The sequence below is a fragment of the Micromonospora sp. CNZ309 genome (assembly GCF_002846525.1).
Genome location: NZ_PJNG01000001.1, coordinates 3,284,140 through 3,511,301, shown reverse-complemented (window position 1 = coordinate 3,511,301; position 227,162 = coordinate 3,284,140). Strand labels below are relative to the sequence as shown.

The window sequence follows — 227,162 nt, the reverse complement described above, 5'->3', positions numbered from 1 at the left end:
CGGTCACGGTGCGCGACAACGGCGGCCGTACCGCCACCGCCACCGCCGACTACACGATCGCCCCGCCGGTGCTCGGCGGCTACTACCTCTCCGGCGGCGCCGACCCGACGGCCGACATGGCCGGTGGGAACTTCCGCTCCCTGACCCAGTACCGCAGCTTCGCCGACGGCTACACCTTCCCCGGCTACCAACGGCCGTGGCTGATCACCCTCGGCAGGGCCGGGGTGCGGATGAACATGGTGCTGGAGCTGAAGCACTACGGCGCGCCCAACGCCGGGCCGCAGACCTTCACCGTGGACGGCGTGACCTACACCGTCCCGGCGCCCGCGATGACCATCCAGCAGCGCCCCGGCACGACCTGGCCCCGGGCGTACGGCTACAGCCAGGTCCTGGCCGGGCACTGCGACGGCCTGTTCGCCCGCGCCCTGTCCCAGTACCGGACCCTGGGCTTCGGGGTGAACATCCAACTCGCCTCCGAGTTGGACACCGACCACGAGTTCGGCACCACCGAGTCCGGCGTCACCTACCCGTGGGCGCAGTCGGACGCCCGCGCGGTGCAGGCGATGACGTACATCGTGAACTGGTTCAAGGCCCGTCAACTGCCCGCCGGCACGACGTTCTCGGTCGGGGTGGGCGGCTTCGACCGGGCGTGCTTCCAGCGCACCCACCCGGAGGCGCTGATGGCCAGGCTCGACTTCCTCCAGTGGAACGCGTACGCCACCAGCCCCACCCACACGGCGTTGGCCCGGTTCCGCCGGGCGAAGGACTGGGCGGTGGCCGATCTCGGCCCCGTCGCCCTCTCCCGACCGGTGATCATCGCCGAGTGGGGCGTACGCGTGGCGGAGGTGCCGGACCAGGCGGCCTGGATCGCCACCGTGCCGGCCGCCGTCGCCCAGCTCAACGCGGAGCGGGGCCCCCGGATCGCGCGGACCAACTACTTCAACTCGGGCTGGGGCACCCTGTCGCCGAAGTCGACGGGGCTGGCCGCGCTGCGGGCGGCGTACGCCACCCGCCCGTACGTCTGAACGGTCGGCCGGAGACCCGGGGGCCGCGGCGGGCGGATAGACGTCGATCATGAGATCCATCGATGGTGGTATAAGATCCGCCGGATCGCGCGCAGGAACGCTCGTGCGCCACCCGGTGCGATGTCCGCCGAGTCCCGCTGCGCCAGGACAGCCATGGAGATCATGTGAAGTTCAGTCGTCTCGCCCCTGCGTTGGCCGCTCTCGCGCTCGTGGTCGGCGCCGTGGTCGCCCCGGTCGGCGCCGCGCAGGCGCATCCGTCAGCGGACACGGTCAACGTCTATCCGCCGATCCAGGGCGCGTCCACCTGGGACCGCTTCGGCCTCTCCGGCCCGACCTCACACCACATCGTCTTCGGCCACTGGGGCTACCCCAACGACTGGGCCGTCGACATCTACCGCAGCCCGGGTGCCACGATCGTCTCGCCGTTCGGCACCAAGACCGCTTCGGGGCACCCGGTCGCCGTCAAGGTGGTCACCGTCCAGGCGGGCTGCGCGACCCGCAATCTCGCCGACGGCGGCTACCGCATCGGGCTCGAGGCCCGGGACACCACGACCGGGCAGATCCTCGGCCGGGCGGACGTGATGCACGTGAACAACAAGCCCGGTGGCATCGTCGTCGGCGCCTCGGTCGGTCCGTGGACCAAGCTCGGCGAGACGGGCCGCTTCCGCTGGTCCAGCTGCTACCAGGTCAACGGTGACAGCGGGGTGCACATCCACCTCGAAGTGATCAACCAGCACCGCTACTCGTGCTACGTGCACCGCGGTGCGAACACCGCCCTGACCGACCTGACCGTGGTGGGCAAGGTCGGCGTGCACTACACGGGGCAGCGGCAGCGCTGCTGACCCGTCGATCGACGGCGGACGGGTGCCCCGGCTCCGGCTGGGAAACCGGGGACACCCGCCCGCGCCGAGGCGCCCACGCGCCGCTTGACCCCGGCGCCCCGCGCGCCGCTTGACCGCGGCGCCCCGCGCGCCGCTTGCCCCAACGTCCGCGCGCCGCCGCCCGCGCCCCAACGTCCGCGCGCCGCTTCGTGCCGGTGTCAGTAGGCCAGCTCCACCGGCCGGCCGAGCACCCGCGCGCCGTTGTTGGCGAGCCAGCCCTCCGCCGCCGCCGCGTGCTGACTGAACGTGTGGATGTCGCGGAACCGGCGCTGCAACGGCGACGAGTCCCGGGCCGCCCCGCCGCCGGCTGCCCGGTAGCAGGTGTCGACCGCGGCGGCGGCCCGTTCCGTCACCCAGGGCAGCGCGGCGGAGATCCTCGGGTGCAGCGCGGGGACCGCCGCCGGGTCGGTGGCGCAGGCCGCCCACAGGTCGTCGGCCAGGTCGCGCAGCAGGGCCCGGGCCGCCCGTACGTCGAGGTCGGCGCGGCCGAGTTGGAGGCGGAAGGCGGGCGAGTCGGCGAGCGACTGCCGCGCGTAGAGCCGCTGCCGGTCGCCTTCGAGCAGCGCGACCATGTCGTCCAGCGCGCCCTGCGCGATGCCGACGGCGACCGCGCCGAGGTGCAGTACGAAGTGGACCAGCGGCGCCACGAAGCCCGGCCCCGGTACGCAGGGCACCCCGGTGAACAGGTCGAAGCTCTCCTCCACGGGGCAGAACGCGTCCGCCACCTCGACGTCGTGGCTGCCGGTGCCGCGCAGGCCCAGCACGTGCCAGGTGTCGTGGACGGTGACCCGGGAGGCCGGGAAGAGCATGGAGCGCACCGGCGGCGGTGCCCCCGCCGGCCCGGGCAGCGGCGCGCCGCCCTCGGTGAGCACGCAGTTGCCGAAGATCCAGTCGGCGTGCCGGGCGCCGCTGGCGAACGCCCACCGGCCGGTGACCCGGAAGCCGCCGTCGACCTGCTCGGCGTGGCCCTGCGGGGCGAACCCGCCCCCGACCACCACGTCCGGCCCGTCGGCGTAGGCCTTGTCGAACCGGTCGCGGGACAGCATCGCCAGCAGGTGTGGCGTCTCGGCGCCGATCATCACGGTCCACCCGGTGGAGCCGTCGGCCCGGGCCAGCGCCTCCAGCACCCGCAACCCGGTGCGCAGGTCCGCGTCGTACCCGCCGTGGCCGAGGGGGACGAACATCCGGAAGCAGCCGGCGGCCCGCAGCGAGTCGAGCAGGTCGGCCGGGAGCCCACGGGCGGCCTCGATCTCGCCGGCCCGCCGCGACACCTCCGGCAGCAGCGCCTCCACCGCCCCGATCAGCCGGTCCCGGTGCTGGTCCTCCATGCGTCCTCCTCGACTCGTCGCCCGGCCTCCACTCTGGACCTGCCGGCGACCCGGGGGCCAGGACCGCCGCTATCGGATCCCCGCCACTTCGCGCGGGCACCGCCGGAAGGGGCGGATCGGCGCGCGGGCCCGGCCGGCTCCCTATGCTCGAAGCATGGAATTGCGGATCTTCACCGAACCCCAGCAGGGCGCCACGTACGACGACCTGCTCGCCGTGGCCCGGTGCGCGGAGGAGACCGGCTACGGCGCCTTCTTCCGTTCCGACCACTACCTGAAGATGGGCGCGGTGAGCGGAGACCCCGGCCCGACGGACGCGTGGACGACCCTCGCCGGCCTGGCCCGGGACACCCGGCGGATCCGGCTGGGCACGCTGATGACGGCTGCCACGTTCCGGCTGCCGGGCCCGCTGGCCATCACCGTCGCCCAGGTCGACCAGATGAGCGGCGGCCGGGTGGAGCTGGGCATCGGCACCGGCTGGTACGCCGAGGAGCACACCGCGTACGGGATCCCGTTCCCGTCGCTGGGGGAGCGCTTCGACCGGTTGGCCGAGCAGCTCGCGGTCGTCACGGGGCTCTGGGCGACGCCGCCCGGCGAGAGGTTCGACTTCGCCGGGAAGTACTACCCGGTCAGCGACTCGCCGGCGCTGCCGAAGCCGGTGCAGGATCCGCGCCCGCCGATCCTGCTCGGCGGTATGGGCCCGAAGCGTACGCCGCGCCTGGCCGCCCGGTACGCCGACGAGTTCAACCTGCCGTTCGCGTCGGTGGCGGACTCCGTCGCACAGTTCGACCGGGTCCGGGCCGCCTGCGCGGAGGTCGGCCGGGACGCGGGCGAGCTGTGCTGGTCAAACGCCCTCGTGCTCTGCTGCGGGCGCGACGACGCCGAGGTGGCCCGGCGGGCTGCCGCGATCGGCCGGGAACCGGACGAACTGCGCGAGAACGGCCTCGCGGGGACCCCCGCCGAGGTCGTCGACAAGATCGGCCGGTACGCCGAGATCGGCAGCGAGCGGCTCTACCTCCAGGTGCTCGACCTGGCCGACCTCGACCACCTGGAGCTGGTCGCGGCCGAGGTGAAGCCCCAGCTCTGAGCCGGTGGGAACGGTTCGTGCAGCTCTGAGCCGGCGGAAGGGCCCGGCTGCGCTCACCCGCTCAGGGGCGGCGTCCGGGCGTCAGGCGCCGCCCGGCCGGGGCGCCGGCCCCGGGTGCGGCACCGGGCGCGGCGTGGGCGGGGGCGCCGGGACCGGCCGGGGACCGGGCGTGGTGCCCGCCGCGTACGCCCCGCCCGGAGACACCGGGCCGATGGGGCCGCTCTGCGTCAGGCTCCCCGGGCCGTCGGGGCCGCTCTGCGCGCGGCGGCAGGCGATGTCTTCTCGGGCGGCGGGATCGCGGTACGTGCTCATCGTCGCGGCGTTCCCCGAATCCCGGCGGGGTAACCGTGCCCGATCGACCGGTTCCGCCCCGCCGGTGCTCGTCGGATGATGCGTGCCGACGACCGTGGTGTCGAACGGGGGTACGACGTGGAACTGCACCGCACCCGGGGGGCGCTGGTGCTGCCCCTGGTCTGTGTGCTCAGCGGCGGGGTGCTGCTGACGCTGCCGGGGGAACACGCGCTGCTGCGCCGGCTGGTCGCCGGTGGCGCCGTACTGCTGGGCGGGAGCGTGCTGGCGGGCCTGCTGCGTCCGTTCCGGTTCGTCATCGGCGTCGACGGCCTGACCGTCCGCCGCCCGGGGCTGCGCCGCACGATCGCGTGGACGGAGGTCGAGGCGCTGGCGCTGGCCCGCCCGTCGGTCCGGGAGGGGCTGCCGGCCACGCCGCGACTGCTGCTGGTGCCCGTACCGGGCATGCTGGCCGGGCTCCCGGCCGACGCGCGCCATCCGGTCGACGGCCGGGCTGCGGTGGAGCTGCTGGACCTGGCCCGGGTCCGGGAGGAGGCCGCCGAGGTGGCGGCGGCGCTCACCCGGCACGCCGGGGACCGCTTCGTCGACGCGCTCGGCGGCGCGCCAAACGACGAGCGGCCCGCCGACCGCCGCCGCGTCCCGTGACCGCCGCCGGGTCCGTGCCGCGGCGCAACTGGGCGGGCAACGTCCGCTACGCCGCCCGCCGCCACCACGCGCCCTCCTCCCTCGACGAGCTGCGCCGGCTGGTGGCGGGCAGCGAACGCCTCCGCGTCGTGGGCACGGGGCACTCGTTCAACCGCCTCGGCGACACCACCGGCGACCTCGTCTCGCTGGCCGGGCTGCCCGGGACCGTCGCGCTCGACCCGGACCGCCGGGCTGTCACGGTGCCGGCCGCCATGCGGTACGGGGACCTCGCGTCCTGGCTGCACGGGCGCGGGTACGCGCTGGCCAACCTGGCCTCGCTGCCGCACATCTCGGTAGCCGGCGCGATCGCCACCGGCACCCACGGCTCGGGCGAGACGATCGGCAACCTGGCCAGCGCGGTCGCCGGGCTGGAACTGGTCACCGCCGACGGCGACCTGCTGAGCGTGGACCGGGCGGCCGACGGGGACACCTTCGCCGGGATGGTCGTCTCGTTGGGCGCGCTGGGCGTCGTCACCCGGGTCACCCTGGACGTGGTGCCGACCTTCGACATCCGCCAGTACGTCCGCCTCGGCCTGCCCCGCCCGGCGTTGGACGCGGCGCTCGCCTCGGCGTACAGCGTCAGCGTCTTCACCGACTGGCGCTCGTCGCGGCTGCGGGAGGTGTGGGTCAAGCAGCGCGCGGACGCGGCCCCCCTGCCGGCGGACTGGCTCGACACGACGCCGGCCGACGGGCAACGGCACCCGGTGCCCGGCATGCCGGCGCGCAACTGCACCCCGCAGCTCGGCGAGCCGGGCCCGTGGCACGAACGGCTGCCGCACTTCCGGCTCGGGTTCACCCCCAGCAGCGGGGACGAGTTGCAGTCGGAGTACCACGTGCCGCGCGCCTCGGCGGCGGCGGCGTTGGCCGCGCTGGACCCGGTGGCGCGCCTGATCGCGCCGGTGCTCCAGGTGTGCGAGCTGCGGACGGTGGCCGGCGACGGGCTGTGGCTCAGCCCGAACCACGGGCGGGACAGCCTCGCCATCCACTTCACCTGGACCGCCGACGCGGCGGCGGTGCTGCCCGTGGTGGCGGCGGTGGAGGAGCGGCTCGTGCCGTTCGCGCCGCGCCCGCACTGGGGGAAGCTCTTCGACCTCACCCCGGCGGCGGTCGCCGCGGCCTGGCCCCGGTACGCCGACTTCCTCGACCTGGCGCGCCGGCTGGACCCGGCCGGCACGTTCCGCACCGACCTGCTCGACCGCTACCTTCCCCGCGACTAGCGGCCGGGCCGGCTGCCCTGCATCTGCTCCCGGAGGCTGCCGCGCTGCACGGCCCGGCTGATGTCGCTCGGCGACACGATCCCGACGAGCCGCCCGTCGGAGACCACCAGCGCCCGCCCGTCGGCGCACTCACTGAGCCGGGGGAGCAGCTCGTTGAGCGGCTCGTCCGGCCGGGCGAGCACCAGCTCGTCGGCGCGGCAGGCGACCTCGGCCAGGGTGGTGGCGGCCCGGCGCTCCGCGGGGATGCCGCGTACCCGGTCGAGGGTGACCAGGCCGACGGGGCGGTCGTCCTCGGTCAGCGGCAGCGCCGTGTGCCGGTACGCGAAGAGGTAGTGGTCGACGAAGTCGCCCACCGTCATCTGCCCCGACGCGGTCTGCGGCTGCGGCGTCATCACGTCGGCCACCCGGACGCCCTCCAGCGCGCTGCCCATCCGGGCCTGCCGCTCCTCCATGCCGGCGGCGCCGATGAGGAACCAGCCGATCAGGGCGAGCCAGAGCCCGCCGAAGCCGACGCCGGCCAGGAACTGCCACAGCCCCAGGCCGATCAGCACCGCGCCGAGCACCCAGCCGGCCCGGGCGGCGACCACCGACGCCTTCGTCCGGTCGCCGGTCGCCTTCCAGACCGCCGCCCGCAGCAGCCGCCCACCGTCGAGCGGGGCGGCCGGCAGCGCGTTGAAGACCGCCAGCAGCACGTTGATGCCGGCCAGCCAGGCCAGCGAGCCCAGCAGCAGCCCCTCCACGCCGGCCATGGCGAGCACCACCGCGATCGCGCCGAAGAAGAGCCCGATCAGCAGGCTCACCAGCGGGCCGACGCCGGCGATGCGCAGCTCCGCGCCCGGGTCGCGCGCCTCGCCGCGCAGCTCGGCCACCCCACCGAAGAGCCAGAGGGTGATCCCGCCGACCTCCAGCCCGTTGCGTTTCGCGACGATCGCGTGCGAGATCTCGTGGGCGAGCAGGCCGAGGAAGAAGACCACCGCCGCCGCGAGCCCCGCCAGGACGTACGCGGCGACGGGCCGGTCCGGGTAGGCCCGGGGGAACTGGTTGGCCGACAGCCCCCAGGCGATCAGCGCGAAGATGACCAGGACGCTCCAGTTGACCCCGACCGGTACGCCCGCGATCCGGCCGAGCCGGAAACTCGCCCTCATGTACGCGTACTACCCGCGACGGTCACGTGCATGCCGCCATCCCCTCCGGTACCGCTGCGCCACTGCGGTGAAGGCGGCCTTGGGTTCCCATTCCATGTCGGGGTAGGTCTGTCCCCGGCGCCCTTCGAGGAGTTTGACGATGCCCAGGCTGGCCCGGTCCAGGTCGTACCTGGGGTCGCCGTCCGGGCGGTACGGGTAGCCGGGCAGGGCGAACAGGAACACGAACGCGCTGTCCACGCCCTCGGTCTCGAAGATCTCCAGCAGTTCGCTCAGGTAGGTGGCCTGGCCGGCCTCGTCACGCTCGTACGTGCCGTTGAGCCGCACGGGAGCCCTGGTCTCCGGGTCGTACTCGACCACTTCCAGCACCCGCCCGCCGCGGTCTCCCGCGCCGCGGTAGGCCGCGGTGCCGAAGCCGGTGACGGCGAGCGGTTTCGGGCCTTGGGCGAGGGTGCGCACCGCGTCCCGGAACCGGTCGGCGACCTCGGCGGAGCGGATCAGCTCGAACGTCACGATGTCGAAGGGAGCCCAGTCGACCTGCTCGAACTGGATGGCTGCGTAGGTGAGTCTGCCCTGGAAGCGCGCGCGGACCGTGGCCGCGGCCTCGCGGAGGAATGCGTTGATGCGCACGCCGAGCTCGCGTATCGCTCCGGCCCGCCGCTCGGGTCGGCTCATCAGCTGCTCGACCCGCTCCTCGGGGCTCTCTCCGGACAGGAACCCGCGGTTCATCACGCTCAGCTCGACCCCGGCGACGAACACGACCGTGGCCCCCCGCTGCCGGAGCCGTTCCGCCCGCTCGGCGCAGTCGCGGAAGAGCACGAGGATCTGCTCCGGGTCCAGCTCCAGCGGATAGGGCGAGAACCAGACCTCCAGGCCGAGCTCGGCGGCGGCACGGGCGGCCAGTTCCAGTCGATCCGGGTCGCCGCCGATGATCTGGACCGCGTCGCAGTGCAGATCGTCGCGGATGATGGCGAGTTCGCGCCGGACCACCGCAGGGTCGAGGTGCTCGCGGGCGAGCTGGCCGTGCACGACGAATCCGGTGTCGTAGGTCATCCCTCTTGCTCGCATGGTGGCGCCCTTCCTGTCGGTTCCGGTCGGGTCGAGACTGGCAGCAAAAGTGCGTGCACGCAAGTTTGCGTGTGCGCAACTTGAGCGCGTGCAGTCCTGCGTGGGACGCTGGCACCGTGACGAAGCCACCAGGGCTGCGGGAGCGGAAGAAGCAGGCCACGCGTGAGGCGCTACGCGAGGCGGCCCTGCGCCTGGCCGAGGAGCGCGGGCCGGACCAGGTGCGGGTCGAGGACATCGCCGAGGCGGCCGGGGTCTCGCCGCGCACCTACAACAACTACTTCGCCAGCCGCGAGCAGGCCATCGTCTCCGCCGTCACCGCGGACCGGGAGGCGCGCATCGCGGCGGCGGTCGCGGCCCGGCCCGCAGGAATGCGCCTGGCTGACGCCGTCACCCAGGCAGTGGTCGAGCAGTACACGGACACCGGCGAGCGCGAACACAAGGCGCTGCTGCTGATCACCACCCAGACCGCGCTGCGCGAGGCGTTCCTCGACACCGCCGCCGGCATCGAGCGCCCTCTCACGGCGGTGATCGCCGAACGCCTGGACCACGCCGAAGCGCACACGGCCCGCGTCCTCGCGGCAAGCGTGGCCGCGGCGGTTCGCATCGCGCTGGAAGGCTGGCTCCGGCCGGCCGGGGGCACGGACGCCGCCGAGAGTCTCGCCGCCGGAGTGCTGGTCGTGCCCTCCGGCTCACTGGCCGACCAGCTCCGCGCGGCGCTGGCCCCGCTCGCGCCCGCGTTCGACGCCGCCGAGCGACACACCCAGCCGTGAAGCCGACCCCACCGGTGCGCACGGCGGCCAGGGTGGCGGTGAGCCGGGTGGTCGTCGCCATGCCGACAGGTGCCCCGGCTCGGGCGTAGGCCTCCCGTCGGGGATAGTGGCGGGGTGGCGAGGCTGACCGTGGAGACCGACGACCCGTACCTCTGGCTGGAAGACCTTGACGGCGCGGACGCCGCGCGGTGGGTGCGGGACCGCAACGCGGAGACCGTGGCGGCCCTGACCGGCGGAGAGGGGTTCGCGGCCCTGCGGGCCGAGCTCCGGCAGGTGCTCGACGCGGACGACCGCATTCCCTACCCCGGTTGGCGCGGGGACCACCTCTACTACAACTTCTGGACCGACGCGGCGCACCCGCGCGGCATCTGGCGGCGCACGACGCTCGAGCAGTACCGCCGGCCTGAGCCGGAGTGGGACGTGCTGCTCGACCTGGACGCGCTGGCCGCCGAGGAGGGCGAGAACTGGGTCTGGAGCGGGGCGACGGTGCTGCGGCCGGGCTACGGGCGCTGCCTGGTCAGCCTCTCCCGGGGCGGGGGCGACGCGGTCGTGGTACGCGAGTTCGACCTCGACCGCCGCGTCTTCGTCGAGGACGGCTTCACGCTGCCCGAGGCGAAGAGCGACGTGGGCTGGATCGACGCCGAGCACGTCTACGTCGCCACCGACTTCGGGCCCGGCTCGCTGACCTCCTCGGGCTATCCCCGGGTGGTCAAGCGGTGGCGGCGGGGCACGCCGCTGGCCGAGGCCGAGATCGTCCACGAGGGGCACGCCGACGACGTCGCCGTCTGGGCCTCGCACGACCCGACGCCCGGCTTCGAGCGCGACTTCGTGGGCCGCCGGCTGGACTTCTTCCGATCCGAGCGACATCTGCTGACCGCGACGGGCGAGCGGATCCCGATCGCCGTGCCGGAGGACGCCGAGTGGGACGTGCACCGGGAGTGGCTGCTGGTCCGGCCGCGCTCGCCGTGGGCGGTCGGTGGGGTGACCCACCCCGCGGGCGCCCTGTTGGCGATCCGGTTCGACGCGTTCCTCGCCGGTGGGCGGGAGATGGCGGTGCTCTTCCGCCCCGACGACCGTACGGCGCTCAGCGGCCACTTCTGGACCCGTGACCGGCTGATCCTGGCCACCCTCGTCGACGTGCGGAGCCGGCTGGAGGTGCTGACGCCCGACGGGGAGGGCTGGCGGCGGGAGCCCCTGCCCGGGGTGCCGGAGTTCGACCACAGCGAGGTCGTGGACACCGACCCGGACAACGACGACGCCTACCTGCTCGCCTCGGAGGGGTTCCTCCAGCCGGCGACGCTGCGCCTCGGGCAGGTCGGCGGCGCGGTCGAGACGCTCAGGCGGGCCCCGGCGTCCTTCGACGCGGACGGCCTGGCGGTACGGCAGTTCTTCGCCGCCTCGGCCGACGGCACGCGGGTGCCGTACTTCGTGGTGGGGGACCCGGACGCGCCCGCCGCTCCGACGCTGCTCACCGGCTACGGCGGCTTCGAGATTCCCCTGACCCCGCACTACAGCGGGGTCATCGGGCGGGGCTGGCTGGCCCGGGGCGGCACCTACGTGGTGGCGAACATCCGGGGCGGCGGGGAGTACGGCCCCGGGTGGCACCGGGCCGCGCTGCGGGAGAACCGGCCCCGGGCGTACGAGGACTTCGCGGCGGTGGCGGCCGACCTGGTGACCCGGGGCGTCACCACGCCGGAACTGCTCGGCGTCGAGGGCGGCAGCAACGGCGGTCTCCTGATGGGGGTGATGCTGACCCGACAGCCGGCGCTGTTCGGGGCGGTCGTCGCGCACGTGCCGGTGCTGGACATGCGGCGCTACCACCGGATGCTGGCGGGCGCGTCGTGGATGGCCGAGTACGGCGACCCGGACGTGCCGGCCGACTGGGAGTTCCTGCGCCGGTACTCGCCGTACCACAACGTCGACGGCGACCGGACGTACCCGCCGGTCCTGCTCGTCACCTCGACCCGCGACGACCGGGTGCACCCGGGGCACGCCCGCAAGATGGCGGCCCGGCTGCGCGAGCACGGGCACGACGTGTCCTACTACGAGAACGTCGAGGGCGGGCACGGCGCGGCGGCGAACAACGAGCAGCGCGCCTTCGTCTGGGCGCTGACGCTGGAGTTCCTGTGGCGCAAGCTGGCCGGTCGGCCACAGCAGCCCCTGCCGCGCCAGCTCGTGCCGGTCGACGTCGAGTCCGCCGACCGGGCGCCCGACCGGTAGGGCGCGGAGGCTGTTCGCCTGGCGGATCTGGACCGGGCCGCCACAGTGCTCGGCGAGCCGGTCCGGTTCGTGGCTGTCTGAGCTGCGGTACGTAGTCAACTGTTCACGGCGACGTTGACGGCTCCCCGATGGACGTATATCTATGTGGTTGTCGTCGTCAATCTCTTGGTCACCGCCACGAGCCGATGGCCGGGAGACGCAGAGGAGTCCATGTGAACCGACGTACCTTCCGCCACGCCGTCCTGTCCCTCGGCATCGCGACCAGCACCCTGGTCGCGGCGGTCGCCGCCCCGGCATACGCCCGGCCCGACCACCCCGCACCTGCACCGGCGGTCGCCAGCCCCGTGTTCGCCATCACCGACGGCGTGGCCCGCCAGGTGGCGGTCACCGATCGGGCGGAGCTGACCCGGTTGGGCGTCGCTGCGGCGAGTGGCCCGGTCGACCTGCTCGCCGCCGGCGTCGACGCCCGGCTCGCCGGCGACCTGCGCGTCGCCAACCAGCGGCTGCTGGTCGCCAAGGGCCTGCCGGGCGGCACGGGTTCGTTGTTGCGGTTGCGGCTGGCCCACCCGGACATGCGCGCGGCGCTGGCCCGAGGCGAGGCGCCGCTGGTGGCCGCCGTCCCGACCGACGACTCGGCGCCGAGTGTGCGGGCGTACGACCGCTCCGGTGCCACGGTGGTGCTGGACGCCGCACGGGTGCCGCAGCGGCCGGTGCTCGTGGTCGACGTGGACACCGAGCGGGCGCTCACGGCGGGACTGGCGCTGATGCGCCAGGAGTTGGGCGCGCGGGGCATCGACCGGGCGGCTCCGGCGCGACCCGCAACCCGCACCTCCGGGGTGGGCGCCTCGGCCGGCTACTGGGCCACCAAGGTCAACGCCGTCCGGCTGAGCGACGACGAGGAGCCCTGGATCAAGGGGGACGCCGAGATCTACAACCTGGTGGCCGGGTTCGGGCTGGACGGCAAGGTCAAGGTCGACCTCGTGCAGATGCCGTACCTGGACCACGACGGCACCACCTACTACCCGAACCAGTTGCTGGTGCACTTCTCGTCGTACAAGTACAACCTGGCCGACGTGGTCATGATGGAGGACGACGGGGACACCAACTACTCGTCCCTGGTCAAGGCGATCGCGGGCGCCCTGCTGGTGATCGTGGACGGTGGCGCGTACACCCCGCTGGTCAACGCGATCCTGGACGCCATCCCCACCTCCTGGTACACCGACGACCCGGACTTCGTGGACGCCTGGTACACCCTGAGCACCGCCAGCAGCGGCCGGAAGCACGGCGCGGGCGCCAACGGCTGGATGGACGTCAGCCCGTACTGGGTCGAGCAGTTCTGACCGGACCCGTCCGTGACGGGCAGCGGAAGCCCTGTGCGGGTGCGCCGATCGGAACACCCGCACAGGGGCCGCCGGCCGGTCAGACGCCCGGGGGCGTGGGGCCGGGGAAGTTGCGCTGCGGGCAGGTGTAGGGGCGGGCGGGGTCGTACCGGTGCAGGGCGACCGCCGTTCCGCCCGGCGGGGTGGTGGCCACCGGCGCGGCGTCCGCGACCATCAGCAGGCCGTGGACGCCGCTGTGGTTCGCACGGTAGAGCGTGCAGCCCTGGGCGGTACGCACCACGCCGGCCGTGGCGTGCTGATGCCGGTTGCGCAGCCGGGTCGCGCTGTCGTAGGGGTTGCTCTCCAGCAGGAAGAACAGCGTGTCGGGGGCGGTGTCGACCCAGAACGCGTCGCCGGCCTTGAGGTGGATGTCCGAGATGCTGACCACCTGGGTGCTGCCCAGCGCGGCGAAGGCCAGATCCGGATCGGACGGGCCGGTCACCCCGTCGTTGGCCGGGTACGGCAGCGTCGTCGTGGTGTGGGACTGCCGCCACTGCGTGTGGGCGACGGCGGGTCCGTAGCTCGTGCTGGTGCGGGCCTCGTACGACGCCAGGGGCGACAGGTGCGAGTTGACGGCGACGAATTCCGACCGGTTGAAGCCGTAGCCGTAACTGGAGGTGAGCCATCCACCCCACTGGTCGAAGAGGCTGATGTTGTAGTTCGAGCTCGAGTGGACGGCCGCTGCCGCCCAGGCGGGCCGGTCGGCGGTGACGAGATGGTCGGCGCCGGTGGTGGACTGGAGCACGACGCCGTCGTCGAGGACGACCGCGGCGACGGCCGCCTGTGGCATGAGCGTGATCATGGCCGTGACGGCGGCTGCGGTCACGCCGAGGTGTCGGAGAAAGCGGGACGGGTGACGCACGGTGCCTCCTGGGTGACGGTGCGCCCCAGTCTGGCCCGTCGGCGCAAGGCCGGCCCGTGTCCGTCCTCGGGATCGCGGTCGGTCAGGCCGTCGGGGGCGGGGCGGGCAGCTCGTCGACCACGACCACCTCGGTGCCGGGGCGTACCTCAGCCAGCAACTCCCGCTGCCCGCTCTTCGTGAGCCGGATGCAGCCGTTGGTGGTCTTCTTCCCCAGCTCGCCGTCGTGGTACCAGCTGTGGATGCCGATGTGCGCCCCGCGCAGGCCCGCCGGCACCGAGTCCGGGTCGTCGGGCACAGAGCCGAGGGCGAAGATGTCGACGCCCCCGTACACGCTCTGCGGCGGTGGCGTGCGGCCCAGGATGAAGGTCCGGCCCAGCGGCGTCTCCTGGCCGCGCTGGCCGAGGCTGACCTCCCAGCTGCGCACGGCCCGACCGGCGCGGTGCCAGGTGAGGCGGTGCGCCTTGCGTTCGATCACGATCTGGTCGCGCAGCGCCACGGTGGTGTGGCCGCCGGGCGGCAGCCAGGCGAGTGTGCGGTTGGCCGAGGGGAGCAGCACCGCCACCCAGCCGGTGCGCCGCTGGGCGATCGGCATGGTCAGCTCGACGCCGCTGATGGTGGGGTCGAGGAAGGCCAGCGGCCGGCCACCGGGTGCGGTGTAGGCCGCGATGCGGCGGGTCGGGTGCAGGCCCTCGGTCAGGGGCGTGGTGTCCAGGGTGTCCGGGTCGGCCGGGAAGCCGGTGGGCGCGGGGCCGTAGTCGACCACCGGCAGGTCGTCCGGCGCGGGCGCGGCGACGGGCACCCGCTCGGGCGTCGGCGCCGCGCTGGTCGGGGCCGCACGGGTTGGGGACGCGGGTGGCCCGGCCACCGGCGGCGCGGTGGGCGTGGCCCCGGGGGTCAGCGCCCAGCCCGTCGCCCCGGCCGCCAGCAGGAGCAGGGGTACGCCGACGGCGGCCAGCGCCCGGACGTGCCGCCGGTTCATTCGGTCAAAACGCACAAACTAACTGTAACGGGTGTGGAACGGCGAAACCCCGTCCCGGCCGGAATGTCGGCCGGGACGGGGTCGTGACGTGCGGGACGCTCAGCTCAGCCGGGCGCCCACGTGGATGGCGATCGCGTCGTGGGCCGGCACGTTCGCGGCGAACCAGCCGCTGCCGTCCACGGTGATCACCGGTCCGCTGCACGTGCCGTTGCTGAAGGTGCCGTGGATGACGTCGCAGTAGCGGCCGGCTGGCAGCCCGCTCTGGTACGACCGACCGTTGACCGCGTAGTCCTCGTCGTTGATCGTGACGAAGCCCTTGCCGGCCCGGCCGAAGGCGATGTGGTTGTTGCCGTTGTCGTACCAGTTGACGACGCCGGCGCCCTCGGTGGCGTTGCGGAAGCCGACCATGTTGGCGATGACCGGCCAGCGGTGCTCGCACTCCCAGCCGGAGTAGCAGGTGGCGTTGAGGGTCCGCCCGGAGCTGTCCGAGGGCGGGCCCTGGTCGCGCTGGCTGTAGGTGTAGCTCGACATCACCGTCGGGGAGCCGTACGGCCAGGCGAGCATGAACGCGTTGGCCAGCGCGTAGATGCCCCGGTCGCGGTAGGTCAGCACCCCGCCGACGTCGCGCTGGGTGTCGTGGTTGTCCACGAAGACGGCCGCCGAGGCGCTGGGCAGGTGCCCCCAGCCCTCGCCGAAGTTGCGCAGGTAGGCCAGCTTCTCGGAGCGGAAGACCCGGGCCAGGTCCTTGCCGTAGCGGAACTCGTGCACGTCGCCGTTGCCGGTGTACTCGCCCGGCTGGATCGGCTCACCAGCGCCGTGGATCACCTCCTGCACCATGTACGCCGAGCGCGACAGCTTGCCCTTGATGGCGGCGATGTCGGCGGCCGGCATGTGCTTGCTGGCGTCCATCCGGAAGCCGTCGACGCCGAGCGAGAGCAGGTCGTTGAGGTAGCCGGCGATCTTCGTACGGACGTAGTCGGACTCGGTCTTCAGGTCGGCGAGGTTGACCAGCTCGCAGTTCTGCACCTCCCATCGGTCGTTGTAGTTGGCGATGTCGTCGCCGCCGTTGCGACCGCAGTGGTGGAAGTCCTGCGTCTGGTAGATCCCGGGGTAGTTGTAGTGCCCGTACGACGAGCCGGCCCAGCCGGTGCCGCCGTTGTCCTGCCCCGACATGTGGTTGACGACCGCGTCGACGACCACCTTCACGCCGGCCGAGTGGCACGTGTCGACCATGGACTTGAACTGGGCGCGGGTGCCCTTGCGGGACTCGATGCGGTAGCTGACGGGCTGGTAGGCCAGCCACCACTGCGAGCCCCGGACGTGCTCCTGGGGCGGTGAGACCTGCACCCACCCGTAGCCCTTCGGGCCGAGGGTGGTGCGGCACTCGTTCGCCACCGAGGGCCAGTTCCACTCGAACAGGTTGGCGATGACCTTCTTGCCGCCTGCCGGGGCCGCGGCGGCCGGGGGTGCCGTAGCGGCGGTGGGGACGACCAGGCCGGCGATCACGCCGAGGGCGACGATCGCCGACAACCGTCGACGTCTCTGCATGGGAGGACTCCTTGACCGGGGTGTGGGGGACGGGGCGGTGGCGACGCCGGGGGAGGGCCCGGCGGTGCCGGGATCTTGCAGGACGGATTGAAAATTTCCGAAAGGTTACAAGCGCGTTGCAAGCGCTGTCAATGCATGGGCATGTGTGGATGCCTGATCCGGCTCGCTGTGCCCGGCGGTGACGACGTCGTAACCTGTCCGAGGGCCGGGGGGGGGTCGGGTGCCGGCCGCTCGGCGGGTGGCCGGCTCCGGTTCCGGTTCCGGCGGCCGTCGCGACGGCGACCGCCACCGATCCGCTTCGGAACAGGGGACGGAAACGTTGCAGGGAGAATTCAAGGTCCGAAACGTCACGGTCGTGGCGTTGGGGTTCGAGGGCAGGGAGGGTCATGTCTTCGTGCTGGTCGACCCCACTAAGCGGCCGCGAGGTCCCGTCATCGACAGCTACTACCCCTGGCCTGACTTCGGCTACATCTGGATCCGGGAGGAAGGGGGGATGTGGGTCGCCTCCGGCAGCGTCAGCGTCCTGCTCGTCGGCGATCGCGGTAGCGACGTCGATCGCATAGTTGACTTCATCGCCGATGAACTACTGGCACTGCACGAGCAACTGGCAATCCGCATCGAAGTCGTGGACGCGCAATTCACCCAGGTCCTCAACGGCGAAGAAGGGTATCTCACCATCCAGGGAGCGCGGGGCAGTTCCTCGGGCGGGCCCGTGCCCGCATCCTGATCCCGCAGACCTTTCCATTCGCGTGCCGATCGGCCGTGCCCGCGCCCGCGTCGCCATGGGCCCGGGGTCTGCGGTGGTCGCTGACTACAGACTGGGAGGGGGCAGGAGATGGACCAAGGCAACCGCGACGAGTTGCTCGGACGCCTGGCTGAGGCAGTCGGTGCCGTCACCGTCGCACACCCGACGCGGGTTGCCGTCGACGGACCGCCCGCGACAGGTAAGACCACGCTCGCCGACGAGCTGGCCGTCGTCCTGCGCGCCCAGGGCCGCGACGTCATCCGCGCCACGATCGACGATTTCCTCTTCCCCCGGGCACAGCGCTATCCGCGCGGCGAGTACTCGGCCGAAGGCTGCTACTTCGACACCCACGACTACGACGCGCTGAGCCGGGTCCTGCTGGATCCGCTCGGCCCGGGCGGAGATCGACGCTTCCAGTACGCGGTCTACGACCGCACAGCGGACACCGTGCTGTCCCCGCCGGTCACGACTGCTTCCGCCGACGCCGTGCTGCTCTTCGACGGCGTCTTCCTCATGCGCCCGGAACTGATTGATCGGTGGGATCTGCGCATCTTCGTGTCGACCGCGCTCGAGAAGACCGTTGATCGTGCTGTGATCCGAGAACGCCGGGTGTCGTCACGGGCCGAAGTCGAACGGCGCTGGCGCGAGCGTTACATCCCCTCCCAGCAGCTCTACTTCGCTACCGTCCGCCCGACCGATCACGTCGACATCATCGTGCACAACGACGAGCCCCAGCATCCGGTCTGGCAGACCCGGACACACTGACCGCAACTCCATGCGCCCGGCGAGGATGTCCATCGTCACCATCGCTGTCAGGGAGCACGACTCGGCATTGCGGCCCACCGGTCGCCCCGGTGCCGATCCCGGCCATCCGACGGTGCGCCGGTTGCCGACCGAGCATCAGTGCCACAGCCCTCTGGAGGTCGACGCGGGCCTGCCGCTTCCACGCCGGTGCGAGGAATTTCCGCGCGGCGGTGATCCGCCCGCCGCGCCGATCCGTACTCGATGGCGAACAGGGCCGGCCGGTGGTGCGCCGCCGCGAGACGATCGAGGAGCAGATGGCCCGGGCACAACGGAACCAGAAGCCGCCCACCGTCCGGATCAGCAGCACCAGCCGGGGGGCCCGCACCCCGTCCCGGTCCGCGGTGGTCCTGCTGTCCGCGTCCGCGCTCGCCGCGCTGTGGGCCGCCGCCATGCTGACCGGCGTCGGCTCGACGGCGTACGCGTACGGCTTCTTCTTCACGGAGTTCTTCGCGGGCGTCGTCGCCCTGGTGGCGCTGAGCCTCACCGTGATGATGGGGCTGCTCGCGACCGACCGGCTGGTGCTGCTGATCCGCCACCGGGTGCTGCTCCAGTCCGCGCACCGGGCCACCGGCATCCTCGGCGTCGCCGGGCTGGTCCTCCACGTGCTCACGAAGATCGCCACCGGCCGTGCGGCGGGCACCGACGCGGTGGTCCCCTTCGTCGGCGGGCGGGGCCTCTACGTCGGCCTCGGCACGGTGGCCGCGCTGCTGATGGTGAGCGTGCTCTGGACCGGGATCGTCCGGGCCCGCTTCGCCGGGGTCGGTCCGAAGTGGCTCTGGCGCACGCTGCACTCCGCCGCGTACCTCTCCTGGCCGTTCGCCATCGTGCACGGCCTCAACGCCGGGCGGCCCGCGAAGCCCTGGGTGGTGCTGAGCTACCTCGCCTGCGTGCTGCTGGTCGTGCTGGCGCTGCTGGTGCGCCTCTCCGTCAGCCTCGGCCGGCGCCGCCGCGAGCAGCACCAGGCCGCCGCGATGAACCGGGCCCTGGCCGGCCGACCGGCGGAGGACGCCCCGGGCCGGTCGCTGGTGCGGGGCCTGACCCGACGCGCCGACCGGGCGGCGAAGCCGGACGGGCGCGCGGGCACCTGGGCCGGCGCCACGGTGGCCGGCTCCTGGCCCGCCCCCGTCGCGCGGCGCCGCGACCCCGACCGGTTCACCGTGCCGGTCGTGCCCGAGCCCGGCACGCTCCGCGACCCGGCCCGCCCCCGCCGTCGCGAGGCCCCCGTCCCGGCCGGACGGCGCCGGGAGGAGACCGCCCCGGCCGCCCGGCGCCGGGAGGAGGCCCCCGCTCCGGCCGGTCGCCGGTACGCCGAGGAACCCGCGCCCACCGGACGCCGCCGACGCGGGGAGGACGGCCCGGCCGGCCGCCGGTACGCCGAGGAGTCCGCCCGCCGCGACCGGGCCGAGCGGGACGCGGAGCGGCCCCACCCCGCGCCGCCCCGCCGCCGGGAGGAGCCCGAGGAGCCCTGGGACAGCCCCCGGCGCTGGCAGTCCGGCGACCCGGTCTCGGCGGAGCCGGTCTCGGCCGGGCCGGTCTCCTCCGCCTCGGTCTCGGCGGCGCCGCGCAGCGGCGGCGGGCGGCATAGCGCCGAGGACGACCTGGACCTCGAACCGGACTACTGGCGGCCCCCGGTCCGGTACGTCCCCGAGGAGGTCCCGCTGCCGGCCGACGACACCCCCACCCTGGTCGACCTCGCCTCCCGGCGGGCGCGCCGGGCAGCCGGCGAGAGCCGGTCGGCGCGCCGCCGCCGGGTCAACGCCGACGCGGTCGACGGGGCGTACTGGGCGGGGCTGCGGGGCGAGGCGAAGTGATCCGGACGACCGTGCCCCCGGTGGCGTGCGTCGGCGAGCCCCGGCTCACCGCCGGCTTCGCCGAGTACGGCCGGCTCGACCTGCCCGCCCACGAGGAGGTGCACGGGCCGGTCGGGCCGATGGAACCGGCCACCCTGCTCCGGCTCGCCGAGGGCGTCCAGCTCAAGGGCAAGGGGGGCGCGGGCTTTCCGTTCGCGCGCAAGCTCCGCGCGGTGCTGGAGTCCTGCGAACGGCGGGACCTCCCGGCGGTGGTGGTGGTCAACGCCACCGAGGGCGAGCCGGCGAGCTGGAAGGACAAGGTGCTGCTCACCCGGGCCCCGCACCTGATCCTCGACGGCGCCGCGCTGGCCGCGTACGCGCTGGCCGCCGACGAGATCGTCGTGGGGGTGGCCGACGACGGGGTGGGCCGCGCCTCCCTGACCGAGGCGCTGGAGGAACGCCGGATGCCGGTGCCCACCAGCATCGTCACGGTGCCGCACCGGTTCATCTCCGGCGAGGGCGGCGCCCTGGTCAACGGCATCAACGGCCTGCCGCACATTCCGCCGGGCACCAAGCGGCGCTCCAGCGACTCCGGCGTCGGCGCCCTGCCCACCCTGCTCTCCAACGCTGAGACGTACGCCCAGCTCGCGGTCGCCGCCCGCCTCGGCCCGTACGAGTACGCGGCGCTCGGCACCGACGACGAGCCCGGCACCGTGCTGCTCACCGTCACCGGCGCGGCGGGCCGACCGGCGGTGGTGGAGTGCGCGGCCGGCACCGCGCTGCGGGAGATCCTCGACCTGTGCGAGGTGCCCGACGGCCCGGGCGTCCTGACGGGCGGCTACCACGGCAGGTGGATCACCCGGGAGGCCGCCGACCGGGCGGAGATCTCCCGCAAGGGGCTGGCCGCCGTGGGCGGCACCCTCGGCGCCGGCATCGTCGTCCCGCTCGGCGCGGACACCTGCCCGCTCGGCGAGGCCGCCCAGGTGGTGCGCTACCTGGCCGGCGAGTCCGCGGGGCAGTGCGGACCGTGCCGGATGGGCCTGCCCGACCTGGCCCGCGCCGTCGACCTGGCGGTCGCCGGCAGCGCCCCGGTGGAGGTGGTCCGCGCCGCCGCCGGCGACGTGAAGGGTCGCGGGGCGTGCAGCCACCCCGACGGTACGGCCCGCTTCGCGCTCTCCGCGATGGAGGTGTTCGCCGAGGACCTGCGGCTGCACACCACCGGCGAGGGCTGCGGCCGGCGGGTCAGGGCGGTGATGGGGCTGCCCGGCGCGCCCGACGCGGACCCGCAGCGGCTCACCCTCGACTGGTCCCGCTGCGACGGGCACGGGCTGTGCGCGCACGTCGTGCCGGACTTCATCCGGCTCGACGGCAACGGCTACCCCGCCTTCCCGCCCACTCCCGTGCCGACGTGGCTGCGCGACGGCGCCCGCAAGGCGGTCAAGGTCTGCCCCGAACTCGCGCTGCGCCTCACCCCCGCCCCCTGAGCGGGGGCGGGGGTGAGGCCGGCGGGTCAGCGGGGGGTCAGGCGGTCGGTGCCCAGGCGGGCCTGGAGGACCTCGGGCACCAGCACCGAGCCGTCGGGCTGCTGGAACTGCTCCAGGATGGCGGGGAAGAGGCGGCTGGTGGCCAGCGCCGACCCGTTGAGGGTGTGCACGAACCGGGTCTGCTTGCCGCCCGGCTCGCGGTAGCGGATGGCCGCCCGGCGCGCCTGGTAGTCGCCGGCCCAGGAGACCGACGACACCTCCTTGTACTTGCCGGTGCTCGGCATCCACACCTCGATGTCGAGGGTCTTCTTCATCGAGGCGCTGGCGTCGCCGGCCGACAGCAGGGTGCGCTGGTAGTGCAGGCCCAGCTTCTCGACCAGGCTCTCCGCGTGCAGGAGCATCTTCTCCAGCGCGGTGTCGGCCTGCTCCGGCAGGCAGAACTGGAAGATCTCCACCTTGTTGAACTGGTGGCCCCGGACGGTGCCCCGCTCGTCGGAGTGCGAGCCGGCAGCCTCGCGCCGGTAGCACGGGGTGTACGCGAACGCCTTCAGCGGCAGCTTCGCCGTCTCCAGGATCTCGTCCTGGTAGGCCCCGAGGATCGCCGTCTCCGAGGTGGGCAGCAGGAACTGCCCGCGCGGGGCGGACTCCCGGTCCAGGTGGTAGACGTCGTCGTAGAACTTGGGGAACTGCCCGGCGGCGAACCCGGCGGTGTCCAGCAGCAGGTGCGGCGGGAGCAGGAACTCGTAGCCGGCCCGGATGTGCTCGTCGACGAAGAAGTTCAGCAGCGCCCACTCCAGCCGGGCGCCCATGCCGGTGTACATCCAGAAGCCGGAGCCGCCGAGCTTGACCCCGCGCTCGTGGTCGACCAGGCCCAGCATCCGGCTCAGCTCGACGTGGTCGCGGATCTTCTCGATCGCCGGCGGCTCGCCGAAGGTCCGGACGACCCGGTTGGCCTCCTTGCCGCCCGGCACCACGTCGTCGGCCGGCAGGTTGGGCAGCTCGCTCATCACGGTGCGCAGCCGCGCCTGCACCTCGTCCAGCTCGGACTCCAGCTCGGCGAGCTGCTTGCGGCCCGCCTCCGGCGCGGAGACCTCCGGCTCGGTGCCGGCGCGCTTCGCCGCCGCGTAGGCGCGCGCCTCGGCCTTGCGGCGCTGCCGCTCGCCGTCGATGCCACTGATCAGGGCGCGGCGTTCCTGGTCGAGCCGCTGGATCTCGTCCAGGGCGCGGTTGACCTCGGCGGGATCCAGTCGCTTCGCCAGCGCGGTCGCCACCGCCTCGCGATCCTTCCGGATCAACTCCATGTCGAGCATGCTGCTCCGTACGCTCCGTCCGGACGTCGGGTGGACCCACCGATGCTACCGTCGCGGCCCGGCCGCGCCCCGGCCCGGTCTCCACGACCCGCGCCGGACGGCGGGCACGTGGAGACCGGGCTCCCGCCGGACGCGGCGGTCAGAGCCGGATGGGCATCAGGACGGAGAACGCGTCGACGTCGTCCGGCCGGCGTACGGCCAGCGGGGCGATCGGGCCGTCCAGTTCCAGCAGCAGCTGGCCCCGGCCGGCCGCGTCGAGCGCCTGGAGCAGGTAGCCGCCGTTGACCCCGACCCGCAACGCGTCCCCGGTCAGCTCGTCCGCCCCGAGCAGCCGTACGCCGCCCCGGCCGTCCGGGCCGAGCACGGTCACCGCGAGCGGGACGCCGTCGTGCCGGCGGGTGACGACGGGGGCGTCGGCGCTGGTCAGGGCCGCCCGCAGGGCGTCGGCGTCGATCGTCAGCCGGTGCGTCGGCCCGTCGTCGGCCGCCGAGCGGAGCAGGCGGCGGTGGTCGGGGAAGTCGTACGGCAGGGCGGCGGCGTCCACGGCGCGGCCGGCGACGGTGACCGAGATCGTGCCGTCGGCCACCGTCAGCACCGCCTCGGCGGCGGGGTCTTTGACGGCGGCGGCGGTGTCCAGCAGGGCCCGCGCCTCGTCGACGAGGGCGACCGGGGCGAGCACCCGCACCGCCGGCCCGTCGACCCGGGCGCGCGCCCGCGCCACCGCCAGCCGGTGCCGGTCGGTCGTCACCAGCCGTACGCCGTCGGCGTCGGATTCGATCAGCACGCCGCCGAGCACCGGCAGCTCGGGGTCGGTGCCGACGGCGAAGCGGACCGCGTCCACGGCGGCGGCCAGGTCGAGGGGGGACAGCAGGAGTCGGGTGGTCATCGGGATCTCCTCGGGATCGATCAGCGTACGGATCCGGGAGAGCTCACGGCGGGCGTCGGCGAGGCCGTCCTCCAGCCGGCGCAGGTGCGCGTCGAGCAGGCGGTGCACCTGTGCCGGCTCGGCGCGCACCGCGACGGCGATCTCGGCGACCGGCATGCCGATCCGGCGCAGCCCGGCCACCAGGCGGGCCGGCGCCACCTGGTCGCCCGTGTACCAGCGGTAGCCGGTCACCGGGTCGACCAGGGCCGGGGCCAGCACCCCAGCCGAGTCGTAGAACCGCAGGGCGCTCACGGTCAGCCCGCTGGCGCGGGCCAGCTCGCCGATGCTGCGCAGGTCGCTCTCCACGACGGTGATCCTGTCGTCTCCACCTGGTCGAGGGTCAACCGCCGACGCGGGCCCCGTTCAGGCCGGAGTGTCCAACACCCGGAAGGTCAGGCCCGCGTGGACCAGCCGGTCCAGCAGCGCGTCGCCCATCGCCGTCACCGGGGTGACCTGGCCCGCCGTGGCGGGCAGGTCGTCGCCGGCCAGGCAGAGCGCCGACTCGGCGAGCATCTTCGCCGTCTCGTCGTAGCCCGGGTCGCCGCCGGCCACCTCGGTCAGCACCCGCCGCCCGCCGCCGGTGCCGACGAACCGGACCCGGAACCAGGACTTCGCCCGCTGCTGCGGCGTCGGCCCCTGCCCGGAGGCGAGCCGGCCGAGCAGCCAGCGCCGGGTCGGCGGCAGCTTCACCAGGGCCACCAGCCCGCCCAGCCCGACCCCGCCGGCCAGCACCGTGGGCAGCCGCTTGACGGCCGCGAAGTGCCGGTAGCGGAAGTCGGGCCCGTACTCCGGGCGGGCGGCGGCGGAGCGGCGGACCACCTGCGGGTCGATGGTCGGCAGCGGCACCGTCCACATGCCCAGCTCCTTCGAGCGGGCGAGGCGGCCGGGCACCGCGCGTACCCGCCGCCCGGTCGGCCGCGGCTCGACCTGCCGCCGCTCGCGGGCCGCCCGGGACGCCTCGGCGGTACGGGAGAAGGCGGTGAGCGCCGAGTGGTACGTGCCGGCGGAGAACCGCCCGCCCGCCCGGACGAAGCCGTCGACGGTGATCGGCACGTCGTCCGGCAGGTGCTTGAGCGTGAACCAGACGCCCAGGTCGTGCGGGATCGAGTCGAACCCGCAGGCGTGCACCAGGCGCGCCCCGGTGCGCTCGGCCTCGGCGTGGTGGCGCACGTACATCAGGTCGACGAACTCGGGCTCGCCGGTGATGTCGAGGTAGTCGGTGCCGGCGCGGGCGCAGGCGGCGACCAGCGGCTCCCCGTGGTGCACGTACGGGCCGACGGTGGTGGCCACCACCCGGGCGCTCTCGGCCACCGCCCGCAGCGACTCCGCGTCGGTGACGTCGGCGGTGAGCAGGGGCAACCCGGCCAGCTCCGGGTCGATCGCGACCAGCCGGTCCCGTACGGCGGCCAGCCTGTCCGGGTTGCGCCCGGCGAGCGCCCAGCGCAGCCCCGGCGGGGCGTTGCGGGCCAGGTACTCGGCGGTCAACCCGCCGGTGAAGCCGGTCGCCCCGAACAGGACGACGTCGTACGTCCGCTGCTCACCCATCCGCCGAGTCTGCCACCCGGCACGGCCGGTCGCAGCGGTCCGCTCAGCCGGCCGACGGCGGGAGGTCGGGGTCGAACACGGCGCGGACGCAGCCGTCGGCCCGGTCCCGGAACAGCGCGTACCCCTGCGCGCCCCGCTCCAGGGGCAGCCGGTGGGTGGCCAGGTGCTCGGTCCGCAGCTCGTCGCGGGCCATGCGCTCCAGCAGCATCGGGATGTAGCGCTGCCCGTGCTGCCGCGCGCCCCGCACCGTCAGCCCCTTGCTCGTCACCGCCCCGAGCGGAAAGGCGTCGACGAAGCCGGTGAACTCGCCCAGCAGGAAGACCGAGCCGCCCTTGCGGCAGGCGTGCACCGCCTCGCGGACCGCGGCCGGTCGCTCGGCGCCGCCGGTGAACCGGTCGGCCAGCGACCGGAGGCCGTGCCCGTTCCACGCCGCCCCGACCGCCTCGACGCACACGTCCGGGCCCCGTCCGCCGGTGCGCTCGCGCAGCTCGGCGGTGACGTCGGCGTGACTGGGGTCGATCGTCTCCGCGTCCGCGTGCCGCTCGGCCATACGCAGCCGCCCCTCCTCGGGGTCGACGACGACGACCCGTTCCGCGCCGAGCAGCCGCGCGGCCCGCGCCGCGAGCTGCCCGACGGCGCCCGCCCCCCAGACCGCCACCACGTCGCCGGGGCGTACCTGGCCCAGCTCCGCGCCCATCCAGCCGGCCGGCGCGGCGTCGGAGGCGAACAGGGCGCGGTCGTCGCCGACCGTCTCCGGCACGGTGAACGCGCCGACGTCCGCGTACGGCACCCGGACGTACTCGGCGTGGCTGCCGGCGAAGCCGCCCATCGCCCGGGGCTGACCGAACGCGCCCCCGGTGGGGTGACCCCAGGCCGCCTCGGCGACGGCCGGGTCGGCGCTGGCGTTGTCGCAGCAGGACGGCAGGTCGCGCCGGCAGTACCAGCAGCCGCCGCAGGCCACCGACGAGCAGACCACCACCCGGTCGCCGACCCGGTGCCGGCGCACCTGCGGCCCGACCTCGACCACCTCGCCGAGGAACTCGTGCCCGAGCACGTCCCCGACGGCGAGGAAGGGCACCCGCCCGGCCAGCAGCGGCAGGTCCCCGCCGCAGGTGGCGCTCTGGCGTACCCGCACGATGACGTCGTGGCCGTTGCGCAGCTCCGGGTCGGGCACCTGCCGTACCGCCAGCTCGCCCGCGCCCACCCAGCACAGCGCCCTCATCGCGGCGGCCCCGCCGGACGGTCGACCGGCCGACGGTCCGCGCGCAGCACCTCGCCGGTCTCGGCGAGCTGCTTGGCCTCCCACAACGCCCGGCGCACCAGCAGGCCGGGGTCGTCGCCGACCAGGTGGGCGGCGAGGCCGGCGGGGGCCGCGCCCGGCACCGGCCGGGCGGCCAGCTCCGTGCCCCGGCAGCCGGGGGCCGGCCGCAGCTCGACCTGCACCGCGGCGCCGAGCCGGCGCAGCGGCTCCGGCCAGCGGCCACCTGGCAGCACGTCGCCGGGCGCGCGGTCGACCGTCACCACCTGCCAGCGCCCGGGCCGCGGATCGGCGCCGGCCGCGCGGGGCCACGCCGACCCCCGCCGTCGTACGGCCAGCGCCCGGCCCGCCGCCGCGAGGGCGAGCGCCGCCCCGACCCCTCCCGCGAGGCGTCCCATCCGTCCCCGCCCGTCCACCCGTGCCCGCCTCCCCGTCGCTCCCCGCGCCGGACGCGCACCGGCGCGCGCGGCCGGTCGCCCGCGTACGCCCAGGGTCGTCCGGGGCGGGGTGAAGCCGGGTCCCCCCGAAGGGGTGAACGGGCCCGCGCCGGGTAACCGCCGCCCGCGGGACCTGGGGGAGTCGGACGCGTCGGTGGAGGGCGGGCCGGATGCCGGAGCACGTACGGGACACAGGGGTCGTCGCGGTCGCGGACGGGTCGGCCGGCGCGCCGCTGCTGGCGTCGCGGCTGTGCCCCGCCCCGCCGCCGGAGCCGCTGGTGCTGCGGCCACGGCTGCTGCGGGCGCTGGACGAGGGGACCGCCGGGCCGGTCACCCTGGTCCGCGCCCCGGCGGGGTGGGGCAAGACGACGCTGCTCGCCTCCTGGTTCCGGGCGGCCGGCGAGGCCGGCGCGCACCGGGGCCGGGTGGGGGAGGGGCCGGTGACGGCCGCCGCCGAGGGGGCCCGGGACGACGGGCCGGCCGGCGCCGCGCCCGGCGACTTCGGGGCGGCGGCGGGCGCACCGGCGCGACCCGGCCGGCCCCGGGCGGCCTGGGTCTCCGTGGAGGCCGGCGACGACGGGAACCGGCTCTGGGCCTACCTCGCGGCGGCACTGCGCGCGGCCACCGCGCCCGCCGACGACGCGCCGTACCCGCCCGTGCCCGACCGGCCGCCCCGCCCCGACCAGCTGGAGGTGCTGGCCGCAGCCCTCGCCGCCCGGGAACGGCCGGTGCTGCTGGTCCTGGACGACCTGCACCGGATCACCGACCCGGCGGCGCTGACGGGCCTGGAGTTCCTGCTCCGCCACGCCGAGCAGCGGCTGCGGCTGGTGGTCGGCGCCCGCGCCGGGATGCCCCTGGCCGTGCACCGGCTGCGGCTGGCCGGGGAGCTGACCGAGATCGGCCCCGACGAGCTGGCCTTCACCGGCGACGAGGTCGCCGACCTGCTGACCGCGCACGCCGTGGCGCTGCCGGCGGCCGGGGTGCGCCGGCTGCGGGAGCGCACCGGCGGCTGGCCGGCGGCGCTCCGCTTCGCCGCGCTGGCGTTGCGCGACCAGCCGGACCCGGCCCGCTGGGCCGAGCAGTTCGGCGGCGACCAGCCGGACGTGGCCGGCTACCTGCGCGAGGAGGTGCTCGCCGGGCTCGACCCGGACGCGCGGGACGTGCTGCGCCGCTCCGCCGTCGCCGACGCCGTCTGCGCCGGCCTGGCCGACGCGCTGACCGGCCGTACCGACGCCGGGCAGACGCTGGCCGGCCTGGCCGGCGACGGCGGGCTGCTGCGCCGCGACGACAGCCGCCCACCCTGGTACCGCTGCCCGGAGCTCCTGACCGACCTGCTGCACGCCGAGCTGGGCCGGCTGCCCGCCGACGAGCTGCGCGACCTGCACCTGCGCGCCGCCGACTGGTACGCCGACAACGGGCGGCCCGCCGACGGGCTGCGCCACGCGCTCGCCGGCGGCGACCACGGGCGGGCCGCCGCGCTCTTCGTGTCCCGCTGGCCGGAGCTGATCCCGTACGACCGGGAGACGCCCGCCGACCGCCCGCCCGCGCCCCCGCCACCGGAGGCCGTGCGCCGCGATCCGGAGCTCGGGCTGGCCTGCGCCGCCGAGCGGGCCCGGGCCGGCGACGCCACCGCCGCCGCCGGGCACCTGCGCGACGCCGTCGAGGCCGCCCGGACGCTGCCGGCGCCGCGCCGGGACCGGTTCCGGCGGCTGGCCACCGCGCTGGAACTCACCCTGGCCCGGCTGTCCGGCGACCCCGGAGCGGTACGCGCCGCCGCCGCCCGGCTGCTCGCCACCCGTCCCGCCCCGTCGCCCTCCCCGGGCGCCCCGGGCGAGCCGCGCGGAGCCGCCGCCGAGGACGCCGACGTGCGGGCGGTGGCCGGCACCGCGCTGGGCCTCACCGACCTCGCGGACGGGGACCTGCCCGGGGCCGCCCTCGCCTTCACCCGGGCGCTGTCGGCGGCCCGGGAGGCCGGACGGCCGCGTACGGAGCTGGTCTGCGCCAGCCGGGCGGCCGTGCTGCACGCCGTCCGGGGCGAACTGCGGGCCGCCGAGACCCTCGCCCGGGACGCCCTCGCCATGCCGCCCTGCCACGGCTGGTCCTGCCGGGAGGACTGCGCCCACGCGTACCTGGCCCTGGCCCTGGTCGCGCTGCACCGGGACCAGCCCGAGGAGGCGGAGGCGAACCTGGCGCTGGCCGGGCCGGCGACCGGCGAGCCCGTGGTGGGGGCGGTGGCTGCGCTGTGCCGGGCGTACCTGCTGCGCGACGCCGGTGACCTGCCCGAGGGGCACCGGGTGCTGGCCGAGGCGCGGGAGCGGCTGACCGACCGGCCCCGGGCCGGCGAGCTGGCGCACTGGCTGCTGGCCGTGGAGGCGGACCTGCGCGCGGCACGGGGCGACCTGACCGCCGCCCGCGACCTGCTCGCCGACCCGGTACGCGACACCGCCACCCCACCGCCGCCGGCTGCCGCCCTGTCGTCGGCTGCCGCCCTGTCGTCGGCTGCCGCCCTGTCGTCGGCTGCCGCTCCGTCGTCGGCTGCCGCTCCGCCGTCGGCTGCCGTCCCGCCGTCGGCTGCCACCCCGCCGCTGGCCGTCGCGCTCGCCCGGGTGGAGTTGCGTGCCGGCGACCCGCGCGCCGCCGGGTACGCGCTGCCCGACTGGGAGTCGCCGGAGGCGGCCGGCTGGCCGCTGCCCGTACGCCTGGACGCCGCCGTGCTGGACGCGGTGCTGGCCCGGCGCGCGGGCGACGACCGGCGGGCCGGCCGGCTGCTGGAGCGCGCCCTCGACCTGGCCGGGCCGGAGGGCTTCCGGCGGCCGTTCACCCGCGCCGAGCCCGGAGTCCGTGACCTGCTCGCCGCGCACCTGGACGCCGGTACGGCGCACTGGCCGACCGTCAGCGACCTAATCCGGGGTGCCGACGCGCCGCCCGAGCGGGCCCCGGCGGAACGGGGCGCGGCGGCGCTCGACGAGCCGCTGACCGAGCGGGAGTTGACCATCCTGCGCTACCTGCAGAGCATCCTGTCGAACGTGGAGATCGCGGCCGAGCTGTCCCTGTCGGTCAACACGGTCAAGACCCACGTGCGCAACATCTACCGCAAGCTGGACGCCACCCGCCGCCGCGAAGCCGTCCGCCGAGCCCGAGACCTCCACCTGATCTGACTGCCCACCCCACCCACCCCACCCCACCCCACCCCGCCCACCCCGCCCCGCCTCGCCCCGCCCCGCACTCCGCGGTGATCATGAGGTTTGCGTCCCGGGGAAACGCTTTCCGGTACGCAAACCTCATGATCACCGGTCCGGAGGCGGTCCGGAGGCGGCCCCGCACCGGCCCGGTGGCGGCCCGGTGGCGATTCAGAGGTGGCCCGGTGGTGGTCCGGTGGTGGTCCGGTGGCCGGCCTCCGGAGGTGGTCGGGTGGGCCGGAGTGGTCGGGTGGGTGTCAGGGGGTGGCGGCGTCGACCGCCGCCAGAAGGTCCGCGACGTCGTAGTCCCCGTCGTGGCGGGTGCCGTTGACGAACAGCGTCGGGGTGGCGTGGACGCCGCTGCGGATGCCGCCCACGAAGTCGCGCCGCACCCGGTCGCCGTGCGCCTGCCGCTCCACTTCCGCGGCGACCTCGTCGGCGGGCAGGCCGAGCTGCTCCATGCCGAGCGACAGGTGTACGGGGTCGAGCTGGTCCTGGTGCTCGTAGAGCCAGTCGTGCATCGCCCAGAACTGCCCGCGCCGGCCGGCCGCCTCGGTCGCCTCGGCGGCCTGCTCGGCGTACGGGTGCATGTTGGTGATCGGGAAGTGCCGGTACACCAGCCGCACCGTGTCGGCCCGCTGCCGCAGCAGCTCCCGCAGGTTCGCGTACGCGGCCCCGCAGAACCGGCACTGGAAGTCGGCGTACTCGACGATCGTCACCGGCGCGTCGACCGGCCCGCGCACGTGGTCGTGGTCGGTCACCGGGGTCCGTAGGCGCGCGGTGACCTGGAGCGGGGTGCTCATCGGGTGCCCACCGCCGATCCGGCGTCCAGGCGCTGCGGCGCGGCCCCGGGCAGGGCGGCCGGCAGACAGGACCGGGCCGTGGCGGGCCCGGTTCGGGTCGACCCCTTCGGAACAGTCATGCCTCCCACCCTTCCCGCCACGGGGTGAGGGCGGCTCACCCCGCCCGGGTGGTTACCCCGGTCCGCCGATGGGCGCGCCCGTTCAGCCCAGCACCGGGGCGACCGCAATGTGGTTCTGCACCTCGCGGATGCCCGGCGCACACCAGACGGTCCGCTCCACCTCGGCCCGCTCGGGCATCGAGTGGACCAGGCCGCCGAGCACCACCGTGTCGCCGTGCACCCGGACGGTGATCCGCTCCGCCGGGGTGGCCCGGTTGCGCGCCAGCGCGTCGACGATCCGGATCGCCAGGGCGTGCCCGTCCGGCCGGGTGTCGGGGCGGACGGTGACGCCGTTGCTGACCCCGCGTACGCCCGTCAGCCGGGCCACGGTGCGTTCGGCGGCGCGGCGCTGGTACTCCCACTCCACCTCGCCGTGCAGCGTGACCCAGCCCTGCGAGACGGTCACGTCGAGCTGCTCCAGGGGAACGAACGCGTCCCACTCCAGCGCGTGCCCGGCAGCGGCGGCGATGTCCGGGTCGGCGCGTTCCGCGCCGGTGCCGAGGCGTACGGCCAGGTCGTTGGCGACCGCCCGGACGCGAGCCACCCGGTGCGCCGCCCGCTCGGCGGCCCACTTCTTGGCGTAGCTGTCCACCCGGCCGGTCAGCGTGACCACGCCCTCGGCGACCGTCACGCCGATCTCGTGCGGCCGTACCCGGGGTTCCCAGGTCAGCTCGTCGAGGACGGCCGACTGGATGTCCTGGTCGCTGCGGCTGATCGTCTCGATGGCCATCTGTCACTCCTCACGGGTAGCTGCCCGATGCGCATGCTTCCGCCGGGACCGATCCTGACGCGGGGGCGGGTGAGGCTTCCTCACCCGACCCGGGCGACTGCTGGGAGCGCTTCCATATGGCCTGTGGAGTCGGTTAGGGTGAGCGCGTTCCTCGGGTGCGGGAGCCGTCGCGCCGATGACCGGAGCCAGGGCAGCTCCGGCGCGATTCCGCACGTCCCCGTCGCCGGGCGTGGCCGTCACCACGTCGCCCCCGGCTTTCCGTACCCGGAAGGAACCGCAGATGCGGAGAAGTTACGTCGGCGCGGTCGTGTCCGCGCTGGTCGTCGCCGCGGCCGTCGTGGCGACACCGTTCACCGCGGCCGGCGCGCCCACCGCCACCGCGGCCGCCGCCGAGGCGTACGCCTGGAAGAACGTCCGGATCGACGGTGGCGGCTTCGTCCCCGGCATCGTCTTCAACCCCACCGAGAAGAACCTGATCTACGCCCGCACCGACATCGGCGGCATGTACCGGTGGGAGCAGGGCAGCCAGTCCTGGACACCGCTGCTGGACTGGGTCGGCGCCGACAAGTGGGGCTGGAACGGCGTGGTCAGCGTCGCCACGGACCCGGTGCAGACCAACCGCGTCTACGCGGCCGTCGGCATGTACACCAACGACTGGGACCCGAACAACGGCGCCATCCTGCGCTCAGCCGACAAGGGCGCCACCTGGCAGGTCACCGAGCTGCCGTTCAAGAACGGCGGCAACATGCCCGGCCGGGGCATGGGCGAGCGGCTCGCCGTCGACCCCAACAAGAACAGCGTCCTGTACTACGGCGCCGAGGGCGGCAACGGCCTGTGGCGCAGCACCGACTTCGGGGCGACCTGGGCCAAGGTGGCCAACTTCCCCAACGTCGGCAACTACCGGGCCGACCCGAGCGACCCGAACGGCTACAACGGCCAGAACCAGGGCCTGACCTGGGTCAGCTTCGACAAGAGCACGGGTGCGGCCGGCGCCGCCACGCAGACGATCTACGTCGGCGTGGCCGACAAGGAGAATCCCGTCTACCGCAGCACGAACGGCGGCGCCACCTGGGAGCGGATCGCCGGGCAGCCGACCGGCTACCTCGCGCACAAGGGCGTCGTGGACCCGGTGGGCGGCTTCCTCTACATCGCCACCAGCGACACCGGCGGCCCGTACGACGGCGGCAAGGGCGACGTGTGGAAGTTCAGCCGTGCCACCGGCGCGTGGACGCGGATCAGCCCGATCCCGTCCACCAGCACCGACGCCTACTTCGGCTACAGCGGCCTCACCATCGACCGGCAGCAGCCGAACACCCTCATGGTCGCCACACAGGTCTCCTGGTGGCCGGATGCGATCTTCTGGCGCAGCACCGACGGCGGCGCCACCTGGACCCGGATCTGGGAGTTCACCAGCTACCCGAACCGGTCCAAGCGCTACACCATGGACGTCAGCTCCGTGCCGTGGCTGACCTTCGGCAGCAACCCGGCGCCGCCGGAGGAGACTCCGAAGCTCGGCTGGATGAACGAGTCGGTGGAGATCGACCCGCACGACAGCAACCGCTTCCTGTACGGCACCGGCGCGACCATCTACGGCAGCACCGACCTCACGAAGTGGGACACCGGCGGGCAGTTCACCATCAGGCCCATGGTCGAGGGCCTGGAGGAGACCGCCGTGCTGGACCTGGTCAGCCCACCCTCGGGGGCGCCGCTGGTCAGCGCGCTCGGCGACATCGGAGGCTTCCGGCACACCGACCTGGACGCCGTGCCGCCGATGATGTTCACCCAGCCGAACTTCACCAGCACCACCAGCCTCGACTACGCCGAGACGAAGCCGGCCGTGATGGTGCGGGCCGGCAACTTCGCCGACGCGGACCGGCCGGGCGACAGCCACGTCGCCTTCTCCACCGACGGCGGGGCCAACTGGTTCCAGGGCACCGAACCGTCCGGCGTCGACAGCGGCGGCACGGTCGCCGCCTCGGCCGACGGCAGCCGGTTCGTCTGGGCCCCGGGCGACGCGGGCCAGCAGGTGGTGCACTCGGTCGGCTTCGGCACCTCCTGGGCCGCGTCGACGGGCGTCCCGGCGAACGCGACGATCGAGTCCGACCGGGTGAACCCGAACAAGTTCTACGGCTTCGCGGGCGGCAGGTTCTACGTCAGCACCAACGGCGGGGCCAGCTTCACCGCTTCGGCCGCCGCCGGCCTCCCCGCCACCGGCACCGTCAGGTTCAAGGCGCTGCCCGGCAGGGAGGGCGAGCTGTGGCTGGCCGGCGAGGGCGGGCTGTGGCGTTCGACCGACTCCGGGGCCACCTTCACCAAGCTGGCGGGGGTGAGCACCGCCGGCAACGTCGGCTTCGGCAAGGCCGCGCCCGGCCGGACGTACCCGGCGCTGTACCTCTTCGGCACCGTCGACGGCCGACCCGGCGTACACCGCTCGGACGACACCGGCGCGAGCTGGGTCCGGATCAACGACGACCGGCACCAGTACGGCAACGCGGGCGACGCCCTGACCGGCGACCCGCGGGTCTACGGCCGGGTCTACCTCGGCACCAACGGCCGGGGCATCCTCGTGGCGGACCGGCTCGGCGGCACGCCCGACCCGTCGCCGACCACCTCCACGCCGCCGCCCACCACCCCGCCGCCCACCACCCCGCCGCCCACCACCCCGCCACCCACGACCCCGCCGCCCACGACGCCGCCACCGACCACGCCGCCGCCCACCACCCCGCCGCCGACCAGCGGCTGCACCGCGACCTACCGGGTGACCGGCTCCTGGCAGGGCGGCTTCCAGGGCGAGCTGGTGGTCCGCAACGCCGGCAGCGCGGCGATCGCGGGCTGGACGGTGGGCTGGACCTTCCCTGACGGCCAGAAGATCACGCAGCTCTGGGGCGGCACCCACACCCAGACCGGGGCGACCGTCTCCGTCCGCGACGCCGGCTGGAACGGCGCACTCGGCGCGGGCGCGACCGCCACCGCCGGCTTCCTGGCCAGTACGACCGGGGCGAACACCGCGCCGAGCACCGTCACCTGCACCGCCCGCTGACCGCCCCAACGGCCGCGTACCCCGGAGCCCCGTCCACGGGACTCCGGCGTACGCCGTTCAGGCGGGCGGCTGCCGGCTCGGCCCACCGCGTGGCTCGCGGCTGCGGCGTGTTTCAGAAGTGGGCCTGATCGCAGTCCCCGGGTGGCGCGTGAACCTGGTGAACATTCCGGGTCGCGCAGGATGTCGCGTACCGGCATCCGGCGGTTGCCATCGCAGCGCTGATACCCGTGCGGCATAAAAATACCTGTGTGGTATCAGGACCAGTGGACCACACCGCCGTCGTCGACGTCCGGCGCAGCCAGTCGCGGTCAATGAAGCAGGCGTAGCCACCGCCTGCCGTCGGGCGATCGGGCACGTATCGAGGAGAGTCGGTGTCCCGGTCGGCCATAGGCTCGGGGGATCGCCCGCCGAAGGAGGGATCCTCCGTGAGTCCGACCAGGACGGCCTACCTCACCGCCGCGCGCTCGGCGGCGGACCTGCTCGCCGACCCCGCCGTCGCGACCCGCTGGGACGAACCGAGCGCCCTGCCGGCGTTCGGGGTGGCCGGGCTGGCCGGTCACCTCGCCAACCAGGTGCTCGGCGTCCCCGCCGTGCTGGCCGCGCCCGTCCCCGCCGGCGACCCCGTGGGGCTGCTCGACCACTATGCGCGTGGCGGCTGGCTCGGCGCCCCGGTCGACGCCACGGTGAACGTCGTCATCCGCCGCGTCGGTGACGGCCTCGCCGCCGATGGCCCCGCCGCCCTGGTCGACCGGTACGCGGCCACGCTGCGCGAGCTGACCCGCGTACTGCCGGTGGAGCCGCCCGCGCGGGTGGTGCACGTGCGCCACGGCCCGTGGTCGCTCACCCTGGACGACTACCTGGTCACCCGGCTGATGGAACTCGTCGTGCACGCCGACGACCTCGCGGTCAGCGTCGGCGTGCCCACCCCGGAACTGCCGGCGGAGGTGGTCGATCCGGTGCTGACGCTGCTGGCCCGGCTCGCCGTACGCCGGCATGGTCAGCCGGCCGTGCTGCGCGCGCTGAGCCGGGCGGAGCGGGCGCCGGCGAACGTCGCGGCCCTCTGAGTCGGACCGTGCGGTGCGGCGCCGCCGGCTCTGGCCCGAGCCGGAGACGCCGGCGACGACCGGCGGGCGTCACCCGCAACGGGCACGGGCCCCGGCCGACGCTGGGTCGGCCGGGGCCCGTGCGCCGAGCGCGGGTCGGGCGGGTCAGCCGTCGAGGCCGACGGGGGAGTTGGGCCGGTCGACGTCGACGAACTCGATGTCGTCCATCGCCCGGTCGCCCCGGCTGCCGGCGGCCCGTGCGGCGGTGCCGGCGGCCCAGCCGATCGCCGCACCGACGAGCGCGGCGCCGACCAGCAGCGTCCAGGGCAGCGCGGGCCGGCGGCCGGCCAGCGCGTCGAAGGCCAGGGTGGCCCGGCGGCGTGCCTCTTCCGCCGCGGAGCCCACCAGGTCGCCGGCCTCGTCGGCGAGACCGGAGCCGCCCCGGCGGGCGGAACGTGCGGTGTCCCGGACGCTGTCGCCGGCGGAGCTGACCGCCGAGACCAGGTGCTGCCACGCCTGGTCCGCGATCCGCTCGGGCTTGTTGCGGCGGTCCAGCAGGTTGCTTCCGAACATGGTGGATTACCTCCTCGGGTGCCGAAGCCGGCGGCCACTTCGGACTTCGGCGTCGGACCGGCGGGTGACGGTTCGCTCGTTCCCGCCTGTGCCCCGTCGGGCGGCCCGGCAAACCCGTTGTGGCGGGCGCCGCGGCCGTGCCGCCCGGCGGGGTGGGGCCCGGCGTCAGCGCAGCACGACCGCCGTCACGCCCCTGGCGAAGTCGTCGTCATCGTCGTCGTCATCGCCGCCTCCGCCGCCGAAACCGCAGGCCAGTACGAGGGCCAGCAGTGCGCTGACGCCGGCGAGCGCGGCAAGTCTCCTGAGCATCGATCGTCCTCCCGGTCGCAGTCGTGTCTCCGAGCCGATGCTAGGCAGAACGGGCAAGGCCGGGGGCCGAAGCGGGACAGGCCACGCCCGGGGTACGGCTGCTGGGCGTTGCCGGACACAGCCGGCTACCCTGGGGGCGCGACGCGTCAGCGGAAGCTGATCGTCTGGTGGACAAAACGTCAATAGTGCGGATAAGGGCGACTTGCTGTGTCCTCGTCCGCGAATTGCTCATCCCGAGGGGTGGCGACCGAGGCCGTCGGAGGAATACTCTCGGTCGCGGCCCGCGTACTGATGAGGCGCCCGTCGGACGGGCGAGTGGAGGTGCTCGCGTGAGCCTGTCGATCGTGAAGTCGGTCCTGCCCGGTGGTGTCATCGAGATCGCCCCGCGAGGGGAGATCGACGTCGACACCGCGTACGAGGTGCGTGAGGCGATCGCCGAGGTCCTGACCAAGGGGCGTCCCGGCCGGATCGAGCTGAACATGCGGCTCGTCACCTTCATCGACTCGGTGGGCATCAGCGCGATGGTCGCCGGCTTCCAGACCGCCGAGGTGAGCGGCGTCAAGCTCGTCGTCACCGAGCCGAGCCGGTTCGTGCACCGGCAGCTCTGGGTGACCGGCCTGCTCGGCCTCTTCGGCGCCCCCGAGCCCTACTACGCCGGCGCGCCCACGCCCGAGGTCCTTCCCGGCGCCTGACCGCCGCCGGCACCACCCCGGCAGCGACGCGGGCGTGTGCGCCGCTCAGCCGTCGCCGAGGCCCGACAGGTCGACGTCCGCCACCTCGGTGACCGCGCGGATCGCCGTCACCGAGGCGTACCCGTCGGCCAGCAGGGCCAGGTCGGTGCCGGGCTGCACGGCCTGCCCGGGCTCCTCCAGCGACGTGCGGACGAAGCCGTGCCCGGCCTCCGCCACCGTCATCTGCACCTGACCGAAGCTGGCCAGGGTGCCCCGGCGTATCCCGCGCAACCGGTTGTGCGGCAGGTCCGGCGCGTTCACGTTGAGCACGCTCTCCACGGGCCCGGCTGTGAGCCGGGGCAGCAGGTCCAGGGCGACCCGGGCGGCCGTCGGCCAGTGCCGCTCGGCGTCGCGTACCCGGGCGGCGGCGGCCACCGCGGCGCCCCCGCTGGCGGCCGTGGCCTCCCCGGCCGAGAGCACGTCGAGCGAGACGGCCATCGCCCGGCAGCCGTTCGCGGCGGCGGTGAAGGCGGCCCCCACCGTGCCCGAGTGCAGCACCGCGCGGCCCGCGTTCGCGCCCCGGTTGATGCCGGAGAGCACCACCGTCGGCGGGGGCCCGAACGCGCCGTGCACCGCGATCAGCGCGATGAAGCCGGGGGAGCCGCCCACCGCGTACGCCGGCACCCCCGGCAGCTCCGGCAGCGGATGCTCGCGGACCACCACGTGCCCGTCCCGCTCCACCGCGGTCATCGCGGCGCTGGTGCCGCTCGCCTCCTCCAGCGGCGCGGCGACGACCACGTCCAGGCCCCGGTCCGCCGCCGCCCGCGCCAGCGCCTGGATGCCGGGCGCGGCGATCCCGTCGTCGTTGGTGACCAGCACCCGCAGCGTCATCGCCCGGCCGCCCGGTCGGCAAGCTCGTCGGGGCTGGTCCGCTCCTGCGGCCGGTTGCCGGCCGGTACGAGGCGCACCCGGTCGACCAGGCCGGTGATCGAGTCGAGCCGGCCGGTGCCCAGGCCGTGCCGGGTCACGTTCAGCGCGCCGGCCGCCGCCCCGGTACGGATGGCGGTGCGCACGTCGCCGCCGCGCGCCACCACGGCCGCCACCCCGGCGGTCATCGAGTCGCCCGCCCCGCGCGGATCGGCCGCCTCCAGGCGGGGCATCTCCACCTCGAAGACCTCGCCGTCGACCAGGGCGAGGGCGGGCTTGTCGGCCCGGCTCACCACCACGTTCTCGGCGCCACCGGCGTGCAGGTCGTACAGGGCCCGGGTGAGCTGCTCCTCCTCCTCGCCGTCGACGCGGCCGTCGGCGATCAGCTCCTCATGGCTGATCTTGAGGAAGAAGACGCCGCTGTCCAGCACGGCGTCGAGGTGCTCGCCGCAGAGATCGACCACCACCCGGCTGCCGTTGGCCCCCAGGTCGGCGGCGAACCGCCGGTAGAGGTCGGCCGGGACCAGCGACGGCTCGTTCGGCCCGCTCAGCACGCTGACCGTGGCGCGCAGCCCCTCGCCGAGCGCCAGGTTGTAGAGCTCGTCCAACTCGTGCCGGCTGAGCGGCTGGCCGGGCACGTCCACGATCTCCTGCCGGGAGCCCTCGCGGCGGTCGTGCACGTAACCGCCGCTGCCGGAGTCGCGCACCACGACCTTCAGGTTGACCCCCTCGCTGACGAGCAGGGGTTCCAGCACCTGGCCGATCTCACCCCCGAGGGCGGTGCAGAGCACCACGTCGACGCCGAGCGACATCACCATCCGGGCCTGCCAGACGCCCTGCCCGCCGGGGTGCAGGTGCAGCTCCGGGGCGTCGCTGGGCTGGTCGACGGTCACCGTCAGCCGGGGCGTGGGCGCGAAGACCATCACGTGCCCGCTCATCCGTCGTACCCGTTCATGCGCCCACCCCTGACCAGAACGTATCGTGACCATCCATCAGCTGACCGTAGTGGTCCCGCCGGCAGGGCGTCCGGACTCCGGGCGGGATCGGCGCGGCGTTGCCAGGGCGCCCGGCATACGCGACGATCGGGCGACCATCGGCGGTGGGGAGACGGCGTGCTCAGGCGGAGTTCCTTCAGCTACACCGTCCAGGCGCGCTGCTCCGTGGCGCGGGCCGCGGCGTTGCTGGTCGATCCGAGGAGGCAGGAGGGCCTGCACCCGCTGATCGTCCGGGTCCGGCGGGTGCCGCCCCGCCCCGGTGCCCGGGCCAGCTACGACATCACCGACCGGCTGGCCGCTGGGCCGGTACGGCTGCCGATCACCTACCGGGCCGACGTCCTGGTCGACGAGCCCGACGAGATCGTCACCGTGGCCCGGCAGTGGCCCGCCACCACGGTGCGCAACCACACCCGGCTGCGGGCGGAGCCCGACGGCGTGGTCCGCGTCGACGTGGAGATCACCCTCGCCGCACCCGCGCCGCTCTTCGGCTACGCGTTCCGCCAGGCGCGCGCCGCCCACCTCGGACTGGCCGCGCGCCTCGCCGCTGTCCTCGACGGTGCCGCGCCGCAGCCGCCACCCACCGACACGCCCCGGTGACCCGCGACGGGCGGGGCACCGGGGCGTGGGCGTCAGTAGACCGACAGGTGCACGTGGTTGGTGTGGTCGCTGGACGGATCGCCGTTGGCCCCGCTGTACGACTTCCACCCGCTGCTCGGCAGCCAGATCTGCCGGTACCAGATCACGTAGAGCACGGCGAGCCGGTCGGCGTTGCGCACGTAGAACGCCGCCAGGTTGTTGCCGTACGTCCGGTCACCGCCGGTGGCGTCGCCGCCGAAGCCGCCCTTCTGGGCCGCGAAGTCGCACGCCCGGCCCTTCGGGTGCTCGCCGGAGCCGCCGGGGCGGTAGCAGGAGACGTAGCGGGTGAAGCCCGCCGCCTTGGCCTGGTTGAGCGCGTGCAGCGTGCGCGGCGTGATGCAGCCGTTGGCGGGGGTGGGGTCGTTGACGCTGCACGACTCGCGCGGCCAGGAGCCGTCGGAGTTGCGCGGCGCCGCCTTCGCCGTCTTGCTCGAGGTGCCGCCCGGCGAGCCGCCCCCGCCTGCGGACTGTCGCTGTTGCTGCTTCTGGTTGGCGACCGTCAGCGCCCGTTCGGCCTGCTCCTTGCGCTTGGCCATCACGGTGACCTGCTTGCGCTGCTCCCGGATCTCGCCGTCCAGGGCGAGCTTCGTGCGGGCGGCCTCGTCCCGGGTCTGCTGGAGCTCGCGCAGGGCCCGGTCCTCCTTGGCGGCCACCGCGTCGAGGGCGGCGGCGCGGTCCATGAAGCCGTCCGGCGAACCGCTGTTGAGCAGGGCGGACGCCACGCTGAGCCGGCCGGTGCGGTAAGCGGCCCCCGCGATCTCGCCGACCTTGGCGCTGCGCGCCGTCAGCTCGACCTCGGTGCTCCTGAGCTGGGCGGCGAGCTGCTGCTGCCGTTTGGCCGACGTGTCGAGGGCGCGCTTGGCGTCGAGGTAGCCCTTGCTGGCGGCCTCGAGTTGGGCCCGCAGGGCGGGCGTGCCGCCCTCCTCGTCCTGGCCGGGGGTGGCGGCGAGCAGGCCGGCGCGGGTGGCGGCCGCCGCCGGGGCGGCGGTGACCGGGGCCACCGCAGCGCCGAGGGCGAGCATCGTGGCGATCAGGGCCGCCGTCCGGGCGGCACGTCGTCGTACAGGTGCCATCACTGGCATACACGTGTCCTTCCGTCAGCCGCCGACCGGGTTAGCTGACGGGTTCGGGACGGAAGATCCCTACCGCTGACGCGGATGCACCCCACGAACATGGTTCCCCGGTACGCCCCGCCGGGCGATTAGGCGGCGGCCACCGCCGGCACCGGTGGGTGCCGCCTGGCGGAGGCCGAAGCAGAGCCTACCGGTGCCGGTGTGACTGCTGCAGTGCAGGTGACGCACGGTGCATGTCCACTAACAGTCAAATCCGGCATAAGGCAACAATACTCTCCCAGATTTAAGGTTGTCCTCATTACCACTCGACTGCCCCGCAAGCCCCTGGCGACGCTCCCGGCTCGATCTGCAACGTGGCGTGCTCGATCTGGAAGTCGTCGTGCAGCGCGGCCCGGGCGGCACCCAGCACCGCGCCGACCTCTGCGTCGGGTGTCATGGTCAGGTGCGCCGAGGCCACCTCCATCCCGGAGGTCAGCGTCCAGACGTGCAGGTCGTGCACCTCGGCGACGCCGGGCACGGCGGCCAGCCGGTCGTGCACGGCCGTTACCTGGAGGTGCTCCGGCGCGGCCTGCACCAGGATGCGCAGCGCCGCCCGCCCGAGTCGCCAGGTGCGCGGCAGGATGAACAGCCCGATCGCGACGGCCACCAGCGGGTCGGCCCACCACCAGCCGGTGGTGGCGATCAGCAGTGCCGCCGCGATCACGCCGAGTGACCCCAGCAGGTCGCCGAGGACCTCCAGGTACGCGCCGTGGACGTTGATGCTCTCCTTCGCCCCCGAGCGCAGCAGGGCGAAGGCGCCGACGTTGGCGAGCAGGCCGAGTACGGCGACCACCAGCATCGGGCCGGCCAGCACCTCCGGCGGGTCGCCGAAGCGGCGTACCGCCTCGATCACGACGTAGACCGCGACGCCGGAGAGCAGCACGGCGTTGGCCAGGGCGGCGAGCACCTCCAGCCGGTAGAGGCCGAACGTGCGCTGCGGGTCGCCGCCCGCCCGCCGGGTCGCCGAGATCGCGGCGAGCGCCATGCCGATGCCGAGCACGTCGGTGAACATGTGCCCGGCGTCGCTGAGCAGGGCCAGCGAGCCCGTCCGGAAGGCGGCCACCGCCTCCACCACCATCAGGCCGGCGAGCAGACCGAACGCCGCCCAGAGCCGGCCCCGGTGGCGGTGTGCGGCGTTCGCCACCGACCCGTGGTGGTGGTCATGACCTGCGCCCACGCGCCCATCCTCCCTCTGGGGGTCCGGATTCGCGTTCAATTTATGCTCACATCGCTATGTGTGCAAGTGACGGGCCCTCAGCCGGTCGGGTCGACGGTGGTCAGCCGCTGGGTGGCCCGGGACAGCGCCACGTAGAGCGTCCGTACGCCCGACCCCGGGTCGGCCCGGATCTCGCTCGGGACGACGAGGACGACCCCGTCGTACTCCATGCCCTTGGCCTCCAGGCTGGTCACCACCTGAAGCCGCGGCGCGGCCAGACCGGCCAGCCAACCGGCGACCTCGTCGCGGCGGGGCACGGGCGTGATCACGCCGACCGTGCCCTCGACCTCGGCGAGCAGCGCCGTGGTCGCCGCCGCGACGGCGGCCTCCAGCCCCGCCGGCGGCACCACCAGCGCGACCGGGTCGACGCCGGTGGACCGCACCGCCCTGGGCAGCGGGAGGTCCGGATGCAGCCGGCGGATCTCGGCCGCCGCCACCGCGAAGATCTCCGCCGAGTTGCGGTAGTTGGTGGTGAGGGTGAAGTGGTGCCGCTTGCGCCGGCCCAACGCCTGGTCCCGGGCCCGGGTCAGCTCCTCCGCCTCGCCCGTCCACGCCGTCTGGGCCGGGTCGCCCACCACCGTCCAGGAGGCCAACCGGCCGCGCCGGCCGATCATGCGCCACTGCATCGGCGAGACGTCCTGCGACTCGTCGACCACCACGTGCGCGTACTCCCGGTAGTCCTCCGGGCGTTCCCGGGCCGCCTCGCGGGCGGCGCGCTGCCGGTCGGCGAAGGTGCTCAGCTCGCGGACCCCGCCGGCCAGCTGGAACGGGTCCCGCTTCGCCCGGGCGGGCTTCATCGGCTTGCCGAGCAGGGCGTCCAGCTCGTCGAGCAGCGCGATGTCGGCGATCGTCAGCCCGGCGGTGTCGAGGCTGCGGTACGCGTCGGTCAGCAGCCGGATCTCGGCGCGGGAGAGGATGCCGGCGGCGTAGCGGTGCAACCGGTCGGGGCGGGCCAGCCAGCCCAGTACGTGCCGGGGGTGCAGCCGGGGCCACCACGCCTTGAGGAACTCCCGGAACTCCGGCCGCTCGGCGATCTCGTCCTCGAACGCGCGCTGCTCGGGCAGCCGGCCGACGCCCAACCGGCGGGCCTGCGCCCAGAGCGCCGCGAAGACCCCGTCGAAGCCGGCCCGGCGCACCTCGTTGCGCCGGGCGCCGCGAGGCATCGCCCGGTCCCGGATGCCGTCCAGCTCGCGGCGCTCCAGCCGGAGCAGCGCGCCCCGGTAGAGCAGGCGCAGCTCGGTCGGGCCGTCCGGCACCGCGTCCCGGACCGTCCGCTCCAGCACCCGCCGCATCCGCAGCGAGCCCTTGACCGCCGCCACGTCCGGTGCGTCGGTGCGGGTGGCCGTCATGCCCGCGAAGAGCGTGCCCAGCGAGTGCAGGGTGGCGGTGTCCTCGCCGAGCGAGGGCAGCACCGAGGCGATGTACTCGACGAAGACCGAGGACGGGCCCACCACCAGGATGCCGCCACCGGCGAACCGGCTGCGGTCGGAATAGAGCAGGTACGCGGCCCGGTGCAGGGCGACAGCCGTCTTCCCGGTGCCCGGGCCGCCGGACACGATCGTCACGCCCGAGCCGGGGGAGCGGATCGCCTCGTCCTGCTCCCGCTGGATGGTGGCCACGATGTCGCGCATGCCCCGGCCGGTGGCCTTCGACAGCGTGGCCAGCAGCGCGCCGTCGCCGACGACCGCCATGTCGGCGGGGGCCGCGACGGGGTCGAGCAGGTCGTCCTCGATGCGGGTGACCCGCTCGGCGGAGGACTGGATCGTGCGCCGCCGCACCACGCCCAGCGGCTGCGCGGGGGTGGCCTGGTAGAAGGCGGCGGCAGCCGGGGCCCGCCAGTCCACCACCAGGGTGGACGCGTCGTCGTCGCGGATGCCGAGCCGCCCGACGTGCAGCACCTGCCGGTCCAGCAGGTCCAGCCGGCCGAAGACCAGGCCCTCGTGCTCGGCGTCGAGCATGTGCCGCCGCCGCGCGGCGTGGAACACCATCGCGTCCCGTTCGACCAGCGCCCCGAAGTTGCCCACCCGGGCGAGCCGGTAGCCCTCCTTCTCGGCGCTGACCGCCGACCGGCGCAGCTCGGCCAGTCGGGCGTACACCCGGTCGAGATGCCGCTGCTCGACGGCGATCTCCTGTTCCAGGGTGGTCTGGTCGGTCACCGCTCGCTCCTCCTGACGTCGGCGGCGGGCGGCGCGAACCGCGCCAACCGCGCCAGGCCAACCGCAAGAGGGTACGGCCCGCGCGCAACCAGCGGCGCGACCGGTGCGGGAAAGGAACCCGCGTCACGCCCCCAGGGGCCGCGCCCGGGTCAGTCCGCCCGGGCGGCGGCGGTGGCGCCGGGGGCGGCGAGCACGCGCCGGAGCACGCCGCCCAGCGCCTCGTTGACCTCGTCGGGCCGCTCCATCATCAGCATGTGCCCGGCACCCGGGCAGACGGTCAGCTCGGTCGCCGGCAGCGCGCCGGCGATCGACTCGGCGCAGGGCGGCGGGGTGAGCCGGTCCCGGTCGCCGACCAGGGCGGCGGCCGGCAGGTGGGCCAGCGCGGCGAGGGTGTCCAGCCGGTGCTGCGCCCCGATGGAGGCGCGGAACCCGCCGATCGAGCGGAGGGTGGCGCGGGCCACCGCCGAGGTGACCAGCCGGATGTCGTGCGGGTCGCAGCGGTCGCCGAAGAGCATCCAGCGGATGCTGGGACGCAGCGCGCGCAGCAGCGCCCGGGGCGGTCGCCAGGCCCCGCACCGGGCCAGCACGCCGGCCCCGGTGGTCTCGGCGAGCCGGATCAGCCGGGCGATCCGGGGGGAGAGGCCGTAGACGGTGTGCGTGTGGCCCTCGGCGGTGGTGGAGACGAAGACCAGCCCGGCCGTCCGGGCGGCGAAGTGCCCGGGGTGGCGGTGCGCGTACTCCATGATCGTCATGCCGCCCATCGAGTGGCCGACCAGCACGACGCGGCCGGTCGGGGCCACCTCGTCCAGCACCGCGGCGAGGTCGTCGCCGAGCTGGGCCACGGTGGCGGTGGGCAGCGCCATGCAGCTCGACCGGCCGTGGCCGCGCGCGTCGTAGGTCACCACCCGCACCGCGTCGCCGAAGCGTCGCCGCAGGTCGGCGAGCTGCCGGTGCCAGGCCCGCCCGTCGAGCGTCCAGCCGTGCAGCAGCACGACCGTGACCTCGGCGTCGGCCGGTCCGGCCGCCTCGACGTGCAGGCGTACGTCGTCGGGAAGACGTACCTCGACGTGCTCCGGCATCGTCACCTCCCCAGGGCCGCGCGGAACCGCAACACCGGGGATACCCGGTGGTAACACCGGCTACCCGTCATGAGACCACGACAACCGGGTCGGTGAGAAGATTCGCAACCCGCTCCGAACCTCCCGGGGGCCCGCCAAGCTGAGGGCATGGGGTCGCCCCGGGCCGCGCTGGCCGAGCTGCTCGCCGGCAACCGCCGCTTCGTGAGCGGCCAGCCGATCCACGGCCACGACGTCACCGCGGCCGCCGCGGCGGCCTCCGGCGACCAGCAGCCGTACGCGGTGCTGCTCGGCTGCATCGACTCGCGGGTGCCGCTGGAGGCGATCTTCGACCAGACCTTCGGCTCGATCTGCGTGATCCGCACCGGCGGGCACGTGCTCGACCGGGCGGTGCTCGGCTCCATCGAGTACGTGGTCGGTCAGCTGGGCGTACCGCTGGTGGTGGTGCTCGGGCACGAGCGGTGCGGCGCGGTGGCCTCGACCGTGGACACGCTGCGCGGCGGGCGGTCGCCGGGCGGCTCGCTGGCCCACCTCGTCGAGCAGATCGCCCCGGCGGTGACCGAGGTGGGCGTCGACGACCCCCGGGTGCATCCGCTGGCGATCCGGCGGCACGTGCTGCGTACGGTGCGCGCCCTGCGGGCCGACGCCCTGCTCGCCGCCCCGGTCGCCGCCGGCCGGCTGGCGGTGGTCGGGGCCCTGTACGACCTGGCGACCGGCGAGGTGGCCCTGCTGGAGACGTGAGCGACCCGCAGACGCGCGACCGCCCGCCGGGATGGTCCCGACGGGCGGTCGCGGTGTCGCGTGGGGGAGGGGCTCAGCCCTCGAAGACGCCAGCCTCGACGAGGCGCTTCTCGGTGGCGTCCCAGCCGTCACCCGGGTGGGTGGCGTTGAGGTTGTTGAGCTCGGCCCGGATCTTCGCGGCGTGACCGGCCGCGGCCAGCACCCGGATCTCCTCGACGAAGGCCTCGGAGTCGGTGCGCAGGTGCGCGGTCTTGCCGTTGGTCAGGTTCCGCACGTAGGCGTGCTTGCCGCCGTTGAGCGGGATGACGTACTTGAACTCGCCCAGCACGCTGAGGGCGCCACCCTGGCCAGCCTGGCCGGCCCGGACTGACGCGCGCGCGGTCTTAGAGGTGTTGCTCGCCACGGAGGTACTCCTTGCAAGACGTACGGGAGGACGGAACGTCCGGGGGCTGTGCGGGTGTCACCCTGCCGGGTGCGCCCGCGAAGATGTGCGCGGCACAGGCCGCCGATGGAACTGTACACGAACACGGTCCCTGGCTGGTCATCGCGTCGTGAGGGGTCAACCGGGGCACCCGTCCGACTATTCCGACCCGCGAATTTTCCGATTCCCTGGCGCACCATCCGTCACACCAGTCATCATGTGTTCCAGCAACCACTCGGGTGGTCGAGGTCGTAGGGGAAGACGCACCTCGCTCTCCGGGAGGTCACCGTGCCAACGCGTGGCGTCGTATACGTCCATTCGACCCCGCTCGCCGTGTGCTCACACGTCGAGTGGGCGATCGCGCGCGTCCTCGCCGCGCCGGTCAACCTGCACTGGACGGGCCAGCCCGTCGACCCCGGCGCCCGCCGGGCCGAGTGCGGGTGGACCGGTCGCCCGGGGACGGGCGCCGAGCTGGCTGCTGCCCTCCGGCAGTGGCCCATGATCCGTTTCGAGGTCACCGAGGAACCCAGCCCCGGCGCCGACGGCGAGCGCTTCATGTACGTGCCCGGACGGGGCCTGTTCCGGGCGACCGTCGGGGCGGCCGGCGACATCCAGCTCGGCGAGGACCGGCTGCGCAGCATCATGGCCGGCGCGCGGGCGCCGGAGGCCCTCGCGCACGCCCTCGACAAGGCGCTCGGCACGGCGTGGGACGCCGAACTGGAGCCCTACCGGTACGCCGGCGACGGCGCGCCGGTGACCCTGCTCACCCGGGTCGGCTGACGCCACGGCCCGGACCGGGGCCGACTCATCCGATGGGGTGAAGGTCAAGTTGCCCCGATAACGGGCGAACTGGTGGGATGGGCCGCGTGTCGACTACCTCGCGACGTGCCGGCGTCGCGCTCGCCGTCCTGACCGCGCTGCTCGTCTCCGGATGCTCCCGGCCGGCGGAGCGCCGCCCCGACCCGACGCCCACGAGCGCCGCCGCCCCGACGGCCGCCCCGGCACCCACCGCGAGCGTCCCCGGCGCCGACCCCGCCGCCCGTGCCGCCGCCCTCGTGGCCTCGCTGGCCGACGAGGACCTCGTGGGGCAGGTGCTGATGCCGTACGCCTACGGCGACGCGGCCACCCGGGTCTCATCCGGCTCGGCGGCCGGCAACCAGGCGCTGGCCGGCGTGGACACCCCCGCCCAGATGGTCGAGAAGTACCGGCTCGGCGGGCTGATCCTGGTCGGCTTCAGCGCCGACGACCCCACCAAGGGCAACCAGGAGACGACCAACGTCGACAACCCGAAGCAGGTCCGCGCGCTGACCGACGGCCTGCGCGCGGCCGCCGGCCGGCTGCCCGCCGGGCCGGCGCCCTTCCTGATCGGTACCGACCAGGAGCACGGCGTCGTCACCCGGATCACCGACGGCGTGACCCTGCTGCCCAGCGCCCTCGCCGCCGGTGCCGCCGCACGACCGGAACTGACCGAGGCCGCCTGGCGGGCGGCCGGCGCCGAACTCGCCGCGATGGGCATCAACCTCGACTTCGCCCCCGTCGCCGACGTGCTCGCCACCCGCAGCACGGTGATCGGCTCCCGGTCGTACGGGGCGAACCCGAAGGTGGCGGCGGGGCAGGTCGCCGGCGCGGTACGGGGCCTGCAGGCCGCCGGCGTCGCGGCCACCGTCAAGCACTTCCCCGGGCACGGGCACAGCGCCGCCGACTCGCACGAGGGCCTGCCGGTGCTCGACCAGCCCAGGAAGACGCTGGAGACCGGGGCGTGGCCGCCCTTCTCCGCCGCCATCGACGCGGGCACGATGGCCGTGATGTCCGCCCACCTCGACGCGCGGTCGGTGGACCCGGGCACCGCGGCGACCTTCTCGCACAAGCTGCTCACCGGCGTGCTCCGCGGCCAGCTCGGCTTCCAGGGCGTGGTGATCACCGACGGGATGAACATGCCGCCGGCCAAGCGCTGGTCGCCGGGCGAGGCCGCCGTGCGGGCGCTGAAGGCGGGCAACGACCTGATCCTGATGCCGCCGAACGTCCGTCAGGCGTACGACGGGCTGCTCGCCGCGCTCCGCGACGGCTCGCTGCCCCGGGCCCGCCTCGTCGAGGCCGCGACCCGGGTGCTGACGATGAAGTTCAAGCTGGCCGACCGGCCCACGCCCGAGCTGTCCACGCTGGCCGGCCCGGCGCACCGCAAGGCGGCGGAGGACCTGGCCGCGGCGGCGGTGACGGTGCTGCGCGGCGCCTGCGGCGGCGGCGTACGGGGCCCGGTGACCGTGACCGCCTCCGGCGGGCGCGAGCACACCCGGGCGGCGCTGACCGAGGCGCTCAAGGCGGCCGGGGTCGAGGTGGTGGCCCGTGGCGGGACGGTGGTGCACCTCGTCGGGTACGGCGACGGCGCCGGCGACCTGCGCGCCGACGCCGCCGTCACGGTCGCCATGGACACCCCGTACGTGCTGGCGAAGGCCAAGTCGCCCACCCTGCTGGCGACCTACTCCTCCAGCCGGGCGTCGATGACCGCCCTCGCCGGGGTGCTGGCCGGCAAGACCCGCCCCGAGGGCCGCTCCCCGGTGCCGGTGAGCGGCCTGCCCGCCACGACCTGCGGCACCTGAGCGGCGTCAGTCGCGGTTGATCCGGGCCGACTGCTTCACCAACTGGTACGCGGGCAGCAGCTCGGTGGGTTCCGGAGTGTCCAGGCTCAGCACGATCGGCCCGTAGAGGGAGGAGACCGCGACGGCCCGGTCGTTGACCGCGCCGCCGTCCTTCCTGGGGTAGCTGGCCTCCACGGCGTCGAGGGTGCCGGCCTTGAGCCGCCGGTACTCCGCGTCCGCCGCCTTCGGCGAGTACGCGTCGAGGAAGTGCTTCAGGTGCGCCTCGGCGCCGCCGGCGACCCCGTCGACCCGCCACACGCGGAGGAACCCGATCGAGCCGGCCGGCCTGGCGTCGATCTCGCACAGCATGAGGGCCTTGCCGAGGCGGGCCTCGCCGAACTCCGCCGAGCCCTTCACCGCCTCGACCTTCCACTTCGCCGGCACGGAGAAGGTGACCGGCAGCTCGCAGGGCGTGCCCTTCCCGCCGACCGTGGTGCCGGCGGCGGCAGCCGCCACCTCGTCGTGCCAGGGTGGGCCGGGCGTCACCGGCGAGGCGGTGGCGCTCGGTGAGGCCGACGGGGAGCCACCGGCCGAGGGCGGCTCCTCCGTGCCGTCGGCGCAGCCGCCGGTCAGTCCGATGGTGAGCGCCGCGAGCACGGCGACGCGGGTACGACGTTCCATGGTGTCCATTCCCCGTTGACGATGAGCCGGCTCATCAAAGCGACACATGCGGGCGCCGTCAAGCCGGAATGGTCACCGGTCCCCGCGCACCAGTGCCGGGCACCGCCCGCGCCGCGGGGAAAACCGGGTCGCGTTCGGGCGCCGGGCCTGGCACCCTCGCGCAGATGGGAACGGCTGAGGGTTTCGCGTACGTCGAGCGGTCGGACGGCACCGTGGTGATCACCCACCACGGCCGGCCGGCGGGCACCTTGCGGGGCGGCCGGGCGGCGGAGTTCCTCGCCGAGGTCGACGGCGACCCGCAGCTCGTGATGGCCCGGTGGACCGGCAACTACCGCCGGGGCAACGAGCGGGCCGCCCGCCGACACCCCCGCAACCAGGGCTGAGCGAGGCGGGAGGGCCCGCGCTCGCCCGAGCGCGGGCCCTCCCGACGGTACGTCGTGATGCGGTCTGCGCCTTGAACCGTGCCGGACTGCGTGGCCGGTCGAGCCGGTGACCAGAGCCTGGACGACCGGCGCTGTCGTCGCCGCGTTGCGATACCACAGCGGCATCTTCATGCCACACAGGTATCAGCACTGCGGCGCGGTGGTTCGTCGGCGCCGTGCGCCTGCCATGTCCGCCGAGCCCCGCACTTCGGAAATCGCCGGCCGACCCCGCCGGCCCTACAGGGGGATGTTGCCGTGTGCGCCCCGGGCCGCCGGGGCGGCGGCGAGGGCCTCGGCGATGCGGCGGCGCGTCTCGGCGGGGGTGATGACGTCGTCCACCACGCCGATCTCCAGGGCCCGGTTGACGCCGCCCGCGACGCGGGTCTGCTCCTCGACGAGCTGCGCGCGCAGCGCCTCGCGCTCCTCGGCCGGGACGGCGGCGAGCTTCTTGCGGTGCAGGATGTTGACGGCGGCGCCGGCGCCCATCACCGCGACCTCCGCGTTGGGCCAGGCGAACACCGCGGTGGCACCCAGGGAACGGGAGTTCATCGCGATGTACGCGCCACCGTAGGCCTTGCGGGTGACCAGGGTGACCCGGGGCACGACGGCCTCGGCGAACGCGTGCAGGAGCTTCGCGCCGCGGCGGACGACGCCGTCCCACTCCTGGCCCAGGCCGGGTAGGTAGCCGGGGACGTCGACCAGGACGATCAGCGGCACGCCGAGGGAGTCGCACATGCGCACGAACCGGGCGGCCTTCTCGGCGCTGGACGCGTCCAGGCAGCCGCCCAGGCGCAGCGGGTTGTTCGCGACGACGCCGACGGTGCGCCCGGCGAAGCGACCCAGGGTGGTCACGACGTTGGGGGCCCACTTGGCGTGCAGCTCCACGCCGGGGGCGTCCAGCAGCGCCTTGACCACCGGCTTGACGTCGTAGGCCCGGTTCGGCTCCGCCGGCATCCTCGCCGCCAGGTCGTGTCCCCCCTCGTCCCGGGCGGACACGTCGTCGGGCGACAGGCGCCCCTGCCGGCCCAGCAACGCGGCGAGCCGGCGCGACTCGGTGATCGCCGACTCGTCGTCGGCGCAGGTCACGTGGACCACCCCGGATCGGCGGCCGTGCGGCTCGGGCCCACCGAGGCGCGCCATGTCGACCTGCTCGCCGGTGACGCTGCGGACCACCTCCGGGCCGGTCACGAAGATCCGGCCCGCGCCGCTCATCACCACGATGTCGGTCAGCGCCGGCCCGTACGCGGCGCCACCGGCCGCCGGACCGAGCACCGTGGAGATCTGCGGCACCCGCCCCGAGGCACGCACCATCGCCGCGAAGACCTGGCCCACGGCGTCCAGGGCGACCACGCCCTCGGCCAACCGTGCCCCGCCCGAGTGCCACAGCCCCACCACCGGCACCCGTTCGCGTACGGCGGTGTCGATGGCGTCCACGACGTGCCGGCACCCCTCGGTGCCCATCGCCCCGCCCATCCGCGTCGCGTCCGTGGCGTACGCGACGACCGGCGATCCCTCGATCTCACCGCGCGCCCACAGCACGCCCGAGGTGTCGCGGGGCACCGACAGCCGCAACGATCCCGCGTCGAACAGCGCCCGGAGCCGAACCTCCGGATCCCGGTGGTCGACGACGGAAGATGCGTCCACGCCGACGGCGGTGGTGCTCACGTGTGCCTCCATGGCAGTGGTCTCAGGCCCGCGTGAAGACGAGAGCCACGTTGTGGCCGCCGAAGCCGAACGAGTTGTTCAGCGCGGCGGGGATGTCCATGTGGCGCGCCTCGTTGGCGGCCACGTCCAGGCTGAGCCCGTCGTCGGGGTCGTCCAGGTTGATCGTCGGCGGTACGACACCGTCGCGGATCGCCAGGATGGTGGCGATCGACTCCAGCGCGCCCGCCGCGCCCAGCAGGTGGCCGGACATCGACTTGGTCGACGTCAGCACCGGGTGGTCGCCCAGGGCCGCCCGCAGCGCGGTGATCTCCGCGACGTCGCCGACCGGGGTCGACGTGGCGTGCGCGTTGACGTGCACGATGTCCGCCCTGGCGACGTCCGCGTCCGCGATCGCCTTCGCGATCGCCCGGATGGCACCCTCGCCCTCCGGGTGCGGCTGGACGATGTCGTAGCCGTCGGAGGTGAGCCCGGCGCCGGCCAGCCGCGCGTAGACCCGGGCGCCCCGGGCGGCGGCGTGCTCCGCCCGCTCCAGCACCAGGATGCCCGCGCCCTCGCCGAGCACGAAGCCGTCGCGGGCCTTGTCCCACGGGCGGGAGGCCCGCTCCGGCTCGTCGTTGCGGGTCGACATCGCCCGCATCGAGCTGAACCCGGCGATCGGCAACTGGTGGATGACCGCCTCGGTGCCGCCGGCCACCACCACGTCGGCCCGGCCGGCGCGGATCATGTCCATGCCGAGGGCGATCGCCTCCGCGCCGGTCGCGCAGGCGCTCGCCACGGAGTGCACCCCGGCCTTCGCGCCCAGCTCCAGCCCCACCCAGGCGGCGGGGCCGTTGGGCATCAGCATCGGGATGGTGTGCGGGGAGACCCGCCGGGGGCCGGACGCCTCCAGGATGTCGTCCTGGGCGAGCAGCGTCAGCGCGCCGCCGATGCCGGAGCCGACGCTGACGCCCAGCCGCTCCGGGTCCAGCCCGGAGTCGGCCAGGCTGGCGTCCGCCCAGGCCTGCTGCGCCGCGATGATGGCGATCGCCTCGGAACGGTCGAGCCGGCGGAGCTTGACCCGGTCGATCAGGCCGGTCGGCTCGACCGCCAGCTGGGCGGCGATCCGGACCGGCAGTTGCTCGGCCCACTCCTGGGTGAGCGGACCCACCCCGGAGCGGCCGGCGAGCATGGCGTCCCAGGTCGACGCGACGTCCCCGCCCAGCGGGGTGGTCGCGCCGAGCCCGGTGACGACGACGTCGGTGTGAGCCATGATCAGGACTGCGCCTCGATGTAGCTGACGGCGTCCCCGACGGTCTTCAGGTTCTGCACCTCGTTGTCCGGGATCTTGACGCCGAACTTCTCCTCGGCCGCCACCACGACCTCCACCATGGAGAGCGAGTCGACGTCCAGGTCGTCGGTGAAGGACTTCCCCTCGGCCACGTCGTCCGGGTTCACCCCGGCAACCTCTTCGAGGATCTCGGCGAGGCCGGCGGTGATCTCGTCACGGGTCATTGCGGTTGGTTCCTCTCATCGTGGTTCATTCGACGGCCGACGACGCCGACCGTCACTCCCCGGCACGCGGCCGGAGGGGCTTTCAGGGGCAGCGGACGACCTGACCGGCGTAGGTCAGCCCGCCACCGAAGCCGAAGAGCAGCACCGGGGCGCCGGACGGCACCTCCCGCCGCTCCACCAGCTTGGACAGGGCCAGCGGCACGCTCGCCGCCGACGTGTTGCCGGACTCGACGATGTCCTTGGCGACGATCGCGTTCGGGATGCCGAGCCGCTTGACGATGCCGTCGATGATCCGGGCGTTGGCCTGGTGCGGTACGAAGGCGGCCAGCTCCGACGGGTCCACCCCGGCGCGCTCGCACGCCTGCCGGGCCAGCGGCGCCAGCTCCGTGGTGGCCCAGCGGAAGACCGACTGGCCCTCCTGCTGGATGTACGGGCGCCAGCCCTCGATGCGTACCGCGTCGCCCCGCTCCGGCACCGAGCCCCAGACCACCGGGCCGATGCCGGCGGGCTCGCCGTCGGCGACGGCCGACACGACGGCCGCGCCGGCGCCGTCGGCGAAGATGATGCAGGTGGAGCGGTCGGTCCAGTCGACCATGTCGGACAGCTTCTCCGCGCCGATGACCAGGGCGTTGCGCGAGGCGCCGGCCCGGATGGCGTGGTCGACGGTGCCCAGCGCGTACGCGAAGCCGGAGCAGGCCGTGTTGAGGTCGAACGCACCGGGCGCGGTGATGCCGAGCTTGGCGGCGACCCGGCAGGCCACGTTGGGGCTGCGGTCGGCGGAGCTGCACGTCGCCACCACGACCAGGTCGATGTCGGCGGCGGTGAGCCCGGAGTTCGCGAGCGCCTTGCCGGCGGCGGCGCTGGCCATGTCGGCGACCGTCTCGCCGTCGGCGATCCGCCGGGTGGCGATGCCGACCCGGTCGCGGATCCATTCGTCGTTGGTCTCGACGAGTTGGGCGATGTCGTCGTTGGTGACCACCCGGGAGGGCTGGTAGTGCCCCAGCGCGACGATCCGGCTGCCGGTCATGCGTGTCCTCCGATGCGGACGAGCGGTTGGCCCGGGGCGACCGGGTCGTCGTGGTGGGCGAGCCACTCGGTGAGCACACCGTCGTCGTGCGCGGTCACCTCGACCGGGCCCTGGCGGGTGGCCACGTGGCCGACGACCTGGCCGGTGCGCAGCGTGTCGCCCTCGGCCAGGTCCCGGGCCGGCTCGAAGGTGCCGGCCGCCGGCGCCACCACCACACGGAAGTGCATGGTCGGCTCGTGGCTGGGCGCCATTCCGTGCCGGGCGATCAGGTCCCGGGCGGCGGGCAGGTCGTCCGGGGTGTTGAGGGTGACCACCTCGGGGGCGCCGGCCCCCTTCAGCTCCCGCTTGACCAGGCCCGCGAGGGTGCCGGCCGGGGGCAGTTCGATCACGCCGGTCACCCCGAGGTCGGCCAGGGTGCGCATGCAGAGGTCCCAGCGCACCGGCGCGGTGACCTGGCGGACCAGGCGCTGCACCATGTCGCGCCCGTGGTTGACCGCGGCGCCGTCGAGGTTCGACAGCAGGATCCGGGCCGGGTCGGTCGGGGTGATCCCGGCCGCCACGGCGGCCAGCGCCGTCTCGGCGGGGGCCATGTACGGGGTGTGGAAGGCGCCGGCCACCTTCAGGCGGATGACCCGGGCCTTCGTCGGCGGCTCGGCGGCGAGCTTGTCCAGCCCCTCGACGGCGCCGGCGGCGACGAACTGGCCGGCCCCGTTGCGGTTGGCCGGGTGCAGCCCGTGCGCGGCGATCGAGGCGAGCACCTCGTCCGGGTCTCCGCCCAGCACGGCGGCCATCCCGGTGGGCTCCAGCGCGCAGGCGGCGGCCATCTCCCGGCCGCGTACGCCGGCCAGGGTGATCGCCGCCTCCGCAGGGAGCACCCCGGCGAGCGCCGCCGCGCCCAGCTCGCCGACGCTGTGGCCGACGGTGAGCGTGACGTCGTACATCGGCAGGTGCTCGGCGGCCAGCAGCGCGGCGGCGACCAGCAGCGGCTGGGTCCGCGCGGTGTCCCTGATCTCGTCCGCGTCGGCCGTGGTGCCGAGGTGCACCAGGTCGACCCCGGCCAGCGCGGACCACCAGCGCAGGCGCGCCTCGGCGCCGGTGAGGTCCAGCCAGGGAGTCAGGAAGCCGGGTTTCTGGGAACCCTGGCCGGGCGAGAGTACGGCGAGCACGTCTATGACTCTCCCGGATACGGGCGGGTAGCGCTGTGCCGCCTCCGACCAAACCGCACTAGAACCTTTGGAGGAAACCTACAAAGATCGGCGGCGATCATCACCTGTGTGTGATGTTTTGCTGGCACTCGGGGTCATTGTCTGGGTTGGTACCACCGGGACCACCGGGTCGAGCCGGCCGACGGTGAGGGCGACCTGGAGCGCGAACGCGTCGCGCGCCGCGAGCGGCGAGAAGCCGGTGACGTCGGAGATCCGCCGCAGCCGGTAGCGCACCGTGTTCGGATGCACGAAGAGGGACCGCGCGGCGCTCTCCAGCGTGCCGCCGGCCGCGAAGAAGGCGTCGAGGGTCTCCAGCAACTCCCCGCCGGCGCGGATCAGGGCCGCGTAGACGTCGTGACGCAGCCGGCGGCGCGCCTCCGCGTCCCCGGCCAGCGCCCGCTCCGGCAGCAGGTCGTCCGCCGGCACCGGTCGGGGCGCGGTCGGCCAGGCCGGGGCGGCCCGGAAACCGGCCAGGGCGGCGCGCGCCGACTCGGTCGCCTCGTCCAGGCTCGGCACGGCCGGACCGACCACCACCGGCCCGTCCCCGAACGTGCCGAGCAGCTTGCCGGTGGCCGCGACCGGGTCGGCGGCACCCCCGAGCACGATGACCAGCCGGTCGCCGTGCACCCCGCCGATCACTTCCGTGCCGATGCGCCGGGCCTGCCGGTGGACGGTGTGCAGCACAGCGGAGACCTCCCCGCCGGGGGAGCGGCCGACCGCCACCGCCACGGGCGGGGCGTCTGCCCAGCCGAGCGCCGCCGCGCGGCTCGCCAGCACGTCCGGCGAGTCGCCGCGCAGCAGGGCGTCCACCAGCAACGCCTGCAACCGGGCGTCCCACGATCCGCGCGACTCGGCGGCGCGGGCGTACACGCGGGCGGCGGCGAACGCGATCTCCCGGGAGAACCGCAGCACCGCCTCGCGCAACTGCTGCTCCTCGCCCTTCGCCGCCAGGTGCGAGACCTGCTCCTCGACCACGTCGATCATCACCTTCACCAGCGCGACGGTCTGCTGGAGGCTGATCGAGCGGGCCAGCGCCTGCGGCGCGGTGGCGAAGACCTCGTCCGAGACCTCCTGGGTGCTGTCCGCCGTGCCGCCGCCGTCGCGCAGCCACTGCACCAGCGACCGGGCGCCGGCCTGGGCCACCAGCATCACCCAGGAGCGGTGGTCGGGCGGCAGGTCGCGGAACCAGGGCAGCGTCTCGTCCATCCGGGCCACGCTGGCGCTGGCCAGCGCCCCCGCCGCCCGTTCGATCCGGCGCAGCGTGGCCGACAGTTCCGTCCCGCCCGGCTCGCTCACCGCCCCAGCGTGACACGCCCCGACCTGCGCCTGGGCGCCGGGCGGCCCGCCCGCTGCGGGTGGCCGGCCTGCCGTGGCCCCGGGCGGCCCGGCCGCCGTGACGACGGGCGGCGGCGAGGTCAGGCCGGGGGCGGGGCGGGCAGCCCCAGGCCGACCGCCTGGCGGCGGTCCAGCTCGACCAGGCGGGCCGTCTGCTCCGCCCGCGCCCGCTCGGCGGCCGCCTGGTCCCGGTACTGCCGCACGCTGATCCCGGTGAGCACCGGCAGCACCCCGGCCAGGACCACGGGCGCCCCGAAGCCCACGCCCCGCCAGTCGCCCTTCAACAGCACCCCCACCGCCGTGCCGAGGACGCTCAGCCCGACCGTCACCTGGAGCAGCCGACGCCACGTGCGGGCCGAGCCGAACACGCACGCGTCGTAGAGCACCTGGGTGTAGACCAGGACGGTCGCCAGCGAGCCGCCCAGCGCGAGGTCGGCCAGCACCGCCACCGTGCCGAGCGCCAGGCTGGCCCGGCTGGCGACCCGGCGCAGGCCCACCGCCACGCAGACCACGGCCAGCGGCAGCAGGAACAGCGTTTCCGGCACGTCGGGGCGCCAGGACAGCTGTGGCTGCGTGCCCAGGCCGTACATGACCAACCCGCCGGCCAGACCCGCACAGGCGAGCAGAACGTCCCGCCCCCGCCCCCCACCCCATGACCCCACCCCCAGATCCCACCACACCCCCTACACCCCGGGTTTCCGCCGATCATGCAGGTGTGGTGGGGGGACGAAAACTCGGTGATCGCGAGGGGAGGGGGGTGGGTGGGGTGGGGGAGTCGGGTGGCTGATGGGAGGGTCGGTGGCGGCCAGTACGGTGGCAGGGCCCGTCGGAGCTACCCGGCGGGCGGGGCGAACGTGAGGAGACTCCGATGGCGCACGGGGAGGCCGAGCACGGCTGCGCCCAGGGCGAGCCCTGCCGGCCGGGCCACCACGAGCAGCCGACGGCGGCCAAGCACCGCCGGCTGCCCGGCGGGTTCCCGGCGCACGCGCCGGAGCACCCGGCCCGCGCCCCGGAGCGCCCCGAGGACGAGGTCACCGTGCCCCGGCAGCGCGTCGCGGAGCCGGCTCCGGCCGGCGAGGTCGAGGCGGCGGTGGCGCGGGGCTGCCGCAGCGACCTGCCCGGCTGGGCGGGCGCGCACCGGCACGGCCCGGTCCGCCCCCAGCAGCGCGCGACCCGCCGCGAGCGCCCGCCGCGCCGCTGGTGCTGACCACGGCGGCGCCGTCCGGCCGCTACGTTCTGTTTCCTAGACGGTGACTGAACCTGACTGAATGTGACTGACCGTGGCTGACCGTGCCCGACGTCGACGGCTGGCGGTGTAGTGCCCTCGCCCTCGATACCACACAGGCATTTATATGCCGCTTAGGTATCAGTGTTCCGGCGGCAATGGTTCATCAGCTTGACGCGCCTGCCGCGTCTTCTGTCAGCAGGACGCCGTCAGGACCGCGATTGGACCCCACCACTGCTGAAACACGCCTTGGCGTGGTCGGTGTGACCGTCCGGGACCTGCCGGACCTGCCGGACCCGCCGGTCGGCCCGGACACGCTGCTCGTGCGGGTGCGGGCGCCGGAGTGAACCCGGTCGACTGGAAGGTGCGCGAGGGGCGCCTGTCCGGCGGGATCCCCGGGCACTTCGTCAAGCCGTCGACCGTGGACCTGGGCGTGCTCGCCGGGCTGGTCGACGCCGGCTGGCTGACCGTCCACGTGCAACGGACGTTCCCGCTGGCGCAGGCGGCCGCCCGTTCGGGCGTGCGCCCCCGGCCGGAGCGGGTCAGCGGGTGCGGCGGCGGACCAGCAGCGCGATGCCGGCGAGCCCCGAGGTGATGACCAGCACCACCGCGACGTTGAGCAGCAGCAGTCGCTGCAACTCGCCGAGCGCCTCGTCGATGTCCTTCGCCGGGTTGAGGGCGTCCTCCGGGATGACCCGTTCGCCGCCGCCGACGCCACCACTGACGGTGTCGAACTGTCGCTCCAGCGGGACCCCGGCCGTGCGGAGCGTCTCCGACATGCTGAGCCGGCCGAGGAACCAGCCCGCGGTGGTCTTGCGGGCGTCCGGCTGCTTGGCCGGGCGGAAGACGCGCGGCCCGCCGACCGCCTTCGGGTAGAGGTCGTACGTCTGCTTCGGGACGTCACCGGCGAAGACCACGACGGTGTACTTCGGACCGAGGTCGGCGGCCTTCGGGCCCTTGGCCTGCCCCGTACGGCCGAGGAAGTTGACCTGGTCGATGATCGCCACCACGTGCGCGGGCTGGGCCTCGGCGCGCAGCCGCAGCGGCTCCGCCAGCCCCTCCCCGGTGATCTGCACCCCGGCCGGCGGGGTCTTCGGTGCCGCCGTCGCCGTCCCGGCCGGGCCGAGCGACAGGACCGCCGCCGCGAGCCCGCCCGTCAACACCGCGACCAGCCGCCGCATCGTTCGGACCATCGCCGCCTCCTCGCCCCGTTCGATGGATGGCTTGCTGCAGGTCACGCGTTGGTTGGCTGACGGGGGTGACCGAACCCGTGCAGGGCGTCACCCTCAAGACTGCGCAGAAACGTCGATCGGTTGCAGCTCGTGGAACAGTAATTGGAACTATCTGTGATCCCGGCCCGACCAATGAACGGCGGCCGTGGATCAGCGGGCGGATCGTACCTTTACGGAGGGGTTCATGGGGGGCAGGTTCCCACGAGTGGCGCTCACCTGGCCAGTGGTGGTCGGCGTGGCGCTCGGTGTGTCGTTGTTGCTTCCGGCCGCGCCGGCGGCCGCCCACAACTCGCTGACCGGCAGCGATCCGCGCGACGGCGCCCGGGTGGCCGAGGCGCCGGCCCGCATCGAGCTGCGGTTCCTGGCCAAGGTGGACCCGAATACGACGAAGATCACAGTCACCGGCCCGGACAACGTGGCCGCGCTGGGCGGCGCCCCGACCTTCTCCGGGTCCCGGGTGAGCATGCCGTTCAAGCCGGGCCGGGCAGGGCTCTACATCGTCGACTACCGGGTGGCGTCCAGCGACGGGCACCCGGTCACCGGCGAGGTGCGGTTCACCCTGACCACCGGCACCCCCGCCGAGTCGCCGTCCGGCGCGGGCACCGCCGGCCCGAGCGCCCCGGCGTCGGCGGCACCGCCTCCGTCCGGCGCCGCGCCGACCTCGGCCGCGCCCGATCCGACGGGCGCGGGCACGCCGGGGTCCGCGGTGCCCGCGGCGAAGGAGAGCGACGACGCGGCCGGGCGCGGCTGGCTGTGGGCGCTCGGCGGCGTGCTTCTCCTCGCCGCCCTCGCCGCCGGCCTGCTGCTGCGCCGCCGCTCCGCCCGTCGCTGACCGGCACGAGCCCGCGACGCCTCAGCGCCCGGACCCACCGGTCCGGGCGCTGAGCGGATACGCCGCCGTCAGGTACCACCCCGAGCCGAAGCCGGAGGTCGCGGCCCGACGTGGCGGCGGCGTCGGAGGCTGCCTCAGCGGCGCGGACGCCTCCCGACGGAGCGCTCGTGGCGGTCGGGAAGGCGACCGGGACTCAGACCAGGCGGACCCGGGCGGCGCGCAGCCGGCTCAGGGTGCGCTCGCGGCCGAGCACCTCCAGCGACTCGAACAGCGGCAACCCGACGGTGCGGCCGGTGACCGCGACGCGTACCGGGGCCTGGGCCTTGCCGAGCTTGAGCCCGCGCTCCGCGCCGACGGCCTCCAGCGTCGACTTGAGCGTCTCGGCGTCCCACGACTCCAGCGCCTCGAACGCCGCCGTGGCGGCGTCCAGCAGCTCCGCCGCGCCCTCCTTCATCGCCTTGGCCCAGGCGGCCTCGTCGATCAGCGGTGCGGCGAGGAAGAGGAAGTCGACGTTCGGCACGATCTCGCTGAGCAGCGCGATCCGGGTCTGCGCCAGCGGGGCCACGGCCGCGAAGGCGTCCGCGTCGAACTCCTCCGGCTGCCACGGCGGCGGGGCGATGGTGCCGGTGCCCGTCAGCCACGGCCGGCAGGCCTCGACGAACTCCTCGACGCCGAGCGCCCGGATGTACTCGCCGTTGAACGCCCGGAGCTTCTTCTCGTCGAAGAACGCCGGCGAGGGGTTGACCTCCTCCAGCCGGTACTCCTGCTCGATCACCGACCACTCGACGATCTCCCGGTCGCCCGACGGCGCCCAGCCGAGCAGCATCAGGTAGTTGCGCATGGCCGAGGCGAGGTAGCCCTCGTCCCGGAACGCCTCCAGGGCCACCTTGTCGCGGCGCTTGGAGAGCTTCTGCCGCTTCTCGTTGACCACCACCGGCACGTGCGCCCAGATCGGCGGCTTGACCCCGAGGGCGTCCCACAACAGCTGCTGCTTCGGGGTGTTGGGCAGGTGCTCCTCGGCCCGGATCACGTGGGTGATCCCCATGGTCATGTCGTCGACCACGTTGGCGAGCAGGAAGACCGGCGAGCCGTCGCCCCGGGCGATGACGAAGTCCTCGATCAGCTTGTTCTCGAAGGTGGGCTCGCCGCGGATCAGGTCGACCACCACGGTCTCGCCCTCGTCGGGCGTACGGAAGCGCAGCGCGCGCCCCTCGCCGGCCGGCAGGCCCCGGTCCCGGCAGAAGCCGTCGTAGCCCTGGTACTGCGAGCCGGTGCGGGCCTGCACGGCCTCGCGGGTGCAGTCGCAGTAGTAGGCGCGGCCGGACGCGTGCAGCCGCGCGGCGGCGGCCCGGTGCTCGCCGGCGTACTCGGACTGGAAGTACGGGCCCTCGTAGCTGCCGCGCTCGATGCCGATCCAGTCCAGCGCGGAGAGGATGCCCTCGGTCCACTCCGGCTTGTTGCGGGCCGCGTCGGTGTCCTCGATGCGGAGCACGAACACCCCGCCCTGCTGCTTGGCGTAGATCCAGTTCTGCAGCGCCGAGCGGGCACCGCCGACGTGGAACATCCCGGTCGGGGAGGGGGCGAAGCGCACACGTACCGTCACGTCCCCCAGCCTACGGCGGCGCGCGAGCCGATCAGGCCAAGGGGTACGCCTCAGGGCACCGAGCGGATCTTCAGCACCAGCACGCTGCCCAGCACGGTGACCGCCGCGGTGGCCGCGTAGAGCGCGGGATAGCCGCCGAGGTGCACCACGAGCGGGGCGGAGATCGCGGGACCGAGCACCTGCGGGGCCGAGTTGGCGATGTTGATCACGCCCAGGTCCTTGGCCCGGTCGGTGGCGGCGGGCAGCACCTGGGTGATGAGCGCGGCGTCCACCGACAGGTAGACGCCGTAGCCGGCGCCGAGCAGCAGCGCGGCGGCCACGGCCACGGGCCAGACCGGCGCGACGGCCAGCAGCAGCGCGGCGACCGCCATGATCCCGCCGGCGGTGATGACGAAGACCTTGCGCCGGCCGGAGCGGTCCGACAGCCGGCCGGCCACCACGGCCGTGGCCGCGAGGCCGGCCGTGTAGAGCAGGATCAGCACCAGCAGGCCGCCCTCGGGGTCGGGGTGGCGCACCTCGTCGGTGAGGAAGTAGAGCAGGTAGAGCGTGCCGAGCGCGTTGCCGAGCTGCACCAGGAAGCGGGTTATCCAGGCCCAGCCGAAGTCGGGGTGCCGGCGCGGCGAGACCCACATCGAGGCGAGCAGGGTGCGCCAGCGCAGCGCCGGGCGGTGCGCCCGGGGCAGCGGGTCGTCGGCGGTGAGCAGCGCGAACGGCAGCGCCAGCAGCAGCACGGCGACCGCCATCGTGGCGTAGCCGGCGGCGGTGCCGCTCACCACGGCGGTCACCAGCACCACGCCGAGCACCAGCCCCAGTGCCTGGGGGATGCCGACCCAGCCGGAGACGCCGCCGCGCTGGGCGACCGGCACCCGGTCCGGCACGGCGGCGGTCAGGCTGGCCAGCATCGCGTTGAAGCAGACCTGCGCGGCGACCCAGCCGAGGGCGACCCCGACGACGGTGCGCTGCTGCGCGAGCAGCACCAGGGCCGCCGCGCCGAGCAGCGCCCCGCCGGCGGTCCACACGTGCCGGCGGCCGAACTCCCGCCCGGCCAGTCGCAGGCAGGTGCGGTCCGACAGCGCCCCGGCGAGGGGGTTGGCGAGCACCGCGGCGAGCGCGCCGAGGCCGGTGACCACGGCGAGCGCGGTCTCCTTGTCGGCCGGCGCGATCCGCTCCAACTGCTGCGGCAGCAGCACCTGGATGGGCGTGAAGAACGCCATCCAGACCCCGAGGTTCGCGGCGAAGATCAGCGCGATCCAGCCCCGCCGCACCGGCACGGCCGGCTCGGCGAGCGCCGCCGGCAGCGACGCCGGCGTCGGGTCGACGGTGGTCACGGCCGGGCGATCAGGTCGCGCAGCCAGGCGTACGAGGACTTGGGCGTACGGAGCTGGGTGTCGAAGTCGACGTGCACCAGGCCGAAGCGCTTGGTGAAGCCCTCCGCCCACTCCCAGTTGTCCAGCAGTGACCAGACGAAGTAGCCGGTGACGTCGACGCCCTCGGCCATCGCCGCCCGTACGGCGCGCAGGTGCCCGTCGAGGTACGCGATGCGCTGCGGGTCGTGCACCCGCCCGTCGGCGTCGGGCACGTCGTCGTACGCGCAGCCGCTCTCGGTGATCTGGATCGGCGGCAGGTCGTCGGCGTACGTGCGGTGCAGCCAGCCGAGCAGCTCGCGCAGCCCGTCGGGGGCGACCGGCCAGTCGAAGGCGGTGCGCGGGTATCCGTCGAGCGGCACGAACTCGAACGGCAGGGGCGAGCCCTCCTGCGGGGCGCGTACGCCGGTCGGGTTGTAGTAGTTGACGCCCAGCACGTCGATCGGCGCGGCGATCGCGTCGAGGTCGCCGGCGCGCACCACGGCGGTGTCGAAGCCCAGCTCGGCGGGGTAGCCCCGACCGAACAGCGGGTCGGTGAAGAGGCGGTTGTGCAGCGCCTCGTACGCCGCCGCGGCGGCCCGGTCGGCGGCGGCGTCCCCGGCCGGTCGCACCGGCGTGTAGTTGTTCGCGATGGCCACCGGGCTCGCGGTGCGCGCCCGCAGCGCGGCGACGGCGAGACCGTGGGCGAGGAGCTGGTGGTGGGCCACCGGGAACGCGTCGAAGAGCAGCGTCCGGCCGGGGGCGTGCTCGCCCGTGCCGTGGCCGAGGCTCATGTGGATGAACGGCTCGTTGAGGGTGATCCAGAGCTTCACCCGGTCGCCGAGGCGGGCGGCGGTCGCGTCGGCGTACTCGGCGAAGCGGTGGGCGGTGTCGCGGTTCAGCCAGCCGCCCGCGTCCTCGAGGGCCTGCGGCAGGTCCCAGTGGAAGAGCGTGGCGACGGGGTCGACGCCGTGGGCGAGCAGGTCGTCGACGAGCCGGTCGTAGAAGTCCAGGCCGCGCGGGTCGACCGGGCCGTCGCCGGTGGGCCGCACCCGGGGCCAGGCGATCGAGAAGCGGTACGCCGAGACGCCCAGCCCGGCCAGCAGCGCGACGTCCTCGGCGTGCCGGTGGTAGTGGTCGCAGGCCACGTCGCCGGTGCTGCCGTCGGCGATCCGGCCGGGGGTGTGGGCGAACGTGTCCCAGATGGACGCTCCCCGCCCGTCCTCGTCGACGCCGCCCTCGATCTGGTAGGCGGAGGTGGACACTCCCCAGCGGAATCCGGCGGGGAACTCGGGCATCGCTGCGGTCGACATGCGCCCTCCCGGCGTACGTGAATCGTGCTCGCGACTCTAGAGCGCCGTCGATCGATGCGCCATAGGCCTTCCCGCGCCGTAGCGCAATGGATTTCGGCGTGTCTTTTCCGAACCCGTCCAGGTAAGTCCGAATTTGCGCATAGAGTGCCGATATCGTGGGATGTCCTCACTGGAGGAAGACGGAAATGATCCTCGTGGAACGCAGTGCGCACGTGATGGCGCCGATGGAAGTGGTCTGGGACGTCGTGCAGCGGGCCGAGCAGCTGCCGGCCTGGCTGGCGGGGGTCCGCGCGGCCGAGGTGCTCTCGGGAGAGGGCTTCGGGCGCCGACAACTCGTCCAGGCCGGACGTGGCGCGGCGCATGAGGCCGAGGTGATCGCCTACCAGGAGCCGACCCTGATCGGCTGGCGTGAACGCGCCAGGGGCGCCGGTGCCCGGGCGGAGGCGCGCACCGAGATCTACGTCCAGCTCACCGCGGACGAGGAGGAGGGCGGGACGATCGTGCGACTCATCGTCGTACGCTGGCCGGCCGGTCCGGTCAAGGCCGCCCTGCTCCGCCTCGGCCTGCGCAGGGTCGGCGCCGACCTGGAGGACTCGCTCGCCCGGCTGACCGATCTGGCCGCCGTCGGCTGAGCCGGGCACGTCCTGGCGTCACCCGCGACGGCGGTGGCCCGGTGTCCCCGCCAGGGACCCCCGGGACCACCGCCGTTCCGCTTCACGCGCCGCCACTGCCCGGGGCGCCTCACGGGCCCGACCGGCGACGACGAAGGGCCCGGCGCGGGTGCGCCGGGCCCTTCGTCGCGTACGTCCTAGCTGTCGCCGCCGGTCTCGCCGACCGGGGCCGCGTTCACGTCCTCGATGGCGTACTTCTTGGCCGCCTCGGCCGGCACGTTCGCCGGCACCGTGCCGCGCAGGGCGAGCTGCCGCAGCGTCGCCACCACCACCGACTCGGCGTCGACGTGGAAGTGCCGGCGCAGGGCGTGCCGGGTGTCCGACATGCCGAAGCCGTCCGTGCCGAGCGAGGTGAAGTCGCCGGGCACCCAGCGGGCGATCAGGTCCGGCACCGCGCGCATCCAGTCGCTGACCGCGACCTTCGGGCCCTCGGCGTCGGCCAGCTTCTGCTGGATGTACGGCACCCGCTGGTCACCGCCCGGGTTGAGCAGGTTGTGCTCCTCGCACTGCACCGCGTCGCGGCGCAGCTCCGTCCAGGAGGTCACCGACCAGACGTCGGCGGCCACGCCCCAGTCCTGGGCCAGCAGCTGCTGCGTCTTGAGCGCCCACTGCATGCCGGTGCCCGAGGCGAGCACGTTGGCCTTCGGCGCGTCGTCGCCCACCGACGGGGCGGGGGAGTAGCGGTAGATGCCCTTGAGCAGGCCCTCGACGTCCACCCCCTCCGGCTCCGCCGGCTGGAGGATCGGCTCGTTGTAGATCGTCAGGTAGTAGAAGACGTTCTCCTGCGCCTCGCCGTACATGCGGTGCAGGCCGTTCTCCACGATGTGCGCGATCTCGAACGCGAACGCCGGGTCGTACGCGACCACCGCCGGGTTGGTGGCGGCGATCAGCAGCGAGTGGCCGTCCTCGTGCTGGAGCCCCTCCCCGTTGAGCGTGGTCCGGCCGGCGGTGGCGCCGAGCAGGAAGCCCCGCGCCATCTGGTCGGCGGCGGCCCACAGCCCGTCGGCGGTGCGCTGGAACCCGAACATCGAGTAGAAGATGTACATCGGGATCATCGGCTCGTCGTGGGTGGCGTACGCCGAGCCCGCCGCCGTGAACGAGGCGACCGAGCCGGCCTCGTTGATGCCCTCGTGCAGGATCTGCCCGCCGGTGGACTCCTTGTACGACAGGAACAGCTCCCGGTCGACCGAGGTGTAGCGCTGGCCGTGCGGCGAGTAGATCTTCTGCGTCGGGAAGAGCGAGTCCATGCCGAAGGTGCGGGCCTCGTCCGGGATGATCGGCACCCAGCGCTTGCCGAACTCCTTGTCCTTCATCACGTCCTTGAGCAGACGGACGAAGGCCATCGTGGTGGCCACCTTCTGCTTGCCCGAGCCGCGCTTGACGTCGGCGAAGCGCTCCGGGCCGGGGATGGCCAGCCGCTTCTGCCCGGAGCGCCGCGACGGCAGGTAGCCGCCGAGCTGCTGGCGCCGCTCCTTGAGGTAGGCGATCTCGTCGGACTTCTCGCCCGGCGTGTAGTACGGCGGCAGGTAGGGGTTGTCCTCCAGCGCCTTGTCCGGGATGTCCAGGTAGAGGCGGTCGCGGAAGGTCTTCAGGTCCTCCAGCGTCAGCTTCTTCATCTGGTGCGTGGCGTTACGGCCCTCGAAGTGCGAGCCCAGCGTCCAGCCCTTGATCGTCTTGGCCAGGATGACGGTCGGCTGACCGGTGTGCTCCATCGCCGCCTTGTAGGCCGCGTAGAGCTTGCGGTAGTCGTGCCCGCCCCGCTTGAGGTTCCAGATCTCGTCGTCGCTGAGGTCCTCGACCATCTTGCGGGTCCGCTGGTCGCGGCCGAAGAAGTGCTCCCGGACGTACGCCCCGGACTCCGCCTTGTAGGTCTGGTAGTCACCGTCGGGCGTGGTGTTCATCAGGTTGACCAGCGCGCCGTCGGTGTCTGCGGCGAGCAGCGGGTCCCACTCGCGGCCCCAGACCACCTTGATGACGTTCCAGCCGGCGCCCCGGAAGAACGCCTCCAGCTCCTGCATGACCTTGCCGTTGCCGCGCACCGGCCCGTCGAGCCGCTGGAGGTTGCAGTTGATCACGAAGGTGAGGTTGTCCAGCTCCTCGCGGGCGGCCACGCCGATCGCGCCGAGCGTCTCGGGCTCGTCCATCTCGCCGTCGCCCAGGTACGCCCACACGTGCTGGTCCGAGGTGTCCTTGATGCCCCGGTGGTGCAGGTAGCGGTTGAAGCGCGCCTGGTAGATCGCGTTCAGCCCGCCCAGGCCCATCGAGACCGTGGGGAACTCCCAGAAGTCCGGCATCAGCCGCGGGTGCGGGTACGACGGCAGGCCGCCGCCCGGGTGCGACAGCTCCTGGCGGAACCCGTCGAGCTGGTGCTCGGTCAGCCGCCCTTCCAGGAACGCCCGCGCGTACATGCCGGGGGAGGCGTGGCCCTGGTAGAAGATGTGGTCGCCGCCGCCCGGGTGGTCCTTGCCCCGGAAGAAGTGGTTGAAGCCCACCTCGTAGAGCGAGGCCGAGCTGGCGAAGGTGGAGATGTGCCCGCCGACGCCGATCTCGGGGCGCTGCGCCCGGTGCACCAGCATGGCCGCGTTCCACCGCACGTACGCCCGGATCCGCCGTTCCACGTGCTCGTCACCCGGGAACCACGGTTCGCGCTCCGGCGGGATGGTGTTGATGTAGTCGGTGGTGGTCAGCGACGGCACCCCGACCTGGCGCTCGCGGGCCCGCTCCAGCAGGCGCAGCATGACGTAGCGGGCGCGCTTGGTCCCGCGCTCGTCGATGACACCGTCGAGCGACTCGACCCATTCGCTGGTCTCTTCAGGGTCGATGTCCGGAAGCTGGCTCGGCAGACCAGCGGTGATCACCGGGCGCTTGCGTTCCGTAGCCACAGGCGTTCCCTCGGTTCTGTGTGGGATAGGTCTCTAGCGCCATCCTGCCCCCTGGTGGCACCTGCCGTCACGCCCACCGCCCGGAGACGCGACGCGCGACACAGGTACCCGTCGGTAACTTTGCGCAACCGGCCAGGCCGGTGGGAGTTGGGCGGCCAGCTACCGCCTCGGGCAGAATGCGTCGTATGCGCAGTGAGGTGATCACCGTCCAGACCGGGGCCCGGCCCACCGTCCGGGACATCACGGCGGAGGCCGAGCGGTTCGTCTCCGGGCAGGGCGACGGCCTGCTGCACGTCTTCGTGCCGCACGCCACCGCCGGACTGGCGATCATCGAGACCGGCTCGGGTTCCGACGACGATCTGCTCGCCGCGCTCGACGACCTGCTGCCCACCGACGACCGCTGGCGGCACCGGCACGGCTCGCCCGGGCACGGGCGCGACCACGTGCTGCCGGCCTTCGTCCCCCCGTACGCGACGCTGCCGGTGGTCGACGGCCGGTTGGCGCTGGGCACCTGGCAGTCGGTCTGCCTGGTCGACCCCAACGGCGACAACCCCACCCGCAGCGTCCGCTTCTCGTTCCTGCCCGGCTGACGGCGCGCTCCGCGCTGCCCGACCCGCCCACGACGGCGCGTTCCGCGCCGCCCGTTCCGACCACGACGGCGCGTCCCGCGCTTCGGATCAGACCGCGATGTCGCGGCGGGCGAAGGTGACCGCGCCGACGGCGGCCAGCGCCACGGTGGCGCCGGCGAGCAGCAGCGCCCCTACCGGCTGCACGCCGTCGAGCAGCGGCGAGCCGCCCAGGTACCAGTGGAACGGGGACAGCTCCCGCGCCCAGGCGAGCCCCCGCACCTGGGGCAGGACCGAGTTCGCCAGGTAGCCGAGCACGGCCACCGCGGCGCTGACACCGAGCGCCACGGCCCGCCGCCCGGTGGCCGCGCCGACCGCGAAGGCGAGCGCGGCGAAGGCCAGCCCGAACAGGGCCAGGTGCAGGGTCATCGCCGCGAAGCCGCCGACGCCGATGCCGTCGAACTGCGACGGCCCGCTCAGCGCGACCATCGCCAGGCCGAGCAGGACGGCCACCGCCACGATGCCGACCGCCACCGCGGCGAGGCGGAGCAGGACCAGCCGGGTCCGGCCGACCGGGTGGGCGAGCACCAGGTCGAGCGTGCCGGCCTCCTCGTCGCCGGCGACCGCGCGGGCCCCGGCGGCGATGGCGAACACGGCGACCAGCAGCGGCACCAGCAGGCCGTAGACGGCGCTGCCGAGGTAGCCGGCGGCGCTGGTGAGGTCGCTGTAGTTGAACGCCTCCAGCAGCCCCTCCGGGTACGCCTCCAACGCCTTCGTCATCTCCGGCGTCTGCATGGTCGGCCAGAACGAGGCGTACATCGCCCCGACGGCGACGATCGACACGGTCCAGCCGAACAGCGACCGGCGCGCGTCGTAGAGGGCCTTGGTGAACGGGTCACGCAGCAGCACGGACGGACTCCTCGCGCGAGTAGTAGCCGAAGAACAACTCCTCGAGATCGGGCTCCTCGGAGAGCAGCCCGATCACGGTGTGCCCGGCGGCCGCCTTGACCAGCGCGTCGGCCCGCCCGTCGAGGCGGCAGCGCAGGGTAGATCCCGCGACCGTCACCTCGCTCACGCCCGGCAGGGCGGCGAACTCCGCCTCGGCGACCGGCTCGGCGAAGGTGACCTCCACCCGGCGTACGGCACGCTCGCGCAGCTCCTCGACCCGCGCCACGGTGACCAGCCGGCCCTCGCGGATGATGCCCACCCGGTCGGCGGCCTGCTGCACCTCGCTCATGACGTGCGAGGACATGAACACCGTCCGGCCGTCGGCGCGCGCCTCCCGCACCAACGACAGGAACTCCTGCTGGAGGAACGGGTCCAGCCCGCTGGTCGGCTCGTCGAGGATCAGCAGCTCCGGGTCGTGCATGAACGCCTGCACCACGCCGACCTTCTGCCGGTTGCCCTTGCTGAGCCCTCTGATCCGCCGGCCGAGGTCCAGGTCGAGCCGGGCGGCCAGCTCGTCGATCCGGGCCCGGGGCACCCCGCCGCGCAGATTGCCCAGGTAGGTGAGCAGCTCCCGGGCGCTCTGCCGGCCGTCCACGACGAAGTCGCCGGCCAGGTAGCCGATCCGGCGGCGCAGGGCGACCCCGGCGCGGCGGGGATCCGCGCCGAGGACGCTGATCCGGCCGCTGGTCGGGCGGATCAGGTCGAGCAGCAGCCGGATCGTGGTGGACTTGCCGGCTCCGTTGGGACCGAGGAACCCGTACACCTCGCCGCGCTCGACCCGCAGGTCCAGCCCGGTCAGGCCACGGTTGCGCCCGTAGGTCTTGACCAGGTCGCCGGTCTCGATGGCGGGGTCAGTCATCGTTGCCTCCCCTCTTGTCGTATTCGGCCTCGAAGCGTTCGACGAGCTTCGGCACCTCGCGTTCGACGAACGCGTAGAAGTCGCGCATCACCCGCAGCCGTTCGCTGCCGGGCGCGTCCTCGCCGCCGACGACGGTCAGCCCCTGCTCCATCAGCTGGCGGAACACCCGGAACTTGGCGGCGTCGGCGGCGATGTGGATGATCGCGTCCGGCCTGACCTCGTAGGCGTGCCCCCGGTGGCCCGGCACCGGCACCCGCCGGGCCAGCCCGCTGGTCTCCAGCATCCGCATGCCGGTGCTGACCGAGCCCTTGGAGAGCCCGAGCCCCTCGGCGAGCTGGGCGCTGGTCTGCCACGGCGGGTCGCAGACGAGCAGCCAGCCGAGCAGCTTGCCGTACGCGGGTGGCAGGCCGAGCCCGCTCAGCACGACGGCGGCCTCCTCGGCGTAGTGGCGCTGGGCGGACACTTCCGTCATGGACTCCTCGTTTCGAATATTCAATAAGTTCTGAACAGAACATACGCGTGGATCGGCACCCCGGCAAGGGGTGTCGTGCCACCGGCGGACCCGTACGGTCCGGGTGCCGAACCATCGGCCGAAAGTAGGATGTGCGGCATGGCTCAGCACACCGTCCCCGCCACCCCGGCGGATCCCGCCCGCGCGGCGCTGGCGGGCGACGTGGTGCGCCGTATCACGCACATCGCCGCCGCGCTGCGCCATCAGCAGGACATGGAGATCGCCGAGCTGGGGCTGACCCCCGCGACCGCACGGGCGCTCCACGAACTGGACCCCGACCGGCCGCTGCCGGCCCGCGACCTCGCCGCCGGGCTGGGCTGCGACCGCTCCAACGTGACCGCCCTGGTCGACAAGCTGGAGCGGGCCGGGCTGGTCGAGCGGCACGCCGACCCCGCCGACCGGCGGCAGAAGACGCTGGTGGTGACCGGGCCGGGACGGCAGGTGCGGGCCCGGGTGCAGCAGGTCATGTCGGATTCCCGGCTGCTCGCCGGGCTCAGCGGGCGGGAGCTGGCGACCCTGCGCGAGCTGGTCTGGAAGGTCTCCGACGGGGGCTGCCCCGAGCAGTGCGACGAGGACTGACGACACCGCGTCGAACGTGTCCGAGTGGGCGCGCGGGCCGCTCGTCGGTAATGCTGTCCGACGTGACCACCCCGCAAGATCTCGACGACCGGTTCCGGGAGACGCTGGCCGCGCTGGCCGCCCCGGCGCAGCGGCGTGACCCGGCACGGCCGGTCACCGACGACACGACCCTGACCGGCGCGCGGGCGCTGGAGCTCTTCGACGCGCAGGCCACCAGCCGCCAGCTCGACCTCGCCGGCCGGTGGCTGCGCAGCTTCGGCGAGGGCTTCTACACGATCGGTTCCGCGGGCCACGAGGGCAACGCCGCGGTGGCCGCCGCGCTGCGCGTCACCGATCCGGCGTTGCTGCACTACCGCTCGGGTGCCTTCTACTGCGTCCGCGCGGCCCAGGCCGGCGGGTCGGCGCCGGCCGAGCGGCCCGAGGCCGAGCATCCCGAAGACGACCAGCCGGAGGCTGAGCGGGTCGGAGCTGAGCGGGTCGGAGCCGGGCACGGTGGTTCCGACCGGCCCGCCGAGGCCCCGCCGGGCGACGCGGTCGGCTCCGGCGCCGCCCCCGACGCCCGCGACCCCGACGAGCCGGCCGCCGACGCCCGGTCCGTCGTGGACCAGCCGCTCTCCCCGGTGTACGCCGAAGCGGCCCGCGACGTCCTGCGCGGCATGGTCGCCTCCAGCCGCGAGCCGATCGCCGGCGGACGCCACAAGGTCTTCGGCCGGGCCGACCTGGCCGTCGTCCCGACCACCTCCACCATCGCCTCCCACCTGCCCCGCGCCGTCGGGATGGGGCTGGCGGTGGAACGGCTCCGCCGGCTGGACACCTCCGGCCGGCGCGACGGGGCGCGGGCCGGTGCCGAGCAGGCGCCCTGGCCGACGGACGCCATCGTGGTCTGCTCGTTCGGCGACGCCTCGGTCAACCACGCGAGCGCCACCGCCGCGTTCAACACCGCCGGCTGGTACGACCACACCGGCCTGCGCATCCCGGTGCTCTTCGTCTGCGAGGACAACGGCCTCGGCATCAGCGTCCGCTCCCCGAAGGGCTGGGTGGAGACCACGCTGCGGTCCAAGCCGGGGATCCGCTACTTCGCCGCCGAGGGCGACGACCTGGTGCGGGCGTACGAGGCCGCGGCCGAGGCGGCGGCCTGGGTGCGGCGGCACCGGCGTCCCGCCGTGCTGCACCTGTCGACGGTGCGGCTGATGGGGCACGCCGGGGCGGACGCCGAGACCGCGTACCGCAGCGCCGGTGAGATCGCCGCGGACCTCGACCGCGACCCGCTGGCCGGCACGGCACGGCTGCTGGTCGACGCCGGGGTGGCCACGGGCGAGGAGCTGCTGGCCCGCTACGACGAGATCGGCTGGCAGGTGCGCCGGATCGCCGAGGAGGTGCTGGACGAGCCGAAGCTCACCGCGCCGGCGGACGTGGTGGCCCCGCTGGCCCCGCGCCGGCCGGCCCGCCTCGCCCGGGCGGTGGCCGACGCGGCGGCCCGCGCCGCGGGCCCCGGTGCCGGTGCCCGGGCGGAGGCGTTCGGTGGCAGGCCGCCCGAACTGACCGGCCCGCTGACGCTGGCGCAGAGCATCAACGCCGCGCTCGCCGACGGGATGCTCGACCACCCGCAGATGGCGGTGTTCGGCGAGGACGTCGGCGCCAAGGGCGGCGTCTACGGGGTGACGAAGGGGCTGCGGGACCGCTTCGGCGCGGCCCGGGTCTTCGACACGCTGCTCGACGAGACCTCGATCCTCGGGCTGGGGCTCGGCGCCGGGCTGGCCGGGATGCTGCCCGTGCCCGAGATCCAGTACCTGGCGTACCTGCACAACGCCGAGGACCAGCTGCGCGGCGAGGCCGCCACGATGCAGTTCTTCTCGCAGGGCGCCTTCCGCAACCCGATGGTGGTGCGGGTGGCCGGCCTGGCGTACCAGGAGGGCTTCGGTGGGCACTTCCACAACGACAACTCGGTGGCCGTACTCCGGGACGTGCCGGGTCTGGTGATCGCGGTGCCGGCGCGGCCGGACGACGCCGCGCCCATGCTGCGCACCTGCCTGGCCAGCGCCGCGGTGGACGGCAGCGTCTGTGTCTTCCTGGAGCCGATCGCGCTTTACCACACCCGCGACCTGTACGCCGACGGTGACGGTGAGTGGCTGGCCCACTACGCCGAGCCCGGCGCGTGGACCGGCGGCCACGTGCCGATCGGGCGGGCCCGCGTCTACGGCGTCGGCTCCGCCGAGGACGTCACGATCATCACGTTCGGTAACGGAGTGCCGATGTCGCTGCGCGCGGCGGCCACCCTCGCCGACGAGGGCGTCGGCACCCGGGTGGTGGACCTGCGCTGGCTGTCCCCGCTGCCGGTGGCCGACATCATCCGCGAGGCAGCGGCGACCGGCCGGGTGCTGGTCGTGGACGAGACCCGCCGCTCCGGCGGGGTGGGCGAGGGGGTCATCGCGGCCCTGGTGGATGCCGGATATGTCGGAGCGGCGCGGCGAGTGGCCGGAGTTGACTCGTTTGTACCATTAGGCCCGGCGGCGCGTCAGGTTCTCGTCTCCGAGGAAGCAATTACCCAGGGTGCCCGCACGCTCCTGGCACGGTAAATTCCGTTGCACCCGGTGCGCCACTTGCGCGGGGAGCCACAACTGTGTGGACTTTGCCTGACGGCGTCGACGTGACGCCGCAGGCAGGGATGAGATGAGGAGGCACGCGACAGTGAGCGCGACCGCTGGTCAGGCCGCCGACGGGGTACGCAGCCTGGCGGACCGGTTCGGGATCGAACCGGGGATGGTCGTCATGGAGATGGGGTACGACGAAGACGTCGACCAGGATCTCCGGGACGCCCTGACCGACCGCTGTGGAGAGCTGGTCGACGAGGACACCGACGAGGTGGTCGACGCGGTGCTGGTCTGGTACCGCGACGGCGACGGTGATCTCTTCGAGCTCCTCGTCGACGCCCTCGGCCCGCTGGCCGACAACGGCGTCGTGTGGCTGCTCACGCCCAAGGCGGGGCGTGAGGGGCACGTGGAGCCGAGCGAGGTCGCCGAGTCCGCGCCCACCGCCGGCCTCCAGCAGACCTCCACCGTCAACGCCGGCCGGGACTGGAGCGGCGCCCGCCTCGTCCTGCGCCGCGGCGCCAAGGGCAAGAAGTAGACCGACGTCGGCGATCACCCGGCGGCACCCACTGCCGGGTGTGGCAGGCTGTTGCCCATCCGACCCCATCCTGAGGAGCTCGCATGCCGATCGAGGTTGGCGCCGAGGCGCCGGACTTCGTGCTCAAGGACCAGAACAACCAGGAGGTCCGGCTCTCGGACTTCCGTGGCAAGCGCACCGTGCTGCTGGTCTTCTACCCGCTCGCCTTCACCGGGATCTGCCAGGGTGAGCTGTGCGAGGTGCGGGACAACCTCAACGACTACGTCAACGACGACGTCCAGGTGCTGACGGTCAGCGTCGACTCCGTCTACGCCCACAAGATCTGGGCCGACAAGGAGGGCTACCAGTTCCCGCTGCTGGCCGACTTCTGGCCGCACGGCGCGGTGGCCCAGTCGTACGGCGTCTTCAACGACGTCGCCGGCATCGCCAACCGGGGCACCTTCGTGATCGACAAGGCCGGCGTGGTCCGCTTCGCCGAGATGAACATGCCGGGCGAGGCCCGCGACCAGCAGGGTTGGCGCAAGGCCCTCGCCGACGCTGTCGCGGCCTGACCAACCGGGCACGCCGTACGACCGGGCCGGTGGATGGCAGGGTAAGCTAGCCAACCTCCGGCCCGCTCGTACGGGTTCCGGGCGCGTAGCTCAGTGGGAGAGCACTCGCCTTACAAGCGAGGGGTCGCAGGTTCGAAACCTGCCGCGCCCACACACTGACCAGCACACGAGCAGGGCACCGGATGACCGGTGCCCTGCGTCGTCTCGGTTCGTTCGCCAGAGCAGTCCGGCGACCGGCTCAGCGATGCCCGAGATGAGTTCCGGGGCGAGATGCTGATAGCGGGTCGTCATGGCCATCTGCGACCAACCCATCACCTCCATTGCCGCGCGGGTCGGCACGCCGAGGACCAAGAGCATGGTCGCGGCCGTCTGCCGCGCATCGTGCAGGCAGGCATCCCGTACGTTCGCCTCCTTCAGCGGCGCCTTCCACGTGTCGTGATCTCCGCGAGGATCGCTCGGTCTGCCGTTCGGCTGGGCGAACACCCAATCGCCTCATCCCAGACTTGGTCGAGCGCTGGCAGCATGGTGGCGGCGATGTGGTCTTCACTCGGTACTTCAACTATCCTGGCCCGTTTGAGTGCCTGATTCACTGGGCGAAGTACCAGACTGCTCCCGAAACGGATATCGTCACCGAGTTGCAACCGTATGCCGAGCAAGCTACGGCCATCGTGGATAAGCGCATCTACAGCCTCTTTGACGACCGAGGTGCGGAGGTTGTCGCCAAACGCGGTTGGACGGATCTGTGCGTGTGTGGCATTGCCACTGAAAGCTGTGTTCTCAAAACCGTTGTTGATGCCTTTGAGCGCAACCTGACGCCATGGCTTATTGAAGGCGCCTCTATCAGTCACGCTGGCCAGAAAGCCCATGACGCGGGCCTGCTGGTGGCTGAGCGCTTCGTTGGCCGTGGCCCCATCATCACGACAACCTCTCTGGATTCGCTCATGGCCGTATCGTCACCTGGCTGACGCCCATCCCGAACACCCTCTCAGGACGAATGTCAAGCTCCGCCAGCGGAACATTCGGCGGAGCTTGACATTCATAGAAGCGCCAGGTTGGCGTAACTATTGATTAACCACGCCATCCGTCCGGCACGGAGCCTTGCCGTACCTGGTAAGTACCGCTGCAGGTGCCATTGTCTGACCAGATGCGGATCGTGTCGACATCGTTGGCCCAGGTTCCGCCATTGGGGTGTGCGTAATCGCCAAGGTTGGCTCGGGTGTTGCGAGGAATGCAAATATAGCGGTCAGGGCTGGCGCCCGTGTCGAGCAACCATACTGAATCGTCGTTACGGGTGTTGACCACGGAATCTGCGCGATTCTGTAGGCTGCTCGACATGTTCTGGTAGTACGTGTCCTGATACTGGGCGAACTTGGTCCCAGTGTCGTATGCACCTTCGTATAGGCACACGTATGGGTAGGCGCAGTCTCGGTAGCTTGAGGCTTGAGCTGGCGCTGGTAGTGCGAATGCAAGCAGGGTGGCTGCCAGCGTGGCCAGCAAAGCTTTTTGTCGTACCACTTCGTCCCTTTCTCCCGAAGACCTGCATCTAGGCATCAGCATTTATGGAATGCGCAAAATAAACCGTCACCTACCTTTCTGTTCTTGAGATATAGATGTTATTAACTGGACGAAGTTATTTACTCAATCACTCTAGGTCAATGTGGATGTCAGATGCGCGACACTTCTGGCGCAGTCGGCCACACCGGCGATCCTCGCGCGTACCGCAGCGACAACCAGCCCACCACGCGGACGCCCGGGGCGAGTGGTGGGAGCGACATCAGTCCGAGCCAACAGCACGGACGCTGGCGGCGGAGCGCGCAGAGCATCACCGCTCAGCAGGCCTTCGACTGGCAGGAATCTCGAGCGTGGGATGGCGGCGCTGAGCTGTTGGGCGGTAATTCCCGCCTTGTGGAGAGCTGTCGCCATGGTGAGCACGGCCCAGCGCTTACGCAGAGGACGACTGCGGCCTTCGGGAGTGACGATCTCGTACTGGGTCCAGTCGCGGCCATCGGCACTGACTGCCCGGGCCTGGCTTTGCTTACGGCGGATCTGGACGGTCAGTTCGCCAGCCTCGGGCAGCGGGATGATCTGCTGCACGTCCAGCAGCAGCCTCTCGGCGACCTTGTACGGCGTGAGCTTCACGCAACGAATGTCAAGGCCGTACACGTCAGTCAGCCAGAGCACAGTCGTGGTGATCTCACGGTCAAACCCGGCAGCCACGAGTACCAGGCGTACTTCGCGGCTAAGCACCGTGTCCTCCCCGCCGGCCTCCTCGAGGAATTCCGCCAGTCTTGACCGGGCTTCGTCGACCGCCTCGGGTTCGACCTGGGCCAGATAGTGCTCGTGATGTTCGACGAGGTCGTCAAAGGTCATGACTGACACCATCGCGGCATACCGCAGCGCCTGAAGTTCCACGTGACCGCCGTCGTTGGTGCGCTTGAGCTCGATGACGACCAGTCGGCCACTGCGGTCGACTCCCAGGAGGTCGACACGGCGTCGAGCATCGGTGAAGGCTCCGAACTCCTCAGCCACGACCATCACGCCGTCGACGATCATGTCGATGCGCGCGCGAAGGAGTCGCTGCAGGTCAGCCCGCTCCAGCACTTGCTCCGCCGTGAAGGTCGTGGACGGCACAGGCTCCAGCACGTTGGACGTCATCTCGTACAGCGGCATCTGGTCATCATCGCAGTGACGGCGGCTCTGCTGGGAGGCCGCGCGTGACCACGCACGGTCCGGTGCTGCCGATCTGGAGCTGTGGTGGCTGCGATGCGCCTCGGCCCTGCCGCACGCGGCAGCGCGAGCTGCGTGCGGAGTTCGATGGCGCTCCGATCTCCCTGGCCCTCTACCTGGGGTGCCCAACTGGTGCGTGCTCCGAAGACCTGACCTCGGTGTCGACGGGGGCGCTGCATCAACGCTTCCTCGGCTGGCTGCGGGGAGAGGCCACCTGAGGAACGAGCATCCCAAGGTGCGCATCCAGCGCCTCGTCTGATGCCAGCAGCGCTGCGGGGGGCTCACTCCGAGCGGTTTCGATCCACTGTGGACATAAGCTACGCTCTCCGCCGTGCCTGCCGACTCGATCGGTACGTGCGGCGGAGGCAGCCACCGGCAACGGTGGTCGACGCCGCACGCAACCCCGGGTGACCTGCGCGATCCGCGAACCCCGGGGCCGCTCTCGGGTGGGTTTTCCGCCGTCGCCACCTGCGCCGCCACCGCCACATCGACGAAGGACCGATTCAGTTGTACGACGCGATCGTCATCGGCGCCCGCTGCTCGGGTGCGTCCACCGCCCTGTTGCTCGCCCGGCGTGGACACCGGGTGCTCGTGGTGGACCGCTCCTCGTTTCCCAGCGACGTCATCTCGACGCACTTCCTCTGGCCGCACGGGATGTCCTACCTGAACCGGTGGGGACTGCTGGACGAGGTCCTGGCGGTCACTCCGGCGCACACCACGGTCGAGGTGGTCAACGACGGCATCTCGCTGACCGGCTCGGTGCCGGCCGAGCTGCTGCGTGAGTACTTCCGGGACCTGCACGGCGACGACTCGGGCGTGGTGCAGAGCTATGCGTCCGTGCGGCGGCGGGTGCTCGACGAGATCCTGGTCGGCGCGGCCGCCAAGGCCGGTGCCGAGGTGCGAACCAACTTCACCGTTCGGGAGCTGATCGTCGAGAACGGGCAGGTCGTCGGTATCCGGGGGCGCGCGGTCGACGGAGAGCTGGTCGAAGAGCGGGCCCGGATCGTGGTCGGTGCCGACGGCCGGAACTCGTTCGTCGCCCGCACCCTCGCGTTGCCGAAGTACGACGAGCGGCCCCGCTGCACGTTCGCCTACTGGAGCTACTGGTCCGGCTTCGACCTGGGCCCGGCACAACTGCACCGGCGCGGCCGGTTGGCCTGCGCGGTGGCGCCGACCAACTTCGACCAGAACATGGTCCTGGTCTGGGGTCCGAGTGAGTGGTCGCGGGAGTTTCGCGCCGACGTGCCCGGCAACTACCAGAAGGCGCTGGACTTCGTCAGTCCGGAGCTGGGCGACGTGGTGCGCAGCAAGGGGACCAGGGAGGAACGCATCTACGGCACCCTGGACCAGTCGGCCTTCCTCCGGCCACTGCACGGGCCCGGATGGGTGCTCGTCGGTGACGCCGAGTCGGCCAAGGACCAGTGCACCGCGATCGGCATCACCCACGCCTTCCGCGACGCCGAGTTGGTCAGCGCCGCACTCGACCGGTGGCTCCGCGGTGACGCGTCGATCGACGAGGCGATGACCGCCTACGGGGACCGCCGCCGGAGCCAGAACGCCGCCGCCTACCACGACTACGTCTGCACCCTCGCCGAGATGCGTCCGTACCGGCACGACGAGTTGCAACTGTTCGTCGCGTTACGCGGCAACCAGCAGGAGACCGACCGGTTCATCGCCACCCACGCCGACGTCGCGCCGGTGTCGGAGTTCTTCCAGGCCTCCAACCTCTTCCTGCTCAACGACGCCGCGAAGGAGTCCTCCGCGGACCACGCGGTCTTCGAGGACTTCGCCGAGACCTCCCGCAGCTACCAGCAGAACCTCTTCGCCTGATGATCCACCAGGGAGACGACACCGTGACCACCGAGCTGGACCAGCGTGAAGACGGCGAACTGATCGGGATCATCCTCAAGGCGGCCCACTGCCGGGACTTCGAGACCATGACGCGTACCGCGACCGAGGTCTCCGAGATGACCCGCAACTGGGCCACCCACATCCCGTGGGACGACCTCGCGTCGCTCGAAGGCGCCGACGACGAGTTGGCCCAGGTGGTCGCCGACCTCACCGAGATGTGGGAGCCGGCCCACCTGCGCAACCCCGTCGACCCCGACGAGGAGTACGCCCTGGACAAGAACGCGTACGACTTCTACCGGCCCGCCGGCCGCAACCTGCTGACCCGCACCGAGGACTTCTACGGCTGGGTGCAGGCCCGTCGCCGCACGGAGACCTGGCAGTACTCCCGGGTGCTGGAGGCGGCACCGGACAGCGTCGCCCAGATCACCAACGACCTGGGCCGGCGGGCCCGGGGCATCAACTTCAACTCGCAGGACTACCTGTCGTTCAACACCCACCCGGCGATCCGGGAGGCGGCGGCCAAGGCGATGCACGACTACGGGCCGCACAGCGCCGGCTCGCCGATGGTGCTCGGCAACACCCGTATCTCCGACGATCTGGAGGCTGCCCTCGGCGACCTGGTCGGGCTCGACCACGTGACGCTCTTTCCGACCGGCTGGGCGGCCGGCTTCGGCGCGGTCGTCGGTCTGGTCCGGCAGTCCGACCACATCCTGATCGACCGGCTGGCCCACTCCTGCCTCCAGCAGGGGGCGCGGGCGGCCACCCGGAACGTGGTCCGCTACGAGCACCTCAACGTCGAGGCGGTACGCCGGCACCTGACCGAGATCCGGGCCACGGACACCCGCAACGGCATCCTGGTGGTCACCGACGGGCTCTTCTCGGTGGACGCGGACTGGCCGGACCTCGTCACCCTGCAACGCGTCTGCCGGGAACACGACGCCACGCTGCTGGTCGACGTGGCCCACGACCTCGGCTCGATGGGGCCCGGCGGCACGGGCGTGCTGGGGATGCAGGACCTGCTCGGCAGCGTCGACATCGTGATGGGCGCCTTCTCCAAGACGTTCTGCTCCAACGGTGGCTTCGTGGCCTCCAACTCGCCGGCGTTGAAGCAGTACATCAAGATGTTCGGCGGCTCGCACTTCTTCTCCAACGCGCTGTCGCCGGTGCAGACCGCGGTGGTGCGGGAGGCCACCAGGATCATCCGGTCGGCCGAGGGCGACGCGCTGCGGGCCCGGCTCTTCACCGCGATCCACGCCCTGCGCGACGAGCTGACCGGCCGGGGTCTGACCTGCATGGGTGAGCCGTCACCGATCGTGCCGCTACTGATCGGCAACGAGAAGCTGGCGCGGACGGCGAACCGCCTGCTCTTCGACCGGGGGGTGCTGGCATTCATGGTCGAGTTCCCGGTGACCCCGACCGGCTCGTCCCGGTTCCGGCTCCAGGTGCAGGCCGGGCACCGGCCCGAGGAGGCCCGCGAGGCGGCCCGGATCATCGAGGGCGCCATCGCCGATTCCCGGGCGTACCTCTCCAGCGCCTTCGGCAGCGCTCCCCGCTGAGGGACGTCTCGTAACTCGATGAGGGCGAGATGCCCGGCGCCCGGGCTGGACCGTCAGCCGGCAGATGCCCGTTGCGGTCGGTGAGCCGTTCGATGGGGTGATGCGGTGATCGGATCCCGGTACCGCCCACCATCGGAGTGACGCAGCAGGAGGCACCCTCGGATGAGGGTGCCTCCTGCTGATCGCTTCGCCTTCCGCGGAAGACGGCACTCACGAGATCTGGTTCGATCGCCCACACGAGGCCATCGTGATTGCTCGTACGTGAACTAGAACGGCCGCGGCAGTGCCGAGCGCCCTTCCGCTGACCAAAGGCGCCCTGACACGGCCCAGTCGTGAGCGCTACGCGTGTCAGGCAAGCGTCGGCGATCGGGCAGGGCTGTCATTCACTGTCCGAGAGGGCGGTAGCGGAGGTGTACGACGCCGTTCCGGAATCGGCGCTCATCGAGGAGCTCAAGGTCGGTGCGCATGCCTGTCGGCAGCCCTGGCTTGCCCCCGCCGACGACAACGGGCAGGACGAGCAGCCGGCACTCGTCGACCAGCCCAGCCTGGAAAGCCTGCGTCGCGAGGTTCGCACCTCCCACGGTGAGATCGCTGCCGGCCGCGGCCTTCAGTTCGCGTACTGCGGCGGGGTCGAAACGGCGTTCGAGTCGGGTGTCGGCAGTTGACACCGCGGCGAGCGTCGTGGAGTACACGACTTTGCTCGCCGCCTGCCAGGCGCTCGCGAAGTCGGCCATGAGGTCGGACTGCGCGGCCAGAGCGGCGTCGGTCTCCCAGACGGCCATCGCCTCGTACAGGCGTCGCCCGTAGAGACACGTGCCCACAGACCGCAGGAGGTCGGTGTGGAACGCGAACACCTCGTCGCCGATCAGGAACCAGTCGAACGCGCCCCGATCGTCCTCGATGTAGCCGTCAAGCGACACGTTCGTCACGTAGATGAGCTTGCCCATGCCGTTACCTCTCGATGGTCGATCGAACTAGATCCAGTCTCGGGCCGTCTCACCATTCCCCTCGTCCCGGGAGGCCAAGACCGACTGCCCTTACCTGTTCTACGAACGACCCGCGGCGGATCCGACACCGTGCCGGAAACGTTCTCAGACTCGCACCGCTCGGCCGTCAAGCACCCGTGCTCGTCGATTTCATGGCCTCCGTATCGGCGCGCCCTCATCGGGGGCCGGCCCGACAGGCCCTGGCGTGAAGAAGCGGACGATGTCGTCGGCTGCGGTGGGGGAGAGCATCATTGCCTGGACCCGTGCGGACATTTCGGCGATCGGCTGGATCCTGGCGAACATCGCCTCCTCGTACGATTCTGGACGGCATCACCTAACAACGCGCTACCAGATCTCTAGCCGCAGTCCGGCCCATCGGTCGAGCCATCCCTTGACCTCCACGCGGTGCTGTATTTTCGCGCGGCCCGCTGCGTTGTTGAAGGCTGGAGAGGGGCCGACGACCATTCCCACAAGGTCGGTCAGCCCGTGGCAGGACACCAGGCGAACGGAGTCACCCCGAAGAGTAACCGCGACGCACGTCGCCGTCTCGGGCCAGCGCGATATCGCGTCCAGGGTGGACGTGTAGGGCTCATCGCCATTGCGCAGATGCATCCGTGCCTGATTGCGGATCTCCCACGGCACCCCGGGCAGGGTCGCCATGGCCCGGGCTTCGGCGCGTGCGTCCTCGCGCGGGTCCAGCTCTTCCGGGTCGAAGTAGGCGACATCCACGTCGCGCTCCGGCGAGACCGGGAGGTTGCTGATCGCGTCCCAGACGCGGTTGCGTACGAAGCCGGCACCGATCCACCAGTCCGGTATTCCGAGGCCTGCCGTAGCCCGGAGGACTCTCATCGCTCCCGGGTCCGACTCGATCACGCCCACCACGTCCCGCGCGCTCATTACCACCCATGGACCCTACGGCGTGTTTCAGAGGTCGTGGGGGTCCGATCGCGGGGGAGACGCGTGATCTGTTAGACCACTGTCGCCGGAACGCTGATGCCTGAGAGGTATAAAGATGCCTGTGCGGTATCACCACCACAGACATCCGCTCAACTCGCGATCAGTGCGCTGAGGCGCACGCGCCGCCGGCTGGGCGCACGCGCCGCCGGCTGGGCGTACGCCGGCCACTGCCGCTCCCGCCTTGCGGCCGACACGCTGGACACCCGGCGGCGGGCGAGCCCCCGGGCTGGCGGTCGCGCTCACGCCAGCTCGGCGATCACCGCGCGGACCATCCGGCGACCGTGCTCGGCCATCCGGGGAAAGCTGTGCCGGTAGTAGTCGACGCCGGTCAACGACGGTGCGAGGGCCCAGCCGCAGGCGCGGCGCCAGGTGGCGTCGTCGTACCCGACCGCCTTGCGGTACGCGTCCCGGGCCGCGCCGGTGAAGGTCCAGAGGGCCGGCGCAACGTCCGGTGCCGGGTCGCCGACACCGAGTGCGCCGAAGTCGACGACCGCAACCAGTCGGCCGGCGTCGGTGATCAGGTTGCCCGGCTGGAGGTCGCCGTGGATCCACACGGGGGCCCGGTCCCAGTCGGGAGCGGCGAGGCAGGCCTCCCACGCGGCCTCGGCCTCGGCCACGTCGAAACCGTCGTCATGCTCGGCGAGGCGGGGCAGCACCCGGCGGACGCCCGCGTCGAGGTGACGCAGTGCGGATCCGCGGGAACCCGGTGGCTTGACCGGGCCCCCGGCGGCCTCCACCCGGTGCAGGGCCCCGACGAAGGCCGCGACCTCGCGGGCCAGGGGTACGTCGTCGCAGCCGAGCCGGGGCGGCGTGTCTCCCGGGATCCACGGCACCACCGTCCACCGCCACGGGTACTCCGCGCCCGGCTCACCGAGGTGCAGCGGAACGGGGATCCGTACGGGTAGGTGGGGCGCCAGCACGGGCAGCCATCGGGCGTCGGAGTCGGCCTGGTCGACCGCCGTGGCAATCTTGGGCATCCGGGCGACGAGGTCGCCGCCGATCCGGAACAGGACGTGGTCGGTGCCCTCCAACTCCCCGGCCAGGGCCGTCACGGGAAGGTCGGCCCACTGCGGGCACTGGGCCGCCACCAGGTGGCGCACCTGAGCGACGGTGGCGCGGACCTCGTCATCGTGGATGGGCACGACCGGCACGGTAATGCGGCGGGGCCGCGCGGTGCCAACCGATTAGCCTGGCCGGGCTCGTACCCGTTGTGGCGAAGGGCCACCACACGAGCGAGCCCGACCAGCCGGTCGCGGCAAGGCGTCGCAGTGCGAGCAGGCGAGCGCGACAGGGGGCCGCCGGAGTCGTCGGCGGCCCCCTGCCGGGTCAGCTCGCGCAGACGGCGTACGCGCGCACCTTCCAGTTGCTGCTGAAGCCGTCCTCGTCCTCCGCCGCCGAGACGGTGACGGTGGTCGACGTGGTGGCCCGCATCTGGGTCAGGCGCACCTGCCCGTCGCCGCCGAGGATCTCGCCGCCCACGCCGTGCACCCGCTTGCCGGCGGGGCAGGTGGCCGTGATCGACCGGGTGGCGGCGGAGCTGTAGACGCTGTCGTCGATCACGCGCTGCTCGCCGGGCAGCGGGTCGGCGCAGATCGCGACCGCGTCCAGCCACCAGCTGCCGGCGAATCCGGTGCCGTCCTCGGCACCGGCCACCACGACGCTGTTCTGGTGGATACGCAGGTCCTCCAGGACGACCTCGCTGTTCGCCGCCCCGACGACCGCGCCACCGACCCCGATGGCGTGCTTGCCGGCCGGACAGGGCTTCTCGAACCAGTTCGACGTGCCGAAGCTGGGCGCCGAACTGCCGGACACCATCACCAGGCCGGCCGGCGGCGTGGCGCAGATCGCGTTTGCCGTGACCGCCCAGTTGCCGCCGACGCCGTTCTCGTCCTCCCGGCCGGTCACCGAGTACGCGTCCCCGCCGATCAGCGGCCGCATGATGTCCATGCCGACCTGCCCGAGGCCGGAACCGGTGATCGCGCCACCGCCGCCGATGACCTTGGTGCCGGCCGGGCAGGTGGCGTTCTGCGTCTTCGCGCTGCTGTTGCTGGGGCCGGTCGTCGTCTTGATGCTCAGGCCGGGCACCGCCGCCACCGGCCCGGCGAGGGCGAGCTGGCCGAGTACGAGCGCGCTCAGCGCCGCCCCGCCCACGGTGGCCGTCCGACGCGCCCACCGGATGTGCTTCGATCCTTCTCGCATGGTGTCTTCCCTTCGGGTTGTTCGTCGCGATGACACCCGTAGGAGTCGGGGCGGGTCGGGATGCCAACAGAAACTCCGGAGAAAAAAATTCCGCCGCTTTACTGGACCCGTCGACGAGCAGCGAGGGACACGGATGGACACGGCGGCACAGGACGACTCCACACTGGTCGAGGCGCTGCGGCGCGGCGAGCGGGCCGGGCTGGAGGGCATGTACCGGCGCTACGCCGACCGGCTGTACACGTACGCCCGCACCATGCTGCGCGAGCCGGAGGCCGCCGCGGACGCCGTCCACGACGCGTTCCTCGCGGCCAGCCAGCGCATCGGGCAGCTCCGGGAGCCCGACCGGTTGCGCTCCTGGTTGTACGCGATCGTGCGCAACGAGTGCCTCCGGCAGCTTCGGGACCGGGCCCGGTCCCTGCCGCTGGAGGAGGCCGACGAACCGGCGGTCGACATCGCCGACCCGGGCACGGGCGTCAACGCCGCGCAGGTACGCGACCTGGTGCACACGGCGGTCGCCGCGCTGAACCCGGGCGACCGTGAGGTGGTCCACCTGGCCATCCGCCACGACCTGTCGTCCGCCGACATCGGCACGGCCCTCGGGGTGCCCACGAACCACGCGCACGCCCGCCTGTCGCGCGCCCGCTCGCAGCTCGAACGGGCGCTGGGGGCGCTGCTGGTGGCCCGCACCGGGGCCCGGGACTGCCCGACCCTCGCCGGCCTGATCGACGGCTGGCAGGGCCGGCTCACCCCGACGCTGCGCAAGCGGGTCTCCCGGCACATCGAGAGCTGCGCGGCGTGCGGGCTGCTGCGGCGGGAACAGCTCAGCCCGGCCGCGCTGCTGTCGGCGTACACGGCACCGGCCTTCCTGGTCACCGCCGACACGGTGTGGCCGCGACTGGCCGAGACCTGGGCGACCGGCGTCGGGGCCGATCCGGCGTCCGGCGCGGAGGCCGGCCCGGCGGGCGCGGTCACGGCCGACCCCTCGCTGGCCGATCCGACGCCGTCGGCCGATCCGGCCGATCCGACGCCGTCCGCCGATCCGACGCCGTCCGCCGATCCGACGCCGTCCGCCGATCCGACGCCGTCCGCCGATCCGACGCCGTCGGTCGATCCGGCGTCCTCGGGTGGTGTGGCGGCGGATCCGGACGGTGCGGTGGCGGCACGTGGTGCGGCGCATCCGGTGCGGGCGACCTCGCCTGCGAACCGCAAGCGGCACCGCCGACGGATGGCCGCGACCGTGGCGCTGCTGATCCTCCTCGCCGCGCTCGGGACCTGGGCGCTGGCACCCGGGCGCCCGACCGCCGCGCGGAACGCCTCGGGCCAGCCGGTGTCGCAGACGCGCCGGCCGGCGGCGGGCGATCCGGCGACGCCCGCCGCCGCGCCGCCGTCGGCCACGAGCGCCGGCACGCGGGCCGCCGAACCGTCGTCGGCCGGCGCCGCCGGTCCGACGCCCGGGACCGTGCTCACGCCGGGGAGCGGCGACGGGGCCGCCCGGACCGACGCGCCCGACGCGCCCGACGCGCCCGACGCGCTGCCGGGCGGCCCCGCGCCGTCGCCGACCGGGGCGCCGTCCAGGTCTCCGGCCGCGCCCCGGCCGACCGCCACACCGCAGGTCGCCGCGGCGTTCACGGTCTCCGCCACCGCCCACGTGCGCTGCGGCTCCGACACGTACACCCTCGTCGTGCAGGCCACCGGCACCGCCGCGCTCGGCGGCGCGGAGGTCCGCTGGACGCCCAGCGGAGGCAGGACGTCGGTCCGGGCGATGACGGTGGACGGGCCGGCCGCGCGGGTGAGTGTCGGGCGGCTGCGCGTACCGGCGCTGACCTGGTCGGTACGGGCGACGGCCGCGGACGGTCGCACGGCGCAGAGTCCGACCTACACGGTCACCGATCCGTGCGTACGGCCGGGCTGACCCGGCGCCGGCATGGACGTCGGCGGCGGATGAGTGCCGGTCGGGACCAGAACGTGAGTCCTGTTTGTCCTTACCGGACGGTCCGGGCCGGACGGCTGAAATACGGTGTCGGGGTGACGCTGAGACTTGAGTCGATGACCGTCGAGCAGTACCTCCGGTACCGGCAGCAGGCGGAGGCGAGCTACGCGCGGAACATCGCCGACTCCGGCGCGATGCCGGCGCCGGAGGCCGAGGCGAAGGCGCAGGAGGACTACGCGAAGCTGCTGCCCGACGGTCTGGCGACGCCGGGGCACCACTTCTGGACGGCCTACGACGGCGACGACGAGGTCGGCATGCTGTGGCTGCACGTCGAACAGAAGTCGGACGGCCCGCACGCCTTCGGCTACGACTTCGAGGTGCGGCCGGACCTGCGGCGCAGGGGTTACGGGCGGGCCATGCTCCAGGCCGTCGAACAGCGCTGCCGGGAGTGGGGGGTCCGCTCGATCGGCCTGAGCGTCTTCGGCTTCAACCTGCCGGCGCGCACGCTCTACGAGCAGATGGGCTTCGAGGCGACCGCCATCCAGATGCGCAAGCGGCTGTAGCCCGCCGGGTCCGTCACCACGGGCAGAAGCGCCCGGACGGCCTGCGGACGTCGTACGCCCGGGGTTGGATGGGGCCGTGAGCTACGCGGAGGTCCACGGGCTGCGCCTGTGGCACGAGGAGCACGGCAGCGGCCGTCCGCTGCTGTTGCTGCACGGCGGCTTCGGGTCGGTGGAGATGTTCGCGGCTGTCCTGCCGGCGCTGGCCGCGCGCCGACGGGTGATCGCGGTCGACCTCCAGGGCCACGGGCGCACCGCCGACGTGGACCGCCCGCTGCGCTACGAGTCGATGGCCGACGACGTCGCCGCGTTGATCGACCAGCTCGGCCTGGGCGAGGCCGACGTGCTGGGCTACTCGCTCGGCGGCGGCGTGGCGTTGCGTACGGCGATCCAGCACCCGGCGCTGGTCCGCCGGCTGGTCGTCGTCTCCGCGCCGTGCCGGCGGCAGGGCTGGTATCCGGAGGTGCTGGCGGGCATGCCCGAGCCCGACGAGGCGGCGGGCGAGCGGATGCGCGGCACCCCGCCGCACGAGCTCTACGCCCGCATCGCACCCCGGCCGGGGGACTGGGCGCGGCTCTGGGCGAGGACCGGCGAGCTGCTGCGGCGCGACTACGACTGGTCGGCCGAGGTGGCCGCCCTCACCGTTCCCACCCTGCTCGTCTTCGCCGACGGCGACTCGGTCAGCTGCGCGCACATGGTGGAGTTCTTCGGGCTGCTCGGCGGCGGCCACCGGGACGCCGGCTGGGACGGCACCGACCGGCCGGCGTCCCGGCTCGCCGTGCTGCCGGGGCTCACCCACTACGACATCGTCGCCTCGCCGGCGCTGCCCGCCGCCGTCCTGCCGTTCCTGACCCACCCGGTGTCGCCGCCCGGCTGAGGCCGACGTCGAACGGCTACGCGGCCTCGGCGGGGCGGGCGTAGTGGAGGATGACGACCCCGCTGTCGAACGGGCGGGTGTCGACCAGGTCGAACCGGCGCGGGTCGAACCCCCGGGCGGTGAGCGGGATGCCGCTGCCGACCACGTACGGATTGAGCTTGACGACCAGCTCGTCGACCTCGGGCAGGAGCTGGCCGGCGAGCTGGGCGCCGCCGCAGAGCCAGATGTCGCGGCCGGGTCGGCGCTTCAGCTCCCGGACGAAGTCCACCGGGTCGGTGGAGACGATCTCCACCTCCGGCTCGGCGGCCGGCGGCAGGGTGCGGGAGAAGACGTACTGCTTCAGGTGCGCGTACGGGCTCGTGACGCCCATCTTCAGCGCCGGGTCGTAGGTGGCCCGGCCCATCACCACCGCGTCGAATCGGCCCGTCGGCTCGTCGATGCCGAACTGCGGGTGGGCGAACGTCGGGAGCGTCTGGGACCAGTCGGCCGCCAGGTGGGCGGCCAGGTCGGGGTCCAGCGGGAAGAAGTCGTACGACCCGTCGGGGGCGGCGATGAAGCCGTCGAGGGTGCTGGCGACGTAGTACACGAGCTTGCGCAAACCGTTCCCCAATCACTACTGATGTCGTGGATGAATTTACTACACGCGTAGTGGTTGTTGCTACGGTGTTCTCATGGCGAGGAACGTGGAACGACGGGCGGCGCTGGCCGACGCGGGGTTGCGGGTGCTGGCGGCCACCGGGGCGCGGGGGCTCACCCACCGGGCGGTCGACGCCGAGGCGGGGGTGCCGACCGGCACCGCATCCAACTACTTCCGCTCCCGCGACGCGCTGCTCGGCGCCCTCGGCGAGCGGATCATGGAGCGGTTCGCCCCCGACGAGCAGGTCCTGGCCGAGCTGGGCGCCCGTGAGCCGTCGCTGGAGCTGTTCACCGACTACCTGCGCTACATCGTCGAGCGGACCACCCGGCAGCCCGACCTCACCCGGGCTCTGATCGAGCTGCGGCTGGAGGCGGCCCGCCGGCCCGACCTGGCCCGGATCCTCGGCGACACCCTGCGTCGGGGCTACCGCGACGACGTCGCGTTCCACCTCGCCTCCGGCTTACCGGGTGGCGCGTTCGAGGTCGCTCTGCTGCACTACGCCGTGGACGGGCTGCTGCTCGATCTGCTCGGCACGTCCATCGAGGCGGGATTCGACCCCGACGACGTGGTCGTGGCGTTCGCTTCCCGGCTGGTCGGCGGTGTCGACCGGTGATTCCGACGCAGGGGAGGCGTGGTGGAACTGGTGCCGATGACGGCCGAGGAGTTCGCTCGGGTGCGGGAGCCGCTCGTGCGCTCGTACGCCGAGGCGATGACGGCCGACCGCGGCCTGCCCCCGGCCGCGGCCCTGGAACGGGCCACCACCCAGCTGCGCGAACAGCTCCCCGACGGGGTCGACTCCGCCGGCGCCCTGCTGCGCACCGCCCGGGTCGGCGACGTCGAGGTGGGGTGGATCTGGGTCGGGCTCCCCGGTGGCCCTGCCGGCCCCCACACCGCGTGGCTCAACAACATTGAGGTGCATCCCGGACACCGCAGACAGGGGTACGGGCGGCGGATGATCCAGCTCGTCGAGGCGGAACTCGCTACCCTCGGCGTGCCGGAACTGGGCCTGAACGTCTTCGGGTCCAACACCGGGGCCATCCACCTCTACCGCAGCCTCGGCTACCGGGTGGCCGCCCAGCAGATGACGAAGCGGCTGAAACCGGCCGGCTGAGCCGCGTCAGGAGTGTTCCTCCGCCCAGCGGGAAACCCACCGCGTCACGCACCTGGGGAGGAGCGACGGATGACGCATGGCGGCGGACTGACCATCGGTGTGCTCGGCTCGTACGGCGGTCGCAACCTCGGTGACGAGGCGATCCTGAGCGGCCTCCTGACCGACCTTCGCGAGCAGGAGCCGAACGGACGGATCATCGTCTTCTCCCGCAACCCCGAGCACACCCGCATCGCCCACCCCGACGTGGAGGCGGTGCCCTGGGAGGGCGTCAGCCGGACCGACTCGGCGCTCGTACTGGCCCAGCTCGACGTGCTGATCCTCGGCGGTGGCGGCATCCTCTACGACCGGGAGGCCCGCCGCTACCTGCGGGTGGTCCGGGTCGCCCAGGAGCGGGGCCTGCCGCTGCTGACGTACGCGGTGGGGGTCGGGCCGCTGAGCGAGGGCGTGGACACCGGCATGGTGCGGGAGACCCTGGCCAGCGCCACCCAGGTGACCGTACGCGACCAGGAGTCCCGGATGATGCTGGAGGAGGCCGGGCTGCTCAACCCGATCACCGTGACCGCCGATCCGGCGTTCCTGATCGAGCCCGAGGACTTCCCGGCGGAGCTGCTGCGCGAGGAGGGCGTGCCGGCCGGCAAGCGGCTGGTCGGGATGAGCGTACGGGAGCCGGGCCGGGCCGCCGAGCGGCTCGACGTCGACGGCTACCACCGCCTGCTCGCCCAGATCGGCGACTTCCTGGTGCACCGGATCGACGCCTACGTGCTCTTCGTCCCGATGGAGCGCGACGACATCCGGCACTCGCACGGCGTCCTGTCGCACATGGTCGCCGCCGAGCGGGGCCGGATCCTGCACGGCACCTACTCGCCCCAGCAGGTGCTCGGGCTGATGCGCCACTTCGACCTGGCCGTGGGCATGCGGCTGCACTTCCTGATCTTCGCCGCGATGGCCGGCACGCCGTTCCTGCCCCTGCCGTACGCCGGCAAGGTCTTCGACCTGGCCCAGCGGCTCGGGGTGCCGGCGCTGCGCGGCGTGGAGCGGGAGGTCGAGGGGCCGCTCCTGGCCGAGGTCGACCGGCTCTGGGACGAGCGGGACAAGCGGGGGGAGGCCACCGCCCGCCGGGTGGCCGAGGTGTGCGACGAGGCCCGGGGGACCTCGCAGGTCACCCGCTCCGTGCTGGACAGCCTGCGGGCGCGCAGGCTGACCCCGACGGCCTGACCCGCCGGCTCAGACCGCCGGTCCGCGCCAGCGGTAGCACCACCGGTCGGCGTCGACGTCCACGGACTCCAGCTCGTAGATCTCCGCCTCGGCCAGCCCCTTCGCACCGAGGTGGTGATGCGTCAGCGGCGGACGGCCGTTGGGGTCCAGTTCCACGGTGACGGTCTCGCCGTCGGCCACGCCACCCACCAGGGGGATCTCTGCCGTTGATGCCATGCGCCCATCCTGCCCCGACCGGGGAGAGCCCGCAGGGGATAGCGGGGCAGCGGGCCGGGACGCCCCGGCACTAGGGTCTGTGGATGGCGGAGATAGCGATCGATCCCACTCTCGGCCCCGTGCTGGCCCGCACCGGCGACGAGCGGGCCGTGCTCGAGTCGTTCCTCGACTTCCACCGGGGGGTGCTGCTGCGCAAGCTGCGCGGGCTCTCCGACGCCGACGCGGCCCGCCGGCTGGTGCCCTCGACCACCACCGTCGCCGGCCTCGTCAGACACCTGACGATGGTCGAACGGAACTGGTTTCCGTGCCTGCTGGCCCCCGGCCCGGGCGACGTCTACCTCACCTCCGAGGAGGACGCGCTGGCCAGCTTCACGCTCACCGACGACGACACCGTCGAGCGGCTCGCCGCCGCGTACGAGCAGGCCTGCGCCCGGTCCCGGGAGGTCGCCGGCCGGTTCGACCTCGACCACGTCGTGCCGCACCCGCAGCTCGGCGAGGTGTCGCTGCGCTGGATCCTGGTGCACATGATCGAGGAGACCGCCCGGCACGCCGGGCACGCCGACATCCTCCGCGAGCTGACCGACGGCGCCACCGGCGCGCTCTGACCGCCGCACCGGTCCCGCCGCCGGCCTGCGGCGTCAGCGACCCGGCAGCAGGCCGGGCGGATACTCCATGCCGTCATGGGTGCAGGCCGCCGCGGCGACCCGGGCCGCGTACGCCGCCGCGTCCGTCAACGCCGTGCCGCGCAGCCGCCCGGCGATCACGCCCGCCGCGAAGGCGTCCCCCGCGCCGTTCGTGTCGACGACCGGCGCTGGCGGCGCGGCGGCGGGCACCGGCGTCGGGTCGCCCGCACCGTGGTGCACCTCGGCGCCGTCCGCGCCCCGGGTCACCAGCACCGTACGCGGAGCCAGGGCGGTGGCGAGCGCGCCGGCCCCCGCGCCCAGCCGGACACCACTGACGAAGACGAGATCGGCCACCTCGGCGAAGGGCCGATGGTAGGCGTTCGCCCCGTCCCAGTCGTGCAGGTCGGTGGAGAGGGCGACCCCGTCGGGCAGCGCGGCGCGCAGGGCGGGCAGCAGGGGCAGCGTCCAATCCATGATCGACAGGTGGACGTGGGTCGCCCGCCCGGCCAGCGCGGTCACCTCGCCCGCCGGGAACGGGGGCGGTCCCTGCCAGGGGCGCGGGTCGTAGAGCGACATGCGCCGTCCGGCCGGGTCGACCAGGTTCACCGACCGCCGGGTGCCGGCCGGGGCGTCGCCCAGCACGGCGTGCACGCCGGTGCGGGCCAGCGCGGCCCGGACCACGTCACCGGCCGTGTCGGCGCCGACGACGTCGACCACCGCCACCCGCAGCCCGAGCGCGTGCGCCGCGAGCGCCACCCCGGCGCCGGTGTTGCCGATCCGCAGGTCGATCGGGTCGACGGGGACGGAGTCGGCGGCCGGCAGCGGGATCGCGGGCACCCGCACCCGCACGTCGACGCCGAGACCGCCGATCACGAGGAGGTCGTACACGCGCCGACCCTAGCCCGTCGGTGCACCACGGGCCCCGGTCTGCCGGCCGCCGCCAATCGGGCGGCCCGTCGGTGCGCTGGTCGGGGCCGCCGGGGCCGGACCGATATCCTCGCCGGGGTCGTCGCGAGGAGGGGAACGCGTGCTGGTCGTCCACGGGGTCTGGCGCTGCGGCGTCGGGCTCGTCGTCTGGGCCGAGGACAGCACGCTGCCGGTCCACGCGTCGCGCCGTCCGGGCCGGGCGCCCCGGGAACGGCCGCACCCGTTCGCCGCCGACCACGCCACGCTCGCCGCCGCGCTGGCCGCGTCGGCCGAGCCGACCGACCTCGGCACGGCCCTGCTCACCCTGCCCACCCGGGTCGGCGCGCCGCTGGACTCGCCGGAACTCGTCCGTCCCGAGGTCGCCGGGGCGGCCCGCGGGGCGGTCACCCTCGCCGGGTGGCGGGTCCCCGTCCTGCGGTACGCCCCCGACGCCGCCCTGCCCCTGCTGCGCGGCCTCGACGCGCTGGCCGCCGTGCCGGGCGCGACCCTGCGCCACCTCGCCGAACTCGCCGACTTCGCGGTGGACCTGACGGCCCGGGGCCGGGTCCTGCCGGGCCTCACCGAGCCGTCGCAGGAGCGCGGGGACCGGGGGGTCACCGCCCGGGCGGTGTGGCGACCGCTGCTGACCGGCACGGACGCCGCGTGGGCCCGGGCGCTGGCGCTGGCCCTGCCCCCGGCCGCCCGCGCCGCCACCGGCCCCGACGCGCCGGGCCGTCCCGGCGCCGCCGCCGGCACGGGCAGGCCTTACGGGCCGGACACCGCGCCGGGCGCGCTGGTCGCCGACGCGCTCGACGCGCTCGCCGACGCCGCCGTCCGGGCCGCCCTGGCGGAGACCGCGTTGGCCCGGGGCGTACGCCCGAACGGCGCCGTGCCGGCCTGGCTGGCCGCGCTCACCGGGCCGGTGCGGGAGTTCGCCGCCGACCCGGCCGGGCTGGACACCCTCCGCGCGGAGCTGGACGCCTGGCAGCGCGACGCGGCCGGCGGCGCGGTGCGGGCGAGCTTCCGCCTGGTCGAGCCCCCGGCCGACGAGGTCACCGAGCCGGTCGTCGTGGTGCCCGCCGACGCGGCGGCGACGGTCGCGACGAGCGGCCCGTGGCGGGTCGAGTTCGGCCTCCAGGCCGCCGACGAGCCGAGCCTGCACGTGGACGCCGGGCAGGTGTGGCGGGCGCCGGGGACCGTCGCCGGGCTGGCCGGTCGCGGCGACGACCCGCAGGAGACGCTGCTGGCCGAGCTGGGCCGCGCCAGCCGGCTCTGGCCGGAGCTGGACACCGCCCTGCGTACGGCCACCCCGCAGGCCCTGGAGCTGGACGTCGAGGGGGCGCACCGGTTCCTGCGCGAGGGTGCCCCGGTGCTGCACGCCGCCGGGTTCGCCGTGCTGCTGCCCTCCTGGTGGCGGCGCCCGTCGGCCCGGCTCGGCGCCCGGTTGCAGGCCCGCAGCCGGACCGCCCCGGGCACCGTCGCCACCACCACCGGCGGCGTCGGGCTGGACGCCCTCGTCGACTACCGCTGGGAGGTGTCCCTCGGCGACCAGCCGCTCACGGCCGAGGAGCTGGCGTCGCTGGCCGCGCTGAAGACGCCGCTGGTGCGGCTGCGCGGGCGGTGGGTGGAACTCGACCCGAAGCGGCTCGCCGCCGGCCTGCGGCTGCTCCGCTCCTCCGGCGAGCTGACCGTCGCCGACCTGCTGCGGCTCGGCCTGACCGACGCCGAGCAGCCGGACGCGCTGCCCGTGCTGGAGGTCGCCGCCGACGGCGCGCTGGGCGACCTGCTCGCCGGGGCGGTGGAGCGGCGGCTCGCCCCGCTGGACCCGCCGCCGGCGTTCCACGGCACGCTGCGGCCGTACCAGCGGCGGGGGTTGGCCTGGCTGGCGTTCCTCCAGTCGCTGGGGCTCGGCGGGGTGCTCGCCGACGACATGGGGCTGGGCAAGACGGTGCAGCTGCTGGCCCTGCTCGCCGCAGACCCGCCGGACGCCGGGCCGACCCTGCTGGTCTGCCCGATGTCGCTGGTCGGCAACTGGCAGCGCGAGGCGGCGCGGTTCACGCCGGGGCTGCGCGTACACGTGCACCACGGCGCGGAACGGGCGCGGGGCGAGGCGTTCGCCACGGCCGTGCACGGCGCGGACCTGGTCCTCACCACCTATTCCGTCGCGGCCCGCGACGCGGTCGACCTGGCCGGCATCGACTGGCGGCGGGTGGTCGTCGACGAGGCCCAGGCCATCAAGAACGCCGCCACCCGGCAGGCCGAGGCGGTCCGCGCGCTGCCGGCCCGGCACCGGATCGCCGTCACGGGCACGCCGGTGGAGAACCGGCTGGCGGACCTCTGGTCGATCATGCAGTTCGCCAACCCGGGCCTGCTGGGACCGGCGGCGACCTTCCGCAAGAAGTACGCCGAGCCGATCGAGCGGCACGGCGACGCCGAGGCGGCCGAGCGGCTGCGCCGGATCACCGGCCCGTTCGTGCTGCGCCGCCTCAAGACCGACTCCTCGATCATCTCGGACCTGCCGGAGAAGCTGGAGATGGAGGTGCTCTGCAACCTCACCGCGGAGCAGGCCTCGCTCTACCGGGCGATCGTCGACGACATGCTGGCGCGCATCGAATCCAGCGACGGCATCGAGCGCAGGGGCCTCGTGCTCGCCGCCATGACCCGCCTCAAGCAGGTCTGCAACCATCCCGCGCAACTGCTGCGCGACGGCTCGTCCCTGCCCGGGCGCTCCGGCAAGCTGGCCCGCCTGGAGGAGATCCTGGAGGAGGTCCTCGCGGCGGGGGAGCGGGCCCTGCTCTTCACCCAGTACGCCGAGTTCGGCGGCATGCTGCGCGGGCACCTGTCGGCCCGCTTCGGCCGGGAGGTGCTCTTCCTGCACGGCGGCGTCGGCAAGGCCGACCGGGACGCCATGGTCACCCGCTTCCAGTCCCCGCGCGGGCCGGCGATCTTCGTCCTGTCCCTGAAGGCCGGCGGCACCGGGCTCACCCTCACCGAGGCCAACCACGTGGTGCACGTCGACCGGTGGTGGAACCCCGCCGTCGAGGACCAGGCCACCGACCGGGCCTTCCGCATCGGCCAGCGGCGCCGGGTGCAGGTCCGCAAGTTCGTCTGCGCCGGCACGGTCGAGGAGAAGGTCGCGGCGCTCATCGCCGACAAGCGCAGCCTCGCCGCCTCGGTCGTCGGCACCGGCGAACAGTGGGTCACCGAGCTGTCCACGACGCAGCTGCGTGAGCTGTTCACGTTGGAGGCCGGGGCGGTGGTGGAGTGAGCGGGCAACCGGCGGAGGGCAGTGGGGCGAGCGGCCGCTTCGCCGACTACGGCCCGCCGCGCCGGGTCGACGGCGGCCTGAGGGCACGCAGCACCCGGGGCGCCATCGGCCGGTCCTGGTGGTCGCGGCGCTTCCTGGAGGTGCTGGAGTCCTTCGCCCTGGGCACCCGGCTGACGCGCGGCCGGTCGTACGCGCGGGCCGGCCAGGTGATCCGCCTGGACGTCGCCCCCGGCGCCGTCCACGCCGAGGTGCAGGGCTCGCGCGCGCAGCCGTACGAGGTGAGCATCGCCCTGCCGCCGTTCCCGGAGGCGCTGTGGGCCCGCGTCGAGGCGGAGCTGGCCGCCCAGGCGTTCTTCAGCGCCCGGCTGCTCGCCGGCGACCTGCCCCCGGAACTGGAGGAGCTGTTCGCGGCGGCCGGCGCCCCACTCTTCCCCGCCGGCGTGGCGGAGCTGCGTCAGCGGTGCAGCTGCCCCGACTTCGCCGTGCCCTGCAAGCATCTCGCGGCCACGTTCTACCTGCTCGCCGAGGCGTTCGACGCCGACCCGTTCCGGCTGCTGCACTGGCGGGGCCGCAGCCGGACGCAGCTGCTCGACCGGCTGCGCGTCCTGCGCGCCGGCGCCGCAGTCGTCGACGACCGGCCGGAGGCGAACGGTGCCCGCCCCCGGCCGCGCCGTCCGCGACGGACGGCCTCGTGCCGCCGACCCCACCGTCCACGGCGGACGGTGCCGCATCCGGTGCCGGGCACCGCGGTGTGGACCGGGCCGGACCGGACGCCGGCCGGGACACGGTGGACGTCCCGCCGGTCGGGGCGGCCCGGGCGCTCGCCGGCCTGCCGGCGGCACCGCTGGCCGAGGCGGTCGACCGGTTCTGGCTGCCGCCGGTCCCGCTACCCGACCGGCCACCCAGCCTGTCGACCGGGCCGGACCTGCTGCTGCGGCAGCTCGGCGCGCCGGCCCCCGCCATCGGCGGGCCCGGCCTGGTCGAGCGGCTGCGGCGGGCGTACCGGCTCCTCGCCCGGTGAGGGCGTACGGGACCCCGGTTCACAGCCAGCGGCGGCGGAACCGCCACATCAGTGCCGCGTTGGCCACCAGGACCACCGCGCAGACGGCCCCGGCCAGCCGCCCGGCCAACACGGTCGTCGCCGGCAGCGAGGCCCACAGCACGATCGTCAACAGCATCAGCCATCGGCCGCGACGGGCCCGCGCCCGGTTGTCGAGCCGGGCGAAGAACGCCGGATCACTCTCCCGGAGCTGACGGGTGATCTGCTCGAACCTGCGCTGATCCTCTTTGCTGAGCATGTGCCTTCCCCTCACGTGTTCAGCGGTTCGGCGGCATACCCGCTGCGGCGGCGGCTCACGCTCCCGTCCTGCTGCTACTTTGCGCGTCCGGCCGGTGCCGGCCCCGGCCACGCTCGGCGGTGCCTTCGGCGAGCGCGAGCGCCTCAGGGCAGGCTTAGCCGGACCTTAAATTTGCCTGTGCCGATTAAGGTGCCGTCCCGTGCCGGTCCGGTCGGAATCGTCGCGTCCGGGCCGGACCGTGCCGCGTACGCCCTGCTCGCGAGGTCCGTGCCGGGCCGCGCGGAGATCCGGGGGCGCCGACCCGCGCTGAGCGGCGCCTTAAGTGCCCTCGCGGGGGCTTCCGGGGCTGCTTGAAGGCACCTGAACGCTTCATTACCTTCCGGTGACAACCCCCTCAGGCACCAGCCGCCGCACCTGCACCCCGTGCCCGGTGCCAGTCGTCGCGGCGCAGCAGAAACGGATTGGTACATGGCCGACCAGAATGTGCCACCACGTCGACCGCGGGACGACCGCGGATGGGACGGGCGTCAGTACCCCGCCGCCGACGCCCACCCCTCCACCCCGTACGGCCACGAGGCCCGCAGCCCGCACCCCGCCGACGCGCGGGGGCAGTACGCCCACGCCGGGCAGCCGGCCGCGCGCGGCCCGCAGTGGGTGGGTCCGGACGGCTTCGCCCGGCAGGCCGGCCCGGGACTGCCCAACCTGGACGACGGCGACGAGCCGGGCCGCAAGGTCGGCCGCCGCAAGGCCCTCGCCGCCCTCGGCGGCACCGCGGCGGTGGTGGCCGGCGGCGCCGCCCTGGCGATGACCCCGCAGATCCGCAGCCTCTTCGGCGACGAGGCGGTGGCCGGCGACGCCACCGGCACCACCGTCACCGACGGCACCCCCGCCCGCCCCAGCGGCCAGCAGCCGAGCACGGTGCGCACCTACACCGAGCAGAACGAGAGCTACATGGGCTCCCGGGCCGGCGAGGCGTTGAAGAAGAACGCCCCGACGGGCGGCCGGACGTTCTCCGGGCCCGCGGCCGCCGCCGCGGAGACCAAGGTGACCGTCAAGACGGTGCTCGCCAAGGACCCGGTGCTGCACCTGGCCCGCCGGGCCACCTTCGGCGCCACCCCGCAGGTCCTCGCCGAGATCAAGGAGCGGGGCATCGACGGCTGGCTGCGCTGGCAGCTCGACCCCGACAAGATCGCCCCGACGAAGGCCGAGCTGAAGCTCGCCGAGCTGCCGACACTGAAGCTGGGCACCGCGCAGCTGCGCGAGCAGCGCGACCAGCTCAACGAGCGCGGCGCGCAGCCGGAGAAGGAGATGGTGGACGCCACCGTCGCCCGGCAGATCTGGTCGAACCGGCAGCTGTTCGAGGTCATGGTCGACTTCTGGAACGACTTCCTGCACGTCGCCGCGGACTTCGACGGGGGCGAGGTCTACCGCGCGTCCTTCGACCGGGACGTCGTGCGGGCGCACGCCCTCGGCAGCTACCCCGAGATGCTGCTCGCCGCGAACCGGCACCCGGCGCTGCTGCTCTACCTCAACCAGAACGACTCCCGCGCCGACGCGGTCAACGAGAACCTGGCCCGGGAGAACCTGGAGCTGTACTCGGTGGGCGTCGACGGCGGCTACACCGAGAAGGACGTCCGGCAGGCGGCCCTGCTCCAGACCGGTCGCGGCGTCAGCGACGGCAAGTACGTGTTCCGCCCCGAGCGGCACTACGTCGGCAAGGTGAAGGTCCTCGGCTTCACGCACGCGAACAACTCGAAGGACCCGAAGAAGGCCGAGGCGGCCATCGACGCGTACCTGACGTACATCGCGCTGCACCCGTCCACCGCGAAGTACGTGGCGCAGAGCCTGGCCACCCGCTTCGTGTCGGACACCCCGCCGAAGTCCCTCGTGGAGCGGCTGGCGAAGTCGTACAGCATGAACAAGGGCATGATCAAGCCGGTGCTGATGACGCTGTTCAGCTCCTCGGAGTTCTGGGCGGCGGTGGGCCAGAAGGTGCGCCGGCCGATGGAGTACCTGGTCGCCACGTACCGGGCCCTGGGCGTGTCCCCGGAGGCGTCGCCGAGGCACGACAACGGCGACAACAAGCGCACCCCGTACGCCCGGGGGCTGCGGCAGGTCCACGACAAGATGCGCCAGCTGGGCCAGTACCCGATGGGCCAGCCCACCCCCGACGGCTACCCGGACGTCTACGTGGCCTGGACCTCCGCCGGCACCATGGTCAACGGCTGGAACGAGGCGGGCGAACTGCTCGCCGGCCGCCGTACCGTCTTCACCTACATCCCGCCGGAGAAGCTGGTGGCCCGGCCGCCCGCCACCGCCGGCGCGTACGTGGACGCGCTGGCCCTGCGGCTGGTGGGTCAGAAGCTGAGCGCCAGGGAACGGTCCCTGATCCTCGGCGTGGCCGGCGTGTCGGCCGGCGACCGGGTCGACGCCACGTTCGACGGGGCCGTCACCGCCGTAGCGCGGGCGATCCTCGCTTCCCCCCAGCACCACCTCCGGTGAGGCACCCGATGGAGAAGACTGTGCACACGTTCCCCCTGCACCCCGAATGCCCCGACCTGCGGCGGCTGGCCGACGACCCGGCCGAGGCGCTGCTGCGGGCCGAGGCCGACATCGTCGCCGCCGAGAACGCCGCCGAGGCCGACCGCTACCGGCGGCTGGAGGACCTGGAGGAGGCCCAGCAGGACGGTCGCGGCGTGACCCGGCGGACGTTCGTGGCCGGCGCCGCCGCCACCGCCACCGCCCTCGCGACCGCCCAGTTCGTCACCACCTCGGCCTCGTTCGCCGCCACCAAGACCGGCACCCTGATCCACGTCTTCCTCTACGGCGGGCTGGACGGGCTCAGCCTGGTCGCCCCGGCGGACGACCCGGTGCTCGCCAAGGCCCGCCCCGACCTGCTGCTCGGCGACGACTCCCTGGCGGTGGGGCGCGGCTTCAAGCTGACCAGCGCGTTCAAGCCACTGGAGAAGTGGCTGAAGAGCGGCAACCTCGGCTTCGTCCCGGCGGTCTCCGACGAGCGGCTCTCGCGCAGCCACTTCCAGGCCGCGGACGCCTGCAACCTCGGCGGCCTGCCCGGCGAGACCGGCGGCCGGGGCTGGCTGGACAGCCTGGTCGACGCGCTCGGCACGGGCACCGCGTTCCGCAGCGTCGGCATCGGCAGCACCCTGCCGCGCTCCCTGGTCGGCAACAACGGCGCGCTCTCCCTCAACAACGTCGGCTCGCTGCGGCTCAACGGCGACGACCGGTACCGGGCCGCGACCGAGAAGGCGATCAAGGGGCTCTTCACCGGGATCAACCACCCCGTGCAGGAGGCGGTGCAGGACGGCCTCGGGGCGCTGGCCACCGCGCAGCGCCTCGCCGCGAAGCCGTACCAGGCGGCCGAGGGCGTCGAGTACAAGGGCGTCGGCAACGCGTTCCAGCAGCTCGCCCAGCTCATCAAGGGCGGGGCGAACGTCCGGGTCGCCACCGTCGGGATGGGCGGCTACGACACCCACGAGAACCAGGGCACCCGCGACGGCGGTCAGCTGCACCGGCGGCTCAACGAGCTGGCCAGCGCCATGGCGGCGTTCTTCACCGACCTCGGGGAGAAGTCGGCCGACGTGACCATCATGGTCTCCAGCGAGTTCGGCCGGCGGGTCGCCTCCAACGGCGGCGGCACCGACCACGGCCACGGCGGCGTGGTCACCGTGCTCTCCGGCCGCAAGCTCGCCGGCTCGCTGCTGGGCACCTGGAACGGCCTGGACGACCTGGACTCCGGCGACGTGCCCGAGTACAACAACATGTTCAACGTCTACGGGGCCGTCGCGCAGGGCCGCTTCGGGCTCACCAACGCGGAGGTGGACAAGATCTTCCCCCGGCAGAAGTACCGCCCGATGAAGCTGTACGCGTGACGTACCCGCGCACCCACGCCGCCGGCCGCCGCACCGGGACGACCCCGTCCCGGCGCGGCGGCCGGCCGGCTGCGGACGTACGCCCGCTGGTGCCGCCGCGCCGCGGACCCGGCGGCCGGCGGCTGCTGGCCGCGTTGCTCGTCGTCGGCCTGCTCGCCAGCGTGCTGCCCTGGTGGCTGGACACCCCGCCCGGATCGCTGCGCACGACGGCCGCCACCCTCACCGCCGCCGGCCGGATCACCGGACTGGTCGCCGGCTACCTGCTGCTCGTGCAGGTGCTGATGATGAGCCGGCTGCCGATCCTGGAGCGGTGGGCCGGCGGCGAACGCATCGCCCGCTGGCACCGCGACGTCGGGGCCACCCTGCTGGTCGCCGTGCTCGCGCACGCGTCGCTGATCCTCGTCGGCTACGCCGACCTGGAGGACAACCCGGTGCTCACCGAGGCCGGCGTGCTGCTGCGCGACCACGAGGACATGGTCTCCGCGTTCGCCGCCGCCGGGATCCTGGTGCTGGTCGGCCTCACCAGCGTGCGGGCGATCCGGACCGCGCTGCCCTACGAGCTGTGGCACGCCCTGCACCTGTCGAGCTACGCGGTGCTGCTGCTCGGCTTCGCCCACCAGTTCAGCAACGGCGCGCAGCTGTTCCGGCCCGGTCCGGTGCGCACCGGTTGGATCGCGATGTACGCGCTGGTGCTCGCCGCCCTGCTCTGGGGCCGGGTGCTCGCGCCGCTGGCGTTCAACCTGCGGCACCGGCTGCGGGTCGCCGACGTGGTCGCCGAGAGCCCGGACACGATCTCGATCTACCTGACGGGGGAGCGGCTGGAGCGGCTCGAGCTGCTGGGCGGGCAGTTCTTCCGCTGGCGCTTCCTCGCCCGGGGCTGCTGGTGGCAGGCGCACCCGTTCTCGGTCTCCGCCGCCGCCAACGACCGCTGGCTGCGGCTCACCGTCAAGGTGGTCGGCAGGCACACCGCCGACCTGCGCGATCTCGAACCGGGCACCCGGGTCTGGGCGGAGGGCCCGTCGGGCACCTTCACCGCCGCCCACCGCACCCGCGAGCGGGCCCTGCTGATCGCCGGCGGCAGCGGGATCACCCCGATCCGGGCGATGCTGGAGGAGTTGCCGCCCGGCGCCGCGCTGATCTACCGCGCCCGTACGCCGGCCGACGTGCTGCTGCACCGCGAGTTGGACTGGCTCGCCGAGGCCCGGGACACCGCGATCTGGTACGTCGTCGGTTCCCGCGACGACCCCGGCCCCCGCCAGGTGATGAGCCCGGACGGGCTGCGCCGGCTGGTGCCGGACGTCGCCCGGCGCGACGTCTACCTCTGCGGGCCGCCCGGCCTGGTCGAGCAGTCGCTGCGGGTGCTCCGCGAGGTCGGCGTGCCCCGCCGGCAGATCCACCTCGCCACGTTCGAGCTGTAGGAAGGCTGCCATGCGTCGCGCCCTGCTCGCCATCACCGGCCTGGCGGCCGGCACCACCGCCATGGTGGTGCTGAAGGGCTCGCCGGGCACCAGCCCGGTCGCCCAGGACCTGTCGGCGGCGCCTCCGCCGGTGGTGCCCGCGCCGGCGGGCCCGACCCCGACCGACGGCGAGGTCTCCGCCGCGCCGTCGCCCAGCCGCACCGGCGCGTCCCCCCGGCCCGGCCGCACCGCCACCCGACCCCCGGCGAGCCGGCCCAGCGCCACCACCCGGGCGCCCTCCGCGCCGCGCACCACCACCAAGCCGCCGCCCGCGCCGACCACCCGCACCGTCACGGGGCCGGTTGTGGAGAACGAGTACGGCAACGTCCAGGTGCAGATCACCCTGCGCGGGACGCGGATCGTCGACGTGGTGGCCCTGGAACTGCCCGAGGAGACCGCCCAGTCCGACCAGCGCAGCGAGCAGGTCGACGGCCGCTACAGCGGCACCTCGGGGCTGGTGGTGCAGCGGCAGAGCGCCGACGTGGACACCGTCTCCGGGGCGACCGCCACCAGCACCTCGTACCGGCAGTCGTTGCAGGCCGCGATCGACCGGGCGAACTGACGTGCCGGTGTCGGCGGCGGGGTGGCGCGGGCCGGGCGGGTGTCCACCGGCGACCAGGCCGGGGCTGCGCCGGGTCGAACAGGTCATGGGCACCGCCATCAGCCTCGACCTCGCCGACGACCTGCCCGTCGCCGAGTTGGACGGGCTGGCCGGGGACGCGTTCGCCTGGCTGCGCGAGGTCGACGCCCGGTTCAGCACGTACCGGGCCGACAGCGAGGTGTGCCGCCTCGACCGGGGCGAGCTGCCGCTCTCCACGGCCGGCGCCGACCTGCGGGACGTGCTGGCGCGCTGCGCCGAGCTGTGGAAGGTCACCGACGGCTTCTTCGACGCGTACGCCGCCGGGCGGCTCGACCCGTCCGGCTACGTCAAGGGCTGGGCGGTGCAGGTCGCCTCGGACCGGCTGCTCGCGGCCGGGGCGGCGAACCACTGCCTGAACGCCGGCGGCGACGTGCGGGTACGCGGCCGCTCCCACACCGGGCGACCGTGGCGGATCGGCGTGCGGCACCCCTGGGACGCGATGTCCACCTGCCTCGTGCTGACCGGCACCGACCTGGCCGTGGCCACGTCCGGCGTGTACGAGCGCGGCCACCACGTGCTCGACCCGCGCCGGGGCGTGCCGGCCCGGGGGCTGCGCTCGGTCACCGTGGTCGGGTCGGATCTCGGGCTGGCCGACGCGTACGCCACCGCGGCCGTCGCGATGGGTCCGGCCGGCGTGGGCTGGCTGGAGGGCCTGCCCGGCCACCAGCACGCGGTCGTCACCGACGACGCGCGGCTGCTGCACTCCACCGCCCTGCCCCTGGCCGACTGAGGGTCAGCGGAAGGGGCGGGTGGTGGCGGGTCGGGAGCCGAGGGGCCGGGGGCGGCCCGGTCGGGAGCCGGCGGGCCGGGTGACCGGCCAGCGGCGGTGCGGCCGGTGGTGCCGTGGTGGCGGCTCCGTGCCGTCCGGCTGGCGCGCGGTGTCGTCGGTGGACATGTAACCCCCGCTCCCGGCGCGGGTGCGCCGTCGCCGTACCCAACGAGCGCCGACCCTCCGGCGTCGCTGTCGAGCCGCCGTCACATGCCCCGGCGCGGCAGCGGCAGGTGCCCGGGGATCAGGTCGGAGGTGACCGTGACGCCGGTGGCCCGCAGGGCCTCGATCAGCGCGTTCTGCACCAGGTAGGAGTCGGGCAACTGCCAGCGGGCCTGTTCGGGCGCGACCGCCCAGCGCACGGTGCCCTCCGGCAGCCGGGTCGGCGGGGCGGGGATCCACGACCCCGGGCCGTGCCGGACCACGTGGAAGCAGTGGTCGAGTTCGGGGCGCAGCGGGTCGCCGGGGCGGACCAGGAACATCCAGCGGCCGGTCGGGGTCACCAGCACCGGCCCGCGTACGCCGACGCCGGCCGGGTGCGTGCGGACCGCGTCCAGCACGTGCCGGCCGAGGTGCGTGGGCACCTCCAGCACGTCGAATGCCCGCCCGGTGGGCAGCAGCACGCCGTGGGGCCGGGTGCGCCACCAGGTCGCGACGCGCGCCGGGTCGGCGCTGGCCGCGTGCTCCCAGTTCTCCAGCGCGGGATGGCAGCCGACCGTGGGGCAGCCGGCCCGCCCGCACACGAAGCGGCTGCGGGCCAGGCAGGCGCCGGGGGTGACGTCCCAGCCGTGCAGGGCGTACCGCACGGCCACCCGCCGCAGCCGCACCCGCTCCAACGGGGACAATTGAACGACGCGCGGCGCGACATTTCCCCACATGTGCCATCTCCCCTCGCCGGACCCCGGCCGGTGCCCAGGTCGCATGTCGAGCACCGTCACTGCCGTAACCCGCGATCGTTGAGCTGACGAACGGCTGATGCAACTTGCACGAAAACTACGAGGACTGGCTGTATGGCTGACGCACACGCTGTGCGACCAGCGAAACCTGAGGCGTACGGATCGCCGCGCCGGGCGACCGGCCGGCACGCCCGCTCGAGCAGGCACAAGGGGAGGCACGGGTAGATGGACGAATTACCCATCGGGCGGCGGGTGGCCTACTGGCGGGGGCGGCGCAAGATGTCGCAGCAGGTCTTCGCGGACCGCCTGGGCAAGTCGAAGAGTTGGGTGGACAAGGTCGAGCGCGGGGTGCGCCGGCTGGACAAGTTCTCCGTCCTCTACGAGATCGCCGACATCCTCCAGGTCGACGTGCAGCTGCTGCTCGGCAAGGACCCGGAGCGGCGTACGGACGCGCTGAACTGCATCGACCAGGTGGAGGTGCAGGAGATCCGGGCGGCCCTGGAGCGGTACGACTCGATGAGCGCGTACTTCGACGCCGCCCCGTACCCGCCGCCCCTGGGCGACATGCGCAAGGCCGTCAACCACGCCTGGCTCACCTACCAGTACGGCCGGTACGGGATGCTCACCCGGGCGCTGCCGAAGCTGCTGCGCGACGCCCAGGCCGCCGACGCCGGTCACGCCGGCGACCCGGCCCGCGAGGCGGCCCACCTGCTCGGGCAGGTCTACCAGATCGCCTCGTCGGTGCTGCGCAAGCTGGGCGAGTGCGAGCTGGCCTGGCTGGCCGCCGACCGCTCGATGGCGGTCGCCCAGCGCGCCGACGACCCGCTGCTGGCCGGCATCGCCACCACCCGGGTCTGCAACGCGCTGGTGGCCATGGGCCGGCCCCGGCCCGCCCTCGAACTGAACGTCACCATCGCCAACCGGCTCGCCCCCGGCGGCGGCAACGAGGCGTCCCCGGCCCTGCTGTCGGTGTACGGGATGCTGCTGCTCCAGGGGGCGATGGCCGCCGCCAGGATCGGCGACTGTGCCACCGTCGACGACCTGATCAACGGCGCGCAGGAGGCGGCCACCCTGCTCGGCGGCGACCACAACCACTACTGGACCTCGTTCGGGCCGACCAACGTGGAGCTGCACCGGGCCGCGGCGGCGGTCGAGCTGGGCGACGGCGGCCGGGCGGTGGAGGTGCACCGGAACCGGATCCAGGAGCCGGCGTTCAACGCGCTGCTGCCGGAGCGCCGGGCCCACCACCTGCTCGACATCGCCCGGGGCTTCGCCCACGTCGGCGACGTGGCCAACGCCGGCGAGATGCTGCTGCGCGGCGACCGCCTCGCCCCGTCCGAGATCCGGTGCCGGCCGATCGCCCACGAGGTGATGTCGGACATCCTGCGTCGCACACGTGGTGCGCCGCCTTCTCCGATTGCGGAGTTGGCTGAGCACATGGGAGTAGGGGTATGAGCGCGGAGCCGGCCTGATGACCGGCCCGCACCCGAGCAGCGAGCGCCGCGAGGTGCTCTACGTCATCGCCTGCGGTTCGCCGCTGGCCCGCCACGTCGGCCGGCTCGTCGAGCTGGCCCACCAGGACGGCTGGGACGTCTGCGTGGTCACCACGCCGGACGGCGCCAAGTTCGTCGACCGGGCCGCGCTGGCCCGGCAGACCGGCCATCCGGTCCGCACCCACTACAAGAACCCGGGCGACCTCGACGTGCTGCCGCAGGCGGACGCGATGATCGTCTGCCCGGCGACGGTCAACACCGTCAACAAGTGGGCGGCCGGCATCACCGACACACTGGCCCTCGGGCTGCTGGTGGAGGCGCAGGGCATGGGCGTGCCGGTGGTGGCGGTGCCGTACACGAACGTGGCGATGGCGGCCCACCCGGCCTTCCAGGCCGGCATCGCCCGGCTCGCCGAGTGGGGGGTGACGGTGCTGTTCGGCGAGCACGTCATCCCGTTGCACCCGCCCGGCACCGGCGAACGGCACGTGGCCGCCTTCCCGTGGGCCCTGGGCCTGGCGGCCGTACGGGAACGGCTCTGCCCCGTCGCCTGACGCGCCGGAGGGTCCCGGGTCGCCGCACGGCGTCAGCACGGGACCCTCCGGCGCGCCCGGGGAACGGCGGGACACGCCGTCGCGTCGGTGGGCGAGGGCCCCGGCCACGTCCCGCGCCGGTAAGCTGGCCCGCCGTGAGCACCAACGCAGCCCCGCCGACCGTCGCCGACGTCGTCGCCGAGCTGGAGCGGCGCTATCCGCCGGCCTGGGCCGAGGACTGGGACCGCGTCGGGCTGGTGCTCGGCGAGCCGTGCGCCCCGGTACGCCGCGTCCTCTGCGTGGTCGACGTGGTGCCGGAGACGGTCGCCGAGGCGCTCGACGCCGGCGTCGACATGATCGTCGCCCACCATCCGCTGCTGCTGCGCGGTGTCTCCTCGGTGGCCCCCACGACCTACAAGGGCCGCATCGTCCACCGGCTCATCAAGTCCGACGTGGCGCTCTACGTCGCGCACACCAACGCCGACGTGGCCGCCCCGGGCGTCTCCGACGCCCTCGCCGCCCGGTTCGGGCTGACCGGGCTGCGCCCGCTGCACCGTCCCGCACCCGGCTCGCCCGCGCACGGCGACGGCCGGGGGATCGGCCGCATCGGCGAGCTGCCGGAGCCGATGACGCTCGCGGAGCTGACCCGGCACGCCGCCGCCGTGCTGCCCGCCACCGCCTGGGGAGTTCGCGCCGCCGGGGATCCCGGGCGTATGGTTCGTACCCTCGCGGTCAGCGGCGGCGCGGGGGACGGCTTCCTCGCCGACGCGACCGCGGCCGGGGTGGACGCCTACCTCACCGCAGACCTGCGTCACCACCCGGCCGGCGAGCACCTGGCCGCCGACGGCCCGGCCCTGCTCGACGCCGCCCACTGGGCGACGGAACGACCGTGGCTGGACGACCTGGCCGCTCTCCTCCGGGAGGCGACGGGTGTCGAGACGCTGGTGTCCGACCTGGCCACCGACCCGTGGACCGTACACGCCGCCCCACCCGCGGTGGACGACAAGGAGCCCCGACCGTGAAGGCTGACCCCAAGGTCCAGCGCCGCCTGCTCGACCTCCAGGCCATCGACACCTCCCTCGCCCAGCTCGCCCACCGCCGCCGCGCGCTGCCCGAGCGGGCCGAGCTGGACGGGCTGGCCCGGGAGCTGTCCGCGCTGGAGGACGAGCGGGTCCGCGCCCAGGTGGCGGTCGACGACCTGGACCGGGACATCGCCCGCATGGAGAAGGACGTCGACCAGGTGCGGGCCCGCAAGGCCAAGAACGAGGCCCGGCTGGCCGCCGGCACCGGCCCGGCCCGCGAGCTGGAGGCCCTCCAGCACGAGCTGGTCTCGCTCAACCGCCGCCAGGGCGACCTGGAGGACGCCGAGCTGGAGCTGATGGAGCAGCGGGAGACGGCCCAGGGCGTGCTGGACGGCGTGGAGAAGCGGCTCGCCGAGGTCCGGGAGAAGCGCGACGACGCCGAGCGGCGCCGCGACGAGAGCCTGGCCGAGATCGCCAAGGAGGAGGAGTTCAAGCGCGGCGCCCGCCAGCCGCTCGCTGCCGACCTCCCGGCCGACCTGCTGGGGCTGTACGACAAGATCCGCGAGGACACCGGGCTCGGCGCGGCGCTGCTGACCGCCGGGCGCTGCGGCGGCTGCCGCCTGGAGCTGTCCGGCGCCGACGTGGCCCGCATCCGCAAGACCGACCCGGACGAGGTCGTCCGGTGCGAGGACTGCCGGCGGATCATGGTCCGCACCAACGAGTCCGGTCTCTAGCCCGTGGCGCCGCGCGTGGTCGTCGTCGAGGCCGACGGCGGGTCCCGGGGCAACCCCGGCCCGGCCGGCTACGGCGCGGTGGTCCGCGACCAGGACACCGGTGAGGTGCTGGCCGAGCGGAGCGAGTCGATCGGCGTCGCCACCAACAACGTCGCCGAGTACCGGGGGCTGATCGCCGGGCTGGAGGCCGCCGCCGAGCTGGGCGCCGCCGAGGTCGAGGCCAGGATGGACTCGAAGCTGGTGGTCGAGCAGATGTGCGGCCGCTGGCAGATCAAGCACCCCGGGCTGCGCCCGCTCGCCGCGCAGGCCGCCGGGCTGGCGAGCCGCTTCGCCGCCGTCCGCTACCAGTGGATCCCCCGCGACCGCAACCGGCACGCCGACGCCCTCGCGAACGCCGCCATGGACGCCGCCGCCGGCAAGGCGCCGGCCCGGGCCGCCGTCGCGCCGCCGCGCGTCGTGGAGCCGCCGCGTGAGGTCGCCGCGCCCGACTCGCCGGCCCGGGCGAGGGCCCGCGAGGTGGCGGCCCGCGCCGCGTCGGCCACGACCACCGGCACCGACCCGGCCACCGCGCCCGCCTCCTGGGAGCCGCGGCCGAGCTTCACCGCCACCCGGCTCGTCCTGGTGCGGCACGGCGAGACCGCGTACACCGAGCAGCGCCGCTACTCCGGCCGCGGCGACGTGCCGCTGTCGGAGCGCGGCCGGGCCCAGGTCCGGGCCACCGCCGCCCGGGTGGCCCGGCTGGCCCCGACCGTCGCGGCCGTGGTCAGCTCGCCCCTGTCCCGGTGTACGGCGACCGCCGAGGCGATCGCCGGTGCGCTCGGGGGGGTGCCGGTGCGCCGCGAGGACGACCTGATCGAGTGCGACTTCGGGGCCTGGGAGGGGCGCACCTTCGCCGAGGTCCGCCAGGAGTGGCCGGGCGAGATGGACGCGTGGCTCGCCTCGACCCGGGTGGCCCCGCCGGGCGGCGAGTCGTTCGCCGACGTCGCCGAGCGCTGCCGTCGCGCCGTCGACGGGCTGTGCCGGGCGCACCCCGGGGAGACCGTGGTGGTGGTCTCGCACGTCTCGCCGATCAAGCTGGTGCTGCGCGACGCCCTCGCGGCCGGTGACGGCTTCCTGCACCGGCTCTTTCTGGACGCGGCCGGCATCTCGGTGCTCGACACGTGGCCCGACGGCGGCGTCGCCGTCCGTACGGTCAACGACACCGCCCACCTCGCCGCGATCTGAGCCCGGAGCCGTCCGTCCGGCCGCCCGGCGCGGCCGTTCGGCGCATCCCGTCCGCCGTTCGGCGCAGCATCCTCCTCCCATCGAACGTGACCCCCGTCACAGGGTCGTAGCCTCCGGCCGTCATCAGTGCCGATCTACGACACGCGGAGGTTTGTCGCCATGGCCGCACCCGAACCGGAGGCGCCCACCGCGGCGCGGTCCCGGGCGAAGGACCACAGCCCCTGGAACTGGTTGCTCTTCATCCCCATCGTGGTGCCCCTGATCCCCGTCTTCTTCAACGCGGACTCGCCCCGGTTCCTCGGCTTTCCGCGCTTCTACTGGCTCCAGCTCGCCTACATCCTGCTCGGCGTGGCCACCACCACGCTGGTGTACCAGATGACGAAGAAGCGGGCCGGCGGCCCGTCGGAGGAGCCGGCCGGTACGGATGCGGGTGGCCGCTGATGTGGCGGGACCACCTCACCGAGATCATCGTCTTCTCGGTGCTCTTCCTGCTGGTCAGCGCGATGGGGTTCGTGGCGGCCCGGTGGCGGGCCCCGAAGGACATGGCCCACCTGGACGAGTGGGGGCTGGGCGGGCGCAACTTCGGCGGCTGGATCACCTGGTTCCTGGTCGGCGGTGACCTCTACACCGCGTACACCTTCGTGGCGGTGCCGGCGCTGATGTTCGGTGCCGGCGCGGCCGGCTTCTTCGCCGTCCCGTACACCATCGTCATCTACCCGCTGGTGTTCCTGGTGCTGTGCCGGCTCTGGTCGGTCTCGCACCGGCACGGCTTCGTCACCCCGGCGGACTTCGTCCGCAAGCGGTTCGACTCGCCGGTGCTGGCGCTGCTCGTGGCGATCACCGGCATCGTGGCGACGATGCCGTACATCGCGCTGCAACTGGTCGGCATCGAGGCGGTGCTCAAGACCATGGGGGTGACCGGCGAGAGCACCCTGGCCCGGCACCTGCCGATCATCGTCGCCTTCGCCATCCTCGCCGCGTACACGTACCAGTCGGGGCTGCGCGCGCCGGCGCTGATCGCGTTCGTCAAGGACACGCTGATCTACATCGTGATCCTGGTGGCGGTGCTCTACCTGCCGTACAAGCTGGGTGGCTGGGGCGAGATCTTCGACGCCGCGGACGCGAAGTTCGAGGCGTCACCGAACCCCAACGACGGGGTGCTGCTGAACGCCAACAACCAGCTCCAGTACGTCACGCTGGCGTTCGGCTCGGCGCTGGCGCTGTTCCTCTACCCGCACAGCATCACCGGGGTGCTGGCCAGCCGGAACCGCGACGTGATCAAGCGGAACATGTCGGCGCTGCCCGCGTACAGCCTGCTGCTCGGCCTCATCGCGCTGCTCGGCTTCATGGCCATCGCGGCCGGGGTCAAGCCGCTGCCCGGGTCGAAGGAGGGCACCGTGGACAGCAACACGGTGGTGCCGGTCCTGTTCGACCAGCAGTTCCCCGACTGGTTCGCCGGCGTCGCGTACGCGGCCATCGGCATCGGCGCGCTGGTGCCGGCGGCGATCATGTCGATCGCGGCGGCGAACCTGTTCACCCGCAACATCTACAAGGAGTACCTGAAGCGGGACGCCAGCCCCGCGCAGGAGGCGAACGTTTCCAAGATCACCTCGCTGGTGGTGAAGGTCGGCGCGGTGGCCTGCATCGTCTTCCTCGACCCGCAGTTCTCCATCGACCTCCAGCTCATCGGCGGCGTGATCATCCTCCAGACGCTGCCGGCGGTCGCCCTGGGCCTCTACACCCGCTGGTTCCACCGGGGCGCGCTGATCGGCGGCTGGATCGCGGGCATGGGGCTGGGCATGTGGATGCTCTACCAGATCCCGAACGCCGCGACCGGCCGCAAGCACTTCGGCGGCTCCGCGTTCCCGCTGGCCGACTTCGGCTTCGACACCCCGAAGACGATCTACGTCGGAATCGTGGCCGTGCTGGTCAACCTCGCGGTCGCGGCGCTGCTCACGGTGGTGCTGCGGGCGGCGAAGGTGCGCGACGGCGGCGACGGCACCACGTCGGACGACTACTTCGCCGACGAGGGCGACCCGCGCGTCGTACCCGGCCCGCGCCGCGACGCCGACGCCGCCCCGGAACCGGTCGCCTGAGCCCCTCCCGGACCGCGTCGCCCCCGGCCCCGCTGCGGCCGGGGGCGACCCGGCGGGGGTGGACGCCCTTCGTACGCTGACGACCATGACGAGACGCGCGCTGGTGGCCGTCCTCGGCGGCTCCGCCGCGCTGCTGCTGGTGGTCGTCGGGTGCGCGGGGGTCGCGATCCTGACCGTCAGCGACGACCCGGACGAGACGCCCGCGTGCCGGGACTCGGTGCGCGCCGAAGAGGCGAAGGTGCGCACCGACCGGTGGGCCCCGCCCGAGGACCTGCCGGACCTCGGCGACTACCCGGAGATCCGCTGGCAGTTGCGCGCGTCGGGAGACCCGTGCAGCCGCGCGCCGGGCCCGACGGACTGGGCGTACCAGGGTGTGGTCCGGCTACGTCCGGCGGACGCGCGGACGCTGGCGCAGCGGTACGGCTTCGTGCCGTACGCGCCCGCCGAGCCGGACCAGCCGCCCCTCACCAGCCCGGCGGACGCGTGGCCCGCTCTCGCGCCCAGGCTGCCGGCCGCGCCCCGGTGGCTGCACAGCCGGGCGTACGACGAGGCGAACCCGGCCACGCGGTGGCGGACCGCCTTCCTGGACGTCGAGCACCGGACGCTCTTCTTCACGCTCCACGACCACTAGCCGCCCGGGCGTGCCCGGCCGGGCACCTGTCGCCGTGGCTCAGCGCAGCGCGCGCCAGAGCAGGTAGAGCCCGATCGACGTGCCGAAGACCACGATCAGCACCTTGAGCACCACCGACGGCAGCCGGCGCACCAGCCGCGCACCGGCGTACCCGCCGACCAGCGTCGCCGGCGCGACCACCGCGACGGCCGCCCAGTTCACCGGCCCGAACAGCGCGAACACCACGAGCGTCGTCAGCCCGACCAGGGCGGAGAGCAGGTTCTTGAGCGCGCTCACCCGCGCCAGCGTCGCGTCCAGCACCAGGGCCAGTCCCGCCACCAGCATCACCCCGAGCGCCGCGCCGAAGTAGCCGCCGTACACCGCGCCGACTGCGACCATGGCCTGCACGGTGACCGTACGGCGGCGCGGCGGCAGGTCGCGCGGATGCCCGACCAGCCGGCGCAGCGGATCCTGGAACGCCAGCACCGCCGTCGCCCCGAGCACCAGGAAGGGCACCACCAACTCGAACGCCCGGGCCGGCGTGGCCAGCAGCAGCAGGGCGCCAGCGATCGTGCCGACGATCGTGGTGGGCACCAGCGTGGCCAGCATCCGCCGGGGCGGCAGGTCCTGTCGGCTGCCCGCCACGCTCGCCACGTACCCCGGAAAGACCGCGACCGAATTGCTCACGTTGGCCGGCACCGGCGGCAGGCCCACGGCGATCATCGCCGGGAAGGTGATGAGCGACCCCCCGCCGGCCACCGCGTTGACCGTGCCCGCGGCGAGCCCGGCGGCGAGCAGCAGCGCGGCGTCGGAGAAATCCATGGCCACCAGAGGCTAGTACGCTCCCACGGCGCGACGGGTGCCGGCGGGCCCCGGGGTGGCAATAGACGCGCCCGTGGCGTCGTTAGGATGGGTGCGCGACGGACGAGTCGACCGGGCGGTCGCGTCGGCGGGCCCTGGCCCGCCGCCGAGGAACGTCCGGACTCCACAGGGCAGGGTGGTTGCTAACGGCAACCCGGGGCGACCCGCGGGACAGTGCCACAGAAAACAGACCGCCGACCCCATCGGGGACGGTAAGGGTGAAACGGTGGGGTAAGAGCCCACCAGCACCCCGGGTGACCGGGGTGGCTCGGTAAACCCCACCCGGAGCAAGGCCAAGAAAGGGCCGTCGACCAGCAGGACGACGGCCCGCGCAGACGCTTGAGGGCGGCCCGCCCGATGTCTGCGGGTAGGCCGCTCGAGCCTGCCGGCAACGGCAGGCCTAGATGGATGGCCGCCGCCGGCGCGAGCCCCTCGGGGCGCGTGCCGGTCACAGAATCCGGCGTACAGGTCGACTCGTCCGTCGCCCACCAGCTCAGAGCCTCGATCAAGGCTCTGAGCTGGTTTTATGTCCGGCTGTCGATGGTTGTCATTGGTCAACTTCGGCCGGTGTCTGACGGCCTGACGGCCTGGAAACGGCCTGATCTTGAACGGCAGAGCTTCAGTTTGAAAGAGCGTGCTCAACCGACCGTGATGCCCGAAACGCCTGCGGCCGGCACCCTGCCGGGTTGCGTCTCGTGCCCGCCACGCGCCACGGCTACTGGCCCACGGATGGCCCATGCCGGCCTTCGAATTGGAAGAAGATCACGGATGGCTGGTCGTCTGGTGGTGGCATGGTTCACTAACGCGCATGACGTGGCGAAGGGCCGGGCTGGTGTCGGCGGTCATCTTGGCGATAATGGCCTTCGCTGGCTGGCGCTGGTGGCACAACCACCCGCCATACGGCCCGGAGGCGCTTGCCATCGAGTCCTCACTTCACCTCGTCAGCCACGAAGAGGCTCAGGCCGCGCTAGGCGAGAAGGTGAACGCCCCGGTGGCCAATGGACGCGACCAGTTGGTGCTCGGCCAGGTTTCTTGGCAGACCCCGCCCAGGCCACTCGATGGCGGATACTTCGCGATCTTCCTCATCGACAAGCGGACCAACCTCAAGCCCGGAAACTTCAGCGCGTCGTCGCCACGGCAGGAGGCTGTCAGCCTCGGGAGCGCCGGAACCGACAACAAGATCGCCGAGCGCTATCCCTGGCTACAAGGCGCAGGCTATGTGAGAGAGGGGAACAGTTGGTGGAGCTACGGCTCCAGACTGGCAGTCTTCGATGGGCATGCAACCCCGCTGACATTCGTCGCGCGCTTCCCGCAACTGGAGGGGCCGCTACGGGAGGAAGCCCACGTGCCCACGGCCCCGGTTGCGATTTCGGATCTGCTGTTGGCCCTGGTTCACGTAGGGCCGGACGGGCAGGTGTACTGGGCGCAACGGCTCCAAGGGTAGATAGCGGATCTCCTCGTCGGGCAGTCACCCTTGTCCTGTCGCGGCGCTGGCGAGCTTGTCCTATCCCTCTGCTCTACTCCCGTCATGCATGTTGTCGTCACGGGCGCACTCGTTGAGAACGGCGCGGTCCTGCTGGTGCACCGTCGGCCGACCAAACGGGTATTCCCGGATGTCTGGGATCTGCCCGGGGGGCTGGTCGAAGCGGGTGAGTCGGAACTACAAGCCCTCGCGCGTGAGATGCACGAGGAGCTCGGTGTTCACATCGCGCCGGAGTCCGCTTCACGGTTGGGCGTCCTGCATACCGGCAGTGGTGAGGACGCCGTTCACGTGGGCGTCTGGCACATCGGAGACTGGGTTGGCTCTCCGACCAACCGTGCACCTGACGAGCATGACGACATCGCATGGGTCGGGATCAGCGAGTTGGGCGGCCTTCCCCTCGTGCATGGCGTCTTGGCGGCAATGGTCCGCTCTCTGCCTGAGTTTGCGCACCGAGGAGTCAAGGCTGACTGTCGTGCATGTACTGGGACGGATTCGTCAAGCATCAGGCACGCCGGCCCCGGGACCGCGCCGGTGTCGTGCGGCTAGGCGACGAACCGGCCGGAGCCGCCAAGCCGGATGTCGAGGTCTCGGAGGAGTACGCCGAGCCGGTTGGACATGTCCGTGTCCATGTGTGGGATGGCTCTGCCTGCGGCCTGGTGCTCGCCCAGGTCGTAGAGGGCGTTTCGAAGGTCCTGGGCGGTCGCGCGGTCGAGCCGCAGCTCGATCGGATCGGTCATGGTCGTGACGGTAGCCGCTGACAGCCACGCGCGGCCCGGGCACCGGTGCCGAGCCTGCCTCTCTCCACCCGAGAGCTCATATGGTCGTGCGGTGAACGTCGAGCAGGTTCGTCTGGCGTACGGCGCGGTCGCGGAGCTCTACATCGAGCTGTTCGGCACGAGTCAGCAGATGGACCCCGGGGACCTGGCCTTCATCGGCCGGCATCTGGCGGGCCGGCCCGGCCCGGTGCTCGATCTGGGCTGCGGGCCCGGCCACATCACCGGCTGGCTGCGTTCGCTGGGCGTCGACGCGACGGGCATCGACATCGTCCCCGAGTTCATCGCCCACGCGCGGGCGGCCCACCCGGACGGTCGGTACCAGCTCGGGTCGATGCGCGACCTCGACGTCGTCGACCACTCGGTCGCCGGCATCCTGGCCTGGTACTCGGTGATCCACGTACCGCCGCAGGAGCTCGACGGCGTGCTCGCCGACTTCCGGCGGGCGATGTCCCCGGCCGGGACGTTGGTGCTCGGCTTCTTCGACGGCGACGAGGTGGCCGCGTTCGACCACAAGGTCGTGACCGCCTACCGGTGGCCCGTCGACGAGGTCGCCGAGCGACTGGCGCGAGCCGGCTTCACGGAGGTCGAGCGCGTACGGCGGCCCAGCGATGGCACTCATCGGCCGCACGCCGCCATCGCGGCGATCGCCACCGAATGGTGAGCGCACCCGTGCTCGCTCGGCAGCCGGCAGGCGCCGACATCTCCTGCTGAGGAGCCTGGCCGGCTCGTCTCTAGGACGCCTGCCGGACGGGCGTGTCGGCCAGCCAGACGTCGGCCAGGTCGCTGAGGGGAATGCCGAGGGCCTGGCTGAGGCCGACCACGGTGCCGAACGCCGGTGCGGGGAGGCGGCCCGCCTCGATCTTGCGCAGGGTCTCGGGGGAGATGCCGGCTGCCAGTGCCACCTCGACGAGGCTGCGGCCGGCCCGCGCGGCCCGCAGGGCGCCTCCGAGGCGCTGGCCCGCGGCGATCTGTTCGGCGGTGAGTGGTTGGCGAACCATGCCAGCAGGATATCCCTCCGGGACGCCCCGACCAGGCGTGGTATAAAAATACCGGTATAGAAATACCGTACGTGGAGGGGGAGGCTGTCGTGATCGAGCTCAAGTCCGCCGAGGAGATCGGCCGGATGGCGGTGGCCGGCCAGTTCGTCGGCGAGTTGCTCGCCGAGTTGGGCGGTGTCGCCGCTGTTGGCGTCAACCTGATGGACCTCGAACACCACGCCCGTCGCCGGATCGCCGAACGCGGCGCCGAATCCTGCTACTGGGACTACGCGCCGTCGTTCGGCCGGGGCCCGTTCCGCAACGTGCTGTGCCTGTCGGTCAACGACGCGGTGCTGCACGGCCTGCCGCACGACTACGTACTGCGCGACGGCGACCTGCTCAGCATCGACATGGCGGTCGGCATCGACGGCTGGAACGCCGACTCCGCGCTCTCCGTCGTCGTCGGCACCCCCGACCCGGCCGACCTGAAGCTGATCGAGGCCACCGAGGTCGCCCTGGAGGCCGGCATCGCCGCCGCCCAGCCCGGCGGCCGCCTCGGCGACATCTCCGCCGCGATCGGCGCGGTCGCCCACTCCTACGGCTACAGCGTCAACGGCGAGTTCGGCGGCCACGGCATCGGGCGCACCATGCACGAGGCCCCGCACGTCGCCAACAGCGGCCGCGCCGGCCGTGGCATGAAACTGCAACCCGGCCTCACCGTCGCCATCGAGCCCTGGTTCTGCCGCTCCACCAACAAGATCAAGTTCGACGGGGACGGCTGGACGATCCGCTCCGCCGACGGCTCCCGCACCGCCCACTCCGAACACACGGTCGCCGTCACCGCCTCCGGCCCCCAGGTCCTGACCCGCCGCTCCACTGACGGCGACACCCCGGCCGACCCCACCAGGAAGCCCGCCGCAGCCTCCTGATCCGTCGCTGACCCAGGGCGTTTCTCAGGAACCGTTCCCCCTGGCAGGCGTGCCTCGGGCCAGGGCGACGGCCAGCCACTTGGGCACCCTGCCGCGCCGGCCTTCACCGGCCGGTCGGGAGCATAGGATCCGGCGATGATCGACGAGCCGTTGGATCCCGGCGCGCTGCCCAATGGGCGGGAGCCGCTGCGACGACCGCCCGCCATCGTCGTGAGCACGCTGCTGCTGGCGTTCTGGTGGGCGTACACGCTCGCCGTGGACGTCGCGCTGCTCGGCGCGGTCGGTGGCGTCGGGAACTGGGTCGCCCTGGTCTGTTGCACCGGGGCGGTCGCAGTCGTGCTCCGTGGGCTCTGGCGCGGTGGCCCGACGGCGTGGCGGGTGGTGCACAGGTTCGCCGCGCCGGTCGCCCTCGCGTTCCTGACCGGGGCCGGAATCATGCTGTTCTTCGGACCGCGCCTCGGGTCGCTGATCACGGCCCCGGTCGACCCGGCCCTCATCGCGGCGCTGGCGGGCGGGCTGTTGGCGGTACTGGCGCTGGCGGCGAGCGGGCTCCTGGTCCGCACCTCGCCGGCCCGTGCCTGGTGCGGCCGTCGCTGAGGCCTCGAGCCGCGTAGCGACGTCGCCCCTCAGGCGTACCCGGCACGATCAGTCCCGGCAGGGCCCGTCCGGACGGGCGGCGGGACCGACCGATCCGGGCACAGCATGTCGGGTCGGGCACCCTCCCGCGCGCCTAGCGTTGCTGATCGGAAAGGGAAGGAGAACCGGGTGCTGGAGCGGCTCAACCAGGCCATGGAGCACATCGAGCGGCACCTCGACCAGCAGATCGAGGTGGCCGAGCTGGCGCGGATCGCGGTGACGTCGGAGTACCACTTCCGCCGGCTCTTCTCCGCGCTGGCGGGCGTCGGCCTGTCCGAGTACGTCCGGCGTCGGCGGCTCACCGTCGCCGGCGGGGAGGTGCTCGCGGGGAGACGGACGCTGCTCGACATCGCCGTCCGCTACGGCTACGGCTCCACCGAGGCGTTCGCCCGGGCGTTCCACGCCGTGCACGGCGTGGGCCCCGGCGAGGCCAGGCGTACGGGGGCGGCGCTGCGCTCCCAGCCCCGGATGTCCTTCCGACTCGTCGTCGAAGGGAGCAGCAGCATGCGATACCGGATCGTGCAGAAGGACGGGTTCCAGCTGGTGGGTCGCAAGGCCCGGGTGCCGCTGGTGCACGAGGGGATGAACCCGGCGATCGTCGCCTTCGTCAAGGGCATCCCCCCGGAGACCGTACGCCGGATCGAGGCCCTGTCCGACCAGGAGCCGCAGGGCATCGTCAACGTCAGCGCCAACGTGGCCGACGGTCGGGCGGAGGGCACCGAGCTGGACTACTGGTACGGCGTGGTGACGGGCGCGGACGCGCCGGAGGACCTGGACGCGCTGGCCGTGCCGGCGGGAGCCTGGGCGGTCTTCGAGACCTCCGGGGCGTTCCCGCAGGCGGTGCAGTACCTGTGGCGCGACGTGTTCACCCAGTGGTTCCCGTCCAACCCGTACCGCAGCCGGCCGGGGCCGGAGATCTCCCGCACCCGCCTGTCGGCGGACGGCACGGAGGCCGACGCGGAACTCTGGATCCCGGTGGAGCCCGTCACCGGCTGATCTCGTCCAGCACCCGGCGCTGGAAGGCGCGGGCCTCGGGCCCGCTCGGCGGGGGCCCGCCGGCCCGCGCCGCGATCGACCGTTCGATCACGTCCACGGCCCCGCCGTCACCGGTCGCGCCGACAGCCTCGCCGTCACCGGCCTCGCCGGCGGTCTCGCCGACAGGCACGCCGTCAGCGGTCGCGTCGGCGGGTTGCCCGGCGGCGGTCGGGGCGGCCGGCCGGCCGTCGGCGACCAGCCGGCGGCCGGCGTCGACCTTCGACAGCCAGACGCCGTGACGGACCCTGACCAGGGAGCGGCAGGCGCCGAGCACCGCGTCCTCGGCTCCCGGGGCGGGACCGTCGCCGGGCGGGGTCGGCAGCGCCAGCCACCACCGCAGCGCGTCGGCCAGCAGGCGACGCAGGTCGGCGGGGGAGAGGTCGGCGAAGGCCTCGGCCGCCGGCGGCCCGAGCAGGGCGTACCCGCTCTGGTGCAGGATGCTGCGGTCCAGGCCGTACCAGAACAGACCGTCCTCGACGGGCCGGTCGGCGGCGGCCCACGTCGCCCGGAACGGCATCCGCGCGCCGGTGTTCAGCTCGACCTCGAACCCGGGCTCCGGCGTGCCGGAGCGGGCGAGCTCCCGCCGGTAGACGACCAGCTCCAGCCCACGCGCGGGGCAGGGCAGCGCCTCGTGCCGCAGCCGCGCCACCAGCTCCCGCCTGCGCCCGGGGTCGAGGGCGTCGGCGCAGACCAGCGCGACGTCGACGTCGCTGCGCCCCGGCTGGTACGCGCCCAGCCCGACCGAGCCGGCCGCGTACGCCCCGACGAGGTCGTCGCCGAGGACGTCGCGGGCGGCGGCGACCAGGTCGGTGAGGTAGCGGCGCAGGGGCGGGTCGAGGTCAGTCATCGGATTCGGCCCAGGCCGTCCCGGCGGGCAGGAACCAGGCGGTCGGCTCCGCGCCGAGGGCGTGCGCGACGGTCAGCCGGGCGTGCCGGTCCAGCGGGGGCAGCCGGTCCGGGTGGAACCACTCCACGGCCACCGACTCGTCGTCGTTGACCCGGGCGGTGCCCGCGACCAGCCGGCAGTGGAAGCCGAGGTTGAAGAACTCGCAGCGGTCGCCGTTGGGATAGGTGTGCGGGTGCGACACGACGCTGCTCAGCCGGACCGGCTCGACCTCCAGGCCCGTCTCCTCCCGCACCTCGCGCACCACCGCCGTGGCCGGCTGCTCGCCCGGCTCGACGATGCCGCTGACCACCGACCAGCGCCCGTCGTCGGCGCGCCTGCCGAGCAGCAGCTCGCCGGCGTCGTTGCGCACCACCGCACTCACGCTGGGCAACAGCAGCAGGTCGTGGCCGACGCGTTCGCGCAGCCGCAGGATGTGGTCCGGAACGCCCATCCGGCGACCCTAACCGGCCCCGGGACGGCGGAGCGGGCCGCGTCACCCCGACAGGCTGATCTCCCGGGCCACCCGCGCGTACCCCTTCGTCGGTTCGGCGTCGAGGCGGGCCGCCGGGGTGCCCGGCAGGCGCCGGGCGACCCTGTTTTCGCAGTTCCAGCCCCTGCCGGCGGGAGCACGTCTACTGTGGAGAACATCGGCGACTTGTGGTGTTCCGGTGGCGGCCGGGTGGTTCGCGGTGCACAGTGATCCCATGAGCGACAGCGGAAACGGTGGGCACTTCTACTGGTGCACCCGTCACCACCGGGTCGAGACCGATGCCGACGTGTGCCCCGCCAGGCACGTTCTCGGGCCGTACGCCTCAGCCGCCGACGCGGAGAACGCCCTGCAGACGGTGCGGGAGCGCAACGAAGCGTGGGAGGCCGAGGACGCCCGCTGGGCCGGGGAGGACAGATAGGCGGCGCGGGACGGCCCGCGCCGAGGTACGCGGTGCTCCGCGAGCGCGAGAGCACGTCCCCAGGAAGGGAACCGAGATGGCCGAAGCACAGCAGGCCACCACCCGCCCGGCCGCCAGACGCACGACCGCCAGGAAGACCGCCGCGGCGGAGCGGACCGCGGGTACGACGCGGACCGCGCGCCCGGCCGCCACGTCCACGGCGGCGAAGAAGGCGCCCGCGACGAAGGCGGCGGGCGGTGCGGGGCGGGCCCCGGCGAAGAAGACCACCGCCGCGAAGGCGCCCGCGAAGAAGGCGCCCGCGAAGAAGGCGCCCGCGAAGAAGGTGGCGGGCAGGACCGCCACAGCGGCGAAGAAGACGACGGCTGCGGCGAAGAAGGCGACCACCAACGCCGCGAAGAAGGCCCCCGCCGCGGCGAAGCGGACGACGGCGGCGGCCAAGAGCACTGCGGCGAAGAAGACGACGTCGGCGAAGACGCCCGCCCGGCAGGCGGCGACGAAGGCCGCGACCACGGCGAGGAAGACCACCGCGCCGGCGAAGAAGGCCCCCGCCAGGACCACCAGCAAGGTCGCGTCGGCGACGAAGAAGGCCACCACGGCGGCGAAGGCCCCCGCGAAGAGGGCCACGACCGCCGCGAAGGCCCCCGCGAGGAAGGTCACGACCGCCGCGAAGGCCCCGGCGAAGAAGGCCACCGCCAAGAAGACGACGCCGGCCAGGAAGACGGCCACCACCCGGCCCACCGGCGGCGCCCGCAAGGCCGCCGCGACGAAGGCCCCTGCCAGGAAGGCCACGGCGACCTCCTCGGCGACCACCCGCAAGGCGGCGGCGAAGAAGGCCCCGGCGAAGCAGACGACCGTCGCGAAGGCGCCGGCCAAGAAGGTCACCGCCCGCAAGGCACCCGCCCCGGCGACCCCGGCGTGGGCCACCGCCACCCGGGGCGTACGGGCGAGCGCGCGCCGGGCCACCGGCTGACCGCGACGCGGAACGGGCGGCGCTCGCCGGGAAGCGGATCATCCGCCACACTGTCAGGATTGACCCCGTGGTGATCCGACGCGTACTCGCACCCCGCATCGACTTCGGCGCGCTGCGCCGCGAACTGGGTCTGCCCGACAGGTTCCCGGTCGCGGCGCAGGGCGAGGCCGACGCCGCGGCGGCCACGCCGCCCCGGCCCGCCGCCGACCGCACCGAGGTCCCGTTCGTCACCGTCGACCCCGAGGGCTCCCGCGACCTCGACCAGGCGATGCACCTCGCCCGCCGCCCCGGTGGCGGCTTCCGGGTGACGTACGCCATCGCCGACGTCGCCGCGCACGTTCGCCCCGGCGGGGCGCTGGAGGAGGAGACCTGGCGGCGCGGGCAGACCGTCTACCTGCCCGACGGCACCGTGCCGTTGCACCCCGGGACCCTCAGCGAGGGTGCGGCGAGCCTCCTGCCGGACGTCGACCGCGCCGCCGTGGTGTGGACCGTCGACCTGGACGGCGACGGTGCCACCGTCGGGGTCGCGCTGGAACGCGCGCTGGTCCGCAGCCGGGCCAAGCTGGACTACGTCGGCGTGCAGGCGGCCGCCGACGCCGGCCGGCTACCCGACCCGATCGCCCTGCTGCCCGAGATCGGGGCCCTGCTCACCGCCCGTGGCCTGCGCCGGGGCGCCATCAACCTGCCGCTGCCCGAGCAGGACGTGGAGGCCGACGGCGACGGCTGGCGACTGGTGCTGCGCGGGCCGGTGCCGATGGAGGAGCACAACGCCCAGATCTCGCTGCTGACCGGAATGGCCGCCGCCGACATCATGCTGGCCGGGGGGATCGGTCTGCTGCGTACGATGCCGGCACCGAAGCCCGAGGCGGTGGCGCGGCTGCGGGCCGCCGCCGCCCCGCTGGGCGTGCACTGGCCGGACGGCGCCGGCCCCGGCGAGGTCATCGCCGGACTGGACCCGTCGCAACCCCGGGCCGCCGCCTTCGTCGACCAGGCCGCCGAGCTGATGCGGGGCGCCGCGTACACGGCCTTCGACGGCGCGCCGCCCGAGCAGCGGGAGCACGGCGGGGTCGCGGCCGCGTACGCCCATGTCACGGCGCCGCTGCGGCGACTGGCCGACCGGTACGCCACGGAGGTCTGCCTGGCCCTGCACGAGGGCCGTGCGGTGCCCGACTGGGCCCGCGCGGCGCTGCCCCGGCTGCCGGAGGTGATGGCCACGACCGACCGGGTGGCGTCGGCGGCCACCCGGGGCGCGATCGAGTTGGCCGAGGCGGTGCTGCTGCAGCACCGGGTGGGGGAGACCTTCGACGCGGCGGTGCTGGACGTCGACGCGTCCCCGGACGGCAAGGCCCGCCCGGGCCGCCGGCCCGGCGGCACCGTGGCGCTGGACGACCCGCCGGTGCGTGCCCGCTGCCTCGGCGAGCTGCCGCTCGGTGAGCGGGTCCGGGTCCGGCTGGTCACCGCCGACCCCGCCACCCGCGCGGTGGCCTTCGAACTGGCCTGATCCCGCCGGTCCGCTCGCCCCCCGGCGCCGACGCCGCGCTGCGGCTGCTGCGCCCGGGCGCGTGGTGGCCGCCGGGCTGGTCCGGTTCCCGCCGATGGCGGCTGCCCGGCACTGCTGCGGCAGCGGGGATTGTCACAGCGCCCGCGGCTGCCGCCGGCCTGCGGGTTTGCGAGGATGGCGGCATGGCTTACGACGCGAGCACGCTGCCCGACGTGTCCGGGCTGACCGTCGGCATCATCGGCGGCACCGGCGACCAGGGGAGGGGCCTCGCCTACCGGTTCGCCCGGGCCGGCCAGTCCGTGCTGATCGGGTCCCGTACCGCCGATCGGGCCGTCCAGTCGGCCCAGGAGATCGCGGCCCTGCCCGGCGTGCCCGCCGGGGCGCCGGTGGCCGGCGGCGGCAACGAGGAGGTGGCCCGGCGGAGCGACGTGGTCATCATCGCGGTGCCGTGGGACGGGCACGCCGCCACCGTCGCCGCCCTCGCCGAGCCGCTCGCCGGCAAGATCGTCGTCGACTGCGTCAACCCGCTCGGCTTCGACAAGCAGGGCCCGTACGCCCTCGCCGTGCCGGAGGGCAGCGCCGTGCAGCAGGCCGCCGGGCTGCTGCCCGACTCGCGGGTCTGCGCCGCGTTCAACCACGTCAGCGCCCCGCTGCTGGCCGACCCGGAGATCGAGCGGATCGACCTCGACGTGCTGATCTGCACCGAGGACCGCGAGCTGGTCGGCGTGGTCGCCGCGCTGGCCGCGCGGATCCCCGGCATGCGCGGCATCTACGCCGGCCGGCTGCGCAACGCCCACCAGATCGAGGCGTTCACCGCCAACCTGATCGCCATCAACAAGCGCTACAAGGCACACGCCGGCATCCGCGTCACCGACCTCTGACAACACCCGCCCCGCGCTCGCGCCGCGCGAGGTGGGCCTACTGCGAGCGGGGCGTGGTGGGCCGGCCCGGCGGGCGGTGCGGCCCGCAGGGTCGCACCGCCCGTCCAACGGGTCAGAAGGTGTGTTCCTCGGCGGGGAAGTCGCCGCCGCGCACCTCGTCGGCGAAGCGCCGGGTCGCGTCGGTCAGGGCGCCCGCCAGGTCGGCGTAGCGCTTCACGAAGCGCGGCGCCCTACCGGTACGCAGGCCCGCCATGTCCTGCCAGACCAGCACCTGCGCGTCGGTGTCGGCGCCGGCGCCGATGCCCACGGTCGGGATCGGCAGCTCCGCCGTGATCCGCTTGGCGACCTGCCCCGGCACCATCTCCAGCACCACGGCGAACGCGCCCGCCTCGGCCACCGCGCGGGCGTCGGCGATCACGTCGTCGGCCGCGTCGCCGCGCCCCTGCACCCGGTAGCCGCCGATGGCGTGCTCGCTCTGCGGGGTGAAGCCGACGTGCGCCATCACCGGGATGCCGGCGCCGGTGATGGCGGCGATCTGCGCCGCGCAGCGCCGGCCGCCCTCCAGCTTCACCGCGTGGCAGCCGCCCTCCTTCATGAACCGCACGGCGGTACGCAGCGCCTGCGTGGGGCCCTCCTCGTACGAGCCGAACGGCAGGTCCCCGACGACCAGCGCGTGCCGGGTCGCCCGGACCACCGCGCGGACCAGCGGGAGCAACTCCTCGGCGGTCACCGGCACCGTCGTCTCGTAGCCGAAGACGTTGTTCGCCGCCGAGTCGCCGACCAGCAGCACCGGGATGCCGGCCTGGTCGAAGATCGACGCGGTGTACTGGTCGTACGAGGTGAGCATCGGCCACCGCTCGCCGCGTTCCTTGGCGGCGATCAGGTCGCGGGTGCGTACCCGCCGGGTGGCCGGGCCGCCGTAGAGGGCGGTCACCTCGGACGGGGTGGACTCCACCATGACTCTCTCCTTCCTCGAGGCCGCGTACGCGGTCCCCGGGTTCCGCCGCGATCGTCGCACCCGACGACCGGCCGGCGGCAGAGCGCAGTGGAGGATGTCACTCCCGGGCCGCCGCCGGCCCGGGAGCGACCCGGCTCAGCCGTCCTCGCGCCACCGGTTCGTGATCGGCAGCCGCCGGTCCCGCCCGAAGGCCTTCATCGAGATCTTCGCGCCCGGCGCGGACTGGCGGCGCTTGTACTCGGCGGTATCCACCATCCGCAGCACCCGGTCGACGATGGCCGGGTCGTGGCCGGACGCGACCAGCCCGTCGCGGCCCAGGTCGCCGTCGACGTAGCCGATCAGGATCGGGTCCAGCACGTCGTAGTCGGGCAGCGTGTCGCTGTCGAGCTGGCCGGGGCTCAGCTCCGCGCTCGGCGGCTTGCCGATGGAGTTCTCCGGGATCGGCGGGGTGTCGCCCCGGCGGGCGGCGTCCGCGTTGCGCCACTTCGCCAGCCGCCACACCAGCGTCTTCCAGACGTCCTTGACCGGGTTGAAGCCGCCGACGGAGTCGCCGTAGAGGGTGGAGTAGCCGACCGCCAGCTCGCTCTTGTTGCCGGTGGTCAGCACCAGGTGCCCCTCCTGGTTCGACAGCGCCATCAGGATCACCCCGCGTACCCGCGCCTGGAGGTTCTCCACGGAGACCCCGGAGAGCGACATGTTCGCCAGGAAGGTGTCGACCATCGGCTGGATCGGCTCGACCCGGTAGTCCAGCCCGGTCCGCTTCGCCAGGTCGGCCGCGTCCTCGCGGCTGTGCTCGGAGGAGTGCTGGCTGGGCAGCGACACGCCGACCACCCGGTCGGGCCCGAGCGCGTCGACGGCCAACGCGGCCACCACCGCCGAGTCGATGCCACCGGAGAGGCCCAGCACCACCGAGGGGAACCGGTTCTTGTTGACGTAGTCGCGCAGGCCCAGCACGAGCGCCTGCCACACCTCGGCCTCGTCGGCGACCGGGGCGATCGTCCCGCCGGTGACGGCGGGCCCGGTGGGCGCGGGCGGGATGTCGCCGGCCTCGGCGCGGACCACCCGCATCCCGTCCGCCAGCACCTGCTCCGGGGCGCCCGGCTCCCCGGCCGGGGGCAGCTCCACGTCGTGCACCAGCAGGTGCTCGACGAACTGCGGGGCCCGCGCCAGCAGTTCGCCGTCGGCGGCCACGATCATCGAGTCGCCCTCGAAGACCAGCTCGTCCTGGCCGCCGACCATGTTGACGTACGCGATCATCGCCCCGGCCTCGGCGGCCCGGCGCTGGACCAGCGGCAGCCGGACGTCGTCCTTGTTCAGCTCGTACGGCGAGCCGTTGACGCACAGGACCAGGCCGACGCCGGCCTGGCGGGCGGCGGCGAACGGACCGCCGGCCTGCCACAGGTCCTCGCAGATGGTCAGCGCCACGTCCACCCCGCCCACGCGCACGACGCTCAGGGCGTCGCCGGGCAGGAAGTAGCGGTCCTCGTCGAAGACGCCGTAGTTGGGCAGGTGGTGCTTGAAGTAGGTGGCGACGATCCGGCCGTGGTGCAGCAGGGCAGCCGCGTTGCGGGCCCCGCGCCCGGGTTCGGCGTCGCCGCTGACCTGCGGCGGGCCGTCGGCGTCCAGGTAACCGACCAGCACCGCCACCGCGCCCAGCCCGTCGGCGTCGAGATCGGCGGCGAGGCGTTGCAGCGCGGCCTTCGACGCGGCGACGAAGGACCGGCGGAAGACCAGGTCCTCGACCGGATAGCCGGTCAGCACCATCTCCGGGAACGCGACGATCTGGGCGCCGGCGCCGGCGGCCCGGCGGGTCCAGTCACGGACCAGGCCGGAGTTGCCGGCGAGGTCGCCGACGGTCGGGTTGACCTGGCACAGGGCGAGACGCAGGGTGGGCATGTCCTCATCTTGCCCCAGCCGGCCGGACCCGACACGGCGGGCGGCCAGCCACGGCGCGAGCGTCGGGACAGGGCGGGACGCCGGCCGGCCGGTCGCGTAACGTCGGCGTAACGAGGCGGGTGGACACTGGTCGGTCAGGCCGGGTCAGCCCCGGCCGCAGGTGCGCAACGGTGTCGCGAGGGGTGGAAGTGGACCGTCAGCAGGAGTTCGTCCTCCGTACGCTGGAAGAGCGGGACATCCGGTTCGTCCGGCTGTGGTTCACCGACGTGCTGGGCACGCTCAAGAGCGTGTCGGTGGCCCCCGCCGAGCTGGAGGCGGCCTTCGAGGAGGGCATCGGGTTCGACGGCTCGGCGATCGAGGGCTTCGCCCGGGTCTTCGAGTCCGACATGGTGGCCATGCCCGACCCGACCACCTTCCAGGTCTTCCCGTTCGAGGGCGGGGCCAGCGGCGAGAGCGCCCGGATGTTCTGCGACATCCTGCTGCCCGACGGCGGCCCGTCCTGGGCCGACCCGCGCCACGTGCTGCGCCGGGCGCTGTCCAAGGCCGCCGAGAAGGGCTTCACCTTCTACACCCACCCCGAGATCGAGTTCTTCCTGCTGGAGAACGGCCCGCTGGACGGCTCGGTGCCGATCCCGGTCGACACCGGCGGCTACTTCGAGCACACCACCCACGCCGTGGCCCGCGACTTCCGCCGGCAGGGCGTGCTGGCGCTGGAGCGGATCGGCATCTCCGTGGAGTTCAGCCACCACGAGGTGGCCCCCGGCCAGCAGGAGATCGACCTGCGCTACGCCGACGCGCTCACCACGGCCGACAACATCATGACCTTCAGGCACGTGGTCAAGGAGGTGGCGCTCTCCACCGGCGTGCAGGCCACCTTCATGCCGAAGCCGTTCACCGACCAGCCGGGCAGCGGCATGCACACCCACCTGTCGCTGTTCGAGGGGGAGCGCAACGCGTTCCACGACGCCGGCGACCCGATGAAGCTGTCCAAGGTGGCCCGGGCGTTCATCGCCGGGCTGCTGGTGCACGCCCGGGAGTACACGGCCGTCACCAACCAGTGGGTCAACTCCTACAAGCGGCTGTTCCCGCAGGCGCTGCCGGACCGGGTGACCGAGAGCCCCGCGTACGTCTGCTGGGGTCACCTGAACCGGTCGGCGCTGGTCCGGGTCCCCGCCTACGGCAAGCCGAACTCGGCCCGGGTGGAGGTCCGCTCGCCGGACTCGGCGGCGAACCCCTACCTGGCCTTCGCGGTGCTGCTCGGCGCCGGGATGAAGGGCATCGAGGAGGGCTACGAGCTGCCGCCGGGCGCGGAGGACGACGTGTGGTCGCTGACCAGCGCCGAGCGCCGGGCGATGGGCTACGAGCCGCTGCCGGAGAACCTCGCCGAGGCGATCGACGTGATGGCCGGCTCCGAGCTGGTCGCCGAGGTGCTCGGCGAGCACGTCTTCGACTTCTTCCTGCGCAACAAGCGGGCCGAGTGGGAGCAGTACCGCCGCGAGGTCACCCCCTACGAGCGGCAGCGCTACCTGTCGCTGTAGGGCGAGGGCTGCCGTGCTGGCGCGGTGCCGCTATCGTCTCGGTCACCGCGCCGGCATCCCCGCCGGGCGCAGAGTTCGGGAGGCAGTCGGTGCTGGAAGACCTGCTCAGCGGAGCATGGCAGAGCGTGGTGTTCGGGGTCGTCGGGGTGGCCCTGATGGCGGCCGGGTTCGGGCTGGTCGACATGCTCACTCCGGGCCGGCTGCGGGAGCTGATCTGGGTACGCCGCAACGGCAACGCCGCGCTGCTGCTCGCCGCCAACCAGCTCGGCATCGCCGGCATCGTGTTCACCGCGATCCTGACCAGCTACAGCGACTTCGCCAAGGGCCTCGCCTCGACGGTGGTCTTCGGCCTGGTCGGTCTGGCCATCATGGCACTGGCGTTCTTCGTGCTGGACCTGCTCACCCCGGGCAAGCTCGGCGAGATCATCTGCTCGGACGAGCCGCACCCGGCGGCCCGGGTCAGCGCCGCCACGCACTTCGGCGCCGCGCTGATCGTCTGCGCCTGCATCGCCTGAGCCGCTCCCGTCACACCCCCGTCGTAGGTTGCGGGGGTGAACCGGACGGACCGTCTCTACGCCCTGGTCGAGGAGCTGCGCGCCGTGTCGCCACGGCCGCGCAGCGCCCGCTGGCTCGCCGACCGCTTCGAGGTGAGCACCCGCACGATCGAGCGTGACATCGGCGCCCTCCAGGAATCGGGAGTGCCGATCTGGGCCGAGCCGGGCCGCACCGGCGGCTACGCGCTCGACCGGGCCCGCACCCTGCCACCGGTCAACCTCACCCCCGTCGAGGCGGTCGCCATGGCGGTGGCGTTGCACCGGATGCGCGGCACGCCGTTCGCCGCCGCGGCCGGCTCCGCCCTGCGCAAGCTGATCTCCGTGATGCCCGCCGCCGACGCCGCCGAGGCGCACCGGCTCGCCGCCCGGGTGCACCTGATCGGCGACGGGCCGGTGGCGCCCGTCCCGGCCGCCGTCGCCGACGCGGTGCGCGCGCGCCGTGTGCTGCGCATCCGCTACGCCGACCGCGCGGGCGCCGGCTCGCTGCGCGACGTGGAGCCGCTGGGCTACCTGGGCAACCCCCGGCACTGGTACCTGCTGGGCTGGTGCCGGCTGCGCGACGGCATCCGCGCCTTCCGCACAGACCGGATCACTTCGGTCACGACGCTGGCGGAGCGGGTGCCGGAACGCGAGCTGGCCGCCGACGACCTCGACATCCCCACGGAGCGGGTCCGCCGGCTCAGCCTGGTCTGAGCATGGGACAGCGCGGCCCTGCCGTGCACGGCATGCTGTCCCTTCCGCATGTTCCCGCAGGAGGTCGCCACGTGCCCGACGCGCTCAGCTACGCCGACGCCGTACGCCTGCTCGGCGGGGAGAAGAGCAGGGTCGTCGACTGGTTCGACAAGCTGACCGGTTGGTCGCTGCTCGGCGCCTCCGCAGCCGGCGCGCCGGACGCGTTGGGCATCTTCGACGCGAAGGCGGAGTTCGTCCGGCTCGGCCACGAACTGGTGCGCGCCGTGTCCGAGAAGCGCTCCGGGCTGTCCCGGTACGGCCGCACGCAGCGCCTGGAGGCGGCGCACGCGGTGATCGCGGTCACCGCCTTCTTCGAGGTGCTGAGCGAGATCGACCTGCCCTTCGACGTGGCGAGCGCCCGGATCAGCAAGGCCGAGCAGTTGTCGTTGGCCGGCTCAGGAGCGGTGCACGAGGCGGCCCTCACCGACGCGTTCTTCGCCACCGCGGCGCCGCTGCCCGGTCCGCAACTTCCCTATCCCGCGTTCCGTCATGCCCTGGGCGCCTACTACGACGGCCTCGTCGGCCGGCTGCTGCACCTCCTGCGCGGCCTGGCCGTGTGGGAGGTCGCCGACGGATGGCGGCGACAGGCGACGGAGGAGGGGCTGCTCGGGCTGCCCCGCGCCGCCGTCGACCGGCACCGCGATCTGCTGACCCAGCTCGCGGTGGACTTCGTCGAGGTGTCGTTCTGGGTCGGCCTGCACGAGCACGAGGCGACCCGGACGCAGGTCCATGCCCTCTCGGTGGGGCTGGACGAGATGCGGCGGACCCTTCTCGCCGTCTCCACGGGACGCCCGCCCGACGACCGCCGGGCGGCGCTCGCCACGGCGTACACCGCGGAGTTGGGACGGCCCATCATCTCGTCCGGGGACGTGCCGACCGGGCTCACGGTGCCGACGCTCGGCCAGGCGTACGTGCCGCCGCTGTGTCGGATCGAGGAGTTGCCCGCCCACGCGCGACCGAGCGACGAGGCGTGGTGGGACGGGCGGAGGCTGCGTGACGACCTGTGGCAGTCCCTGGTCGTGCACCTCACCTCGCCGAACGCCACCCGCGCCCCGCTGCTGGTGCTCGGCCAGCCGGGCTCCGGCAAGTCCGTGCTGACCCGGGTCCTCGCCGCGCAGCTGCCGGCCGCCGACTTCATGGTGGTGCGGGTGGTGCTGCGAGACGTCCACGCCGCCGGGGAGCTCCAGGACCAGATCGAGCAGGCGGTCCGTGACGACACCGGGGAGCGGGTGGACTGGCCCGCCCTGTCCAGGTCGGCCGGTGACGCCCTGCCGGTCGTGCTGCTCGACGGCTTCGACGAGTTGCTCCAGGCCACCGGGGTCAGCCAGACCGACTACCTGCGCCGGGTGGCGGCCTTCCAACGGCGCGAGGCCGACCAGGGGCGGCCGGTGGCGGTGCTGGTGACCAGCCGCACCAGCGTCGCCGACCGGGCGCAGCCGCCGCCCGGCACGGTGGCGGTGCGGCTGGAGCCGTTCGACGGCGAGCGGGTACGGGCCTGGACCGCCACCTGGAACCGGGTCAACGCCGGGGCGTTCCGCGCGCTCGGCGTGCAGCCGCTGGAGCCGGCGACGGTGCTGGCCCATCGTGAGCTGGCCGAACAGCCGCTGTTGCTGCTGATGCTGGCGCTCTACGACGCCGAGGGCAACGACCTGCGATCGGCCGGCGAGCTGGGCCGGGGCGAGCTGTACGAGCGCCTGCTGCGCAGCTTCGCCCGCCGCGAGGTCATGAAGCACCGGCCGGGCCTGTCCGAGCGGGACCTGGACCGGGCGACGGAGGACGAGCTGCGCAGGTTGTCGATCGTGGCGTTCGGCATGTTCAACCGGGGCGTCCAGTGGGTCACCGAGAACGGCTTCGAGTCGGATCTCGCCGCGCTGCCGTTCCTGGGCAGCCGTCCGGCGGCCGTCGCGACCGACGGACACCTGCGTACCCCGCTGCGACCTGCCGAGATCGTCCTGGGCCGCTTCTTCTTCGTGCACCGCTCACAGGCAATGCGAGACGAGAGCCGGGCCAGCACCTACGAGTTCCTGCACGCCACCTTCGGTGAGTTCCTGATCGCCCGGACGACCGCGGTGGTGCTGGACGACCTGGCGGCCCGGGAGGCGAGCGCCCTGCTGGGGGCCACGCCGACGGACGACGATCCGCTGCACGCCCTGCTGTCCTTCGCGACACTGACCGGACGCACCCCGATCGTCACCTTCCTCACCGAGATCCTGACGTCGTGGGGCGAAAGCCGGCGGGACGCCGTCGTCGACCTGCTGCTGCGCCTGTTCCGGGCGGCGACCGGCCGGCGACCGGCTCGCCGCTTCGAGTCGTACGAGCCTCGGCAGTTGTCGGTTCCGGCACGCCACGCGGTGTACGGCGTGAACCTGCTCGTGCTGCTGCTCGCCGCGCGCGGGCAACTGCGGGCGAGCGAACTCCACCCGGACAGCGGCGACGTGGCGTCCGGGTGGAACCGACTGGCTCTCTTCTGGCGTTCCCAGCTCAGCGACAGCGAGTACGCCGGCCTGTTGGGCGTCGTGCGGGTCGAGCGGGCGTGGACGGGAACGCGACGGGAGCTGCTCCTCCGCATCGGAGAAGGTCGGGACGAGTCGCCGCCGCCGGCGGGCGACCCCGGTTGGTTCGTCACCGGCTCCAGGGACGACAGCCATTCGGAGGAGGACGCGGCGAGCTACTACCTGACGACCGGAACTGACTTCGCCCTGTTCGCTCGGACCGCGCACTTCGAGTGCGACCCGAATCTCGACACGGCGCTGCACGCGCTGGGACCGCTGGGCCATCCGCTCGACGCGCTCGGCGGCTTCTGGACCTTCCCGGACGGCGACCGGTCGGAAGCCCGGCTCCTGCTCGACGTGTCGCTTCTCCCGATCCTCGGCGCGGGGGCTCGGGAGCGGGAGCGGGCCTACCGACGCCTGCTGGCCATCGTGGAGGAGCCGGACGAGACACCGCAACTGCCGGTGGCGGAGTTCGTGCTGGACCGGATCTCGACCGACCCCGGGTTGTCCGCCGCGTTCGTCGCCGATGTGCTGTGTCTTCTCCAACAGGACGTGACGCTCGTCGGCTCCCTGCTGGCGTCGGCCGCCCGCTGCGTCCTTACCTTCCTCGGCCGCGACCGCGAGACCGACGACAGGCTGGTTGAGCAGGCCGACCGCCTGATCGCCGGCGCACGGTGGTTTGCCGGCGCTGGCGGCGCTCCGCTCGACTGGCTCGACACCGACACCGCCGAGTTGGTCGCCCGCACGTACGAGGCGGGTGTGCGGCGGTATCCGGTGTCGGTGGCCGAAGCGGCGAGTTTCCGCGCCCGCCACGGATCGCGTCGCCCCGACCTGGTCGACCGGTTGATTCCGCTCACCGCCCCGTCCGAGGAGCGGTCTGGTCGCAAACACCGACAGGACGGTGTCGCGGACGGGGCGGAGGCTGACTCCTGACGGCGCCGGCCGAACGGCCGGCGCGCGAACGGGAGGCGACACATGTCCACGATCACCAGCGGGGTCAACTGGTTCGAGGTCGGCACGGACCGGCCGGAGGAGACCGGGCGCTTCTACACCGACCTGTTCGGCTGGGCGTTCGGCGAGCAGGGGACGCCGGAGGCGTCGTACCGGGTGACGGAGCCGGGACCGGAGGGATCCATCCAGGGCGCGGTCCGGGACACCGGCGGGACGAGCCCGAACTACGCCATCTTCTACGTGCAGGTGGCCGACGTGGCCGACGCCGTCCGGCGGGCGGAGGCGGCGGGCGGCAAGGTGCTGGTGCCGCCGAGGTCCAACGACAACGGGCTCACCTTCGCCCACCTGGCCGACCCGGTCGGCAACCACTTCGGCGTCTACGCCCCGCCGCCGCAGGCCTGAGCAGACCCGGCCGGGTCGCCGTCCGCCCCGGCCGGTCGCCGGGACGGACGGCGTACGTCACTTGCCGGCCGGTCCGCCGTGCCCGCCCCGGCCGCCCGGGCCGGGCAGGACGCCCGCCTCGGCGGCGGCGGTGACGGCGTCGGCCTGCTCCTGGGTGAGCTTGCCGTCCTCGACGGCCTGCGCCAGGCGCTCCTTCATCGCGGCCTGCCGGTCGGCGGAGTCGCCCTTGCCGGGCCGGTCGCCCTTCCCGGGCCGGTCGGCGGGCTTGTGCTCCTCGCGCAGCTTCTCCAGCGCGGCCGTCACCTTGTCGGTGTCGACGCCCAGCTCCGCGGCCAGCTTCTCGGCGAACTCCGCCTGCCGGTCCGCCCGCTGCTGCTGGCGGTCGCCGTTCTCGGCGGCGCCGGTGCTGGCGCTCGGCGTCGGGGTGGCACCGTCGGCGGCGAACGCGACCGTCGGGGCGGCGAGGCCCACGCCGAGTACGCCCGCCGCGGCCAGCCCGGCCAGCAGGTGCTTCTTCCTCATGGTGCGGGACATGTCGTCCTCCAGCTCGTCGATGGGTGGTGCGATGACCTCACCGACAGTGACCAGCTGGGCTGGGCGGGAGCCGTGGCGACCCTGTCAGCGAGCTGGCAATCCGGCGGCGCGACCGGACAAACGGGTTGCACGGGCGCGCGGGGGCGGCAAGGGTGTGCGGTCGGTAGGGCCCCCGTCGGGGCGGAGCAGGTGACGGAAGGTGACCCCCTTGACGACGTCCGCGAAGATCCGGGAAGTCCCCCTGACCGGGGCCGGCACCGGCCCGTACGGCATCACGGTCGGCCCCGACGGCGCGCTGTGGCTGACGCTGGTCCACGCGGGCGGAATCGCCCGGGTGGGTGCGGACGGCGATCTGCGCACCTGGTCGGTGGCGCCCGACAGCCGACCGTTGATCATCACGCCGGGCCCCGACGGCGCCCTCTGGTTCACCCGTTCCGGCGACGACCGGATCGGCCGGATCACCACCGGCGGCGAGCTGAGCGCCGTCGAGCTACCGGCCGGAACCGGCCCCTGCGGCATCGCCGCCGGGCCTGACGGGGCCCTCTGGTACGCGGCGATGAACGCCGACGCGATCGGTCGGGTCACCGTCGACGGGGAGCGGACGCGGTTCCCGCTGCCGGTGCGCGGCGCCTTCGCCTCGATGGTCGCCGCCGGGCCCGACGAGGCCGTCTGGTTCACGCTCAACCAGGCGAACGCGGTGGGCCGGATCGACATGGCCGGCGAGGTGACCCTGCACGCGCTGCCGACCGAGGGGGCCGCGCCGGTGGGCATCACCGCCGGCGTCGACGGGGCGCTCTGGTTCGTCGAGATCGGCGCCGGTCAGCTCGGCCGGATCACCCCGGACGGGCGGATCACCGAGTACCCGCTGCCGGACCGGTCCGCCCGGCCGCACGCGATCGTCGCCGACCCGGCCGGCGGCTGCTGGTACACGGAGTGGGGCGGCAACCGCATCGGCCACGTCACCCCGGACGGCACGATCACCACCCACGACCTGCCGACCCCGGCCTCCGAGCCCCACGGCCTCACGGTCGCCCCCGACGCCACGGTCTGGGTCGCCCTGGAGACCGGCGCCCTGGCCCACCTGACCCCTGACCCTGCCCCCCTCGGGGACCCTGACCCCCGGTGATCATGAGGTTGGCGGTGTGGCATGTCGGTACCGCTGCCGCTAACCCCATGATCGACTCGGGGCATGCGGGGGCGCGGGGCCGATCGGGCGGTCAGCGGACGGCAGGGGTGACCGTGAGGGTGCCGGTTGCCGTGTCGAGGGTGGCCTCGGTGCCGACCGGGACGCTGAGCTGGCCCGGGCCGTGACCGATCGGGAGACCGCCGAGGACGGGGACGCCGAGGTCGCCGAGGCGCTCGGAGAGCACGTCGGCGACGCCGACCGACCAGCCGTCCGCGCAGTCGGTGAACTGGCCCACCGCCACGCCGGCCAGCCCGTCGAGGGCACCGGCGCGGCGGAGCTGGGTGAGCATCCGGTCGACCTTGTAGGGCGGCTCCTGGACGTCCTCGACGAGCAGGATCGCGCCGGTCAGGTCCGGCATGTCCGGGGTGCCCAGCGACGCCACGATCAGGCAGAGGTTGCCGCCCAGCAGCGGACCGGTGGCCCGTCCGGGTACGCGTACCGCGAAGGTCTCCTCCTCGGCGACGGCGCTGACCGTGACCGGCGCGGTGGTCATCAGGGCGGCGTGCAGCGACTCGGCCGAACGCAGCGGCGTGCGCTCGGGCGACCAGGCCGCCCCCGGGCCGTGCACGCCGGCCAGCCGGGCGCCCCGCCAGAGCGCGAACTGCAACGCCGTGATGTCGGAGAACCCGGCGACCACCTTCGGGTCGCGGCGTACGGCGGCCATGTCGATCGCGTCGACGACGCGCTGGGCGCCGTAGCCGCCCCGGGTGCAGATCACCCCGCGCACCCCGGGATCGGCGAACGCGGTGTTCAGGTCGGCGGCGCGCAGCTCGTCGGCGCCCGCGAGGTAGCCCTGCCGGGCGTACGCGTTCGGCGCCAGCACCGGCCGCAGTCCCCACCCGGTGAGCAGTTCGACGCCCCGGGCCACCCGTTCCGGCCGGGTCGGCCCGGACGGCGACACCAGCATCACCGTGTCGCCGGGCCGCAGCACCGGCGGTCGTACGGCGGTGGCGGGACTCAGACGGTCGGACACAGCGGCTGAGCCTAGTCGCGCGGGCCCGGCGCCGGGCACGCACCGGGGCCACCCGCACGGACCACCCGTCGTCGCCGCGTCGGCGGAGGCGTTCCGTTCTCCGTCCGGGGCACCGGCTAGCCTCGACGTCGTGGCTACCGCGCTGGTGATCGAGAACGACCCGACCGACGACGTCCGCCGGCTGGGGGAGTGGCTGACCGAGGCCGGCCTCGACCTGTGGGTCGTACGCGCCCACGCCGGTGACGAGATCCCGGCCGACCTGGCGGGATACTCCGCGTTGGTCGTGCTCGGCGGCGCGCTGGCGCCGTACCCGCTGCCCGACGGGTCGCCCGGCGCGCCCTGGCTGCCGGCGCTGGAGGGGCTGCTGCGCAAGGCCGTCCGGCACCGGGTGCCGACCCTCGGCATCTGCCTCGGCGCGCAGCTGCTGGCCACCGCGCACGCCGGCGAGGTCGTACGCAGCCCGAGCGGCCCGGAGGTCGGGCCCTGCGTGGTCGGCAAGCGGGACGCCGCCGACACCGACCCGCTCTTCCGCTACGTTCCGCTGATGCCCGACGTGTTCCAGTGGCACGCCGACGAGATCACCGAGCTGCCCCGGGGCGCCACCCTGCTGGCCGCCTCCACCCGCTACCCCCACCAGGCGTTCCGCCTCGGCGACCGGGCCTGGGGGTTGCAGTTCCACGTCGAGTGCGACACCGCGATGATCGCCGACTGGGCCGCCGACTCGACCCTGCTCGCCGAGCTGGGCTACGACCCCGACCTGGTGGTGGCGGCCTGCCACGACGTGATGGTCGACGTCGAGGAGGTCTGGCAGCCGTTCGCCGCCCGGTTCGCCGCCCTGGCCCTGGGCGAGCTGGACGACGCCACGCCCCGCCGTAGCCTGCCCCTGCTCGGGCAGTGATGAGCCGGCCGGCCAGGGCCGCGGGACGGCTCGCCCGCTACGGCTTCGGCACCGACGCCACCCGCGCCGCCGACCTGCTCGGCCCGGACGGGCTCGGGCTGTGGCGGCCGGACGCGCAGGAGCCCGCCGACGACCGCGCGGCGGAGCTGCTCGCCGCGCTCTCCCGGGCCGCCGAGCCGGATCTGGCGCTGCGCCAGCTGCACCGCCTCGTCGAGGCCGAGCGCCGGGTGGCCGCGAACGGCACCGGCCCCGCCGTCGGTCGTCCCCGGGGGAAGGCCCGCGCCGGGACGCCGGTCGAGGCCGAGCCTCGGGTGGCCCGGCAGCAGGCGCCCTCGGCGCTGCTGGCGGCGCTCGCCGACGACGCCGGCCTGCGCCGCCGTCTGATCGCCGTCCTCGGCGCCTCCTCCGCGCTCGGCGACCACCTGGTCGCCAACCCCGACCAGTGGCCGGCCCTGCGCACCGCCGCGGACGGGCTGGCGCCGACGGCCGAGGGACGGCTCGACCTGTCCGGCGAGGGGCAGCCGGTGGCGGTGCTGCGCAAGGCGTACCGGCTGGCGCTGCTGCGGATCGCGGCGGCCGACCTGACCGGCGGCCGGGGCCTGGAGCAGACGATGGCGGCGCTCTCCGCGCTGGCCGACGCGACCCTGGCGGCGGCGTACGAGATCGCGGTCGGCGAGCTGCCCGAGGGCACCCCCCGGCCCCGGCTCGCCGTCGTGGCGATGGGCAAGTGCGGCGGCGACGAGCTGAACTACGTCTCCGACGTCGACGTGATCTTCGTGGCCGCCGAGGACGACGACCTCGCGGCGGCCACCACGGTCGCCACCCGGCTGATCCACGTCTGCGGGCTGGTCGCCTGGCCGGTCGACGCGGCGCTGCGCCCGGAGGGCAACCGGGGGCCGCTGGTGCGGACGCTGGCCAGTCACCTCGCCTACTACCGGCGCTGGGCGCGCACCTGGGAGTTCCAGGCGCTGCTCAAGGCGCGGCCGGCGGCCGGTGACCTGGCGTTGGGCCGGGAGTGGATCGACCAGCTCGCCCCGCTGGTGTGGCGGGCCGCCGAGCGGCCCGAGGCGGTCGAGGACGTGCGCGCCATGCGGCGCAAGATCATCGACAACATCCCGCCGAAGGAGCTGGAGCGCGAGATCAAGCGCGGCCCGGGCGGGCTGCGCGACATCGAGTTCGCCGTGCAACTGCTGCAACTCGTGCACGGCCGGGGCGACGAGTCGCTGCGGGTACCGGGCACGATCCCGGCGCTGCGCGCGCTGGTCGCCGGCGGCTACGTCGGCCGGGCCGACGGCGAGGCGCTGCTGCGCGGCTACCGCTTCCTGCGCGGCGTCGAGCACCGCCTCCAGCTCCAGGGGCTGCGCCGCACCCACACCGTGCCGACCGAGCCGGCCGCGCTGCGCTGGCTGGCCGCCGCGCTGGGCCACACCGCCACGCCGGGCCGCAGCGCCGTGGAGGAGTTCCGCGCCGAGTGGGTCACCCACGCCGCCGAGGTACGCCGACTGCACGCCAAGCTGCTCTACCGGCCGCTGCTGGAGTCGGTCGCCCGGGTGCCGGCCGACGGGCTGCGGCTGACCCCCGAGGCGGCCCGGCACCGGCTGGAGATCCTCGGCTTCGCCGACCCCGCCGGGGCGCTGCGTCACCTCCAGGCCCTCACCGGCGGGGTGAGTCGCACCGCCGCCATCCAGCGCACCCTGCTGCCGGTGCTGCTCAGCGAGTTCGCCGACGCCCCCGAGCCCGACCGGGGCCTGCTCAACTACCGGCAGGTGTCCGACAAGCTCGGCAGCACGCCCTGGTACCTGCGCCTGCTGCGCGACTCCGGGCCGGTGGCCCGCCGGCTGGCCCGGGTGCTCTCCTCCTCCCGGTACGCCGCCGACCTGCTGGCCCGCGAGCCGGAGGCGCTGCGGATGCTGGCCGAGGAGAGCGAGCTGACCCCCCGCCCCGCTGCGGTCCTCTGCGAGGGCTTCGCCGCCGCTGCGGCCCGGCACGCCGACCCGGTCGAGGCCACCCGGGCGATCCGCGCCCTGCGCCGCCGGGAACTCGTCCGGATCGCCTGTGCCGACCTGCTGAGCCGGGCCGGCTCGCTGGCCCCGTCGCCGCCCCGGCCCGACGGCGCGCGGGCGGCGCTGGGCCTCGCCGACGTGACCGCCGTCGGCACCGCCCTGGCGGACGTCACCGACGCCACCCTGGCCGCCGCGCTGCGGGCCGCCCGGGCCGCCCAACCGCCCGTGCCGGGGCTGCGCTTCGCCGTGATCGGCGTGGGTCGCCTCGGCGGGTACGAGTCGAACTACCTCTCCGACGCCGACGTGCTCTTCGTCTACGACGCGCCGGCCGACGCGGGCGATCGCGCGGCCGGCGCCGCCCGCGCGATCGCGGAGGAGCTGCGCCGGCTGCTCGGCATGCCCGCGCCCGACCCGCCGCTCGGCGTGGACGCCGACCTGCGCCCGGAGGGCCGGCAGGGCCCGCTGGTGCGCAGCCTCGCCGCGTACGCGCAGTACTACGCCCGCTGGTCGAAGGTGTGGGAGTCGCAGGCGCTGCTGCGCGCCCGGTTCGTCTGCGGCGACGCCGACCTCGGCGCCGAGTTCGAGGCGATGGTCGACCCGGTGCGCTACCCGGCCGACGGGCTTAGCCGCGAGCAGGTGGTGGAGATCCGCCGGATCAAGGCGCGGGTGGAGCACGAGCGGCTGCCCCGGGGCGCCGACCCGGCCACCCACACCAAGCTCGGGCGGGGTGGCCTCGCCGACGTCGAGTGGGCGGTGCAGCTGCTCCAGCTCCGGCACGCGGGGGCGATCCCGGCGCTGCGCGGCACGCGTACGCTCGACGCCCTCGCGGCGGCCCGGGACGCGGGCCTGGTCGACCCGACGGACGCCACGGAGATGGCGGCCGGCTGGACGCTGGCGGCGCAGGTCCGCAACGCGCTGATGCTGGTTCGGGGCCGGGAGGGCGACCAGCTGCCCCGGCACGGCGTCGAGCTGGCCGGGGTGGTCCGGCTGCTGGGCCGCGACGACCCCGGCGAGTTCCTCGACGAGTACCTGCGCACCTGCCGCCGCTCCCGGACGGCGATGGAACGCGTCCTCGACGCCGGGGCCTGAGCACCGGCGTCGAGGACGGTTGAACCGATTGTCGAGCGCATTCGGAATTGTTGCCGATGTTTCAGGGATTAGGCGGTAATTCAGGTGCGTCGGTCAGCAGTAGATCTGTGCGTAGCTGACCGAGTCATTCCACTGAGTGCCCCAGAACGTTCCAAGGTTGGAAATCTGGGTGTTCGCGCCGACGGTGATGGGGGAGTCGGAGCGATCACCGTTGCGGTAGAGCCGGTAGGCGCAGTTGCTGCGATTACGCACTGAGGTGACCTGGTTGTCGGCGCTGGTGCCGACCAGGCTGGCGCTGCCGTTGAGCACGTCCAGGATGTTCAGGAAGTTCGCGTCCTTGTACAGGCAGAGGGCGCCCGTGGAAGGGCAGCTCAGGGCCATCGCGTCGGCGTTCGCCGGCGCAGCCGCCTGTGCCGGAGTGCCGAGGAGGGCGGTGGTGCCGACGAGGGCGAGGCCCGCGAGTTTGGTGCCCAGGTTTCGCATGGGTGTTCCTTCCCGGTAGGAGTGCCGGCACGGGCCGCGATCCGGCTCTTGGCCGGAAAACGCGGGCAGCCTCGATTGATGGACTCATCGGATGATGATTCCATCAATGAGCTGATGCTGCGGTTGGATGTGGCGAGTCGGAATGCTGTCCGCCCTCGCAAAAGCGGTTAGATATTTACCCCCGTGCACCCGCTGTTGTGTCACAAACCTACGTGAGTGCAATTTCCGTGTCAAGGCCCTCGACTGCTTAGAGTTGTCGTCCGGTTACGCTGCCGATGTGGCCGGGGGTTTCAGCTGGCGACGCGATAACTGTCGGGACTGGGCACGGTCACCATCGTCCACTCGCCGTCAGCTCGCAGCATCGCCTGGCCGATCGCCCGTAGCCACGGGCTGTGGCGTACCCGCAACCCAGCCGAGCCCGTGCCCGGCATCCGGAAGGTCACCGAGGTCGCGGCCTGTGCCGGACCAGCGCACCAGGGGCGTCGGTCGGATACCGGCGTTGTCGGCCCAGGCCCGGTGACCACCAACGGTGGCACCGCCGCGCCGCCGAGCAGCAGGCCGTCGGCGTTCCGGCGGGTGAGCATCAACGCGGCTCCGGCCAGCCCGACGAAGGGGTTGGCGACCGGGCTGGTCGCGGAGGTCAGCGGCGCCGCAGCAGCGACCAGCCCGACGCGTAGCCGGCGCCGGCTCGGGGCGGCGTTTCGTCGGCAGGGTTGGGGCGAGCAGCGCGTTGATCCTGAACCCCACGCCGGGGCCGTAGGTGACCCCGGCCGGAGACCAGGTTGCCGGCGATGGTGACCACCCCGACCAGGCTGCCGAGCAGCGGGCGGGGGACGCCGGGCGGTCCGGCCGGCGTCGGGGTTACCGCGTGTGGCGGACCAGGATCACGTTGTCGACCAGGTGCCCGGTCTCGCCGTCCGGGCCGGTGGCCTGTCGGCGCGGGGCGTCGAGCCGCTCGGTGTCCCACCGGTCCGGGTCGAGGTCGAGCGCGGCCAAGGTCTCCTGCGGGGTGGAGAAGCGGGCGTGCGCGTGGTCGTGCCGCCCCCACGGCGGGGCCTCGCCGTGCTCGACGACGAGCAGCCGGCCGCCGGGGGCCACGGCCCGGGCCGCCGACTGGAGCAGCCGCGCCCGGGGGAACTCCAGCGGCGACTGGAGGAACTGCGCGGAGACCAGGTCGTACCCGCCCGCCGGGAACGTCCGGGTGAGGTCGTGCCGGCGGAACTCGATGCGGGAGGCGACCCCGGCGGCGGTCGCCTCCTCGGCCGCCCGGGCGAGGGCGGTCTCGGAGACGTCGACGGCGGTCACCCGCCAGCCCCGCCCGGCCAGCCAGATCGCGTCGCCGCCCTCGCCGCAGCCGAGGTCCAGCACCGTGCCGGCCGGCAGCGCCCCGGCGACCTCGACCAGGATCGGGTTCGCCCGGCCGCTCCAGACCCTCTCGTGCCGCCCGTAGTGCTCCTCCCAGAACCGCGCGGTCTCCTCGTCCACGTCCGGGTGCCGCCGCCCGTCGTGTCCGGTGGCCGTCCCGGTGTCGTCGTGCCGGTGCTCGCCGGTCGTCGCGTCGTGGTGCACGTCTCGTCCTCCTGCTGCGCTGTCTGCATACCTGCCACGTCGATCGTGGCGTGGCGGCGGCGCGGGAGCAAAGAACGTTGCCGGATCGGCAAAAGGTTGGCCGCCGTCCCCGGTGGGTGACTTGGTCAGCTGCCGAGCCGGTACTGCCCGGCGCGCGGCACGGTCACCACCGTCCAGTCGCCGGCGGCGGCGACCGTGGCCCCGCCCGAGGCGGTCAGCCAGCGGCTGTGCCGCACCCGGACCGGCACCGTGCCGGCGCCCGGCGCCCGGAACGTCACCGAGGCGCCGTCGTGCGCGACCAGCTCGGCCGGTGCCCCGACGATCGGGGCCGGGTCCGTCACCGCCCAGACCCGCCAGCGCGGGTCGGACCAGACGGGCGTCAGGTAGGACAGCCCGCCCGCGACCAGCTCGGCCTCGGCCCGCCCGACCCAGGACAGCGGGGCGTCCGGCACCGCGACGAACTGCACCGCGTTGTCGGTGAGCCAGTCCCGGTAGCTCGCGGCGGTCAGTGACACCCCGGTGCCCGCGGCCCCCGGCACGGTGGTGAAGAAGAGCGGGTTGCGGTCGATGTCGGCCTGCCGCAGCCAGCCCCGGGCCAGGGGCACCTCGCCCAGCCTCGCCGCCTCCCAGTAGTTGCGGGTCGGCGGGACCTCCACCCGGCCGGTGAGCCGCTGGCCGTCGAGGAACGCCCGCAGCGGCGCGAAGTAGGCCGCCCCGCTGGTCGGGTCGTCGACGCTGCGCAGGTCGGCGGGGGGCACCGGCGGCTGCCACCAGCACACCGCCGCCAGCAGCACGGCCAGCGCGACGCCACCCCGGACCCGCGTGCCGCCCCCGACTGCGGTCCGCGCGGCCCCGACGGGTCGCGCGGCGGATGACGCGGCGGTCCGGCCGAACCGGGCCAGCCACGCGGCCGGCCGGGCCGGGGGGCGGGCGGCGGCGGCCAGCAGGGGCAGGGCGAACATGACGGCGAGCCGGGTGGCGTTCAGCCCGACCGGGGTGTGCACCAGCGCCGCAGCCAGCACCCCGACCGCCGAGAGCAACGCCCCCACCCGCACCGGCCGGTAGCCCACGAGCGCGGCCACGAGCAGGCTGGTCAGCACGGCGCGGACCGTGTCGGTGCGGCTGATGTTCATCCAGCCGCCGTCGCCGAAGAGCAGGGCGGTCAGCGCGAGCGGCAGCGCGGCGCAGACGCCGAGCACCAGGCCGTCGGCGTACCGGCGGGTCAGCAGGAGCGCCGCCCCGGCCAGGCCGACGAAGAGGCCCGCGACCGGGCTCGTCGCTGAGGCCAGCAGCGCCCCGGCCGCCGCCAACCCGAGCCGGACGAGCCGCCGACGCCCCGCCCGCCCGTGCGGGCCCGCGCCGGGCGGTCCACCCGGCCGGGCATCCGTGGCGGCGGCCGGGCCGAGGGTGAGGGCGAGCAGCGCGCCGAGGCCGAAGGCCACCCCGAGGCCGTACGTCACCCGGCCCGAGACCAGGTTGCCGGCGATGGTGAGCACCCCGACGAGGCTGCCGAGCAGCGGGCGGGGCACCCCGGTACGCACCAGCAGCGCCGCGAACGCGGTGGCCGCCGCCACCAGGGCCAGCGCGCCGGTGACCCGCACCCCGAGCAGCGCCATCACCGGTTGCGAGAGCAGGCTGTAGCCGAACTGCTGCACGCCGCCGTACCAGCGCAGGTCCACCGGGGCGAGGCCGTGTGCGGAGAAGAAGTCGGCCCGCGCGACCTGCGCGGCGAGGTCGGAACCGGTCGGCGGGAGCGCGAGCCAGGCCCCCGCGAGGAGCACGGCGGAGACGGCGGCCACCGCCACCACCCGACTGCGCCGCATGCCCACCTCCGTACCGCGACCACCGTACTGGCAGCATGTCCGGCGTGCCTCACCACCTCGCGCGCTGGCTCGGCCTCGCCGGTTCGGCCCTGCTCGCCGTAGCCGCGTTCCTCGGCGGAGCGTTCCCCCACGGCAACCTGCGCCCCACCCCGGTCAGCATCTGGCAGGGCCCGTACGGCCCGCTGATCATCGCCACCTGGGCGGTCGGCACCGGCCTGATGGCGTACGCCTGGTGGGCGCTGCGCGACGGGGTGCCGTCGACCCGCTGGGCGCTGGTCACCGTCGGGCTGTGGCTGCTGCCGCTGCTGGTCACGCCGCCGCTGGGCAGCCGGGACGTCTACGCGTACGCCTGCCAGGGCGCCAGCTACGCCGCCGGTCTGAACCCGTACGAGCAGGGTGTCTCGGCGCTGCCGTGCCCGTGGCTGGACACCGTCTCCTACATCTGGCGGGACACCTCGGCCCCGTACGGGCCGCTGTTCGTGCTGCTCGCCGGCGCGGTGGTGGAGGCGGCCGGGTCGCTGGTCGGCAGCATCGTGCTGTTCCGGCTGCTCGCCGTGGCCGGCATCGGGCTGACGGCGGCCAGCCTGCCGGCGCTGGCCCGCCGCTGCGGCGTACCGGCCGGCCGGGCCGTCTGGCTGGCGCTGGGCTCGCCGGTGATCGGGGTGCACCTGGTCTCGGGGGCGCACAACGACGCGCTGATGGTGGGGCTGCTCGTCGCCGGACTGGCGGTGGTGGTGTCCCGGCCGGGCCGCCCCGGGCCGCTGCTCGGCGGGGGAGTGCTGCTCGGGCTCGCCGCCGCCATCAAGGTGACCGCGCTGGTCGTGGTGCCGTTCGCGGCGCTGGCCGCGATCGTCGGGGCGTACTCGATCAGGGCGCTGGTGCGCGACGGAGGGTGGGTGGTCGGCGGGGCGGTCGCCGCCGTCATCGGCGCGACCCTCGCCACCGGCCTGGGCTTCGGCTGGGTGGCCGGGCTGGAACAGGGCGGCCTGGTGATCGCCTGGACCTCGCCGTCGACGGCGGTGGGCCAGACCGTCGGCTACCTCGCCGCGCCGTTCGGCTGGCACGGCGATCCGCTGCCGGTCACCCGGGGGATCGGCATGGCGGCGCTGGCGCTGGTGCTGCTCTGGCTGTGGTGGCGGGCGCGGCACCGGGAGCCGATCTGGCACGCCGGCCTGGCGCTGGCCGCCACGGTCGCGCTCGCGCCGCTCTACCACCCCTGGTACTGGGTGTGGCCGCTGGCGGTGCTCGCGGCCTCGGCCCGGCGCACCGGATGGTTCGTGGTCGTCGCGATCGTCTCGTCGTTCCTGGTGCTCGCCGACGGTACGGGGCTGCCCCGGTACACCAAGACCGTCGGGGCGCCGCTGATGACGCTGTTCGTGATCGTGGTGGTGGTCCGCTTGGTACGGTCGGCTCGGGCGGCACGTCGGCCGGCCGCCGTGGACTGAGGAGAGGTACGCCGGTGACCACTCCCGGCGCTCCGCCGGCCTCGCCCGGCATCCCGCAGCCGCCCGGATCCCCGCCGACGCCCCAGGGCCCGCCGCCATCCGGGCCCCCGCCGCCGTCACCCGGCGCCGCCCGGTCCGCCCGCTGGGCCGGCCTGGCCGGGGCTGTGCTGCTGACCGTCGCCGGCTGGCTCGGCGGCGCGCTGCCCCGGGCCGTCCCTGCGCCGGGCCCCGCCGACGAGCCGTGGACCGTCGCGCTGTGGCTGGGCGGCACCGGGCTGATGGTCGGCGCCTGGTGGGCGCTGCGCGGTGGCGCGCCGTCGACGCGGTGGGCGTACCTCACCGCCGGGCTGTGGGCGCTGCCGCTGCTGGCGGCCCCGCCGCTGGGCAGCCGGGACGTCTACTCGTACGCCTGTCAGGGCTGGGCGTACGCGCACGGCGTCGACCCGTACGCCACCGGCGTGGCGGAGGCCGGCTGCCCCTGGGTGGACGCGGTCGCGCCGATCTGGCGGGACACGCCGGCGCCGTACGGGCCGGTCTTCGTGCTGCTCGCCGCGCTCGCCGTGACCCTCGGCGGCGGCCTGGTGGGCGCGGTCGTGGCGTTCCGGCTGCTCGCGGTCGCCGGGGTGCTGCTGGCCGCCGGATGCCTGCCGGGGCTGGCCCGGGCCGCTGGCGTGCCCACCCGCCGGGCGGCCTGGCTGGCGCTGGCCGGCCCGCTGGTCGGGGTGCACCTGGTGGCCGGCGCGCACAACGACGCGGTGATGCTCGGCCTCCTGCTGCTGGGCCTGCTGGTGCTGGTCCGTCGGCCCGGCAGGCCGGGGGCGCTGCTGCTGGCCGGGGTGCTGCTCGGGCTGGCGGTGACCGTGAAGGCGACCGCCGTGGTGGTGCTCCCGTTCGCGGCGCTCGCGGCCGTCCTCGGCCGCCACACCCTGCGGGCGCTGCTGCGCGATGGCGGCTGGCTGGCCGGCGGGGTCATCGGCGCGGTGGCGGCCAGCTCGCTGCTGTCCGGCCTCGGCCCCGGCTGGGTCGGCGGGCTGACCCGCAGCGGCGACTCCGAGCAGTGGACCTCCCCGCCCACGGCGCTCGGCTTCGTCGTCGACTACGCGGGCGGGCTCGCCGGCCGGGAACCGGGCGCGGTGCCGGTCACCCGCGCGGCGGCCCTGCTGCTGTTCGCGGTGGCGGTGGCGGCGCTGTGGTGGCGCGCGTGGTCGCGTCTGCGCCGGCTGGACGACGTCCGGCAGGGGGCGGCCCGCCTGGACGCCGCCCGCCCCCGGGCCACCCTGCTCGGGGCCGGACTGGCGCTGGCCGCCACGGTCGTGCTGGCGCCGGTCTTCCACCCCTGGTACGCCACCTGGCCCCTGGCGGTGCTCGCGGTCGCTACGGCGCGGACGACCTGGTTCGTGGCGCCCTGCGCGGCGGCGGCCTTCCTCACCCTGCCCGACGGCACCAACCTGGCCCGGTTCAGCAAGGCCCCGGGGGCGCTGGTGATGACCGCGCTGGTGGCCGGACTGGCGGTGTGGGCCCTGCTCCGGCTGCGCCGGACCCGCTCCGCGCGTCCGGGCTGAAAGGCCCCGTCCCCTTCCTGCGCGCCCTCCCGCGGCGTCTGCCGCTGCGAGATCCTGGCACGGAAGGGCCCCGGAGGGGCCGTTTCTCTCCAAGGTCTACACGTGACGTGTGCGGGACGGTCAGCGGTGCCTGCCGCAGGTCGGGCAACGGGCGTCAGGTCCGACCGGGCCGGGCCGGCGCATGCGCTTGTGCAGGGCGATGGTCAGCGGCAGCAGGGCGGGGCCGGCCAGCCCGACCACGACGGCCGTCGCGGCGAGCGCGCTAGACCCCGGCCGGGTCGCACCATTGAGCAGGCCGTCCGCCATCCCGGCCAGGATGTGCAGCGACAGCAGGCCGATCGGGGTGAGTAGCACCAGCAACGCCCAGCCGCCCCGGTGGTCGGCCCGCACCGTGAGCCCCATGCCGAGCAGCAGCACCACCACGAGCAGCACCACGGCGGCGCCGGGCAGGATCTGCTCCGCCGGCCAGCCGTGGTAGCCGCCGTAGCGGGGTAGCAGGTTGAGGCCCGCGAGGCCGGCGGCGCCGAAGGCGAGCAGAGGTGCCGCCTGGAGCCGCGCCGGCAGCCGTTCGGGCAGGGCGAGCGCCACCAGCCCCAGCCCGACCTGCGGCAGCAGCACCAACAGCGGGGGGCGGGGCAGGCCGGCGAGGGCCGCCGCCGGCACGACCGCCACCGTGATCAGCAGGGCGAGGGCCACGCCCCGGCGGGTCCAGCGACCCGGCGCCGCCGCGTGCACCGCCGCGGCGAGCAGCCAGGCGGCCCACACGCCGATCCCGAGCGAGACGAACGGCCCGGCGTGCGGCACGCCCCACTGCGCCGGCGGCGGGCGCAGTTCCATCACCGACCAGACCCCCGCCAGCGCGGTCGCGGTGAGGAAGGCGAGGACGGCGGCGAGGCGTACGCCCGGGACCAGGTCGGCGGCCCCGGCGGCCCGCAGCCGCTGGCGCAGGCCGCCGCGCAGCAGGTCCGCGGCGTCCCCGGGCGAGGGCCAGCGCCGCCCGGGGCCGGCCAGGTCGAGGTACGTGCCGACGATCTCCGCACCGCGTGCCCGCCGGTACTCGGCCGGGTAGGCCCGCAGCAGGCGGTGGTAGCGCCGCTCCAGCTCGTTCATGCCAGACCCCCGGCGGTACGCGGGGCCAGCGGCCGGGGCGCGCGGGCGCGCAGGCGGGCGGTGGCCGCCTCGACGTTGCGGCGCAGGCGCTCGGTCTCGGCGGCCAGCGTGGCGTCCCCGGCAGGGGAGAGGCGGTAGTAGCGGCGCAGCCGGCCGTCCACCACCTCCTCGCGGTCGACCTCGACCAGGCCGGCGTCGGTCAGCCGGTCGAGCGCCCCGTAGAGGGTGCCGGGCCGCAGCGACACGCGCCCGTCGGAGAGGGCGGCGACCTCGCCGATCAGTCCGTAGCCGTGCATCGGCTCGCCGGCCAGCGCGGTGAGGATCAGGAAGGTGGGTTCGCGCAGCGGTGTGTCCACGCCCGCAATATAACGGACGCGAAGGTATGTGGTGGGCCGTTACGTGCTGAACCTGCTCCGGCCGCGCCGTCCGGCGTCCGGTCGTGCCGGCGTTGCGGCTGCGCCCCTCGCTGTCGCGGTCCCCGCCCGGCCGCCTCGACGGCGCGCAGGAAAACCGCGCAGCCGCCCGGCGGGCGCGCTTGAGACGTCGATCGCGTCTCGGCGGGCGAGGTAGGGCGTCGATCGCGCGGCGAGTGGAACATCACGGGTGTCAAAGCCCTCCCGTGACACCCATGGCGTTCCACCGGCCGCGATCGCGGAGCCGGTCGGGCCGGGGGCGGTCGGGGCGGGAACCGGTCGGGGCGGGAGCCGGTCGGGGCGGAGCCGGTCGGGCTGGGGCGGTCGGGCCGGGGCGGTCGGGTGGAGGTGGTCGGGCCGGGGGCGGGTGGCTGGGGGCGTCGGGCCGGGCGGGCAGGCGCGTGCCCGGTAGGGGGCGACACGCAGGAAGGCCCCGGGCGGACCCGGGGCCTTCCTGCGTGGTTGACGCGTCAGCAGTCGAAATACATGGCGAACTCGTGCGGGGTCGGGCGCAGGCGCACCGGGTCGACCTCGTTGGTGCGCTTCCACTCGATCCAGGTGGAGATCAGGTCGGGGGTGAAGACGCCGCCGTCGAGCAGGTAGTCGTGGTCGGCCTCGAGGGAGTCGAGCACCGCCGACAGCGAGCCGGGCACCTGCTTGACGTCGCCCCACTCCTCCGGCGGGAGGTCGTAGAGGTCCTTGTCGATCGGCGCCGGCGGCTCGATCTTGCTCTTGATGCCGTCCAGGCCGGCCATCATCATCGCCGAGAAGGCGAGGTAGACGTTGGCAGACGGGTCCGGTACGCGGAACTCGACCCGCTTGGCCTTCGGGTTGTTGCCCGTGACGGGGATGCGGGTGCAGGCGGAGCGGTTGCGCTGGGAGTAGACCAGGTTGACCGGCGCCTCGAAGCCCGGCACCAGCCGGCGGTACGAGTTGATGGTCGGGTTGGTGAAGGCCAGCAGCGACGGGGCGTGGTGCAGCAGACCGCCGATGTACCAGCGGGCCATGTCGGACAGGCCGGCGTAGCCGGTCTCGTCGTAGAACAGCGGCTCGCCGTTGAGCCAGAGGCTCTGGTGGGTGTGCATGCCGGAGCCGTTGTCGCCGAAGAGCGGCTTCGGCATGAAGGTCGCGGTCTTGCCGTTGGCCCAGGTCTCGTTCTTCACGATGTACTTGAAGAGCTGGAGCTGGTCGGCGGCGTGCAGCAGCGTCGAGAACCGGTAGTTGATCTCGGACTGGCCGGCGGTGCCCACCTCGTGGTGCGAGCGCTCCACGGTGAACCCGCTGTCGACGAGGCGGCGCACGATGCTGTCGCGCAGGTCGGCGTAGTGGTCGACCGGCGGCACCGGGAAGTAGCCGCCCTTGTAGGGGGTCTTGTAGCCGCGGTTGCCGCCCGGCTCCTCACGCCCGCTGTTCCAGGCGCCCTCGACGGAGTCGATGTAGTAGAACGACTGGTGGGCCGAGGTCTCGTGGCGGATGGAGTCGAAGATGTAGAACTCCGCCTCCGCGCCGAAGTAGGCGGTGTCGGCGATGCCGCTGGCGGCCAGGTAGGCCTCGGCCTTCTTCGCCACGTTGCGCGGGTCCCGGCTGTAGGCCTCGCGGGTGAACGGGTCGTGGATGAAGAAGTTGAGCGCGAGGGTCTTCTGCGCCCGGAAGGGGTCGATGAAGGCGGTGGCGACGTCCGGGAGCAGGAGCATGTCCGACTCGTGGATCGCCTGGAAACCGCGGATCGACGAACCGTCGAAGGCCAGGCCCTCGGTGAAGAAGGCATCGTCGACAGACTCGACCGGCAGGTTGAAGTGCTGCATCACGCCGGGCAGGTCACAGAAACGTACGTCGACGAACTTCACGTCCTCGTTCTTGAGGTATCGCAGGAGTTCCTCGGGATTGGCGAACACACGTCCTCCTGGCACGTCCACGGGTGGCTAGGCTCCTGGCGACGCTATGGCCGCGCGGTTGCCCGGCCATGTCTTGAGTGTTTCTGCCGTGTTACGTCCCTCGCGGAGCGTCATCCGCGCCGCTCGGACGGGCCGAACCGGGCGGCCGGACGTCATCGGCTGTGCCATTCTATTGACAGTTGCTTGCCTTCGCCCCTTTTTGTCGTCCGCCCACCCGCCCGCCTGCCCACCCGGCGCCCGCCTGCCCACCCGCCGCCTGACCGGTCAGGCGCGCGGCGCACCCCCACCCCGCCACGGGCGGTCGTCCCTGATCCGTCCATGCGACCTGGATACCCTTGACCGCTGTGACCAACCCGCATGATCGCCCCGTACCGCCCGCGTCGGATCCCGCCTTCACCCCGCCCAGCCTGGGCCGCCGGTTCGGCGCGCTGGTGATCGACTGGGTGCTCTGCCTCCTCGCCGCCAGGGGCTTCGCCGACCCGGTCCGCGACGGGTGGGCGCCCGTGCTGGTGCTGATCGTCGAGTACGGCTTCTTCCTCGGGCTCTTCGCGCAGACGCCGGGCATGTTCATCACGAAGATCCGCTGCGTCGCCTGGGCCGACGGTGGCCGTATCGGGGTGGCCCGGGGCCTGCTGCGCGGTCTACTGCTCGCCCTGGTCGTGCCGGCCCTGCTGATGGACGGCCACCGCCGCGGCCTGCACGACCGCCTGACGGGCTCCGTCGTCACCGACGCCCCCCGCTCCTGACCCAGACGAAGAGCCGGACCCTGCGAGAGGGCCCGGCTCTTCGCGTACGCGTCGTGGGTCAGCGACCGCGCGTCTGGCGGAACGCGCCCCGCGCGGGCCGCATGTTCTTCGGGATCGCGCCCTTGGGCATCTGCGGGCGGGCGGTGAGCGCCTTGAGCCGCTTGTCCAGCGAGTTGACGTCCTTGCCGCTGAGGCTGCGCGGCAGCCGCATGAGCGTCATCCGCAGCTTGCGGATGGGCAGCTCGCCCTCCTCCTGGCCGATCACGTAGTCGAAGAGCGGCGCGGAGCCGATCACCTTCGCCAGCCGCCGCTTCTCCTGGCCGAGCAGGCCGCGTACCCGCTGCGGGTTGCCCTCCGCCAGCAGGATCACCCCGGGCCGGCCGATGACCAGGTGGACCATGTCCATCTGCGTGGTGGAGCTGACCGCCGGGGTGACCCGCCAGTCGCCGCGCATGTTCTCCATGATCTGGGCCGCCGCGCCGGGCTGCCCCTCGGCGGCGTTCATCATCGCCCGGTTGGAGCGCAGGTTGAGCACGATCAGCAGGCAGAGCAGGGCGAACAGAATGCCCAGCGGCAGCCAGATCCAGCCCCAGAGCATGACCGCGACCACGGTGAGCGCGAGCGGGATCAGCACCGCGCCGGCGGCCATCGGCGCGAACCACCGGTCCTGCTTGGCGGTGAACTTGAACACCATCCCGATCTGCTTCAGCCGCTGGCCGAACGAGACCTTCTCCTGGGGCTTTGCCATGCCGCAGAGTCTAGTGGTCGCCGCACGTCGCCCTGTCCGCGGCCGGGCTGAGTACCTTACGCCGCCCCGGCGCCCCGGCGGCCCGGAGTAAGGAGGGGTGGCGGGCGAAGATCGGGAGCGATGCTCCTGCTCCCGCGGAGCGCCAGGCCGGCATGCGAGTCGGTAGCGATCAAGGTTGACTAGTCTTTGATCCCTTGGCTGGGACGGCGGAGCGCCTTCCTGGCCAAGGGATCAACCTGGTTCAAACCGTTTCAAAACCGGGTCAGCGCCTATCGTCAATCACTGAACGTGCACCTGAAGGCGTCGCAACCAGCGCCGACGTGGTGGGTCAGCCGGCGGTGACCGGGAGGCCCTCGCGGGCCTCGAGTGCCTGCCGGTAGAGCCGCCCGGCCCGGTACGACGAGCGCACCAGCGGCCCGCTCATCACGCCCGCGAAGCCGATCTCCTCGGCCTCCTCGCGCAGCTCGACGAACTCCTCCGGCTTCACCCAGCGGGTGACGGGGTGGTGCCGGGGGGTGGGGCGCAGGTACTGCGTGATGGTGATCAGCTCGCAGCCGGCGTCGTGCAGGTCGCGCAGCGCCTGGGAGACCTCGGCGCGCTCCTCGCCCATGCCCAGGATCAGGTTGGACTTGGTGACCAGCCCGTCGGCGCGGGCCTGCCGGATCACGTCCAGCGACCGCTCGTAGCGGAAGGCCGGCCGGATCCGCTTGAAGATCCGTGGCACGGTCTCCACGTTGTGCGCCAGCACCTCCGGCCGGGCGCCGAAGACCTCGGCGAGCTGCTCGGGGACCGCGTTGAAGTCGGGGATCAGCAGCTCGACGCCGCAGCCGGGCTGGAGGGCGTGGATCTGCCGGACGGTCTCGGCGTAGAGCCAGGCGCCGCCGTCGGGCAGGTCGTCGCGGGCCACGCCGGTGATGGTCGCGTAGCGCAGGCCCATCGAGACCACCGACTCGGCGACGCGGCGCGGCTCGTCGGCGTCGAACTCGGCCGGCTTGCCGGTGTCGATCTGGCAGAAGTCGCAGCGCCGGGTGCACTGGTCGCCACCGATGAGGAAGGTGGCCTCCCGGTCCTCCCAGCACTCGTAGATGTTGGGGCAGCCGGCCTCCTGGCAGACGGTGTGCAACCCCTCGCGCGTCACGAGCCCGCGCAGTTGGGTGTACTCCGGCCCCATCTTGGCCTTGACCTTGATCCACGGCGGTTTGCGCTCGATCGGCGTCTCGGCGTTGCGCGCCTCGATCCGCAGGAGGCGCCGCCCCTCGGGGGCGGGCGTCGTCGTGCGCGCTGCCTGGCCGGTCGTCGGCGCGGAGTGCTCGATCGTCACGAAACCGAGCCTACGCCCGACGGCCGCCGTCGATGTAGCGCGGGCGACGGGCGTCACCCCGGGATCCTTGTGACGCCGGCCACCGGGGCAGGGGAAAACCCGTCACAGGAGCGTCGGCGGGGGTGCTAGCGTGCCCGGCAGAGCTGTGACGGAGCCGAGTAGCGCCCCGACCCGCCAGTTGAAGAGAGCCGCCGGTTGCTGCGAGGCGGTCTGGCACCGGGCGCGTGAAGACCCTCCCGAGCTGCGGGAAGAACGGCGGGTGGCCGACGCCGCGCGACTGCGCGGACGGTGCCTCGCCCAGTAGAGCCCGCCCGGCTGGCCCCGGTGAAAAGGCGACGAACGAGGCCCCCGCCAGCGGGGGCGAAGGTGTGGTGGCACCGCGAGGTTTCCCGCTCGCCCACACCTCCCGGGGATCGCGTTGCGATTATCGAGGAGGTACCGCCGTGCAACGCATCCTTTCCACCCAGCTCTCCGCCCATGTCGGCGTGCCCGTCCGGATCGCCGGCTGGGTGCACCGCCGCCGCCTGCTCAAGTCGGTGGCCTTCCTGATCGTGCGGGACGCCGCCGGCCTCGCCCAGGTGGTGGTCGCCGACCCGGCCGTGCGCGCCGAGGTGGAGGCACTCACGGAGGAGACGGTCGTCGAGGTCACCGGCACGGTGGTCGCGAACCCGACGGCGCCCGCCGGGGTCGAGCTGACCGCGCCGACGGTACGACCGCTCGGCCCGCCCGCCGTACCCCCGCCGTTCGACCTGTACCGGCCGGCGCTGACCGCGAGCCTGCCCACCCAGCTCGACCACGCTCCGGTGGCCCTGCGCCACCCGACCCGCGCGGCGGCGCTGCGCGTCTCGGCGGCGGCGGTGGCCGGCTTCCGGGCCGCGCTCGACGCCCGCGACTTCGTGGAGATCCACACCCCGAAGGTGGTCGGCTCGTCGACCGAGAGCGGGGCGAACGTCTTCGCGCTGGACTGGTTCGGCCGGCCCGCGTACCTGGCCCAGTCGCCGCAGTTCTACAAGCAGCTCATGGTCGGCGTCTTCGAGCGCGTCTACGAGGTCGGGCCGGTGTTCCGGGCCGAGCCGCACGACACCGTCCGGCACCTGGCGCAGTACACCTCGCTCGACGCCGAGCTGGGCTTCGTCACCGACCACCGGAACGTGATGGTCGTGCTGCGCGACACGCTGGCCGGGATGCTGGGCAGCGTCACCGAGCGGGCCGGTGCCGCGCTGGCCACGCTGGGCGTCACCGCCCCGGACGTGCCGGCGGAGATCCCGGCCGTGCACTTCACCGAGGCGCTCACGATCGCGGGCGCGCCGGCCGACGAGCCGGACCTGGCCCCGGCGCACGAGCGGGCGCTGGGCGAGTGGGCGCGACGGGAGCACGGCTCGGAGTTCCTCTTCGTCACCGGCTACCCGATGGCGAAGCGGCCCTTCTACACCCATCCGGACCCGGCGCGGCCCGCGTACTCGAACGGGTTCGACCTGCTCTTCCGGGGTCTGGAGTTGGTGACGGGCGGGCAGCGGCTGCACCGGCACGCCGACTATCTGGCGGCGCTCGCCGCCCGGGGCGAGCCGGTCGAGCCGTACGCCGGCTACGTCGACGCGTTCCGGCACGGGATGCCCCCGCACGGCGGCTTCGCCATCGGGCTGGAACGCTTCGTGGCCCGCCTGACCGGCGCAACCAACGTCCGCGAGGTCACCGCCTTCCCCCGGGACCTCCACCGCCTGACCCCCTGACCCCGCACCCCCTGACCCCGGGGGTCCTCACCTGGCGATCATGAGGTTGGCGGCACTGAAGGAGATCGTCTTCGCCGCCAACCTCATGATCGACGGGGTGGGCCGGGGCCGGGGTCGGGGCCGGGGGACGGGACGCGGAGGTGGGTCAGGGGGTGGTGAGGGTGGGGAGGTGGTGCTCGACGACCGGTAGGACGTCGGCGACGGTGACCGGGCGACCCAGCTCGGCGGTGAGCGAGGTGACGCCGGCGTCGCGGATGCCGCAGGGCACGATCCGGTCGAAGTGGCCCAGGTCGCAGTCGCAGTTGATGGAGAAGCCGTGCAGGGTCACCCCGCGGGCGACGCGGATGCCGATGGCGGCCACCTTGCGGGCCGGCCCCCGGTCGTCCTCGGGCACCCAGACCCCGCTGCGCCCCTCGACCCGGCCGGCGGTCAGCCCGAACTCGGCGCAGACGTCGATCAGCAACTGCTCGGTGCGACGGACGTAGGCCACCACGTCGACCGGGTCGGGCAGCCGGACGATGGGGTAGCCGACCAACTGCCCCGGGCCGTGCCAGGTGATCTTGCCGCCCCGGTCCACGTCGACGACCGGGGTGCCGTCCATGGGGCGGTCCCACGGCTCCGTGCGCTTGCCGGCGGTGTAGACGCTCGGGTGCTCCAGCAGCAGCACGGTGTCGCCGCGCTCGCCGGCCACCACCGACTCGTGCAGGCGGCGCTGCTCGTCCCAGGCGGCCTGGTAGTCGAGGACACCGGCGCGGACGGCCGTGAGGCCGGGGGTCGTCGTGGTCACGCCGCCAAGCCTAGACCCGTACCGGCCGGTCACCATCGGTGACGCGGCTCACGAGGAGGACCCGGCGGCGGGGCGGTCCGGGCGGCCCGGCTCAGCCCTGCGGGACCCGCCACAGCCACACGTCGTCCACCCGCTCGGGCGGGCCGAGCAGCGCGGTCACCGTACGCCGGATCGCCTCCTCGTCGACCGGCCACTTCGCCCCGTGCACCTCGTCGGCCAGCACGACCGTCTCGATGCGCCAGTGCCGCAGGTCGGCGCGGACCTCCTGGATGCTGCCCTCGGTGATGATCGGCACCAGCCCGCTCCGGCCGGCCTGGTCCACCAGCGCGCCGAACGGGCGCGGCGTCGGGCCGATCCGTCCCCGGCCGTCGGGGCCGCCGGGGCCGAGGAAGAAGCCGGAGGGGATGGCGAACTCGCCCTGCCGGTGCGCCAGGGCGTACGCCTGCCAGCGCTGGCCGTCGGGATAGACGTCGAGGGTCAGCGGCACCGGGGTCAGCACCCCGCCGGGGGAGACGTACTCCCGCCACGTCCCGGCGGTGATGAAGCGCGGGATCGGCTCGCGCTCGATGGTCAGCAGCGGGGTCGGCACCAGCGGCAGCAGCGCCAGCGCGAACCCGGCCCACCAGGCCAGCCGCGTCCGGCGGCGCCGGGGCGGGTCGGCGCGGAGCTGGTCGACGGCGTACGCGAGCAGCACCCCGATCACCGGCGCCACGATCAGCGCCAGCCGGGCGGGTAGGGCGGCGTTCACCACCGGCAGGTGCCCGAGCAGGTCGAACGGCATCGGCAGGTCGACGCGCCGCCCGTCGACCTTGGCCACGGGGCCGAACGACAGCACCGTGAAGACGGCGGCGGTCACGCCCAGCGCCCACAGCGTCGCCCGGTGGCCCGCGTCGGCGCGGCGCCACAGCGCCACGAAGCAGGCGACGGTGAGCAGCAGCAGCGGAATGCCGAAGAAGGAGTTCTCCTCGGTCGGGTTGGGCGCGAGACTGGTGCCCAGCCCCGCCTCCCCGGCGAGCGAACGGCGCGGGTACGCCGCGTAGGCGACGACGTCCTCGGAGTGGATGACGGCGTCGAAGCCGGTGCCGTGGAAGCGCTGCGGGCCGGCGAAGTGCAGCCACAGCGGGTACGCCAGCAGCACGCCCGCGACGACGGCGGTGACGCCGAGGCCGCGCAGGAAGGTCGGCAGCACCGCGCGGGCCTCGGCGCGGTGGGCCGGGTGCAGCGCCCAGACGGCGACGAAGACGCCGAGCGCCAGCGCCGTGAAGAAGAGCCCCTCGGCGGCGATGGAGAAGGCGACGGCCACGACCGCGCCGAGGATCGCGCCGTCGCGCAGCGGGTGCCGGGAGCGGCGCAGCGCGAAGGTCCGCCAGATCAGCAGCGGTACGAGCCAGCCCGCCGTCCAGTTCAGGTGGGCGTTGGCGTGCGAGACCATGCCGGGGGAGAAGCCGATGAACAGCCCGCCGACGGCTGCGGCGAGTGGGCTGCGCAGCAGGTGCCGGGAGAGCAGCCAGTACCAGGCCAGCGCGGTGGCGGCCAGGTTGAGGGTGAGGATCACCAGGAACGTGGCCGGCGGCCCGATGAGGTACGTCAGCGGCGCGAAGAGCACCGCGTAGACGGTGATCGAGGTGTTGACCGCGAGGTTCACCCCGTCGGGCACGTTGACCAGGTAGGTGAAGAGCGGGTTGTCGCCGTGGGTCACCGCGTGGCCGCCGAAGGCAAGCAGCCACTCGAAGAGCGCCTGGTCGCTGGAGTTGACCGTGATGGTGCGGGTGTTCGGGTCCCGCCACAGCCCGCTGGTCACCCAGACGGCGAGCGCCAGCGCGACCAGCGCCACGGTCAGGTCGGCCCGCCGGTGGCGGACGACGCGGGGCGGCGGGGCCGGCGAAGGCGCCAGGGACGGGGAGGTCGGCACGCAGCGGACGTTACCAACCGCACCGGGGCAGGCCGGTCAGGACGCACATCCCTCGGGACGGGAATGTGTGAGCGTGCCCCATGTCACAACATCGACGCATCGACGTAACGTCGCGGCAATTCGCGGGTGACCCAGTTCACACCCCGTCCCCAGGAGGCCCCCGTGCGCCGCTCCCCGTCCCTGCTCGCCCGGCTGACCGGCGTGGTCGCCGGGGCCGTCCTCGCCGCCGCCGCGGTGACGGCCGTCGCCGCCCCCGCCCAGGCCGCCACCCTCACCCAGGTCACCAACTTCGGCTCCAACCCCGGCAACCTCGCCATGTACGCGTACCGGCCCGACAACCTGCCGGCGGGAGCCCCGGCCGTCGTACTGCTGCACGGCTGCACCCAGAACGCGGCCGGCTACTTCGCCAACTCGGGCTGGCAGAAGTTCGCCGACCAGTGGAAGTTCACCCTCATCGTGCCGCAGCAGTCCAGCGCCAACCAGCCGCTGAGCTGCTTCAACTGGTTCGTCGAGCAGGACATCACCCGTGGCTCGGGCGAGGCGCTGTCGATCAAGCAGATGGTCGACCACGCCCGGAACAACTACGGCACCGACGCCAGCCGGGTCTTCGTCAGCGGGCTCTCCGCCGGCGGGGGGATGAGCGCGGTCATGCTGGCCACCTACCCGGACGTCTTCGCCGCCGGCTCGGTCGTCGCCGGCCTGCCGTACCGCTGCTCGCCGCCGGCCTCCACCAGCACCTGCCAGTACAGCGGGGTGAACAAGACCCCGCAGGAGTGGGGCAACCTCGTGCGGGCCGCGTATCCCGGGCACACGGGCCCGCGCCCCCGGGTCGCCGTCTGGCACGGCACCTCGGACCCCACGGTGGTGCCGGCCAACGCCACCGAGCTGCGCGACCAGTGGACGAACGTCCGGGGTGTCCCGCAGACGCCCACCCGCACCGCGTCGCTGCCCGCCAACACCGCCCTGGAGGTGTACGGCAACGACGACGTACGCGTCTACCGGGTCTCCGGCATGGGCCACGGCACCCCGGTCGACCCGGGTCCCGGGGCCGAGCAGTGCGGCACCGCCGGGGCGTACCTGCTCGACACCATCTGCTCGGCGTACCACGACGCGGTCTTCTTCGGCCTGAACGGCGGCACGAACCCCAGCCCGAGCCCCACCGCGAGCCCGACGGCGACCCCCACCGCGACCCCCACGGCCACCCCGACCGCCTCCCCGACGGCGTCCCCGACCTGCGTCAAGGCCAGCAACTACGCCCACGTCACCGCCGGCCGCGCCTACCACTCCGGCGGCTACGCCTACGCCAACGGCTCCAACCAGCGGATGGGCCTCTACAACACCTTCTACACCAGCACCCTCAAGCAGACCGGCCCCAACCACTGGGTGATCGGCTGCTGATCCCGCGCCGGCCGCGACATCGATCATGAGGTTGTCGGCAACCCACCCGCGTGGGCGTGCCGACAACCTCATGATCGACCGGGTCAGGGGGCGGTGAGGGCGGCGTGCAGGGCGGTGGCCAGGGTGGGGTGGCGGTAGGTGAAGCCGGCCCCCGTGAGCACGCCGGGCAGGACGCGGGTGCTGGTCAGCGCCTCGTGCGCGAAGCCACCCAGCACCACCTTCAACGCCAGCGCCGGGATCGGGACGATCGCCGGTCGGCGCAGCTGCCGGGCCAGCTCCCGGGTGAACTCGGCGTTGGTCACCGGGGCCGGCCCGACCAGGTTGACCGGCCCCACCAGGTCGTCGCGGTCCAGGACGAACCGGGTGGCGTCCAGCCAGTCCGTCATGGAGATCCACGGCAGCCACTGCCGGCCGCTGCCGAGCCGGCCGGCGATGCCCAGCCGGAACGGCAGTAGCTGCGGCTTGAGCAGCCCGCCGTCGCGGTGCAGCGGCAGTCCGATGCGCAGTCGCACGACGCGTACGCCCGCGTCCTCGGCCGGCCGGGTCGCGGCCTCCCAGACCCGGCAGACGTCGGCCAGGAAGCCCTCGCCCGCCGGGGCGTCCTCCTCGACGGCCCGGTCGCCGGTGTTGCCGTACCAGCCGACCGCCGAGGAGTTCAGTAGCGCCCTCGGCCGGTCGGCCTGGGGCAGGCCGGCGATGGTGATCGCCAGCGTGGTGGTGGTGTCGACCCGGCTGGACCGGATCAGCTGCCGGTACTCGTCGTTCCACCGCTTGTCGCCCACGCCCGCGCCGGCCAGGTTGACGACCGCGTCCGCCTCCGCCACCACCGCCGGGTCGAGCTGCGCGGCGGAGGGGTTCCACTGCCGCTCGTCGGCGGTGCGCGGCGACCGGCGGACCAGCCGGGTGACCTGGTGGCCGTCCGCCGTGAGCCGGTCGACCAGCCGGGTGCCGAGGAAGCCGGACGCGCCGGCGATGAGGATCCGCATGCTCCCATCTTCGGGCACGGACGGCCGATCGGATGCGCTGCGGCGGTCGCGCACCCCAGGGGGCGACCGCCGACCGGACGGCCGGCGGTCGCGCCGCGTCCGGGCGGATCAGCAGCCGGCGGTACGCGTGTAGTTGCGCGTGCCGAAGTAGTACGCCAGGTTGCCGCTGAAGCGCACCTTGATGTCGCTGCCGTTCAGGCGCTGCTCGTAGTGCAGGTGCGAGCCGGAGGAGCCGCCGCTGTTGCCCACGTACCCGATGGTGGTGCTGTAGCCGACGGACTGGCCGACCGAGACGTTGAATCCGCTGAGGTGGGCGTAGTAGGTGGTGTACCCGTTGCCGTGGTTGATCCGCACGTACCGGCCGTAGCTGGTGTCGCCGAGGTTGGCGACGACGTCGACGGTGCCCGGGGCGCTGGCCTTGACCGGGTCGCCGTGGTCGTTGGCCCGGTTGAAGTCGATCGCGTACTGCGGGCTGTGCCCGGTGCGGGTCTCACCGGACCAGGTCTGGTTGCACGGGAACGGCGTGCGGAACGACGGCGCGGCGGCGGCGGGCGACGCCGGCACCAGGAACGCGGCGGTGGCCAGCAGAGCGACGCTGAGGGAACTCGTCAGACGGGTACGCATCAGAACCTCCACGGTCATAACCTTCGATGTATCTGCCGGATGATGTCAGAAAGTTCCGACGACCGGAAGGGGTCGAAGGATGTCGATGTGCTGGCTCCCGGGCGGCTATGCCGCCTCTTGGGCCGGCGCGGCGGTGGCGCGGACTTGAGGATCGAGGCGATGCGGTCCGCTCGGCCTTGGCGGCTCCCCGGAACAGGTCGGGCCACTCGGTGCGCAGGAAAAGAATTGCTTGTGTAGCGCCAACCCCCACGGTCGACAGCAGCCCCTGATCTTCTCGCGCCAGCGCCGCACACTTCCGGCCCCGACGCCGAGACGGTCGTGGATCCGACTGAGCGCCTGCGGGGCCTGATACCTATGCGGCATAAAAATACCTGTGTGGTATCGGGCGCAGTGGACTACACCGCCGTCGTCGAGGCCCGGGTCGCCGAGCACAGCTGACCGACCCTAGACACACGAAGCGCTCGTTCCCATGCCGGGGGCAAGCGCTTCTGCCTGCACTGGAACTTGTCGACTGGCTCAAGAGGGCTCAGGCTGGTCGGCGTCTCGTCCCGGAGCGCGCATCTGTATCAAGCCGTGGCGAGGCGGGCCAGTACGGGCGTGAGCGGGTCGAGCGCGTCGGCGCGTACGACGAAACGGGTGACGCCCCAGCGGCGCCGGTGCCCGGCGATCGCGGCGACGATCTCGTCCTCGGTGCCGATGAGCACGAACGGCGTCGCGAGCAGCTCGGGCACGCTCAGCCCGACGTCGGCTGCCGTGGGCGCGGCGGCGGCCTCGGCGTCGTCGGTGACGGCCACGTGCTGCACGAGCGCCTCCAGCACTGGCGGCTCGGTCCGCCCGGCCGCCCCGGCCGCGACGCAGTCGAGCTGCCGCTCGATGTCGGCCTCGCGCCAGCGCACCGCGTGCGCGTAGCCGTCGGGCAGGGTGCGGCCGAGCCCGGACAGCCCGACCACGTCGGCGTGCGCGCCGGCCCACCGCAGCATCGCGGAGTTCGCCGTGCCGAGGGTGAACGGGATCCGCCGCTGCACCGGTCGCGGCTTCTCCAGCCGCGCGCCCCGCAGCACCAGGTCGGGGGAGTCGACGGTGACCTCCTCGCCGTCGAGCAGGGCCCGGACGGCGTCCGCCACGGCCAGGCAGCGGCGTACCCGCCCGGCGACGTCGGGGCGCTCCCGGCCGATCGCGTGCCACTCGGCCGGGGTGTGGCCGGCGCCGAGGCCGAGGCGGGCCCGCCCGCCGGAGAGCAGGTCGAGGGAGGCCACGTCCGAGGCGAGCAGCATCGGCTCCCGGACGCCGGCGTTGGAGACGTACGAGCCCAGGCCGATGCGCTCGGTCACCGCCGCGGCGGCGGCCAGGGCGACGAACGGGGACGCGGCCGCCCCGGGATGGTCGGCGGTGGACAAGGCGTCGAAGCCGGCCGCCTCGGTGCGCCGGGCCAGCTCCAGCCAGCTCGGGCCGTCGGACGGGGTCGCCTGGAGGGTGAAGGTCGCCATGGGCCCACCCTGCCGGGCACGGCCCGGCCGACCAAGCCCGACGGGGACGATTCTGCTACCGGCAGACCGCTTCGTCGTGGCCGGACACGCGGGCGGTTACCTTCGCCGGCAGGTGGCGGTGAGGCGGCACCGGACCTCGACGGTCAGTAGTGTTGCCGGCGGGTCCGATACCACACAGGTATTTTTATGCCTCTGAGGTATCGGTTGTTTGCGGTGCCAGTGGTCCGCAGCGTTGCGCGTCGAGGCGCTACGGGAGGCAGTCGACCGCGTCCGGGTGGGTTTCGCAAGGGTCACGTCGACGGCTCGTCCGGGGTGGGCTCGCGCCAGCGGGCGCGCCAGGCGGCCTCGCGCGCCTCGTGGGTGGTCTTCTCCTCGAAGACCATCTCGCGCAGGGCACGCCGGGAGTCCGCGAGGACCACCGCCTCGACGGCCACCAGACCGACGCAGATCGCGGTGAGCAGGGTGAGGGCGGCCAACCCCGGCAGCCGTTGGCCGACGGGAACGGTGGCGGCCAACAGGAGCACGGCGCCGACCCTCGTCCACGAGACGGTACGCAGGGTGCGCCACTGGAACAGCATGTTCGCGCACAGGTAGCAGGCGACCCCGCCGAACAGCAGCAGGACGCCGGGGCCGTGCGCGGGGTCCGCGACCGGCACCGCGGGGTCGGCGACCTGGTGCACGATCTCCTCGGCGCCGAGGGCGAACAGGATGATCCCGGCGATCATCGGCAGGTGGATGTAGGCGTAGGCATCCCGGGCCATCGAGACCCGGTTCCGCCCCTCGGCCGCGTGCAGGGCGATCCGGGCGGCCGGCGCGATCACGTCGTAGTGCGCCCACCACAGCGCGGCCGTGAAGAAGATGCCGAGCACCGCCGCGGCGACCGCCGGCCACGTCGGGGGTTGGCCGAGCAGGTTGCTGCCGACGCCGACGGAGATGACGGACTCGCCCAGGGCGATGATCAGGATGAGGTCGTACCGCTCGGTCCAGTGCTCGGCGGACGTCACCGTCCAGCCCCAGGCACCCGCGACCAGGCCCATGCCGTACTGGAGCAGGACGACGCTGACCCAGAGCCCGTCGCGCAGCAGCGCCGCCCGCCCCGGGTCGTCGATCTGCGGCGGGATCAGCGCGGCGGCCATGAGCAGCAGCGTGCTGACCGCCATCTCCGGGGAGTACTTCAGCAGCAGCCGGCGCTCCCCGGGCTTCTCCCGCGCGACGTGCCAGTACAGCGACAGGTGCACGCCCCGGATCACCACGTAGCTCAGCGCGACCACCATCGGTCCGGCGGCCACGTCGGTCGCGTCGCTGAAGGCCTGGGGGAGCGACAGCGCGAAGCAGAACAGCGCGGCCATGCCGACGACCATCAGTACCGGGACGAAGCCCTCGCCGAGCCGCACGCGGGTGGCGACCACGCAGTGGACGACCCAGCACCACCAGAGCACGGCGAGCACGAGCATGGCGTGTGCGAGCTGCCAGCCGGAGATGTGGGCGGCCGTGGCCCGGGTGATGATGAAGAACGAGAAGACGAAGACCAGGTCGAAGAAGACCTCGAACCGGTCGACCCGGGCGCCGGGGGCGATCGAGACGGCCGGTCCCAACCGCCCGCGCCACCGGTTGCCGCCCACCTCATCCACTCTGGCAGCGCACTGTCACCACGGGGCCGGAATCGCGTGAGCCCGCCGAGGGCCCGGGGCGGCGGCGGACGAGGCGGCCGGAACGGCGACGGGCACCCCGGTCGGTGACCGGGGCGCCCGTCGTGTGGTCCAGGCGGGAACTACAGGCCGAGCTCGGCCTCGAAGTTGCCGGCCTCCAGCCGCTCCTTGACCGCCACCAGGAAGCGGGCGGCGTCCGCGCCGTCGATCAGCCGGTGGTCGTACGACAGGGCCAGGTAGACCATCGACCGGACGGCGACGACCTCGCCCAGCTCCGGGTCGTTGACCACGACCGGACGCTTGACCACGGCACCCGTGCCGAGCATCGCCGACTGCGGCGACGGCACGATCGGGGTGTCGAAGAGGGCGCCCCGGCTGCCGGTGTTGGTCAGCGTGAAGGTCGCTCCGGCGATCTCGTCCGGGCTGATCTTGTTGGTCCGGGTGCGCTCGGCCAGGTCGGCGATGCGCTTGGCGATGCCGCCCAGGTTGAGGTCACCGGCGCCGTGGATCACCGGCACCATCAGACCCCGCTCGGTGTCCACGGCGATGCCGAGGTGCTCCGACTCCGGGTAGGTGATCGTGCCGGCGTCGAGGTCCATGCTGGCGTTGACGATCGGGTACGCCTGGAGCGCCTCGACAGCCGCGAGGGCGAAGAACGGCAGGAACGACAGCTTCACGCCGTGCCGCTGCTGGAACGACTCCTTGGCCCGCGCCCGCAGCTTGGCGACCTTGGTGACGTCCACCTCGACCACGGTGGTCAGCTGTGCCATCTCGTGCAGCGACTGCTGCATCCGCTTGGCGATCGTCGCCCGGATCCGGGGGAGCTTCTCGGTGGTGCCGCGCTTGGCGCTCGGCTGCGGCTTGGCGGCCGGCTTGGCCGGGGCCGCCGCGGCGGGCTGCTGCGCCGGGGCTGGCGCGGCCTTGGCCGCCTTCGCCTTCTCCGCCGCCTCCAGCACGTCCTGCTTGCGGATCCGCCCGCCGACACCCGTGCCGTTGACCGAGGAGAGGTCGACGCCGTGCTCGCCGGCCAGCTTGCGCACCAGCGGGGTCACGTAGCCGGCGGCCTCCTCGCCGCCACTCGGGGCCGGCGCCGACGGGCGCTGCGTCTGCGGGGCCGAGGGCACGGCCTTCTGCTCGGCCTGTGCGGGCCGCGCCGAGGTCTCGGCCTCCGCCGACGGCTCGTTGTACGACATGCCCGGGGTGGGCTCCTCGACCTTGGCCTCCGGCTTGGCCTCGGCCTTGGGCTCCGGCTTGGCCTCGGGCTTCGGCTTGGGCTTGGGCTCGGGCTTCGGCTCCGGCTTGGGCTCCGCCTTCGGCTTGGCCTCGGCCGGGGCGGCGCCGGCGGCACCGATCACGGCCAGGTCGGCGCCGACGGCGGCGGTCTCGTCCTCGGCGACCTTGATCTCCAGGACAGTGCCGGCCACCGGCGACGGGATCTCGGTGTCGACCTTGTCGGTGGAGACCTCCAGCAGGGGCTCGTCGACCTCGACGGTGTCGCCGACCTGCTTGAGCCAGCGGGTGACGGTGCCCTCGGTGACGCTCTCGCCGAGGGCCGGCATCTTGACCGGGGTGCCCTCGCCCGACGGCGCCGGGGCGGCCTGCTCCTGCGTCGGCTCCTCGACGGCCGGCTGCTCCGCCTCGGCCTGCGGCTCCTCGGCGGCCTCCTCGGCCTGCTCGGCCGGCTCCTCCTGCTGCCCGGCGGCCTCGCCGCCGCCGGTGGACTCGCCCTCGCCCGCGATCACGGCCAGCTCGCTGCCGACCTCGGCGGTCTCGTCCTCGCCGACCATGATCCGGCTCAGCACGCCCGCCGCCGGGGACGGGATCTCGGTGTCGACCTTGTCGGTCGACACCTCGAGCAGGGGCTCGTCGACCTCGACGGTGTCGCCCTCCTGCTTGAGCCAGCGCGTGACGGTGCCCTCGGTGACGCTCTCACCGAGCCGGGGCATGGTGACCGATACCGGCATCTTCAAAGACTCCTTCATTCCCCTGGTGGGATCATCGCCCGTCGCCGGACGCCGCGGTTGTCGTGATCAGGCGTGTGCGTGCAGCGGCTTGCCGGCGAGCGCCAGGTGCGCCTCGCCCAGGGCCTCGTTCTGCGTCGGGTGGGCGTGCACGAGCTGCGCCACCTCGGCCGGGTACGCCTCCCAGTTGTAGATGAGCTGCGCCTCGCCGACCATCTCGCCGACCCGGGCGCCGACCATGTGTACGCCGACCACGGGGCCGTCCTCCACGCGGACGAGCTTGACGAAGCCCGCCGTCTTGAGGATCTGGCTCTTGCCGTTGCCGCCCAGGTTGTAGTTGTAGGTCTTGACCTTGTCGGCGCCGTACTGCTCCTTGGCCTTCGCCTCGGTGAGGCCGACCGACGCCAGCTCCGGGTCGGAGTAGGTGACCCGCGGGATGCCGACCTCGTCGATGACGGCCGGGTTCTGGCCGGCGATCTCCTCGGCGACGAAGATGCCCTGCTGGAAGCCCCGGTGGGCGAGCTGGAGACCGGGCACGATGTCGCCGACGGCGTAGACGTTCGGCACGCTGGTGCGCAGCCGCTCGTCGGTCAGCACGTAGCCGCGGTCCATCTTGACGCCCTGCTGCTCGTAGCCGAGGTCGGCGGTGTTCGGGCCGCGGCCGACCGCGACCAGCAGCAGCTCGGCCTCGACGGTGTCACCGCCGGCGATGGTGACCTTGACGCCCTTGTCGGTCTTCTCGACCTTCTCGAACGGCTTGCCGACCTTGAAGTTGATCTTCCGCTTGCGGAACGCCCGCTCCAGCGCCTTCGAGGACTCCTCGTCCTCGGCCGCGACGAGCCGGGGGAGCGCCTCGATGATCGTGACGTCCACCCCGAAGGACTTCCACACGCTGGCGAACTCGACGCCGATCACGCCGCCGCCGAGCACGATCGCCGAGGCGGGGACCCGGTCGAGGGTGAGCGCGTGGTCGCTGGTGATGACCCGCTCGCCGTCGACCTCCAGGCCGGGCAGGCTCTTGGCGTACGAACCGGAGGCCAGCACGACGTTGCGGCCGGTGTAGCGCTTGCCGTCGACCTCGACGACGTTCTTGCCGACCAGCTTGCCGTGGCCCTCGACGATGGTGATCGCCTTGTTGCCCTTGAGCATGCCCTGAAGGCCCTTGTAGAGCCGGGAGATCACGCCGTCCTTGTACGCGTTGACCCCCGCCATGTCGATGCCGACCAGCTCGGCCTTCACGCCGAACTGCTCCGACTCGCGGGTCTGGTCGGCGATCTCGGCCGCGTGCAGCAGTGCCTTGGTCGGGATGCAACCGTTGTGCAGGCAGGTGCCGCCGAGCTTGCCCTTCTCGACCAGCGCGACCTTCAGGCCCAGCTGGACGGCGCGCAGGGCGGTCGCGTAGCCGCCGCTGCCACCTCCGAGGATGACGATGTCGAAGGTTGCGTCGTTCGGCTCGCTCACGTCCAACTCCCAGGTCGCGTCACTGCTTCGGGGGTCACGGCGGGGTAACACGGGCACACCCCACCTCGGTCATCTTGTCACCACCGTCCTCCGCCCGCGTACTGAGGTGCCCAACGACACGTCCGTGACACGTACGCTTGGCACTGGCTTCGATCACGGACCAGAGGGGGAGACGCTCGGTGGGACTGTTCCGGCGACGCAAGAAGACGCGGGCGGTCAGCCTCGACCGAGCCGCCGACCGCGGTGACCTGGAACACCTTGAGGGCTTCGTGCGCAGCCGGCGCGGGGTCGAGGCCTACATCGAGCCGCGGACCACGGTCACCGAGACGACGGTCATGCTGATCGCCGACGACGGGGAGTGGACCCGCCGCCGCATCGACGGGCCCGACGGCGCCCGCCGCTTCGCGTACCGGATGGGCATCCCGGTCTACGACGTGCGGCTGATGGGCTACCCGCAGCGGATGCGTGACTACAACGAGCGCCGCAAGCGCCGCCCCGAGCTGTTCTGAGCCGGCGTCCGCGCCCGGCCGGGTGAAACGCGAGGAGGGCCCCTCGTCGACGAGGGGCCCTCCTTCGCGTACGTCAGCCGTTGGTGGCGACGTCCTCCACCAGCTGGACCAGCGTGCGGACCGGCACGCCCGTGCCGCCCTTGGTCCAGTAGCCGGTCGGCTCGCCCGAGTGGTAGCTCGGGCCGGCGATGTCGATGTGCGCCCAGGCGACGTCGGCGGTGACGAACTCGCGCAGGAAGACCCCGCCCTGGAGCATGTGCCCGGCCCGGTCCATGCCGGCGTTGACCTGGGAGATGTCGGCCACGTCGGAGTCCATGCCCTTGCGCACGTCGTCCGGCAGCGGCATCGGCCAGGCCGGCTCGCCGACCGCGTCGCCGGCGGTGCGGACCCGCTCGCACAGCTCGGGGGTGCCCATCACGCCGGCGATCCGCTTGCCCAGCGCGATCACCTGCCCGCCGGTGAGGGTGGACGTCTCGAAGAGGTAGTCGCAGCCGTCCTCGCAGGCCCGCGCCATCGCGTCGGCCAGGATCATCCGGCCCTCGGCGTCGGTGTTGAGCACCTCCACCTTCTTGCCGTTGTACATGCTGATCACGTCACCCGGCCGGTACGAGCGCCCGGACGGCATGTTCTCCGCCATCGGCAGGTACGCCGTCACGGCCACCGACGGCTTGAGCGCGGCGATCGCCAGCATGGTCGCGGCCACCGCGGCGGCGCCACCCATGTCGGACTTCATCTCCCACATGCCCTGCGCGGGCTTGATCGAGATGCCGCCGGTGTCGAAGGTGATGCCCTTGCCGACCAGCGCCACCCGCTTGCCGTTGCCGCCGCCGGCCGGGGTGTAGCTCAGCTTCACCAGCCGCGGCGGGGCCTCCGAGCCCTGCCCGACGGCGATGATGCCGCCGTAGCCGCCGGCGGCCAGGGCTGCCTCGTCGAGCACCTCGACCGTCAGGCCGGCCTCCCGGGCGGCGTCCGCCACCGAGTCGGCGAACGACGGCGGGCGCAGCTCGTTCGGGGCGGTGTTGACCCAGTCCCGGCTGCGCCGGACCGCGCCGCCGACCACCTGGGCGCGGGCGATCTCGGCCTGGGCACCGGCGTCACCGGCGTCCGGCACGGCGACGAGCACCTCGGCGACCGGTTCGCGCCGGGCCGGCTGGGGCCGGGTCTTGTAGCCGGCGAAGCGGTAGCCGCCGAGCAGCGCCCCCTCCGCCACCGCGCGCAGCGCCGCCGGGGCGTCGGCGTCGTCGGGCAGCGGCAGCGCGAGGGCCACCCGGGGCGCGCCCGCGAGGGCCCGTACGGCCGCTCCGGCGGCCCGGCGCAGGGTCTCCGGGGCCGGCGCGGCGCCGGTCGGCTCCGGGCCGAGACCGACGGCGACGACCACCGGGGCGGTCACGGTGCCCAGCGTGGCCAGCTTGATCACCTCGCCGGGGCCACCGGTCGCGCCGAGCAGGGCCAGCGTCTCGGTCAGCTTGCCGTCGAAGGCGGCGGCGATGCTCTCCGCGCCGCTGGCCAGCAGCAGGGTCCCGGCCAGGCCGGCGGTGGTGGCCTGCTCTGCGGTCTGGCTGTGCACGCCGATCACGATCGCGTCGACGGCGAGCTCGGCGGGGTCGGTGTCGACCAGGCTCAGGGTGGTGCTGGGCGATGTCACTGAAGCTACTCCGGGCGGGCCGGGCCGGTCGCGTCGTCGCGTACCGGCGATGGAGGTCTCCGGCGGAACGTACCCGCCGGAGGTCGGGGCTGTCCCGCCGACTGCTCCGACGGGTCCCGCCGATGCTAACCAGCCGTCCAGCTCCCGGTAAGTTCCCACCCATGACCGACGTGACCTCCGACGCCGCCGCGACCCGGCTGCGCCGTTCTCCGCTGCACGAGCGGCACACCGCTCTCGGTGCCAAGTTCGCCCCGTTCGGGGGCTGGGAGATGCCGCTGGAGTACGCCGGGGGCGGGGTGCTGAAGGAGCACACCTCGGTGCGTACCGGGGTGGGCGTCTTCGACGTCTCCCACCTGGGCAAGGCGCGGGTGACCGGGCCGGGCGCCGCGGAGTTCGTCAACGCCTGCCTCAGCAACGACCTGGGCCGCATCGGGCCGGGCCGGGCGCAGTACACCCTCTGCTGCGACGACGCCACCGGCGGCGTGGTGGACGACATCATCGCCTACCTGCACGGCGACGAACACGTCTTCCTCATCCCGAACGCCGCGAACACCGCCGAGGTGGTGCGCCGGCTGCGCGCCGCCGCGCCGCCGTCGGTCACGGTCACCGACGAGCACGAGGCGTACGCCGTCCTCGCCGTGCAGGGCCCGCGCTCCGTCGGGCTGCTCGACGCGCTGGGCCTGCCGACCGGGCACGACTACATGAGCTTCTCCACCGCCACGCTCAACGGGGTGGAGCTGACGGTGTGCCGCACCGGCTACACCGGCGAGCTGGGCTACGAGCTGGTGGTGCCGGCGGCCGACGCGGTCGCGGTCTGGGATGCGCTCTTCGCGGCCGACCCCGAGCTGCGCGCCTGCGGGCTGGCCGCCCGGGACACCCTGCGCACCGAGATGGGGTACCCGCTGCACGGCCAGGACCTGTCGCCGGAGATCACCCCGGTGCAGGGTCGCTCCGGCTGGGCGGTCGGCTGGGACAAGCCGGCCTTCTGGGGCCGCGACGCGCTGCTCGCGGAGAAGGCCGCCGGCCCGAGGCGTACGCTGCGCGGCCTGGAGGCGGTCGACCGGGCCATCCCGCGCCCCGACATGACGGTGCACGTCGGCGACGCGCAGGTCGGCACGATCACCAGCGGCACGTTCTCGCCCACGAAGAAGCAGGGCATCGCCCTGGCGCTGCTGGACACCGCCGCGAAGCTCGCCGACGGCGACCTGGTCGAGGTCGACATCCGTGGCCGCCGCGCCCAGATGCGCGTCACCCGCCCCCCGTTCGTCACCCCCTCGGTCCGCTGACCCCCGCCCCGGCCCCCCGGTTCAGACCGGGGGGCCGGGGCGTTCGCCGGCGTCCAGGACGGCCTGCGTCCAGCCGCCCTCGATGACGCCGGTGCCGTCGAGGACGGCCCAGTCGACGACGTCGGTGGCCTCCACGACGACCGGGGAGCCGATGCGCACGCTCGGGTCGGTGTTGGCGTCGCACGCGCTGGCGGCCACGATCCGCTCCGGGGCGTCCCACGAGGTCACCCCCGCCCAGACGTACTCGGGGCCGTCGTCGCCGGGCAGGCCGTACTTGACCACGAGCTGCGTCTCCGGGGGCAGCTGGCCGGCGAGGAACCGGGCCCGGACGTCGCCCAGCCCGGCGCGGGCGGTGGCGACCGCCCTGCTCATCGCGTCGCCCGCCCGGGCGTAGCGCACGTCCGGCTGGATGCCGGCGAAGAGGGTGGCGCAGGCGGCGGCGTAGTAGCGGCCGTCCGGCCCCGGATGCCCGGCGGGCGGGCGCAGGCTGAGGAACGAGTCGGCGTCGGGGTCGGTGGCCGGATCCAGCTCCAGCCGCAGCAGCACCGGCGCCGTCGCCCCGTGCTGCTCCGGATTGCCGTACGCCACCGCGATGTCGTGCCCGGTCACCGTGGCCAGCACCGGCAGCTGCACGAACGCCGGCACCTCCTCGCCGGAGAGCCCGTCGGTCCAGTCCCGCAGCAGCCGCCGGGCGGCGCCGGTCATCACCGCCCCCCAGGCCCGGGTCAGGTGGTCCGGTACGCCCTGGGTCTGCAACTCCAGCAACCCGAAGCGGCGCAGCCCCTTCGTGGTGAACCAGAGCCCCTCGGCGTCGGAGGAGTAGGGCACCAGCACCCAGTCGACCAGCCGGATCCGCCCCTGGGCGTCCGGCAGCGAGCGCAGCGCCGTCGCCGGGTCGAGGAACTGGAGGCCGAACACGTCCACCACGTCGCCGTCGACGGACTCGGCGACGGCGGCGGCCACCGCCCGGGCCGCCCACTCGTGGGCCGGCGGCCAGCCGGGCCGGTACTCGGCCTGCACCACGACCAGGTGGCTCGCGGCGGCCAGCCGGCCCAGTTGTTCCTCGGTGGCGCCGAAGGCGGTGAGCAGGTCGGGCGGCAGTTCGGGGAACTCGGCGATCGGCCGGGTGTCCACGCTCATCAGCGGGCTGTCGAGCATCTGCCGCGCCAGCCCGTGCACGGGCTCGGCCAGCCGGCCGCTCAGCCGCGCCACGGCGGTCTTCGCGCTCACCTTCGGCAGCCCCGTCATCGGCACCAGGTAGGTCGCGCTCAGCGACTCCGGAACCGGTACGGGCAGGAAGTCGTCCGTGATGAGCATGTCGTCCCCCGGTTGGCCGCGCCGGTGCTGTCGTGGGAGAACGCTACCCGGCGCCGTGTGCCCCGATCAGCCGGACAGCACCACTCCCAGGTAGACCAGCGTGGTGACCACCTCCACGGTGGCGCCGAGCACGTCGCCGGTGACGCCGCCGAGCCGGCGTACCACGTGGCGCAGCAGCCCCACCGCGACGGCGAGGGCGGCGGCGACGGCGAGCGGCCCCTGCCACGGGCGGCCCGGCACGGCGGCGAGCGCCGGCAGCGCGATGGCGACCGCCCCGGCGGCCAGGGTGACCGGCCCGACGGTGCCCGCGACGAGCGCGCCGAGCCCCTCCGGGCGGGCGGCCGGCACCCCGCGCCGGCAGGCCACCGCCACCCCGAGGCGGCCGGCGGCGCTCGCCGCGACCACCGCCGCGAGCGCCGCCGGCCACGACCGTCCCGCCAGCTCCGCGAGGGCCGCCGTCTGCACCAGGAGTACGACCACCAGCGCGACCACCCCGAACGGGCCCACGTCCGGCTTCTTCATGATCTCCAGCGCGGCCGCTCCGCGCCGGTACGACCCCAGCGCGTCCACGGTGTCGGCCAGCCCGTCCAGGTGCAGCCCCCGGGTGAGCAGCGCCCCGGCGCCGACGGTCACCGCCGCCGCGACCAGCGGGGGCGCGAGCGCACCGGGCAGGAGCAGGATCCCGGCGAGCACGACGCCGAGCAGCGCGCCGACCGCCGGGGCGAGCGCCATCGCCGTCCCCGCCACCGCCCGGTCGATGCGACCGGCCCGTACCGGCAGGGTCGTGAAGGTGGTCAGCGCCAGCCGCGCCCCGTCGGCGAGCCGCGACTCAGCCGGCACGCCGGCCGGACGGGTCCACCGGTTCCGACTCCGGCCCGGTGCTGGTGGGGCCGGGGCCAGCGGGCTCCGGCTCGCGGAAGTCGGGCTCGTCGGTGCTGGTCGGTCCCGGGCCGGCCGGTTCCGGCTCGCGGAAGTCGGGCTCGTCGGTGTCCTGCTCGTCGTCCTCGCCGCCGCCGAGCGACGGGTGGGCCGGCAGCGCGGCGGCCAGCGCCAGCACCGAGCGCAGCAGCGGCAGCGCGGCCAGCGCGTTCGCGCCCTCGCCCAGGCCGAGCCGCAGGTCGAGCAGCGGCGTCAGGCCGAGCACGTCGGCGCCGAGGCGCACGGCGGGGTGCCCACCGTGGTCGGCCAGCAGGCACCAGTGCCGGGCCTGTCCGGCGAGGTCGCGGGTGACCATGGCGGCGGCCACCCCGACCGGCCCGTCGAGCATGACCGGCAGCCGACGGGCGGTGGCGCCCAGCAGGACGCCGGTGGCCACGGCGATGTCCCCACCGCCCAGCTCGGCCAGCACGTCCTTGGCGCTGCGCGGCGAGTTCCGGGTCCGGTGCAGGGCGTCACGCACCGCCGCGCACCGCGTCATCCAGGCCGCGTCGTCGATCTCGCCCGAGTCGGTGAGCACCCGCGGGAGCACCGCGGGCGCCTCCGCGCCCGCCGTCGCCACCAGCACCGCCGCCGCGGCGGCCTCGGTGCCGGCACCGCACGCCCCGAGCACCAGCAGCCGTACGCCCGCGTCGGCGGCCTCCTCGGCGAGCCGCCAGCCGTAGCGCAGGGCGACCTCGACCTGCTCGCCGGTCAACGTCGGCTCGGCCTCCATCGGTGCGGACGACGGCGCCTCCACCACCTGGAGTTCGGCGTCGCTCTCGGCGGCGAGCCGGGCCAGCGCCCCCTGCCCGGCGCGGGCCTGCCGGGCGCGGCGCGCCGACTCGCCCTCGACGGTGCCGGCGGCTGCGCCACCGAGGTGGTCGCCGTGCAGCAGCAGCACCCGCACCGAGCCCCACGGGGCCGGGGTGGGAGTGCCCTGGGTGGCGGCGGCGAACCCGACCGCCCGCTCCAGCACGCCCAGTCCCGACCCGGGCACGTCCAGGGTGGCGAGCCGCTCGATCGCCTGCGGCCCGGTGTACTCGTCGGGCATGGGCAGTTCCATGCCGGGCTGGATGACCAGGCCCGTGGCGACCATCGGCAGCGCCATGGTCGGGGCGGCCCAGGCGGTGCCGGTCGGCTCGGCGCCGTGCGCCGCGTCCGGGGCGGCCGGCGGCGTGGGGGTGAACACCTCCGGGGAGGGCTCCGACGCGGCCACCGGCCCGCCGACGCCGCCGGGAACGCCCGCCGCGCCGGTCTGCGTCAGCCCGGTCTGCACGGGCCCGGCCTGTGCGGGCACGGTGGCCGGGTGCGCGGCGTCCGGCTTGAGCCAGGCGGCCTGGCCGGCGACCACGAGGACGACCGCGTCGCAGGCGTCGGCGACCGCCCGGTTGGCCGCGCCCAGCGCGTCGGTGAAGGCCCGCCCGAGCGGGGTGGTGGGCACCAGGGAGAGCCCGACCTCCGGGCTGACCAGCACCAGCCGGGCCGCGCAGGAGCGCACCGCCGCCGCCAGCTCGGCGATGGTGGCGGTGTCGTCCGCCGGCTGGTGGGCCGGGTCGAGCAGCACGGTCACCCAGCCGCCGAGGTCGTCGACGAGCAGCGTCTCGTTCGGCCCGGCGGCGGCGAGCACGTCCGCGAGGCGGCGCGGGTCGGCCGCGGTCTCCTCGGTGGTCCAGGTCTCCGGTCGGCGCTCGCGGTGCGCTGCCAGCCGGGCCGCCCACTCCGCGTCGTCGGCGGGCGCGTCGGCGGCCGTGGCCACGTAGCGGACCGTCGGCGCGTCGGCGACCAGGGACTCGGCGAACTCGGACTTTCCGGACCGGGTGCCACCGAGCACCAGGACCGTGTTCCACCCGTCAACGGACATGCCCGTACTTTAGAGCCAGCACCCGGGTGCGGCCCCCCGGAGGTGCGCCGCGCTCCGCCCCGGCCCGGAGCGGCCGGTCGTCGTCGGGCAGGGCGCGCTCAGCCGCAGTGCTCGAACCCGCTGCCGTAGCTGGCCCCGCCGGTGGCGCCGCCCCACTTCACGCAGACCCCGGCGGCCTTCGCCCGTACCGGCCCGGCGTAGTAGGAGAACGACCCGCTGTCGGTGCTGCGCGCCCGGCCGCGCACCTCCAGCCACGCCGAGGCGGTCGTCGCCGTGCCCACCGCGGTCTCCTTCATCGTGACGACGCAGTTGTTGCCGGTGCCGGCGTGGTAGAGCAGGTAGACCCGGCCCTGCCGGGTGCCCGAGGCGGTCAGGGCGGCCGAGTCGACCACCTGGTAGCCGCTGCCGCACGCCTCGACCGGCGTGTACGGGTTCGTCCTCGCCGGTCGGCCGGCCGTCGGCTCGGCACCCGGCCGGCCGGAGGCGGTGGGGGTCGGTTCGCCGCCGCCCGCCGTGGGGACCGGCACGGGCTGGGACGGGGACGCCGACGGCCGGCCGGACGCCGCCGGAGCCGTCGGGCGGGTGGCACCCGACGTGGGCTCGGCGCGGAGCCGGCCCGTCCCGTCGTCGGCCGCCGCGCCGGGCGGGCCGGCCGGCGCCGACCCGCCCGTCAGCGCCGCCGGCACGTCCCCGCCGGCCGGACCGTCGTCGGGGACCAGCGCGAGCACCGCCACCGCGACCAGCACCACGGACCCGACGGCCGCCGAGCCGAGCAGCGCGGCCCGGCGCCGCCGTGACGGCGGTGGCGCGACCGGATCCTCCCGGGTGGGCGGGGCCGAAGCCCAGGTGCCGCCGCCGGTGTCCGGTCCCGGGCGCCCGGGCGGGCCGCCCGCGGGCAGTGCCGCGGCGGGGACGGACGACACGGCGGCGGACGGGGGCGGGACCGACGCTCCGGCGTGTGGGAACGGCCGCTGCCCGGCCGGCGCGGTCGGCGTACCGCCGAAGGTGCCGGCGGCCGGGTGCGGCCGGCCGGGGACGGGCGGCAGCGGCGCCCACGGATCCGGCGGTGCGAGCGGCCCGGCGGGGGCCGGCGACAGCGTGGCGCCGGCGGACGCCGCCGAGGTCGGGCCGGCGACGGCCCACGGCGGGCGGGCGGACGTCGGGACCACGGCCAGGGTCGCGTCACGGGCCTCGGCCGCGGCGTCGGCCATCGCCGCCGCGTCGCCGAACCGGTCGCCGGGGCGCTTCGCCATCGCCCGCTGCACCAGCGCGGCCACCGCCGCCGGGATGCCGGGCGGCAGCGGTGGCGGCTCCTCCTGAAGGTGCCGCAGGGCCACCTGGAGCGGGTTGTCACCGTCGAACGGCGGCTGGCCGGTCAGGCAGAAGTACGCCACCGCGCCGAGCGCGTAGATGTCCGTCGCCGGGGAGACCGGCTGGTTCGCGGCCTGCTCCGGCGACATGTACGAGGCGGTGCCCAGCATCACGTTGGCGGCGGTGATGCCCGCCGAGGTGCCCGAGCGGGCGATGCCGAAGTCGACCAGCACCGCCCGGCCGTCGGCCTTCACGAGCAGGTTGCCCGGCTTGACGTCCCGGTGCACGATGCCGGCGACGTGGGCGGTGTGCAGCGCCTCGGCGGCCTGCGCCACCACCGACATGGTCGACGCCGGGTCGAGCCGCCCCGCCCGCCGCAGCCAGGAACTCAACGGCTGGCCGTCGACGTACTCCATCACCAGGTAGTCGACCTGGCTGCCGTCGGCGAGGACGGCCCGGCCGACGTCGTGCACGGCGACCACGCCCGGGTGACGCAGCGCCGCCAGCATCCGCGCCTCCGCCCGGAACCGGGTCGTGAACTCGGGATCCGCGCTCAGCGCCGGCAGCAGCACCTTCACCGCCACCGTGCGTTCCAGCATGACGTCCGTGCACCGCCAGACCGCGCCCATGCCGCCCGTCGCCACCCGGTCGTCCAACCGGTACCGGTCGCTGAGCACCACTCCCCGAGTAAGCACCGCGACACCGTACCGACCCGGTCGGACGGGGCGGCCCCTACCGGGGGGCCTGGTACTGGAAGTCGTTGGGGTTGACCGCCGCCGGCTTCGGATCCTCCTGCCAGGCGCCCTCCCCGGGCCGGGCCACGAGGGCGTCCAGCAGGTCCTCCCGTTGCATGTGCGCCGCCCCCACGATGCCGCCGCGTACCGCCATGGCCCGCAGCGTCTCGGTGTCCTTGTCGTGCAGCGGTTCGTCCATCGTCGTCTCCTCCGGGCCGCCGGCGGTCCACGACCGCCCGTCGCGCGTCAGGTGGCCCATACCCGTACAGCGGCCGGAGAACCCTGCGCCACCGGGGCGGCCGTCCGCCCACCGGACGGATGTCGGGCCGCCCCGTGCGCGGACGACTACGCTTGCGGAGGTTCGTCCCACGGGACATCAGCGGCGAGGGGAGACGCGGCATGGCGTGGAGCTGGCGGTACGAGGGCGCGAACGGCGAGGCGGTCGAGGGGCCGGCGGAGTCGTTCAGCAGCCAGGCGGACGCCGAATCCTGGATCGGTCAGGCCTGGCGGGAGCTCGCGGCGTCCGGCGTCACCTCGGTCGCGCTCGTCGAGGACGACCGGGTGGACTACCGCATGAGCCTGCTGCCTCCGGCGGAGTGATGGCCGGCGACCGCCCGGGGGGCGAGCCACTGGTGCTCGGTGTGCCCCGGGCGGCGCTGCGGCCCAGCCCGGTCTTCCTCGCCCTGGTCGCGCTCTTCGTGACCAGCGGGGTGCTCACCTGGAACGGGTTCGGCAACGTCCGGCTCGACGTGTTCCTCTTCGTCGTCTCCGGCTGGCTGGTCTCGCTGTGCCTGCACGAGTACGCCCACGCCGTCGTGGCGTTCCGGGCCGGCGACCGCAGCGTCGCCCACCGGGGCTATCTGACGCTCAACCCGCTGAAGTACAGCCACCCGCTGCTGTCGATCGCGCTGCCGGTGGTGGTCGTGCTGCTCGGCGGCATCGGCCTGCCCGGCGGGGCGGTGTGGGTGGACCGGCACGCCATTGCGGGACGCCTGCGGCACACGCTGGTCAGCCTCGCCGGCCCCGCCACGAACGTGCTGTTCACGCTGGTCCTGGTGCTCGCCGTACGCCTCGGGGCGCCCGGTGGCGGGCCCGTCGAGTTCTGGGCGGCGGTGGCGCTGCTGGCGTTCCTCCAGCTCACCGCGAGCATGCTCAACCTGCTGCCGGTGCCCGGCCTGGACGGCGGCAACATGATCGAGCCGTGGTTGAACCCGCAGTGGCGCAGGATGTACGACCTGTTCGCCCCGTTCGGCTTCATCCTGCTGTTCGCGCTGCTGTGGAACCCCCGGATCAACCGCTGGTTCTTCGACGCGGTCTTCGCCGTGGGCGACTTCCTCGGCCTGCCCCCGTGGCTCTACGCCCTCGGTCTGGACCTGATCCGCTTCTGGCAGGGCTGAGGGCCTTGTCCGGGCCGGCCGGCCGCCCTGGCGGGGGCGGCCGGCCCGGGACGCGTCACGGGCGCTCGGCGGGCGACTCCGTGCGGGCCGGGTCGCGCTCGACGATCGGGTCGAGGATCTCGTCGATCGCCTTGAGCAGCTCGGCGTCGAGCCTGACGCCGGCCGCCTTGACGTTGTCGTGCACCTGCTCCGGGCGGGAGGCGCCGATGATCGCCGAGGAGACGTTCGGGTTCTGCAGCACCCAGGCGACGGCGAGCTGCGCCATGCTCAGCCCGGCCTGCTCGGCCAGCGGCTTGAGCCGCTGCACCCGGGTCAGGACGTCGTCGGTCATGAACCGGGAGATGAAGCCCGCGCCCGACTTCTCGTCGGTGGCCCGGGAGCCGGCCGGCGGCGGCTGGCCCGGCAGGTACTTGCCCGAGAGCACGCCCTGCGCGATCGGCGACCAGACGATCTGCCCGACGCCCAGCTCCTCGCTCGTGGGTACGACCTCGGACTCGATGACCCGCCAGAGCATCGAGTACTGCGGCTGGTTGGAGACCAGCGGAATGCGCAGCTCACGGGCGAGCTGGTGGGCCGCGCGGATCTCCGACGCCTTCCACTCGGAGACGCCGATGTAGTGCGCCTTGCCGGAGTGCACGACGTCGGCGAACGCCTCCATCGTCTCCTCCAGCGGCGTGCTGTAGTCGAACCGGTGGGCCTGGTAGAGGTCCACGTAGTCGGTGCGCAGCCGGCGCAGCGAGCCGTTGATCGACTCCATGATGTGCTTGCGGGACAGGCCCCGGTCGTTGCGGCCCGGCCCCGTGGGCCAGTACACCTTGGTGAAGATCTCCAGCCCCTCGCGCCGCTCGCCCTCCAGCGCGCGGCCCAGCACGTCCTCGGCGCGGGTGCCCGCGTACACGTCGGCCGTGTCGAAGGTGGTGATGCCGGCGTCCAGGGCGGCCCGGACGCAGGCGAACGCCGCGTCCTCCTCGACCTGCGAGCCGTGGGTGATCCAGTTGCCGTACGAGATCTCGCTGACCATCAGGCCGGAACGGCCCAGGTGACGGAATTCCATGAGTCGACCCTAGCCCGTTCGGATCATGTCCACCCGCCGTGGCGGCGCGGTGTCGCTCAGAGCACGGGGCTGGTGTCGACGAGCAGCCGCTCGATCTCGGCCACGACCTCGTCGCGGTCGCGGTGCACGGGCTCGATCAGCGGCTCACCCCGGCGGTCGAGCGCGCCCCAACGCCCCGTGCCATCGCCGACCAGGAACGCGACCGGGTGGATGACCAGCGCCGGATGGGTGGGCGGGACCAGCACCCTCCCGGTCCGGTTCACCACGCCACGCCGGCCGGCCACGTCCACCACGGCCAGCCCCTCCTCGGTGAAGCCCTCGACATAGCGGCCGTCGGCCAGGACGGTGACGAACCCGTGGTGCCGGGTGGGCACCACGATCCGACCGTTGCGGTCGACCGCGCCCCAGCCGTCCCGGCGGACCACGGCCACACCGCGCCGGAACGGCCGTACGTCCGCGAAGCCGTGCGGCACGACCACCTCGCCGGTGGCGTCGATCGCCACCCAGCCGGCATCGCCGCCGTCGGAGACCCAGGCCAGCCCGTCGGAGAAGGAGCGCACCACCGGGTACGACGCTTCGAGCACCGTGGCGCCGGTGCGGTCGACCAGCGACCACCGTTCGGTCTCGGGCCGCCGCACCCAGGCCAGCCCGTCGCGGAACGGCTGCGCCTCCGCGTACTCGGCGGCGATGACCATGTCGCCGTCCGGGCCGGCGAAACCCCACAGGTCGCCGTCGCGCGCCGGCGCCGGGGGCCGGTCACTCTCCAGCACCTCCTCGCGGGTGCGGGGGTACGGCCCGAAGCCCGTCTCCGCGACCCGCTCCGCCACCGCGTCGAGGCTCAACCGGATCCGCGCCTGCAACTCGGGGTCCTCGGTGCCGCGCAGGTCAAGGGCACGCTCGAAGTGGTGGCAGGCCTCCATGAGCCGGCCCTGGTCGTAGCAGGACCGCCCGGCGTGCTCGTGCAGCACGGCGCGCAGCCGCTCGGGCAACTCGGTGGAGTTGGCCTCGGCGAAGAGCCGGTCGGCCTCGACGAACTCGCCGCGCCACCGCAACACGTGCGCCAGCCGCGCCTGGGCCACCGCCGTACGCCGTAGCTCTCCCGTGGCCTCCGCGTACGTCAGCGCGAGCCGACCGTCCGCGAGGGCGTCGTCCAGCTCGCCGAGGATCCGGGACACCACCGCCCGCAGACTGAGCAGCCGTGCGCGCGACTTGTTGTCGACCGCGGCGCCCAGCTTCTCGGTCAGCCGGCGCCGGATCGTCCGGAACTCGTCCGGCTCCGCCACGATCTCCCGCAGGGTCGCCGGATCGAGCCGCCAGCGGTAGCTCGCCAGCACCTGCTCCGGATCACCCTGCGCCGCACTCTGCCGGCCAGCGTCCCGCGTACCGCCGCCGCCCGGCCCGGTGGTCGACGGCCCGGCGGCGCTCAGGCTGGTAGTGCTGCCCTCCGCGGCGTGTGGGCTGGCGGTGCTGCCCTCGGCGGCGCGTGGGCTGGCGGTGCTGCCCTCGGCGGCGCGTGGGCCGGCGGTGCTCGGTGCGCCCGCGCTGGCGTCAGCGGCTCGTGGGCTGGGGACGCCCGGTCCGGTGGCGCCTGGTTCCGCGGCGCGCGGGCCGGCGGTGCTGCGCTCGCCGGCGCCGGTGTCGGCGGTACGGGACGCGGTGGTCGCTTCCGCGTCCGTCATCGGTGTTCGCGCACCGAGCGGTGTGGCGGAGGGCGGCATGGCGGCGTCGGGCGTCTCGGCGGCGTCGGGCGTCTCGGCGGGTGGCGTGGCGGCGTCGGGCGCCTCGGCAGGCGGCGTGGTGGTGTCGGGCGTCTCGGCGGGTGGCGTGGCGGCGTCGGGCGCCTCAGCCGGTGGCGTGGCGGCACCCGGCGCGGCGGCGGGCTGCGCCGGCGTCGTGTCGCTGGGAGACGCCGAGGTTGCCGCCGGCGGGGGCGTCGGCTGCGCCGGCGGTTCGGTGCCGGTCGGTGCGGGTCGGATGTCGCCGGCGGGTCTCGAGGTTGCCGGCGGCGCGGACACGGGCCGGGCCGGCACGAGGCCTGTGGCGGAAGCGGAAGCGGGCTGCGCCTCGTCCGGTGCGGCCAGGACCGGCTCGCCCGGGGCGGTCGAGGGCTCAGCGGCAGAACTGGTCCGCAACACCTCCGCCACCTCCCTCGACGGGCCGTCGACGGGCAAGGCCGTTGCCGGTGACCCGGTGGTGACGGCTGAGGTGGCCGCCGGTGGCGGGTCGGCCGCGACGGGTGGAACACCATGGGTGTCAAGGGCCCTCGGTGACAACCATGGTGTTCCACCGGTGGGCTCGGCCGGGACGCTGCGCACGGGTTCGGGTGCGAGGGAGGTGGCCGGCCCATCCGGGTGGGTGGTCGGGGTACCCGAGTCGGCCACGCGCGGGTCGGCGTCCTCCCGACGGGTGCCGTCGGCGCCCTCCGCGTCGACGGCACGCGGGGCGGGAACGGCGGTGTCGAGATCGCGCGGGGTCGGCGCGTTCGGCGCGGAGGCGTACGACGCGGGGCCCTCGTGTCCGGGCCCGCCTCGGGCCGGGGCGTCCGGCGGCGCGGATCCGGAGCCTGCCGCCGCGTCCGGAGCGGTTCCGTCCGCCGCAATGACATCCGGCCCGGCCGGCTGCTCCTGACCGGCGGCGTCCGCCGATGGTCCGGACCCTGGGCGTACGAGCGGCGCCGGAACCGGCGGGACGGGCGGTGGCGCCGACACGGACCGGGCCGGAGGTGCGGAAACCGGGCGCGGCGCGCTCGGTGCGGAGTGCATCTGTACGGGAGGCGCGGAGACGGGCGTGGCGAGGGCGGAGGAGGCCGGCTGCTCCGGCGGCGTGCTGGCCGGCGGCAGACCTGCCGGGGCTGACCCCTGCGCGGCCGACGGACCCGAGACCGTAGGCACCGGCCTGGTCGGGGTGGGTGCCGACGCGGGGGCGGCTGGTGGGCCGGACACCGGCTCGGTCGACGCCTGCGCAACGGACGGACCGGACACCGGCTCGGTCGACGCCTGCCCGACAGGCGGACCGGACAGCGGCTCGGAGGGCGCTGGCTCCGCGGGCGGGCCCGCCGCCGGCACGGGAGGCGCCTGCGCTGCGGGCGGACCCGACACGGGATCGGAGGGGGAGGACGCGGGCGGTACCGGCATCGTGGGCGGGGCTGCCACGATCGGTGCGTCCGACGCGCTGCTCGGAGCCGTCGTGCCGCTCGGAGCCGACGGGGCAGTGGGAGCCGACGGGGCCGCAGGAGCGGTGGGAGCCGACGGGGCCGCAGGAGCGGTCTCCGCCTGGCCGGCGGGCTGCGGCTCGTCCGGCGTGGCTGGCGGTGGCGCCGGCCGGGACGGTCGGAACCAGGCGTCCGGCCCGCTCGGCGAGGGTGCCTGGGGACGTGGTGGGGCGACCGGCGCGGGCGGGTCGCTCGGCGGCGGCGGGACGTACCGCTTGGGCCGGTCCGGGGCGATGGCCAGATGCGGTGCCGATGGGCTCTGGCTCGGCGTGTCCCCAACTTCCGGGGCCCCGGGCGAGCGGGGCGGCGAGGTCTGCCGGGCGACCGACGGCGGCCCGGACGGCGCGGAGGGCGTGGGCTGTGCGGACCTGGCCTCGCCGTGCCCGACGGCCGAGGGCGGTGTGGGCCTGGCCCCGTCGAGCCCGGTGGCTGAGTGTGGCGTCGGTACGTCCGGCTGGACCGAACCTGGGCGGGACGGTGCCGGGGCGGACGACGTGCTGGCCGGCGTCGGTGCCGGGCCGGACACCCTGCTGGCACTCGCCTCCGGCGCCGGCAGGAACTCCAGGCGCAGCCGGGCGGCGGGAGGTGCCGAGACCGGCGTGGCGTCGTCCTGGGCGGACGGGCGGGGCGCGTGGCTGGTCGGGGGGAGGTGGTGCCCCTGAGTAGGGCAGCCCGGCGCACCGGCGGCAGGCCCGTTGGGAGCGGGTACGCCGGGAACCGGGGCCGGCGGGACCAGGTTGGGCGTGGCAGGGCGACCCGCTGCGGGGACGGAGGAACCAGTCCGGTCGGTGCCGGGTACCGGTGATCCCGATGGTCCGGCGGCCGGGCCTGCGGGGGACACCGGGCGGCTGGCGGTGGGGGCGGCGGGCGACACCGGAACCGGAGCACGACCCGACGTCTGCCCGGAGAGCGGCCCGGCGGGTGACCCCGGTCCGCTGACGGGGCCCGCAGGGGAGACGGGCGTGCCGGGAGGCCCGGCAGGCGACTCGGGCCGACCGTGGACCGGCTCGGCGGGACCGGGCCCGCCGGAGCGTGGCAGGTCGCGGAACGGCGCGGGGGAGACGGGGCGCCCGGGCACGGGAACCTCCCCAGCCGGCCCCCGGAAGCCCGCCGGCCCGGCAGCCGCACGCCCGGTCGGGGCTCCGGAGGTCGGGACGCCGTAGGGCTGGGACGGCCGCTGGTCGTACGCGGGCGGGAGCGGCGGGGCCGCGGCCTCCTCGGGGCGCGGACGGTCGACCGGGCGCCGGTGTTCGGGGCCGGGCTCGGCCCGCCGCGCCGAGTCCCGGTCGAAGCCGGGCCGCACGGGGCCGGGCGGTGGCCACGGCAGGCCGCCGCCCGGCTGCGGCTGTACCCGGGGCTCCCGGTACGCCTCGGCGTCCCGGTGGGCGTCCGGCCGGGCGGTCCCGTGCGGGGCCCGTTCGGGGTACGCCTCGGCTCGCGCCGCCTCGTGCGCCCGCCAGTGCTCCGCCGGCTCGTGCTGCGGCCGTTGCCCGTCGGGGCGCGGCTGCTGCCCGGCGGGAGCCCGGTCGGGGCGCGGCCAGCCGCCTGCGGGTACGCCCCCCTCGTGATTGCGCCCGTGCGGGCCACCCTCCCGGCGCGGCTCGGCGGACCGCTCCCGCTGCGGGTCGGCGGGCCGGTCGCGGCGCGGGTCGGCGGAGCGATCACCCTGCGGGGCGGCGGGTCGGTCGCGGCGCGGGTCGGACGAGTGCTCCCGCTGCGGATCGGCGGGCCGATCCCGGCGCGCATCGGCGGGACGGTCCCACTGAGGAGATGCCGAGCGATCCCACTCGGTGGAGTGCTCGCGGCGCGGGCCCGACGGACGGTCCCACTGCCGGCCGGGCGGGCGTTCGCGCTGACCGTCGGAGGGACGGGGCTCCGGGGCGGGGGTTCCCCACTGGTAGCGGGGCCGGTGCGCGTCCCCGCCGGGCTGGCGGTCGGCGGCGCCGTCGGGTCGGCGCTCGGGTCCGGGCGCAGCGGAGCGGTCGGGGCCGCGTTCGGCCCGGCGGTCGTGGCCCTCCGGCCGGTGGTCGTAGCCGGCGTCGGGGTGTCCGTACGCCGGGGAACGGCGTGGCGGGGCGTCCTCGTCGGGCTCCGGGAGCCAGCCGGGTTCGGACCTGCCGGCGGGGGAGACGGGGCGGTCTCGGCCGGCAGGCTCGTAGCGCGGGGTGCGGGTGTCGTGGCGGTCGGGGTCCGCGTGGTCGCGCTGTCGGGGGGAGTCGGCGGGCCGGCCTGCGGCGTCGAATCCGCCCCGGTCGTTGCGGTGCGGTTGCTCCTGCCGGGGCGGCCACTGGCGGTCGTCGGGCCGGCGCGGGTCGGCGTGCGGGGGGCGGTACGGCTCGTCGCCGTGCCGTCGCCCGTCGAGGCCGTTCCGCGCGTCCTGCCGGCCGGGACGCCCGTCGGGCAGGTCGTCCCACGAGCGGCCGATGTACGTCCCGTCGGGTCGGGTCGGCGCGAGCGGGGGCACCTCGGCCCGGCCGACGGCCGAGCGGCGCCCTCGCGCGGACGGCGCGTGTTCGACGCCGATGTCGCCCGCGTAGCGCTGGCCGGGGAACTGGGGGTGCCACTCGGTGGTCGGCTCGATCATCCAGGCCGGTTCGGCGGCGTCGTGCCAGTGGTCGGCGTAGCGGCTCATCCGGTCGGCCCGTCGCCACGGAGGGTAGGCGTGACGCCCGCGACGGGCCGCCGGGGAGCGGGCGCGCCCGGGTGCCCGACCGGGGTCCGTCCGCTCACGGCGGCGCCCCGGTGGCCGGCTCGCGTCCGCTCGCTCACGGCGATGTCACCTCGTTGCAAAGTTGTCGCGCTGGGCGCTCCACGTGCCGGTAGAGCCGCCCCTCCGGTACGGCGTGGCTGCGGAAGGAGGGTAGCGGCGTCGGCTCGTTCACCGCCACTGTGGCACCGCCCACCACCCCAAACGTTATCCTACGGTTCCGGACATTTAAGGCTATAACCGGATCGGGCTTTCGACGTTACGCCACGTACCGGCGGGCCTCGCTGGCGGGCGTCGCGACCGACGCGGTCCTAGGCTTCCTGCGGTGCCACGTCCCGCTCGTAGCGGGCGGCGAGGGTGGCCGCGCGGCGGTGCAGGGCGGCGCGCAGCGAGTCGGGGGCGAGGACTTCGGCGTCGATGCCGAGCTGCCATATCGCCCATACCGCGTGCCGCAGGTCCTCGAAGGTCACATCCAGCCGTACCCGGCCGTCAGCCTCGGGGACCTCGGCGCGGACGGCCCGTGCGGTGTTCAGCAGTTCGTCCCGTCGCGTGGGCTTGACCCTGACCGTCACGGGGATGCGGTTCTCCGAGAGGAACTGCGCACTGCGTTCGGCCCAGATCCGGTCGAGGTCGACCTGTTCCGGACGCTCCGCGGGTTCCGGAAGCTCCTCGGCGGTCAGCATTCGCGACAGCCGGTAGGTGCGATCCTCACCGGACCTGGCGGCCAGCAGGTAACTGCGGTCGCGGACGGTGACCAGGCCGATCGGGTCGACCGTGTGCCAGCGAGGCGTCCGGTCGGGTGCGGCGTAGTGGAAGCGCAGTTTGTGCCCGGTGAGCACCGCACGGCGGACCTCGCTCATCACCGCCCGCGTCACGTCCTCGGTGACCGGTCGGCGCGAGAGCAGGTCGGTCTCGGGCTCGACGAGGAACCGCTTTGCGGCGTCGTCCAGGCTGGCCCGATGGCCTTCGGGCAGCGCGTCGACCACCTTGCGCATCGCGGAGGCGAGCGCGGAGCTGAGGCCGAAGACCTGGTGGCCGCGCACCGAGCCGGCGGTCAGCAGCGCGAGGGCCTCGTCGTGGTTGAGGCCGGTGAGCTCGGTGCGGAAACCGGGCAGCAGCGAGAACCCGCCGTGTCGGCCCCGCTCGGCGTACACCGGGACGCCCGCGGTGGACAGCGCGTCGATGTCGCGCAGCACGGTACGGGCGGACACCTCCAGCTCGGTCGCCAGCTCGTCGGCGGTCGTCCGACCGCGCTGGCGCAGCAGCAGCACCAGCGAGACCAGTCGATCCGCGCGCACCGGTCCATTCTGCCAGGAAAACACGACACAAGATGTCGTGATTGGTTGGCAGGCTCCGGTGCGCGGCGTGAAGGACGGCGGCTACCGAGCCGCCGGGCGCTCGCGGTCGCAACGATTGGAGTGGGGATGGAACGTACGGCAGTCAACCCGGTGACGTGGTCGCTGGAGATGGGATTCAACCAGGGTGAGGTCGTCTCCGGAGAGACCCGGACCCTGTACATCTCGGGGCAGACCTCGATGAGCAGGGAGGGCAGGCCCGAGCACGACGGGGACATCGCCGCGCAGTTCGCGCTCGCCGTGGACAACCTCGAAGCCGTGCTCACCGAGGCGGGAATGTCGTTGGCGAACCTCGTCCGCCTCAACGTCTACACCACCGACGTGGACGCGCTGTTCCCGCACTACGGCGTGCTGGCCGGCCGGCTGGGGGCCGCCGAGGTGGCCCCGACGACCACGATGCTCGGCGTGACCCGACTCGCGATCCCCGGCCAGATGGTCGAGCTCGAAGGAACCGCCGTCGCGTGACGCGGCCCTGCCGCTCCTGCTGCTCGTGCCGACCCGGTTCGGCACGAGCAGCAGGCGGACGGGGAACAGCTCATGCTCGGCGGCCCCCGCCGGGCGCGCTGCGGGACGTGTCGACCGTCGAGCCGGACGATCGAGGACGTGTCGACCGTCGAGCCGGACATCGAGGGCGTGGTGGCCCGGCTTTACGGCGGCCGCTGACGCCGCCCACGTGCGGGGGCGGCGCCGGGCGGGGTCAGACCGGGTCGCCGATGTTGACCCGGGGCTCGGGGGCGCGCATCCGGCGGAACGTGATCGACCGCATGATGGCGTAGAGGTAGAGCGAGCCCATCCGCTGCCCGGTGTTCGGGAAACGCTCCCGGACCAGCTTGCGGATCTTGCGCGAGATCAGGACCGAGTCGACCACCACGCCCAGGGCGAGCGCGCCCCAGAGGATGTTGGAGACGAGGCGGACGATCGGCGGCATCGCGGCGTTCGAGCCGACCAGCACGATGAGCGCCCCACCGAAGAACCAGGTGCCGACCGTACGCCGGGAGTCGACCACGTTGCGGGCCAGCAGCCGCTCCGGGCCGCGGTCGCGGGGGCCGCCCTCGCGGCGGAACTCCGCCGCGGCCTCGGCGCGCAGCTGGCGCTTGCGCTCCCGCTGCTCCTCCTTGGTCAACGGCTTGGTGGCCGCGGCCGGCCGGCGGCCGGCGGTGGGCCGCTTCGGGGTTGCCTTGCCCAGCTCCTTCTTGCTCGGGGTGTAGCCCCGGGGCTGGGCGGGCGTGGACTCCTCGTCGGGGGTCACCGTGGTGACGGCCTCGTCGACGAGGTCGGAGGACTTGCGGCGAAACAGCGACGGCACGTCGAAAGGGTAGCCAAACGACGGCGCCCGGTGCACATCGCGGTGCACCGGGCGCGGACGGGAGTGGTCGACGTTACGGACGCTCGACGTGCGCGCCCAGGTCGGCCAGCTTCGCCTCGAAGTCCTCGTAGCCCCGGTTGATCAGGTCGACGCCGTACACCCGGGAGGTGCCCTCCGCCGCCAGCGCGGCGATCAGGTGGCTGAAACCGGCCCGCAGGTCGGGGATGACCAGGTCCGCCGCGTGCAGCTTGCTCGGCCCCGCGATCACCGCGGAGTGCTTGAAGTTGCGCCGGCCGAAGCGGCACGGGGTGCCGCCGAGGCAGTCCCGGTAGACCTGGATGTTGGCGCCCATCGAGTTGAGCGCCTCGGTGTAGCCCAGCCGCTGCTCGTAGACCGTCTCGTGGACGATGGACAGGCCCCGGGCCTGGGTGAGCGCCACCACCAGCGGCTGCTGCCAGTCGGTCATGAAACCCGGGTGCACGTCGGTCTCCAGCGCCACGGCGTGCAGCTCGCCGCCCGGGTGCCAGAACCGGATGCCGCCCTCCTGGCCCGGGTCGCCCAGCTTCGGCGCCCGGGCGTCGGTGACCTCGTACTCGCCGCCGACGGAGCGGAAGATGTTCAGGAAGGTCATCATGTCGGCCTGCTGCGCGCCGAGCACCTCGACGTGGCCGCGGGTGGCCAGCGCCGCCGCCGCCCAGCTCGCCGCCTCGATCCGGTCCGGGATCGGCCGGTGCGTGTAGCCGTGCAGCCTGGGCACACCCTGGATCTCGATGACCCGGTCGGTGTGCACCTTGATGATCGCGCCCATCTTCTGCAGGATGCAGATCAGGTCGATGATCTCGGGCTCCACCGCCGCGTTGCGCAGCTCGGTGACGCCCTCGGCCATCACGGCCGTCAGCAGCACCTGCTCGGTGGCGCCGACGCTCGGGTACGGCAGGGCGAACTTGGTGCCGTGCAGCCCGTTCGGCGCCGACAGGTGCAGCCCCTCGGGGGTCTTCTCGACCGTCGCGCCGAACTCGCGCAGCGCCTGGAGGTGGAAGTCGATCGGGCGCGGCCCGATGTGGCAGCCGCCCAGGTCGGGGATGAACGCGTGGCCGAGGCGGTGCAGCAGCGGCCCGCAGAACAGGATCGGGATCCGGCTGGAGCCGGCGTGCACGTTGATCTGGTCCGTGCTGGCGCTCTCCACGTTCGCCGGGTCGAAGACGAGCTCGCCGTCCTCCCCGCCGTCGGTGACCTTGACACCGTGCAGGCCGAGCAGACCCCGGACCACCTCGACGTCGCGGATCTTCGGCACGTCGAACAGTCGGCTCGGGCTGTCACCCAGCAGCGCGGCGACCATCGCCTTCGAGACCAGGTTCTTCGCGCCGCGCACGCGGATCCGCCCTTCGAGCGGAGTACCTCCGTGTACGACCAGGACGTCGTCGGTCAACGCAACCTCCAGCGCGTCGGTGCTGCCGTGTTGAAAGGTGGGGCACACGATTGTCATCGCTACCCGGAACGCGGCCATGTCGAAACGGCCCGCGTGAATCGTCGCACCGGCAGCATAGCCCTCGGTGACGAAGATGGACCCGGTCAGATCGCCCCTGAGGGCATTTATCGGTGATCGGACCCTTTTCCGTGCCAGTGTCGCTACGGAAAGTGATCAGCTCGCTGCCGGCGGCGGGGTGTCGGCCCCGGGCAGGGCCAGCATCTGATCCAACGCCACCCGGGCATGGTGCGCGGTGTCCGGGTCGACGGTGATCTGGTTGACCACCCGGCCGGCCACCAGTTCCTCCAGCGCCCAGACCAGGTGGGGCAGGTCGATCCGGTTCATGGTCGAGCAGTAGCAGACCGCCTTGTCCAGGAACATGATCTGCTTGTCCGGGTGGGCCAGCGCGAGCCGGCGGACCAGGTTCAGCTCGGTGCCGACCGCCCAGGCCGAGCCGGCCGGGGCCGCCTCGATGGCCTTGATGATGTATTCCGTCGAACCGACGAAGTCGGCGGCGGTGACCACCTCGTGCCGGCACTCCGGGTGGACCAGCACGTTCACCCCCGGCACCCGCGCCCGTACGTCCTCGACGCTGTCGAGGGTGAACCGGCCGTGCACCGAGCAGTGCCCCCGCCACAGGATCATCCGCGCGTCGCGCAGCTGCTGCGGGGTGAGCCCGCCGTTCGGCTTGTGCGGGTCGTAGAGGACGCAGTCGTCCAGCGCGAAGCCCATCTCGAGCACCGCCGTGTTGCGGCCCAGGTGCTGGTCGGGGAAGAAGAAGACCTTCGAGCCCTGCTGGTACGCCCACTCCAGCGCCCGCTTCGCGTTCGAGGAGGTGCAGACCACCCCGCCGTTGCGACCCACGAAGCCCTTGATGTCCGCCGAGGAGTTCATGTACGTCACCGGGACGGTGTCGGCCGCGACGCCCAGTTCGGTGAGCACGTCCCAGGCCGTCTCGACCTGCGACAGCACCGCCATGTCCGCCATCGAGCAGCCGGCGGCCAGGTCGGGCAGGACGACCTTCTGCGCGTCCGAGGTGAGGATGTCGGCGCTCTCGGCCATGAAGTGCACGCCGCAGAAGACGATGTACTCCGCGTCGGGCCGGGCCGCCGCCTCGCGGGCCAGCTTGAACGAGTCGCCGGTCACGTCGGCGAACTGGATCACCTCGTCGCGCTGGTAGTGGTGCCCCAGCACGAAGACCTTGCTGCCCAGCGCCGCCTTCGCCGCCGTGGCCCGGGCCACCAGGTCCGGGTCGCTGGGCGCCGGCAGGTCACCCGGACACTCGACGCCGCGCTCCGTGGCGGGGTCGCTGCCCCGGCCGAGCAGCAACAGTGCCGTCGCGGTGTTGGAGGGTTCCACCCAGGTCGAAGTCACGTGCCCCATGGTCCCACAGTGCGGCCGCCCCGCAGCCTCCAGCGGTGTGTGCTGCCACACTGCTCGGCATGCGCGTACTGCTCTGCCCGGACAAGTTCGCCGGTACGCTTCCGGCCCCGCAGGTCGCCGATGCCGTGGCCGCCGGCTGGCGGGAGGTCGCGCCCGGCGACGACCTGCTCGTACGGCCTCTGTCGGACGGTGGGCCGGGCTTCCTCGACGTGCTCTCCGACGCCCTCGGCGGGCGCCGGATCCCGGTCCCGACCGTCGACCCGCTGGGCCGCCCGGCGGCCGGTGAGATCCTGCTCACCGACGGCGGTGCGACCGCGTGGCTGGAGAGCGCCCAGGCGTGCGGGCTGCACCTGCTCGACGCGGGCGAGCGCGACCCGAAGACCACCTCCTCGTACGGGCTGGGGGTGCTCGTCGCCGCCGCCGTGGAGGCCGGCGCCCGCACGGTCGTGATCGGGCTGGGCGGCTCCGGCACCAACGACGGTGGCGCGGGCATGCTCACCGCTCTCGGTGTGACCCCGCTGGACGAGGGCGGACGGGCGCTGCCGTACGGCGGGGCCGCGCTCGTCGCGGTGCACGCCGTCGACGGCGCGCCCCGGCTGCGCGACGCCCGCCTGGTCGCCGCCACCGACGTGGACAACCCGCTGCTCGGGCTGCACGGGGCGAGCAGCGTGTTCGGCCCGCAGAAGGGCGCCGACCGGGCCGACGTGCTGCTGCTCGACGCCGCGCTGGAGCGCTTCGCCGCCGCGCTGGAGCGGGACCTGCCCGGCTGCCCCGAGCGGCTGGGCGCGCTGCCCGGCGGTGGCGCGGCCGGCGGGCTGGGCGCGGCCGTGCTGGCGCTGGGCGGGCACTGCGAGTCGGGCATCGGCCTGGTCACCCGGGCGATCGGGCTGGACACCACGCTCGACGCGGTCGACCTGGTGATCACGGGGGAGGGCTCGTTCGACCACCAGTCGCTGCGCGGCAAGGTGGTGGCCGGGGTGGCCGGCGCCGCCCGGGACCGGGGCGTGCCCTGCGTGGTGGTCGCCGGCCGGGTCAGCACCGGCCGGCGGGAGGCGGGGGCGGCCGGGGTGACCGACGCGTACAGCCTGGTGGATCACTTCGGGGGCGAGGAGCGCGGCGGGCTGGCCGCCGCGATGCAGCGCCCGGCCGAGGGGCTGCGGGCGCTCGGCACCCGGCTGGCCCGGCAGTGGAGCCGCTGACGGCCCCGTACGCCCCGCGTCCGACGACGGCCCAGGTCACGCCGAACGGGTGGGGCCGGCCGGAGCGGCGTACCATCGGATCTGGACCACACCGGGAATGGCTGGGCGACAGGAGATGTTGGCCAGTGCGTCCGGACCCAACCGCGCAGGGAGATTTCACGTGACCACGCCAGCGCAGACCGAGTCGACCGAGGCCAAGGCCCCCACGTCCGTCGTCCTCACCGACGTCGCGGCGCAGAAGGTCAAGGCCCTGATCGAGCAGGAGGGCCGCGACGACCTGCGGCTCCGGGTCGCCGTGCAGCCGGGCGGCTGCTCCGGCCTGCGGTACCAGCTCTTCTTCGACGAGCGGTCGCTCGACGGTGACGTCGTCACCGACTACGACGGTGTCGGGGTCGTCGTCGACCGGATGAGCGCCCCCTACCTGGCCGGCGCCACCATCGACTTCGCCGACCGGATCGACGCCCAGGGCTTCACCATCGACAACCCCAACGCGGGCAACTCCTGCGCCTGCGGCGACTCGTTCAGCTGAGCCGCACCTCCGCTGACCACGGCGGGGCCGTCCTCCGGGGCGGCCCCGCCGTCGTCTTCGGGCCGGGAAAGCGTCCCCGACGGGGGTGACCCGGGGCTGACCGACAGGTCATCCTGAGGGGGCCGGACCGGTAGGCTGACCGGCGCCCCGCTCCCGACCCCGAGGTTGACATGAAGATCGCCGTGACCGGCTCGATCGCCACCGACCATCTGATGAGCTTCCCCGGTCGCTTCGCCGACCAGTTCCTCGCCGACCAGCTGCACAAGGTCTCGCTCTCCTTCCTGGTGGACGACCTGGTGCTGCGACGCGGCGGGGTGGCGGCCAACATCGCCTTCGGCATGGGGCAGCTCGGCCTGCGCCCGGTCCTGGTCGGCGCGGTCGGCGCGGACTTCGCCGACTACCGCTCCTGGCTGGAGCGCCACGGCGTCGACTGCGACTCGGTGCACGTCAGCGAGGTGGCGCACACCGCCCGGTTCGTCTGCACCACGGACACCGACATGTGCCAGATCGCCTCGTTCTACGCCGGGGCGATGAGTGAGGCCCGCAACATCGAGCTGGCGCCGGTGGCCCGCCGCCTCGACGGGCTGGATCTGGTCCTGGTCGGCGCGAACGACCCGGAGGCGATGCTGCGGCACTCCGCCGAGTGCCGGGAGCGCGGCTACCGGTTCGCCGCCGACCCGTCCCAGCAGCTCGCCCGCATGGACGGCGAGGACGTCGTCGGGCTGATCGAGGGCGCCGAGTACCTGATGACCAACGACTACGAGAAGTCGCTGCTGCAGAGCAAGGCCGGGCTGACCGACGCGCAGCTGCTCGACCGGGTCAAGGTCCGGGTCACGACACTGGGCAAGCACGGGGTGGAGATCGCCGGGCGCGACTTCGACCCGATCCACGTGCCGATCGCGCGGGAGACCCGGGCGATCGACCCGACCGGCGTCGGCGACGGCTTCCGGGCCGGCTTCTTCACCGCCCTCTCCTGGGGCCTCGGGCTGGAGCGCGCCGCGCAGGTCGGCTCCCTGCTCGCCACGCTGGTGCTGGAGACCGTCGGCACCCAGGAGTACGAGGTCCGCCGCGACCTGTTCGTCAAGCGCCTCGCCGAGTCGTACGGCGACGTCGCCGCCGAGGAGGTCCGTCCGCACCTCGTGCCGTGACGCCGGCGCGGGTCGCTGTCGCCGGGCTGCCGGGGGTGGGTGAGAACACCCCCCCGGCGGCGCGGGTCAGTGGCGGCGGCGGACGTCGAACGCGGGGCCGTCGGTGCCCGTGATCGTGCCGAGGAACTCCTGGCCCCGCATCCGGCACCACGCCGGAAGGTCCACCGCCGCGGCCGGATCGTCGGCGAGCACCCGCACCACCGTGCCGACGGGCAGCTCGGGCAGCCGCCTGGCCACGGCGATGACCGGCAGCGGGCAGCGCTGGCCGCGGCAGTCGAGGACCTCCGCCGGCGCCGTCACAGCCCCACCACCCCGGCCTCGGCCCGCAGCCCCGCCACGATGCCGGGCAGCTCGGTGAGGAACCTCTCGACGTCGGCCTCCGTCGTCTCCCGGTGCAGCGAGACCCGGACGTTGCCGTGCGAGAGCACCCCCATCGCCTCCAACACGTGCGAGGGCCGCAGCGTCGACGACGTGCACGAGGAGCCCGAGGAGACGGCGAACCCGCGCCGGTCGAGCGCGTGCAGCAGGGCCTCGCCGTCGACGTAGAGGCAGGAGAAGGTCACCAGGTGCGGGAGACGGTGGTCGGGATCACCCACCACCTCCACGTCCGGCACCTCCGCCGCCACCCGGGCCCGGATCCGGGCCACCAGCGGCGTCAGCCGGGCCGCCTCGGCCGCCGCGTCGGCCGCCGCCGCGCGCAGGCTCGCCGCCGCCGCCACCACCGCCGGCAGGTTGAGCGCTCCCGGCGTACGCCCGGCCTCCCGGTCGTCGGCCGGCCAGGGCGACTCCCAGCGGGTGCCCTTGCGTACGACGAGCAACCCGACGCCGGGTGGCCCGCCCCACTTGTGCGCGCTGGCGGTCAGCACCGACCAGCCCGCCGGCACCGGGGCCCGGCCCACCAGCTGGGCGGCGTCCACGTACAGCGGCACCCCGGCCTCGGCGCACTCCCGCGCGGCCTCCGGCACCGGCTGGAGGGTGCCGACCTCGTGGCTGGCGGCGATCAGTGCGGCCAGCGCGACCCCCGGCGCCCGTACCGCCGCCGCCCAGCGGTCCCGGTCGAGCCGGCCCAGCCGGTCCACCGGCACGGACGCCGCCGCGCCGCCCGCCGCGACGTGCCGCTCGGCGGCGTGCAGCACCGCCGAGTGCTCGATCGCGGAGTGCACCAGGGTGGCGCCGGCCCGACGCCGGCCGGCCAGGCCCCCCAGCACGGCCGAGTGCGCGGCCGTCGTACCGCTGGGGGTGAAGGAGAGTTCGTCGGCGCGCACGCCGAGCGTCTGCGCGCACGCCTCGCGGGCGGCGTCGAGGAGTTGACGGGCCCGGCGTGCCTGGGTGTAGAGGCGGCCGGGGTCCGCCCAGCCGTCGTCGAGGGCCGCCAGCAGCGCCTGCCGGGCGACCGGGTGCAGCGGCGCGGCGGTGGCCGCGTCCAGGTAGACCGGGGATGCGCTCACGGGAGCCAACGTATCGCGCCGGTATGTCCAAGATCCCCCCGATGGGGGCCGACAACGACCCCAACACGGTCCAGCCCGTCATGGTCGAGTAATCTGCGACCGTCGGTGACGCCTTTGCCGCTGGTGCTGTCGCTCCGCAGGCGGAGGGCAGGGACGAAGACACCGCGGCGCGCTAGGGAGGCAGGACCAGGTGGTCGCAAGGAGTTCGGAGGTACGGCCGTCGGCCGTACGGCACAGCGCTTCCCCAGGAGCCGGTGGGCGCCGGGGACGTGGTGCCGGTCGGATCGCCGGGCTCGGTCTCGGCGGAGCGGCGCTGCTGGTCCTGCTCACGGGCTGCGACGTCGGCGCGGCGTTCGGCGGATTCGGCTGGCCGCAGGGCGGCATCACGCCCGAGTCGCACCGGATGTACGACCTGTGGATCGCCTCGTGCATCGCGGCGCTCGCGGTCGGCGTCTTCGTGTGGGGCCTGATCTTCTGGTGCGTCGTGCGCTACCGCAAGCGGGGCAACGAGCTGCCGGTGCAGACCCGTTACAACATGCCGATGGAGTTCCTCTACACCATCGCGCCGATCCTGATCGTCTCCGTGCTCTTCTACTACACGGCGATCGTGCAGACCGACGTGGTGCGGACGACCAAGAACCCCGACGTCACGGTCGAGGTGGTCGCGTTCAAGTGGAACTGGCAGTTCAACTACCGCGACGGCCAGGGCCAGGACGCCAACACCGTCGCCTCCGTGCTGGGCACCAGCGAGGTCATCCCGATCCTGGTGCTGCCGACCGACCGGTCCATCCGGTTCGAGGAGACCAGCCGCGACGTCATCCACTCCTTCTGGGTGCCGGAGCTGCTGTTCAAGCGCGACGTCATGCCGGGCAAGATCCGCAACGTGTTCGAGGTCTCGAAGCTGGAGGCCGAGGGCGCCTACGTGGGTCGCTGCGCCGAGCTCTGCGGCAGCTACCACGCCTTCATGAACTTCGAGCTGCGCGTCGTCTCCCCGGAGAAGTACGAGCAGTTCCTGGCGGCCAAGCGCGACGGCAGGTCCACGCAGGAGGCGCTGACGGCCATCGGCGAGGACCCGTACGCGAAGACCACGAAGCCGTTCGAGACCCGGCGTGCCGAGGCCAACTTCAACCCCGACGACGCGCCGGCCGGCGCGGGAAACTGAGGGATCGGGCATGAAGACCGAGTGGCGCATCTTCCTGGTCATCGCCGGGTTCCTGCTCTTCGCCACCTTCCTCTACGGCGGGTGGACCGCCGCCGACTCCGGCGGCCAGGTCGAGTGGGTGGGCACGGTCGCCCTGCTGCTGAGCTTCCTGCTCTGCTCGATGTGTGGCGGCTTCTTCTGGTTCGTCTCCCGCCGGATCGACCTCCGACCGGAGGACCGGCCGGACGGTGAGATCGCCGACGGCGCGGGCGAGATCGGCTTCTTCAGTCCGGGCAGCTACTGGCCGTTCGGCCTGGCGATCGCCGTCGGGCTCGCCGGCTTCGGCCTCGCGTTCTGGCAGTTCTGGCTGCTCGGCCTCGGCATGGTGGCGGTCACGTTCTCCGTCTGCGGCCTGCTGTTCGAGTACTACAGCGGCACCCGGCGCACCGCCGAGCACTGATCGGTCGCCACCCGCAGGACGTCACGAAGGCCCGCCTCCCTCGGGAGGCGGGCCTTCGGCGTGCGACGGCGGTGGCGTCAGGCGGCGCGGCGGGCCACCGCGCGGCGCCGGCCGCTCCGACGCGCCAGGTGGAACACGACGCTGGGGACGAGCACGGCCGCGCCGCAGCCCGTGCAGACCAGCTCGGGGCAGTCGGCGCCGTGGCCGTCGGCGCACGGTGGCGCCTCGAACGGCTCGACGCCCTCACAGGTGTCGCAGTAGAGCTCGCGCTCCGACACGGGCGTCTCCTCTCGCTCCGGTCCCACGGGGGTGTCGCACACGCCCGACGGGATTGCCGCACTCGACGGTGCAGGACGGATGTGGGAACTACTCAGCTGTAGTTTCCCACGGGGGTCCGACAACCTACGGCGAGGCCCGGTGCTCAGAGGGCGCGCGCGACCTCGATCCAGCGGTCCAGGACGCGGGCGGCGGACCCGGAGTCGACCGACTCGGCGGCCCGGTCCATCCCGGCCCGCAGCGCCTCGGTCAGGTCACCGTCCAGCGGGCCCTGCGTGGCCAGCGCCGCCGCCGCGTTGACCAGGACGGCGTCGCGCACCGGGCCGGTCTCGCCGGCCAGCAGCCGGCGGACCACGTCGGCGTTGTAGGCGGCGTCACCGCCCCGCAGGTCGGCCAGGGTGGCCCGGGGTACCCCGAGGTCGACCGCGTCCAGCAGCGACTCCCTGACGACGCCGCCCTGGGCCGCCCAGACCCGGGTGGGCGCGGCGGTGGTGAACTCGTCGAGCCCGTCCTCGCCGCGCATCACCAGCACCGAGTCGCCACGGGCGGCGAAGACGCCGGCCATGACCGGGGCCATCCGGGCGTCGAAGCAACCGACCGCTCCGGCGCGGGGCCGCGCCGGGTTGGTCAGCGGGCCGAGGAAGTTGAACACGGTGGGCACGCCCAGCTCCCGGCGTACCGGGCCGGTGTGCCGCATCCCCGGGTGGAACCGGGCCGCGAAGCAGAAGCCCATGCCGGCCTCGGCCACGCACCGGGCCACCCCCTCCGGCCCCAGGTCGAGCGGTACGCCGAGGAACTCCAGCACGTCGGCGGTGCCGCACGACGAGGAGGCCGCCCGGTTGCCGTGCTTGACCACGCGGACGCCGGCACCGGCCACCACCAGCGAGGCCATGGTCGAGATGTTGACCGTGTGCGCGAGGTCACCGCCGGTGCCGACCACGTCGAGGGCGGTGGCGCGCAGCTCGTCGGGCAGCTCCACCGGCACGGCCCGGCCGAGCATCGCCTCCACCAGGCCGGCCAGCTCGGCCGAGGTCTCGCCCTTGGCGCGCAGCGCGACGACGAAGCCCGCCATCTGCGCCGGGGCCGCCGAGCCGGCCATGATCTCGCCCATCGCCCAGGCGGTGTCGGCGGTGGCGAGTTCCTCACCGCGCAGCAGCGCGTTGAGCAGGTGCGGCCAGGTCCGATCGCCCATGACGGGCCTCCCGAGCGTGCGAGATGCGGGTGGGGTGGGAACCGGCACCGGTCGGCCCGGCGCCGTGGCGGCCGGAGCGGGGACGTCAGGCGGGCGCGTGCGCCCGCAGCAACTCGGCCACCGTCGTGCCGGTCGTCACCGGGTCGAGCGGGTGCACCAGGGTGGCGTCGACCTCGGCGTACGCCGCGAGCCACCGGTCGGCGGCACGGGCGATCACCACGCAGGTCGGGGGAGCGTCGTCCCGGTCGTCCTTGACCTGCCGGGCGATGCCGATGCCGCCGCCCGGGCTCGCCTCGCCGTCGAGCACCAGCAGGTCGATCTCGTAGTCGTCGACGAGCCGGATGCACTCCGCGTAGTCGGACGCCTCGACGAACTCGATCCGCAGGCCGGGCGCGGGGCGCGGGCCGACGGCGAGCCGCATCCGGTCGCGGACCTGCGGGTCGTCGCTGTAGAGCAGGACGGTGCAAAGACGATCGCTCATGCCGGCACTCCGCTTCGCTCCGTGCCGTCGTGCGGCACCATCACACTGAGCTTGTTGACTCGTTCGCTGCGCGCTGATCGGCCGGACTGGCGCCCACCTCGCAGCCGCCCGCTGATCGTACCGGTCGGTGTGAGGTGGGCGACGTCCGGCCGGTGGCGGTGCGCAGGGCGTACCGCCGGACGGCTCAGGCGGTGGACTCCGCGGCGCGCTGACGGGCCTCCTGGCGGTCCAGGTCGCGGTCGACGCGGCGGGCCTCCCGCTCGGCGTGGCGCATCCACTGCACGACCAGGACGGCCAGCATGGTCACGCTGACGAACTCGCCGCCGGCCCAGAGGATGCCGCCGGCGACCACCTGGTCCTGCCAGGGATCGGACCAGGTCAGCCCGAGCGAGGGGTACCAGTCGCCGCCGAACAGCGTGCTGCTCTGCATGATGGTGAGGCCGAGCACCGTGTGGAACGGCACGGAGAGCAGCATCAGCAGCGCCCGCGCCGGGTACGGCCAGCGGCCCGGCAGCGGGTCGAGGCCGAGCAGCGGCCAGAAGAACACGCAGCCGGTCATGATGAAGTGCGCGTGCACGACCTCGTGCGCCCACGCGTGCTCCAGCGTGTAGCGGTACAGGTCGGTGAAGTAGAGCGCGAACGGGTTGACCACGAAGATGGTGAACGCCACCAGCGGGAAGCTGTAGATCCGCGCGATCCGGCTGTGCACGACGGCCAGCAGCCGCTTGCGCGGTCGCGGCGGCAGCGTACGCAGCGCCAGCGTCACCGGCGCGCCCAGCGCGAGGAAGATCGGCGAGATCATGGAGAGCACCATGTGCTGGACCATGTGCACCGACAGCAGCGCCGTGTCGTACGCGTGCAGGCCGCTGACGGTGACCGCCGCGATGCCGCCCAGGCCGGGGCCGAGGAAGAAGACGGTCCGGGCGACCGGCCACCGGTCGCCGCGCAGCCGCAGCCGGTGGACCCCGTAGAGGTAGACGCCGGCGGCCAGCACCAGGCCGACGGCGAGCCAGCTGTCCAGCTTCGTCTCGGTGAACACCGAGGTCACGGTGAACGGCGGCGGGACGGCCGCGGTCGCCGCCGGCGCGGCGACGGCGGCTGCGGCGGAGATCGGATCGGCGTGCAGCACGCTTTTCAGCCTAGGTCAGGCGAACCGGACTGCCCCGATCGGGCTGTGGATGCCACGGGTTTGGCCCCCCGCTGATCGCCGGCCCCGGTCAAGGGCAATAATGACCGCGTGACTGCGGCCCCAGCCATTGACAAGAGCCGGATCCACTCCCTGACCCGACCCAACATGGTCAGCGTCGGGACGATCGTGTGGCTCTCCAGCGAACTCATGTTCTTCGCGGCGCTGTTCGCGATGTACTTCTCCATCCGCGCGGCGGCACCGGAGCAGTGGGCGGAACACACCGTGCACCTCAACATCCCCTACGCGACCACCTTCACGGTGATCCTGGTGTTGTCGTCGGTGACCTGCCAGCTCGGTGTCTTCGCCGCGGAGAAGGGTGACGTCCACGCGCTGCGGCGCTGGTTCACGATCACCTTCGTGATGGGCCTGATCTTCGTCCTCGGCCAGCTCAACGAGTACCGCGAGCTGGTGCACGAGGGCATCAAGATCAACGAAGACGGTTACGGGTCGATGTTCTACCTGACCACCGGCTTCCACGGCCTGCACGTGGCCGGCGGTCTGGTCGCCTTCGTCATCTTCATGATCCGCACCACCATGGGCCGGTTCACACCGGCGCAGGCCACGTCGGCGATCGTCGTGTCCTACTACTGGCACTTCGTCGACGTCGTGTGGATCGGGCTCTACGCCATGATCTACTGGCTTCAGTGATCTTGGCGCGTCACGAACCGCGCCGCTGCTCCGTCCCCTGAGACAAGGTCCAACCGGTTAAGGACACAGGTCATGACTTCTGACAACGACCGCCGACGCGGTCTGCTCGCGCGGCTGCGCGAGCGGCCCGCAGCGCGCAGCAGGGGCCGCCGCCGGCTGGGCGCCGCGGTCCGGCTGCTCGCCGCGCTGATGCTGGCCGGCGGCGCCTACACCGTCTTCGCCCCCGGCGCGCAGGCGCAGGACACCCCGCTCACCGGTGCCGCCGCGGAGGGCAAGGCGCTGTTCGACGTGAGCTGTGTGACCTGTCACGGTCGCAACGCCCAGGGCGTCGAGGGACGTGGGCCGAGCCTGATCGGCGTCGGCGCGGCCTCGGTGGAGTTCCAGGTCGGCAGCGGCCGCATGCCGATGGCCCGGCAGGAGGCCCAGGCCCAGCGCAAGCCGGAGCTCTTCACGGACGAGGAGACCCGCCAGCTCGCGCAGTACGTCCAGGAGCTCGGCGGCGGCCCGGTGGTGCCCGACGGTGAGAACCTGCACGCCGACGGCAACATCGCCGCCGGTGGCGAGCTGTTCCGGATCAACTGCGCGCAGTGCCACGCCTTCGGCGGTGGCGGCGGCGCCCTCTCCTCCGGCAAGTACGCGCCGAGCCTGCGCCCGGCGACCGACCGGCAGATCTACGCCGCCATGCTGAGCGGCCCGCAGAACATGCCGGTCTTCGGCGACAACCAGATCTCCCCGGACCAGAAGGCGGACCTCATCGCCTACATCCAGGAGACCCTGAAGCACGACCAGGACCCGGGCGGCTTCAACCTCGGTCGGTACGGGCCGTCCACCGAGGGCCTGGCGATCTTCCTGGTGGGCATCGTCGCGCTCGTCTTCGCGAGCCTGTGGATTGCGGGCAAGTCGTGACCGGGCGGCTCATCCGATTCAGTGCCGTGGTGCCGCAGCGCGGCACCGCCCGTAGCGAGGTGACGGCATGACCACGCACACCGAGCACCAGGCCCAGCAGGGCCGGGAGCCGCTCGACGTGAACACCCCCGGGCTCAGCCAGTTCGACATCGTCCGCGAGGGCGCGCGCCGGGACGACATCGAGATCGTCCACTACGAGCCGCAGGTCGCCCCGGGCAGCAAGGCCGAGCGCCGGCTGACCCGTACGGTCGCGTCGTTCTTCCTGCTGACCGGCCTGGCGGCGACCGCCTTCCTGGTCGTCTACATCTGGTGGCCGTGGGAGTACTCCCCGGGCAGCGGCGGCGACAAGTGGTACACCCCGCTGCTCGGCGTCACGCTCGGCGTGGCCCTGCTCGGCATCGGCTTCGGCATCCTGACCTGGGGCAAGAAGCTGCTGCCGAAGGAGGTCTCGATCCAGGACCGGCACGAGGGTGCCGTCGCCTCCGACGACCGGATCATCACCGGCCAGACCATGCTCTACATGGCCGACGAGCTGGGCGTGAAGCGCCGGCCGCTGCTCGGCATCTCGCTGCTGGCCGGTCTCGCGCCGGTCGGCGCGGTCGCCGCGGCGCCCCTGGTCGGCGGCCTGATCTCCCAGCCGCACAAGAACAACCAGATGTTCACGACCGGGTTCGCTCCGGCCGAGGGCGGCGAGAAGATCCGGCTGGTCCGCGAGGACGGCCGGCCGGTCCGCCCGGCGGACGTCAGCGCGGGCGGCCAGATCACCGTCTTCCCCGGCATCGACCACGGCGTGAGCAACCTGCACGCCGACTCGCCGGCCCTGCTGATCCACCTGCGGGACTCCGACGCGGAGGAGTCGCGCCGGGCCAACGAGCGGGTCGGGCACGGCGACTACATGTGGGGCAACTACGCCGCCTACTCGAAGATCTGCACGCACGCCGGCTGCCCGGCGAGCCTGTACGAGCAGCAGACCAACCGCCTGCTCTGCCCGTGCCACCAGTCGCAGTTCCTGATCACCGACAACGCCCGGCCCATCTTCGGCCCGGCCAGCCGACGGCTGCCGCAGCTGCCGATCGAGGTGGACGCCGAGGGCTACTTCGTGGCCAAGTCCGACTACACCGAGACCGTCGGGCCCGACTTCTGGGAGCGGCCGTGAAGCGGCGCAAGTTTGACAAGGCAGCAGTCCCGGGGAACGTCGCGCGGGGAGTGGACGACCGCTTCCAGGTGGCCACCCCGCTGCGCCGGCTGCTGAACAAGGTCTTCCCGGACCACTGGTCGTTCCTGCTCGGCGAGATCGCGCTGTTCTCGTTCGTCGTCCTGCTGCTGACCGGCGTCTTCCTGACCTTCTTCTACGAGCCGGCGATGACCGAGGTCGTCTACAACGGCAGCTACGCCCCGCTGCGGGGCACGCCGATGTCGGCCGCGTACGCCTCCAGCCTGGACATCTCGTTCGACGTCCGGGGTGGCCTGATCATGCGGCAGATGCACCACTGGTCGGCGCTGCTGTTCATGGCCGCCATCGTGGTGCACATGCTCCGGGTCTTCTTCACCGGCGCGTTCCGCAAGCCGCGTGAGACCAACTGGATCATCGGTTCGCTGCTGTTCTGGGTCGGCTTCCTCGCCGGCTTCACCGGCTACTCGCTGCCGGACGACGGCCTCTCCGGCACCGGCCTGCGGATCGCCTCGGCGATCATGCTCTCCATCCCGGTGGTCGGCTCCTGGGTCACCTCGTCGGTCTTCGGCGGGGAGTTCCCGGGCACGATCATCATCAGCCGGTTCTACATCGCCCACGTGCTGCTCGTCCCGGGCCTGCTGCTCGCGCTGATCGGCGCGCACCTGGGCCTGGTCTTCAAGCAGAAGCACACCCAGTGGCCCGGTCCCGGCCGGACCAACGGCAACGTGGTCGGCGAGCGGATGTTCCCCCGCTACGCGATCAAGCAGGGCGGCTTCTTCATGGTCGTCTTCGGCGTGATCGCGCTGATGGGCGGCCTGTTCCAGATCAACCCGATCTGGCTGTTCGGCCCGTACGAGGCGTGGGTGGTCTCGGCCGCCAGCCAGCCCGACTGGTACGTCATGTTCCTCGACGGCTCGACGCGTCTGATGCCCGCCTGGGAGATCAACATCCCGATCGGCGATGGATACGTGATCCCGCCGCTGTTCTGGCCGACGGTCGTGCTGCCGGGCATCCTGGTCGGCCTGTCGACGCTCTACCCGTTCCTGGAGGCCCGCCGCCTCAAGGACACCAGGAGCCACAACCTGCTCCAGCGTCCCCGGGACGTGCCGGCGCGTACCGGCCTGGGCGCCATGGCGGTCGCGTTCTTCATCGTGCTGACGCTCTCCGGCGCCAACGACGTCATCGCCGACAAGTTCCAGATCAGCCTGAACGCGATGACCTGGGCCGGCCGAATCGGCCTGCTGGTGCTGCCGCCGCTGGCGTACTACGTCACCTACCGGATCTGCCTGGGTCTCCAGCAGCACGACCGGGAGGTGCTGGCCCACGGCGTCGAGACCGGCATCATCCGGCGCCTGCCGGACGGCCGGTTCGAAGAGGTGCACCAGCCGCTCTCGGCGGCGGACGGCCACGGCCACGGCGCGCTGCCGTACGCCGGCTGGGTCGTGCCGAAGAAGATGAACCGGCTCGGTGCCCTCGGCCCGGCCATCCGGGGCTTCTTCTACCCGATCGAGAAGCCGGCCGAGGCGCCGGTCTCGCCGGGCCACCCGCCCGTCGAGCCCCGCCCGGAGCGGGAGGAGATCGGCAGCGGCGAGAGCCGTCGCTGACCCTGCGACACGACGTGGCGCCCACCGGAGTCCTCCGGCGGGCGCCACGTCCGTTTCCGCCCGCCGACCGCTCGACACGGGCCCGTGGGACCGTCGCCCCCTGGTCGGGGGATCGCAGGAATAACCCCGGTCAGCCGGGTATCCGTGCGGTCCAACGTCTCAAGGGGGGGGAAGCATGTTGGGTATCAAACGCCTAGGCCTGCTGGCCGCGCTGGTGCTGGTGGGGATCGCGCCCGCCGCGGCGGCGCAGGCCGCAGTGCAGCCGTCGCAGCAGGACACCCAGTACCTGCAGGCGGTCCACCAGGTCAACCTGTTCGAGATCACCTCGGGTGACCTGGCTCAGCAGAAGGGCCAGAACCAGGGGGTCAAGGACCTGGGCCAGCGGTTCAAGACCGACCACACCCAGGTCGACCAGTCGGTGCAGGAGGTGGCCAACCAGCTCGGCGTCGAACTGCCGGCTGAGCCCACCGCCGACCAGCAGGCCGTCATCGACCAGCTGAACAACGCCAGCGGCGAGGAGTTCGACCGGCTCTGGGTGACCAGTGAGCTGGCCGGCCACGTCCAGGCCATCCAGGCCACCCAGACGGAGATCTCGCAGGGCTCCGAGCAGTCGGTGGTCCAGCTGGCCCAGACCGCCCTGCCGATCCTGCAGGCGCACTACGACGCGCTGGTGCAGCTGGCGGAGCAGATGGGCATCCCGGTGCCGCAGACAAGCGCCAGCGGCACCCCGAGCCCGGGCGGCACGACGCCGGCTCCGGGCGGCACCACCGAGACCCCGGCTCCGGGCGGCACCACCGAGTCGCCGGCTCCGGGTGGCACCGAGCAGGTGCCGGCTCCCACGCAGAGCTGACGCCCGCGCACCACGGCGGCCGGTCCATCCCCAGGGGTGGGCCGGCCGTCCGGCGTACGCGCCGGGCCGCGTCGCCCGCCCGGGTCAGTCGGCGTTCGCCAGGCCGATCGCGAACGCCTCCTCCAGATCGTGCTGGGAGTACGCGCGGAAGGCGATGTGCGACTCGGTGTTGAGCACCCCCGGCACCTTGGAGATGCTGCCGGCGATCACCTGGGCGATCTGCTCGAATTCGCGGACCCGGACCATCGCGATCAGGTCGACGTGGCCGGCCACCGAGTAGACCTCGCTGACGCCGGGCAGGTTGGCCAGGTTCTCGGCCACCTCGGGGATCGAGTCGGTGGCACAGTCGATCAGCACGATCGCGGTGATCACGGGGCATTTCTCCGTTCGTCGGCGTCGTCGCCCATGCTAGATGTTCCCCGGCCCGCCGGCGGCGGTGTGCCGGGGACGGTGAGGGCGACCCCGGCGCGGACCGCGTCGCGCAGGCGCTCGCGGGGGCCGACGGTGGCGCCGGGCCAGACGACCGCCCGCTCCACGTCGCCGTGCACGACCGCGCCCGCGCCGATCACCGCCGACCGGCAGTGGCCGGTCACCGTGGCCGTCGGGTCCACCAGGTTGCCGCCGCCGACGGCGTGCAGGTTGGCCGCCAGGTAGTCGGCCGGGGTGCCGGTGTCGTAGAACGTGCCGGGGTAGGGCACGACGGCCAGCGCGCCGGCCGCCTCCGCCGGCCGCCAGACGGCGCGGACGAGGTCGCCGAAGCCGACCGGCAACTCCCGCACCAGCCGCCACGGCAGCAGCGAAAAGCCGGTGAACACGTGCCCGTCGAAGGTGCCGGGCGCCGCCGGGTCGGCGGCGGGCTGGCCGAGCAGGCGTACGGAGTCGCCGTCCCAGCCGTCCAGCAGCGCGGCGATGTCGGGCCCCGGTGGCCGTGCCGGGTCGGCGAGGTAGGCGTCGGCGTTGCCGACCAGGACGCCGCGCCCGGCGATCCAGTCCCGCAGGTTCGCCACGCCGCCGGCGGTGCCGAGCGGATCGCCCGGCTCCACGGAGAGGTGGGCGCGGCCCCCGACGTGCGCGACGACCTGGTCGCCGAGGTAGCAGGCGTTGACGGCGACCCGGGCGGGTCCGGCCAGGCCGAGTCCGGCCAGCCGGTCCAGCGCCCGGTCGAGCAGCGGCACGTTGCCCACCGGGCAGAGGGCCTTGGGTAGCCGCTCGGTCAGCGGCCGCAGCCGGGTGCCCTCGCCGGCGGCGAGCACCACCGCGCAGATCTCGGCCGGGCCGTGGCCGGCCGTCGCGGCGGTGGCCGGGCTGTGGTCGGCCGTTCCGGCGAGGGCCGGGCCCTGCTCGCCCGGGGCGGCGGTGGCCGGGCCGTCGGCGTCGCGGCTGGCGGTCACGGCTTCGTGTCGGGCACCGGGGGCGGGAACTGCCCGGCCAGCGGTCCGATGTCGTAGTAGGCGAGCAGCCGGGCCGTCGGCCAGGTCAGCTTCGGCAGGTCGTCGAGCGGGTGCCAGGCGGCCTCGAAGACCTCGGCGCCGTCGACCTTCAGCTCGGTGCGCGACGCCGGGACCTCGGCGGTGAACACCACGTCCACCCAGCCCTTGGCGTGCACCACGGCGTTCGGCACGGCGGGGCTCAGCTGCCGGGGCGAGAGCCGGATGCCGGACTCCTCGTGCAGCTCGCGGGCGGCGCCCACGACGGGTGCTTCACCCTTCTGCAACAGGCCGGCGGGCAGCCCCCAGCCCCTGCCGGGCGGCTGGCGCAGCAGCAACAACCGGCCAGCCCCCTCGGCCTCGCTGTCCCGGACCAGGGTGACCGCGCCGACGATGTACTTCGGCACGGCCAGCCGGACCAGGCGCCGGCGTACCGGCAACGGCAGCCGGTAGAAGACCTGGTAGGCGACGGCCCGACCGGTGGCGCGTGAGCGGGGGATCATGCGTCCAGGCTAGTGGCCGCGAGGATCGTTCGGACCACCCGGGCCGCAGCCGTCACTGCCGGTGGTCCACCAGGTCGATGAGCTGGCGTACGACCGCGTCCGGCTCGATCACCCGGTCGAACACCGCGACCAGCAGCGTCTCCAGGTCGGGGTAGCCCAACTCTTCCGACAGCCGCAGCAGCGGCAGGTCGCTGGCGAGGCCCCGGTCGTGCTTGCGCAGGGCCAGCCCGATCGTGGCCCGGCCGAGGCGGACCTTGTCGGTGATGGAGATGCCGGGCTCGGTGTGCTCGGCGAACCACCGGCTGATCTGCATCTGCGCCTGCGGCGACTTGACGAAGCCGAGCCACTCCCGGCGGGGTCCGCGCGGGGCGACGTCGGCGTCGAAGCCGTTCGCGGCGTCGGTCTCGGTGAAGATCTCGACCACGTCGCCCTCGTCCAGCTCGGAGGAGAGCGGGGCCAGCCGGCCGTTGATCCGCGCCGCCAGACAGTGGTCGCCCCGCTCGGTGCCCAGCTCGTACGCGAGGTCGACGGGGGTCGCCCCGGCGGGCAGCACGACCTGTCGCCCGTCGGCGAAGACCTGGATCTGCGTCTCGGCGAGGTCGCAGCGCAGCGATTCGAGGAACTGGGCCGGATCGGCCGCGTCCTGCTCCCAGTCGAGCACCCGACGCAGCCAGTCGAGCTGCTCGGCCCGGGCCGCGGCCGTGCCGCCGCCCGAACGCGGGAAGCGGAAGTCGGCGGCGACCCCGTACTCCGCCGAGCGGTGCATCTCCTCGGTGCGGATCAGCACCTCCACGGTGCGGTCCTTCGGCCCGCAGACGCTGGTGTGCAGCGAGCGGTAGAGGTTGTTCTTGGGCGAGGCGATGAAGTCCTTGAACCGGCCGGGTACGGGCCGCCACGTGCCGTGGATCGCGCCGAGCGCCGCGTAGCAGTCGGTGGCCGGGCCGTCCACCACGATCGCGATGCGGGGCAGGTCGAAGGGGGCGGCGTGGCCACCGGCCACGGTGTCCTTCCAGATCGAGTAGAGGTGCCGGGGGCGGGGGGTCACCACCGCGTCCACCCGGCTGCGGCGCAGGGCCGACTTCGCCCGGGCGACCACCTCGTCGAGGTACGCCTCCCAGCCCGGCCGGTCGTGCACGTGCCGGGCGATCCGGGCGTGCGACTCCGGCTCCAGGTGCAGCAGCACCACGTCGTCGAGTTCGCGCTTGAGGGTCTGGATGCCCAGCCGGTCGCAGAGCGGGACCAGGACCTCCTGGGTCTTGCGGGCGATCCGCTCCCGCGACGCGGCGGACCGGACGCCCAGGGTGCGCATGTTGTGCAGCCGGTCGGCCAACTTGATGATCAGGACCCGGACGTCCTTGCCGGCCGCGATGATCATCTTGCGGATCGTCTCGGCCTCGGCGGCCTTGCCGTAGAAGGCCTTGTCGAACTTGGTCACCCCGTCGACGAGGTGGGCCACCTCCGGCCCGAAGTCCTCGGCGAGCGCCTGGAGCGTGTAGCGGGTGTCCTCCACGGTGTCGTGCAGCAGCGCGGCCACCAGGGTGATGGCGTCCATGCCGATCTCGGCGCAGATCTGGGCCACCGCCAGCGGGTGCGTGATGTAGGGCTCACCGCTCTTGCGGAACTGCCCGCGGTGCATGTTCTCCGCGATGGTGTAGGCCCGACGCAGCACGGAGGGCTCGGTGCCGGGGTGGATCGTCCGGTGGGTCCGGACGAGGTGGCTGACCGGGTCGGTGTCGGCCGTGGGCCAGCTCAGCAGCGAGCGCAGCCGGCGGGCCAGCGGTAACTCGCCCGCCTGGGTCGGGAGGGCGCCCCCCAGGGCGGCGCCGCGTCCGGCGTCGACGTCCACGTGGGACACCTCCTCACCCCGGCTCCACGGCCGCCGGAACCCGGCAACCGGGAGCAGGCCCACGAAACGGGCAGGACTGCACTTCTCTAACAGCCTAAGGGAGCCGAGGTAGTCCGATCGGTCACTTGGTCATGGGCGTTCGGTCGAGCTTTGGTGGGAGGCGGCGTTCTCGGCCTTCCGCAGCAGGTCGCGGAAGCGGGCCGCACCGGCCACTGGGGACGCCCAACCGGAGGACATCTCCACCAGCCGCGTCTCGGGCCGTTCCAACCAGGACAGGATGCGTTCGGTCTCCTCCGCGGAGGCGCACGGCACCGGGCCGTGGCCGGGCAGGACGGTCTCGGCGGTCGCCCGGATCGCGGCGATCGTCGGCCGGGGGTGGACACCGGGGGGCGAGACGCCGGCGCCGGCCAGCCGGCCGTGCCGCACCAGCGCCAACTCCCAGCCGCCCCGGGCCGCCGGCCGCGCGGCGGCCAGCTCGGCGATGCCGGTCAGGGCCGTCAGCCGCTGCATCCGTACGGTCGCCCGCAGCACCGCCGTCAGCCGGGACCGGGCCACCGCCGCCTCCTCGTAGCGCTGGGCGCCGGAGAGCGCCTCGATGCGGGCGAGCAGGGCGTCGACCACCGGGCGGGGGTCGCTGGCGGTGGCGGTGCGAAACGGTGCGACCGCGCGGGCGTCGTACTCCTCGGGGGTGATGCGGTGCTCGCAGGGTGCCGGGCAGCGACCCAGCTCGGCCAGCGCGCAGGCCGGTGTGACCGTGCGCAGCGACAGCCGGTGGGTGCACTGGCGCAGCGGCACGGCGTCGTGGAAGCCGGCGGCGGCCAGCTCCGCCGCGCGCCGGGAGCTGAACGGCCCGAGGTAGGCGGCGTCGCCGGGGGAGATGGACCGCACCACCGACAGCCGGGGGTACGGCCCGTCGGTCAGCTTCAGCCAGAGCATCCGCTCCGGGAACTTCGACCGCCGGTTGTAGGGCGGGGCGTGCGCCCCGATCAGCCGCAGCTCGCGGACCTCCGCCTCCAGCGAGTGGGCGCACTCCACCGCCTCGACCCGCTCGGCGGCGGCGAGCATCTCGGAGATCCGGGCCCGCTTCTCGGCCGCCGTGAAGTAGCTGCGCACCCGGGTGGCGATGTCGCCGGAGGTGCCGACGTAGAGCGGCCGGTCGTCGGCGGCCCGGAAGATGTAGACCCCCGGCGCCTTGGGCAGCCCCTCGGCCAGGTGCCGCTTGCGTCGCTGGGTCGGGCTGACCGCCCGGGCGAACTCGATGGCGTCGCCGACGGTGTCGACCCGGTGCCCGGCCAGGCGGGCGATCAGCCCGTGCAGCACGTCGACGGTGGCCTTGGCGTCGTCGAGCGCCCGGTGGGTCGGCTGGGTGGCGGTGCGGAAGTAGGTGGCGAGGGTGCCGAGCTTGCGGTTGGGCACCTCGTCGCGGGTCAGCACCCGGCGGGCCAGCGCGGCGGTGTCGAGCACCCGTGGGTTGGGCCAGCGGTAGCCGTGCTTCGCGCAGGCGGCCTTGAGGAAACCCACGTCGTAGGGGGCGTTGTGGGCGACCAGCACGGCGTCGGTGATGAACTCCAGGAAGCTCGGCAGCACCTGCTCGATCGGCGGGGCGGGCACCAGCATGGCCTGGGTGATGCCCGTGAGCACGGTGATGAAGGGCGGGATGGGCACGCCGGGGTTGACCAGGGTGGCCAGCACGCCCAGCTCCTCGCCGCCGCGCACCTTCACGGCGCCGATCTCGGTGATCCCGCCGCCGTCCGGCGCGCCGCCGGTGGTCTCCAGGTCGACCACCACGAACGTCGTCGCGTACAGCGGCAGCGCCGGGTCGATCCCGCCCGCGCCCGGGTCGAACCCGGCCAGCGGCTCCTGGACGTACTCGGTCTCTGCCATCGGCGGCACGCTAGCGGTCCGGTCCGACACTCCCGTCCCAGGGGCATCAGACGTCACCACGGGTCTAGGATGAGAGATCGGCTCACTCACCGGGCGGTGGGCCCGGTCGCGGTGGGAGACTTGCCACATGCCCCTCACCGAGCCGCACGACGACCACCTCCGGCAGGAGGATCCGGTCGACGCTGCGCGCGAGACCGGTGGGGGCGTCCCCGACGTGCTCGGCGGCCCCGAGGTCACGGCCGCCGACGCGCCCCAGGCGGATGCGTCCGAGGCCGGCGTGCCCGAGGCCGGCGCGCCTGAGGCGGAGGCGTCCGAGGCGGAGGCGTCCGCGCCTGAGCCGGAGCCCGTCCTGCCCGAGCCGGAGCCCGTCCTGCCCGAGCCGGTCCGGCAGCGCATCGTGGCGCTCACCGCGGCGGTGCTGCCCGGGCTGCCCGTCGACGAGGTGCCGGTGCCGCTGCGCCGGGTCGCCAAGTTCGCCCCGAACCGCCGGGCCCGGCTCGGTGCCCCGGCGATCGCCGCCCAGCTCACCGGTGACCCGCTGTTCCGGCAGCGGATCACCGCCCGGGTGCTCGCCGACAGCGGTGACCTGGGCGCCGCCGTGCTGGAGGGCACGGCGCCGGCCGCCGCCGACCCGGTCGAGGTGGCCGCGCTGGCCTACCTGGCCCGGCCCCGGGGCTGGCGCGACCTGATCGAGGCCAGCGGCGCGGCGGTCCGCGCCGAGGCCGACAGCGCCGTGGTCGCCGAACTGGTCCGCGAGGCCGAGCAGCGGGCCACCCGCGCCGAGCACGACCGGGCGGTGGCCCGGGTCGAGGCGGAGAAGCTCCGCGACGAGCTGGCGCGGGTCCGCGAGGAGCTGGGCCAGCTGCGCGAGGAGAGCCGGCAGCTGCACCGGTCGCTGCGCGAGACGCAGGCCCGCGAGCGCAAGGCCACCGAGTTGCTCGCCACCGAGCGGGGCCGGGCCGCCCGGGCGACGGCGGACGCCGACGCGGAGCTGCGTCGGGTACGGGCGCGGCTGGCCGAGGCCGAGGCGGCGGCCGGGGTGGCCCGGGCCAGCGCCAAGGAGGCACGCTCGGTCGACGATGCCCGGCTCTGGCTGCTGCTGGAGACCATCGGGCAGGCCGCCGTGGGGCTGCGCCGGGAGCTGGCGCTCGACCCGGTCGACAAGCTGCCCGCCGACTTCGTCGCCGACGCCTTCGCCGACCAGTCCGGCACCACGGCGGCCGGCACCGCCGCCCGGGCCCGCGACACCGACGACCCGGCCCGCCTCGACCAGTTGCTCGCCCTGCCCCGGGCGCACCTCGTCGTCGACGGCTACAACGTGACCAAACGCGGCTTCGGCGAGATGTCCCTGGAACAGCAGCGCAAGCGGCTGATCACCGGACTGGGCGGGATCGCCGCGCAGACCGGCGACGAGGTCACGGTGGTCTTCGACGGCGCCGAGCGGATGCACGGTCTGCCGCCTTCGCCGCGCGGCGTGCGGGTGCTCTTCTCCCGCAAGGGGGAGACCGCCGACGAGCTGATCCGGCGCCTGGTCCGCGCCGAGCCGTCGGGCCGCCCGGTGGTGGTGGTCTCCTCGGACCGCGAGGTCGCCGACGGCGTACGCCGGCACGGGGCGTACCCGCTCGGTGCCGATTCGCTGCTGCGCCGGCTCGCCCGGTCCTGATCGGGCCGCTTGATCGCTTTCGGGCCCTCCGGGGCCGGTTGTCCCTTTCTGTCGTACCCCGGGCCTACCGTCGTGGTGACCGACGGTGCTCGGGTGGCGACGGTGACGCCGCACCCGGTCGCCGCAGCGCATCAGGAGGCGAGATGCTCATCGACTGCGCGGGGTGCGGGATCCGGGGGAGCGGCTGTGCCGACTGCCTGGTGACCGCCCTGCTCGACGATTCGTCCCCGGCCGCCGGGCTGGGCGGCGCGGAGGCCCGGGCGATCGAGGTGTTCGCCCGGGCCGGCTTCGAGGTGGAGGTGCTGCCCACCCCCCGGCCCGCCGGGCGGCAGGCCCGACCCCGCCGTGTCGCGTGACGGGCGCGGGCCGGGGCACCCGACGAGCCCGCCCCCGGGCCGGTGGCTCGGGGACGGGCGTGCGAGGGGATGACGGTCAGCGGGACGGGTCCCGGTTGAACAGTCTCTTCGCCCAGAGATAGCCGACCAGCGCGATGGCGGCGCACCAGGCCGTCGCGACAGCGGCGTTCGTCCCCACCGGCCCGCCGGTCGTCAGGCCGCGCAGGGTCTCGATGATGGGGGTGAAGGGCTGGTGCTCGGCGAACTGCCGCAGCCCGTCGGGCATCGATTCGGTGGGCACGAACCCGCTGCCGATGAAGGGCAGGTAGGTCAGCGGCATGGGCAGGTTGCTCGCCGTCTCGACGCTCTTGGAGACCAGCCCCAGCGCGACCGAGAGCCAGGTGAATGCGAAGGCGGTCATGACCAGCACACCGGCGGCCGCCAGCCAGGCCGGCGCGTCCGTGGTGGGCCGGAAGCCGATCAGCAGGGCCACCCCGGTGACCACCGCCAGGCTGAGCACGGTCTGCACCATGCTGCCCAGCACGTGCCCGGTCAGCACCGACACCCGGGCGATCGCCATGGTCCGGAACCGGGCGATGATGCCCTCGGTCATGTCCATGGCGACCGACACCGCCGTCCCGGTGGCCGCCAGGCCGGCGGTGATCAGCAGGATCCCCGGGGTCACGTAGTTGACGTAGTCGCCCCGGTCGCCCGAGCCACCGCCCAGCCCGGCACCGAGGGTCGAGCCGAAGACGTAGACGAAGAGCAGCAGGAGCAGGATGGGCATGCCGACGAGCAGCACCGTCATCGACGGGTAGCGCACCCAGCGGCGCAGGTTGCGGCGCAGCATCGTGCCGGAGTCGCGTACGGCGTACGTGAGGGTGCTCATCGGGGGGTTCCCACCTTCTCGGGCCGGCCGGTGAGGGCCAGGAAGACGTCGTCGAGATCGGGCGTGTGCACGGACAGCGACTCCACGGCGATCGAGTGGCCGTCCAGCAGGTCGAGCAGGTCGCGCAGCGACCGGACACCGCCGTCGCCGGGCACGTGCAGGGTGAGCTCGTCGGCGGTGCGCGAATGCCCGGGCAGCATCCGTGCGGCCGTGTCGTACGCGGCCCGGTCGGCGAAACGCAGGCTGACGTGCCCGCCGGGGACGAGTCGCTTGAGCTCCGCCGGGCTGCCCTCCGCCACCAGGCGGCCGTGGTCGAGCACGGCGATCCGGTCGGCGAGCTGGTCCGCCTCCTCCAGGTACTGGGTGGTGAGGAAGATGGTGACGCCGTCCGCCACCAGGTCCCGGACGATCTGCCACATGGCCTGCCGGCTGCGCGGGTCGAGCCCGGTGGTGGGCTCGTCCAGGAAGACCACGCGGGGCCGGCCGACCAGGCCCATCGCCAGGTCGAGCCGCCGGCGCATCCCGCCGGAGTAGCCGGCGACGGGCTTGCCGGCCGCCTCGACGAGGTCGAACATCCTGAGCAGGCCTCTCGCGCGCTGCCGTCCCTCGGCGCGGGGCAGGTGGTGCAGGTCGGCCATGAGCCGCAGGTTCTCCTCGCCGGTGAGCAGCCCGTCGACGGCGGAGAACTGACCGGTCACGCCGATGGCGGCGCGTACCGCGTCGGGCTCCCGGGCGACGTCGTGACCGGCGACCCGCGCCTCGCCGGAGTCGGCGCCGATCAGGGTGGACAGGATCTGCACCGTCGTGGTCTTGCCGGCGCCGTTGGGGCCGAGCAGGGCGAAGGTCGTCCCGGCGGCGACGGTGAGGTCGATGCCGTCGAGCACGACGTGGTCGCCGAAGGACTTCCGTAGGGCGGCGACCGAGATGGCCGCCGGAGCCGGGCTGGGTGGCATGTCTTCTCCTTCCACGCCGGCCGTCGGGCCGGGCGGGGCGGTCCGGCCGTCGGGGCCGGTGGGGGCGGGTTGGGCGGGCGAGCGGGGGTCAGCCGCGGCGGACGACGATGTCGCCGAAGGAGGTCCGGGCGCTCACCCGCACGGCACCCTCGGGCTCGCCGGGCGGGTCGTACGCCTCGAGGTGGTTCTCCACCCGGCCGAACTGGGTGTGCAGGTCGAGCAGGGCGGCGGTGCCGGAGCGGACACCGACTTCGAGCCGACCGCTCTGGGTCCGGACGGTCACCGTGCCCGCCGAGACCTCGCCGATGCGGACGTCGCCGTTGACGGCGGTGGCGGTGACCGTGGCGTACGCGCAGTCGACGGCGATGTCGCCGTTGGCCGCCTTCACGCGCGCCTCGCCGGTGACGGTGCCCAACCAGCTGTCGCCGTTGCTGTTCTTGACCACCGCGTCGCCCTGGACCTCCTGCACCCGAATGCGGCCGGTGCCGGTGCTGATCCGGGCCTGGCCCGCGACCTGCTCCACGCGGACGGCGCCGGCGGAGGTGTCGAGCTCGACGTCGGCGGCGTGGTCCAGCTCGATGTCGCCGGCCGCGGTGCGGACGCGGCAGCTGCCGAGGCGGCCGACGCCGTGGAACGTCGCCACGGAGGCGTCGCCGTGCAGGTGCGAGCCGGTCGGCAGATCGACCGTCACGTCGACCGAGCCGGGCTTGCCGAACAGGCCGAAGCCGCGCTGCCGCGGTGCTCTGACCGTCAGTCGGCCGTCGGCGTACTCGACGCGGGTCTGCTCCACGGCGCGTACGTCGGCTTCGCTGGCGGCGTTGCTCGGGCGGATCTCGACGACGGTGTCGGTGCGGTCGGCGGCGGTGACGCGGACGTCACCGACGACCAGGTCGACGGTGGCCGTGATCGGGGCGGGGGTGTCGAAGGTGGGCACGACGCGGGTCCTTTCTGACGAGTGGGCGTCCCGGGCGGGGACGGATGGCGGCGGTGCGGCGGGTCGGCGGATCAGCGGGCCCAGCCGGTGAAGCGTTCCCCGCCCCGGGGGGCGCGTCGCTGCGGTTGGCGGGCCGTGCCGGAGGCCGCCACGGCGGCGCTGGCCGCCCGGACCAGCCAGGCGTTGACCGAGAGGCCGTCGCGGGCGGCGGCCTCCTCGACGCGGCCCTTGAGGTGCTCGGAGAGGCGGAAGCTGATCCGGGAGGTGGCGCCCTCCTCGGCGTCCGCCGGGGGCGGGACGGCCGGCGCGGCGACGTCTGGCTCGCCCGCGAAGTCGGGGCCGGTCGGCGGTGGCGTCACGACGAAGCTCGGCTCGCGTCCGCGCAGGCGCAGCTCGACCGAGCCGGGCGCCAGATCGCGGGTGATCTCCGCCGCCGCCGCGGCCAGCGCGTCCAGCAGCGCCAGCCGCAGCGCCGACTCGAGCGGCCCGGCCAGCCGCTCGGCCAGCGCCCGGGACTCCTCGCCGCCGAGTTCGGCGACGCCGGCCAGCTCCTGCCGGAGGTTCTCGACATACGACGTCAGGTCCATGACGCCACTATGGCACCATCGTGACGCCATGGCAAGCCAACTTGCCGCCTTCCTGGCGTCATTGTGGCGACAGGTGGCGTCGGAACGGCGTACGTCGGCCTGAGCGGGCCGGTGCCGGGCGGGCAATAGGATGGGCGGTCACGGCGGAGGGAGCGGCGGCATGACGCGGGTACGACGCGACGGCGCGAGCCGCACCGCGGCGCCGGGAGGACGGCGGTGAGCCCGCGCGGCTGGGCGGTGCTGTCGCTCCTCGCCCTGACCGTGGCCCTGGTGGTCACCGCCGCGCTGCTCATCCCGTGGCACCGGCCGCCGGCCCCCCGGGCCGACCAGCTCGCCGCGCTGGGTGACCTGCCCGCCGAGCAGGTGGCCCGCAGCCGGGAGTTCCGTTCCGCGCTGCGCCCCGCCGGCTGGGCCGCTATCGCGATCGGCCTGCTGGTGGCCCTGCTGCTCGGCCTGACCCCGCTGGGCAGCCGGCTCGTCGAGCTGGCCGGCCGCCCGTTCGGCGGGCACTGGGCCGCCCAGGCCGTCCTCGGCGGGCTCGCCGTCGTGCTCGTCGCCGACCTGGTGACCCTGCCGTTCGCCGCCTGGCGGCAGGCGGTGCTCACCCGCTACGGGCTGAGCACCAACGGCTGGAGCGGCTGGACGGCCGACCTGCTCAAGTCGTACGCGGTCAGCGCGGTGATCGGCGCGGTGGCGCTGCTCGGCTTCTACACCGTCATCCGGCTCTCGCCGCGCTGGTGGTGGGCGTTCGGGGCGGCCGGGGCGGCGACCCTGGTGGTGCTGCTCTCCTTCGTGCTGCCGGTGCTGGTCGAGCCGGTGTTCAACAGGTTCACCCCGATGGAGCAGGGGCCGCTGCGCACCCAGCTCATGCAGCTGGCGGCCCGCGACGGCGTTCCCGTACGCGACGTGCTGGTCGCCGACGCGTCACGGCGCACCCGGGCGGTCAACGCGTACGTCTCGGGGCTCGGGCCGACGCGGCGCGTGGTGGTCTACGACACGCTGCTGCGCGAGGCGACGCCCGCCGAGGTGACCGCCGTGGTGGCCCACGAGCTGGGGCACGCGAAGGACCGGGACGTCGCCGTCGGCACGCTGACCGGGGCGCTGGGCGCCGCCGCCGCAGTGGTCGCGCTCTACCTGCTCGGCTCCTCCGGCCCGCTGCTGCGCCTGGCCGGCGTCGACTCGGTCGCCCAGCCACGCGCGTTCCCCCTGCTCGTCGCCCTGGTGACGGTGGCCGGCCTGGTCTCCGCCCCGGCGCAGGCGTTGATGTCGCGGCGGGTGGAGGCGCGCGCCGACGCGCACGCGCTCGCGCTGACCGGCGACCCGGCCGCCTTCGAGGCGATGCAGCGGCGGCTCGCCGGCATCAACCTCGCCGATCCCGACCCGCCCCGCTGGGAATACCTCTACTCCGCCACCCACCCGTCCACGGTCGAGCGGATGGCCGCCGCCCGAGCCCACGCCAGGGAGACCGGCCGATGAGCCGTACGCTGCTGATCACCAACGACTTCCCGCCGCGTCCCGGGGGGATCCAGTCCTTCGTGCACAACCTCGCGGTGCGCCAGCCCGCCGGGTCGGTGGTCGTCTACGCCTCGACGTGGCGCGGAGCGGAGAAGTTCGACGCCGACCAGCCGTTCGAGGTGGTCCGCGACCGCACCCGGGTGCTGCTGCCCACCCCCCGGGTCGCCCGCCGGGCCGCCCGCCTGGCGCGCGCGTACGACTGCGACACGGTGTGGTTCGGCGCGGCTGCCCCCCTCGGGCTGCTCGCCGCGGGCCTGCGCCGGCGCACGGGCATCCGCCGGGCGGTGGCGCAGACCCACGGGCACGAGGTCGGCTGGGCCGCGCTGCCGGCCGCCCGGGCGGCGCTGCGGCGGATCGGGCGCGGCGTCGACGTGACGACCTACCTGGGGGAGTACACCCGGGTGCGGCTGGAGCGGGCGCTGCACGGGGTGACCGAGCTGCACCGGCTCGCCCCGGGGGTGGACGTGGACGCCTACCACCCGTCGGTGGACGGCCAGGCGGTCCGGGTCCGGCTCGGGCTGGCCGACCGCCCGGTGGTGGTCTGCGTGTCCCGGCTGGTGCCGCGCAAGGGGCAGGACATGCTGATCCGGGCGATGCCCGAGATCCGCCGCCGGGTGCCCGACGCCGCGCTGCTCGTGGTCGGGGGCGGGCCCTACCGGGCCACCCTGGAGAAGCTGGCCCGCCAAGCGGGCGTCGAGCGGGACGTGGTCTTCACCGGCTCGGTGCCGTCGGCGGAGCTGCCGGCCCACTACGCCGCCGGCGACGTCTACGCCATGCCCTGCCGCACCCGCAACCGGGGCCTGGACGTCGAGGGGCTCGGGATCGTCTACCTGGAGGCCTCCGCGACCGGCCTGCCCGTGGTGGCCGGCGACTCCGGTGGCGCACCGGACGCCGTCCGCGAGGGCGAGACGGGCTTCGTGGTCCGGGGCCGCGACGTCGCCCAGCTCGCCGACCGGGTGGCCACGCTGCTCGCCGACCGGGACCTGGCCCGCCAGTTCGGCGCGGCCGGCCGCGCCTGGGTGGAGCGGGAGTGGCGCTGGGAGGCCCAGGCGCAGCGGATGGCCGCCCTGCTCGCCGGCTGAGACGCCGGGTCGCGAGCGCAGCCGGCGCAGGTAGCCGGGCCGGCCGGCCGGCGTCCGGTCAGCGCAGGCGGGCCAGGATCCGCTCGGCGGAGTCCGGGCGGCCGAAGTGCCAGCCCTGGGCGGCGTCGCAGTCGATCGCCCGCAGCCGCTCGGCCTGCCCGGCGGTCTCCACGCCCTCGGCCGTGACGGTCAGGTCCAGCGCGTGCGCGAGCGAGACGAGCGAGGCGAGGATCCGCTCGTCGGCCCGGGCCTCCGGCGCCCGCAGCCCGGCCACGAACTGCCCGGCCACCTTCAGCTCCGTCACCGGAAGGTCCCGCAGGTACGCCAGGTTGCAGTAGCCGGTGCCGAAGTCGTCGATGGCGATCCGTACGCCGAGGTCGGCGAGCGCCCGCAGCGCCCGGACCGGCTCCTCGGCGGTGCTCATCATGGTGCTCTCGGTGATCTCCAACTGGAGCCGCTCCGGCGCCAGCCCGGTCTGCCGCAGCAGCGCGCGCACCTCCTGGACGAGGCCGGCGTGGCGTACCTGGCGCACGGCCAGGTTCACGCTGACGAACGGGGCCGGCCCGCCGTCGGCCGCCCAGCTCTCGGCCTGCCGGCACGCCTCGGCCAGCACCCACCCGCCGAGCGGGACGATCAGCCCGGTCTCCTCGGCGAGCCCGATGAAGCTGTCGGGCCGCAGGACGCCCAGCTCCGGGTGCCGCCAGCGCACCAGGGCCTCCATGCCGAGCACCCGGCCGTCGCGCAGCGAGGTCAGCGGCTGGAAGTCGAGGTAGAACTCGCCCCGCTCCAGCGCCGCGGGAATGGCGGCGGAGAGCGCGTACCGGGCCAGGTCCCGGCGGTCCCGCTCGGCGTCGTAGAGCGCCCAGCGGGCGCCACCGGCGGCCTTCGCCCAGTGCAGCGTGCTGTCGGCGGCCCGCATCAGGTCGCCGGGGGAGGTGCCGGCGACCTCCCGCTCGACGATGCCGATGCTCGCCGAGACGCTCAGCTCGTGCCCGTCCACCAGCACCGGCTCGCGTACGGCCGCGAGCGCGGCCTCGGCCACGGCGACCACGTCGTCGGTGCCGGTGGTGCCCTCGATCAGGACGACGAACTCGTCCCCGCCGAGCCGGGCGACCAGGTGCCCGTCGAGGGCCCGGCGGAGCCGCTCGGCCATGGCGACCAGGAGCCCGTCGCCGACCTGGTGCCCGTGGGAGTCGTTGACCACCTTGAAGCGGTCGAGGTCGAGGAAGCAGACGCCCAATCGCGCCGAGCCCCGAACGGGCGAGTCGATGGCCGCGCGGAGGCGCTCGGTCAGCAGCGTGCGGTTGGGCAGGTCGGTCAGCGGATCGTGGGTGGCCTGGTGGCGGAAGCGCGCCTCGCTGCTGCGCAGCGCCCGTTCCGCCTCCGCCCGGGCGGTCATCGCGGCCCGGCGGATCGTCTCCTGCTCGTCCAGCGTCCGGTCGCGCAGCGCGCGGGCGTATCCGGTGGTGACGGCCGCGAGCAGCCGGGCCAGCCGGTCCTCGACCTCCTCGCCGACCAGCCCGAGGTCGCGGGCCAGCCGGAGCTGGACGACCTCGACCGTACGACCCAGCGCCTCGGCCGAGGCGATGTGGGCGGCCACCAGCTCGGTGCCCACCCGGTGCCCCACCCGCAGGTCGATCGGCTCGGCCAGCAGGGCCGCCGCGAGCTGCTCGGTGAGGCGTTGCAGCAGCGCCTCGAGCTGGGCCAGGGTCATCGGCAGGTAGCTGGTGCCGGAGACCGCCTTGGCCCACGCCCGGGCGAAGGTCCCCGGGCGGGACGGGCGCCGGACGGTGGTGCCGTTCGGGGCGACGGTGGCCGCCCCGGGAGGCTCACCCACCGAGCCGCCCGACGCCGCCGATGAAGGCCGCCCGCTCGGCGTCCTCGGCGCTGTCGGGGGACTCCGGGCGCCACTGCGGCACCCAGACCACGCCCGGGTCGACCAGCTCGAAGCCGTCGAAGAGGGTGGTCAGCTCGCCGCGGCTGCGGATCCACAGGGGATTGTCGGTGCGCCGGTAGACCCGCTCGGCGTCGGCCCGCTCGTCGTCGCCACGGCCGTCGCCGCTGGCCTGCGACAGCACCAGGTAGCTGCCCGGCGCCAGGGCCTCGCGCAGCGTCCGCAGGAGTTCGGCCGGCCGGTCGTCGTCCGACACGAAGTGCAGCACCGCCACGATCATCACGGCGATCGGCTGGTCGAAGTCGAGCAGCCGGCGGACGTCGGGGTGCCCGACGATGCGCTCGGGGTGGCGCAGGTCCTCCTGCACCACCACGGCGCGGTCGTTGCCCTCCAGGAGCTCGCGGCTGTGGGCCACCGCCACCGGGTCGACGTCGACGTAGACCACCCGGGCGTCGGGGGTCTCGCGCTGGGCGATCTCGTGCACGTTGCCGACGGTCGGGATGCCCGAGCCGACGTCCAGGAACTGCCGGACGCCCGCGTCGAGCAGGAACTGCACCGCGCGGCGCAGGAACGCCCGGTTCGCCTGCGCCATCAGCGGGGCCTCCGGCACCGCCGCCACCATCGCCTGGGCCGCCGCCCGGTCGACCGCGAAGTTGTGCGAGCCGCCGAGGTAGTAGTCGTACATGCGGGCCACGCTGGGGCGCTCGATGTCGATCTCGTCGGGTGCCCAGTCCGGCCGCTGCATGCGCTCACCCCTCCTGTCGGCGTGCGGAACACCGTTGCCCGCGCCGGTATTCTGCCGGCTGACCGCCCGGGAGACCATAGCGCGCCGCGAACCCTTCGCCGCCGTGCTCGATGCGACGACGACGGGCCCGCGCCGCCCGTCGGCGGTCGCGGACCCGTCGGTGGTACGCCCTCGGGCTCCCGGGGTGGCGGTCAGAACTTCGGTGCGTCGGGAGCCTCGAGCAGCCCGAGCCGCAGCGCGGTCATCAGCGCCTGGGCCCGGTTGGCCGCGCCCAGCTTCTCGTAGAGCTTCGAGATGTGCGTCTTGGCGGTGGACTCGCTGACGAAGAGCTGCTTGGCGATGCCCGCCACGCTCATCCCGTCGGCGAGCAGCCGCAGCACCTGGCCCTCGCGGGGGGAGAGCTGCGGCCCGGACGGCGCCAGCCGGCGCTTCATCGCCTCGGCCAGGTCGGCGGCCGTGAAGGCGCTGGGGGAGGAGGCGGCGTGCCGGGCGGCGGCGACCACCTCGTCGGCCGGCGCGGTCTTCGGCACGAAGGCGCTGGCGCCGGCCTCCAGGGCGCCGAAGAGCTGGTCGTCGCCCGCGTACATGGTGAGCACGACGATGCCCATCGAGGCGCTGGACTTGCGCAGCGCCCGGGTGGCCTCCAGGCCGCTGCCGTCGGGCAGCCGCAGGTCCATGATCACCACATCGGGCTGCAACGCACCGGCCTGGCGTACGCCCTCCGCCGCCGTGGCGGCCTCCCCGACCACCTCGAACTGCCGGTCGCGCTCGAACGCGTGCCGCAGGCCCTTGCGGATCAGGTCGTGGTCGTCGACAAGGAGGACCTTGGTACGGGTGGCCGGTGTCGGACTTGTGGTCATCCTCGGGTTACTCCCCTTCTGCAACGGCTGCGCTACCGCGCACGTTATCGCGCCGGGGCGACGAGCCGAGCACCACCGCGACGGTCGTGCCGCTCGGTTGCCGCGGCCTGATCTCCAACCGGCCCCGGATACGTTCCGCCCTCTCGGCCATGATCGCAAGACCGTAGTGCCCGTCGGACCGCTGGTCAGCGATCCCCTGACCGTCATCCGACACTTCGATCTGCGCGTACGGCGGATCGACCTCGCAGGTGACCCAGAGATTCGACGCGCCCGCGTGCTTGCGGGCGTTGGTGACCGCCTCCTGGGCGATGCGCAGCAACTCGGCCTCGGTGGCGGCGGGCAGGCGCGCGGTGGACTCGTCCAGGGACAGGTGCACCCGCAGCCCGCCGGAGGCGCCGACCGTGCGGGCGTACTCGGCGATCGCGGCGGCCAGGCCGCCGTGCCGGTCCACCTCGCTGCGCAGCTCGAAGAGGCTCAGCCGCAGCTCGGTGATCACCCGGGTCACCTCGCCGCGCAGCGTGCGCAGCGCCTCGGCGGTCTCCTGCGGGTCCTCGTCGACGTACGCCAGGGCGTTGTCGATGCCGTAGCCGACCATCACCAGTTCCTGCGCCACCCCGTCGTGGATCTCCCGGGCCAGCCGCTGCCGTTCCTCGTTGGTGGCCAGCGAGCGGACCTCGTCGAAGAGCAGCGCCGCCTCCAGCCGCAGCGCGGCCGGGCGGGTCAGCCCGGTCACCCGGGACACCACGCCGGGCGGGTACGCCTGCGCCGCGTCCGCCTCCAGCACCACCAGCCCGACGGTGCGCACGCCCGCCACCAGCGGCACGATCAGGGCGGAGACGTCGCCGCCGCGGTGCGAGCGGGCCTGCGAGCGGGCGGCGGTGTGCGGCTGCTGGCTGGCCCACGCGTCGGCGATGGCCGAGTCCGCGTCCAGCGTCGTCTCCCAGTCGACCCGTTCCACGCCGACCTGGGCGAGCACCACCAGCCGGCCGCCGCCGCTGGCCGACAGCACGGCCGCCCGGTCCGCCCGGGCCACGGTGCGCAGTTCCTCCAGCAGGTGCTCGGAGATGCCGCCCGGGTCGAGGGTGGCTCCGGGCAGCTGCCGGGCCACCGTGCGCAGCTGGGTGAGCAGCCGGGTCGCCTCGGCGTACGGCTGGGGCTTGCCCTCGTTGCGGACCTGCATGACCCGGTGCAGGCCGCTGGCGGCGGCGAGGCCGAGCCCGGCCAGGATCAGCCACTGGGCGCAGACCACCAGGTAGCCGAGCTCGCCGATCTGCCGGCCGCCGTCGACCTTGGTGAGGGCACCGGCCACCAGCAGGGTCGCCGTGGCGACGGCCAGCAGGCCGACGCCCTCGCGGAACCGGCGGCGCAGCGCGGTGACGGTCACCGGGACCGCCAGGTAGGGCAGCACCGCCGAGGCGCCCAGCCCGCCATCGTCCCCGCCGACGGTGGCCACGGCGGCGACCTGGCTGGCGGCCAGTCCCAGCACCAGCACCTCGGCCACCCGGCTGAGCGGGCCGACCGGCCGGTGCTCGGGCGCCAGCAGGGCGGGCAGCCCGGCGGCGGCCAGCAGCGCGATCCACCAGAGTTGGCCGGGATCGTTCGTGGCGTACAGGGTCAGGACGGCGACGAGCGCCAGCATGACCACGCGCGCGGCGGCGGCGAGGGGATGCGGCTGGGGGGGCGTCGAGGCGGGCACGTGACGGATGGTAGTCAGCCCCGGTAGATGTCGGCGATCTCCGCCGCGTACGACTTGTGGACGACCTGCCGCTTGACCTTCAGCGACGGGGTCAGCTCGCCGGTCGCCTCGGTGAAGTCCCGGGGCAGGATCCGGAACACCTTGATGGCCTCGGCCTTGGAGACCACCTGGTTGGCGGTGTCGACGGCGCCCTGGATCTCGGCGCGCAGCCCCTCGTGGTCGCGCAGCTTCTCGACGGGGGTGTCCTCGGGCAGGCCGGCCGAGGCGAGCCAGCGCGGCAGCGCCTCCTCGTCGATGGTGACCAGCGCGGCGATGAAGGGCGCCCGGTCGCCGACCACCACGCACTGGCTGACCAGCGGGTGGGCCCGGACCTGGTCCTCCAGCACGGCCGGGGCGACGTTCTTGCCGCCGGCCGTCACGATGATCTCCTTCTTGCGGCCGGTGATGCTCAGGAAGCCCTCGTCGTCGAGCTGGCCCAGGTCGCCGGTGCGGAACCAGCCGTCCGCGCTGAGCGCCTCGGCGGTCGCCTCCTCGTTGCGCCAGTAGCCCTGGAAGATCAGGTCTCCGGCGATCAGGATCTCGCCGTCGTCCTCGATGCGGATGGTGACCCCGGGCAGCGGGCGGCCGACGGAGCCGATCCGGGTGGCGTCGGGCAGGTTCGCGGCGGCGGCGGGGGAGGTCTCGGTCAGGCCGTAGCCCTCGCACACGTTCACGCCGATGCCGCGGAAGAAGTGGCCGAGCCGGGCACCGAGCGGGGCGCCGCCGGAGATGGCGTCGCGGCACCGGCCGCCGAGCGCCGCCCGCAGCTTGCGGTAGACGAGCTTGTCGAACAGCGCGTGCTGGGCCCGCAGCGCCAGGCCGGGGCCGCCGGAGGTCTCCAGCGCCTCGCTGTACGCGATGGCGACCTGCTCCGCGCGGGCGAAGATCCTGCCCTTGCCGTCGGCCTCGGCCTTCTGCTTGGCGCCGTTGTAGACCTTCTCGAACACCCGGGGGACCGAGAGCACGAAGGTGGGGCGGAACTCCTGTAGCTCGCCGACCAGGTTCTTCGTGTCCGCGCAGTGCCGCATGGTGGCCCGAGCCTGCACCACGCCGATCTGGATGAGCCGGGCGAAGGCGTGCGCCAGCGGGAGGAAGAGCAGGGTCGAGGCACCCGGGCGGAACAGGTTCGGCAGCACCGGCACCGCGTTGGCGATGTCGGCGTACATGTTGCGGTGGGTCAGCACGCAGCCCTTGGGGCGGCCGGTGGTGCCGCTGGTGTAGATGATCGTGGCGACGTCGTCGGCGCGCAGCGCGGCCCGCCGCCGGTCGATCTCCGCCGGGTCGACGGCCGCGCCGGAGCGGGCCAGCTCGTCCACGGCGTCGAGGTCGATCTGCCAGACGTGGCGCAGGTCGGGCAGGCGGTCCCGGACGCCGGCGACCAGGGTGGCGTGCGCGTTGCTCTCCACCACGCAGCCCACCGCGCCGGAGTCGGACAGGATCCAGGCGGCCTGGTCGGCGCTGGAGGTCTCGTAGATCGGCACGGTGACCGCGCCGGCCGCCCAGATCGCGTAGTCCAGCAGGGTCCACTCGTAGCGGGTGCGGCTCATCAGGCCCACCCGGTCGCCGGGCTGGAGGCCGGCGGCGACCAGGCCCCTGGCCGCCGCCACGACCTCGTCGCGGAACTGGCGGCAGGTGACGTCGGCCCAGGTGCCCGCCGGGCCGCTGGGGCGGACGAACTGGACCGCGTCCGGGGCGACCTCGGCGTTGTCCCAGACCGGGTCGGTGAGGTTGGCCGAGTCGCCGACGGTGACGATCGGCGGGACGGAGAACTCGCGCACCTGCACTCCCTCGTGCTCACACTGGCCGGGCCGGCCGCCACCACGGGTCGGCTCTGTCGAAACCTACCCGGCCCGGCGGCCGGGACGAAAAGGCAGGTCGCCCAGCCTGCCCGTGGGCCACCGCCGCAGGCTCGCCGCGGCGTGCCGGGGGCGGCGCGGCGTGGG

205 protein-coding genes, 1 tRNA gene, 1 other RNA gene, 2 pseudogenes and 1 riboswitch (1 of these 210 running past the window's edge) are annotated in these 227,162 nt (G+C 74.0%); of the genes and pseudogenes, 99 read left to right on the top strand and 110 right to left on the bottom strand.

Features of this window, described 5'->3' with window-relative positions:
• A protein-coding gene (locus CLT72_RS14305) for a hypothetical protein (RefSeq protein WP_101412292.1) crosses the window boundary here: on the top strand, window positions 1-1,025 show its 3' portion. It extends 13 nt beyond the left edge of the window; 1,025 of the gene's 1,038 nt are visible here — the last part of the coding sequence; its start codon lies off the left edge, out of view; its stop codon occupies window positions 1,023-1,025.
• A gap of 164 nt (window positions 1,026-1,189) precedes the next feature.
• Window positions 1,190-1,867: a hypothetical protein gene (locus tag CLT72_RS14300; protein WP_101412290.1), complete on the top strand. Its 678-nt coding sequence runs from the start codon at window positions 1,190-1,192 to the stop codon at window positions 1,865-1,867.
• Between the two features lie 197 nt (window positions 1,868-2,064).
• Here CLT72_RS14300 and CLT72_RS14295 read toward each other — a convergent pair whose 3' ends face one another.
• Window positions 2,065-3,234: an acyl-CoA dehydrogenase family protein gene (locus CLT72_RS14295; RefSeq protein WP_101412288.1), complete on the bottom strand. Its 1,170-nt coding sequence runs from the start codon at window positions 3,232-3,234 to the stop codon at window positions 2,065-2,067.
• Between the two features lie 154 nt (window positions 3,235-3,388).
• Between CLT72_RS14295 and CLT72_RS14290 the strand changes: the two genes are divergently transcribed.
• The 3 genes from CLT72_RS14290 (at window position 3,389) to CLT72_RS14280 (ending at window position 6,528) form a co-directional block, all read left to right on the top strand.
• Entirely contained in the window at window positions 3,389-4,318 is a 930-nt protein-coding gene (locus tag CLT72_RS14290) for an LLM class F420-dependent oxidoreductase (protein ID WP_088998979.1), read from the top strand.
• Window positions 4,319-4,705: 387 nt separating this feature from the next.
• The gene (locus CLT72_RS14285; RefSeq protein ID WP_101412286.1) at window positions 4,706-5,272 is read left to right on the top strand and encodes a hypothetical protein; all 567 of its coding nucleotides are present in this window, start codon (window positions 4,706-4,708) and stop codon (window positions 5,270-5,272) included.
• Between the two features lie 14 nt (window positions 5,273-5,286).
• Window positions 5,287-6,528: an FAD-binding protein gene (locus tag CLT72_RS14280; RefSeq protein WP_101415159.1), complete on the top strand. Its 1,242-nt coding sequence runs from the start codon at window positions 5,287-5,289 to the stop codon at window positions 6,526-6,528.
• Here the strand turns inward: CLT72_RS14280 and CLT72_RS14275 are convergent.
• Both CLT72_RS14275 and CLT72_RS14270 read right to left on the bottom strand, forming a co-directional pair.
• A complete protein-coding gene (locus tag CLT72_RS14275) occupies window positions 6,525-7,673 on the bottom strand; it encodes a site-2 protease family protein (protein ID WP_101412284.1) in 1,149 nt (382 codons plus the stop codon). The genes CLT72_RS14280 and CLT72_RS14275 overlap by 4 nt on opposite strands.
• Window positions 7,674-7,682: 9 nt before the next feature.
• Window positions 7,683-8,723: a glycoside hydrolase family 113 protein gene (locus CLT72_RS14270; protein WP_101412282.1), complete on the bottom strand. Its 1,041-nt coding sequence runs from the start codon at window positions 8,721-8,723 to the stop codon at window positions 7,683-7,685.
• A 131-nt stretch (window positions 8,724-8,854) separates the two neighbouring features.
• Between CLT72_RS14270 and CLT72_RS14265 the strand changes: the two genes are divergently transcribed.
• The 3 genes from CLT72_RS14265 (at window position 8,855) to CLT72_RS14255 (ending at window position 13,068) form a co-directional block, all read left to right on the top strand.
• The gene (locus CLT72_RS14265) at window positions 8,855-9,508 is read left to right on the top strand and encodes a TetR/AcrR family transcriptional regulator (RefSeq protein WP_101412280.1); all 654 of its coding nucleotides are present in this window, start codon (window positions 8,855-8,857) and stop codon (window positions 9,506-9,508) included.
• Window positions 9,509-9,622: 114 nt separating this feature from the next.
• Entirely contained in the window at window positions 9,623-11,728 is a 2,106-nt protein-coding gene (locus CLT72_RS14260; RefSeq protein WP_250101987.1) for a prolyl oligopeptidase family serine peptidase, read from the top strand.
• A 212-nt stretch (window positions 11,729-11,940) separates the two neighbouring features.
• Window positions 11,941-13,068, top strand: a complete 1,128-nt coding sequence (locus CLT72_RS14255; protein ID WP_486484262.1) for a DUF3103 family protein — start codon at window positions 11,941-11,943, stop codon at window positions 13,066-13,068.
• Between the two features lie 79 nt (window positions 13,069-13,147).
• On the opposite strand, the gene CLT72_RS14250 is transcribed toward CLT72_RS14255, so the two are convergent.
• The 3 genes from CLT72_RS14250 to CLT72_RS14240 all read right to left on the bottom strand — a co-directional run bounded on the left by CLT72_RS14250 (window position 13,148) and on the right by CLT72_RS14240 (window position 16,496).
• Window positions 13,148-13,897, bottom strand: coding sequence for a hypothetical protein (locus CLT72_RS14250; RefSeq protein WP_144082252.1), 750 nt, complete (start codon window positions 13,895-13,897; stop codon window positions 13,148-13,150).
• A 154-nt stretch (window positions 13,898-14,051) separates the two neighbouring features.
• The gene (locus tag CLT72_RS14245) at window positions 14,052-14,963 is read right to left on the bottom strand and encodes a L,D-transpeptidase (RefSeq protein WP_358167776.1); all 912 of its coding nucleotides are present in this window, start codon (window positions 14,961-14,963) and stop codon (window positions 14,052-14,054) included.
• Window positions 14,964-15,047: 84 nt separating this feature from the next.
• Complete coding sequence (locus CLT72_RS14240; RefSeq protein ID WP_101412273.1) at window positions 15,048-16,496, bottom strand: alpha-amylase; 1,449 nt, start codon at window positions 16,494-16,496, stop codon at window positions 15,048-15,050.
• A gap of 238 nt (window positions 16,497-16,734) precedes the next feature.
• On the opposite strand from CLT72_RS14240, the gene CLT72_RS14235 reads away from it, so the two are divergent.
• The 4 genes from CLT72_RS14235 (at window position 16,735) to CLT72_RS14220 (ending at window position 21,319) form a co-directional block, all read left to right on the top strand.
• Window positions 16,735-17,223 (top strand): hypothetical protein, encoded by a 489-nt coding sequence (locus CLT72_RS14235; RefSeq protein ID WP_144082251.1) that lies wholly within the window; start codon window positions 16,735-16,737, stop codon window positions 17,221-17,223.
• 108 nt (window positions 17,224-17,331) lie between these two features.
• Window positions 17,332-18,006: a cytidylate kinase family protein gene (locus CLT72_RS14230; protein ID WP_101412269.1), complete on the top strand. Its 675-nt coding sequence runs from the start codon at window positions 17,332-17,334 to the stop codon at window positions 18,004-18,006.
• 260 nt (window positions 18,007-18,266) lie between these two features.
• On the top strand, window positions 18,267-19,856 hold the full coding sequence (locus CLT72_RS14225) for a ferric reductase-like transmembrane domain-containing protein (protein ID WP_486484261.1): 1,590 nt from the start codon (window positions 18,267-18,269) through the stop codon (window positions 19,854-19,856).
• A complete protein-coding gene (locus tag CLT72_RS14220; RefSeq protein WP_101412267.1) occupies window positions 19,853-21,319 on the top strand; it encodes an NADH-ubiquinone oxidoreductase-F iron-sulfur binding region domain-containing protein in 1,467 nt (488 codons plus the stop codon). The genes CLT72_RS14225 and CLT72_RS14220 overlap by 4 nt, the downstream gene beginning before the upstream one ends.
• A gap of 26 nt (window positions 21,320-21,345) precedes the next feature.
• Here the strand turns inward: CLT72_RS14220 and serS are convergent, their stop codons facing one another.
• The 5 genes from serS to CLT72_RS14195 form a co-directional block, all read right to left on the bottom strand.
• Window positions 21,346-22,629, bottom strand: a complete 1,284-nt coding sequence (serS, locus tag CLT72_RS14215; RefSeq protein ID WP_101412265.1) for a serine--tRNA ligase — start codon at window positions 22,627-22,629, stop codon at window positions 21,346-21,348.
• Window positions 22,630-22,768: 139 nt separating this feature from the next.
• A complete protein-coding gene (locus CLT72_RS14210; protein ID WP_101415156.1) occupies window positions 22,769-23,848 on the bottom strand; it encodes a DNA polymerase III subunit beta family protein in 1,080 nt (359 codons plus the stop codon).
• Window positions 23,849-23,917: 69 nt separating this feature from the next.
• Window positions 23,918-25,099, bottom strand: a complete 1,182-nt coding sequence (locus tag CLT72_RS14205) for a saccharopine dehydrogenase NADP-binding domain-containing protein (RefSeq protein WP_101412263.1) — start codon at window positions 25,097-25,099, stop codon at window positions 23,918-23,920.
• Between the two features lie 43 nt (window positions 25,100-25,142).
• Complete coding sequence (locus CLT72_RS14200; RefSeq protein ID WP_101412261.1) at window positions 25,143-26,321, bottom strand: alcohol dehydrogenase catalytic domain-containing protein; 1,179 nt, start codon at window positions 26,319-26,321, stop codon at window positions 25,143-25,145.
• Complete coding sequence (locus CLT72_RS14195) at window positions 26,318-26,755, bottom strand: hypothetical protein (RefSeq protein WP_284040249.1); 438 nt, start codon at window positions 26,753-26,755, stop codon at window positions 26,318-26,320. The genes CLT72_RS14200 and CLT72_RS14195 overlap by 4 nt, the downstream gene beginning before the upstream one ends.
• Before the next feature lie 209 nt (window positions 26,756-26,964).
• Here CLT72_RS14195 and CLT72_RS14190 point away from each other — a divergent pair, with 209 nt between their 5' ends.
• Window positions 26,965-29,952: a winged helix-turn-helix domain-containing protein gene (locus CLT72_RS14190; protein WP_101412259.1), complete on the top strand. Its 2,988-nt coding sequence runs from the start codon at window positions 26,965-26,967 to the stop codon at window positions 29,950-29,952.
• A 278-nt stretch (window positions 29,953-30,230) separates the two neighbouring features.
• Here CLT72_RS14190 and CLT72_RS14180 read toward each other — a convergent pair whose 3' ends face one another.
• The 3 genes from CLT72_RS14180 to CLT72_RS14175 form a co-directional block, all read right to left on the bottom strand.
• On the bottom strand, window positions 30,231-30,776 hold the full coding sequence (locus CLT72_RS14180; protein ID WP_101412255.1) for a DsbA family protein: 546 nt from the start codon (window positions 30,774-30,776) through the stop codon (window positions 30,231-30,233).
• Window positions 30,773-30,895, bottom strand: coding sequence for a hypothetical protein (locus CLT72_RS32800; protein ID WP_486484260.1), 123 nt, complete (start codon window positions 30,893-30,895; stop codon window positions 30,773-30,775). The genes CLT72_RS14180 and CLT72_RS32800 overlap by 4 nt, the downstream gene beginning before the upstream one ends.
• Before the next feature lie 82 nt (window positions 30,896-30,977).
• A complete protein-coding gene (locus tag CLT72_RS14175; protein WP_101412253.1) occupies window positions 30,978-31,664 on the bottom strand; it encodes a BON domain-containing protein in 687 nt (228 codons plus the stop codon).
• A 280-nt stretch (window positions 31,665-31,944) separates the two neighbouring features.
• Here CLT72_RS14175 and CLT72_RS14170 point away from each other — a divergent pair, with 280 nt between their 5' ends.
• Window positions 31,945-34,704: a cellulose binding domain-containing protein gene (locus CLT72_RS14170; RefSeq protein ID WP_101412251.1), complete on the top strand. Its 2,760-nt coding sequence runs from the start codon at window positions 31,945-31,947 to the stop codon at window positions 34,702-34,704.
• Between the two features lie 425 nt (window positions 34,705-35,129).
• Complete coding sequence (locus CLT72_RS14165; protein WP_101412249.1) at window positions 35,130-35,768, top strand: maleylpyruvate isomerase N-terminal domain-containing protein; 639 nt, start codon at window positions 35,130-35,132, stop codon at window positions 35,766-35,768.
• A gap of 144 nt (window positions 35,769-35,912) precedes the next feature.
• Here CLT72_RS14165 and CLT72_RS14160 read toward each other — a convergent pair whose 3' ends face one another.
• Together CLT72_RS14160 and CLT72_RS31945 are read right to left on the bottom strand one after the other, a co-directional pair.
• Window positions 35,913-36,320: a hypothetical protein gene (locus CLT72_RS14160; protein WP_101412247.1), complete on the bottom strand. Its 408-nt coding sequence runs from the start codon at window positions 36,318-36,320 to the stop codon at window positions 35,913-35,915.
• 165 nt (window positions 36,321-36,485) lie between these two features.
• Complete coding sequence (locus CLT72_RS31945; RefSeq protein ID WP_158242031.1) at window positions 36,486-36,629, bottom strand: hypothetical protein; 144 nt, start codon at window positions 36,627-36,629, stop codon at window positions 36,486-36,488.
• A 329-nt stretch (window positions 36,630-36,958) separates the two neighbouring features.
• On the opposite strand from CLT72_RS31945, the gene CLT72_RS14155 reads away from it, so the two are divergent.
• Window positions 36,959-37,321, top strand: coding sequence for an STAS domain-containing protein (locus CLT72_RS14155; protein ID WP_088998998.1), 363 nt, complete (start codon window positions 36,959-36,961; stop codon window positions 37,319-37,321).
• Between the two features lie 45 nt (window positions 37,322-37,366).
• Here the strand turns inward: CLT72_RS14155 and surE are convergent, their stop codons facing one another.
• Complete coding sequence (surE, locus tag CLT72_RS14150) at window positions 37,367-38,191, bottom strand: 5'/3'-nucleotidase SurE (protein WP_101412245.1); 825 nt, start codon at window positions 38,189-38,191, stop codon at window positions 37,367-37,369.
• The gene (locus tag CLT72_RS14145) at window positions 38,188-39,165 is read right to left on the bottom strand and encodes a 1-phosphofructokinase family hexose kinase (RefSeq protein ID WP_172896406.1); all 978 of its coding nucleotides are present in this window, start codon (window positions 39,163-39,165) and stop codon (window positions 38,188-38,190) included. Before CLT72_RS14145 ends, surE begins: the two co-directional genes overlap by 4 nt.
• A 174-nt stretch (window positions 39,166-39,339) precedes the next feature.
• On the opposite strand from CLT72_RS14145, the gene CLT72_RS14140 reads away from it, so the two are divergent.
• Window positions 39,340-39,819, top strand: coding sequence for a hypothetical protein (locus CLT72_RS14140; RefSeq protein ID WP_101412243.1), 480 nt, complete (start codon window positions 39,340-39,342; stop codon window positions 39,817-39,819).
• Window positions 39,820-39,851: 32 nt separating this feature from the next.
• Here CLT72_RS14140 and CLT72_RS14135 read toward each other — a convergent pair whose 3' ends face one another.
• The 4 genes from CLT72_RS14135 to CLT72_RS14120 all read right to left on the bottom strand — a co-directional run bounded on the left by CLT72_RS14135 (window position 39,852) and on the right by CLT72_RS14120 (window position 45,421).
• Window positions 39,852-40,931: a coiled-coil domain-containing protein gene (locus CLT72_RS14135; RefSeq protein ID WP_199184757.1), complete on the bottom strand. Its 1,080-nt coding sequence runs from the start codon at window positions 40,929-40,931 to the stop codon at window positions 39,852-39,854.
• A gap of 13 nt (window positions 40,932-40,944) precedes the next feature.
• A riboswitch (cyclic di-AMP (ydaO/yuaA leader) is annotated at window positions 40,945-41,076 on the bottom strand.
• A 153-nt stretch (window positions 41,077-41,229) separates the two neighbouring features.
• Window positions 41,230-42,147, bottom strand: coding sequence for a cation diffusion facilitator family transporter (locus tag CLT72_RS14130; RefSeq protein ID WP_101412239.1), 918 nt, complete (start codon window positions 42,145-42,147; stop codon window positions 41,230-41,232).
• Window positions 42,148-42,224: 77 nt separating this feature from the next.
• Entirely contained in the window at window positions 42,225-44,342 is a 2,118-nt protein-coding gene (locus tag CLT72_RS14125) for an AAA family ATPase (RefSeq protein WP_101412237.1), read from the bottom strand.
• A 149-nt stretch (window positions 44,343-44,491) separates the two neighbouring features.
• The gene (locus tag CLT72_RS14120) at window positions 44,492-45,421 is read right to left on the bottom strand and encodes an alpha/beta fold hydrolase (protein ID WP_088999004.1); all 930 of its coding nucleotides are present in this window, start codon (window positions 45,419-45,421) and stop codon (window positions 44,492-44,494) included.
• Window positions 45,422-45,568: 147 nt separating this feature from the next.
• Between CLT72_RS14120 and CLT72_RS14115 the strand changes: the two genes are divergently transcribed.
• Window positions 45,569-46,159, top strand: a complete 591-nt coding sequence (locus CLT72_RS14115; protein ID WP_088999005.1) for a carbonic anhydrase — start codon at window positions 45,569-45,571, stop codon at window positions 46,157-46,159.
• 73 nt (window positions 46,160-46,232) lie between these two features.
• On the opposite strand, the gene CLT72_RS14110 is transcribed toward CLT72_RS14115, so the two are convergent.
• Window positions 46,233-46,562 carry a hypothetical protein gene (locus CLT72_RS14110; protein WP_101412235.1) on the bottom strand — a complete coding sequence of 110 codons (330 nt, stop codon included), beginning with the start codon at window positions 46,560-46,562 and terminating at the stop codon, window positions 46,233-46,235.
• Window positions 46,563-46,868: 306 nt separating this feature from the next.
• Between CLT72_RS14110 and CLT72_RS14105 the strand changes: the two genes are divergently transcribed.
• Together CLT72_RS14105 and CLT72_RS14100 are read left to right on the top strand one after the other, a co-directional pair.
• The gene (locus CLT72_RS14105; RefSeq protein ID WP_101412233.1) at window positions 46,869-47,360 is read left to right on the top strand and encodes a DUF3145 domain-containing protein; all 492 of its coding nucleotides are present in this window, start codon (window positions 46,869-46,871) and stop codon (window positions 47,358-47,360) included.
• Between the two features lie 77 nt (window positions 47,361-47,437).
• A complete protein-coding gene (locus CLT72_RS14100) occupies window positions 47,438-49,177 on the top strand; it encodes a glycoside hydrolase family 3 N-terminal domain-containing protein (RefSeq protein WP_101412231.1) in 1,740 nt (579 codons plus the stop codon).
• Window positions 49,178-49,183: 6 nt separating this feature from the next.
• On the opposite strand, the gene CLT72_RS14095 is transcribed toward CLT72_RS14100, so the two are convergent.
• Window positions 49,184-49,837 (bottom strand): lipoprotein, encoded by a 654-nt coding sequence (locus tag CLT72_RS14095; RefSeq protein WP_144082249.1) that lies wholly within the window; start codon window positions 49,835-49,837, stop codon window positions 49,184-49,186.
• Window positions 49,838-50,001: 164 nt separating this feature from the next.
• Here CLT72_RS14095 and CLT72_RS14090 point away from each other — a divergent pair, with 164 nt between their 5' ends.
• Complete coding sequence (locus CLT72_RS14090) at window positions 50,002-50,220, top strand: hypothetical protein (protein ID WP_101412227.1); 219 nt, start codon at window positions 50,002-50,004, stop codon at window positions 50,218-50,220.
• A gap of 276 nt (window positions 50,221-50,496) precedes the next feature.
• Here the strand turns inward: CLT72_RS14090 and CLT72_RS14085 are convergent, their stop codons facing one another.
• From CLT72_RS14085 to CLT72_RS14055, 7 genes are all read right to left on the bottom strand, one after another.
• Complete coding sequence (locus CLT72_RS14085; protein WP_101412225.1) at window positions 50,497-51,936, bottom strand: acyl-CoA carboxylase subunit beta; 1,440 nt, start codon at window positions 51,934-51,936, stop codon at window positions 50,497-50,499.
• Window positions 51,937-51,946: 10 nt separating this feature from the next.
• A complete protein-coding gene (fabF, locus tag CLT72_RS14080; RefSeq protein ID WP_101412223.1) occupies window positions 51,947-53,173 on the bottom strand; it encodes a beta-ketoacyl-ACP synthase II in 1,227 nt (408 codons plus the stop codon).
• A 2-nt stretch (window positions 53,174-53,175) separates the two neighbouring features.
• Window positions 53,176-53,415 carry an acyl carrier protein gene (locus CLT72_RS14075; RefSeq protein WP_007072348.1) on the bottom strand — a complete coding sequence of 80 codons (240 nt, stop codon included), beginning with the start codon at window positions 53,413-53,415 and terminating at the stop codon, window positions 53,176-53,178.
• An 82-nt stretch (window positions 53,416-53,497) separates the two neighbouring features.
• The gene (locus CLT72_RS14070; protein WP_088999013.1) at window positions 53,498-54,442 is read right to left on the bottom strand and encodes a beta-ketoacyl-ACP synthase III; all 945 of its coding nucleotides are present in this window, start codon (window positions 54,440-54,442) and stop codon (window positions 53,498-53,500) included.
• Window positions 54,439-55,608 (bottom strand): acyltransferase domain-containing protein, encoded by a 1,170-nt coding sequence (locus CLT72_RS14065; protein WP_101412221.1) that lies wholly within the window; start codon window positions 55,606-55,608, stop codon window positions 54,439-54,441. The genes CLT72_RS14070 and CLT72_RS14065 overlap by 4 nt, the downstream gene beginning before the upstream one ends.
• Before the next feature lie 78 nt (window positions 55,609-55,686).
• Window positions 55,687-56,943 (bottom strand): PucR family transcriptional regulator, encoded by a 1,257-nt coding sequence (locus tag CLT72_RS14060; protein WP_101412219.1) that lies wholly within the window; start codon window positions 56,941-56,943, stop codon window positions 55,687-55,689.
• Between the two features lie 119 nt (window positions 56,944-57,062).
• Entirely contained in the window at window positions 57,063-57,644 is a 582-nt protein-coding gene (locus tag CLT72_RS14055) for a hypothetical protein (RefSeq protein WP_144082248.1), read from the bottom strand.
• A gap of 206 nt (window positions 57,645-57,850) precedes the next feature.
• Here CLT72_RS14055 and CLT72_RS14050 point away from each other — a divergent pair, with 206 nt between their 5' ends.
• Entirely contained in the window at window positions 57,851-58,189 is a 339-nt protein-coding gene (locus CLT72_RS14050) for a hypothetical protein (RefSeq protein ID WP_101412215.1), read from the top strand.
• A gap of 361 nt (window positions 58,190-58,550) precedes the next feature.
• Window positions 58,551-58,802, top strand: coding sequence for an MDR/zinc-dependent alcohol dehydrogenase-like family protein (locus tag CLT72_RS14045; protein WP_101412213.1), 252 nt, complete (start codon window positions 58,551-58,553; stop codon window positions 58,800-58,802).
• Here CLT72_RS14045 and CLT72_RS14040 read toward each other — a convergent pair.
• Entirely contained in the window at window positions 58,750-59,400 is a 651-nt protein-coding gene (locus CLT72_RS14040) for a hypothetical protein (RefSeq protein ID WP_101412211.1), read from the bottom strand. The genes CLT72_RS14045 and CLT72_RS14040 overlap by 53 nt on opposite strands.
• Window positions 59,401-59,623: 223 nt before the next feature.
• Between CLT72_RS14040 and CLT72_RS14035 the strand changes: the two genes are divergently transcribed.
• Window positions 59,624-60,271 (top strand): copper resistance CopC family protein, encoded by a 648-nt coding sequence (locus CLT72_RS14035; protein WP_101412209.1) that lies wholly within the window; start codon window positions 59,624-59,626, stop codon window positions 60,269-60,271.
• A 193-nt stretch (window positions 60,272-60,464) separates the two neighbouring features.
• Here CLT72_RS14035 and gltX read toward each other — a convergent pair whose 3' ends face one another.
• From gltX to CLT72_RS14020, 3 genes are read right to left on the bottom strand one after another with little or no spacing between them, the layout of a single operon-like run.
• Window positions 60,465-61,874, bottom strand: coding sequence for a glutamate--tRNA ligase (gltX, locus tag CLT72_RS14030; RefSeq protein ID WP_101412207.1), 1,410 nt, complete (start codon window positions 61,872-61,874; stop codon window positions 60,465-60,467).
• 50 nt (window positions 61,875-61,924) lie between these two features.
• Window positions 61,925-63,202, bottom strand: coding sequence for an MFS transporter (locus tag CLT72_RS14025; protein WP_101412205.1), 1,278 nt, complete (start codon window positions 63,200-63,202; stop codon window positions 61,925-61,927).
• The gene (locus CLT72_RS14020) at window positions 63,199-64,530 is read right to left on the bottom strand and encodes a GH1 family beta-glucosidase (protein WP_350821149.1); all 1,332 of its coding nucleotides are present in this window, start codon (window positions 64,528-64,530) and stop codon (window positions 63,199-63,201) included. Before CLT72_RS14020 ends, CLT72_RS14025 begins: the two co-directional genes overlap by 4 nt.
• 185 nt (window positions 64,531-64,715) lie before the next feature.
• Between CLT72_RS14020 and CLT72_RS14015 the strand changes: the two genes are divergently transcribed.
• Window positions 64,716-65,162, top strand: coding sequence for an SRPBCC family protein (locus CLT72_RS14015; RefSeq protein ID WP_101412201.1), 447 nt, complete (start codon window positions 64,716-64,718; stop codon window positions 65,160-65,162).
• Between the two features lie 176 nt (window positions 65,163-65,338).
• On the opposite strand, the gene aceE is transcribed toward CLT72_RS14015, so the two are convergent.
• Window positions 65,339-68,083 carry a pyruvate dehydrogenase (acetyl-transferring), homodimeric type gene (gene aceE / locus CLT72_RS14010; protein WP_101412199.1) on the bottom strand — a complete coding sequence of 915 codons (2,745 nt, stop codon included), beginning with the start codon at window positions 68,081-68,083 and terminating at the stop codon, window positions 65,339-65,341.
• A gap of 185 nt (window positions 68,084-68,268) precedes the next feature.
• On the opposite strand from aceE, the gene CLT72_RS14005 reads away from it, so the two are divergent.
• A complete protein-coding gene (locus CLT72_RS14005) occupies window positions 68,269-68,673 on the top strand; it encodes a YjbQ family protein (protein ID WP_088999025.1) in 405 nt (134 codons plus the stop codon).
• A gap of 87 nt (window positions 68,674-68,760) precedes the next feature.
• Here CLT72_RS14005 and CLT72_RS14000 read toward each other — a convergent pair whose 3' ends face one another.
• Genes CLT72_RS14000 through CLT72_RS13990 form a run of 3 tightly spaced genes read right to left on the bottom strand, consistent with a single transcriptional unit; the run spans window position 68,761 to window position 70,928 of the window.
• The gene (locus CLT72_RS14000) at window positions 68,761-69,558 is read right to left on the bottom strand and encodes an ABC transporter permease subunit (protein ID WP_250100945.1); all 798 of its coding nucleotides are present in this window, start codon (window positions 69,556-69,558) and stop codon (window positions 68,761-68,763) included.
• Window positions 69,545-70,456 (bottom strand): ABC transporter ATP-binding protein, encoded by a 912-nt coding sequence (locus CLT72_RS13995; protein WP_101412197.1) that lies wholly within the window; start codon window positions 70,454-70,456, stop codon window positions 69,545-69,547. The genes CLT72_RS14000 and CLT72_RS13995 overlap by 14 nt, the downstream gene beginning before the upstream one ends.
• Window positions 70,449-70,928, bottom strand: coding sequence for a GbsR/MarR family transcriptional regulator (locus tag CLT72_RS13990; RefSeq protein WP_101412195.1), 480 nt, complete (start codon window positions 70,926-70,928; stop codon window positions 70,449-70,451). The genes CLT72_RS13995 and CLT72_RS13990 overlap by 8 nt, the downstream gene beginning before the upstream one ends.
• Window positions 70,929-71,066: 138 nt before the next feature.
• On the opposite strand from CLT72_RS13990, the gene CLT72_RS13985 reads away from it, so the two are divergent.
• The 5 genes from CLT72_RS13985 (at window position 71,067) to CLT72_RS13965 (ending at window position 75,374) form a co-directional block, all read left to right on the top strand.
• Window positions 71,067-71,546, top strand: a complete 480-nt coding sequence (locus CLT72_RS13985) for a MarR family winged helix-turn-helix transcriptional regulator (RefSeq protein ID WP_101415153.1) — start codon at window positions 71,067-71,069, stop codon at window positions 71,544-71,546.
• Window positions 71,547-71,596: 50 nt separating this feature from the next.
• Window positions 71,597-74,122, top strand: coding sequence for a thiamine pyrophosphate-dependent enzyme (locus tag CLT72_RS13980; protein ID WP_101412193.1), 2,526 nt, complete (start codon window positions 71,597-71,599; stop codon window positions 74,120-74,122).
• Between the two features lie 112 nt (window positions 74,123-74,234).
• Window positions 74,235-74,672 carry a DUF3052 domain-containing protein gene (locus CLT72_RS13975; protein WP_007072328.1) on the top strand — a complete coding sequence of 146 codons (438 nt, stop codon included), beginning with the start codon at window positions 74,235-74,237 and terminating at the stop codon, window positions 74,670-74,672.
• An 83-nt stretch (window positions 74,673-74,755) separates the two neighbouring features.
• The gene (locus CLT72_RS13970; protein ID WP_088999030.1) at window positions 74,756-75,223 is read left to right on the top strand and encodes a peroxiredoxin; all 468 of its coding nucleotides are present in this window, start codon (window positions 74,756-74,758) and stop codon (window positions 75,221-75,223) included.
• A 79-nt stretch (window positions 75,224-75,302) separates the two neighbouring features.
• Window positions 75,303-75,374 (top strand) — tRNA-Val (locus CLT72_RS13965).
• A 170-nt stretch (window positions 75,375-75,544) separates the two neighbouring features.
• Here CLT72_RS13965 and CLT72_RS32795 read toward each other — a convergent pair.
• A pseudogene (locus CLT72_RS32795) lies at window positions 75,545-75,706 on the bottom strand (tyrosine-type recombinase/integrase); the annotation flags it as partial.
• Window positions 75,707-75,726: 20 nt separating this feature from the next.
• Here CLT72_RS32795 and CLT72_RS13955 point away from each other — a divergent pair.
• Window positions 75,727-76,188, top strand: a complete 462-nt coding sequence (locus tag CLT72_RS13955; RefSeq protein ID WP_250100946.1) for an isochorismatase family protein — start codon at window positions 75,727-75,729, stop codon at window positions 76,186-76,188.
• A 682-nt stretch (window positions 76,189-76,870) separates the two neighbouring features.
• Here CLT72_RS13955 and CLT72_RS13945 read toward each other — a convergent pair.
• On the bottom strand, window positions 76,871-77,893 hold the full coding sequence (locus tag CLT72_RS13945; RefSeq protein WP_101412189.1) for a PDDEXK family nuclease: 1,023 nt from the start codon (window positions 77,891-77,893) through the stop codon (window positions 76,871-76,873).
• Window positions 77,894-77,937: 44 nt separating this feature from the next.
• Between CLT72_RS13945 and CLT72_RS13940 the strand changes: the two genes are divergently transcribed.
• The 3 genes from CLT72_RS13940 to CLT72_RS13930 all read left to right on the top strand — a co-directional run bounded on the left by CLT72_RS13940 (window position 77,938) and on the right by CLT72_RS13930 (window position 81,357).
• Window positions 77,938-78,168: a hypothetical protein gene (locus tag CLT72_RS13940; protein WP_101412187.1), complete on the top strand. Its 231-nt coding sequence runs from the start codon at window positions 77,938-77,940 to the stop codon at window positions 78,166-78,168.
• A 283-nt stretch (window positions 78,169-78,451) separates the two neighbouring features.
• Window positions 78,452-79,780: an NAD(P)/FAD-dependent oxidoreductase gene (locus CLT72_RS13935; protein WP_101412185.1), complete on the top strand. Its 1,329-nt coding sequence runs from the start codon at window positions 78,452-78,454 to the stop codon at window positions 79,778-79,780.
• A 23-nt stretch (window positions 79,781-79,803) separates the two neighbouring features.
• Window positions 79,804-81,357 carry an aminotransferase class I/II-fold pyridoxal phosphate-dependent enzyme gene (locus CLT72_RS13930; RefSeq protein ID WP_350821159.1) on the top strand — a complete coding sequence of 518 codons (1,554 nt, stop codon included), beginning with the start codon at window positions 79,804-79,806 and terminating at the stop codon, window positions 81,355-81,357.
• Between the two features lie 383 nt (window positions 81,358-81,740).
• On the opposite strand, the gene CLT72_RS13925 is transcribed toward CLT72_RS13930, so the two are convergent.
• From CLT72_RS13925 to CLT72_RS31940, 4 genes are all read right to left on the bottom strand, one after another.
• Complete coding sequence (locus CLT72_RS13925) at window positions 81,741-82,304, bottom strand: dihydrofolate reductase family protein (RefSeq protein ID WP_101412181.1); 564 nt, start codon at window positions 82,302-82,304, stop codon at window positions 81,741-81,743.
• 384 nt (window positions 82,305-82,688) lie between these two features.
• The gene (locus tag CLT72_RS13915; RefSeq protein WP_250101012.1) at window positions 82,689-83,240 is read right to left on the bottom strand and encodes a nucleotidyltransferase family protein; all 552 of its coding nucleotides are present in this window, start codon (window positions 83,238-83,240) and stop codon (window positions 82,689-82,691) included.
• Window positions 83,241-83,539: 299 nt separating this feature from the next.
• A complete protein-coding gene (locus tag CLT72_RS13910) occupies window positions 83,540-84,442 on the bottom strand; it encodes an aminoglycoside phosphotransferase family protein (RefSeq protein ID WP_144082247.1) in 903 nt (300 codons plus the stop codon).
• A gap of 184 nt (window positions 84,443-84,626) precedes the next feature.
• Window positions 84,627-85,499 carry a hypothetical protein gene (locus CLT72_RS31940; RefSeq protein WP_158242030.1) on the bottom strand — a complete coding sequence of 291 codons (873 nt, stop codon included), beginning with the start codon at window positions 85,497-85,499 and terminating at the stop codon, window positions 84,627-84,629.
• Between the two features lie 133 nt (window positions 85,500-85,632).
• Between CLT72_RS31940 and CLT72_RS13900 the strand changes: the two genes are divergently transcribed.
• From CLT72_RS13900 to CLT72_RS13890, 3 genes are all read left to right on the top strand, one after another.
• Window positions 85,633-87,411, top strand: coding sequence for a sigma-70 family RNA polymerase sigma factor (locus tag CLT72_RS13900; RefSeq protein WP_158242029.1), 1,779 nt, complete (start codon window positions 85,633-85,635; stop codon window positions 87,409-87,411).
• Between the two features lie 113 nt (window positions 87,412-87,524).
• Window positions 87,525-87,992, top strand: a complete 468-nt coding sequence (locus tag CLT72_RS13895; protein ID WP_157747048.1) for a GNAT family N-acetyltransferase — start codon at window positions 87,525-87,527, stop codon at window positions 87,990-87,992.
• Window positions 87,993-88,068: 76 nt separating this feature from the next.
• Window positions 88,069-88,866 (top strand): alpha/beta fold hydrolase, encoded by a 798-nt coding sequence (locus tag CLT72_RS13890; protein WP_101412167.1) that lies wholly within the window; start codon window positions 88,069-88,071, stop codon window positions 88,864-88,866.
• Window positions 88,867-88,882: 16 nt separating this feature from the next.
• On the opposite strand, the gene CLT72_RS13885 is transcribed toward CLT72_RS13890, so the two are convergent.
• Entirely contained in the window at window positions 88,883-89,464 is a 582-nt protein-coding gene (locus CLT72_RS13885; protein WP_101412165.1) for a dihydrofolate reductase family protein, read from the bottom strand.
• A gap of 73 nt (window positions 89,465-89,537) precedes the next feature.
• Here CLT72_RS13885 and CLT72_RS13880 point away from each other — a divergent pair, with 73 nt between their 5' ends.
• The 3 genes from CLT72_RS13880 (at window position 89,538) to CLT72_RS13870 (ending at window position 91,829) form a co-directional block, all read left to right on the top strand.
• Entirely contained in the window at window positions 89,538-90,116 is a 579-nt protein-coding gene (locus CLT72_RS13880; RefSeq protein ID WP_101412163.1) for a TetR/AcrR family transcriptional regulator, read from the top strand.
• A gap of 21 nt (window positions 90,117-90,137) precedes the next feature.
• Window positions 90,138-90,614, top strand: a complete 477-nt coding sequence (locus tag CLT72_RS13875) for a GNAT family N-acetyltransferase (RefSeq protein WP_144082245.1) — start codon at window positions 90,138-90,140, stop codon at window positions 90,612-90,614.
• A 69-nt stretch (window positions 90,615-90,683) separates the two neighbouring features.
• A complete protein-coding gene (locus CLT72_RS13870) occupies window positions 90,684-91,829 on the top strand; it encodes a polysaccharide pyruvyl transferase family protein (protein ID WP_101412160.1) in 1,146 nt (381 codons plus the stop codon).
• Window positions 91,830-91,838: 9 nt separating this feature from the next.
• Here the strand turns inward: CLT72_RS13870 and CLT72_RS13865 are convergent, their stop codons facing one another.
• Window positions 91,839-92,045: a hypothetical protein gene (locus tag CLT72_RS13865; RefSeq protein ID WP_088999060.1), complete on the bottom strand. Its 207-nt coding sequence runs from the start codon at window positions 92,043-92,045 to the stop codon at window positions 91,839-91,841.
• 83 nt (window positions 92,046-92,128) lie between these two features.
• Between CLT72_RS13865 and CLT72_RS13860 the strand changes: the two genes are divergently transcribed.
• On the top strand, window positions 92,129-92,650 hold the full coding sequence (locus CLT72_RS13860) for a DinB family protein (protein WP_101412158.1): 522 nt from the start codon (window positions 92,129-92,131) through the stop codon (window positions 92,648-92,650).
• A gap of 33 nt (window positions 92,651-92,683) precedes the next feature.
• Here CLT72_RS13860 and CLT72_RS13855 read toward each other — a convergent pair whose 3' ends face one another.
• On the bottom strand, window positions 92,684-93,556 hold the full coding sequence (locus tag CLT72_RS13855) for a PfkB family carbohydrate kinase (protein WP_101412156.1): 873 nt from the start codon (window positions 93,554-93,556) through the stop codon (window positions 92,684-92,686).
• Between the two features lie 139 nt (window positions 93,557-93,695).
• Between CLT72_RS13855 and CLT72_RS13850 the strand changes: the two genes are divergently transcribed.
• Window positions 93,696-96,842 carry a DEAD/DEAH box helicase gene (locus CLT72_RS13850; protein ID WP_101412154.1) on the top strand — a complete coding sequence of 1,049 codons (3,147 nt, stop codon included), beginning with the start codon at window positions 93,696-93,698 and terminating at the stop codon, window positions 96,840-96,842.
• Window positions 96,839-97,863: pseudogene (locus CLT72_RS13845) on the top strand (SWIM zinc finger family protein). The gene CLT72_RS13850 and the pseudogene CLT72_RS13845 overlap by 4 nt, the downstream one beginning before the upstream one ends.
• Window positions 97,864-97,882: 19 nt before the next feature.
• Here the strand turns inward: CLT72_RS13845 and CLT72_RS13840 are convergent.
• Window positions 97,883-98,140: a DUF3040 domain-containing protein gene (locus CLT72_RS13840; RefSeq protein ID WP_088999065.1), complete on the bottom strand. Its 258-nt coding sequence runs from the start codon at window positions 98,138-98,140 to the stop codon at window positions 97,883-97,885.
• Between the two features lie 468 nt (window positions 98,141-98,608).
• Here CLT72_RS13840 and CLT72_RS13835 point away from each other — a divergent pair, with 468 nt between their 5' ends.
• From CLT72_RS13835 to CLT72_RS13815, 5 genes are all read left to right on the top strand, one after another.
• Window positions 98,609-100,642 carry a DUF1800 domain-containing protein gene (locus CLT72_RS13835; RefSeq protein ID WP_101412152.1) on the top strand — a complete coding sequence of 678 codons (2,034 nt, stop codon included), beginning with the start codon at window positions 98,609-98,611 and terminating at the stop codon, window positions 100,640-100,642.
• 20 nt (window positions 100,643-100,662) lie between these two features.
• The gene (locus CLT72_RS13830) at window positions 100,663-102,030 is read left to right on the top strand and encodes a DUF1501 domain-containing protein (protein ID WP_250100959.1); all 1,368 of its coding nucleotides are present in this window, start codon (window positions 100,663-100,665) and stop codon (window positions 102,028-102,030) included.
• The gene (locus tag CLT72_RS13825; protein WP_101412148.1) at window positions 102,027-103,448 is read left to right on the top strand and encodes a ferredoxin reductase family protein; all 1,422 of its coding nucleotides are present in this window, start codon (window positions 102,027-102,029) and stop codon (window positions 103,446-103,448) included. The genes CLT72_RS13830 and CLT72_RS13825 overlap by 4 nt, the downstream gene beginning before the upstream one ends.
• Before the next feature lie 10 nt (window positions 103,449-103,458).
• On the top strand, window positions 103,459-104,049 hold the full coding sequence (locus CLT72_RS13820) for an FMN-binding protein (RefSeq protein WP_101412146.1): 591 nt from the start codon (window positions 103,459-103,461) through the stop codon (window positions 104,047-104,049).
• An 85-nt stretch (window positions 104,050-104,134) separates the two neighbouring features.
• On the top strand, window positions 104,135-104,857 hold the full coding sequence (locus CLT72_RS13815) for an FAD:protein FMN transferase (RefSeq protein ID WP_101412144.1): 723 nt from the start codon (window positions 104,135-104,137) through the stop codon (window positions 104,855-104,857).
• A gap of 3 nt (window positions 104,858-104,860) precedes the next feature.
• Here the strand turns inward: CLT72_RS13815 and CLT72_RS31935 are convergent, their stop codons facing one another.
• Both CLT72_RS31935 and CLT72_RS13810 read right to left on the bottom strand, forming a co-directional pair.
• The gene (locus CLT72_RS31935) at window positions 104,861-105,022 is read right to left on the bottom strand and encodes a hypothetical protein (RefSeq protein WP_157747050.1); all 162 of its coding nucleotides are present in this window, start codon (window positions 105,020-105,022) and stop codon (window positions 104,861-104,863) included.
• Between the two features lie 80 nt (window positions 105,023-105,102).
• Entirely contained in the window at window positions 105,103-105,774 is a 672-nt protein-coding gene (locus CLT72_RS13810) for a bifunctional DNA primase/polymerase (protein ID WP_101412142.1), read from the bottom strand.
• Between the two features lie 243 nt (window positions 105,775-106,017).
• Here CLT72_RS13810 and CLT72_RS13805 point away from each other — a divergent pair, with 243 nt between their 5' ends.
• The 8 genes from CLT72_RS13805 to CLT72_RS13770 all read left to right on the top strand — a co-directional run bounded on the left by CLT72_RS13805 (window position 106,018) and on the right by CLT72_RS13770 (window position 113,522).
• Complete coding sequence (locus tag CLT72_RS13805) at window positions 106,018-107,247, top strand: helix-turn-helix domain-containing protein (protein WP_101412140.1); 1,230 nt, start codon at window positions 106,018-106,020, stop codon at window positions 107,245-107,247.
• 16 nt (window positions 107,248-107,263) lie between these two features.
• Window positions 107,264-107,836 carry a flavoprotein gene (locus tag CLT72_RS13800; RefSeq protein ID WP_101412138.1) on the top strand — a complete coding sequence of 191 codons (573 nt, stop codon included), beginning with the start codon at window positions 107,264-107,266 and terminating at the stop codon, window positions 107,834-107,836.
• A gap of 134 nt (window positions 107,837-107,970) precedes the next feature.
• Complete coding sequence (locus tag CLT72_RS13795) at window positions 107,971-108,837, top strand: Nif3-like dinuclear metal center hexameric protein (protein WP_101412136.1); 867 nt, start codon at window positions 107,971-107,973, stop codon at window positions 108,835-108,837.
• A complete protein-coding gene (locus CLT72_RS13790) occupies window positions 108,834-109,571 on the top strand; it encodes a zinc ribbon domain-containing protein (protein ID WP_101412134.1) in 738 nt (245 codons plus the stop codon). Before CLT72_RS13795 ends, CLT72_RS13790 begins: the two co-directional genes overlap by 4 nt.
• A gap of 3 nt (window positions 109,572-109,574) precedes the next feature.
• Window positions 109,575-110,795, top strand: a complete 1,221-nt coding sequence (locus CLT72_RS13785; protein ID WP_101412132.1) for a bifunctional RNase H/acid phosphatase — start codon at window positions 109,575-109,577, stop codon at window positions 110,793-110,795.
• A gap of 159 nt (window positions 110,796-110,954) precedes the next feature.
• Window positions 110,955-111,236, top strand: coding sequence for a DUF3311 domain-containing protein (locus CLT72_RS13780; protein WP_101412130.1), 282 nt, complete (start codon window positions 110,955-110,957; stop codon window positions 111,234-111,236).
• Complete coding sequence (gene mctP, locus CLT72_RS13775) at window positions 111,236-112,891, top strand: monocarboxylate uptake permease MctP (RefSeq protein WP_101412128.1); 1,656 nt, start codon at window positions 111,236-111,238, stop codon at window positions 112,889-112,891. Before CLT72_RS13780 ends, mctP begins: the two co-directional genes overlap by 1 nt.
• Window positions 112,892-112,976: 85 nt before the next feature.
• Window positions 112,977-113,522 (top strand): hypothetical protein, encoded by a 546-nt coding sequence (locus tag CLT72_RS13770; protein WP_101412126.1) that lies wholly within the window; start codon window positions 112,977-112,979, stop codon window positions 113,520-113,522.
• A 39-nt stretch (window positions 113,523-113,561) separates the two neighbouring features.
• Here the strand turns inward: CLT72_RS13770 and CLT72_RS13765 are convergent, their stop codons facing one another.
• Window positions 113,562-114,323 carry a sulfite exporter TauE/SafE family protein gene (locus tag CLT72_RS13765; protein ID WP_101412124.1) on the bottom strand — a complete coding sequence of 254 codons (762 nt, stop codon included), beginning with the start codon at window positions 114,321-114,323 and terminating at the stop codon, window positions 113,562-113,564.
• Between the two features lie 103 nt (window positions 114,324-114,426).
• Between CLT72_RS13765 and rnpB the strand changes: the two genes are divergently transcribed.
• From rnpB to CLT72_RS13750, 3 genes are all read left to right on the top strand, one after another.
• Window positions 114,427-114,843: RNase P RNA component class A (gene rnpB / locus CLT72_RS13760), an RNA gene on the top strand.
• Between the two features lie 255 nt (window positions 114,844-115,098).
• Window positions 115,099-115,806, top strand: a complete 708-nt coding sequence (locus CLT72_RS13755; protein ID WP_350821171.1) for a hypothetical protein — start codon at window positions 115,099-115,101, stop codon at window positions 115,804-115,806.
• Window positions 115,807-115,890: 84 nt separating this feature from the next.
• The gene (locus CLT72_RS13750; protein WP_101412122.1) at window positions 115,891-116,391 is read left to right on the top strand and encodes an NUDIX domain-containing protein; all 501 of its coding nucleotides are present in this window, start codon (window positions 115,891-115,893) and stop codon (window positions 116,389-116,391) included.
• On the opposite strand, the gene CLT72_RS13745 is transcribed toward CLT72_RS13750, so the two are convergent.
• Window positions 116,388-116,582 (bottom strand): hypothetical protein, encoded by a 195-nt coding sequence (locus CLT72_RS13745; RefSeq protein ID WP_101412120.1) that lies wholly within the window; start codon window positions 116,580-116,582, stop codon window positions 116,388-116,390. The genes CLT72_RS13750 and CLT72_RS13745 overlap by 4 nt on opposite strands.
• Before the next feature lie 91 nt (window positions 116,583-116,673).
• On the opposite strand from CLT72_RS13745, the gene CLT72_RS13740 reads away from it, so the two are divergent.
• On the top strand, window positions 116,674-117,282 hold the full coding sequence (locus tag CLT72_RS13740) for a class I SAM-dependent methyltransferase (protein ID WP_199184568.1): 609 nt from the start codon (window positions 116,674-116,676) through the stop codon (window positions 117,280-117,282).
• Window positions 117,283-117,352: 70 nt separating this feature from the next.
• Here CLT72_RS13740 and CLT72_RS13735 read toward each other — a convergent pair whose 3' ends face one another.
• Window positions 117,353-117,619 (bottom strand): helix-turn-helix domain-containing protein, encoded by a 267-nt coding sequence (locus CLT72_RS13735; protein WP_088999094.1) that lies wholly within the window; start codon window positions 117,617-117,619, stop codon window positions 117,353-117,355.
• A gap of 89 nt (window positions 117,620-117,708) precedes the next feature.
• Between CLT72_RS13735 and map the strand changes: the two genes are divergently transcribed.
• The 3 genes from map (at window position 117,709) to CLT72_RS13720 (ending at window position 120,159) form a co-directional block, all read left to right on the top strand.
• Complete coding sequence (map, locus tag CLT72_RS13730) at window positions 117,709-118,527, top strand: type I methionyl aminopeptidase (protein WP_101412116.1); 819 nt, start codon at window positions 117,709-117,711, stop codon at window positions 118,525-118,527.
• Between the two features lie 135 nt (window positions 118,528-118,662).
• Window positions 118,663-119,124 carry a hypothetical protein gene (locus CLT72_RS13725; protein WP_101412114.1) on the top strand — a complete coding sequence of 154 codons (462 nt, stop codon included), beginning with the start codon at window positions 118,663-118,665 and terminating at the stop codon, window positions 119,122-119,124.
• 168 nt (window positions 119,125-119,292) lie between these two features.
• Window positions 119,293-120,159 carry an AraC family transcriptional regulator gene (locus CLT72_RS13720; protein WP_088999097.1) on the top strand — a complete coding sequence of 289 codons (867 nt, stop codon included), beginning with the start codon at window positions 119,293-119,295 and terminating at the stop codon, window positions 120,157-120,159.
• Here CLT72_RS13720 and CLT72_RS13715 read toward each other — a convergent pair.
• From CLT72_RS13715 to CLT72_RS31930, 3 genes are all read right to left on the bottom strand, one after another.
• A complete protein-coding gene (locus CLT72_RS13715; RefSeq protein WP_101412112.1) occupies window positions 120,149-121,045 on the bottom strand; it encodes a nucleotidyltransferase in 897 nt (298 codons plus the stop codon). The two genes, CLT72_RS13720 and CLT72_RS13715, sit on opposite strands and share 11 nt — an antisense overlap.
• Window positions 121,038-121,535: an NUDIX hydrolase gene (locus CLT72_RS13710; protein WP_101412111.1), complete on the bottom strand. Its 498-nt coding sequence runs from the start codon at window positions 121,533-121,535 to the stop codon at window positions 121,038-121,040. The genes CLT72_RS13715 and CLT72_RS13710 overlap by 8 nt, the downstream gene beginning before the upstream one ends.
• Window positions 121,536-121,896: 361 nt before the next feature.
• Window positions 121,897-122,955, bottom strand: coding sequence for a hypothetical protein (locus CLT72_RS31930; RefSeq protein WP_158242028.1), 1,059 nt, complete (start codon window positions 122,953-122,955; stop codon window positions 121,897-121,899).
• A gap of 74 nt (window positions 122,956-123,029) precedes the next feature.
• Here CLT72_RS31930 and CLT72_RS13695 point away from each other — a divergent pair, with 74 nt between their 5' ends.
• Both CLT72_RS13695 and npdG read left to right on the top strand, forming a co-directional pair.
• Window positions 123,030-124,463, top strand: coding sequence for an RNB domain-containing ribonuclease (locus CLT72_RS13695; protein ID WP_101412109.1), 1,434 nt, complete (start codon window positions 123,030-123,032; stop codon window positions 124,461-124,463).
• A gap of 182 nt (window positions 124,464-124,645) precedes the next feature.
• On the top strand, window positions 124,646-125,344 hold the full coding sequence (gene npdG / locus CLT72_RS13690) for an NADPH-dependent F420 reductase (RefSeq protein WP_101412107.1): 699 nt from the start codon (window positions 124,646-124,648) through the stop codon (window positions 125,342-125,344).
• Window positions 125,345-125,456: 112 nt separating this feature from the next.
• Here the strand turns inward: npdG and panB are convergent, their stop codons facing one another.
• A complete protein-coding gene (gene panB, locus CLT72_RS13685; RefSeq protein ID WP_101412105.1) occupies window positions 125,457-126,302 on the bottom strand; it encodes a 3-methyl-2-oxobutanoate hydroxymethyltransferase in 846 nt (281 codons plus the stop codon).
• 135 nt (window positions 126,303-126,437) lie between these two features.
• Complete coding sequence (locus CLT72_RS13680) at window positions 126,438-128,198, bottom strand: NAD+ synthase (protein ID WP_101412103.1); 1,761 nt, start codon at window positions 128,196-128,198, stop codon at window positions 126,438-126,440.
• A 188-nt stretch (window positions 128,199-128,386) separates the two neighbouring features.
• On the opposite strand from CLT72_RS13680, the gene glnA (CLT72_RS13675) reads away from it, so the two are divergent.
• The 5 genes from glnA (CLT72_RS13675) to CLT72_RS13655 all read left to right on the top strand — a co-directional run bounded on the left by glnA (CLT72_RS13675) (window position 128,387) and on the right by CLT72_RS13655 (window position 134,867).
• Complete coding sequence (gene glnA / locus CLT72_RS13675; protein ID WP_101412101.1) at window positions 128,387-129,736, top strand: type I glutamate--ammonia ligase; 1,350 nt, start codon at window positions 128,387-128,389, stop codon at window positions 129,734-129,736.
• A gap of 89 nt (window positions 129,737-129,825) precedes the next feature.
• Window positions 129,826-130,251, top strand: coding sequence for a DUF350 domain-containing protein (locus CLT72_RS13670; protein ID WP_101412099.1), 426 nt, complete (start codon window positions 129,826-129,828; stop codon window positions 130,249-130,251).
• 36 nt (window positions 130,252-130,287) lie between these two features.
• Window positions 130,288-130,983 carry a helix-turn-helix transcriptional regulator gene (locus CLT72_RS13665; RefSeq protein ID WP_101412097.1) on the top strand — a complete coding sequence of 232 codons (696 nt, stop codon included), beginning with the start codon at window positions 130,288-130,290 and terminating at the stop codon, window positions 130,981-130,983.
• A gap of 71 nt (window positions 130,984-131,054) precedes the next feature.
• Window positions 131,055-134,447 carry an NACHT domain-containing protein gene (locus CLT72_RS13660; protein ID WP_101412095.1) on the top strand — a complete coding sequence of 1,131 codons (3,393 nt, stop codon included), beginning with the start codon at window positions 131,055-131,057 and terminating at the stop codon, window positions 134,445-134,447.
• A gap of 42 nt (window positions 134,448-134,489) precedes the next feature.
• Entirely contained in the window at window positions 134,490-134,867 is a 378-nt protein-coding gene (locus tag CLT72_RS13655; RefSeq protein WP_101412093.1) for a VOC family protein, read from the top strand.
• Window positions 134,868-134,924: 57 nt separating this feature from the next.
• On the opposite strand, the gene CLT72_RS13650 is transcribed toward CLT72_RS13655, so the two are convergent.
• The gene (locus CLT72_RS13650; protein ID WP_101412091.1) at window positions 134,925-135,401 is read right to left on the bottom strand and encodes a hypothetical protein; all 477 of its coding nucleotides are present in this window, start codon (window positions 135,399-135,401) and stop codon (window positions 134,925-134,927) included.
• A gap of 208 nt (window positions 135,402-135,609) precedes the next feature.
• On the opposite strand from CLT72_RS13650, the gene CLT72_RS13645 reads away from it, so the two are divergent.
• Window positions 135,610-136,527 (top strand): Vgb family protein, encoded by a 918-nt coding sequence (locus tag CLT72_RS13645; protein ID WP_101412089.1) that lies wholly within the window; start codon window positions 135,610-135,612, stop codon window positions 136,525-136,527.
• 91 nt (window positions 136,528-136,618) lie between these two features.
• On the opposite strand, the gene CLT72_RS13640 is transcribed toward CLT72_RS13645, so the two are convergent.
• Entirely contained in the window at window positions 136,619-137,494 is an 876-nt protein-coding gene (locus tag CLT72_RS13640; protein ID WP_101415150.1) for a S66 peptidase family protein, read from the bottom strand.
• A gap of 196 nt (window positions 137,495-137,690) precedes the next feature.
• Between CLT72_RS13640 and CLT72_RS13635 the strand changes: the two genes are divergently transcribed.
• Together CLT72_RS13635 and CLT72_RS13630 are read left to right on the top strand one after the other, a co-directional pair.
• Window positions 137,691-138,458, top strand: coding sequence for a type 1 glutamine amidotransferase (locus tag CLT72_RS13635; protein ID WP_101412087.1), 768 nt, complete (start codon window positions 137,691-137,693; stop codon window positions 138,456-138,458).
• A complete protein-coding gene (locus CLT72_RS13630) occupies window positions 138,458-141,550 on the top strand; it encodes a bifunctional [glutamine synthetase] adenylyltransferase/[glutamine synthetase]-adenylyl-L-tyrosine phosphorylase (protein WP_101412085.1) in 3,093 nt (1,030 codons plus the stop codon). Before CLT72_RS13635 ends, CLT72_RS13630 begins: the two co-directional genes overlap by 1 nt.
• A 93-nt stretch (window positions 141,551-141,643) precedes the next feature.
• Here the strand turns inward: CLT72_RS13630 and CLT72_RS13625 are convergent, their stop codons facing one another.
• The 4 genes from CLT72_RS13625 to CLT72_RS13610 form a co-directional block, all read right to left on the bottom strand.
• Complete coding sequence (locus CLT72_RS13625; RefSeq protein ID WP_101412083.1) at window positions 141,644-142,033, bottom strand: peptidase inhibitor family I36 protein; 390 nt, start codon at window positions 142,031-142,033, stop codon at window positions 141,644-141,646.
• Window positions 142,034-142,323: 290 nt separating this feature from the next.
• A complete protein-coding gene (locus tag CLT72_RS32790; protein ID WP_396800838.1) occupies window positions 142,324-142,617 on the bottom strand; it encodes a hypothetical protein in 294 nt (97 codons plus the stop codon).
• Between the two features lie 277 nt (window positions 142,618-142,894).
• Window positions 142,895-143,602 carry a methyltransferase domain-containing protein gene (locus CLT72_RS13615; RefSeq protein ID WP_250100990.1) on the bottom strand — a complete coding sequence of 236 codons (708 nt, stop codon included), beginning with the start codon at window positions 143,600-143,602 and terminating at the stop codon, window positions 142,895-142,897.
• 125 nt (window positions 143,603-143,727) lie between these two features.
• Window positions 143,728-145,425, bottom strand: coding sequence for a hypothetical protein (locus tag CLT72_RS13610; RefSeq protein ID WP_101412081.1), 1,698 nt, complete (start codon window positions 145,423-145,425; stop codon window positions 143,728-143,730).
• 44 nt (window positions 145,426-145,469) lie between these two features.
• Here CLT72_RS13610 and mptB (CLT72_RS13605) point away from each other — a divergent pair, with 44 nt between their 5' ends.
• Both mptB (CLT72_RS13605) and mptB (CLT72_RS13600) read left to right on the top strand, forming a co-directional pair.
• Window positions 145,470-146,870 carry a polyprenol phosphomannose-dependent alpha 1,6 mannosyltransferase MptB gene (mptB, locus tag CLT72_RS13605; protein ID WP_199184755.1) on the top strand — a complete coding sequence of 467 codons (1,401 nt, stop codon included), beginning with the start codon at window positions 145,470-145,472 and terminating at the stop codon, window positions 146,868-146,870.
• A 50-nt stretch (window positions 146,871-146,920) separates the two neighbouring features.
• On the top strand, window positions 146,921-148,432 hold the full coding sequence (gene mptB / locus CLT72_RS13600; RefSeq protein ID WP_144082363.1) for a polyprenol phosphomannose-dependent alpha 1,6 mannosyltransferase MptB: 1,512 nt from the start codon (window positions 146,921-146,923) through the stop codon (window positions 148,430-148,432).
• A gap of 120 nt (window positions 148,433-148,552) precedes the next feature.
• Here mptB (CLT72_RS13600) and CLT72_RS13595 read toward each other — a convergent pair whose 3' ends face one another.
• From CLT72_RS13595 to glnA (CLT72_RS13585), 3 genes are all read right to left on the bottom strand, one after another.
• Window positions 148,553-149,542: a hypothetical protein gene (locus CLT72_RS13595; RefSeq protein ID WP_101412077.1), complete on the bottom strand. Its 990-nt coding sequence runs from the start codon at window positions 149,540-149,542 to the stop codon at window positions 148,553-148,555.
• Complete coding sequence (locus CLT72_RS13590) at window positions 149,539-149,898, bottom strand: PadR family transcriptional regulator (RefSeq protein ID WP_101412075.1); 360 nt, start codon at window positions 149,896-149,898, stop codon at window positions 149,539-149,541. The genes CLT72_RS13595 and CLT72_RS13590 overlap by 4 nt, the downstream gene beginning before the upstream one ends.
• Window positions 149,899-150,425: 527 nt before the next feature.
• Window positions 150,426-151,850: a type I glutamate--ammonia ligase gene (glnA, locus tag CLT72_RS13585; RefSeq protein ID WP_088999117.1), complete on the bottom strand. Its 1,425-nt coding sequence runs from the start codon at window positions 151,848-151,850 to the stop codon at window positions 150,426-150,428.
• 344 nt (window positions 151,851-152,194) lie between these two features.
• On the opposite strand from glnA (CLT72_RS13585), the gene CLT72_RS13580 reads away from it, so the two are divergent.
• The gene (locus CLT72_RS13580; RefSeq protein ID WP_374208839.1) at window positions 152,195-152,596 is read left to right on the top strand and encodes an RDD family protein; all 402 of its coding nucleotides are present in this window, start codon (window positions 152,195-152,197) and stop codon (window positions 152,594-152,596) included.
• Window positions 152,597-152,654: 58 nt separating this feature from the next.
• Here the strand turns inward: CLT72_RS13580 and CLT72_RS13575 are convergent, their stop codons facing one another.
• Window positions 152,655-153,344 (bottom strand): DUF4191 domain-containing protein, encoded by a 690-nt coding sequence (locus tag CLT72_RS13575; RefSeq protein WP_101412071.1) that lies wholly within the window; start codon window positions 153,342-153,344, stop codon window positions 152,655-152,657.
• Between the two features lie 328 nt (window positions 153,345-153,672).
• Window positions 153,673-154,722 carry a lipoyl synthase gene (gene lipA, locus CLT72_RS13570; RefSeq protein WP_088999120.1) on the bottom strand — a complete coding sequence of 350 codons (1,050 nt, stop codon included), beginning with the start codon at window positions 154,720-154,722 and terminating at the stop codon, window positions 153,673-153,675.
• Between the two features lie 386 nt (window positions 154,723-155,108).
• Between lipA and aspS the strand changes: the two genes are divergently transcribed.
• A complete protein-coding gene (gene aspS, locus CLT72_RS13565) occupies window positions 155,109-156,395 on the top strand; it encodes an aspartate--tRNA(Asn) ligase (RefSeq protein WP_101412070.1) in 1,287 nt (428 codons plus the stop codon).
• Window positions 156,396-156,540: 145 nt separating this feature from the next.
• On the opposite strand, the gene lipB is transcribed toward aspS, so the two are convergent.
• Window positions 156,541-157,182, bottom strand: coding sequence for a lipoyl(octanoyl) transferase LipB (lipB, locus tag CLT72_RS13560; protein ID WP_088999122.1), 642 nt, complete (start codon window positions 157,180-157,182; stop codon window positions 156,541-156,543).
• Window positions 157,183-157,273: 91 nt separating this feature from the next.
• On the bottom strand, window positions 157,274-159,094 hold the full coding sequence (locus CLT72_RS13555) for a DUF6311 domain-containing protein (protein ID WP_101412068.1): 1,821 nt from the start codon (window positions 159,092-159,094) through the stop codon (window positions 157,274-157,276).
• Window positions 159,095-159,256: 162 nt separating this feature from the next.
• Here CLT72_RS13555 and CLT72_RS13550 point away from each other — a divergent pair, with 162 nt between their 5' ends.
• Window positions 159,257-160,492, top strand: coding sequence for an extracellular catalytic domain type 1 short-chain-length polyhydroxyalkanoate depolymerase (locus tag CLT72_RS13550; protein ID WP_101415147.1), 1,236 nt, complete (start codon window positions 159,257-159,259; stop codon window positions 160,490-160,492).
• A gap of 83 nt (window positions 160,493-160,575) precedes the next feature.
• Here CLT72_RS13550 and CLT72_RS13545 read toward each other — a convergent pair whose 3' ends face one another.
• The 6 genes from CLT72_RS13545 to lpdA form a co-directional block, all read right to left on the bottom strand.
• Window positions 160,576-161,478, bottom strand: a complete 903-nt coding sequence (locus tag CLT72_RS13545; protein ID WP_101412066.1) for a TIGR01777 family oxidoreductase — start codon at window positions 161,476-161,478, stop codon at window positions 160,576-160,578.
• Between the two features lie 108 nt (window positions 161,479-161,586).
• Window positions 161,587-162,102, bottom strand: coding sequence for a M23 family metallopeptidase (locus CLT72_RS13540; RefSeq protein WP_101415146.1), 516 nt, complete (start codon window positions 162,100-162,102; stop codon window positions 161,587-161,589).
• Window positions 162,103-162,668: 566 nt separating this feature from the next.
• On the bottom strand, window positions 162,669-163,589 hold the full coding sequence (locus tag CLT72_RS13535; RefSeq protein ID WP_101412064.1) for an LLM class flavin-dependent oxidoreductase: 921 nt from the start codon (window positions 163,587-163,589) through the stop codon (window positions 162,669-162,671).
• 290 nt (window positions 163,590-163,879) lie between these two features.
• The gene (locus CLT72_RS13530) at window positions 163,880-165,211 is read right to left on the bottom strand and encodes a low temperature requirement protein A (protein ID WP_101412062.1); all 1,332 of its coding nucleotides are present in this window, start codon (window positions 165,209-165,211) and stop codon (window positions 163,880-163,882) included.
• A 149-nt stretch (window positions 165,212-165,360) separates the two neighbouring features.
• On the bottom strand, window positions 165,361-167,202 hold the full coding sequence (sucB, locus tag CLT72_RS13525; RefSeq protein WP_101412060.1) for a 2-oxoglutarate dehydrogenase, E2 component, dihydrolipoamide succinyltransferase: 1,842 nt from the start codon (window positions 167,200-167,202) through the stop codon (window positions 165,361-165,363).
• 66 nt (window positions 167,203-167,268) lie between these two features.
• Window positions 167,269-168,660 carry a dihydrolipoyl dehydrogenase gene (gene lpdA, locus CLT72_RS13520; protein WP_101415145.1) on the bottom strand — a complete coding sequence of 464 codons (1,392 nt, stop codon included), beginning with the start codon at window positions 168,658-168,660 and terminating at the stop codon, window positions 167,269-167,271.
• Window positions 168,661-168,839: 179 nt separating this feature from the next.
• On the opposite strand from lpdA, the gene CLT72_RS13515 reads away from it, so the two are divergent.
• Window positions 168,840-169,169, top strand: a complete 330-nt coding sequence (locus tag CLT72_RS13515) for a hypothetical protein (protein WP_101412058.1) — start codon at window positions 168,840-168,842, stop codon at window positions 169,167-169,169.
• Between the two features lie 73 nt (window positions 169,170-169,242).
• On the opposite strand, the gene CLT72_RS13510 is transcribed toward CLT72_RS13515, so the two are convergent.
• Window positions 169,243-170,814, bottom strand: a complete 1,572-nt coding sequence (locus CLT72_RS13510) for a leucyl aminopeptidase (RefSeq protein WP_101412056.1) — start codon at window positions 170,812-170,814, stop codon at window positions 169,243-169,245.
• A 161-nt stretch (window positions 170,815-170,975) separates the two neighbouring features.
• On the opposite strand from CLT72_RS13510, the gene gcvT reads away from it, so the two are divergent.
• A complete protein-coding gene (gcvT, locus tag CLT72_RS13505; RefSeq protein ID WP_101412054.1) occupies window positions 170,976-172,100 on the top strand; it encodes a glycine cleavage system aminomethyltransferase GcvT in 1,125 nt (374 codons plus the stop codon).
• A gap of 21 nt (window positions 172,101-172,121) precedes the next feature.
• On the opposite strand, the gene CLT72_RS13500 is transcribed toward gcvT, so the two are convergent.
• From CLT72_RS13500 to CLT72_RS13480, 5 genes are all read right to left on the bottom strand, one after another.
• Window positions 172,122-173,417, bottom strand: a complete 1,296-nt coding sequence (locus CLT72_RS13500) for a DUF2314 domain-containing protein (protein WP_101412052.1) — start codon at window positions 173,415-173,417, stop codon at window positions 172,122-172,124.
• Window positions 173,418-173,483: 66 nt separating this feature from the next.
• Window positions 173,484-174,257, bottom strand: a complete 774-nt coding sequence (gene cobS, locus CLT72_RS13495; protein ID WP_101412050.1) for an adenosylcobinamide-GDP ribazoletransferase — start codon at window positions 174,255-174,257, stop codon at window positions 173,484-173,486.
• Window positions 174,247-176,196 (bottom strand): bifunctional adenosylcobinamide kinase/adenosylcobinamide-phosphate guanylyltransferase, encoded by a 1,950-nt coding sequence (locus CLT72_RS13490; protein ID WP_101412048.1) that lies wholly within the window; start codon window positions 176,194-176,196, stop codon window positions 174,247-174,249. Before CLT72_RS13490 ends, cobS begins: the two co-directional genes overlap by 11 nt.
• 98 nt (window positions 176,197-176,294) lie before the next feature.
• A complete protein-coding gene (locus tag CLT72_RS13485) occupies window positions 176,295-178,202 on the bottom strand; it encodes a serine/threonine-protein kinase (protein WP_101412046.1) in 1,908 nt (635 codons plus the stop codon).
• 37 nt (window positions 178,203-178,239) lie between these two features.
• Window positions 178,240-178,440, bottom strand: coding sequence for a hypothetical protein (locus CLT72_RS13480; RefSeq protein ID WP_101415144.1), 201 nt, complete (start codon window positions 178,438-178,440; stop codon window positions 178,240-178,242).
• Window positions 178,441-178,640: 200 nt separating this feature from the next.
• Here CLT72_RS13480 and CLT72_RS13475 point away from each other — a divergent pair, with 200 nt between their 5' ends.
• Both CLT72_RS13475 and CLT72_RS13470 read left to right on the top strand, forming a co-directional pair.
• Entirely contained in the window at window positions 178,641-178,841 is a 201-nt protein-coding gene (locus CLT72_RS13475; protein ID WP_088999148.1) for a hypothetical protein, read from the top strand.
• On the top strand, window positions 178,841-179,638 hold the full coding sequence (locus tag CLT72_RS13470) for a site-2 protease family protein (RefSeq protein ID WP_101412044.1): 798 nt from the start codon (window positions 178,841-178,843) through the stop codon (window positions 179,636-179,638). The genes CLT72_RS13475 and CLT72_RS13470 overlap by 1 nt, the downstream gene beginning before the upstream one ends.
• Window positions 179,639-179,693: 55 nt before the next feature.
• On the opposite strand, the gene CLT72_RS13465 is transcribed toward CLT72_RS13470, so the two are convergent.
• Entirely contained in the window at window positions 179,694-180,692 is a 999-nt protein-coding gene (locus CLT72_RS13465; RefSeq protein ID WP_101412042.1) for an aldo/keto reductase family protein, read from the bottom strand.
• A 56-nt stretch (window positions 180,693-180,748) separates the two neighbouring features.
• Complete coding sequence (locus tag CLT72_RS32295) at window positions 180,749-182,371, bottom strand: WG repeat-containing protein (RefSeq protein ID WP_358166226.1); 1,623 nt, start codon at window positions 182,369-182,371, stop codon at window positions 180,749-180,751.
• Between the two features lie 1,801 nt (window positions 182,372-184,172).
• Between CLT72_RS32295 and CLT72_RS31550 the strand changes: the two genes are divergently transcribed.
• Window positions 184,173-184,565 carry a hypothetical protein gene (locus CLT72_RS31550; RefSeq protein WP_144082244.1) on the top strand — a complete coding sequence of 131 codons (393 nt, stop codon included), beginning with the start codon at window positions 184,173-184,175 and terminating at the stop codon, window positions 184,563-184,565.
• 2,356 nt (window positions 184,566-186,921) lie between these two features.
• Here CLT72_RS31550 and CLT72_RS13450 read toward each other — a convergent pair.
• A complete protein-coding gene (locus CLT72_RS13450) occupies window positions 186,922-187,908 on the bottom strand; it encodes a WCX domain-containing protein (RefSeq protein WP_101412036.1) in 987 nt (328 codons plus the stop codon).
• A 126-nt stretch (window positions 187,909-188,034) separates the two neighbouring features.
• Between CLT72_RS13450 and CLT72_RS13445 the strand changes: the two genes are divergently transcribed.
• A complete protein-coding gene (locus tag CLT72_RS13445) occupies window positions 188,035-188,430 on the top strand; it encodes a RidA family protein (protein WP_101412034.1) in 396 nt (131 codons plus the stop codon).
• A gap of 232 nt (window positions 188,431-188,662) precedes the next feature.
• Here the strand turns inward: CLT72_RS13445 and CLT72_RS13440 are convergent, their stop codons facing one another.
• The 3 genes from CLT72_RS13440 to nadA all read right to left on the bottom strand — a co-directional run bounded on the left by CLT72_RS13440 (window position 188,663) and on the right by nadA (window position 192,113).
• Window positions 188,663-189,271, bottom strand: coding sequence for a DUF3043 domain-containing protein (locus CLT72_RS13440; RefSeq protein WP_101415143.1), 609 nt, complete (start codon window positions 189,269-189,271; stop codon window positions 188,663-188,665).
• 73 nt (window positions 189,272-189,344) lie between these two features.
• The gene (gene murA, locus CLT72_RS13435) at window positions 189,345-190,778 is read right to left on the bottom strand and encodes a UDP-N-acetylglucosamine 1-carboxyvinyltransferase (protein ID WP_250101003.1); all 1,434 of its coding nucleotides are present in this window, start codon (window positions 190,776-190,778) and stop codon (window positions 189,345-189,347) included.
• Window positions 190,779-190,913: 135 nt separating this feature from the next.
• Window positions 190,914-192,113, bottom strand: a complete 1,200-nt coding sequence (gene nadA / locus CLT72_RS13430; RefSeq protein ID WP_101415142.1) for a quinolinate synthase NadA — start codon at window positions 192,111-192,113, stop codon at window positions 190,914-190,916.
• Between the two features lie 68 nt (window positions 192,114-192,181).
• Here nadA and CLT72_RS13425 point away from each other — a divergent pair, with 68 nt between their 5' ends.
• The 3 genes from CLT72_RS13425 (at window position 192,182) to CLT72_RS13415 (ending at window position 194,998) form a co-directional block, all read left to right on the top strand.
• The gene (locus CLT72_RS13425) at window positions 192,182-193,321 is read left to right on the top strand and encodes a glycerate kinase family protein (protein ID WP_101412032.1); all 1,140 of its coding nucleotides are present in this window, start codon (window positions 192,182-192,184) and stop codon (window positions 193,319-193,321) included.
• A gap of 160 nt (window positions 193,322-193,481) precedes the next feature.
• A complete protein-coding gene (gene erpA, locus CLT72_RS13420) occupies window positions 193,482-193,850 on the top strand; it encodes an iron-sulfur cluster insertion protein ErpA (protein ID WP_088999157.1) in 369 nt (122 codons plus the stop codon).
• A 170-nt stretch (window positions 193,851-194,020) separates the two neighbouring features.
• Complete coding sequence (locus tag CLT72_RS13415) at window positions 194,021-194,998, top strand: carbohydrate kinase family protein (RefSeq protein ID WP_101412030.1); 978 nt, start codon at window positions 194,021-194,023, stop codon at window positions 194,996-194,998.
• Between the two features lie 66 nt (window positions 194,999-195,064).
• Here CLT72_RS13415 and CLT72_RS13410 read toward each other — a convergent pair whose 3' ends face one another.
• Together CLT72_RS13410 and CLT72_RS13405 are read right to left on the bottom strand one after the other, a co-directional pair.
• Complete coding sequence (locus tag CLT72_RS13410) at window positions 195,065-195,298, bottom strand: sulfurtransferase TusA family protein (protein ID WP_101412028.1); 234 nt, start codon at window positions 195,296-195,298, stop codon at window positions 195,065-195,067.
• A complete protein-coding gene (locus tag CLT72_RS13405) occupies window positions 195,295-196,446 on the bottom strand; it encodes an aminotransferase class V-fold PLP-dependent enzyme (RefSeq protein ID WP_101412026.1) in 1,152 nt (383 codons plus the stop codon). Before CLT72_RS13405 ends, CLT72_RS13410 begins: the two co-directional genes overlap by 4 nt.
• A 190-nt stretch (window positions 196,447-196,636) precedes the next feature.
• Between CLT72_RS13405 and ctaC the strand changes: the two genes are divergently transcribed.
• Entirely contained in the window at window positions 196,637-197,608 is a 972-nt protein-coding gene (ctaC, locus tag CLT72_RS13400; protein WP_101412025.1) for an aa3-type cytochrome oxidase subunit II, read from the top strand.
• A gap of 10 nt (window positions 197,609-197,618) precedes the next feature.
• Window positions 197,619-198,047 carry a cytochrome c oxidase subunit 4 gene (locus CLT72_RS13395; RefSeq protein ID WP_101412024.1) on the top strand — a complete coding sequence of 143 codons (429 nt, stop codon included), beginning with the start codon at window positions 197,619-197,621 and terminating at the stop codon, window positions 198,045-198,047.
• 77 nt (window positions 198,048-198,124) lie between these two features.
• Here CLT72_RS13395 and CLT72_RS13390 read toward each other — a convergent pair whose 3' ends face one another.
• From CLT72_RS13390 to CLT72_RS13375, 4 genes are all read right to left on the bottom strand, one after another.
• Window positions 198,125-198,325, bottom strand: coding sequence for a hypothetical protein (locus CLT72_RS13390; protein WP_101412022.1), 201 nt, complete (start codon window positions 198,323-198,325; stop codon window positions 198,125-198,127).
• A gap of 143 nt (window positions 198,326-198,468) precedes the next feature.
• A complete protein-coding gene (trpD, locus tag CLT72_RS13385) occupies window positions 198,469-199,515 on the bottom strand; it encodes an anthranilate phosphoribosyltransferase (protein WP_101412020.1) in 1,047 nt (348 codons plus the stop codon).
• An 85-nt stretch (window positions 199,516-199,600) separates the two neighbouring features.
• Window positions 199,601-199,996 (bottom strand): response regulator, encoded by a 396-nt coding sequence (locus CLT72_RS13380; protein WP_088999165.1) that lies wholly within the window; start codon window positions 199,994-199,996, stop codon window positions 199,601-199,603.
• A 184-nt stretch (window positions 199,997-200,180) separates the two neighbouring features.
• Window positions 200,181-201,125: a cytochrome c oxidase assembly protein gene (locus CLT72_RS13375; RefSeq protein ID WP_088999166.1), complete on the bottom strand. Its 945-nt coding sequence runs from the start codon at window positions 201,123-201,125 to the stop codon at window positions 200,181-200,183.
• 108 nt (window positions 201,126-201,233) lie between these two features.
• Here CLT72_RS13375 and ctaE point away from each other — a divergent pair, with 108 nt between their 5' ends.
• The 5 genes from ctaE to CLT72_RS13350 all read left to right on the top strand — a co-directional run bounded on the left by ctaE (window position 201,234) and on the right by CLT72_RS13350 (window position 206,367).
• Window positions 201,234-201,833, top strand: coding sequence for an aa3-type cytochrome oxidase subunit III (gene ctaE, locus CLT72_RS13370; RefSeq protein WP_101412018.1), 600 nt, complete (start codon window positions 201,234-201,236; stop codon window positions 201,831-201,833).
• Window positions 201,834-201,905: 72 nt separating this feature from the next.
• Window positions 201,906-202,739, top strand: a complete 834-nt coding sequence (gene qcrC / locus CLT72_RS13365) for a cytochrome bc1 complex diheme cytochrome c subunit (RefSeq protein ID WP_101412016.1) — start codon at window positions 201,906-201,908, stop codon at window positions 202,737-202,739.
• Window positions 202,740-202,806: 67 nt separating this feature from the next.
• Complete coding sequence (gene qcrA, locus CLT72_RS13360; RefSeq protein WP_101412014.1) at window positions 202,807-203,895, top strand: cytochrome bc1 complex Rieske iron-sulfur subunit; 1,089 nt, start codon at window positions 202,807-202,809, stop codon at window positions 203,893-203,895.
• Window positions 203,892-205,517 carry a cytochrome bc1 complex cytochrome b subunit gene (gene qcrB / locus CLT72_RS13355; RefSeq protein ID WP_101412011.1) on the top strand — a complete coding sequence of 542 codons (1,626 nt, stop codon included), beginning with the start codon at window positions 203,892-203,894 and terminating at the stop codon, window positions 205,515-205,517. The genes qcrA and qcrB overlap by 4 nt, the downstream gene beginning before the upstream one ends.
• A 175-nt stretch (window positions 205,518-205,692) precedes the next feature.
• Window positions 205,693-206,367: a DUF4142 domain-containing protein gene (locus CLT72_RS13350; RefSeq protein WP_101412009.1), complete on the top strand. Its 675-nt coding sequence runs from the start codon at window positions 205,693-205,695 to the stop codon at window positions 206,365-206,367.
• A gap of 84 nt (window positions 206,368-206,451) precedes the next feature.
• On the opposite strand, the gene CLT72_RS13345 is transcribed toward CLT72_RS13350, so the two are convergent.
• The 5 genes from CLT72_RS13345 to CLT72_RS13325 all read right to left on the bottom strand — a co-directional run bounded on the left by CLT72_RS13345 (window position 206,452) and on the right by CLT72_RS13325 (window position 212,027).
• Window positions 206,452-206,739: an Lrp/AsnC family transcriptional regulator gene (locus CLT72_RS13345; RefSeq protein WP_088999172.1), complete on the bottom strand. Its 288-nt coding sequence runs from the start codon at window positions 206,737-206,739 to the stop codon at window positions 206,452-206,454.
• Window positions 206,736-207,632, bottom strand: coding sequence for a nucleotidyltransferase family protein (locus CLT72_RS13340; RefSeq protein WP_101415141.1), 897 nt, complete (start codon window positions 207,630-207,632; stop codon window positions 206,736-206,738). Before CLT72_RS13340 ends, CLT72_RS13345 begins: the two co-directional genes overlap by 4 nt.
• A gap of 122 nt (window positions 207,633-207,754) precedes the next feature.
• Window positions 207,755-208,297, bottom strand: coding sequence for an NUDIX domain-containing protein (locus CLT72_RS13335; protein ID WP_101412007.1), 543 nt, complete (start codon window positions 208,295-208,297; stop codon window positions 207,755-207,757).
• A gap of 52 nt (window positions 208,298-208,349) precedes the next feature.
• Entirely contained in the window at window positions 208,350-210,143 is a 1,794-nt protein-coding gene (locus tag CLT72_RS13330; RefSeq protein ID WP_101412005.1) for a RelA/SpoT family protein, read from the bottom strand.
• Window positions 210,144-210,272: 129 nt separating this feature from the next.
• Window positions 210,273-212,027: a DEDD exonuclease domain-containing protein gene (locus tag CLT72_RS13325; protein ID WP_101412003.1), complete on the bottom strand. Its 1,755-nt coding sequence runs from the start codon at window positions 212,025-212,027 to the stop codon at window positions 210,273-210,275.
• Window positions 212,028-212,154: 127 nt separating this feature from the next.
• Here CLT72_RS13325 and CLT72_RS13320 point away from each other — a divergent pair, with 127 nt between their 5' ends.
• The gene (locus CLT72_RS13320; RefSeq protein WP_101412001.1) at window positions 212,155-213,690 is read left to right on the top strand and encodes an NYN domain-containing protein; all 1,536 of its coding nucleotides are present in this window, start codon (window positions 212,155-212,157) and stop codon (window positions 213,688-213,690) included.
• A 143-nt stretch (window positions 213,691-213,833) separates the two neighbouring features.
• Entirely contained in the window at window positions 213,834-214,046 is a 213-nt protein-coding gene (locus tag CLT72_RS13315) for a hypothetical protein (protein ID WP_101411999.1), read from the top strand.
• 76 nt (window positions 214,047-214,122) lie between these two features.
• Here the strand turns inward: CLT72_RS13315 and CLT72_RS13310 are convergent, their stop codons facing one another.
• From CLT72_RS13310 to CLT72_RS13295, 4 genes are all read right to left on the bottom strand, one after another.
• Entirely contained in the window at window positions 214,123-214,914 is a 792-nt protein-coding gene (locus CLT72_RS13310; RefSeq protein ID WP_101411998.1) for an ABC transporter permease, read from the bottom strand.
• Window positions 214,911-215,867 (bottom strand): ATP-binding cassette domain-containing protein, encoded by a 957-nt coding sequence (locus CLT72_RS13305; protein WP_101411996.1) that lies wholly within the window; start codon window positions 215,865-215,867, stop codon window positions 214,911-214,913. Before CLT72_RS13305 ends, CLT72_RS13310 begins: the two co-directional genes overlap by 4 nt.
• An 88-nt stretch (window positions 215,868-215,955) precedes the next feature.
• Window positions 215,956-216,801, bottom strand: a complete 846-nt coding sequence (locus tag CLT72_RS13300; protein ID WP_101411994.1) for a DUF4097 family beta strand repeat-containing protein — start codon at window positions 216,799-216,801, stop codon at window positions 215,956-215,958.
• A 71-nt stretch (window positions 216,802-216,872) separates the two neighbouring features.
• Window positions 216,873-217,388: a hypothetical protein gene (locus CLT72_RS13295; RefSeq protein WP_101411992.1), complete on the bottom strand. Its 516-nt coding sequence runs from the start codon at window positions 217,386-217,388 to the stop codon at window positions 216,873-216,875.
• Between the two features lie 216 nt (window positions 217,389-217,604).
• Between CLT72_RS13295 and CLT72_RS13290 the strand changes: the two genes are divergently transcribed.
• Together CLT72_RS13290 and CLT72_RS13285 are read left to right on the top strand one after the other, a co-directional pair.
• Window positions 217,605-218,864 carry a M48 family metallopeptidase gene (locus CLT72_RS13290; protein ID WP_101411990.1) on the top strand — a complete coding sequence of 420 codons (1,260 nt, stop codon included), beginning with the start codon at window positions 217,605-217,607 and terminating at the stop codon, window positions 218,862-218,864.
• A complete protein-coding gene (locus tag CLT72_RS13285; RefSeq protein WP_088999182.1) occupies window positions 218,861-219,985 on the top strand; it encodes a glycosyltransferase family 4 protein in 1,125 nt (374 codons plus the stop codon). The genes CLT72_RS13290 and CLT72_RS13285 overlap by 4 nt, the downstream gene beginning before the upstream one ends.
• A 58-nt stretch (window positions 219,986-220,043) precedes the next feature.
• Here the strand turns inward: CLT72_RS13285 and CLT72_RS13280 are convergent, their stop codons facing one another.
• From CLT72_RS13280 to CLT72_RS13260, 5 genes are all read right to left on the bottom strand, one after another.
• On the bottom strand, window positions 220,044-221,699 hold the full coding sequence (locus CLT72_RS13280; protein WP_101415140.1) for a putative bifunctional diguanylate cyclase/phosphodiesterase: 1,656 nt from the start codon (window positions 221,697-221,699) through the stop codon (window positions 220,044-220,046).
• A gap of 115 nt (window positions 221,700-221,814) precedes the next feature.
• On the bottom strand, window positions 221,815-222,624 hold the full coding sequence (locus CLT72_RS13275; protein ID WP_101411988.1) for an SAM-dependent methyltransferase: 810 nt from the start codon (window positions 222,622-222,624) through the stop codon (window positions 221,815-221,817).
• A 191-nt stretch (window positions 222,625-222,815) separates the two neighbouring features.
• The gene (locus CLT72_RS13270) at window positions 222,816-223,484 is read right to left on the bottom strand and encodes a response regulator transcription factor (RefSeq protein ID WP_007072219.1); all 669 of its coding nucleotides are present in this window, start codon (window positions 223,482-223,484) and stop codon (window positions 222,816-222,818) included.
• Window positions 223,485-223,491: 7 nt separating this feature from the next.
• The gene (locus CLT72_RS13265) at window positions 223,492-225,180 is read right to left on the bottom strand and encodes a sensor histidine kinase (RefSeq protein ID WP_101411986.1); all 1,689 of its coding nucleotides are present in this window, start codon (window positions 225,178-225,180) and stop codon (window positions 223,492-223,494) included.
• Window positions 225,181-225,194: 14 nt separating this feature from the next.
• The gene (locus CLT72_RS13260) at window positions 225,195-226,997 is read right to left on the bottom strand and encodes an AMP-dependent synthetase/ligase (protein ID WP_101415139.1); all 1,803 of its coding nucleotides are present in this window, start codon (window positions 226,995-226,997) and stop codon (window positions 225,195-225,197) included.
• Window positions 226,998-227,162: the final 165 nt, after the last annotated feature.

What these genes read in the sequence shown, in the direction of transcription:
- CLT72_RS14020 (WP_350821149.1), bottom strand. Translation starts at nt 64,530, where the DNA reads ATGTCGACCGCAGCGATGCCCGAGTTCCCCGCCGGATTCCGCTGGGGA.
- CLT72_RS32295 (WP_358166226.1), bottom strand. Translation starts at nt 182,371, where the DNA reads ATGACGGACGCGGAAGCGACCACCGCGTCCCGTACCGCCGACACCGGC.
- CLT72_RS14075 (WP_007072348.1), bottom strand. Translation starts at nt 53,415, where the DNA reads ATGACCCGTGACGAGATCACCGCCGGCCTCGCCGAGATCCTCGAAGAG.
- CLT72_RS13755 (WP_350821171.1), top strand. Translation starts at nt 115,099, where the DNA reads ATGCCGGCCTTCGAATTGGAAGAAGATCACGGATGGCTGGTCGTCTGG.
- CLT72_RS14085 (WP_101412225.1), bottom strand. Translation starts at nt 51,936, where the DNA reads ATGGAGGCACACGTGAGCACCACCGCCGTCGGCGTGGACGCATCTTCC.
- CLT72_RS13490 (WP_101412048.1), bottom strand. Translation starts at nt 176,196, where the DNA reads ATGTCCGTTGACGGGTGGAACACGGTCCTGGTGCTCGGTGGCACCCGG.
- CLT72_RS13925 (WP_101412181.1), bottom strand. Translation starts at nt 82,304, where the DNA reads ATGGGCAAGCTCATCTACGTGACGAACGTGTCGCTTGACGGCTACATC.
- CLT72_RS13595 (WP_101412077.1), bottom strand. Translation starts at nt 149,542, where the DNA reads ATGAACGAGCTGGAGCGGCGCTACCACCGCCTGCTGCGGGCCTACCCG.
- CLT72_RS14040 (WP_101412211.1), bottom strand. Translation starts at nt 59,400, where the DNA reads ATGGTCCGAACGATGCGGCGGCTGGTCGCGGTGTTGACGGGCGGGCTC.
- CLT72_RS13810 (WP_101412142.1), bottom strand. Translation starts at nt 105,774, where the DNA reads ATGTGGGGAAATGTCGCGCCGCGCGTCGTTCAATTGTCCCCGTTGGAG.
- CLT72_RS13535 (WP_101412064.1), bottom strand. Translation starts at nt 163,589, where the DNA reads ATGGCGACCTTCACCCTCCAGGCGACCCCGTCCGACGGCCCGAGCTGG.
- CLT72_RS13990 (WP_101412195.1), bottom strand. Translation starts at nt 70,928, where the DNA reads ATGACGGAAGTGTCCGCCCAGCGCCACTACGCCGAGGAGGCCGCCGTC.
- CLT72_RS14170 (WP_101412251.1), top strand. Translation starts at nt 31,945, where the DNA reads ATGCGGAGAAGTTACGTCGGCGCGGTCGTGTCCGCGCTGGTCGTCGCC.
- CLT72_RS13865 (WP_088999060.1), bottom strand. Translation starts at nt 92,045, where the DNA reads ATGGCATCAACGGCAGAGATCCCCCTGGTGGGTGGCGTGGCCGACGGC.
- qcrA (WP_101412014.1), top strand. Translation starts at nt 202,807, where the DNA reads ATGACCACGCACACCGAGCACCAGGCCCAGCAGGGCCGGGAGCCGCTC.
- fabF (WP_101412223.1), bottom strand. Translation starts at nt 53,173, where the DNA reads ATGGCTCACACCGACGTCGTCGTCACCGGGCTCGGCGCGACCACCCCG.
- CLT72_RS13835 (WP_101412152.1), top strand. Translation starts at nt 98,609, where the DNA reads ATGGCCGACCAGAATGTGCCACCACGTCGACCGCGGGACGACCGCGGA.
- CLT72_RS13295 (WP_101411992.1), bottom strand. Translation starts at nt 217,388, where the DNA reads ATGGACCTGACGTCGTATGTCGAGAACCTCCGGCAGGAGCTGGCCGGC.
- CLT72_RS13765 (WP_101412124.1), bottom strand. Translation starts at nt 114,323, where the DNA reads ATGGATTTCTCCGACGCCGCGCTGCTGCTCGCCGCCGGGCTCGCCGCG.
- surE (WP_101412245.1), bottom strand. Translation starts at nt 38,191, where the DNA reads ATGACGCTGCGGGTGCTGGTCACCAACGACGACGGGATCGCCGCGCCC.
- CLT72_RS13285 (WP_088999182.1), top strand. Translation starts at nt 218,861, where the DNA reads ATGAGCCGTACGCTGCTGATCACCAACGACTTCCCGCCGCGTCCCGGG.
- CLT72_RS13710 (WP_101412111.1), bottom strand. Translation starts at nt 121,535, where the DNA reads ATGGGCGTTCCGGACCACATCCTGCGGCTGCGCGAACGCGTCGGCCAC.
- CLT72_RS13350 (WP_101412009.1), top strand. Translation starts at nt 205,693, where the DNA reads ATGTTGGGTATCAAACGCCTAGGCCTGCTGGCCGCGCTGGTGCTGGTG.
- CLT72_RS13640 (WP_101415150.1), bottom strand. Translation starts at nt 137,494, where the DNA reads ATGCTGGTGTCGCCGTCCGGGCCGACCCGGCCGGAACGGGTGGCCCGG.
- CLT72_RS13470 (WP_101412044.1), top strand. Translation starts at nt 178,841, where the DNA reads ATGGCCGGCGACCGCCCGGGGGGCGAGCCACTGGTGCTCGGTGTGCCC.
- CLT72_RS14250 (WP_144082252.1), bottom strand. Translation starts at nt 13,897, where the DNA reads ATGCCACAGGCGGCCGTCGCCGCGGTCGTCCTCGACGACGGCGTCGTG.
- CLT72_RS14120 (WP_088999004.1), bottom strand. Translation starts at nt 45,421, where the DNA reads ATGCCGGAGCACGTCGAGGTACGTCTTCCCGACGACGTACGCCTGCAC.
- CLT72_RS14275 (WP_101412284.1), bottom strand. Translation starts at nt 7,673, where the DNA reads ATGAGGGCGAGTTTCCGGCTCGGCCGGATCGCGGGCGTACCGGTCGGG.
- CLT72_RS13800 (WP_101412138.1), top strand. Translation starts at nt 107,264, where the DNA reads ATGACCGGCCCGCACCCGAGCAGCGAGCGCCGCGAGGTGCTCTACGTC.
- CLT72_RS13815 (WP_101412144.1), top strand. Translation starts at nt 104,135, where the DNA reads ATGGGCACCGCCATCAGCCTCGACCTCGCCGACGACCTGCCCGTCGCC.
- CLT72_RS13980 (WP_101412193.1), top strand. Translation starts at nt 71,597, where the DNA reads ATGCTGTCCGACGTGACCACCCCGCAAGATCTCGACGACCGGTTCCGG.
- qcrC (WP_101412016.1), top strand. Translation starts at nt 201,906, where the DNA reads ATGACTTCTGACAACGACCGCCGACGCGGTCTGCTCGCGCGGCTGCGC.
- CLT72_RS14005 (WP_088999025.1), top strand. Translation starts at nt 68,269, where the DNA reads ATGCGCAGTGAGGTGATCACCGTCCAGACCGGGGCCCGGCCCACCGTC.
- CLT72_RS13425 (WP_101412032.1), top strand. Translation starts at nt 192,182, where the DNA reads ATGCGCGTACTGCTCTGCCCGGACAAGTTCGCCGGTACGCTTCCGGCC.
- CLT72_RS13335 (WP_101412007.1), bottom strand. Translation starts at nt 208,297, where the DNA reads ATGATCCCCCGCTCACGCGCCACCGGTCGGGCCGTCGCCTACCAGGTC.
- serS (WP_101412265.1), bottom strand. Translation starts at nt 22,629, where the DNA reads ATGCTCGACATGGAGTTGATCCGGAAGGATCGCGAGGCGGTGGCGACC.
- CLT72_RS13480 (WP_101415144.1), bottom strand. Translation starts at nt 178,440, where the DNA reads ATGGACGAACCGCTGCACGACAAGGACACCGAGACGCTGCGGGCCATG.
- CLT72_RS13995 (WP_101412197.1), bottom strand. Translation starts at nt 70,456, where the DNA reads ATGACTGACCCCGCCATCGAGACCGGCGACCTGGTCAAGACCTACGGG.
- CLT72_RS13315 (WP_101411999.1), top strand. Translation starts at nt 213,834, where the DNA reads ATGCTCATCGACTGCGCGGGGTGCGGGATCCGGGGGAGCGGCTGTGCC.
- CLT72_RS14195 (WP_284040249.1), bottom strand. Translation starts at nt 26,755, where the DNA reads ATGGGACGCCTCGCGGGAGGGGTCGGGGCGGCGCTCGCCCTCGCGGCG.
- CLT72_RS14175 (WP_101412253.1), bottom strand. Translation starts at nt 31,664, where the DNA reads ATGGCCATCGAGACGATCAGCCGCAGCGACCAGGACATCCAGTCGGCC.
- CLT72_RS13715 (WP_101412112.1), bottom strand. Translation starts at nt 121,045, where the DNA reads ATGACTGACCTCGACCCGCCCCTGCGCCGCTACCTCACCGACCTGGTC.
- CLT72_RS13970 (WP_088999030.1), top strand. Translation starts at nt 74,756, where the DNA reads ATGCCGATCGAGGTTGGCGCCGAGGCGCCGGACTTCGTGCTCAAGGAC.
- CLT72_RS32800 (WP_486484260.1), bottom strand. Translation starts at nt 30,895, where the DNA reads ATGACTGTTCCGAAGGGGTCGACCCGAACCGGGCCCGCCACGGCCCGG.
- npdG (WP_101412107.1), top strand. Translation starts at nt 124,646, where the DNA reads ATGGCTTACGACGCGAGCACGCTGCCCGACGTGTCCGGGCTGACCGTC.
- CLT72_RS14160 (WP_101412247.1), bottom strand. Translation starts at nt 36,320, where the DNA reads ATGTTCGGAAGCAACCTGCTGGACCGCCGCAACAAGCCCGAGCGGATC.
- CLT72_RS13540 (WP_101415146.1), bottom strand. Translation starts at nt 162,102, where the DNA reads ATGCGTACCCGTCTGACGAGTTCCCTCAGCGTCGCTCTGCTGGCCACC.
- CLT72_RS14285 (WP_101412286.1), top strand. Translation starts at nt 4,706, where the DNA reads ATGATGCGTGCCGACGACCGTGGTGTCGAACGGGGGTACGACGTGGAA.
- CLT72_RS13680 (WP_101412103.1), bottom strand. Translation starts at nt 128,198, where the DNA reads ATGCCCACCCTGCGTCTCGCCCTGTGCCAGGTCAACCCGACCGTCGGC.
- CLT72_RS14230 (WP_101412269.1), top strand. Translation starts at nt 17,332, where the DNA reads ATGGACCAAGGCAACCGCGACGAGTTGCTCGGACGCCTGGCTGAGGCA.
- CLT72_RS13820 (WP_101412146.1), top strand. Translation starts at nt 103,459, where the DNA reads ATGCGTCGCGCCCTGCTCGCCATCACCGGCCTGGCGGCCGGCACCACC.
- CLT72_RS14145 (WP_172896406.1), bottom strand. Translation starts at nt 39,165, where the DNA reads ATGAGCGGGCACGTGATGGTCTTCGCGCCCACGCCCCGGCTGACGGTG.
- CLT72_RS13320 (WP_101412001.1), top strand. Translation starts at nt 212,155, where the DNA reads ATGCCCCTCACCGAGCCGCACGACGACCACCTCCGGCAGGAGGATCCG.
- CLT72_RS14200 (WP_101412261.1), bottom strand. Translation starts at nt 26,321, where the DNA reads ATGAGGGCGCTGTGCTGGGTGGGCGCGGGCGAGCTGGCGGTACGGCAG.
- CLT72_RS13275 (WP_101411988.1), bottom strand. Translation starts at nt 222,624, where the DNA reads ATGCAGCGGCCGGACTGGGCACCCGACGAGATCGACATCGAGCGCCCC.
- CLT72_RS13880 (WP_101412163.1), top strand. Translation starts at nt 89,538, where the DNA reads ATGGCGAGGAACGTGGAACGACGGGCGGCGCTGGCCGACGCGGGGTTG.
- CLT72_RS14290 (WP_088998979.1), top strand. Translation starts at nt 3,389, where the DNA reads ATGGAATTGCGGATCTTCACCGAACCCCAGCAGGGCGCCACGTACGAC.
- trpD (WP_101412020.1), bottom strand. Translation starts at nt 199,515, where the DNA reads ATGGGCGATCGGACCTGGCCGCACCTGCTCAACGCGCTGCTGCGCGGT.
- CLT72_RS31940 (WP_158242030.1), bottom strand. Translation starts at nt 85,499, where the DNA reads ATGCGAGAAGGATCGAAGCACATCCGGTGGGCGCGTCGGACGGCCACC.
- CLT72_RS13655 (WP_101412093.1), top strand. Translation starts at nt 134,490, where the DNA reads ATGTCCACGATCACCAGCGGGGTCAACTGGTTCGAGGTCGGCACGGAC.
- CLT72_RS13945 (WP_101412189.1), bottom strand. Translation starts at nt 77,893, where the DNA reads ATGCCGCTGTACGAGATGACGTCCAACGTGCTGGAGCCTGTGCCGTCC.
- CLT72_RS13840 (WP_088999065.1), bottom strand. Translation starts at nt 98,140, where the DNA reads ATGCTCAGCAAAGAGGATCAGCGCAGGTTCGAGCAGATCACCCGTCAG.
- CLT72_RS13465 (WP_101412042.1), bottom strand. Translation starts at nt 180,692, where the DNA reads ATGGAATTCCGTCACCTGGGCCGTTCCGGCCTGATGGTCAGCGAGATC.
- CLT72_RS13545 (WP_101412066.1), bottom strand. Translation starts at nt 161,478, where the DNA reads ATGCGGATCCTCATCGCCGGCGCGTCCGGCTTCCTCGGCACCCGGCTG.
- CLT72_RS13305 (WP_101411996.1), bottom strand. Translation starts at nt 215,867, where the DNA reads ATGCCACCCAGCCCGGCTCCGGCGGCCATCTCGGTCGCCGCCCTACGG.
- CLT72_RS13270 (WP_007072219.1), bottom strand. Translation starts at nt 223,484, where the DNA reads ATGACCACAAGTCCGACACCGGCCACCCGTACCAAGGTCCTCCTTGTC.
- CLT72_RS13395 (WP_101412024.1), top strand. Translation starts at nt 197,619, where the DNA reads ATGAAGACCGAGTGGCGCATCTTCCTGGTCATCGCCGGGTTCCTGCTC.
- CLT72_RS13750 (WP_101412122.1), top strand. Translation starts at nt 115,891, where the DNA reads ATGCATGTTGTCGTCACGGGCGCACTCGTTGAGAACGGCGCGGTCCTG.
- CLT72_RS13805 (WP_101412140.1), top strand. Translation starts at nt 106,018, where the DNA reads ATGGACGAATTACCCATCGGGCGGCGGGTGGCCTACTGGCGGGGGCGG.
- CLT72_RS13745 (WP_101412120.1), bottom strand. Translation starts at nt 116,582, where the DNA reads ATGACCGATCCGATCGAGCTGCGGCTCGACCGCGCGACCGCCCAGGAC.
- CLT72_RS14115 (WP_088999005.1), top strand. Translation starts at nt 45,569, where the DNA reads ATGGGGTCGCCCCGGGCCGCGCTGGCCGAGCTGCTCGCCGGCAACCGC.
- CLT72_RS14090 (WP_101412227.1), top strand. Translation starts at nt 50,002, where the DNA reads ATGGGAACGGCTGAGGGTTTCGCGTACGTCGAGCGGTCGGACGGCACC.
- CLT72_RS13725 (WP_101412114.1), top strand. Translation starts at nt 118,663, where the DNA reads ATGATCGACGAGCCGTTGGATCCCGGCGCGCTGCCCAATGGGCGGGAG.
- CLT72_RS32790 (WP_396800838.1), bottom strand. Translation starts at nt 142,617, where the DNA reads ATGCTCACCCGCCGGAACGCCGACGGCCTGCTGCTCGGCGGCGCGGCG.
- CLT72_RS13415 (WP_101412030.1), top strand. Translation starts at nt 194,021, where the DNA reads ATGAAGATCGCCGTGACCGGCTCGATCGCCACCGACCATCTGATGAGC.
- CLT72_RS13630 (WP_101412085.1), top strand. Translation starts at nt 138,458, where the DNA reads ATGAGCCGGCCGGCCAGGGCCGCGGGACGGCTCGCCCGCTACGGCTTC.
- gcvT (WP_101412054.1), top strand. Translation starts at nt 170,976, where the DNA reads ATGACCGACGTGACCTCCGACGCCGCCGCGACCCGGCTGCGCCGTTCT.
- CLT72_RS13310 (WP_101411998.1), bottom strand. Translation starts at nt 214,914, where the DNA reads ATGAGCACCCTCACGTACGCCGTACGCGACTCCGGCACGATGCTGCGC.
- CLT72_RS13325 (WP_101412003.1), bottom strand. Translation starts at nt 212,027, where the DNA reads ATGGCAGAGACCGAGTACGTCCAGGAGCCGCTGGCCGGGTTCGACCCG.
- CLT72_RS14015 (WP_101412201.1), top strand. Translation starts at nt 64,716, where the DNA reads ATGATCCTCGTGGAACGCAGTGCGCACGTGATGGCGCCGATGGAAGTG.
- CLT72_RS14205 (WP_101412263.1), bottom strand. Translation starts at nt 25,099, where the DNA reads ATGGGTGAGCAGCGGACGTACGACGTCGTCCTGTTCGGGGCGACCGGC.
- mctP (WP_101412128.1), top strand. Translation starts at nt 111,236, where the DNA reads ATGTGGCGGGACCACCTCACCGAGATCATCGTCTTCTCGGTGCTCTTC.
- CLT72_RS13610 (WP_101412081.1), bottom strand. Translation starts at nt 145,425, where the DNA reads ATGCGGCGCAGTCGGGTGGTGGCGGTGGCCGCCGTCTCCGCCGTGCTC.
- CLT72_RS13575 (WP_101412071.1), bottom strand. Translation starts at nt 153,344, where the DNA reads ATGGCAAAGCCCCAGGAGAAGGTCTCGTTCGGCCAGCGGCTGAAGCAG.
- CLT72_RS14070 (WP_088999013.1), bottom strand. Translation starts at nt 54,442, where the DNA reads ATGACCGGCAGCCGGATCGTCGCGCTGGGGCACTACCAGCCCTCCCGG.
- murA (WP_250101003.1), bottom strand. Translation starts at nt 190,778, where the DNA reads ATGGCCGCGTTCCGGGTAGCGATGACAATCGTGTGCCCCACCTTTCAA.
- sucB (WP_101412060.1), bottom strand. Translation starts at nt 167,202, where the DNA reads ATGCCGGTATCGGTCACCATGCCCCGGCTCGGTGAGAGCGTCACCGAG.
- CLT72_RS13475 (WP_088999148.1), top strand. Translation starts at nt 178,641, where the DNA reads ATGGCGTGGAGCTGGCGGTACGAGGGCGCGAACGGCGAGGCGGTCGAG.
- CLT72_RS14100 (WP_101412231.1), top strand. Translation starts at nt 47,438, where the DNA reads ATGGGCCGCGTGTCGACTACCTCGCGACGTGCCGGCGTCGCGCTCGCC.
- CLT72_RS13650 (WP_101412091.1), bottom strand. Translation starts at nt 135,401, where the DNA reads ATGTCCCGCACCATGAGGAAGAAGCACCTGCTGGCCGGGCTGGCCGCG.
- CLT72_RS13735 (WP_088999094.1), bottom strand. Translation starts at nt 117,619, where the DNA reads ATGGTTCGCCAACCACTCACCGCCGAACAGATCGCCGCGGGCCAGCGC.
- CLT72_RS13445 (WP_101412034.1), top strand. Translation starts at nt 188,035, where the DNA reads ATGGAACGTACGGCAGTCAACCCGGTGACGTGGTCGCTGGAGATGGGA.
- CLT72_RS13380 (WP_088999165.1), bottom strand. Translation starts at nt 199,996, where the DNA reads ATGAGCGATCGTCTTTGCACCGTCCTGCTCTACAGCGACGACCCGCAG.
- CLT72_RS13780 (WP_101412130.1), top strand. Translation starts at nt 110,955, where the DNA reads ATGGCCGCACCCGAACCGGAGGCGCCCACCGCGGCGCGGTCCCGGGCG.
- CLT72_RS13280 (WP_101415140.1), bottom strand. Translation starts at nt 221,699, where the DNA reads ATGACCCTGGCCCAGCTCGAGGCGCTGCTGCAACGCCTCACCGAGCAG.
- CLT72_RS14135 (WP_199184757.1), bottom strand. Translation starts at nt 40,931, where the DNA reads ATGGCACCTGTACGACGACGTGCCGCCCGGACGGCGGCCCTGATCGCC.
- CLT72_RS14180 (WP_101412255.1), bottom strand. Translation starts at nt 30,776, where the DNA reads ATGAGCACCCCGCTCCAGGTCACCGCGCGCCTACGGACCCCGGTGACC.
- CLT72_RS31945 (WP_158242031.1), bottom strand. Translation starts at nt 36,629, where the DNA reads ATGCTCAGGAGACTTGCCGCGCTCGCCGGCGTCAGCGCACTGCTGGCC.
- CLT72_RS14270 (WP_101412282.1), bottom strand. Translation starts at nt 8,723, where the DNA reads ATGACCTACGACACCGGATTCGTCGTGCACGGCCAGCTCGCCCGCGAG.
- CLT72_RS13500 (WP_101412052.1), bottom strand. Translation starts at nt 173,417, where the DNA reads ATGCTCATCACGGACGACTTCCTGCCCGTACCGGTTCCGGAGTCGCTG.
- CLT72_RS13915 (WP_250101012.1), bottom strand. Translation starts at nt 83,240, where the DNA reads ATGAGCGCGCGGGACGTGGTGGGCGTGATCGAGTCGGACCCGGGAGCG.
- CLT72_RS14035 (WP_101412209.1), top strand. Translation starts at nt 59,624, where the DNA reads ATGGGGGGCAGGTTCCCACGAGTGGCGCTCACCTGGCCAGTGGTGGTC.
- CLT72_RS13900 (WP_158242029.1), top strand. Translation starts at nt 85,633, where the DNA reads ATGGACACGGCGGCACAGGACGACTCCACACTGGTCGAGGCGCTGCGG.
- CLT72_RS13625 (WP_101412083.1), bottom strand. Translation starts at nt 142,033, where the DNA reads ATGCGAAACCTGGGCACCAAACTCGCGGGCCTCGCCCTCGTCGGCACC.
- panB (WP_101412105.1), bottom strand. Translation starts at nt 126,302, where the DNA reads ATGGTGGAGTCCACCCCGTCCGAGGTGACCGCCCTCTACGGCGGCCCG.
- CLT72_RS14240 (WP_101412273.1), bottom strand. Translation starts at nt 16,496, where the DNA reads ATGCAGAGACGTCGACGGTTGTCGGCGATCGTCGCCCTCGGCGTGATC.
- CLT72_RS14295 (WP_101412288.1), bottom strand. Translation starts at nt 3,234, where the DNA reads ATGGAGGACCAGCACCGGGACCGGCTGATCGGGGCGGTGGAGGCGCTG.
- CLT72_RS13985 (WP_101415153.1), top strand. Translation starts at nt 71,067, where the DNA reads ATGGCTCAGCACACCGTCCCCGCCACCCCGGCGGATCCCGCCCGCGCG.
- CLT72_RS13870 (WP_101412160.1), top strand. Translation starts at nt 90,684, where the DNA reads ATGACGCATGGCGGCGGACTGACCATCGGTGTGCTCGGCTCGTACGGC.
- CLT72_RS14050 (WP_101412215.1), top strand. Translation starts at nt 57,851, where the DNA reads ATGGCGCACGGGGAGGCCGAGCACGGCTGCGCCCAGGGCGAGCCCTGC.
- CLT72_RS14190 (WP_101412259.1), top strand. Translation starts at nt 26,965, where the DNA reads ATGCCGGAGCACGTACGGGACACAGGGGTCGTCGCGGTCGCGGACGGG.
- CLT72_RS14095 (WP_144082249.1), bottom strand. Translation starts at nt 49,837, where the DNA reads ATGGAACGTCGTACCCGCGTCGCCGTGCTCGCGGCGCTCACCATCGGA.
- CLT72_RS31935 (WP_157747050.1), bottom strand. Translation starts at nt 105,022, where the DNA reads ATGTCCACCGACGACACCGCGCGCCAGCCGGACGGCACGGAGCCGCCA.
- CLT72_RS13860 (WP_101412158.1), top strand. Translation starts at nt 92,129, where the DNA reads ATGGCGGAGATAGCGATCGATCCCACTCTCGGCCCCGTGCTGGCCCGC.
- CLT72_RS13770 (WP_101412126.1), top strand. Translation starts at nt 112,977, where the DNA reads ATGACGAGACGCGCGCTGGTGGCCGTCCTCGGCGGCTCCGCCGCGCTG.